This window comes from Citrobacter sp. Cf116 (assembly GCF_030336505.1).
GTDB classification, from domain to species: Bacteria; Pseudomonadota; Gammaproteobacteria; order Enterobacterales; family Enterobacteriaceae; genus Citrobacter; species Citrobacter freundii.
In genome coordinates this window covers 1-230,686 of sequence record NZ_JAOWEQ010000041.1, presented here as the reverse complement: position 1 = coordinate 230,686, position 230,686 = coordinate 1, and the positions used below count along the sequence as shown (strand labels likewise).

The following is a 230,686-nucleotide window of genomic DNA, read 5'->3' as shown; positions in this document are numbered from 1 at the left end:
CAATAATAACGGTAGCAGTTCTTCCAGTTCAGAAACTTTTGCATCGACAGCCTGCAGAAATTCCTGCTTTTGTTCGGCATCCATTTTTTGCCAGGCGTTGCGTAAAAAGTGCTCCAGCAGAGACTGTTCAATTTCGAACGTGGACATCTCTTTATCAGCTTTAATCTTCAGACGCTTCGAAACGTCCAGCAAAATCGCCCGATACAGTTTTCCATGTCCACGGAGTTTATTGGCAATGCTGTCGCCCCCATAATGCTGCAGTTCGCCAGCAATCAGTTGCCAGTTGCGACGGTGCTGTTCCGGATGTCCTTCCATCGATTTAAATAAATCGTTGTGGTTGAGAACGCTCGACAGACGGGCTTTCCCCTTTTCATTATGTGTAAGCAGGCGGGTAATATTGGCGAGCTGCTCCTCGCTGCAATGCTGAAGAAAATCGAGATCGTCGTCATTCAAATAGGTGACATTCATGTTTCTATGGCTTTTGAATAAAAGTATGGGGAATTAGTCGTCGCCGATGATTTTCAGCGTCGCCATATCAGAAGAGTTCACCGTATGGCCGGAGAAGGTAATTTTTTTCACGCAGCGCTTATTGTCGTTGTCGCTATTGATGTTGATCCAATTGGTCGTTTGCCCTTCTTTGATGGAGGAAGGCACGTTCAGACTCTGGCTGGACATGCGGGCAGCTTTGAAATAAACCGATGCACCACTGAGCTGTAAATCACCATGGTCGGCCGTAAGTTGAATGCGTTTCACCACGCGGCAAACGGGAAGTTTCAGCGTCAGATCGTTGGTTTCATTACGAGGCATGGCGATCACGCCGAGGACTTTATGATCGTTAGCGTGTGCGGCGCTGCTCAGCAGCAGGCCCATAAGCAGGCTGGCGGAAAGGATTAATACGGATTTCATGGAATTTCTCTTTGACGGCTGTAAAAGTGTGTCGTTTCAGACCATCTTACCGCTGTCAGAATCATGATTCATGCTTGTAATCTTTTCTTTTTATTACAATTTTTATGTGAATGGCTGTGTTGAATTTATCTGTTTTATGAATTAATTTTGATTTGAGACTATTCGTTTTTTAATCTTTTAGCCTTTTTTCTGCGATTTTATTGCCACAAGGCTAAAAAAAATTTTCATGCCCCCCTTGATGACGTGGGTTACGACCCCATCTTGTAAGCAACCGCAGTGGTGAGTCTGAAAAAAAACGATTCAGGGTAGTTGAAACCGCACGTTTCGCCCTTATTACAGATTCACAACCACATGATGACCGAATTTTTAGTGGAGACGTTTAGATGGGTAAAATTATTGGTATCGACCTGGGTACTACCAACTCTTGTGTAGCGATTATGGATGGCACTACTGCACGTGTGCTGGAGAACGCCGAGGGCGATCGCACCACGCCTTCTATCATTGCTTATACCCAGGATGGTGAAACTCTGGTTGGTCAGCCGGCTAAACGTCAGGCAGTGACAAACCCGCAAAACACCCTGTTTGCGATTAAACGCCTGATTGGCCGCCGCTTCCAGGACGAAGAAGTACAGCGTGATGAAGCCATCATGCCGTACAAAATCATCGGTGCTGACAACGGTGATGCATGGATTGACGTAAAAGGTCAGAAACTGGCACCGCCGCAGATTTCTGCTGAAGTGCTGAAAAAAATGAAGAAAACGGCTGAAGATTACCTGGGTGAGCCGGTAACTGAAGCAGTTATCACCGTACCTGCATACTTTAACGATGCTCAGCGTCAGGCAACTAAAGACGCCGGTCGTATCGCAGGTCTGGAAGTAAAACGTATCATCAACGAACCAACCGCAGCTGCGCTGGCTTACGGTCTGGATAAAGAAGTTGGCAACCGTACTATCGCGGTATATGACCTCGGTGGTGGTACTTTCGATATCTCTATTATCGAAATCGACGAAGTTGACGGCGAAAAAACCTTCGAAGTTCTGGCAACCAACGGTGATACCCACCTGGGTGGTGAAGACTTCGACAGCCGTATGATCAACTACCTGGTTGACGAGTTTAAGAAAGATCAGGGTATCGACCTGCGTAATGACCCGCTGGCGATGCAGCGTCTGAAAGAAGCCGCTGAGAAAGCGAAGATCGAGCTGTCTTCCGCTCAGCAGACCGACGTGAACCTGCCGTACATCACTGCAGACGCGACCGGTCCGAAACACATGAACATCAAAGTGACCCGTGCGAAACTGGAAAGCCTGGTTGAAGACCTGGTTAACCGTTCTATCGAGCCGCTGAAAGTTGCTCTGCAGGATGCTGGCCTGTCCGTATCTGATATCAACGACGTTATCCTCGTTGGTGGTCAGACGCGTATGCCGATGGTGCAGAAGAAAGTCGCTGAGTTCTTCGGTAAAGAACCGCGTAAAGACGTTAACCCGGACGAAGCCGTAGCAATCGGTGCTGCTGTTCAGGGTGGTGTATTGACCGGTGATGTTAAAGACGTGCTGCTGCTGGACGTAACCCCGCTGTCTCTGGGTATCGAAACCATGGGTGGCGTAATGACTCCGCTGATCGCGAAAAACACCACTATCCCGACCAAGCACAGCCAGGTGTTCTCTACCGCTGAAGACAACCAGTCTGCGGTAACCATCCACGTGCTGCAGGGTGAGCGTAAACGCGCTGCTGATAACAAGGATCTGGGTCAGTTTAACCTGGATGGCATCAGCCCGGCTCCGCGCGGTATGCCGCAGATCGAAGTTACTTTTGACATCGATGCCGACGGTATCCTGCACGTTTCCGCGAAAGACAAAAACAGCGGTAAAGAGCAGAAGATCACCATCAAGGCTTCTTCTGGTCTGAACGAAGAGGAAATTCAGAAAATGGTTCGCGAAGCAGAAGCGAACGCAGAATCTGACCGTAAGTTTGAAGAGCTGGTTCAGACCCGTAACCAGGGTGACCATCTGCTGCACAGCACTCGCAAGCAGGTTGAAGAAGCAGGCGACAAACTGCCGGCTGACGACAAAACTGCCATCGAGTCTGCACTGACCGCGCTGGAAACTTCTCTGAAAGGTGAAGATAAAGCGGATATCGAAGCGAAAATGCAGGCGCTGGCACAGGTTTCCCAGAAACTGATGGAAATCGCTCAGCAGCAGCACGCACAGCAACAGGCTGGTGCAGCAGGCGCTGATGCTTCTGCAAATAATGCGAAAGATGACGACGTTGTCGACGCCGAGTTTGAAGAAGTGAAAGACAAAAAATAATCGCCCTTTGAACGGGTAATTACTGGCACGGGCGAAGAGGTTTCCTCTCCGCCCGTGCACGCATGTTAGGGGCAGATAAAAAGAGATGGCTAAGCAAGACTATTACGAGATTTTAGGCGTTTCCAAATCAGCGGAAGAGCGTGAAATCAAAAAGGCCTACAAGCGCCTGGCCATGAAATTTCACCCGGACCGCAACCAGGGTGATAAAGAGGCCGAAGCCAAGTTTAAAGAGATCAAAGAAGCGTACGAGATCCTGACCGATGCGCAAAAACGTGCGGCCTACGATCAGTACGGTCATGCTGCGTTTGAGCAAGGCGGCATGGGCGGCGGCGGCGGTTTTGGCGGCGGGGCTGATTTCAGCGATATCTTTGGTGACGTGTTTGGCGATATCTTTGGCGGCGGTCGTGGTCGTCAGCGCGCCTCACGTGGTGCTGATTTACGTTACAACATGGATCTCACTCTGGAAGAAGCCGTGCGTGGCGTCACCAAAGAGATCCGTATTCCGACGCTGGAAGAGTGTGACGTTTGCCACGGTAGCGGTGCGAAGGCAGGTACTCAGCCGCAAACCTGTCCAACCTGTCACGGTTCCGGCCAGGTGCAGATGCGTCAGGGCTTTTTTGCCGTACAGCAGACCTGTCCACACTGTCAGGGCCGCGGTACGCTGATCAAAGATCCGTGTAACAAATGTCATGGCCATGGTCGCGTTGAGAAAAGCAAAACGCTGTCCGTTAAAATCCCGGCAGGCGTTGATACCGGCGACCGTATCCGTTTGTCTGGTGAAGGCGAAGCCGGTGAGCATGGCGCGCCAGCAGGTGATTTGTACGTTCAGGTGCAGGTAAAACAACACCCAATTTTCGAACGTGAAGGCAATAACCTCTACTGCGAAGTGCCGATTAACTTTGCGATGGCTGCTCTGGGCGGCGAGATTGAAGTCCCGACGCTGGATGGTCGCGTGAAGCTAAAAATTCCGGGCGAAACGCAAACTGGCAAACTTTTCCGCATGCGTGGAAAGGGCGTCAAGTCTGTACGCGGTGGCGCCCAGGGAGACCTGCTGTGCCGCGTGGTAGTGGAAACCCCGGTTGGTTTGAACGACAAGCAGAAGCAGTTGCTGAAAGATCTGCAGGAAAGCTTCGGCGGTCCTACCGGCGAAAACAACAGCCCGCGTTCCAAAAGCTTCTTCGACGGTGTGAAGAAGTTCTTTGACGATCTGACTCGCTAACGACAAGCCAAAAAACTTTCTCGTTTGAAAAAACCGGTATTCCCTTTTAAGGGAATACCGGTTTTTTATTGTCAAGGATAAAAGTGAGTTGGATGGTCTTGAATGTGAGTTTTCTAACATGTCAGGTAAATATATTAGGGGTGGTTTAGTTAGAAGATATTGATGCGCTTACTAACAAATATGAACTTATCATATCTACAGCAACATTATTTGACACATTATTTTAAGCAGTCATTATCTATTCTGATGTGAGATTTACATCACTATCTTGTAATTACATTTGTTTAATATTTATCACCGCAGCGAACCTTCATTCATTGATGAAAAAAATATAATTATGGGGAATAAATTCAATGCCTCGGATAAAGGAAATACTACTGGCTAGTCTTGTATTCGCCACTCCAGCTCTTTTTAGCCAAAATGTACAGGCTCTGGAATATAAAAACTCTTTTGGGTCAATTAACGCTGGTTATGCAGACTGGAATAGCGGTTTTGTGAATGTGCACCGCGGTGAAGTTTGGAAAGCAACGGCTGATTTTGGCGTCAATTTTAGAGAGGCTGAATTCTATTCTTTTATTGAAAGCAACGTATTAAACCATGCAGTGGCGGGCCGTAACCATACCGTCTCTGCTATGACCCATGTGCGTCTTTTTGATTCTAACTATACCTTCTTTGGCAAGATATACGGTCAATGGGACAACTCATGGGGTGACGATCTGGATATGTTTTATGGACTCGGTTATCTGGGGTGGAGTGGAGATTGGGGTTTCTTTAAACCTTATATCGGCTTGCATAACCAATCAGGTGACTATGTATCACCGAAATATGGACAGACCAGTGGATGGAATGGATATGTTATTGGTTGGACTGCTGTTTATAACTTCTCTTTATTTGGTGAAAGCTTTGTTTTATCAGACTGGAATGAAGTCGAGATTGATAGAAATGATGCTTACACGGAGCAGCAATTCGGTCGAAATGGTTTAAATGGAGGATTAACGCTGGCATGGAAGTTTTATCCACGATGGAAGGCATCTGTAACGTATCGTTATTTTGAGAACAAATGAGGTTATGACGGATATGGGGATCAGATGATTTATATGGTCGGATATTCATTTTAATTAAAATTAAAGGAACTGAAATGAAAAGAACAGTCATTGCCAGCATGATTGGGCTGGCACTGTGCGCCGGGAGCACATTACAAACCGCGCAGGCTGCTGCGGATAAACGCCCTAATTTAGTCATCATTCTTGCGGATGATTTGGGTTATGGCGATCTGGCGGTTTATGGTCATCAAATCGTTAAAACACCGAATATCGATAAATTGGCTCAGGATGGTGTGAGATTTACGGATTACTATGCGCCAGCTCCGCTGTGCTCCCCTTCTCGTGCTGGGTTATTGACTGGACGTATGCCGTTCCGCACGGGGATCCGTTCCTGGATCCCGGAAGGGAAAGATGTGGTATTGGGCCGTAATGAGCTGACGATTGCTAATCTGCTGAAAGCGCAAGGCTACGACACGGCGATGATGGGTAAATTACACCTCAATGCCGGCGGTGATCGAACAGACCAACCGCAAGCTAAGGATATGGGGTTTGACTATGGCCTGGTGAATACAGCCGGATTTGTGACCGATTCCACTTTAGATAACGCGAAAGAGCGCCCACGCTATGGCACCGTGCATCCGACCGGATTCGTGCGTAATGGCAAACCGATTGGCAGAGCAGAAACATTTAGCGGTGAACTGGTTAGTTCAGAGGTTGTTAACTGGCTGGATAACAAGAAAGACGATAAACCGTTCTTCTTATACGTTGCATTTACCGAGGTCCATAGCCCGCTGGCCTCACCGAAAAAGTACCTCGATATGTATTCGCAATACATGAGTGCCTACCAGAAACAGCATCCGGATCTGTTCTACGGTGATTGGGCTGATAAACCTTGGCGTGGCACAGGTGAGTATTACGCCAACATCAGTTATATGGATGCTCAGGTTGGTAAAGTAATGGATAAGATAAAGGCAATGGGTGAAGAAGATAACACCATTGTTATCTTTACTAGTGATAACGGACCTGTCACTCGTGAAGCGCGTAAAGTGTATGAGTTAAACCTGGCGGGTGAAACGGATGGTCTTCGCGGCCGTAAAGATAATCTGTGGGAGGGCGGGATCCGCGTTCCGGCAATTATCAAATATGGTAAGCATATTCCGCAGGGAATGGTGACAGATACGCCTGTCTATGGCCTCGACTGGTTGCCGACGCTGGCAAACATGATGAACTTCAAGCTCCCTACCGATCGCACCTATGATGGGCAGTCTTTGATTCCATTGCTGGAACAGAAAACCTTAAAACGTGAAAAACCGCTGATTTTCGGTATCGATATGCCATTCCAGGATGACCCTACTGATGAATGGGCTATTCGTGATGGCGACTGGAAAATGATCATCGATCGTGAGAATAAACCCAAGTACCTCTATAACCTGAAAAAAGATCGTTTCGAGACACTGAACCAGATCGGCAAACAGCCTGATATTGAGAAACAACTCTACGGTAAATTCCTGAAATATAAACAGGATATTGATAACGACTCGTTAATGAAAGCACGCGGTGATAAGCCTACGTCGGTCACCTGGGGCTAATCGAATAATTATAAGAAATACCATGTATGCCACTTAGGGCTCTGCCCGCCTGGCTCAGCGTTTTAGCTCTGAGCCAGGTTCTTTTATTTATAGGCTTGAATGATGATGAGCAGGAAAAGTTGTCAAGTCATGATTAAACCGACGGGTTCGGTATGCAATCTGGATTGTAAATACTGTTTTTACCTGGAGAAAGAGAAGCTCTATCCGCAGAGAAAAGCCAATTACAGGATGTCTGAAGATACGCTTGAATTGTTTATCAAACAGCATATCGCCGCGCAGGATGTGGATGAGGTGATTTTTGCCTGGCAAGGAGGGGAGCCAACGTTGATGGGGCTGCCATTTTTTCGACGGGCGGTCGAACTTCAGCAGATATATGCGGGTGAAAAGACAATAATCAATACGTTCCAGACCAACGGTATTTTGATTGATAACGAATGGGCTATTTTTTTTAAGCAACACGCCTTCCTGGTGGGCGTTTCTATTGATGGTGATGCCGCGTTACATGATGAATGGCGGGTTACTCGTTCGGGTAAACCAACGCATGAGAGAGTTGAACGGGCCGTTAAATGCCTGGTACGCCACGGTGTGGAATTTAATACGCTGACGGTAGTGAATCACACGAATATGCATCACCCATTGCAAGTCTATGACTATCTGAAAAGCATCGGCAGTCGTTATATGCAATTTATTCCGCTTGTCGAAAGAAGCGCTGAAGGAGACGGTATTGGTCTGACGCATCCTGAAGACGGACAAACGAGAATGATGCCGTGGTCGGTTGATTCACTGCAATTTGGTCATTTTCTCAACGCTATTTTTGATGTCTGGATCCGTAACGATATTGGCGATATCGGCATACAGATGTTTGAGCAGACGCTTGCCGCGTGGTGTGGTTTACCGCCGCAGGTATGCGTGTTTGCATCAACCTGCGGTAGCGCATTTGCCATGGAAATGAATGGCGATGTGTATAATTGCGATCATTTTGTCTATCCGCAGAACAAGTTGGGGAATATTCAAGATTCGACGCTGCGCGCGATGAACAATAGCGAACAAAACCGGCAGTTTGGCGAAGATAAAAATCGCACAATGGCACAAGAATGTTACTCCTGCCAATGGCAGTTCGCCTGTTATGGCGGCTGCCCTAAGCACCGCTTCTTGCCGTCAACGTCAGGTAAAAGAAATCACAACTATTTGTGTGCGGGTTATAAGGCGTTTTTCTCTCATACTGCAATGACGATGAGCGCCATGAGAACACTCTATGAAAATGGTTTTTCACCTGTAGAAATAAAATCAGTATTTGCTTGAACGTATCGTATTCGCAGGGAGTGAATATGTTTTCTTGGGTTAATGTCGATAGCTGCAAAACGCCTGGTTGCAAAAATGTGGGCGTGTTGAACAGCCCGGATTACCAACATCAGGGGAGAAATATACTCTGCCGGGCCTGCGGTTTTCTCTTCCCCATTATTTCGGAACGGTCACTCAACCGCTTTCGTCAGTCGGTCAATCAGGCATGGAAAGGGTTGATTAAATCCTGCCCCTATTGCGGGGGGATTTCACTTAAAAAGTACGGTTTTTCCGCGCAAGGAGAACCGCGTATTTACTGTCAGCGCTGTCATAAAACATTTATATCTCCTGTCAGGCAGAAAACAGATGCACGTCAGGGTTATCTCGCCACGCTGATTCAGGAAGGCGCGACACTGGCGGATATTCGCACCACGCTTGCGCTGGATAGCACCGGGTTAAGCCGGGAGTTACGGAAACTCTCTCGCAGTGCAAATCTGGTAGAACGCGAATTTATTTTTCCTACGTTCGATATCACTATGAGCACGCGCGCTTTTCGGATCAAATTTAACGGCGGTGATAGTTTCCTGTATGTGTTGGTCACTGCAGAAGAAAATACCGGTCGAATTGTTGCCGTGACCACAAATTACTCAGCTCATCCCGTAGAAGCTGAGTATCAGTATCATTCTGACTATGAAGAACGCCTGCCTCCCGGTACGTTGGCGCATATTGTGCAACGTAAAGAAGTGATAACGATGCGGCGGGAGATGCTTTTTGATGTGGATTACGGCCCCGCAATATTGCACAAAAATGATCCGGGGATGTTAGTTAAACCCGTTTTACCCGCTTATCGCCATTTCGAGTTGGTTAAAATGCTTACGGATGAACGCTCTCTCAACATTCAGCATTACCTCGATCAGGAATGTTTTATCCTGGGAGGATGCATGATGGCGAATATACAGCATGTTCAGCAAGGGCGTTGTCATATTGCTTTTGTGAGAGAACGCGGAGAATCAGCACCGCAAAAAGATATTCCGCCAAGGCTGTTCCTGGGAGGCGGCATCCGTAATAACGTTTGGCGAACATTCTCCACGCGTGACTACGCGCTGGCGGTATGTAACTTAACGGAGAACCGGAAAACGAGTATGCAGCGCAGCGCCACGCTTGCGAGTGCGACCCGTTTTATCCATTTTATCGATACACATCCTTTTCTGGCACACCTCAACTGTATGTCTCCGGCAAATGTGACGGCAACGCTGGACCATCTCAGATACGCGTTTAATGCGCGACATCACCCAAGTGAAGGTTAACTGATACAGCATTCTCTTATTATAAAGCTCGAGAAAAACGATCTATTCATCATGAATAATCTAATTTTAACGAGCTTTTTGAGGGTGTAAGATAGTATTTACGAAGTATTCACCCAATAGAGAGAATAAAAGTGAAACATCTGCATCGTTTTTTTAGTAGTGACGCCTCGGGGGGCATCATTCTGATCATCGCTGCCGTGGTCGCTATGCTGATGGCAAACATCGGGGTAACCAGTGGATGGTACCACGCCTTTTTGGAAACGCCCGTTCAACTGCGGGTTGGCGCGCTTGAGATCAACAAAAATATGCTGCTGTGGATCAACGACGCGTTGATGGCGGTGTTCTTCCTGTTGATTGGTCTGGAGGTGAAGCGCGAGTTGATGCAAGGCTCGCTGGCCAGCCTGCGTCAGGCAGCGTTTCCGATCATTGCCGCTATCGGGGGCATGATTGTCCCGGCGCTGCTGTACCTGGCATTCAACTATGCCGATCCCATCACCCGTGAAGGGTGGGCGATCCCGGCGGCAACGGATATCGCTTTTGCATTAGGCGTGCTGGCGCTGTTGGGCAGCCGTGTACCGCTGGCGTTGAAAATATTCCTGATGGCGCTGGCGATTATCGATGACCTCGGTGCTATCGTAATTATCGCGCTGTTCTATACCAGCGATCTCTCGCTGTTGTCGCTGGGGGTTGCCGCGTGCGCGATCCTCGTTCTGGCGGCATTGAATCTGTGCGGAGTGAGACGTACCGGGATTTATATTCTGGTTGGCGTGGTGCTGTGGACTGCCGTACTGAAGTCGGGCGTGCATGCAACTTTGGCGGGTGTGATCGTCGGTTTCTTTATTCCGTTGAAGGAAAAACACGGGCGTTCACCGGCGAAGCGACTGGAGCATGTTCTGCATCCATGGGTGGCATACCTGATCCTGCCACTGTTTGCCTTCGCCAACGCGGGCGTTTCACTGCAGGGCGTCACTATTGATGGACTGACCTCGGTATTACCGCTGGGGATCATTGCTGGTTTGTTGATCGGTAAACCGTTGGGTATCAGTCTGTTTTGCTGGCTGGCGTTACGCCTCAAGGTGGCGCAATTGCCAGAGGGAACGAATTTCCAGCAGATTATGGCGGTCGGCATTCTGTGCGGCATTGGCTTTACGATGTCGATTTTTATCGCCAGCCTGGCGTTTGGGAACGTCGATCCTGAGCTGATTAACTGGGCGAAACTGGGGATCCTGATTGGCTCCTTACTGTCGGCGGTAATTGGTTACTGCTGGTTACGCACCCGGTTGAACGCGTCAGCCTGACGGGATAGCCCTATCGTGACAATTTTCAGGGAGAGAGTATGTCTCATATAAACTACAACCACCTGTACTACTTTTGGCATGTCTATAAAGAAGGTTCGGTGGTTGGCGCAGCAGAAGCGCTTTATCTGACACCGCAGACCATTACCGGGCAGATTAAAGCGCTTGAGGAACGCTTGCAGGGAAAGCTGTTCAAGCGCAAGGGGCGTGGGCTGGAGCCCAGTGAGTTAGGCGAATTGGTTTTTCGTTATGCGGATAAGATGTTCACCTTAAGCCAGGAAATGCTGGATATCGTGAACTACCGCAAAGAGTCTAATTTACTGTTTGATGTCGGCGTGGCGGATGCGCTATCGAAGCAACTGGTCAGTAGCGTGCTGGATGCCGCTGTGGTTGAAGATGAACAAATCCATCTGCGTTGTTTTGAGTCAACACACGAGATGCTGTTGGATCAACTCAGCCAGCATAAGCTGGATATGATTATCTCCGATTGTCCGATCGATTCTACACAGCAGGAAGGGCTGTTCTCGGTGCGGATAGGCGAATGCAGCGTGAGTTTTTGGTGTACCAAGCCGCTGCCTGAAAAACCCTTCCCGGCCTGCCTTGAGGAGCGTCGATTACTGATTCCTGGACGTCGTTCAATGCTCGGTCGTAAGCTGCTGAATTGGATCAACTCACAAGGATTGAATGTCGAAATCCTCGGCGAGTTTGATGATGCTGCGCTGATGAAAGCGTTTGGCGCAACGCATAATGCCATTTTCGTTGCGCCTACGCTGTATTCACACAATTTCTATGCCGATGATTCTATTGTTGAAATTGGACGCGTAGAGAATGTGATGGAGGAGTATCACGCCATATTTGCGGAAAGGATGATCCAGCATCCGGCGGTGCAGCGTATTTGCAATGCGGACTACTCAGCACTGTTCAAGTCGCCACAGGTCTAAACGCCTTCATGTTGCCGGCTGCGGTGTACTAACCGCAGCCGGACTTTGACTACAGTTTCAACATATTACGATACTGCCCGCCTTCGCGGATAAATACCGGAATTCTGTTCAGGGGAGCGTCATAGCACAGCGTTTGTCCTCCCTGATAGCTCTCGCCGGTTGCAAGATCCGTCCATGTTTCACCTTCCGGTAGCCAAACGTCACGCTCGCGCATGCCTTCAAGCATGACGGGCGCAACCAGCAGATCGGGGCCAAAACAGTACTGGTCGGTAATCTCCCAACTCCTTGTCTGTTCTGGGAATTCAAAAAACAGGGTGCGCATAACCGGGGCATTGCGTTCGTGTGTTTCCGCCATCACCGCTTTGATGTACGGCCTTAACTTTTCTCGCAACGTCAGACAGCCAGTCAACACTTCGCACACCTCTTCACCATAGCTCCACACTTCGTTTGCAGCACCGGTCGGACACTGGGCAATACCATCACGGTAAGGATGTTCTGGTAAAATCTGCGGATCGCGGTTGCCGTGCAGGCGCATCACTGGGCTAAACACGCCCCACTGGAACCAGCGAATCAGCAACTCATGAAAGTGTGGGTCGTGAATATTGCCGCCATGAAAGCCGCCAATATCTGTTGTCCACCACGGGATACCTGCAATCCCCATGTTCATCCCGGCGGCAAACTGATTGCGCAGAGAACGAAACGATGAGTGGATATCACCTGACCAGACCAGCGCGCCGTATTTCTGACTTCCGGCCCAGGCGCAGCGCAGCAGGTTGATCACCTGGTCTTCGCCATCGGCTTTCATGCCGTCAAAAAAGGTTTTGGCGTACATTCGCGGGTAGATATTGCCCACTTCCAGCACCGGTCCGGCGTGGTAGCGATAATTATCGTAGTCGTAAACGCTGAACTCCGGCTCGGCTTCGTCAAGCCAGAAGAGCTTCACGCCTTTATCGTAATAGTTGCGTTTTGCTTTACCCCAGACGTAGTCGCGAGCGTCGGGATGGGTGGCATCAAAGAAAGTGGTATTGCCGAGGAAATCCATATTAATCGGCAATCCGCGCTCTGTTTGCACCAGCCAGCCGTTTTCGCGCATCTCCCGATAACTCTCGGTTCGGCTATCCACGGTTGGCCAGACGGAGACCATTAGCTCAATACCCAGCGATTTTAGCTCGGCGATCATGGCATCGGGATCGGGCCAGTCCCGCGAGTCGAACATCCAGTCCCCCTGATTTGGCCAGTGGAAGAAATCGATCACGATTACCGAGATGGGGAGATTGCGCCGTTTGTACTCGCGGGCGACGGCGAGCAACTCCTCCTGAGTGCGATAACGTAACTTGCACTGCCAGAAGCCCATGGCGTAATCCGGCATCATCGGCGGCGTGCCCGTGGCGAGCGCATACGCCCGGCTAATTTCTGCCGGGGTATCGCCAGCGGTGATCCAGTAGTCCAACTGCTCGCTGATTTGAGCTTCCCACTCGGTCACGTTGTGGGCGAATGTCACGCGGCCGACCGCCGGATTGTTCCATAAAAATCCGTAGCCCAGGCTTGAGAGCATAAAGGGCACCGAGGCCTGAGAGTTGCGCTGGGCCAGTTCGAGCACGCATCCTTTGAGATCCAGATTGGCCTGCTGATATTGGCCCATGCCGTAAATTTTTTCCCCTTCGGTGGCTTCGAAGCGGGCTTTAAGTGAATATTTCCCACCCTGAATAGGGCGGAATTCGCGTCCCTCAAGGTTGAGTGCGCTGACGTACTGGCCGTGAGAAGATTCATCCTCGCCAATTTCGCCCCGCAGGCGCCAGAACTCCTGCAACAGGGGTTTGTGTGGATGACGGTAAAAGGTAACTTGTCCTTTTTGATTGACGATAGCGATAATTTTGCCGTTGGTCAGTGTCGCCTGGTGGTGTTCATAATCGATGTGGCAGTGGCTTTCTGCGACTGGCTCAGTCAATGCCCAGTCTTCATTTCTCATTACCGGCAGATGACGACCACTGCGTACGCGCAGGCTGTTCTCGCCCCAGGGTTCAATCCACAAATAGCGATCGTTTTGCTGCCAGACCAGACGACGCGGGTCATGTTGCACAAATGGCATGGTGGTGCCTCCCATATTTTGAGGGTAAAGATTAAGAAAGTTATTGGGTGATGGTTTCCAGATCGTGGCGAATCGTCTCTTCCATTGCTTCGTACTTACGGAAGAAAAGTAGCGGGATCGCCGCGAGTGCGAAGAGTAGGGCTGGCGCCCAGATAAAGGCCCAGGTAATGCCTTCCAGGCCCGCAGCGCTTTGGGCATGGTTCGGGACATAGCCAAAACTGTTTATGATCCAGGCGGCGAAAGCGGTACCCAGACCACTGCCCATCTTGATGCAGAAAGTACTGCCGAAGGCGATAAGAATGCCCGTGGCCTTGATGCCCGTTTTCCAGGCACCGAAGTCTACGGCAAAGCCCAACATGGCAAACGGCATTGAGCAGGCGATTCCGCTACCGATATTGCCGAGCACCCAGGCCGCGATGAGGAAAGGTATGTTGTCCGCCGCCAGCCACATCAAGACGCCGCCGAACGTGGCGATCAGCAAGCCACCTACCCATATCCAGGTTTTAGCCAGGAATTTGCTAAAGAAAGGGATGGCGATGATGAACAGGATCTGAATCGTCGCCAGACTGTTAATCAGCGGAACCAGGTCTTTGCGATCGAGGTTGTAGGTCAGATAATAAACAATGGTTGTGGACCGCTGTTGCAGGGCAATCCAGAAGATCAGATTGGCCAGCACCATCAGGATCCATGGCCAGTTACCTTTCATTGCCGTGAAACTTTTTTTCATCGGCAGTTTTGGTTCTTGCTGTATTTTATCCGCATCCATTTCGCGGATATTTTTAAAGGCGAAAAGCGTTAGCGAACAGGATATTGCAGCAAACAGAATCGCCGTGTAAATAAATCCGGCATGATCATTTCCGTTACCTAAAAATGCAACCAGGGGTAATGCTGTGGCATTCATTAATAAAACCCCAATTTGTCCCCCGGTCATTCTCCAGGAATTTAATACCAGCCGTTCCTTAGGGGACAGAGTCATTAGAGGTAATATTGCGCTGAGCGGTGTGTTGAGTCCGGTAAATAAAATGCTGGCAATCATGTAGGATATTGCTGCATATATGGCTTTTCCTGTCATGCTGATATCTGGAGACCAAAATGACAGCGCGCTGAATACACCAAAAGGCAGCGGTAGCCATAAGAACCAGGGACGACATTTACCGTAACGTGAACGTGTTTTATCGATAATGATCCCCCAGATTGGGGCATCTATACCATCTACGATACGCGCCAACAGCAGGATGACACCTGCTACGGCGAGACTAATACCCGCAACGTCAGTGTAGAAATATAAGATATAGGTTGAGCCGAAACAGTACAGTAGATTACCTGCTACATCCAAAGAGCCGTAGCTAATACGCTGTAGTAAAGATAATGATGCTGACCCGCAAGACTGGGTATCCTCAATAACAGAACTCATAATAATAACTCCGATATTGGTGCGATACGCCCAGAAAAACAACTTTTACTTTCCAAGCAAGTTTTAAATATTATTTTTTATGTCGTTACTGAATTTAACCTCAGATTAAAATGAGTGAGTAAGGTGTACATGGAAAGTAGTTGACCCTACCGCAGCAATCAATTATCAAATCTTACATCAGGATTGCGTTTATTCGTTTTTGAATGAGCGATGTTTCTATTTGCTAAGGTGGTCACAGTTTTTTTAATAATGAAATAAAAAAAGGAAAACAGTGAAAGAAAATAACTTTCAAGTATTACGCGACGCGACTAACTAAGGGAGGGATAGCTGAAAAAACAGGCTGGTCAGGAAGAGCGTGGGCGAGTGAGAACAACATCAGTGGTTGAAGAGAAAAACGCCAGATAGCAGGCATAAAAAAACCCGCTTGCGCGGGTTTTTTCACAAAGCGTCAACAAGCAGGCGATTAAGCCAGTTTGTTGATCTGTGCAGTCAGGTTTGCTTTATGACGTGCAGCTTTGTTTTTGTGGATCAGACCTTTAGCAGCCTGACGGTCCACGATTGGTTGCATTTCGTTAAATGCTTTCAGTGCAGTAGCTTTGTCGCCAGCTTCGATAGCTGCGTATACTTTCTTGATGAAAGTACGCATCATAGAGCGACGGCTAGCGTTGTGCTTGCGGGCCTTTTCAGACTGAACGGCGCGCTTCTTAGCTGATTTGATATTAGCCAAGGTCCAACTCCCAAATGTGTTCTATATGGACAATTCAAAGGCCGAGGAATATGCCCTTTTAGCCTTCTTTTGTCAATGGATTTGTGCAAATAAGCGCCGTTTAAATTCCAGCACTCGTTGCGTAGTGATGGCGCAGGATTCTACCAGCTTGCGTGGCGTGAATACAGCTTTTCGACGAGAAAAATTGCATTGGTGTGCCCGTGAAGGGCGTCAATTTGTTTCATAACAATGAAAACCATCCTCTTTCTGTTTCGTAGAAACAATCGCCGGTTAACCTTGACCGCGGTACAGGGTATACTTTCACGATTTTCACTGTTTTGAGCCAGACATGAAGCTGATACGAGGCATACATAATCTCAGCCAGGCCCCGCATGGGTGTGTGCTGACTATTGGTAATTTCGACGGTGTGCACCGTGGCCACCGTGCGTTGCTGCAAGGCTTACGGGAAGAAGGGCGCAAACGCAATTTACCGGTGGTGGTAATGATTTTCGAGCCACAGCCGCTGGAACTGTTTGCGACGGACAAGTCACCTGCGCGCCTTACCCGCCTGCGGGAAAAACTGCGTTATCTGGCCGAATGCGGTGTGGACTACGTGCTGTGTGTGCGTTTTGACAGGCGTTTCGCCGCATTAACGGCGCAGACCTTCATCAGCGACCTGCTGGTGAAGCGCCTTGGTGTACAATTTCTTGCCGTTGGCGATGATTTCCGCTTTGGCGCTAGCCGTGCGGGCGATTTCTTGTTATTACAGGAAGCGGGCGCTGAGTATGGTTTTGATATCACCAGCACCCAAACCTTCTGTGAAGGCGGTGTGCGTATCAGCAGCACCGCAGTACGTCAGGCGCTGGCCGAAGATAACCTGCAACTGGCCGAAAGCCTGCTTGGGCATCCTTTTACTATCTCAGGACGCGTCGTTCACGGTGATGAGTTAGGGCGCACCATCGGTTTTCCGACGGCAAACTTACCGCTTCGTCGTCAGGTTTCTCCGGTGAAAGGTGTTTATGCGGTTGAAGTGATGGGACTGGGTGACAAACCGTTGCCCGGCGTCGCCAACATCGGCACCCGCCCGACGGTAGCAGGCGTACGCCAGCAGTTGGAAGTGCATCTATTGGACGTTGTAATGGACCTGTATGGTCGCCATATAGATGTAGTACTGCGTAAAAAAATACGCAGCGAACAGCGATTTGCCTCGCTGGATGAACTAAAAGCGCAGATTGCGCGTGATGAGTTGACTGCCCGTGAATTTTTTGGGCTAACAAAACCGGCTTAATGCCTATACGAGTTTTAAATACGGAACCGAGAATCTGATGAGTGACTATAAATCAACCCTGAATTTGCCGGAAACAGGGTTCCCGATGCGCGGCGATCTCGCCAAGCGCGAACCGGGAATGCTGGCGCGTTGGACTGATGATGACCTGTACGGCATCATTCGTGCGGCCAAAAAAGGCAAAAAAACCTTCATTCTGCATGATGGCCCTCCTTATGCGAATGGCAGCATTCATATTGGTCACTCGGTTAATAAGATTCTGAAAGACATTATCGTGAAGTCCAAAGGACTCACGGGCTATGACTCGCCGTACGTTCCGGGCTGGGACTGCCACGGTCTGCCGATCGAGCTGAAAGTAGAGCAGGAATACGGCAAGCCGGGCGAGAAGTTCACCGCTGCTGAGTTCCGCGCCAAGTGCCGTGAATACGCAGCGACCCAGGTTGATGGTCAGCGTAAAGACTTTATCCGTCTTGGCGTACTGGGCGACTGGTCGCATCCGTACCTGACCATGGACTTCAAAACTGAAGCCAACATCATTCGTGCGCTGGGTAAAATCATCGGCAACGGTCACCTGCACAAAGGTGCGAAGCCGGTACACTGGTGCGTTGACTGCCGTTCCGCGCTGGCGGAAGCGGAAGTTGAGTATTATGACAAAACCTCCCCGTCCATCGACGTGGCGTTCCACGCTGCCGATCAGGATGCGGTGAAAGCGAAATTTGGCGTTTCTGACGTCAACGGCCCGATCTCTCTGGTTATCTGGACCACTACCCCGTGGACGTTACCGGCGAACCGCGCAATCTCTCTGGCACCTGATTTTGACTATGCGCTGGTGCAGATTGACGGCCAGGCTGTGATTCTGGCGAAAGATCTGGTTGAAAGCGTCATGCAGCGTATTGGCGCGGCTGAATACACCATTCTCGGCACCGTGAAAGGCGCTGAGCTGGAACTGCTGCGCTTTACCCATCCGTTTATGGGCTTTGACGTGCCGGCTATCCTTGGCGATCACGTTACGCTGGACGCGGGTACCGGTGCGGTCCATACCGCTGGCGGTCACGGTCCGGATGACTACGTCATCAGCCAGAAATACGGTCTGGAAATCGCTAACCCGGTTGGCCCGGACGGCGCATACCTGGCGGGTACCTATCCGGATCTGGACGGTGTAAACGTTTTTAAAGCCAACGACAAAATCGTTGCGCTGCTGAGCGAAAAAGGCGCGCTGCTGCACGTTGAGAAGATGCAGCACAGCTACCCATGCTGCTGGCGTCACAAGTCACCGATCATCTTCCGTGCGACCCCGCAGTGGTTCGTCAGCATGGATCAGAAAGGCCTGCGCGCGCAGTCGCTGAAAGAGATCAAAGGCGTACAGTGGATCCCGGACTGGGGCCAGGCGCGTATTGAATCGATGGTTGCCAACCGTCCTGACTGGTGTATCTCCCGTCAGCGTACGTGGGGTGTGCCGATGTCTCTGTTTGTTCACAAAGACACCGAAGAGCTGCATCCGCGCGCTATCGAACTGATGGAAGAAGTGGCTAAACGCGTTGAAGTTGACGGCATCCAGGCGTGGTGGGATCTCGATCCGAAAGATATCCTCGGCGACGAAGCTGACCAGTATGTCAAAGTCCCGGATACGCTGGACGTGTGGTTCGACTCCGGTTCAACCCACTCATCCGTCGTGGATGTGCGTCCTGAGTTTGCGGGCCATGCGGCAGATATGTATCTGGAAGGTTCTGACCAGCACCGTGGCTGGTTCATGTCTTCCTTGATGATCTCCACCGCCATGAAAGGCAAAGCACCTTATCGCCAGGTACTGACCCACGGTTTCACCGTTGATGGTCAGGGCCGTAAGATGTCCAAATCTATCGGTAACACCGTTTCTCCGCAGGACGTGATGAACAAACTGGGCGCGGATATTCTGCGTCTGTGGGTTGCTTCTACCGATTACACCGGTGAAATGGCCGTTTCTGACGAAATCCTGAAACGTGCTGCCGACAGCTATCGTCGTATCCGTAACACCGCGCGCTTCCTGCTGGCGAACCTGAACGGGTTCGATCCGGTTAAAGACATGGTGAAACCGGAAGAGATGGTGGTGCTGGATCGTTGGGCGGTAGGTTGTGCGCAAGCGGCGCAGGACGAAATCCTGAAAGCCTATGAAGCCTATGACTTCCACGAAGTGGTACAGCGCCTGATGCGCTTCTGCTCCGTAGAAATGGGTTCGTTCTACCTCGACATCATCAAAGACCGTCAGTACACCGCGAAAGCGGACAGCGTGGCGCGTCGTAGCTGCCAGACTGCGCTGTTCCATATTGCAGAAGCGCTGGTTCGTTGGATGGCGCCGATCATGTCCTTCACCGCCGATGAAATCTGGGGCTACCTGCCGGGCGATCGTGAGAAGTACGTCTTTACCGGTGAATGGTACGAAGGTCTGTTTGGCTTAGCCGAAACCGAAGCGATGAACGATGCCTACTGGGACGAGCTGCTGAAAGTGCGCGGCGAAGTGAACAAGGTTATCGAGCAGGCGCGTGCGGATAAGAAAGTCGGCGGTTCTCTGGAAGCGGCAGTGACCCTGTACGCTGAACCTGAGCTGGCGGCGAAACTGACCGCGCTGGGTGAAGAGTTGCGTTTTGTACTGCTGACCTCTGGTGCGACGGTTGCGGATTATGCGGCTGCTCCTGCTGATGCTCAGCAGAGCGAACTGCTCAAAGGTCTGAAAATCGTACTGAGCAAAGCCGAAGGTGAGAAATGCCCGCGCTGCTGGCATTACACTACCGACGTCGGCCAGGTGGCGGAACATGCAGATATCTGCGGACGCTGTGTCAGCAACATCGCCGGTGATGGCGAACAACGTAAGTTTGCCTGATGAGTAAGCCTCTTTGTTCAACAGGACTACGCTGGCTGTGGCTGGTGGTAGTCGTGCTGATTATCGATTTAGGCAGCAAATACCTGATCCTCCAGAACTTTGCTCTGGGGGATACGGTGTCGCTGTTTCCGTCGCTTAATCTGCACTACGCGCGTAACTATGGTGCGGCGTTTAGTTTCTTAGCTGACAGCGGTGGCTGGCAACGTTGGTTCTTTGCCGGTATCGCTATCGGTATTTGCGTCATCCTGATGGTGATGATGTATCGCTCGAAGGCGACGCAGAAGCTGAACAACATCGCGTATGCGTTAATCATTGGCGGTGCGCTGGGCAACTTGTTCGATCGCCTGTGGCACGGCTTTGTGGTTGATATGATTGACTTTTACGTCGGCGACTGGCATTTCGCGACCTTCAATCTGGCCGATACAGCTATTTGTATCGGGGCGGCATTGATTGTTCTCGAAGGCTTCCTGCCGTCGAAAGAGAAAAAAGCCGCATAAAAAAATGCCGGATGGCGCTATGCTAATCCGGCCTACAATTTACTGCGATCCTTGTAGGCCCGGTAAGCGTAGCGCCACCGGGCAGACAGGCGGCAGCAATTTTAAAGAGCAACCTGCATGTCTAAATCAGTACAGAGTAACAGTGCGGTGCTGGTGCACTTCACCCTTAAGCTCGACGATGGCTCCACCGCAGAGTCAACCCGCAATAACGGCAAGCCTGCGCTGTTTCGCCTGGGCGACGGTTCTCTGTCTGAAGGACTGGAGCAACACCTGCTGGGGCTAAAAGAAGGCGATAAAACCACCTTTGCTCTGGAGCCGGATGCCGCCTTTGGCGTATCAAGTCCGGACTTAATTCAATATTTCTCGCGTCGGGAATTTATGGACGCGGGCGAGCCAGAAATTGGCGCTATCATGCTCTTTACCGCAATGGACGGCAGTGAGATGCCTGGCGTGATCCGTGAAATCAACGGTGACTCGATCACGGTTGATTTCAACCATCCGCTGGCTGGGCATACCGTTCATTTTGATATTGAAGTGCTGGAAGTCGAACCGGCACTGGAGGCGTAAAATGCAGATCCTGTTGGCCAACCCGCGCGGTTTTTGCGCTGGTGTAGACCGCGCTATCAGCATTGTCGAAAACGCGTTGGCTATTTACGGCGCGCCGATTTATGTCCGTCATGAAGTGGTACATAACCGTTATGTGGTGGATAGCCTGCGCGAGCGCGGCGCTATTTTTATCGAGCAAATCAGCGAAGTGCCGGATGGCGCGATCCTGATTTTCTCCGCTCATGGCGTGTCTCAGGCTGTGCGTAACGAAGCCAAAGGCCGCGACCTCACGGTTTTTGATGCAACCTGTCCGCTAGTCACGAAAGTGCATATGGAAGTTGCTCGCGCCAGCCGTCGTGGCGAAGAATCCATTCTGATTGGTCACGCCGGACACCCGGAAGTTGAAGGCACGATGGGCCAGTACAGCAACCCGCAAGGCGGAATGTATCTGGTTGAATCACCAGATGATGTGCTGAAACTGAATGTGAAAAATGAAGGCAAATTATCCTTCATGACGCAGACCACGCTCTCCGTTGACGATACTTCTGACGTTATTGATGCTCTGCGTCAACGCTTCCCGAAAATTGTCGGACCGCGCAAAGACGATATCTGTTATGCCACCACCAACCGTCAGGAAGCGGTCCGTGCGCTGGCGGAACAGGCTGATGTTGTGCTGGTGGTCGGCTCGAAGAACTCCTCTAACTCCAACCGTCTGGCTGAACTGGCACAGCGAATGGGGAAAGCGGCGTATTTGATTGACGATGCGACCGACATCCAGGAAGCGTGGGTGAAAGAGGCGAAGTGCGTAGGTGTGACGGCCGGAGCATCGGCGCCGGATATCCTGGTGCAAAACGTGATTGCTCGCCTGCAGGAGCTTGGCGGTGGGGAAGCTATTCCGCTGGAAGGCCGCGAAGAGAACATCGTTTTCGAAGTGCCGAAAGAGCTGCGTGTGGATGTTCGTGAAGTAGAGTAAGTCTTTCCGGTTACGATTATGAGAAGATGCCAGACTTAACGTCTGGCATTTTTTTATGGAGAAACCATGCGCTTACCGATCATTCTTGATACCGATCCCGGCATTGATGATGCCGCCGCCATTGCCGCCGCGCTGTTTGCCCCTGAGCTGGATCTGCAACTGATGACCACGGTAGCAGGCAATGTGTCGGTGGAAAAAACCACCCGTAATGCGTTGCAACTGCTGCACTTCTGGAATGCGGATGTTCCACTGGCGCAGGGAGCATCGATGCCGCTGGTGCGGCCACTGCGTGATGCCGCTTCCGTGCACGGCGAGTCCGGTATGGAAGGGTATGAATTTGTCGAACACGACCGCCAGGCGATGGCAAAACCCGCCTTCCAGGCGATTCGCGATGCGCTGATGCATGCCCCGCAGCCCGTGACGCTGGTGGCAATTGGCCCGCTGACCAACATTGCGCTGCTGCTGACCCATTATCCTGAATGCGTATTCAACATTCACCGTCTGGTGATTATGGGCGGCTCTGCCGGGCGCGGGAACTTCACACCCAACGCCGAGTTTAATATTGCTATCGATCCCGAGGCTGCCGCGAAAGTCTTCCAGAGCGGGCTGGATATTGTGATGTGTGGGCTGGATGTTACTAACCAGGCCATGCTCGCCCCGGACTATCTGGCGACGCTCCCCCAGCTTAACCAGACGGGAAAAATGCTGCACGCGCTGTTTAGCCATTACCGTAGCGGCAGTATGAATACGGGGCTGCGAATGCACGATCTGTGTGCCATTGCCTGGCTGGTGCGTCCGGAACTGTTTACCCTGCAGTCGTGTTTCGTGGCGGTTGAAACCCAGGGCGAATATACCTCAGGTGCGACGGTGGTGGACATCGAAGGACGTCTGGGGCATCCAGCAAATGCGCAGGTTGCGCTGGGTCTGAACGTTGAAGGTTTCCAGCAGTGGGTGGCAGAGGTGCTTGCACTGGCCCCTTGAGGCTGTGATCCGGCCCGCAATATGCAGACAGAATTAGCAGGTTAATCGATTAATCTGCTAATCTGATCCTGTTGTTCTCCTCGGGCCGGAGACACATATGAACCTTTCTTTTATCCAGCCACCGCAGGTGGCGTGGGCAAGCGGCGCTTTGGCCGATGGCCCGTTATTGCGCAAATCTACCCGTATTCAGGATCTTACTGACGTTTTTGCCGATGAAAACGCCCGTCAGCAATTGGCTGGTGAGCAGGTCGTGTATGACGTTGAGATGCTGGATACGTCTTCCGCTGAAGGTGAACTCTACACCGGCGTTACCCATCTTTATCCTGGTCGGGTCGGCTGCGAGTATTTTATGACCCGCGGGCATTTCCATGAGCGCCGCGAACAGGGGGAAGTCTATTTCGGTCTGCGTGGCACTGGTTTGCTGCTGTTGCAAACCGAACAGGGCGACGCGAGGTTGGAAAAGGTATTCGCCGGATCCATCCACATTATCCGCGGCTTTACCGCGCACCGGTTAATCAACACCGGGGAAGAGGTACTGTCGGCGCTCGCCGTATGGCCGGGGATTGCGGGTCATGATTATGCGGCGCTCGCCAGGGGCTTCAGAATAAGAGTCTTTGAGGAAAATAATCGGGTTCAGGCGAAGGAGGTACAGAATGGCTGACTTAGCGCATTCTTACGGCCTCGATATGACGGTTCATCATCGCCCGCTTGGCTTTAGCTATGGGGATGAGGTTACCGGGCCGATGCCGGAAATTCGTCAACTCGATGACATCCGCGCCTCGCTGCGCGATCCGCACTGTGAAGGGCCGCAAGAGGTGTATGCCATTGCGATGGATGTGGCGCGAATGCAGGATCGCGAAGAGTTGAAAAAGCGGATGCTGTTATTTGGCGTGGTGACTTATGCGGCGGGACGACTGGGGGAAGAGCCGGTGCGTAGTCAGGGACATATTCATCGTATCAGTCAGCACAGCGGCTGGTCCCCGCCGGAGCTTTACGAAATCTGGCAGGGAAAAGCGATAATCTATATGCAGGAGTATGTTGAGGATGACCCTGGCCGCTGTTTTGCTGTAATTGCCGGACCCGGTGAGAAAGTGTTGGTACCACCCGGCTGGGGGCATGCGACCATATCCGCAGATCCGGATGTCCCGTTAACCTTTGGTGCGTGGTGCGATCGTGAATATGGTTTTGAGTACGACGCCGTGCGTGCGCATAAAGGGTTGGCGTGGTACCCGTTACTGCAGGGAAACAACGTTATCTGGCAGCATAATCCGCGTTACATTCCCGGACGATTGCAGGCCGTAACGCCCCGACAATATACGGAGTTCTCAATTAGTTCTGCACCTGTTTACCAGCAGTTCATCGAGGACCCGACGCGCTTTCAATTTATCTCACGCCCGGACAAATATCCCGAGCTGTGGCAAAACTTTCACCCATAAAGAGCCGGGGCATAGCCCCGGCTGTATCGTTTTCTGTGTATTACCCCGCAAACAGGCCCGTGGCGACGCCAAGCGCCGCCAGGACCAGCAGCAATACCATCGCTTTCACTGGCGACACACCACGCTTGGCCATCAGATACCAGGTGCCAAGTACCACTATCAGCGGCAGTAACTGCGGGAAGATACCGTCCAGCATTTGTTGAACATGGATATTCACCCCATCTTTGGTAATAAATTCCAGCCCGGTACCAAGTTTAACGTAACTTGCCGCCACGCCCCCCATGACAAACACGCCCAGCAGCGATAATGCTTCACGCAGACGGGCAGACTTGCTACTCACCAGCATTTCCACCGAGCCGGAACCCATCTTGTAGCCTTTCAGGAACAGGAACCACGAGCCGGGAATGATGATAGCCAGCCAGGCAACGGTATAAAACAGCGGCCCCAGAATATTACCGCCGGCCGCCAGGGCCATGCCGATGCTGAGCAGGATAGGGATCAACATGCCGGGGATCATTGAATCGCCGATCCCGGCAATAGGGCCCATCAGACCAACCTTCAAGGTATTGATGGTCTCGCCATCGATCGGCTCACCGTTCGCTTTTTTCTCTTCCAGCCCCAGCACCATGCCATTTACGATCGCGCCTATCTGGGGTTCTGTATTATAAAACGAGGCGTGGCGGCGCAGCATCTCTGTACGTTGGGTTGCGTCGGGATAGAGCTTTTTCGCCACCGGGAGCATACTCAGGCAAAAGCCAAAAGACTCCAGACGCTCAAAGCTCATCGATGACAAGTTGTGCATCATCCATGCGCGCCAGCAGCGGCGAAGATCTTTACGCGTAAGTGTACGTTCTTCCATCAGAATTCATCCTCATCATCATCGGCTACCGACTTTGCATTCGCGGCCTGCGGCGGTTCCGGTTTGTAGTTGTAATGGATCAACGCCAGCAGTGAACCGACGATCACCAGCGCGACCATGTTGAGTTTTAAAAAGACGATGCAGACAAAACCGACGAGGAAGTAGATCAGCATGGTGTAGTTTTTGATGATCTGCTTGAGCAAAATCGCGATCCCGACTGCAGGTAAAATGCCGCCCAGTACGTTCATCGTCGACAGAACAATTTTCGGCAAACTGTCCATAAAGCCGCTGATGTATTGTGCCCCGAAGTAAACCGCAATAAAGGTCGGTACAAAACGCAGGACAAAGTTTGTCACCTGTGGCCAGATGGCGCTGTTCAGGTAAATGCCGCGTTCGTCGCCCCGTTCCAGTGCCACATCTGCCCGGTGATTCCAGAAGGAGTTCAGTACCATCATCGCGTTAAATAAAATGGTTCCGGCTATACCGATGGTTGCCGCCAGCGCGACCGCGACCTCGGGGCCTTTTCCGGAAAGGATCCCTAAAGCAATTGCCGGGTAAGCCACAAAGTTGAGGTCGGCGGGCATCGAACCGCCGGGTGTAACCATCGCGATATACACCGCCTGAACCGCGACGCCAATCATGATCCCGGTTTTAATGTCGCCGAGGATAATCCCGACCAGCATTCCGGAAATCAGCGGGCGGGTGATCAGGTACCAGCCGCCGGTCAGTCCCAGCAACCAGGGGCTGCTAAGGGCGCCGAGATAGCAAAGTATGCCAATCAACGTAGCTTCGATAATCATCGTGCGCTCCTTATTTCAGCTTCTGACGTGCGTCCTGCCAGCTGTAGCAACTGGCATCAGGCACCAGGCGAAACTCAACCAGGTGGCCATGCTGTGTCAGCCAGTCAAAGGCGGCAATTTCATCCCCGTTGACCGACTGATTCGGACCGATGGTGGTGGTATCAGCACGAGCACTCATTGGACCCACATTAATCTTGCCGTTGGCATTTTTCAGGCTGATACCGGCTTCTTCAATGCGTTTGAGCGTCACGGGGGATTTGCCAATGACGAAATAACGTTTCTCGCTGGCAATGACTTTCGGCAGTTTTTCAATTGCGGTGGCCGTATCAAACAACCAGACTTTGGTGTCCTGCACAGCGCCTTTCATCACCGAAGAGAGCAGAGGGTCGGCCGCGACGGCGTCGTCTATAGCGACAATTCCGTCACAGGGCAGCTCTTTGGCCCAACGTGTCACGAGCTGCCCATGGATTACGCGGTCATCGATACGTACAAAAGAAATACTCATAGTGGTTTCCTTTAAAAATCGTCGGACTGAACGGATAAAACCGGGACGGCTTTAATCAGCGTGGGTACCGTCAACGCCAACAGCTCGACGGCTGCGGCGTGAACGTCCGTTAAATGGCAGATCTCTTCGCTTTGTAACAACATTGGGAAATTGACTCCCGCTACCACGGCAACAGGAGGAACCGTTTGTGCAGAAAACGCATGATGGCAGGCGACATTCCAGGGTGTACCGCTTTGCATGTCACACAGCACCAGAACGCCGTCAGCGTCTTTCCCGGCACTGGCGAGGACCTGAGAGAACGACTGTTTAAACCCTTCGATACCTGCCTGTTCACTCAGCGTGACGGGATAAACATGCGGTAATTCTCCGTAAACCATACGACCGCTGGCGAGAAGCGCTTCCGCCAGGGGGCCATGGGTGGCAACAATAACGTTAATCATGCGCTTATCCTCTGACCCAGGCTTTAATCGTGGCAAGCTGTTGACCGATGCCTTTGCCAAACGGCGAAATGCGATACTCTCCAACGGCGGCTGGGATGATAAAGGTCTCTGCATAGTTGACGACAAACGGGGCAAACGCGCCGCTCGGGCTTTCGACAACGGCCTGAGCTCCTTCGACAAGGTTAAGGACGTTTACGCCGCCATGGGTATGGTGAGTGACCGGTGCCGTAAACCAGTGGCGACGCGTTTCGATAAATTCGCGTTCGTGCATCCCGGTTCTTTCTTCTCGCCAACCTTCTCCTTCTGCGATGGGGTCAATACGGTTGACCAGATTGTCGTGTACCCATTGCGTGTCACGCTGCCAGTCAATAACCTGTTGGCCGTGATCCAGATGCACCGGACGCGGTAAGCCGTCTAATCCTAAGCGACCCCAGTCCCACAGTTTGAAGGTGAAAATATACGGCGTTGCGCTGATCTCCAGCACCATGGTGCCTGCTCCTGAACAGTGGACGGTTCCGGCGGGGATCAGGAAGTGATCGTGTTTATGCGCAGGGATCTGGTTCACGAATCGTTCATCATCAAACGTTTTTTCACCACGCCCCGCTGCCCGGAGATCGTCGAGCATATCTTGCGGCGCGATCCCGGTTTTGGTGCCGAGATACACCACGGCGTCCGGCTCGGCTTCGAGAATGTAATAGCTCTCATCCTGGGTATAGTGCATGCCAAACTGCTGCTGAATGTATTCGGTAAGCGGATGAACCTGAAAGCTCAAATTCTGGCCACCAATAGTGTCAAGAAAGTCAAAACGGATCGGGAATTCCGCGCCAAAGCGCGCATGGACTTTTTCGCCCAGCAGTGGGCGGGGACAGGTCAGCACCAGATCCTGAGAGGGGATCTCGATCCGCACGTTGCCAAAACGCAGTAACAGGCTGTTTTCCTCGGGCACGCAATCAAAACACCACGCGTAATTGGGGGCTGAGGGATCGAGATCGAAGCGTTGTTTCATCCATTGCCCGCCCCAGACGCCAGGGTCAAAGAAAGGGACAACGCGAAACGGTTGTTGGGTGGTTTGTTGCAGACCGGCGCGTAGCGCGTCGCCGCTGACCATCGCGGGACTATTTTCTACCGTGGTATCGAGCAAATAATCGGCACGTTTGAGTAACGGCGTTTTGTGTTTGTCGAAGACCCGCCATTCAATGAAAAAAGCACGTTTGTAACGACGAAGAATATCTTCATCCTGGTTTTTTGCCCCCCAGTTACCCAGCCCGTCATGGCGCATGCGCTGCTGAATTTCCCAGCGCGGAAGGTCAGCATAAACCAGCACGTCACCCGGGTGTGCCAATGCAGCGCCAGAGCCGTATACCACGACCAACCCTTCACTAATGGCATCAATCTGTTGGCGGAGCTGGCTGAGTTTGTCGCTATCAAAAAATTCATCCAGGTGATGACAGGAAAGCACGCCGAATACGCGATCGTCGGTCAGGTTACGCGCCAGTAAATCATGCAGGGCCTGCTCATCGCGGCGGGCGGATTCAATATTCAGCACCAGTGCGGCATCTAATGCCGTAACGAGCTGTTGCTCCAGTTCGTCAAGCCGCACGCCCGGATAGCAATCCACGATCAATACGGTTTTGGCTGCGCCAGATACTTTGGTGTTAATCACTGAATGGATCGACGACCAACCCTGCCAGGCGTGGTTGTCATAGCCCTGAATGCTAACCTCAGGGAATTTATTATAGGTTGTACGCATTTTCTGTCTCCGTGTTGGCTTATTTAAGATTAATCGATTAACCTTATTTTCATAGTGTGGTTAACGCGATTAACCCGCCATATTCAGGATCCAGTGCGGTGAAAAGCACGTTAGCGTGATGTGAATCACACGTAAAAAGACAAGATTTCGGTTATTCGATTAACCTTTGCAATAAATTCAGGAGAAGTCATGACAACAGTCACGTTGGCGCAGGTAGCGGAACGCGCGGGAGTCTCCACGGCAACCGTTTCAATGGTATTGCGTAACCGGGGACGCATTTCTCAGGCCACGCGTGACCGCGTGCTCAAAGCGCTGGACGATACTGGCTACGTTTATAATCAAACCGCCGCCAACCTGCGTAACCGGAGCAGTAATCAGGTCGGATTGTTGTTACACGATATCACTAACCCTTTTTACGGTGAGATGACGGCAGGGCTGAGCCATGAGATGGAGCGGCATGACCTGCTGCTGTTTCTGGCAAACAGCGAAGAGTCAGGAGAACGGCAGCAAAAATTTGTCGACTCGTTGATGCGCAATAATGCCTGCGGCATGGTGCTCTGCGCGGCGCGTGAAACGCCGACATCCTTCTTCGAAGCGCTGAAACGGCGCAATATTCCCGCCATCATGGTGGTCCGTCCCCTTAGCGATCCTGATTTTGATTTTGTGGGCACCGATAACTTTCTCGGTACGCAAATGGCCACCACCCATTTAGTCAAAATGGGGCACAAGAATATTGCGTTTATTGGGGGGAGCCCAAGTTCCGGGAGCCGGGCGCAGCGTATAGGTGGATTCACCAGCACGTTGCTGGAGCATAGAATATCGCCTAATCCGGAATGGATAGTGGCGACGCAGGCCAGCCAAATTGATGGCGCAAAAGCGGCGGAGTCTCTTCTTCTGCGCTTCCCGCAAATTACCGCTGCCGTTTGTTATCAGGATATCGTGGCGCTTGGGGTCATGCAGGCATTACGTAAAATGGGGCGTGAACCAGGGCGCGATTTTGCGCTGGTGGGGTTCGACGACATCACCGAAGCGGCGCTGGTACAGCCTGCGCTCACCACTGTGTCGGTGGCGGCAAAAGAGATTGGTCGCAAGGCTGGGGAGCTGCTTTACAGTCGCATTCAGGGAAATGACGAACCACCGAAACGTATTATTCTGCCGCCTGCGCTGGTGGTCAGAGAATCATGTGGTTTTAGCTGATCGTCATGCCTTTTACTGATATCTCTGCCTGTTTATCATTAAATTCTAATTATCGACGTTTTCGGCTGGCGGCGCAGCGTTGCGCTGGTTAATCTGAAAACGATTTACGTAAAATTAACAAAAGAGAATAGCTATGCATGATGCACAAATCCGCGTTGCCATCGCGGGAGCCGGAGGACGCATGGGGCGTCAGTTGATTCAGGCCACTCTCGGCATGGAAGGCGTACAGCTGGGCGCGGCGCTGGAGCGCGAAGGTTCCTCCTTATTAGGAAGCGATGCCGGAGAGTTAGCGGGAGCCGGGAAAACGGGCGTTACCGTACAAAGTAGCCTTGAAGCGGTGAAAGATGATTTCGATGTTTTCATCGATTTTACCCGCCCGGAAGGCACGCTGACGCATCTGGCGTTTTGCCGCCAACACGGTAAAGGGATGGTGATTGGCACCACCGGCTTTGATGACGCGGGTAAACAGGCTATTCGTGATGCCGCGCAGGAGATTGCTATCGTTTTCGCCGCGAACTTTAGCGTCGGCGTGAACGTTATGCTTAAGCTGCTGGAGAAAGCGGCGAAAGTGATGGGCGATTACACTGATATTGAGATTATTGAAGCCCACCACCGCCATAAAGTTGATGCGCCGTCAGGCACTGCGCTGGCGATGGGCGAGGCGATTGCCGGGGCGCTGGATAAAGATCTGAAAGACTGCGCAGTCTATTCACGTGAAGGTTACACTGGCGAGCGCGTACCGGGCACGATCGGCTTTGCCACGGTGCGGGCGGGGGATATCGTTGGTGAGCATACCGCGATGTTTGCTGATATTGGCGAGCGTATTGAGATCACGCATAAAGCGTCCAGCCGCATGACCTTTGCTAACGGTGCGGTGAGATCGGCAATTTGGCTAAAATCAAAGTCAAATGGTCTTTTTGATATGAAAGATGTGCTTGATTTACGTAATTTATAGCTTTTGCTACCCTTCGTGATGTGGTTATTGTAATCATAATTAATTGATTACATGGGGCAATATTTTATTGCCCTTTCATTTTTTCGCTTTTTAATGTGTTTTTTCTTTTAAATGAGTGTTTGTATATATTTTGTTGGGTGTTTATGTTATCTCAATGTAAATTTTGACCAAATGGTCCACTTTTTTCTCTCCCGTATTCTGTTTTTACACTCTTTGCCTACCGCAAGCGTTTTCCACCCCGAGTTAGCTGATCTTTTTGCCTGTTAAATCGTGTGATTTATCCCAGTGGCGCAAAATAATAATAAAAATTACCCTTTTGGGTAGACTTTTACGTGGGCTATCTCTAGAATGCCGCCGTTTGCCAGAAATCCATAGGTAAGCAAATTTGCATTGATTCATGAAGTGTTAATGAATTAATATGCAAATAAAGTGAGTGAATATTCTCTGGAGGGTGTTTTGATTAAGTCAGCGCTATTGGTTCTGGAAGACGGAACCCAGTTTCACGGTCGGGCCATAGGGGCAACAGGTTCGGCGGTTGGGGAAGTCGTTTTCAATACTTCAATGACCGGTTATCAAGAAATCCTCACTGATCCTTCCTATTCCCGCCAAATCGTCACTCTTACTTATCCTCATATCGGTAATGTCGGCACCAATGAAGCCGATGCAGAATCTTCACAGGTACATGCGCAAGGCCTGGTCATCCGCGACCTGCCGCTGATTGCCAGCAACTTCCGCGATACCGAAGACCTCTCTTCTTACCTGAAGCGCCATAACATTGTGGCGATTGCTGATATCGATACCCGTAAGCTGACGCGTTTGCTGCGTGAAAAGGGTGCACAGAACGGCTGCATCATCGCGGGCGATAACCCGGATGCGGCGCTGGCACTGGAAAAAGCAAAAGCTTTCCCTGGCCTGAACGGTATGGATCTGGCGAAAGAAGTGACCACCGCGGAGCCTTATAGCTGGACGCAGGGGAGCTGGACGCTGGCGGGTGACCTGCCGGAAGCAAAATCTGCCGATGAACTGCCGTTCCACGTTGTGGCTTACGATTTCGGCGCTAAACGTAACATTCTGCGTATGTTAGCGGACCGCGGCTGCCGCCTGACGGTTGTACCGGCGAAAACCTCAGCAGAAGACGTTCTGAAGATGAATCCGGACGGTATCTTCCTGTCCAACGGCCCTGGCGACCCGGCGCCGTGCGACTATGCGATTACCGCGATTCAGAAATTCCTCGAAACCGATATTCCGGTATTTGGCATCTGCCTCGGCCATCAGCTGTTGGCGCTGGCGAGCGGTGCGAAGACCATTAAGATGAAGTTTGGCCACCACGGCGGCAACCATCCGGTAAAAGATATTGATAACAACACCGTGATGATCACCGCGCAGAACCACGGTTTTGCTGTAGATGAAGCCTCCATGCCTGCCAACCTGCGCGTGACCCACAAGTCACTGTTCGACGGCACCTTGCAGGGGATTCATCGTACCGACAAACCGGCATTCAGCTTCCAGGGGCACCCTGAAGCGAGTCCGGGTCCGCACGACGCTGCACCGCTGTTCGACCACTTTATCGAGTTAATTGAGCAATACCGTCAGTCCGCGAAATAATCAGGAGTAAAAGAGCCATGCCAAAACGTACAGACATAAAAAGTATCCTGATTCTGGGCGCGGGTCCGATTGTTATCGGTCAGGCGTGTGAGTTTGACTATTCCGGTGCACAGGCGTGTAAAGCCCTGCGTGAAGAGGGTTACCGCGTTATTCTGGTGAACTCCAACCCGGCAACCATCATGACCGACCCGGAAATGGCCGATGCCACCTACATCGAGCCAATTCACTGGGAAGTAGTACGCAAAATTATTGAGAAAGAACGTCCGGACGCGGTGCTGCCAACCATGGGCGGTCAGACGGCGCTGAACTGTGCGCTGGAGCTGGAGCGCCAGGGCGTACTGGCTGAATTCGGCGTGACCATGATTGGCGCAACGGCGGATGCCATTGATAAAGCGGAAGACCGTCGTCGCTTCGATATCGCGATGAAGAAGATTGGTCTCGACACCGCGCGTTCAGGCATCGCTCACACCATGGAAGAAGCGCTGGCGGTTGCCGCTGACGTTGGCTTCCCGTGCATTATCCGCCCTAGCTTCACCATGGGCGGCACCGGTGGCGGTATCGCCTACAACCGCGAAGAGTTCGAAGAAATCTGCGAACGCGGTCTGGACCTTTCCCCAACCAACGAGCTGCTGATTGATGAATCGCTGATTGGTTGGAAAGAGTACGAGATGGAAGTGGTGCGTGATAAAAACGACAACTGCATCATCGTCTGCTCCATCGAAAACTTCGACGCGATGGGCATCCATACCGGTGATTCCATCACCGTAGCACCTGCCCAGACGCTGACCGACAAAGAATATCAAATCATGCGTAACGCCTCGATGGCGGTACTGCGTGAAATCGGCGTGGAAACCGGCGGTTCTAACGTCCAGTTTGCGGTAAACCCGAAAAACGGTCGCCTGATTGTCATCGAGATGAACCCGCGCGTATCCCGCTCCTCGGCGCTGGCGTCCAAAGCTACCGGCTTCCCGATTGCGAAAGTCGCTGCCAAGCTAGCCGTAGGTTACACCCTCGACGAACTGATGAACGACATCACCGGCGGCCGTACTCCGGCCTCGTTTGAGCCGTCCATCGACTACGTTGTGACGAAAATTCCACGCTTCAACTTCGAGAAATTCGTAGGTGCTAATGACCGTCTGACCACGCAGATGAAATCTGTTGGTGAAGTGATGGCGATTGGCCGCACCCAGCAGGAATCGCTGCAGAAAGCGCTGCGCGGTCTGGAAGTGGGCGCGACCGGCTTCGACCCGAAAGTCAGCCTGGACGACCCGGAAGCGCTGACCAAAATCCGTCGCGAACTGAAAGACGCTGGCGCTGAGCGTATCTGGTACATCGCCGATGCCTTCCGTGCTGGCCTGTCCGTCGATGGCGTGTTCAACCTGACCAACATCGACCGCTGGTTCCTGGTGCAGATTGAAGAGCTGGTGCGCCTGGAAGAAAAAGTCATTGACCTTGGCATCAACGGCCTCGACGCTGACTTCCTGCGCGTACTGAAGCGCAAAGGCTTCGCTGATGCGCGTCTGGCAAAACTGGCCGGCGTTCGCGAAGCGGAAATCCGCAAACTGCGTGACCAATATAACCTTCACCCGGTCTACAAGCGCGTGGATACCTGTGCGGCGGAATTCGCGACCGACACCGCTTATATGTACTCCACTTATGAAGATGAGTGTGAAGCGAATCCGTCCGTCGACCGCGATAAAATCATGGTGCTGGGTGGTGGTCCAAACCGTATCGGTCAGGGCATTGAGTTCGACTACTGCTGCGTACACGCCTCTCTGGCGCTGCGCGAAGACGGTTACGAGACCATCATGGTCAACTGTAACCCGGAAACCGTCTCTACTGATTACGACACTTCCGACCGCCTGTACTTCGAGCCGGTCACGCTGGAAGACGTACTGGAAATCGTGCGCATTGAGAAGCCGAAAGGCGTCATCGTACAGTACGGCGGCCAGACCCCGCTGAAGCTGGCGCGTGCGCTGGAAGCGGCAGGTGTACCGGTAATCGGCACCAGCCCGGATGCCATCGACCGCGCGGAAGACCGTGAGCGTTTCCAGCAGGCGGTTGACCGTCTGAAGCTGAAGCAACCGGCGAACGCTACCGTAACGGCTATCGAACAGGCTGTTGAGAAGGCGAAAGAGATTGGCTACCCGCTGGTGGTGCGTCCGTCGTATGTTCTCGGCGGCCGCGCGATGGAAATTGTCTACGACGAAGCCGACCTGCGTCGCTACTTCCAGACTGCGGTCAGCGTTTCTAACGATGCGCCGGTACTGCTGGACCGTTTCCTTGACGATGCGGTTGAAGTGGACGTGGACGCTATCTGCGACGGCGAAATGGTGCTGATTGGTGGCATCATGGAGCACATCGAACAGGCGGGTGTACACTCCGGTGACTCCGCATGTTCTCTGCCAGCGTACACCCTGAGCCAGGAAATTCAGGATGTGATGCGTCAGCAGGTGCAGAAACTGGCCTTCGAACTGCAGGTTCGCGGTCTGATGAACGTTCAGTTTGCGGTGAAGAATAACGAAGTTTACCTGATTGAAGTGAACCCGCGTGCGGCGCGTACCGTTCCGTTCGTCTCCAAGGCAACTGGCGTACCGCTGGCGAAAGTTGCGGCGCGCGTGATGGCCGGGAAAACGCTGACACAGCAGGGCGTAACCAAAGAAGTTATCCCGCCGTACTACTCAGTAAAAGAAGTAGTGCTGCCGTTCAACAAATTCCCGGGCGTTGACCCGCTGTTAGGGCCAGAAATGCGCTCTACCGGGGAAGTGATGGGCGTGGGCCGTACCTTCGCGGAAGCGTTCGCCAAGGCACAGCTGGGCAGCAGCTCCACCATGAAAAAACAGGGGCGTGCGCTGCTCTCCGTTCGCGAAGGCGATAAAGAGCGTGTGGTTGACTTGGCGGCGAAACTGCTGAAGTTTGGTTTTGAGCTGGATGCAACGCACGGCACGGCGATTGTGCTGGGCGAAGCGGGTATCAATCCACGTCTGGTGAACAAGGTGCATGAAGGGCGTCCGCACATTCAGGACCGTATCAAGAATGGCGAGTACACTTACATCATCAACACCACCGAAGGTCGTCAGGCGATTGAAGACTCTAAGCTGATTCGCCGTAGCGCCCTGCAGTACAAAGTGCATTATGACACTACCCTGAACGGCGGTTTCGCGACGGCGATGGCGCTGAATGCCGATGCCACTGAGAAGGTGACCTCGGTGCAGGAAATGCACGCGCAGATCAAAAAGTCATAAACAAAGAGTCCGGTGATAATTGCGTTAACCGGACCTGCAATATAATCTTGAAAGGGTTTCTGTAAAGAAACCCTTTTTTTATCTCTCGTAAGGTCATTCCTGGCCAAATGCAGTTTCATAACCACATTTTCAATGTAATAAGCACGATATTGCTCACACTAATCAACATTCAAGTCGCATACTATCTTTTATATCCACAATTTTAATATGGCTTAGTTTTTATTAATTTGGACAGGCCGTAGCCAGATTTTTAATTTGTGAAATGGTGTGCTTATGTGTGAAAAATATGTTGAAAGACCGCTTTATTTGTTAATTGCTGACTGGATGATGGCTGAAGATCGTTGGATCACCGCAAAAGAAATTTCCCGCCATTTTGATATTGAACACTGCAAAGCAATTAATACGCTCTCTTATATTCTGTCGGAAGTGGGAGAAATTGTTTGTGAAGTTAAGATGATCCCTAATCAGATTGCAGGCCGGGGCTGCCAGTGCCAGCGTCTGGTAAAAGTCATCAGTATTGATTCTCACCTCTACAACCGATTGAGCCACAATTTGCAGGAAAAAAAGGTGAGTGTGGCGAAAACGCCGCGGCTGTCTGCCGTTCCCCCAACAGAGCTCAACCGTGAGCAGAAATGGCAGATGATGCTCTCCAAGAGTATGCGTCGCTAATTGTCAGTTGCCTGATGGCGGCATAAACGGTGGTTGACGCGTAGGCCGGATAAGCGTGAGCGAATCCGGCATCAATTACTGTGCTGATTTGGGTTTTACGTCCGTCGTGCCTTTCAGGCGCGGCCGGTGTTCTTCGACCCGCGTTAATGGCTGCGTTTCGCGTAAACCTGCCCGGCAGCGGACCGCAAGATCCTGATACTCTTTGGTGTTTAACCGTTTCCAGTGCAGTTCCTGGTCCGTGACTTCACGCAATACGCGAGCGGGTGAGCCCACCAGCATCTGCCTTGCCTCCCCCTGAAATCCGGCTTTGACAAAGCTCATGGCGGCGACAATGCTCTCTTCACCAATCGCTGCGCCGTCCATAATGACGCTGTTCATGCCGATCAGCGCATCTCTGCCCACCATGCAACCGTGCAGGATTGCGCCATGGCCGATATGCCCATTCTCATGCACGATGGTGTCAGTGTCGCAATAACCGTGCATGATGCAGCCATCCTGCAAGTTAGAACCTGCCTCCAGAATCAGTCGACCATAGTCACCGCGCAGTGAGGCATGCGGGCCGACGTAGACGCCAGCCCCAACGATTACATCACCAATCAACACGGCGCTGGGATGAACATACGCCTCTGGATGCACTACCGGAATCAGGCCTTCAAAGGCGTAATAGCTCATCGGTTATCAGCGTCCTTTCCACTCCGGATCGCGTTTTTCTGCAAACGCCTGCGGTCCTTCAAGCGCATCTTCGGAGTGCAGCACTGACGGATAGTGCTTCAGCACGCCGCTGCGGATGTAGCGGTAGCCTTCTTCCACCGGCATTTCGCTGGTCGCACGATAAATCTCTTTCAGCGCGGCGATCGCCAGCGGGGCGCTATTCACCAGCTGCTGCGCCAGTTCGCGCGCGCTATCCATCAGTTCGCTCTGGCTGACAACGCGGTTGACGATACCCCAACGCAGTGCTTCTTCGGCACTCATTCGTCTGCCGGTCATCACCATTTCGTTGACGATAGCCGGTGGCAGTAGCTTCGGCAGACGCAGAACGCCGCCGCTGTCAGGCACGATCCCGAGCTTGGCTTCCGGTAGCGCGAAGCTGGCATTTTCCGCGCAGACGATAAAATCCGCCGCCAGCGCCAATTCAAAACCACCGCCAAACGCATAGCCGTTTACCGCAGCGATGACCGGTTTATTGAGGTCGAAAATTTCGGTTAAACCGGCAAAGCCGCCTGGGCCAAAATCGGCATCCGGCGCTTCACCTTCAGCTGCCGCTTTTAAGTCCCAGCCCGCAGAAAAGAATTTCTCACCGCCGCCGGTGATTATCGCTACGCGTAATTCCGGGTCATCACGAAAATTAAGAAACGCTTCACCCATGGCAAAACTGGTTTTTGCATCAATGGCATTGGCTTTAGGCCGGTCGAGGGTAATTTCCAGAATCGGGCCGTTACGGGTCAGATGTAATGATTCACTCATAGTTCATCTCCAGATAAATAGATTTCCCGGCAGGAGGAATTCCTACCGGGAGGGTTATTTCAGATTTTTTTTGATTATTTTTCCTGAACAATTGCGCGGCAGGTCGGTTCTTATCTCCATAAACGAGGGAACCTTGAATTTCGCCATATTGTTTTCGCAGAAGCTGAAGAACTCGGCTTCGCTTAATGTTTCACCTTCATTAAGGACGATAAACGCTTTAATGGCTTCATCACGGATTGAATCTTTAATACCGACAACCACAATGTCCTGAATTTTCGGATGCGCAGAAATAATATTTTCCAGCTCGACGCAGGAGACATTTTCTCCGCCGCGTTTAATCATGTTGCAGCGTCTGTCGACGAAATAAAAATAGCCATCCGCATCCTGATAGCCCGAATCTCCGGTATGTAACCAGCCTTCAGGTTCCAGCGCTTTGGCGGTAGCCTCCGGCTGGGCATAGTACTCTTTGAAGATTGTTTTGCCCGGCACGCCTTTAATACAGATTTCGCCAATTTCTCCGGCGGGCAGGGGACGGTTGTGATCGTCACGGATTTCGGCTTCATAGCTAAATCCCACGCGGCCAATGGAGGGCCAGCGTCGTTTGTCACCGGGACGGTCGCCGATAATACCGACGATGGTTTCAGTCATACCGTAGGAGGTCAGCAGCCTGACGCCAAAGCGTTCGGTAAAGGCGTCTTTTTCCTGTGCGGATAAATTGAGATAGAACATTACTTCGCGCAGGTGATGCTGTCTGTCGGTTGGCGCGGCAGGTTGTACCATCAGCGTTCTGATCATCATCGGAATGCATTCGGTAACCGTCGCCTTATATCTATGCACCTGATTCCAGAACGCCCTGGCACTGTACTTCTCTAGCAGCACAAAGGTGCTGCCAGCGGAGAATGTGGGCATTGCGGCGGTACACTGACAGTCGATATGAAAAGCGGGCATCACCGTCATATAGACGTCATCATCGCGCAGAGCGATTTGCCAGGAAGTGTAGTAGCCTGCAAAACGCAGGTTGTAGTGGGTAATCACCACCCCTTTAGGCCGTGAAGTGGTGCCTGAGGTAAACAGAATTTCCGCCGTATCGTCAGTGGATAACGCAGGTGTATAGCACAGCGTGGCGGACTGGCGGGATTGCAGTTGGGTAAAGTGGCTCACGCCGTCGTCAACCGGAAGCTGTTCGCCAATCAGGCAGATATGATTAAGCGGCGTGGTATTTTCCAGCCGTATCTGGCGGTACATAGGATAAAACTGGGCGCTGGTGACCAGCAGGCTTACCTGGCTGTTTTGCAGGATCCAGGCACTTTCTTCGCCCAGTAAGCGGGCATTAATCGGTACCATAATGGCGCCAATTTTTGCCAGCCCAAACCAGCAAAAAATGAATTCCGGACAGTTATCCAGATGCAATGCGACCTTATCGCCCTTGCGGATCCCTAAGGAATGGAAAAGGTTTGCCGTGCGGTTAATCTCTTCATTGAGCGAGGCATAGCTAAACTGCCGAACGACTCCTTCGCAGGATTCGAAAATTAACGCCGTTTTATCTCCGTACACCCCGGCCAGGTCGTCCCACATCTGACGTAAGTTTTGTCCGCCAACGATATCCATATTGCTTTATCCACTGAAATCAGGCGTGAGCGCTAACCAATGAGCGGTCAGCGCGTCGCGTTTATTCCTCAACTCTGGCCAGGCCTTTGCCGACCAGCTCATTTATGTCTGCTTCGCTATAACCAATGTTTTTCAGAATGGCGGTAGTATCCATGCCATGTGACGGCATGCCACGCCAGATTTTCCCCGGGTTGTTTTTAAATTTCGGCATGATGTTTGGCCCTTTGCAGGTGCGACCGTCCATCGTTTGCCACTGAGTAATAGATTCACGGGCAACGTACTGCGGGTTGCCTTCCAGTTCTGGAATGGTCAGCACCTTCGCGCAGGCGATGTTCAGCTCAGCAAAGCGCGCCTGGACTTCGGCGATGGTGTGCGTTGCCAGCCAGGCGTCCAGTTTCTCTTCCACGAGCGGGCCGTAAGGGCATTCCACACGATGAATAAGCTGGGTACCTTCCGGAACTTCCGGCGTGCCAAGAATGTGGGCGAGGCCAATATCTTTGAAGCACTCGTTGATTTGCGTGATGCCGACCAGCTCCATGACGATATAGCCATCGGCGCATTTATACAGGCCGCAGCCAGCGTAATACGGGTCTTTGCCTTTGGTCATGCGTGGGCAAATTTCACCGCCGTTGAAGTAATCCATCATGAAATACTGACCCATGCGCAGCATCACCTCGTACATGGCGATATCGATGCTTTCACCTTTACCCGTTTCGCGGACTTTGTGCAGAGCCGCCAGCGCCGCTGTCGTCGCGGTCATCCCGGAGAAGTAATCGGCGGTGTACGGGAAGGCTGGCATTGGCTGATCCACGTCACCGTTTTGGATCAGATAGCCGCTAAATGCCTGTGCGATGGTGTTATACGCTGGAAGATTGGTGTACTCCTCGGTACCAAACTGGCCGAAGCCGGAAAGGTGGGCGATAACCAGTTTCGGGTTATGTTCCCACAGCACTTCATCGGTAATACCGCGGCGGGCAAAGGCCGGGCCTTTACTGGCTTCAATGAAAATATCGGTGGTTTCCATCAGCTTCAGAAACGCTTCCCGGCCTTCATCTTTGAAAATATTCAGCGACAGGGCATGCAGATTACGGCGTGAGAGCTGCGGATAGTTAGGTTGCACGCGGATGGTATCGGCCCACGCAACGTTTTCAATCCAGATAACCTCAGCACCCCATTCGGCGAACATCTGTCCGGCGAACGGACCGGCAATTTCGATCCCTGAAAAGACAACGCGTACCCCGGAAAGCGGGCCGAAGGCTGGCATTGGTAAATGATTCATCATTTTTCTCCTGGCATTTTTTTGTAGGCCCGGTAAGCGCAGCGCCACCGGGCATATTGCCGGATGGTGGCGTAAACGCCTTATCCGGCCTACGAAACGAACGAATCAACGGTATTGCTTCAATACCGCACGACCCAACGTCAGGATCTGCATTTCGTCAGAACCTCCAGAAACACGGTCAACGCGCAGGTCACGCCAGAAGCGCGTGATGCGATGGTTACCCGCGATACCCACGCCACCCAGCACCTGCATGGCGGTGTCTACCACTTCAAATGCCGCGTTGGCGCAGAAGTATTTGCACATGGCCGCGTCGCCCGAGGTAATAGTGCCGTTATCCGCTTTCCATGCGGCTTCCAGCAGCATGTTTTTCATGGAGTTCAGTTTGATCGCCATGTGCGCGAACTTCTCCTGAATCAGCTGGAAACGGCCGATCGTTTCACCAAACTGTACGCGTTGGTTGGCATAACGCGCTGCGTCTTCAAAAGCGCACATTGCCGTACCGTAGTTGGTCAGTGCGACGAGGAAGCGTTCATGGTCAAACTCTTCTTTCACACGATTGAAGCCATTACCTTCCCGACCGAACATGTCTTTCTCGTCCAGTTCAACGTCATCAAAGGTGATTTCACAGCAGCTATCCATGCGCAGACCGAGTTTCTCCAGTTTGTTGACCTTGATACCCGCCTTGCTCATGTCAACAAACCACTCGGTATAAACAGGTTTATCCGGCGATGCACCATCTCTCGCCATCACTACGATGTACGGGGTATAGGCGCTACTGGTGATAAAGCACTTACTGCCATTAAGATAAACCTTACCATTTTTGCGTGTATAAGTGGTTTTCAGACTGCCAACATCCGATCCCGCTCCCGGTTCGGTAATTGCAGAGTTCCACATCTGCTTACCTGTTCCCTGGAACGCCATGATTTTATCGATTTGTTCCTGAGTCCCTTCACGCAGGAAGGTGTTAAAACCCCCCGGTAACTGGTACAGCACATAGGTTGGTGCGCCAAGACGTCCGAGTTCCATCCAGACGGCGGCAACGGTGACAAAACCGGCTTCCAGCCCGCCGTGTTCTTCCGGGATCAACAGGCTATCGATGCCCATATCTGCCAGTGCTTTTACAAAACGCTCAGGGTAGACGCTGTCGCGATCGCACTCGGCAAAATAAGCTTCCCAGTTCTCACTGGCCATCAGTTCACGAATACCGGCGACAAACAGTTCCTGCTCGTCATTTAAGTTGAAATCCATCTTTCAGCCTCTTGATCAATTGGGTTAATAAGAATTACTTGTCTTTCCAGTGCACTTTGGCGTCTTTAATAAAGGACAGCGTCACCATGATGTTGACGAAGAACAGCGGACATCCTCCGGCGATAATTGCGGTCTGAATGGGCTTCAGCCCACCCAGTGCCAGCAGAACGATGCCGATGACGCCGACCAGAACGGACCAACCGATACGCACCAGCAGCGGCGGTTCTTCACCATCACGAACTTCGCGACAGGTGGACATCGCCAGGGTGTAGGAGCAGGCGTTAATTAGCGTGACGGTGGCAATAAAGCAGAGGATAAAGAAGCCCCACATGGTGGCGGTGCTGAATGGCAAGGCGGCCCAGGTTTCGATAATGGCGCGCGCCACGCCGTGTTGTTCAATCAGCTGCGGGATGTTGAGAATGTTTTTATCCATCAGCAGCAGCGTGTTGCTGCCAAGGACTGTCCACAGGATCCAGGTGGAAGCGGTCAGGCCCAGCACCATCCCAAAGCACAGTTCACGTACGGTACGACCTCGAGAAATACGCGCCAGGAAGATACTCATCTGGATGGCGTAAATGACCCACCACGCCCAGTAGAAAACAGTCCAGCCCTGCGGGAATCCGCCTTTGCCGATGGCATCGGTATAGAACAGCATGCGCGGCAGATACATCAGCAGCATGCCGACCGAGTCGGTGAAGTAGTTCATGATGAAGCTGGCGCCGCTGACGATAAACACCCAGCCCAGCATCAGGAAGCTCAGGTAGCTACGCACGTCGCTGGCGATTCTGACTCCTTTTTGCAGGCCACAGGCTACGCAAATGGCGTTCAGAATGATCCAGCAGGTAATGATGATGGCATCTAATTGCAGCGTATGCGGAATACCGAACAGCCATTGCATACACTCGGTTACCAGCGGCGTCGCCAGACCGAGGCTGGTACCCATCGCGAAGATCAGCGCCACCAGGTAGAAGTTATCAACGATGGTGCCGAACAGCCCTTTCGCATGCTTTTCGCCCACTAACGGTACCAGCGTAGAGCTGGGACGGATGACGTCCATCTTGCGCACAAAGAAGAAATAGGCGAAGGCCACAGAAAGGAAGCTGTAGGTTGCCCACGGCAACGGCCCCCAGTGGAACAGGCTGTACGCCAGACCGATCTCTTTCGCACCCGTGGAATTGGCCTCCAAAGCGAACGGCGGGGTAGAGATATAGTAGTAGATCTCGATGGAACCCCAGAACAGCACCGCGGCGGATGTACAGGAGGCGAACATCATAAAAATCCAGCTGGCGGTACTAAACTCGGGTTTTTCGTCGCCTAATTTCTTTTTGGCATACGGGCCAAAGACTAACCAGAACCATCCGAAGAGCATGACGACCATATACCATTCGAATGCCCAACCCCAGACGTTGGTGACATAACTGAATACCGCATTAATAACGACGTTAGCGGCATCAAGATCTCTTACTGTTAGCCAACAAAGTATCCCAACAATTATTAATGGCGGAAAAAAAACCTTCGGTTCAATTCCCGATTTTCTCTTTTCATTTTTCATAAGTGAATTCCAGTGTGAAAACGAAATTTATTTAGCGTGCCCGTATGTGATCGTTTGTTTATTTATTATTAATGATTTGTTGATGACTTTTTAACCTCTGGGGCGCCTCAGTGAGTAACTCATAATGGGTATTCATTTCCGGCTATTCTGTTATCTTTGTCACACTTTTTTATGCTGGTTATTTTGTCTGGAAATCTAGATAATTTCTTTATTAATCATGATATTGGCATTGGTTTTTTAACTTTTTTAAGTGACTGGCGTTCAATATTGTTGAACCAGCAGACAATATTGAAAATTTTCATATTTGACGTGATTCTTTCAATATTGGTGAGGCATGTAACACTATTGAAAGTTACGAATTTCAATGTGTGACATTTTCAATATTGGTGATTAAGGTTTTATTTCCGAATTAAAGAGCGTGATATCTGTATTTAACACCGCCGATATAAATACGTTTCCTTCATGATTTCTGGAGATGCAATGAAGATAATTACTTGCTACAAATGCGTACCTGATGAGCAGGATATTGCGATTAATAATGCTGATGGAACACTCGATTTCAGCAAAGCAGATGGCAAAATCAGCCAATATGATCTGAATGCGATCGAAGCGGCTTGCCAGTTAAAACAGCAGGTGGGAGAGGCTCAGGTTGTGGCCATGAGCGTCGGAGGCAAAGCGCTGACCAATGCAAAAGGGCGCAAAGATGTGCTTTCCCGTGGCCCTGATGAACTGATTGTTGTCATTGACGATCAATTTGAACAGGCGCTGCCGCAACAAACTGCCACTGCGCTGGCTGCCGCCGTGCAAAAATCCGGTTTTGATCTGCTTATTTGCGGCGACGGTTCTTCCGATCTTTATGCTCAGCAGGTTGGTCTGCTGGTGGGCGAAATGCTGGACGTGCCGGCGATAAACGGCGTGAGCAAAATCCTCTCTCTTACCGACAGCACTCTGACGGTAGAGCGTGAACTGGAAGATGAAGTTGAAACCCTGAGTATCCCGCTTCCGGCGGTTATCGCGGTCTCTACTGACATCAACACCCCTCAAATCCCTTCCATGAAAGCCATTCTTGGTGCGGCGAAAAAACCGGTTCAGGTTTGGTCACCTGCAGACATTGGGCTGAACAGCGTGCAGGCGTATTCCGCACAACAGGTTGCTGCGCCGAAACAGCGCGAGCGTCAGCGCGTTGTAATTGAAGGTGACGGTGAAGAACAGATTGCCGCGTTTGTCGAGAATCTTCGCAAAATCATTTAATTATCAGGGGATGTTATGAACAAATTTTCCAGTATCTGGGTATTCAGCGATACCCCTTCTCGTCTGCCGGAACTGATGAATGGTGCGCAGGCTTTAGGTGAAAAAGTTAACACGTTTGTGCTCAGCGATGCGGACAGCGCAACGGCATGTCATTTAGGCGCGGATCATGTCTGGCTGCTCAGCGGCAAACCAGAAGACCGTATGGTTGAAGACTACGCCGATGTGATGGCTCAGACCATTCGTCAGCACAGCGAGGGCGGCGCGGTGCTGCTGCCGAATACACGTCGGGGCAAGCTGTTAGCGGCAAAGCTGGGCTTTCGCTTGTCGGCTGCAGTCTCAAATGACGCCAGCGCAGTCGCGGTGCAGGATGGAAAAGCGGCGGTCAAACATATGGTCTACGGCGGCCTGGCGATGGGAGCAGAAACAATCGCTTCACCGTTTGCCGTGATCACTCTCAGTAGCGGAACGTTTGACGCGCAGCAACCGGATACCACCCGCAGCGGCGAGATGCATACCGTACAGTGGCAGGCTCCGGCCATTGTCGTGACCCGTACGGCAACTCAGGCGCGTCAGAGCAACAGCGTCGATCTCGACAAAGCCCGTCTGGTGGTCAGCGTGGGACGCGGTATCGGTAGCAAAGAAAATATCTCGCTGGCAGAAGCGCTGTGCCAGACGATTGGCGCTGAGTTGGCCTGTTCCCGTCCGGTGGCGGAAAACGAGAAGTGGATGGAGCATGAACGCTACGTCGGCATCTCCAACCTGATGCTTAAGCCTGAACTGTATCTGGCCGTGGGGATCTCCGGACAGATCCAACATATGGTCGGTGCCAACGGCGCACAGACGATTTTCGCCATCAACAAAGACAAAAATGCGCCGATTTTCCAGTATGCAGATTATGGCATCGTTGGCGATGCGCTGAAGATCCTGCCTGCGCTGACGGCTGCCTTAGCGCGTTAAACCATTCGGGCAGGATGCGAAGGTATCCTGCCGCTGACAGGAGTACGTATGTCCGAAGATATCTTTGATGCCATCATAGTGGGTGCAGGTCTGGCTGGTTCGGTTGCGGCGCTGGTGCTGGCTCGGGAAGGTGCACAGGTGCTGGTTATCGAGCGCGGCAATTCTGCTGGCGCGAAGAATGTCACCGGTGGGCGCATGTATGCGCATAGCCTGGAGCGCATCATTCCCGGTTTTGCTGAGCAGGCCCCCATTGAACGCATAATCACCCACGAAAAGCTCGCCTTTATGACCGACAAAGGGGCGATGACCATCGACTATTGCAATGGTGAAGAGGCCGCATCGTCGCAGGTTTCTTATTCCGTCTTACGTAGCAAATTTGACGCCTGGCTGATGGAGCAGGCCGAGGAGGCGGGCGCCCAGCTCATCACCGGTATTCGTGTGGATAACGTTGTGCAGCGCGAGGGTAAAGTCGTGGGCGTGGAAGCCGACGGCGATATTCTGGAAGCCAAAGTGGTGATCCTCGCCGACGGGGTGAATTCTCTGCTGGCTGAAAAGCTGGGTATGGCAAAGCGCGTCGAGGCATCGCATGTTGCCGTCGGCGTAAAAGAGCTGATCGAACTGCCAAAATCGGTAATTGAAGATCGTTTCCAGTTACATGGGAACGAAGGTGCAGCTTGCCTGTTTGCCGGTTCGCCAACTGATGGGTTGATGGGCGGAGGCTTTCTCTATACGAATGAAACGACCCTTTCTCTGGGGCTGGTCTGCGGCCTTCATCACCTGAAAGACGCGAAAAAATCGGTCCCGCAAATGCTGGAAGATTTCAAACAGCATCCGGCGGTTGCCCCACTGATCGCCGGTGGCAAGCTGGTGGAATATGCCGCGCACGTCGTACCTGAAGCCGGTATGAATATGCAGCCAGAACTGGTGGGGGACGGTGTACTGATTGCCGGTGACGCTGCCGGAATGTGTATGAACCTCGGCTTTACCATTCGCGGTATGGATCTCGCCATTTCCGCAGGCGAAGCGGCGGCGAAAACGGTGCTTTCAGCGATGAAGCGCGACGACTTTAGCAAGCAGTCGCTGGGTGAATACCGTCAGCATCTGGACGATGGCCCGATGCGCGATATGCGTATGTACCAGAAGCTTCCTGCTTTTCTTGATAACCCGCGCATGTTTACCGCCTATCCCGAAATGGCGGTCAGTATCGCACGCGACCTGTTCACCGTAGATGGTTCCGCCCCGGTGCCAATGCGTAAAAAAATCCTGCGCCATGCGAAGAAAGTGGGCTTCATCAACCTGATGAAAGATGGCCTGAAAGGAGTGACCGTATTATGACATCTCCCGTCAATGTGGACGTCAAACTGGGCGTCAATAAGTTCAATGTCGATGAAGACAGCCCACATATCATTCTCAAAACCGATCCTGATAAACAGGCGCTGGAAGTGCTGATTAAGGCCTGTCCAGCAGGGCTGTATAAAAAGCAGGACGACGGCAGCGTACGGTTTGATTACGCCGGATGCCTGGAGTGCGGAACGTGCCGCATTCTCGGGCTCGATACAGCGCTGGAAAAGTGGGAATACCCGCGTGGGACATTTGGCGTGGAGTTTCGCTACGGTTAATAAGTACGAGGTTGTGCACCCGTAGGCCGGATAAGACGCGCTAGCGTCGCCATCCGGCAATCATGTGACGCCAGTGCCGGATGGGGGCGTAAACGCCTTATCCGGCCTATAGATGACGCTTTGCCCGTGTTGAAACAGGAAGTCGCTATGCAGCAGCCCAGGAACTTTGATGACATCAAATTTACCTCTATTCACCGCCGGATAATGCTGTGGGGAAGCGGTGGGCCATTTCTGGATGGTTATGTGCTGGTGATGATTGGCGTGGCGCTGGAACAGCTCACGCCAGCATTGAAACTGGACGCACAGTGGATTGGTCTGCTGGGTGCCGGCACGCTCGCCGGTCTGTTTGTGGGGACGTCGCTGTTTGGCTACATTTCCGATAAGGTCGGGCGGCGCAAAATGTTCATCATTGATATTATCGCCATTGGCGTGATATCGGCAGCAACCATGTTTGTTTCCTCGCCCGTTGAGCTGTTGGTGATGCGCGTGCTGATCGGCATTGTGATTGGTGCCGATTATCCGATTGCTACCTCGATGATTACCGAGTTCTCCAATACCCGCCAGCGCGCTTTCTCCATCGGTTTTATCGCCGCGATGTGGTATGTCGGCGCCACCTGTGCCGATCTGGTCGGTTACTGGCTGTATGATGTTGAGGGAGGGTGGCGCTGGATGCTGGGCAGCGCGGTGATCCCCTGTATTTTGATCCTGATTGGGCGCTTCGATCTTCCTGAATCGCCGCGCTGGCTACTGCGTAAAGGTCGGGTGAAAGAGTGTGAAGCGATGATGATCAAACTGTTCGGTGAACCGGTGGTGTTCGACGAAGAGGCGCCGCAGGAGACGCGTTTTCTCCAGCTGTTTAACCGCCGTCATTTCCCGTTTGTCCTGTTTGTTGCCGCTATCTGGACCTGTCAGGTGATCCCGATGTTCGCCATTTATACCTTTGGTCCGCAGATTGTTGGACTGTTGGGGCTTGGTGCCGGGAAAAGCGCCGCGTTGGGCAATGTGGTGATAAGCCTGTGCTTTATGCTGGGGTGCATTCCGCCCATGTTCTGGCTCAATAGCGCGGGTCGCCGACCGCTGTTGATTGGCAGTTTTATTATGATGACGCTGGCGCTGGCCGTGCTGGGGTTAATTCCTGATATGGGGGCGTGGCTGGTAGTGCTGGCGTTTGCCGTGTACGCGTTTTTCTCGGGGGGACCGGGAAACCTGCAGTGGCTATACCCAAACGAGCTGTTCCCTACCGACATTCGCGCGTCTGCCGTCGGGGTGATTATGTCCTTAAGCCGCATCGGTACTATTGTTTCAACCTGGGCGCTGCCGGTATTCATCACCAAATACGGTATCAGCAATGTCATGCTGATGGGCGCAGGAATTTCGCTGATTGGCCTGCTTGTGTCCATCGCTTTCGCCCCGGAAACGCGAGGTCTGACGCTGGCGCAAACCAGTCAAATGACGATTCGCAGTAAGCCCGTGACCAGGGCGGGCTATTAGGAGTGTTCTGTATTTTCCCTGCAACTCAGTCAGTTAGCCTACAGTTAACTGGGTATATCACTGAAAACAACTGAAAAGCAGGGAGAACACCATGCAAAAACATATCCTGATCACTTCAATTTTTACCGCAGCAGCACTGTTTACCGTGGTCGGTTGTTCCTCAAACCAGGCGGTTAAAACCACCGATGGCAAAACAATCGTCACTGACGGCAAACCGCAGGTTGATGATGATACTGGTCTGGTGTCGTACAAAAATGCTCAGACGGGTAAGACGGAACAGATTAACCGCGATCAGGTTAAGGATATGAGCGAACTGGACAACTAGTTCAGTTTTCTCCATTCAGCCACTCAATAATATTGACTGTTAGCCTGTGGATTAAGTGACTAAACTCACTGTTATTACAATAATGCAGTGACACAGGCTAATCATGATTCTCATCATTTATGCGCATCCCTATCCGCAGCATTCGCATGCGAATAAGCGGATGCTTGAACAGGCAAGGACGCTGGAGGGCGTGGAGATACGCTCGCTCTACCAGCTCTACCCCGACTTCAATATCGATATTGCCGCTGAACAGGATGCGCTGGCGCGCGCTGATTTGATCATATGGCAGCATCCGATGCAGTGGTACAGCACACCTCCATTACTCAAGCTGTGGATGGATAAAGTCCTTTCGCACGGCTGGGCGTATGGCCATGGCGGTACTGCGCTGCACGGTAAACAACTGCTGTGGGCGGTGACGACCGGCGGCGGTGAAAACCACTTCGATATTGGCTCCCATCCCGGATTTGATGTGCTTTCTCAGCCTTTACAGGCAACAGCGCTCTATTGCGGCCTCAAATGGCTGCCGCCGTTTGCGATGCACTGTACGTTTATCTGTGATGATGAAACGCTGCAAGCGCAGGCGCGTCACTACAAACAGCGTCTGATGGAATGGCAGGAGGCACACCATGGATAGCCATACGCTGATACAGGCGCTGATTTATCTCGGATCGGCGGCGCTGATTGTACCCATCGCCGTACGGCTGGGATTAGGGTCGGTACTGGGGTATCTCATCGCCGGATGCATTATCGGACCCTGGGGTCTGAGGCTGGTGACGGACGCCGAATCCATCCTGCATTTTGCGGAGATCGGTGTGGTACTGATGCTGTTTGTCATCGGTCTGGAGCTGGATCCGCAACGTTTGTGGAAATTGCGGGCATCGGTGTTCGGCGGCGGTGCGCTACAGATGGTGGTTTGCGGCGGCTTAATTGGTTTGTTCTGTATGTTCCTTGGCCTGCGCTGGCAGGTAGCGGAACTGATCGGCATGACGCTGGCGCTTTCCTCAACGGCGATCGCTATGCAGGCAATGAATGAACGCAACCTGATGGTTTCGCAAATGGGCCGCAGCGCGTTTGCCGTGCTGCTGTTCCAGGATATCGCCGCTATTCCATTGGTGGCGATGATCCCGTTACTGGCGGCGAGCGGCGCATCGACTACGCTTGGGGCGTTTGCATTGTCAGCCCTGAAGGTAGCGGGCGCACTGGTATTAGTGGTGGTATTGGGGCGTTATGTCACACGTCCGGCCTTGCGTTTTGTTGCGCGTTCGGGCCTGCGGGAAGTATTCAGTGCCGTTGCGCTGTTCCTCGTGTTTGGCTTCGGTCTGCTCCTGGAAGAGGTTGGCCTGTCGATGGCGATGGGGGCCTTTCTGGCCGGAGTGCTGCTGGCAAGCTCTGAGTATCGCCACGCGCTGGAAAGCGACATTGAGCCATTTAAAGGATTGCTGCTGGGACTGTTTTTCATTGGCGTGGGGATGTCTATCGACTTTGGTACGCTGATTGATAATCCCTTGCGCATTATCATTTTGCTGGTCGGTTTCCTGGTTATCAAAACCGTCATGCTGTGGTTGATAGCGAAACCGTTGCAGGTGCCGAACAAGCAGCGTCGCTGGTTTGCCGTATTGTTAGGGCAGGGCAGTGAGTTTGCCTTTGTGGTGTTTGGTGCGGCGCAAATGGCAAATGTGCTCGATCCTGACTGGGCGAAATCGCTGACACTGGCGGTGGCGTTGTCGATGGCGGCTACGCCGATTTTGCTGGTGATTTTGACGCGTCTGGAAAAATCGGCGACTTCGGAAGAGCGGGAAGCCGATGAAATCGATGAGGAGCAACCGCGGGTGATCATCGCTGGATTTGGGCGATTTGGCCAGATAACCGGTCGTCTGTTGTTGTCGAGTGGGGTCAAAATGGTGGTTCTTGATCATGACCCGGACCATATCGAAACGCTGCGTAAATTCGGGATGAAGGTTTTCTATGGCGATGCGACCCGGATGGATCTGCTGGAATCTGCCGGGGCGGCGAAAGCTGAAGTCATTATTAATGCCATTGACGATCCGCAAACCAGCCTGCAGTTAACCGAAATGGTGAAAGAGCATTTCCCGCATCTGCAAATTATTGCTCGTGCGCGCGATGTGGATCATTACATCCGCCTGCGCCAGGCGGGCGTGGATATGCCGGAACGCGAAACCTTTGAAGGTGCACTGAAGACCGGACGTCTGGCGTTGGAAGGGCTCGGGCTTGGGCGCTATGAGGCACGTGAGCGGGCCGACGTATTCCGCCGATTCAATACCATGATGGTAGAGGAGATGGTGAAAGGGGAAAATGACGCGACTTCCCGCGCGGCCGTTTATAAACGCACCAGCGCAATGCTGAGTGAAATTATTGCGGAAGATCGTCAGCACTTATCGTTAATTCAACGCCATGGCTGGCAAGGCACGGATGAAGGTAAGCATACGGGCGACGTCGCCGATGAGCCGGAAGTGAAACCGTCAGCATAGGGTAAAAAATGTGATGTTCTGCAAACTTTACTGCTAATTGGCTGTTTTTGAACTACTGTAATGCTGGCGTACCACCTTAAATAGGTCGGTTCGCCAGCAGAACGGAAAATTTTCCTGTTCATCCTCTTTCCGCCAGTCGACGAAAGATTGCGCTTTCCGTATAGTGGCGACAATTTTTTTGTATCCGGGAAATATTCAATGATCAGTCTGATTGCGGCGTTAGCGGTAGATCGCGTCATCGGTATGGAGAACGCCATGCCGTGGAACCTCCCTGCCGATCTCGCCTGGTTTAAACGTAATACCTTAAACAAGCCGGTTGTCATGGGACGCCACACCTGGGAATCCATCGGGCGACCGTTACCTGGGCGTAAAAATATCGTCATCAGCAGCAAGCCTGGCACTGACGATCGTGTGCAGTGGGTGAAGTCTGTTGATGAAGCCATTGCGGCCTGCGGTGATGAACCAGAGATTATGGTGATTGGCGGTGGGCGCGTGTATGAGCAGTTCCTGCCAAAAGCGCAGAAGCTGTATCTGACGCACATTGATGCTGAAGTCGAAGGGGATACGCATTTCCCGGACTACGAACCGGATGACTGGGAGTCGGTGTTCAGTGAATTCCACGATGCCGACGCGCAAAACTCTCACAGCTACTGCTTCGAGATTCTGGAGCGTCGTTAATCCTGTAAGTGCCGGATGGCAGCGAAAAGTCTTATCCGGCCTACTCTTGTGCCAGATGTAGGCCTGATAAGCGTAGCGCCATCAGGCATAAATCTCTCAGGCGTTGACCGCTTCGCCAGGATCCAGATTCAGATGGCGATTTGATGGCTGCACAAAGTACTGTTTGTCTTCCCAGCGCAGACAGGTGAGATCGCCTCCCCAGCAACACCCCGTATCCAGCGCGTAAATACCTTCTGGTGTGCCTTTGCCTTCCAGCGATGCCCAGTGCCCGAATGCAATGCTGTACGCTTCACTGACAGGTCCAGGAATGGCAAACCATGGCTTCAGCGGGGCAGGTGCGTCTTCTGGTGACTCTTTGCTGTACATATCCAGTTGACCGTTGGGGAAGCAGTAACGCATGCGGGTAAAGGCGTTGGTAATAAAACGCAGGCGTGCCAGCCCGGTCAGTTCCGGGGTCCAGTTATTGGGCATGTCGCCGTACATCGCATCAAGGAAGAAGGGATATGAGTCACTCGACAACACGGCTTCAACATCGCGAGCACAGTCTTTTGCCGTCTGCAGGTCCCACTGTGGGGTGATACCGGCATGTGCCATCACCAGCTTCTTCTCTTCGTCCACCTGCAACAGCGGTTGACGGCGGAGCCAGTTAAGTAATTCGTCGGCATCCGGTGCTTCGAGCAGCGATGTGACCCTGTCTTTAGGTTTATTACGACTGATACCAGCAAATACGGCCAGCAGGTGTAAATCGTGATTACCCAATACCAACCGTACGCTGTCGCCCAGTGATTTCACGTAGCGCAAAACGTCCAGCGAGCCCGGCCCACGAGCGACCAGATCGCCGGTGAGCCATAGGGTGTCTTTTTTGGAATTAAAGTCTACCTGATGCAGCAAGGCTACCAGTTCATCGTAACAACCGTGAACGTCGCCAATAAGGTATGTCGCCATAGTTATTGTTTTAATGAATGAGTGTTGGAACGGCGAGTCGGAATACGGGAATGTCGATGGTAAAGGCGATGCCTTGTTCATCGATCATTTCGTAGTGACCCTGCATGGTGCCCAGCGGCGTTTCAATCACCGCACCGCTGGTATACTGGTACTCTTCGCCGGGTTCGATATGGGGCTGGACGCCAACCACGCCTTCACCCTGGACTTCTGTTTCGCGGCCATGACCATTAGTGATTAACCAATAACGCCCCAACAGCTGCACAGGCGCTCGCCCCAAATTGCGGATAGTTACGGTGTAAGCAAAAACGTAACGTTCATCATCAGGTGAGGATTGCGCCTCAATGTAGACGCTTTGTACCTGAATGCACACTCGGGGCGAATTGATCATGTTTAACTCTCCTTCGATGGCGCGTTTTCTGACAGATAGTTAGCCATCCGGCAGTATTGCGCGACAGAGATATTTTCCGCTCGCATCGCCGGATCAACGCCCAGCTCTGTCAGTACTTCAACGCTAAATAGGTTGCCGAGACTGTTACGTACCGTTTTACGGCGCTGATTAAACGCTTCGGTGGTAATACGGCTCAGCACACGAACATCTTTAACCGGGTACGGCATCGTCGCGTGAGGGACCAGACGCACTACGGCGGAATCGACTTTAGGTGCAGGCGTAAATGCAGATGGCGGCACTTCAAGTACCGGGATCACATTGCAGTAATACTGCGCCATGACGCTTAATCGACCATACGCTTTACTGTTTGGCCCTGCAACCAGACGATTGACCACCTCTTTTTGCAACATGAAATGCATGTCGGCAATGGCATCAGTATAGGAAAAAAGATGGAACATGAGTGGCGTGGAGATGTTGTACGGCAGGTTGCCGAATACGCGCAGCGGCTGACCCATCGTTTGTGCCAGTTCGCCGAAGTTCATGGTCATGGCATCTTGCTGATAAATCGTCAGCTTCGGCCCTAAAAACGGGTGCGTTTGCAGGCGCGTGGCGAGATCGCGGTCCAGTTCAATGACCGTGAGCTTGTCCAGACGTTCGCCTACTGGTTCGGTCAATGCCGCCAGGCCTGGGCCGATTTCGACCATAGCCTGACCTTTCTGCGGGTTGATAGCAGAGACAATACTTTCGATCACAAACTGATCGTTGAGGAAGTTCTGCCCGAAACGTTTACGGGCTAAATGGCCCTGATGGACTCGATTATTCATTGGTATTAACAATCATTTTGATGGCGAGATTAAGCGCCGTAATAAAACTGCCGACATCTGCTTGTCCACGGCCCGCGAGTTCAAGTGCGGTGCCGTGATCGACGGATGTGCGAATAAAGGGCAGGCCCAGCGTGATATTCACACCGCGACCAAATCCCTGGTATTTTAGCACGGGGAGACCCTGATCGTGGTACATTGCCAGCACGGCATCCGCGTGGTCGAGATATTTGGGCTGAAAAAGCGTATCTGCGGGCAGCGGGCCGTTTAATTTCATCCCCTGCGCACGCAGTTCATCGAGTACCGGAATGAGGGTGTCTATCTCTTCCGTTCCCATATGACCGCCTTCACCAGCATGCGGGTTAAGACCGCACACCAGAATATGTGGATCGGCAATGCCGAACTTAGTGCGTAAATCATGATGTAAAATGCCGATCACTTCCTGAAGCAGGGCGGGTGTAATGGCGTCGGCAACGGCTCTGAGCGGCAAATGCGTGGTTGCCAGCGCAACGCGCAGCTCTTCGGTCGCCAGCATCATAACAACTTTCTTTGCCTGTGAGCGCTCTTCAAAAAACTCGGTATGCCCGGTAAACGGAACGCCTGCGTCATTGATTACGCCCTTGTGAACCGGACCAGTAATCAACGCCGCAAACTCACCTTGCAGGCAACCATCGCAGGCGCGAGCCAGCGTATCCACCACATATTGCCCGTTTTCTACCGCCAACTGACCCGCGACAGCAGGTGCCCGCAGCGCAATCGGTAACAGCGTCAATGTGCCTGCAGATTGCGGTCTGGCTGGGGTATCTGGAGAGTAGGGGAGGAGTGAAAGCGGTAAACCGAGCATTGCTGCCCGGTCACTGAGAAGTCCTGCATCCGCACAGACAACGAGTTCTACAGGCCAATCGCGCTGGGCGAGCTGAACCACCAGGTCCGGGCCAATCCCGGCGGGTTCGCCGGGAGTGATAACAACACGTTGAGTACGAGCCATTAGTTGCTCAGAACTTTAACGTAAGCGCTGGCGCGCTGTTCCTGCATCCAGGTTGCTGCTTCTTCCGAGAATTTACGGTTCATCAGCATACGGTAAGCTCTGTCTTTCTGCGCCGCGTCAGTTTTATCAACGTTACGCGTGTCCAGCAGTTCGATCAGATGCCAACCGAAAGAGGAGTGCACCGGGGCGCTCATCTGGCCTTTATGAAGTTTGGTCAGCGCATCGCGGAAAGCTGGGTCGAAAATATCCGCTGCAGCCCAACCCAGATCGCCGCCCTGGTTGGCAGAGCCTGGATCCTGAGAAAACTCTTTAGCGGCTGCTGCGAAGGTAGTTTTACCGCTCTTAATATCTGCCGCGATTTGTTCCAACTTCAGACGCGCCTGCTGATCGGTCATGATCGGCGACGGCTTAAGCAGAATATGGCGGGCGTGAACTTCAGTCACGGAGATGCTCTGGCTTTGGCCACGCATATCATTGACTTTCAGGATGTGGAAGCCGACACCTGAACGAATTGGGCCGATGATATCGCCTTTTTTCGCAGTGCTTAACGCCTGGGCGAAGATACCCGGCAGCTCCTGAATACGTCCCCAACCCATCTGGCCGCCTTTCAGCGCCTGCTGGTCAGCGGAATAAGTAATAGCCAGTTTGCCGAAATCACTACCGTTACGCGCTTCATCAACAACAGAGCGCGCCTGGCTTTCAGCCGCGTTAACCTGGTCGGAAGTTGGGTTTTCCGGTAATGGGATCAGAATGTGGCTCAGGTTCAGTTCGGTGCTGGCATCGTTTTGGTTGCCTACCTGTTGCGCCAGGGCATCCACTTCCTGAGGCAGGATAGTAACGCGACGGCGAACTTCGTTGTTACGAACTTCAGAGATGGTCATCTCTTTGCGGATCTGGCTACGATAGGTCGAATAGCTTAAACCATCCTGTGCCAGACGACTGCGCATCTGATCCAGCGTCATGTTGTTCTGCTTGGCGATGTTGGCAATAGCCTGATCCAACTGCTCGTCAGAGATTTTAATACCCATCTTCTGACCCATTTGCAGGAGGATTTGATCCATGATCAAACGTTCCAGGATCTGATGACGCAGCGTGGCGTCGTCCGGTAACTGCTGACCAGCCTGACCCGCATTAAGTTTTACTGACTGCATTAAGCCATCGACGTCGCTTTCGAGAACGACGCCGTTATTGACGACGGCTGCGACTTTATCGACTACCTGTGGGGCAGCGAAACTGGTATTCGCGATCATGGCGATACCGAGAAGCAGCGTTTTCCAGTTCTTCATACTTTTTCCATTTCAATTAACCGCGATGCGGATTACGTTGTAAATCAATCAGATCATAAAGAGCTTTGATACGGCAAAATGTTTGAACGCAACATTTGGTTGGTGCCGAGACCGTAGTTGGAGCTCAGGCCGCGCAGTTCGATATTAAAGCCGATCGTGTTGTCATAAATCGCGTGTTTCTGGGTGTTATCCCAGCCGTTCAGCTTACGTTCGTAACCGAAGCGAATGGCGTAACAGCAGGAGTTGTACTGCAGCCCCAGCATTGAATCTGCTTCTTTGTTCACGTTGGTATCGAAGTAGTAAGCGCCAACAATCGACCAACGGTCGGCGATTGGGAAGCTTGCCACTGCGCCCACCTGTGAGATCCCATTTTCATATTGGGCGTTAGTTACATCGCGTGAAGGTACCGCGGCCTTAATATACTCCGGGCTGGCATAACGGTAATTCAATTGCAGCATACGGTTTTCGTCACGGCGGTATTCGATACTGCTATTGCTGGTTGCGATGCTATCCAGGCGCGTGTCGTACTGGATCCCACTGCGTAAACCCCAGCGATCGGAGATGCGCCAGTAGGTGTCACCCGCCCATACCAGTGAGCCCGTTTTGTCGTCATTCTCCCATTCTGTATGGTCATCGCCAGTGCGAGACTCGGTGAAATAGTAGATTTGACCCACAGAAATATTAAAACGTTCAACGGCCGCGTCATCATAAACGCGAGATGTGACCCCGGTCGTTACCTGATTGGCGGAAGCAATACGGTCCAGGCCGCCATAAGAGCGGTCACGGAACAGGCCACTGTAGTCAGATTGCAGCAGGGACGAGTCATAGTTATAGATATGACTTTGGTCGCGATATGGGACGTACAGGTACTGCGCGCGCGGCTCCAGCGTCTGGGTATATCCCGGCGCCAGCATTTGCATGTCACGCTCAAACACCATCTTGCCGTCAACTTTAAACTGCGGCATGACGCGGTTAGCTGAATCATCGAGCTTGGTGGTGTTATTCGCGTTGTACCAATCCAGATTAGTCTGCTGATAGTGCGTTGCCAGCAGTTTTGCTTCGGTATTGATACTTCCCCAGTTGTTCGACAATGGCAGATTGATGGTCGGTTCAAGGTGAACGCGCGTCGCTTCCGGCATGTTGTCGTTGGTGTTAACGAAGTGCACCGCCTGACCATAAATACGGGTATCAAACGGACCAACGTCATTCTGGTAGTAGTTGACGTCTAACTGCGGCTGCGCAGAGTAGCTGTTACTGTTTTGCGCGTCGAAGACCTGGAACTGCTTGGTCGAAACCGTGGCATCAAAGTTCTGTACTGCGTAGCCAACGCTGAATTTTTGCGTGGCATAGCCGTCGGTACTGGAACCGTATTTATTATCGAAATCATTGAAGTAGCTGGTGTCGCTGACCTTGGTGTAGTCGACGTTGAAACGCCACACCTGGTCCATTACGCCAGCGTGCCGCCAGTAAAACAGCCAGCGGCGTGAGTTGTCATCCTTCGGGTTATCATCCTCGTACACTTTATCGGAGTTCAGATAGTCGAACTCCATCAGGCCTGCACCCGCCTGGGTGAGGTAGCGGAATTCGTTCTCCCACATGATCCCGCCACGACGGTGCATATAATGTGGCGTGATGGTGGCGTCCATGTTGGGCGCAATGTTCCAGTAATACGGCAGGTAGAACTCAAAATAGTTATTGGTGGAATATTTTGCGTTCGGGATCAGGAAACCGGAACGGCGCTTATCGCCGACGGGTAACTGTAAATAAGGACTGTAAAAGACCGGAACCGGACCCAGTTTAAAACGGGCGTTCCAGATCTCTGCGACCTGTTCTTCACGGTCGTGGATCACTTCGCTACCGACGACGCTCCAGGTATCGGAACCCGGCAGACAGGAGGTAAAGCTACCATTTTCCAGAATGGTATAACGGTTTTCCCCACGCTGTTTCATCAGGTCGGCTTTCCCGCGTCCCTGACGGCCCACCATCTGGTAATCACCTTCCCAGATGTTGGTATCTTTGGTATTCAGATTTGACCAACCCTTCGGCCCCTTCAGAATAACCTGATTGTCATCATAATGGACATTGCCCAGCGCATCGACGGTACGTATTGGCTCCGGCTGGCCTTCAGCCTGCTTCTGATGAAGCTGTACTTCGTCGGCCTGCAGGCGGCTGTTACCCTGTGCGATGTCCACGTTGCCGGTAAACACCGCGTCATCGGGATAATTCCCTTTAGCGTTGTCGGCATTGATGGTGACGGGTAATTCATTAGTCTCGCCCTGTACCAGAGGACGGTCATAGCTCGGCACGCCCAGCATACACTGTGAGGCGAGATCGGCTGCCAGGCCCTGATGGCTATAGAGGGCACTGGCAATCATGGTAGCCAGAAGAGTGGGAATACGTTTTTTCATACGTTGTATTTATTGTTCCATCATCAGTAGCGTCGCGCGTGACAAACGGTCACAGCCTAACTTATCTCATCTTCACTGCGCTAGTGTTAATCCTGCCCATTTAGGCATCCGTGGTGTTAGGCACGGCATTGAATGACAGGTATGATAATGCAAATTATAGGCGATGTCCCACAATTGACCGCAGCCGTAAATCGGTAAAAGCACCTTATATTGTGGGACATAGCCTGGCTGAGAGCATAAAGATTTGGGGAGTCTATGCAGTATTGGGGAAAGATAATTGGTGTAGCCGTGGCCTTAATGATGGGTGGCGGCTTCTGGGGTGTGGTTCTGGGGCTGTTAGTTGGCCACATGTTCGACAAAGCCCGCATGCGCAAAATGGCGTGGTTTGCCAACCAACGTGAACGCCAGGCGCTGTTTTTTGCCACCACTTTTGAGGTGATGGGACATTTGACCAAATCCAAAGGTCGCGTCACGGAAGCCGATATTCATATCGCCAGCCAGTTGATGGATCGGATGAATTTGCACGGTGACTCGCGAACGGCTGCACAACACGCCTTCCGGGTAGGAAAATCGGATAATTATCCATTACGTGAAAAGATGCGTCAGTTTCGCAGCGTCTGTTTTGGTCGATTCGATCTGATCCGCATGTTTCTGGAAATTCAAATCCAGGCGGCATTTGCCGATGGGTCGTTACATCCTAATGAGCGTGAAGTGCTGTATGTGATTGCTGAAGAGTTGGGGATCTCACGTACCCAATTTGATCAGTTCCTGCGCATGATGCAGGGCGGCGCACAGTTTGGCGGCGGATATCAGCAGCAGTCTGGCGGCGGTGGCTGGCAGCAGGCGCAACGCGGCCCGACGCTGGAAGACGCCTGTAATGTGCTGGGTGTGAAAACGACCGATGATGCGACTACCATAAAGCGCGCTTACCGTAAGCTGATGAGCGAGCACCATCCGGACAAACTGGTCGCGAAAGGTCTGCCGCCAGAGATGATGGAAATGGCGAAGCAAAAAGCGCAGGAAATCCAGAAGGCTTACGAGTTAATCAAAGAACAAAAAGGCTTTAAATAATAATTATGCCGGATGCGGCTAGCGCTTTATCCGGCCTACGGTAATGAATGTAGGCCGGGCAAGCGAAGCGCCCCCGGCATAAATTGGCTCAGAATTTAAAAATCCGCCGGGACTTTAAACGTCATACTGTTGCCGTATTCGGGATGCGTGATGGTTAGCATCTCGGCGTGCAGCAGCAGGCGGGGTGCCAACGCCAGCGCTTCAGGCGGAGCATAGAAGCGATCGCCGAGGATTGGATGCCCTAACGCCAGCATATGCACACGCAGCTGGTGGGAGCGTCCGGTAATCGGTTTAAGCACGACCCGGGCGGTGTTATCCGCCGCGAACTCCACCACCTCATACTCTGTCTGCGCTGATTTCCCGGTCTCATAACACACTTTTTGTTTTGGCCTGTTCGGCCAGTCGCAAATCAGCGGTAAATCAACCAGACCCTCGGCCGGAGCGGGATGCCCCCAGACGCGTGCAACATACTGTTTTTTCGGTTCGCGCTCGCGAAACTGCCGTTTTAGCTCGCGCTCTGCCGCTTTGGTTAGCGCGACTACAATCACGCCGCTGGTGGCCATATCCAGACGATGGACGGATTCAGCCTGCGGATAGTCGCGCTGAATACGCGTCATCACGCTGTCTTTGTGCTCATCCAGACGACCCGGCACAGACAACAAACCGCTCGGCTTGTTGACCACCATAATGTGCTCATCCTGATACAGGATGACCAACCAGGGTTCCTGCGGCGGATTGTAGTTTTCCATCCCCATGTATGGCTCCGTTACTGATGCGTCACGACGATCAGGCGCAGGGCATCCAGACGCCAGCCCGCCTGATCCAGGCTTTCCATCACCTGCTGACGGTTGCTTTCAATTGCGCTGAGTTCGTCATCACGGATGTTCGGGTTAACGGCACGCAGCGCTTCCAGACGGGAGAGTTCCGCAGTCAGTTTTTCGTCCGCTTCTTTACGCGCCGCGTCGATCAGCGCGCGGGCTGATTTTTCCACCTGTGCTTCACCGAGTTGCAGAATAGCATGAACGTCCTGCTGCACGGCGTTGACCAGTTTACTGCCGGTGTGGCGGTTAACGGCGCTGAGCTGACGGTTAAAGGTTTCGAACTCAACCTGTGCAGCGAGGTTATTGCCGTTTTTATCCAGCAGCATACGTACCGGCGTTGGCGGCAGGAAGCGGTTCAGCTGCAGCTGTTTCGGCGCTTGCGCTTCAACCACATACACCAGCTCAACCAACAGCGTTCCGACCGGTAATGCTTTATTTTTCAACAACGAAATGGTGCTACTGCCGGTGTCGCCAGAGAGGATAAGATCCAGACCATTACGGATTAACGGATGCTCCCAGGTAATAAACTGAGCGTCTTCACGCGACAGAGCGACATCACGCTCAAACGTAATGGTGCAGCCATCTTCCGGCAATCCAGGGAAATCTGGCACCAGCATATGATCGGACGGTGTCAGCACGATCAAATTGTCACCACGGTCATCCTGATTAATACCAACGATATCAAACAGATTCATGGCGAAGGCGATCAGGCTGGTATCATCGTCCTGTTCTTCAATACTCTCAGCCAGCGCCAGCGCTTTTTCACCGCCGTTAGAGTGGATCTCCAGCAGACGATCGCGACCTTGTTCCAGCTGTGCTTTCAGCGCGTCATGTTGTTCGCGACAGGTTTTGATCAGATCGTCAAAGCCATCGGTATTTTCTGGTTCAGCCAGGTAGCCGATCAGATTGTTATAGACCGTGTCGTAGATGGTACGGCCGGTCGGGCAGGTGTGTTCGAACGCATCCAGACCTTCGTGGTACCAGCGCACCAGCACGGATTGCGCGGTTTTTTCCAGGTACGGAACGTGGATCTGAATATCATGTGCCTGACCAATACGGTCCAGACGGCCAATACGCTGTTCCAGTAGATCCGGATTGAACGGCAGGTCAAACATCACCAGATTGCTGGCGAACTGGAAGTTACGCCCTTCGGAGCCGATTTCAGAACACAGCATGACCTGTGCGCCGCTATCTTCTTCGCTAAACCAGGCTGCGGCGCGGTCACGCTCAATGATCGACATCCCTTCATGGAACACGGCTGCGCGGATACCTTCGCGCTCGCGCAGAACCTGCTCCAGCTGAAGCGCGGTGGTGGCTTTCGCACAGATAACCAGTACTTTTTGTGAGCGGTGGCTGGTCAGGTAGCCCATCAGCCATTCCACGCGCGGATCAAAGTTCCACCAGGTGCCGGTGTCGCCTTCGAATTCCTGATAAATCTGTTCCGGGTAGAGCATATCGCGCGCCCGGTCTTCCGCGCTTTTACGCGCACCCATAATGCCGGAGACTTTAATCGCCGTCTGGTATTGGGTCGGCAGCGGCAGCTTGATGGTGTGCAGCTCGCGTTTTGGGAAGCCTTTCACACCATTACGGGTGTTACGGAACAGCACGCGGCTGGTGCCATGGCGGTCCATCAGCATCGAAACCAGCTCCTGACGCGCGCTCTGGGCATCTTCGCTGTCGCTGTTTGCCGCCTGCAATAGCGGCTCAATGTCCTGCTCGCCAATCATGTCGCCTAACATGTTCAGCTCATTGTTACTCAGCTTGTTGCCTGCCAGTAACATAGCGACGGCGTCGGCGACCGGACGGTAATTTTTCTGTTCTTCAACAAACTGGGCGAAATCGTGGAAACGGCTAGGGTCCAGCAGGCGCAGGCGCGCAAAGTGACTTTCCATGCCCAGCTGCTCAGGTGTAGCGGTTAGCAGCAGGATACCCGGCACACGTTCTGCCAGTTGTTCAATGGCCATATATTCGCGGCTGGGCGCGTCTTCGCTCCACACCAGGTGGTGGGCTTCATCGACGATCAGCAGATCCCATTCGGCGTCACACAGATGCTCCAGGCGCTGTTTACTGCGACGGGCAAAGTCCAGCGAGCAGATGATCAGTTGTTCGGTTTCAAATGGGTTGTAGGCATCGTGCTGCGCTTCTGCATAACGCTCATCATCAAACAGTGCAAAACGCAGGTTGAAGCGACGCAGCATTTCGACCAGCCACTGGTGCTGTAATGTCTCCGGGACGATGATCAGCACGCGCTCTGCGGCGCCGGACAGCAGTTGTTGATGCAGGATCATCCCGGCTTCAATGGTTTTACCTAAACCCACTTCGTCTGCCAGTAAAACGCGAGGGGCATGACGACGGCCAACATCATGGGCAATGTTCAGTTGGTGAGGAATCAGGCTGGTACGTTGACCACGCAACCCACTCCACGGCATACGGTATTGTTCGCTCTGAAATTTACGCGCGCGATAGCGCAGAGCAAAGCGATCCATGCGGTCAATCTGGCCGGCAAACAGGCGATCTTGTGGTTTGCTGAATACCAGTTTGCTGTCGAGTAGTACTTCACGCAGCATGACACCGGTTTCTTCGGTATCCAGGCGGGTTCCGATATAGGCAAGCAGGCCGTTTTCTTCTTTTACTTCATCGACATGCAGTTGCCAGCCTTCATGGCTTGTTATCGTATCGCCAGGATTGAACATCACGCGGGTCACGGGGGAATCACTGCGCGCATACAGACGGTTTTCGCCCGTCGATGAGAAAAGTAATGTGACGGTTCGCGCATCCATGGCGACAACGGTACCAAGTCCCAATTCGCTTTCTGTATCGCTGATCCAGCGTTGACCAAGTGTAAAAGGCATATATGTTCGGCTCTATATCTTTAGTTGCAGGCAATACTCACCCTCTGCCAGAGTAAAGTGGCAGCAAGTGTATTGGGGTCCAGGAATGGAAAGGGCGCTATGGTACTGGATGGCGACGGTTTCGTCACGCGTCAAAATAACCCCAGTTGCCCTGTGAGTAGTGTAGCAAAATTATCGTCAATAAAGGGAAGAATTCCCTCGGCAACGGGTTGGATCTGGCGTGTCAGATAATGCTCGTAATCGAGCGCAGATAGCTGATAATCAACAGGTTCTGGGCCATTGACCGTCCAGACATATTTTATGGTACCGCGATTTTGATACTGCGGTGGACGCCCCAGCTTTACATTCTGCTCATCGGCGAGTCGCGCGGCACGCACGTGTGGTGGAACATTTCGCTGGTATTCGCTTAACGGGCGGCGCAGGCGCTTGCGGTACACCAGTTGTTCATCCATTTCACCGGTCATCAGACGGTCAATAGTCTCGCGAACAAACTCCTGATAAGGTTCGTTACGAAAAATTCGCAGGTATAGCTCCTGCTGAAACTGTTGGGCTAGCGGCGTCCAGTCGGTTCGTACCGTTTCCAGTCCCTTAAACACCATACGTTGTTCAGCGCCGTCCTGAATCATCCCTGCATAGCGTTTTTTACTGCCGGTATCTGCACCGCGAATGGTCGGCATCAGAAAGCGACAAAAATGGGTTTCAAATTCCAGCTCCAGCGCACTGGTCAGGTTTTGTCGTTTCAGCGACTGCGCCCACCAGTCGTTGACGTAGCTCACCAGCTCACGGCCAATCCGGGCGGCATCATCTTCTGAGTACGCCTTTTTCAGCCAGACAAAGGTCGAGTCGGTATCGCCATAGATAACGTCGTAACCCTGAGCTTCAATCAGCGCTTTGGTCTGGCGCATGATCGCATGGCCGCGCATGGTAATGGACGAGGCCAGTCTCGGGTCGAAAAAGCGACAGGCGGTGGTTCCCAGCACGCCGTAAAATGCGTTCATGATGATTTTCAGCGCCTGCGAGAGCGGCTTATTGCCGCGGCGTTTTGCTTCATCGCGACCATGCCAGATCCGGGTCACGATTTCCGGCAGGCAGTGCTTTTCACGTGAGAACCAGGCGTCAAGGAACCCTTCGGTGCTGTGCTCCGGATCCGGCTGCGCCATTCCTTCGATAAGCCCCACCGGATCGATTAAAAAAGTACGAATTATTGAGGGGTACAGGCTTTTGTAATCCAGCACCAGTACCGAGTCGTATAAGCCGGGGCGCGAGTCCATCACGTAGCCACCGGGGCTGGCGTGCGCGGGGACTTCACCCAGGTTCGGTGCCACATAACCCGCCCGGTGCATTCGTGGCAGGTAGAGATGTCCGAAGGCGGCAACTGAACCACCGTGCCGGTCGACCGGCAGACCGTTGACCGTCGATCGTTCCAGCAGAAATGGCATGATCTCGGTTTTATGAAAAATACGCGTGACCAACTCACAGTCTTTGAGATTGTAGGTGGCGAGCGCGGGCTTATCCTGGGCAAACCGGCGATCGATTTCGTCCATCCTGTCCCAGGGATTATCAATTGACTTCCCTTCGCCCAGTAGCTCCTGCGACACCGTCTCCAGCGAAAATGACGAGAAATTCCAGAATGCGGATTTGAGCGCCTCAATGCCGTCGATAATCAGGCGACCTTTAGCCTGCGCGAAGAACACGCCGTTTTTGAAGCCATGCTCGCGCCACTCCAGCTCGCTATTGTCACGACCAAAACGCAGGGGAATGCGGTAACGTTCGGCGTGCTTTTGCAGGACGCGTAAATCGAATTGCACGACGTTCCAGCCGATTATCACATCAGGATCGTGACGGGCAATCCAGTCATTGAGCTTTTCCAACAACTGCGGGCGGCTTGCAACGTACTCAAGTTCAAAATCCAGCGCAGAGGCATCACCGTTTGCCGGGCCGAGCATATAGACAATACGCTGCCCACAGCCCTCAAGACCGATGCAGTAGAGTTCGCCGTGGCGCGTGGTTTCGATATCCAGCGATACCCATTTTAGCGGTGGTCGATAGTCAGGGTTCGGCTTCAGGCGGGCATTAACCAGCATGTCGTCATGTCTGTCGCCTTCGACCCAAACAGGGGAGGTGATAAAGCGCTCCATTAGATACCGCTCCGGCGGCCGTACGTCAGCTTCGTAGACGGTGACTGCGTTTTCGCGCAGCAGTTTTTCCAGCCGCATAAGCTGGCGATGTGAGCGGCAATACAGGCCGGAAACGGGCTGGCGGTGGAAGTCTTGCAACTGAAGAGGCGTCAGGCGATAGCCGTTTTCAGTACGTAATAGTGAGGTGACGCGAGGAACCTGACTGGTGGGAATAAACGCGACTGACTCCTGTGGCGCAAGCGTGACCTGCAGCGGCCCATCGTCTGTAGCCAGCCAGAATGAGACCTCAGTTCCCTGCGGAGTGTCCCGCCAGTGTCGGGTTAGAATAAAGCCTGCCTGCGCCACGCTGTGTATCCATTAAAAAACCAGGCATTATTATAGCCTGGTTCTGATAGATTGGCTGTGATTTTATACAGTTGTTATGTGTCAGCAGGGACTATTGCCCGTAGTAGGCTTTAGCACCATGTTTACGCAGGTAATGCTTATCTAACAGGGTTTGTTGCATATCTGGCAATTGCGGCGCGAGCTGGCGACAGAAGATCCCCATGTAGGCGACTTCTTCCAGCACGATGGCGTTATGCACCGCATCTTCGGCATTTTTTCCCCAGGCAAACGGACCGTGAGAGTGCACTAGCACGCCAGGCATCTGCGCGGCGTCAATACCTTGTTTCTCAAAGGTTTCAACGATTACATTGCCGGTTTCCCATTCATATTCGCCGTTGATTTCTTCGTCGGTCATTTTCCGTGTGCAGGGAATCGAACCGTAGAAATAGTCCGCATGGGTGGTACCCGTGGCCGGAATCGACTGACCCGCCTGCGCCCAGATGGTTGCATGACGCGAATGGGTGTGAACAATGCCGCCAATGGTCGGGAATGCCTGATACAGCAGTCGGTGCGTTGGGGTATCGGAAGAGGGCTTCTTCTGGCCTTCGACTACTTCACCCGTGGCGATACTGACTACCACCATATCGTCTGCGGTCATTACGCTGTAATCGACCCCGGAAGGTTTAATCACAAACACGCCGCGCTCGCGATCGACGGCGCTGACGTTCCCCCAGGTCAGGGTGACCAGATTGTGCTTAGGCAACGCCAGATTGGCTTCCAGTACCTGACGTTTAAGATCTTCTAGCATGTTAACTCCTGAATGCCGGATGGCGCTTCGCTTATCCGGCCTACGGTGATTTGTAGGCCCGGTAAATGAAATGCCACCGGGCAATCCGTTTCGACAATTAACGTTTGAACGCGTAATACACTTCGTTCCAGCGCAGCGCGTCCTTAAAGGCCGGCAGGCGGGTATCGTTATCGATCACCGCGATCTCGATATCGTGCATTTCAGCGAACTGGCGCATATCGTTCAGATCCAGCGCGTGGCTGAACACGGTGTGGTGCGCGCCACCGGCCAGGATCCAGGCTTCAGATGCAGTTGGCAGATCCGGTTGAGCTTTCCACAGCGCGTTAGCTACAGGCAGTTTCGGCAGGGAGTGCGGTGTTTGTACCGTGTCGATGCAGTTAACCAGCAGGCGAAAACGATCGCCGAGATCGATCAGGCTGGCAACCACGGCCGGGCCGGTTTTAGTGTTGAAGATCAGACGGGCGGGATCGTCTTTACCACCAATGCCGAGGTGCTGTACGTCGAGGATCGGTTTCTCTTCCACCGCGATGGACGGGCAAACTTCCAGCATGTGCGAACCGAGTACCAGATCGTTGCCTTTCTCGAAGTGGTAGGTGTAATCCTCCATAAATGAGGTGCCGCCCTGCAGACCGGTTGACATCACCTTCATGATGCGAAGCAGAGCGGCGGTTTTCCAGTCGCCTTCGCCCGCAAAGCCATAGCCTTGCTGCATCAGACGCTGTACGGCCAGACCCGGAAGCTGTTTCAGGCCGTGTAAATCTTCAAATGTGGTGGTGAAGGCGTGGAATCCACCCTGTTCCAGGAAGCGCTTCATCCCCAGTTCAATACGGGCCGCTTCCAGGACGTTCTGACGTTTTTCACCGTGGACTTGCGTCGCCGCCGTCATGGTGTAGGTGCTTTCGTACTCATCGATTAGCGCGTTGATTTCGCCGTCGCTAATTGCGTTCACTACCTGCACCAGATCGCCCACGGCCCAGGTGTTTACCGAGAAACCGAACTTGATCTGCGCAGCGACTTTATCGCCATCGGTGACCGCAACTTCACGCATGTTGTCGCCAAAGCGGCAGACTTTCAGGTGGCGGGTATCCTGTTTGGACACGGCCTGGCGCATCCAGGAGCCAATGCGTTCATGCGCTTGTTTATCCTGCCAGTGACCGGTGACCACGGCATGCTGCTGACGCATACGTGCGCCGATGAAGCCGAACTCACGACCGCCGTGCGCAGTCTGGTTCAGGTTCATAAAGTCCATATCAATGCTGTCCCACGGCAGGGCGGCGTTGAACTGGGTGTGGAACTGCATCAGCGGTTTGTTGAGGATAGTCAGGCCGTTAATCCACATTTTGGCCGGGGAGAAGGTATGCAGCCAGACCACCATCCCTGCACAGCGATCGTCGTAGTTAGCGTCACGACAGATAGCGGTAATCTCGTCAGGGGAAGTTCCCAGCGGCTTTAATACCAGCTTACAGGGCAGTTTGGCTTCAGTATTCAGTGCGTTAACGACGTGCTCCGCATGTTGGGTTACCTGACGCAGGGTTTCAGGGCCATACAGATGCTGGCTACCAATCACAAACCACACTTCATAGTTATCAAAAATCGTCATTGTCGTGTCCTTAATGTGTCAGGGTTGCCAGGTCTACCGGGGCTTGTTGCGCCGGAGCGGCAGTCGGAAGGTATTGTTGTTCAGCGCTTACCGCCCAGTGCTGATAGCGGCGGTAGAGTTGTTCAAAACGTTGAGCCTGCTCTGGGCGAGGTTGCAGCGTGTTTTCCACGGCGCTTGCCATTTGCTGCTGAGCGGCTGGGATATCGACGTGTACTTTCGCGGCAACGGCAGCGAAGATAGCCGCACCGAGTGCGCAGCACTGGTCTGAAGCGACAATCTGTAGCGGGCGGTTCAGCACGTCACAGCAGGCCTGCATGATGACCGGGTTCTTGCGCGCGATACCGCCAAGCGCCATTACGTTGTTAACCGCAATGCCTTGTTCGGTGAAGCATTCCATAATGGCGCGTGCGCCAAAGGCCGTGGCGGCAATCAGCCCACCGAACAGCGCTGGCGCGTCAGTTGCCAGGTTCAGATCGGTAATTACCCCTTTCAAGCGCTGGTTGGCATTGGGCGTACGGCGACCGTTGAACCAGTCGAGCACCACCGGGAGATGCTCCAGTGATGGATTTTTCGCCCATGCTTCAGTGAGTGCAGGCAGCAGCTGTTTTTGACTGGCTTTAATCTGGGACTGCAGTTCCGGATGCTGTGCGGCAAGCTGTTCCAGAGGCCAGCTCAGCACGCGGCTAAACCAGGCATAGATATCACCGAATGCAGACTGGCCAGCTTCGAGGCCAATAAAATCAGGTACTACGCTGCCATCAACCTGGCCGCATATGCCTTTCACCGCGCGTTCGCCGACGCTGTGCTTGTCGGCAATCAGAATGTCGCAGGTCGACGTGCCGATGACTTTCACCAGCGTGTTAGGCTGTGCGCCTGCGCCAACCGCGCCCATATGGCAGTCAAAAGCACCGCCTGCAATCACCACGCTTTCCGGTAGCCCCAGGCGCTGTGCCCACTCGGCGCACAGGGTGCCAACCGGCAGATCCGCGGTGAAGGTATTGGTAAACATTGGGTATTGCAGATGGCGGTTGAGGATGGGGTCGAGTTCGTCAAAGAAACTGGCTGGCGGCAGACCACCCCAGCTTTCATGCCACAGGGATTTATGTCCGGCGCTGCAGCGACCGCGACGAATATCCTGTGGGCGTACGGTGTTGGAGAGCAGGGCCGGAACCCAATCGCATAGCTCAATCCACGAGACCGCAGCTTCGGCTACCGCATGGTCCTGACGAGTTACATGCAGGATTTTGGCCCAGAACCATTCGCTGGAATAAATGCCGCCGATATAGCGGGAGTAATCGATCTTGCCCGGTGTGTGGCACAGGCGGGTGATTTCTTCGGCTTCTTCTACTGAGGTGTGATCTTTCCACAGGACAAACATTGCATTCGGGTTTTCCGCGAACTCCGGACGCAGTGCCAGTACGTTACCGTCTGCATCGATGGGCGCCGGGGTTGAGCCGGTACTGTCAACGCCGATCCCGACCACTTCCGCGCGCTGTTCAGCGCTCAGTTCGGCCAATACGGTTTTCAGCGCCGCTTCCATGGATTCAATGTAGTCGCGCGGATGATGGCGAAACTGGTTGTTTGGGCCATCGCAATACTGCCCTTCTTGCCAACGTGGATACCACTCAACGCTGGTGGCGATCTCTTCGCCGGTGGCACATTCCACCGCCAAAGCGCGTACTGAATCACTACCAAAATCGAGGCCAATTGCAATCGCCATCGTCTTACTCCATCCAAAAATACGGGTATGGATAAACAGTAGTGAGTAGCGATAAAAACCGTCAGGCAGGATCCGCTAATCTTATGGATTAAAATGCTGTGGCATCACAAAGTGTGACGCTGTGCAAATAATCAATGTGGACATTCCTGCCGTAGTTATAGACACTTTTGTTAGCCGATTTTGACGTTGGCGTAGTACATGTTTTTTACAAAGAGCTTTTCACAAGCGGGATTGGTGGTCCATTACCGCAAATACAGCGGCCCGCAGGGGCGACAGCGATGATGTCTGGCGTAATATGGACAAATTGTTTCTTGGCAAGACATAGGGAGTATTGAAATTATGGCTGAAACGCAAAACGATCCCCTGTTGCCAGGTTATTCGTTTAACGCGCATTTGGTGGCCGGATTAACCCCCATTGAGGCGAACGGATACCTGGATTTTTTTATCGACAGGCCGCTGGGTATGAAGGGTTATATCCTCAATCTCACCATCCGTGGCGAAGGGGTTATCAATAATCAGGGCAAGCAGTTTGTCTGCCGGCCTGGCGATATTCTGTTGTTTCCACCTGGAGAAATTCACCACTACGGACGCCACCCTGACGCCAGCGAGTGGTATCACCAGTGGGTTTACTTTCGCCCGCGCGCCTACTGGCAGGAGTGGCTGACCTGGCCAGCCATTTTTGCCCAGACCGGTTTTTTCCGCCCGGATGAAGCGCATCAGCCGCATTTTAACGAGCTGTTTGGGCAGATAATTAACGCCGGGCAGGGAGAAGGTCGTTATTCCGAACTGCTGGCGATTAATTTACTGGAACAATTATTGCTCCGACGTATGGAAGCCATCAATGAATCGCTACACCCGCCCATGGACAACCGCGTCCGCGATGCCTGCCAGTACATCAGCGATCACTTGGCGGACAGCAATTTTGATATCGCCAGCGTCGCGCAGCACGTCTGCCTGTCGCCTTCCCGTTTGTCGCATCTGTTCCGTCAGCAGTTAGGTATCAGCGTATTAAGCTGGCGCGAGGACCAGCGCATCAGCCAGGCGAAGCTATTACTGAGCACCACACGTATGCCCATTGCCACCGTAGGTCGCAATGTTGGCTTTGACGACCAGCTCTATTTCTCTCGTGTTTTCAAAAAATGTACCGGCGCCAGTCCGAGCGAGTTTCGCGCCGGATGTGAATAAAAAGTGAATGATGTATCCTGAAAGTTGTCATAACTCGCAATCTATTCAGACAATTGATGGCTTGACGAAGTTGAGAGGGGTTATCAAAATCCCTGCTTCGTAAATTTGACGGACACATTATGCAAGCATTGCTGGAACACTTTATTCTCCAGTCCGCCCTGTACTCTCTGATCGCCGTACTTCTGGTGGCTTTTTTGGAGTCGCTGGCGCTGGTTGGCCTGATTCTACCCGGGACCGTGATGATGGCGGGGCTGGGTGCGCTGATTGGCAGCGGCGAACTGAACTTCTGGCATGCCTGGCTTGCGGGCATTATAGGTTGCTTATTGGGGGACTGGATCTCTTTTTGGCTGGGCTGGCGCTTTAAAAAGCCATTGCACCGTTGGTCGTTCATGAAAAAGAACAAGGCGTTGCTGGATAAAACCGAGCACGCCCTGCATCAGCACAGCATGTTTACTATTCTGGTGGGGCGTTTTGTCGGACCGACGCGTCCGCTGGTGCCGATGGTAGCAGGCATGCTGGATCTGCCTGTCGCTAAATTTATCGTCCCGAATATTATCGGCTGCGTGCTGTGGCCACCGTTCTACTTCCTGCCGGGGATCCTGGCGGGAGCGGCAATTGATATTCCTTCTGATATGCAGAGCGGGGATTTCAAATGGTTGCTGCTGGCGACGGCGGTGTTGCTCTGGGTGGGCGGCTGGTTTTGCTGGCGGCTATGGCGCAGTGGCAAAGCGGCTGTCGATCGCTTAACGGCGTATTTCCCCCGCAGCCGTTTGCTGTATCTGGCACCGTTGACGCTCGGGATCGGCGTGGTCGCTCTGGTGGCGTTACTGCGCCATCCGCTGATGCCGGTGTATATCGATATTCTGCGCAAAGTGGTGGGTTACTGACGATTCCTTTGCCGGATGGCGGCTTCGCCTTATCCGGCCTACAGGTCGCACACTATCTAGGCCGGATAAGGCGTTCACGCCGTCATCCGGCAACGCATTATGCTTTAATGCCCAATAGCGCCGAGGCGCTAGCGTTGCCGCTTAACAGATCGTCCGTATCGCCCTGCCAGGCGATGCGCCCGTCGGCGACCACAATCGAGCGGGGCGCAATTCGCGCCGCATCTTCTACGCTGTGGGAAACCATCAGTAACGTCAGCTGCTTCTCGCGACAGACTTCGGCCACCAGCGTTAGCATCTCCTGGCGCAGCGCGGGATCAAGTGCAGAGAACGGTTCATCAAGCAGTAAAATAGGTTGTTCCCGCACCAGACAACGCGCCAGCGCCACGCGCTGCCGCTGCCCGCCGGAAAGCTCACCGGGGAGGCGTTCCAGCAGAGAGTCGATCCCCATTTGCTGGGCGATGTGGAGTATTTTCTCCCGCTGCGATGCGTTAAGCTTCAATCCAGGATTCAGGCCCAGGCCGATGTTTTGCTGTACGCTCAGATGGCTGAACAGGTTGTTTTCCTGAAACAGCATAGAAACAGGACGGCGCGAGGGTGGTGTCGTGGTGTGATCTTCACCGTCAATCACCATGTTACCGCTGGCAGGCGTGAGAAAGCCGGCAATCAGATTCAGCAGCGTACTTTTCCCGGCCCCGCTGGGCCCGAGTATCGCTATCTGCTCACCGTGCGCGACCGACAGCGTAAAGCGCATGGGCAGATGGTGATAAAGCCATGTGATATCAATCAGTTTTAACATTTCGACCCGGCAATTTCTCAATAACGGTAAACAGCGTAAAGCACAGGATCAGCAGTAATAACGCCGTAACTGCGCCATCCTGACTGCGATAAGAGCCAATCTGCTGATATAAATAAAACGGCAGGGTGCGGAAATCTTCATTACCAAATAACGCCACTACGCCAAAATCGCCAATCGACAGCACGCAGGCAAACGCCATCGCCTGTGCCAGCGGGCGCTTCAGGGCGCGCAGTTCAACCACTTTCAGGCGCGACCATCCCTCAATGCCCAACGACTGGCACAACATACTATAGCGCGCAGTGACGTCACGCATTGGGTTTTCCAGCACCTTCAATGCATAAGGGATCGCCATCAGCGCATTGGTAAAAATGACAATGCCGTCGGCAGATTCGGGAAGCCCAATAGTGTTATTGAGCAGCAGAAAGAAGCCGGTTGCCAGCACGATACCCGGCATGGCGAGGATCATCATGCCGCTCAGTTCCAGCATCTGACCTGCCAGCACCTGCTGTCGTGCACGAAGTTCACGACTGCTCCATAACAGCATCATGGTGAGTATGACGCATAACGCTCCTGCTGCTAATGCGATGCGCAGCGAGGTTCCCAGCGCCTGCCATAGCACTGGCTGCATCAGTACATCCAGAATATGGCGGTTTAAGCCATCGACAATCACCGCCAGCAGCGGTGGCAGCAACAGCAACAGGGCCAGAATAATCAGGATTGCGTCAGTCAGTCGGCTGTGCAGGCGATCGTCAGGATCGCGCCAGCCTTGTACCAGGGTCGCACCGGGAGCAATTGCGCGGCTCAGACGTTGACTGAGGAGCACCAGCGCCAAACAACAAACCATCTGGATCAACGCCAGCATGGCTGCGCGGGCAGGATCGTAATCAAAATTCAGCGCCTGATAGATAGCCAGCTCGATGGTCGTAGCCTGTGGCCCGCCGCCCAGCGACAGAACGGTGGCGAAGCTGGCGAAGCACAGCATAAAGATGAGTGCTGCGACGGGCAGGATCTGACGACGCAGCCACGGCCATTCAACAAAACGGAAGAAATGCCAGCCACGCATACCCAACTGAGCGGCTAACTGCCGCTGTTCGCCGGGAATACTCTCCAGCGATTGTAACAGCAGGCGGCTGGCCATCGGCAGATTGAAAAAGACATGCGCCAGCAGAATGCCCTGTAAACCGTATGGCGAAAACGTCCACTCCAGCCCGAATGTATGCCAGAGTGAGGCCAACCAACCCTGGCGACCGTAGACGCTAAGAATACCGAATACCGCGACCAGCACCGGCAGGATTAACGTCATGGCGCACAGGCGCAGCAGCGCCAGACGTCCTGGAAAACGGCGACGATAGAGCGCTCTGGCAAGGAAAATCGCCGGGACAACCGACAGCACAGCGGATAGAAAAGCCTGCCAGAAAGAAAAGCGCACCACGTGCCACAGGTAATCATCTTGCCACAGCGAGAACCACTCTCCCTGCGGGGCGTTAAACCACAGTGCCAGAAACGCGGCCAGGGCAACGGCCACCATCAGCGTGGCGGCGGTAAGCCCTGGAACCAGCCAGCCGGGGATTAACGGCTGACGGAGCGTTGCCATTCGCTAATCCATGCCTGACGTTGAGTCGCAACCTGCTGCGGCGTAAATTCCAGCGCGGTGGTCGGTTTATTCAGTTGCTCGAATCCTGACGGCAGGGCGACTTGCGTCACGGGATACATCCAGTTGCCGGTCGGAATCGCATTCTGGAATGCCGGAGACACCATGAACTTCAGGAATTTCTCGGCCAGTTCCGGCTGCTTTCTGGCCGCGGTGCGGGCGGCGACTTCCACCTGCAAATAGTGGCCTTCACTAAAATTAGCGGCGGCGTAGTTGTCTTTTTTCTCGGCGATGATGTGATAGGCCGGAGAGGTGGTGTAGCTGAGCACCAGATCGCTTTCACCTTTCAGGAACAGGCCGTAGGCTTCGCTCCAGCCCTTGGTGACGGTGACGGTTTTGGCTGCCAGTTTCTGCCACGCCTCTGGCGCTTTATCACCATAGACTTTCTGCATCCATAGCAGCAGACCCAGACCTGGCGTGCTGGTGCGTGGATCCTGATAAATGACGCGCCATTTTTGGTCGCTCTCTACCAGTTCTTTCAGGCTTTTGGGCGGATTCTTCAGCTTGTTCTTATCATAAACGAAGGCGAAATAACCGTAGTCAAACGGCACGAAGGTATCGTTTTTCCAGCCGCCGGGTACGTTAACGGTGTCGTTGGTTACACCACTTTTGGCAAACAGTTTGGTTTGTGTGGCGGCTTCCAGAAGGTTGTTATCCAGACCCAGCACGACGTCGGCTTTGCTGTTTTTTCCTTCCATGCGCAGGCGGTTTAGCAGCGAGACGCCATCTTCCAGCGCGACCAGTTTCAACTCGCAATTGCAGTCAGCTTCAAAGGCTTTTTTGATTGTTGGGCCCGGGCCCCAGTCAGCTGCGAACGAGTCGTAGGTATAGACGGTCAGTACAGGTTTGGCGAAGACAGGCGCTGCACACAGCAGTAAAAGCGGAAGACATTTTTTAAACACTTTGCACCTCAAGAGTTGGGTGGCAAAGGACTTGAGATAAGCCTCAAATCCCTTCGCCGGCATTATCCGGATCAGGTTCGACGGGTATCTCTCAGCCCATACGCAGATCGAATGATTTTGTGTATGTTTTTATTTAGCACCCCGTTGAGAACGGCGTTAGTGTAATGATTTTGTTGCTTAGCAGCAATTAAGGATCCGGCGGAGCAAACCACGCCGATTTAAAATCAAACCAGCCGAGGGTATTCATGCGCAGCCCGCGCATACTGCGCTGTCCCTGAATGATCAGCCAGTGGTGGATTAATGGCACAATGGCCTTTGTGGCGAGCAGCTGTTGGCACCATGCTGCCAGGCTCATTTCGCCCGTTCGCCAGCGAGCCGCATCGTTTTCCCAGTCCCGCGAGATACAGTTTTGCAGCAACGGGACTTCGCATAAATGGGCGAACAGTGAGAAGTCGAGCGGTAGGGTAAAGTTGGCGCTGTTGAGCCAGATATCGCTGACGATTTCACCTGCATGCCATTGATCGTAGTCGATCTCCTGAATATTCAACTGCACCTGATGTTGCGCGAGCAATGTCTTCATGATCTGCGCGATAATCCGGTGTTCGATGTGATCGCGATAGTAAGTGATTGTCAGCGTTTCCAGCCCGGCGGGTTTTTCACCATGGCCGGGTTTTGCGTGATGCCAGCGGGGGAGTAAACCATACGCGGGAAACCACAGTCGCTGGTACTGTTCGTCGGCGTGGCAGATTAAATTCGTTGGCGAGAGAATGCGGCTTACCCATTCGCGGACCTCCTGGTTAGCTCCACGGTGGCTACGCGCATCAAACAGCAGGTAGTAGCAACCTTCTTCGAGGCGGCTTTCGATCGCCTTTTCATCCTCTGTGGGACCTTTTAGCGTCAACCCGCCGCCAGGTTCTTCTCCGATGTCGGGTAATACCCAAACGTTAACTTCGTCGATCAGGGCCCGGTAGCCAAAGTAATCATCAAATGCATGAATTTTCAGTTGGTTATTGGTGTTTCGTATTACCGCATACGGACCGGTACCAATCGGGTGACTGGAGAAGTTGTTTAGCGTTTCCCATTCTCGCGGCAGGATCATGGCGGGGACCTGCCCCAATAGCCAGGGAAGCCAGCGGTCTGGCTGGGCCAGATGGATATCCAGCGTCCAGGCCGTGGGAGAGACGATCTGCGTGATGTGTGAGTACAGCGGCAGGCTGTTAATGCGCATCAGTGAGGCGATAACATCTGCCATTTCCAGCTCGCGGCCATGATGAAAATGGATCCCCGGACGCAGGAAGAATCGCCAGTGTAAAGGTGAAATTTGCTGCCAGTGATGGGCAATGTCCGCTTCCAGTTCCCCATTTTCCTCATTTACCCGAATTAAGGCGCTGAAGATTTGCCGGGCGATATGGGTTTCGGAGCGGCGTAATGCCGTGCCGGGGAGCAGGTTGTGCATGGGGCGATAATAGAGAACGCGCATGATATGCCGACCCTGGCGAAAGCTGCGACCCAGATGGGAGACCAGCATTTGCCGTACGGCCGTTTTATCACCGACCAGTTGCACTAGTTGATCGATGCGATCCTGTTCCAGTAGGTCTTCCGCGCGCTGCTGCTGGAGCGCCAGCCCGGTATAGAGGAATGTCAGGCGCGAGCGTTTACCTCGTCCAACTTCAGCTTCCCACGTTAACCAGCCGCGATCTTGCATGGTATTAAGCAGCGTACGCATATGGCGGCGCGAGCAGCTCAGCAGATCCGCCAGCTCGTTGAGCGTCGTGTCTTGCGTTTTGCCGTCACAGCATTGCCACAGACGGATGAACTGTTGTTGCAAACGACCAGAAGACATAAAAGGGGAACTCCTGCGGAAAACTCAGCAATTTTATAATCCCTATATTAAGCCAATAATAGATTCCGATGAAGCGATGAGACAACGAAGGGGTCATCTATGCGTCAGTTCTGGTTGAAGTACTTTACCACGACGGAAAAATCGTCCTGGTTGGCTTGCCTGAGCGCACCGCAGCGCTTAAAGATGCTCGAAGAGCTGATGCAGTGGGAGATGACATCTGACTCCTGAATTGGAAATTGCAGACATCATGTGTGACTGAGTATTGGTGCAGGCTGTATCCTGCCATTATATCTGAGCATCGCTGGTGGCTATTTTTTCACATGGCAAGGCGCGAACAGTGAAATTTGGTGAACCAAATAAGGTGTGAGCAACACAGCTATGTGAAAAAATGGCCCCAGCCCTCCGGGACGCGTGTAAAAAACGCATACTCTGCGTTGTCAGGCTTGGGAATAGATTTCTATACCCAGCGCCCTCCGCCTGGATTATGCGTTTTTTACCCAGCGTCGATGCCAGATATAATGGCAGGATACAGCCTCGTTCACCCGCCAGCAGGTATTATCTGCTGGCTTTTTTCGTTTCAGCTGCGCTTAAAAGGAAAGATATGCTCTGGATTATGACCATGGGACGGCGCCTCAACGGCGTTTACGCGGCATTTATGCTGGTCGCTTTTATGATGGGTGTGGCGGGGGCATTGCAGGCACCCACTCTGAGTCTGTTCCTGAGCCGTGAAGTCGGGGCGCAGCCATTTTGGGTCGGGCTGTTTTACACCGTCAATGCGATTGTCGGGATCGTCGTCAGCCTTGGCCTGGCGAAACGATCCGACAGCCAGGGCGATCGGCGCAAGCTGATCATGTTTTGCTGCCTGATGGCGATTGGCAATGCGCTGCTGTTTGCCTTTAATCGCCACTATCTCACGCTGATCACCTGCGGTGTGCTGCTGGCCTCGCTGGCGAACACCGCCATGCCGCAGCTGTTTGCGCTGGCGCGAGAATATGCTGATAACTCCGCGCGTGAAGTGGTGATGTTTAGCTCGGTGATGCGTGCGCAGCTTTCGTTGGCCTGGGTGATAGGACCGCCACTGGCATTCATGCTGGCGCTGAATTACGGCTTTACGGCGATGTTTTCCATTGCCGCAGGTATTTTTGCCATTAGCCTGGTGCTGATTGCGCTGATACTGCCGTCTGTCGCGCGGGTGGATCAGCCTGTAGACGTGCCGCTGGAACAGACCGGCGGTTGGCAGGACAAAAATGTGCGTATGTTGTTTATTGCCTCCACGCTGATGTGGACCTGCAACACCATGTACATCATTGATATGCCACTGTGGATAAGTCTTGAACTGGGCTTGCCGGACAAGCTGGCCGGGATCCTGATGGGGACGGCGGCTGGGCTGGAAATTCCGGCGATGATTCTGGCAGGTTATTACGTGAAGCGCTTTGGTAAACGGCGAATGATGATCGCGGCCGTAGCGGCAGGCGTGCTGTTTTATATTGGTTTGATCTTCTTTCACAGCCGTACGGCGCTGCTGGTGCTGCAACTGTTTAACGCGGTATTTATCGGTATTATCGCCGGGATAGGCATGCTGTGGTTTCAGGATCTGATGCCCGGACGTGCGGGGTCAGCGACCACATTATTTACCAACAGTATTTCAACGGGAGTCATTCTGGCAGGGGTGATTCAGGGGGCAGTTGCGCAAAGCTACGGTCACTATGCCGTCTATTGGGTGATTGCGGTGATTGCGGTGGTTACGCTGTGGATGACCGGGCGGGTGAAGGACGTTTAGTCCGGCGCAGTCCTGGCGTCGCAGTGCCCGGACTGGCGATATTTTGCATTAGTTTTTGTCGTTTTTGTAGGCCGGATAAGGCGTTTACGCCGCCATCAGGCAACCTGTCCCTACGGCCTGAACGCGTTACGCTTATCAGGCCTATCCCTCTTTTTTTATCTTGCACGTAAATGTAACGTTGATCACATAACGATCATTTTCCTCTTCCTGGATCTTCTTTTTTCTACTGTTACGCGTATACAGTTACGCGTAACAGTTATCAAAAAAGGAGTTTTTTATGAAAAACCTATTCGACCTGACAGGTAAACGCGCGCTGATTACCGGTTCCGCTCAGGGCATTGGTAACCTGCTGGCCAGCGGTCTGGCGGCGCACGGTGCTGAGATTGTTATTAACGACATTACCCAACTGCGTGCTCAGGTGGCGGCGGACAAACTGGTGGCCGAAGGCTATCGCGCTGTTGGCTATGGATTTGATGTTACCAACGGGGAAGAGGTGGCGTGCGCCATCGCGCAAATTGAAAAGGAAGTTGGGGCCATTGATATTTTAATTAACAACGCCGGAATTCAGCGTCGTTATCCCTTCACCGAATTCCCGGAGGCTGAATGGGACAAAGTGATTGATGTAAACCAGAAATCGGTCTTTCTGGTATCGCAGCAGGTTTCCCGCTACATGGTGCAACGCCGCCGCGGGAAGATTATTAATATCTGCTCAATGCAAAGCGAATTAGGACGTAAAACCATTACCCCCTACGCGGCGTCAAAAGGCGCGGTCAAAATGTTAACCCGTGGCATGTGCGTGGAACTGGCGGAATACAATATTCAGGTCAACGGCATTGCTCCCGGCTATTTCGCTACCGACATGACTACCGCGCTGGTCAACGATGAAGCATTCTCCGCCTGGCTGTTCCAGCGCACGCCCGCCGCTCGCTGGGGTAACCCGGAAGAGTTGATCGGCGCGGCGGTTTATCTTGCTGCACCGGCCTCTGACTTTGTGAATGGGCATCTTCTGTTTGTGGACGGCGGCATGCTGGCCGCGGTTTGATCGCTAACGAGGCCGCGGGAAGCGACCTCATCCTTTAATGATAATCCGAGGAGTGAGTATGAATATGCTCGCAAAACTGCCGGCGCGCCGCTGGTGGTATTTAATGCCGATTATTTTTATTACCTACAGCTTAGCCTACCTTGATCGCGCGAATTACGGCTTTGCCGCTGCCGCTGGTATCGAACACGATTTAGGGATTACTCAGGGAACCGCATCGTTAATTGGCGCGTTGTTCTTCCTGGGCTACTTCTTCTTCCAGGTGCCGGGCGCGATGTACGCCGTCAAGCATAGCGTGCGCAAAATGATTTTCTACAGCCTGATCCTCTGGGGGCTTTGTGCCGCGGCGACCGGCTTTGTCAGCAATATCCCGATGCTGATGGCGATCCGCTTTATTCTCGGCATCGTCGAAGCGGCGGTGATGCCCGCGATGCTGATTTATATCAGCAACTGGTTTACCAAAACTGAACGCTCGCGCGCCAACACCTTTTTAATACTCGGTAACCCGGTCACAGTGCTGTGGATGTCGATTGTCTCTGGCTACCTGATTGAAGCCTGGGGCTGGCGCGAAATGTTTATCATTGAAGGTATTCCTGCGGTCATTTGGGCATTCTGCTGGGTGATTCTGGTGCGCGATAAACCGGCGGATGCGGGTTGGTTGAGCGAGCAGGAGAAGCAGGCGTTACAGCAGGCGATGGACCGCGAGCAGCGGGACATCAAACCGATGCGCAACTACGGTGAAGCGATGCGTTCACGCAGCGTCATTATGCTTTGCGCGGTGCATGCGCTGTGGAGCATCGGGGTGTATGGCTTCATGATGTGGATGCCGTCGATTCTGAAAAACGCGGCGCAGATGGATATTGTGGCGGTGGGCTGGCTGGCGGCAGTGCCGTATCTGGCGGCGATCTGCCTGATGCTGACGGTTTCCTGGCTATCCGATAAATACCAGAACCGTAAGCTGTTTATCTGGCCGCTGCTGCTGATTGCCGCCATCGCGTTCTTTGCCTCGTGGCTGTTGGGCAACCAGTCCTTCTGGCTCTCTTACGCGCTGCTGGTCGTTGCCGCTGCCTGTATGTATGCGCCTTACGGACCGTTCTTCGCGCTGATCCCCGAACTGCTGCCGCGCAACGTCTCCGGCGTGTCGATGGGAATGATCAACAGTTTTGGCGCGTTAGGGGCATTCCTCGGCGCATGGCTGGTGGGTTACCTCAACGGCGTGACCGGCGGGCCGGGCGTCTCCTACACCTTCATGGCGATTGCTCTGCTGTCATCGGTGGTGCTGATGTACTGCGTTCGTGCGCAAAATGAAACCACGTCGTCGTCGGCTGAGGTGGTAACGCGTTAAGGTTGAGCGAGGAGTGCAGTCGCTAACCGGCTGTGATAAGGTTCTCTGCGAGCATAATGGGATGTTGGTCGTAGAGAACCTCATGAAAAACAATCGGATGACATTACAGGATATCGCTAATCTGGCCGGTCTGAATAAGATGACGGTCAGCCGTTATCTGCGTGACCCGAATCAGGTGTCGCAACGCAGCCGTGAATTGATTTCGAAAGTGATGGAAGAGAACAACTACATTCCTAACCGCGCGCCGGAAATATTGCTCAATGCGCGCAGTAAAACCATCGGCGTGTTGATCCCTTCTTTTCGTAACCAGATTTTTGCCGACGTGCTGGCGGGAATTGAATCCGTCACCTCGGCTTGCCAGTACCAGACGTTGATCGCCAACTACGAATATGACGCCGAGCGTGAAGAACGCGAGGTGCTGAATCTGCTCTCTTACAATATCGACGGCCTGATCCTCACGGGAAAGCTGCATACCGAGCGGATGATCCAGTACGTGCGCGCCAGCGGCGTACCGGTGGCGGAACTGATGGATATTAGCGGCCAGTATCTTGATATTCAGGTTGGGTTTGATAACGAAAAAGCCGCGTTTGAAATGACGCAGGCTTTTATCGACAGCGGCAAACGCAGCATTGCTTTCTTTGGCTCGATGGACGACCCCCGCGACCTTAGCCGTTTTCGCGGTACCGGGAAAGCGCTGGCAGCGCAGGGGCTGGAAGCGTACCACCTTGCGCCAAAAACGATTTCGTCGGTGGCGCTGGGCCGCAAGATGTTTCAGCAGGCGATGGCGGAAAAGCCGGATATTGACGCTATTTTCTGTACCAACGATGACCTGGCGGTTGGCGTGCTGCTGGAGTGTCAGGCACAGCAGTACGATGTGCCGGGAAAAATGGCGATTGCCGGTTTCCACGGGCTGGAAATTGGCCGCGCGCGGCTGCAAAAAATCGCCAGCGTGATTACACCACGCTATGAGATTGGCAAAACGGCGGCAGATATTCTGATTAAGCGTTTGAACGGTAAAGATGCGCCGGGCAGCGTTAACCTCGGTTACCAAATCTATTACGGCGATACGCTGTAGGCGAAGAGTAGAGGCTGGCCACCGTGCGGTGACCAGCGGGAGAGATTACTGCATAAACGCTGGCTGCTTGTCTTCGTATTCGGTGATGGCCGCTTCATGCTGCAGCGTCAGCCCGATGCTGTCCAGACCGTTCAGCATGCAGTGGCGGCGGAAGTCGTCGATTTTAAAGCTGTAGGACTTATCGCCTGCTTTCACCACCTGCGCTTCCAGATCCACTTCAAATTTAATGCCCGGATTGGCTTTCACCAGGGTAAACATTTCATCTACTTGCGCGTCGCTCAGAGTCACCGGCAGCAGTTGGTTATTGAAACTGTTGCCGTAGAAGATGTCGGCGAAGCTTGGGGCAATCACCACTTTAAAACCGTAATCGGTCAACGCCCACGGCGCATGTTCGCGTGACGAACCGCAACCGAAGTTTTCGCGCGCCAGCAGAATTGATGCCCCTTTATATTCCGGGAAGTTCAAAACGAACTCAGGATTTGGCTGTTGCCCTTTTTCGTCCAGAAAACGCCAGTCGTTGAACAGATGAGCGCCAAAACCGGTGCGCGTAACCTTCTGCAAAAACTGTTTGGGAATGATTGCGTCGGTATCAACGTTGGCGGCATCCAGTGGGACAACCAGGCCGGTATGTTGGGTAAATTTCTCTGCCATGGTAGTTTCCTTATTTGATGCTGCGAATGTCGGCAAAATGACCGGTAACGGCGGCAGCGGCGGCCATGGCCGGGCTGACTAAATGCGTGCGGCCACCGCGGCCCTGACGGCCTTCAAAATTACGGTTGCTGGTGGAGGCGCAGCGCTCGCCCGGATTCAGGCGGTCATTGTTCATGGCCAGACACATGGAACAGCCTGGTAAACGCCATTCGAATCCTGCTTCGATAAAGATCTTGTCCAGACCTTCTGCTTCCGCCTGCGCTTTCACCGGACCAGAGCCCGGCACCACCAGTGCCTGTACGCCTGGCGCAACTTTACGTCCTTTGGCGATTTCTGCCGCAGCGCGTAAATCTTCAATACGCGAGTTGGTGCAGGAACCGATGAACACTTTATCGATAGCCACTTCCGTTAACGGAATACCTGGCTTCAGCCCCATGTAAGCCAACGCTTTCTCAGCCGATGCGCGTTCTACCGGATCGGCAAATGACGCCGGGTCGGGAATATTATCGTTCACCGAGATGACCTGACCCGGATTCGTTCCCCAGGTGACCTGTGGCGCGATCTCTTCTGCCTGCAGGGTGACGACGGTATCAAAGGTGGCGTTGTCGTCGGTTTTCAGCGTTTTCCAGTACTCAACCGCGTGGGTAAAATCTTCGCCCTTCGGTGCGTGTAAACGCCCTTGCACATAGTTAAAGGTGGTTTCATCCGGTGCGATCAGGCCCGCTTTGGCACCCATTTCAATGGCCATATTGCACAGGGTCATGCGGCCTTCCATGCTCAGCGCGCGGATGGCTTCGCCACAAAACTCAACTACGTGTCCGGTACCGCCTGCACTACCGGTTTTACCGATAATCGCCAGCACAATATCTTTGGCGGTAATGCCAGGGGCTGCTTTACCGTTGACTTCAATCTTCATGGTTTTGGCGCGCCCCTGTTTCAGGGTCTGCGTCGCCAAAACGTGTTCAACTTCAGAGGTGCCAATGCCAAACGCCAGCGCGCCGAACGCGCCGTGTGTAGCGGTGTGGGAATCGCCGCAGACGATGGTCATACCCGGCAACGTCACGCCTTGTTCTGGCCCCATCACGTGAACGATACCCTGATACGGATGGTTCAGGTCATACAGCTCGACACCAAATTCGTTACAGTTCTTAATCAGCTCCTGCATCTGGATGCGTGCCATCTCACCAGACGCGTTGATGTCTTTGGTCTGGGTAGAGACGTTGTGATCCATGGTGGCAAAGGTTTTACCCGGCTGGCGTACCTGACGGCCATGCGCGCGCAGGCCATCAAACGCTTGCGGAGAGGTCACTTCATGCACCAGATGTCTGTCGATGTACAACAGCGGGGTTTCGTTTTGCGCTTCAAAGACGACGTGCGCATCAAACAATTTTTCGTATAACGTTTTGGCCATGATTACACCCCTTCTGCGACGTAACGGGCAATGATGTCGCCCATTTCATCGGTACCGACTGCGGCAGCGCCACGGGCTAAGTCACCGGTGCGAATGCCTTCTTCTAATGCGCGGTTGATGGCGCTCTCAATTGCGGTTGCCGCATCATTGGCATCCAGGCTATAGCGCAGCAGCAGCGCCAGCGACAGGATCTGGGCGATAGGGTTGGCAATGTTTTTCCCGGCGATGTCCGGGGCGGATCCGCCAGCAGGCTCGTACAAACCGAAGCCCTGATCATTCAGGCTGGCGGACGGTAACATGCCCATAGAACCGGTGATCATGGCGCACTCGTCAGACAGAATGTCGCCAAACAGGTTAGAGCACAGCAACACGTCGAACTGGGAAGGATCTTTGATCAATTGCATCGTCGCGTTGTCGATGTACATATGCGCCAGTTCAACGTCTGGGTATTCATTAGCAATTTCATTGACGATTTCGCGCCACAGAATCGATGTTTGCAGTACGTTAGCTTTATCAATCGACGTGACTTTACGGCGACGTTTACGGGCGGATTCAAACGCGATACGCGCAATACGTTCGATCTCGAAACGGTGATAAACCTCGGTATCAAAGGCTTTTTCATGTTGTCCGCTGCCTTCGCGGCCTTTTGGTTGACCGAAGTAAATTCCGCCAGTCAGTTCGCGTACGCACAGGATGTCAAAACCGTTCGCGGCAATATCTGCGCGCAGAGGACAAAACGCTTCCAGACCCTGATAGAGTTTAGCCGGGCGCAGATTGCTGAATAATTTGAAGTGCTTACGCAATGGCAGCAGCGCGCCACGCTCTGGCTGCTGGTTTGGCGGCAGGTTCTCCCATTTCGGACCGCCAACTGAGCCAAACAGAATGGCGTCAGCTTGTTCACAGCCTTCAACCGTTGCAGGCGGCAGCGGCTGACCGTGGTTATCGATAGCGGCACCACCCACGTCGTAGTGGCTGGTGGTAATGCGCATGTTAAAGCGGTTACGGATTGCGTCCAGTACCTTCAGGGCTTGCGCCATCACTTCCGGGCCAATACCGTCACCCGGCAAAACAGCAATATGATAATTCTTCGACATCACACGGTTTCCTTGTTGTTCTCGTTGTTCTGAGCTTTGCGTTGCAATTCTTTTTCTACTTCTTCGGCGCGCCAGATGTTGTTCAGCACATGAACCATTGCTTTAGCGGAAGATTCGACGATATCTGTCGCCAGACCGACGCCGTGGAAACGACGACCATTATAGTTGGCAACGATATCCACCTGACCCAGCGCATCTTTACCGTGCCCTTTGGCGGTCAGGCTGTATTTCACCAGTTCGACGTTGTACTCAGTTACACGGTTGATTGCCTGATAAATGGCATCGACCGGACCGTTACCGTTCGCCGCTTCGGCTTTGACTTCTTCACCACAGCCCAGCTTGACGGAGGCGGTGGCGATGTCGTTTGAGCCGGACTGCACGCTGAAGTAATCCAGACGGAAATGCTCCGGTTCTTCCTGCTGTTTATTAATGAAGGCCAGCGCTTCCAGGTCGTAATCAAATACCTGACCTTTTTTGTCCGCCAGTTTCAGGAATGCGTCGTACAGGTTGTCCAGGCTGTATTCATTTTCTTTATATCCCATCTCGTCCATACGGTGTTTCACCGCGGCACGTCCGGAACGGGAGGTCAGGTTCAGCTGTACCTGGTTCAGGCCGATGGATTCAGGCGTCATGATTTCGTAGTTTTCACGATTTTTCAGTACACCGTCCTGATGGATGCCGGAAGAGTGGGCAAAGGCGCCGCTACCGACAATGGCTTTGTTAGCAGGAATAGGCATGTTGCAGATTTGGCTGACTAATTGACTGGTGCGCCAGATCTCCTGGTGATTGATGCGGGTCTGTACATTCAGGATATCTTTACGCACCTTGATCGCCATGATCACTTCTTCCAGTGAGCAGTTACCGGCACGTTCGCCGATACCGTTCATCGCGCCTTCCACCTGACGCGCTCCGGCGTGAACGGCTGCCAGTGCGTTGCCTACGCCCAAACCTAAATCATCATGGGTGTGTACGGAGATGATGGCTTTATCGATATTTGGTACGCGTTCATACAGGCCAGAAATGATTGCTCCAAATTCGAAAGGCATGGTGTAACCGACGGTATCGGGGATGTTAATGGTTTTGGCTCCCGCGTTAATGGCAGCTTCAACCACGCGAGCCAAATCGGCGATAGGGGTACGGCCTGCATCTTCGCAGGAGAACTCCACGTCATCGGTATAATTACGCGCACGCTTAACCATGTAGACCGCGCGCTCAATGACCTCATCCAGCGTACTGCGTAATTTCGTCGCGATGTGCATCGGCGAGGTGGCGATAAACGTATGAATACGGAAAGCCTCAGCGACTTTCAGAGATTCTGCGGCAACGTCGATATCTTTTTCTACGCAGCGAGCTAAGGCACAAACGCGGCTGTTTTTAACCTGACGAGCGATAGTCTGAACTGACTCAAAGTCGCCCGGTGAAGAAACGGGGAAACCCACTTCCATCACGTCAACGCCCATACGCTCAAGGGCCAGCGCAATCTGCAGTTTTTCTTTCACACTCAGGCTTGCCTGTAACGCCTGTTCACCATCGCGTAAGGTGGTATCGAAAATAATGACTTGCTGGCTCATGGTTTAGGTCCTTGGTTTCTTAGGGCGCCTTGCTTCGAGCATAAAAAAACCCGCGCAACGGCGCGGGTTTTTTGTCTTAACTGGAGCTGACTTAATGCTGAATGTCGTCCACCAGTCTACCGCGCAACGAAGATGCGTTTAGTAGTAGTAGACCGTTGAAACGAGCAATGTAAGTCATCAATTAAGCTCCAGGCGAATGCGATATGCTTTTAGTGGTACTGGATATGAAGACTGATGTCAACCCTCACCCCAGCAAATGCCTCGTTAGAGGGGGGAAGTTTCTGCAAAACTTAAGCGAATTGTGCTGAATTTTTCGGGGTACATAAAATTAATCAGTTGATGGTTGTACATAATTTTCATGGTTTGACATATTTGAGCATAGTTATTTGCATTTATTGTAACGGCGAACTGAAGGAAAAGTCGCTCTTGGGATTTCATATCTTAATGATTTATCTGTCTTTATAGTAATTATGAATGGCTATGGGTAGTGTGACACCACAAAATTGATAAATTAATGTTAACTTTTAATGTATTAATAATATAAACATTTAATTAAAACTTAAATACACATTCACGATACGTATGATTGTATATTCGCCATGCTTATGGTTATATTGTTTTTGAAAATTAAACATATGAATCACCGTGCAGTGACACTGCCACACTGCGATCGCATTGGTCTTTTGTTCATTTAGGTTTGTGCCTTTATGTTTTCCTAATTTTAATGTTTTTTCTTTTTCTCATCTTATATGTATGGTAAATCATATTAACGGAGATTATTTCTTCACTACGTCTGGGAAAAGGGAGTTTAGAGTGACAGTGGAGTTAAATATGCCAGAAGTAAAAATAACAGATAAAACAAATATTATAGATATTGGGAAACCACAGCTTCGCATGGTTGATCTTAATTTATTAACCGTCTTTGATGCGGTGATGCAAGAACAAAACATTACCCGTGCCGCGCATACTTTGGGGATGTCGCAACCTGCTGTCAGTAATGCGGTCGCGCGCCTGAAAATTATGTTTAATGATGAGCTTTTTGTTCGTTATGGACGCGGTATCCAGCCGACAGCAAGAGCCTTCCAGCTATTTGGTTCTGTTCGCCAGGCATTGCAATTAGTGCAGAATGAACTGCCTGGATCGGGTTTTGAGCCAGCCAGCAGCGAGCGCGTATTCAATCTTTGCGTATGCAGCCCATTGGATAATATTCTGACCTCGTTGATTTATAATAGAGTTGAGCAAGTTGCACCAAACATTCATGTCGTATTTAAATCTTCACTCAATCAAAATACAGAGCATCAATTACGTTACCAGGAAACTGAATTCGTTATTAGCTATGAAGAGTTCCGACGTCCTGAATTTACCAGTATTCCGTTATTCAATGACGAAATGGTGTTAGTGGCAAGTAAAAAGCATCCGCGCATTAGTGGTCCTTTACTGGAAAGCAATGTCTATAATGAACAGCATGCGGTGGTGTCACTTGATCGCTTCGCATCATTTAGCCAACCGTGGTATGACACACCGGATAAACAATCCTGCGTGGCTTATCAGGGCATGGCATTAATTAGCGTTCTAAATATTGTGTCGCAAACGCATTTGGTCTCTATTGCGCCGCGTTGGTTAGTAGAAGAATTTGCCGATTCTTTAGAACTACAGATCTTGCCTTTACCGTTAAAATTGAACAGCCGCACATGCTATCTTTCATGGCATGAAGCCGCAGGCCGAGATAAAGGACATCAATGGATGGAAGAGTTGTTAGTCTCCGTTTGTAAGCAGTAGCATTTAGCAGAGTAAACCGGGCGGTGCATCCTGTTTATTCTGCTTTTAACTTTATAACTGAAATTTTATGCTGAACTCTATTTTTTACGTCTGTCCAAAAGTGTCAAAAAATAGAGTAATCGCTGTAAGTTCCCATTTTTAAGCGATTATTTATCATACTGATTGCTTATGCTGGTTTAATTCTCCGTTTATTCGCGTCTTTCCTCCTTTTTATTCTTATTTACTCCAGTGCCATCCCTTCGGAGTCAATTGCCATGCGTCATCGTCAGCGGTTAATGTGTTGTTAAACCGCAATTCATTATAAGAGTGAGGCAAGCCATGGAGATGTTGTCTGGAGCCGAGATGGTCGTCCGATCGCTCATCGATCAGGGTGTGAAGCAGGTATTCGGTTATCCCGGGGGGGCCGTCCTCGATATTTATGATGCCCTGCATACGGTCGGCGGTATTGATCATGTGCTGGTCCGCCATGAACAAGCGGCGGTACATATGGCTGATGGCCTTGCGCGTGCCACGGGAGAAGTGGGGGTCGTATTGGTCACCTCCGGGCCGGGGGCGACCAACGCGATTACCGGGATCGCAACGGCTTACATGGATTCCATTCCGCTGGTGATCCTCTCCGGACAGGTCGCAACGTCGCTGATTGGCTACGATGCCTTCCAGGAGTGCGACATGGTAGGTATATCCCGCCCGGTGGTGAAACATAGCTTCCTGGTCAAACAAACGGAAGATATCCCGCAGGTGCTGAAAAAAGCCTTCTGGCTGGCAGCAAGCGGTCGTCCGGGGCCAGTGGTGGTGGATTTGCCGAAAGATATTCTGAATTCGGCGAAGAAACTGCCTTATAGCTGGCCGGGCTCGGTGAGTATGCGTTCGTATAATCCGACGACGACCGGGCACAAAGGACAGATAAAACGGGCGTTGCAGACGCTGGTCGCGGCGAAGAAACCGGTTGTCTATGTGGGCGGTGGCGCGGTCAATGCCGCTTGCCATGAGCAGTTAGCTCAGATTGCTGAAGCGCTGAATCTGCCGGTTGTCTCCTCGCTCATGGGGTTGGGCGCGTTTCCGGCCACGCATCGTCAGGCGCTGGGCATGTTGGGCATGCACGGTACCTACGAAGCCAATATGACCATGCATCATTCCGATGTGATCTTTGCCGTTGGCGTTCGCTTTGACGATCGAACGACGAATAACCTGGCAAAATATTGTCCTAATGCGACCGTGCTGCATATCGATATCGATCCGACCTCTATTTCCAAAACCGTTACTGCGGATATTCCGATTGTGGGGGATGCCCGCCTGGTGCTGGATCAGATGCTCGAACTACTGGAGCAGGAGAAATCTCAGCAGCCGCTGGATGATAATCGTGACTGGTGGCAACAGATTGAGCACTGGCGTGCCCGTCAGTGTCTGAAATACGACACGCAAAGCGAAAGTATTAAGCCGCAGGCGGTGATTGAAACCATCTGGCGTCTGACGAAAGGGGAGGCGTATGTGACCTCTGACGTTGGCCAACACCAGATGTTTGCCGCACTTTACTATCCGTTCGATAAACCGCGTCGCTGGATTAACTCAGGCGGCCTCGGGACTATGGGATTCGGTTTACCTGCGGCGTTAGGGGTGAAAATGGCTTTGCCGGATGAAACGGTAGTGTGCGTCACCGGGGATGGCAGCATTCAGATGAATATCCAGGAGCTGTCGACGGCGCTGCAATATGAACTGCCGGTGCTGGTACTCAACCTTAACAACCGTTATCTCGGCATGGTCAAACAGTGGCAGGACATGATCTACTCCGGGCGTCACTCACAGTCTTACATGCAGTCGCTGCCCGATTTCGTGCGCCTTGCTGAGGCTTATGGACATATCGGTATCCAGATTAATCGGCCTGAAGAACTTGAGAGCAAGTTGGGCGAAGCGCTGGAACATGTGCGTAACCATCGTCTGGTGTTTGTCGATGTCACCGTCGACGGTAGTGAACATGTCTACCCGATGCAGATTCGTGGGGGTGGGATGGATGAAATGTGGTTAAGCAAAACGGAGAGGACCTGATTATGCGCCGGATATTATCAGTATTGCTGGAAAACGAGTCAGGTGCATTATCGCGTGTGATTGGCCTCTTCGCCCAGCGTGGTTACAACATTGAAAGCCTGACCGTCGCGCCGACCGACGATCCGACCTTATCGCGGATGACGATTCAGACGGTAGGGGATGAGAAAGTCCTTGAGCAGATCGAAAAGCAGCTCCACAAACTGGTGGATGTTCTGCGCGTTAGCGAGCTGGGGCAGGGCGCTCACGTTGAACGAGAAATCATGCTGGTGAAAATCCAGGCCAGCGGTTATGGCCGGGAAGAAGTGAAACGCAACACGGAAATTTTCCGCGGGCAAATCATCGATGTCACGCCGTCTATCTACACCGTACAACTGGCGGGCACCAGCGATAAGCTGGATGCGTTTCTGGCAACGCTGCGTGAAGTCGCTAAAATTGTGGAAGTTGCTCGCTCCGGCGTGGTGGGGCTTTCCCGCGGCGATAAAATCATGCGTTAATCATGATCGGGTTCTTAATTCGCAAGCCCAACGACTCAGGTTGGGCTTTTTTTTGCGAAATCAGCGGTAACCAGAGACAAAAGCGGTTGCCGGAGTCATTATTCTGCGCTTAGATGTTAATAAATTTAACCCATGCCATCACAAAGGTTATGGTTTGTACATTTTACGCAAGGGGCAATTGTGAAACTGGATGAAATCGCTCGGTTGGCCGGCGTTTCGCGAACGACTGCAAGCTACGTTATTAATGGCAAAGCAAAGCAATATCGCGTAAGCGACAAAACGGTTGAAAAAGTCATGGCGGTGGTGCGCGAGCATAATTACCACCCGAATGCCGTGGCGGCCGGGCTGCGTGCTGGACGCACACGTTCTATCGGGCTGGTGATCCCGGATCTTGAGAACACGAGCTATACCCGGATCGCAAACTATCTGGAGCGCCAGGCGCGTCAACGTGGGTATCAGCTGTTGATTGCCTGCTCTGAAGATCAGCCAGATAACGAAATGCGCTGTATTGAGCATCTTTTACAGCGCCAGGTCGATGCCATTATTGTGTCGACTTCCTTGCCGCCTGAACATCCGTTCTACCAACGCTGGGCAAACAGTTCATTCCCGATTGTGGCGCTGGATCGTGCACTGGATCGCGAACATTTTACCAGCGTTGTGGGTGCAGATCAGGATGATGCGGAAATGCTGGCGGAAGAGTTACGCAAATTCCCTGCTGAAACCGTCCTCTATCTGGGCGCGCTTCCTGAATTATCCGTCAGTTTCCTGCGCGAACAGGGTTTTCGTACCGCGTGGAAGGACGATCCGCGTGAAGTCCATTTCCTGTACGCCAACAGCTATGAGCGGGAAGCTGCAGCGCAGCTGTTTGATAAATGGCTGGAAACGCACCCAATGCCTCAGGCGTTGTTTACCACGTCGTTTGCCCTGTTGCAGGGGGTGATGGATGTGACCCTGCGTCGTGATGGGCAGTTGCCGTCTGATTTAGCGATTGCGACTTTTGGCGATCACGAACTGCTCGACTTCCTGCAGTGCCCTGTACTGGCAGTGGCACAGCGCCATCGTGATGTCGCGGAACGCGTGCTGGAGATTGTACTGGCAAGTCTGGACGAACCGCGTAAACCAAAACCAGGTTTAACGCGTATACGGCGTAATCTGTACCGTCGCGGTATTCTCAGCCGTAACTAAGTTTCCTCAATTGATGGCGTCGGCGGGATAAGCCTCTGACGTCTTCAGTTTTTCTATTCTCAGAAATAACCGCATTATATTTAAGAATATTCTTTAGAATTATCTGAAATGTATTCTTGAAATACCCCGAATTAAAAATGCAACTATCCATTTTTGGGTTATTGATACGTAACGACGCGTTACGGTTGTATTATTTTGTTACATGCATGTGTGGATTTGCCGAATTAACAAACACTTTGCTCTCGTATTGCGGCCATCTGGTGCTTACCTTGGTCCTGCGCGGCGTACAGACCGATTAACTGGTACTGTTAACTCGCTGCATATTGTCCTAAAATGCCGCTCGCGTCGCAAACTGACACTTTATATTTTCTTCTGATGATATTCAGTTGTTTTAAACAATGATGAGTTGTTGGATTTTTTTCTTACAAATATTCATGACGTTAATTTGCTTCGTTTGCTGTACGGATTTTGTTCAACGCTGATATTAGCCGTAAACAATGGGTTTTTTGCTCCGCTAAGCGCCGCGACTTGCTTGACAAGGTTTTCCTCCGCTCCGTAAACTCCTTTAAGTGGGAATTTGTGGGATAAAGTGGTAATCGGGGGTGAGACTGGCATGTTCCGGGGAGCAACGTTAGTTAATCTCGACAGTAAAGGGCGCTTATCCGTGCCTACCCGTTATCGGGATCAACTGCTTGAGAGCGCTACCGGTCAAATGGTTTGCACCATTGACATCCATCACCCGTGCCTGCTGCTGTACCCCCTGCCTGAATGGGAAATAATCGAGCAGAAGCTATCGCGTCTGTCGAGCATGAATCCAGTTGAGCGTCGCGTACAGCGCTTATTGTTGGGTCATGCCAGCGAATGTCAGATGGATAACGCTGGTCGATTACTGATAGCGCCCATTCTGCGGCAACACGCAGGGCTAACGAAAGAAGTGATGCTGGTTGGGCAGTTCAATAAGTTTGAGCTGTGGGATGAAACGACCTGGTATCAACAGGTCAAGGAAGATATCGACGCTGAGCAGTCTGTTACTGGCGCGTTGTCGGAACGATTGCAGGATTTGTCTCTATAAAATGACGGAAAATTATAAACATACAACGGTGTTGCTGGATGAAGCCGTAAACGGCCTGAATATTCGTCCAGACGGCATCTACATTGACGGGACATTTGGTCGCGGTGGTCACTCACGTCTGATCCTCTCCCAGCTTGGCGAAGAGGGGCGTTTACTGGCAATCGATCGCGATCCGCAGGCTATTGCCGTTGCTAAAACGATTACCGATCCTCGCTTCTCCATCGTACATGGACCTTTCTCTGCGCTGGCTGACTATGTCGCTGAGCGTGGACTGACCGGTAAGATCGACGGGATTCTTCTCGATCTGGGCGTTTCTTCACCGCAGCTCGATGACGCAGAGCGCGGTTTTTCGTTTATGCGTGACGGTCCGTTAGATATGCGTATGGACCCAACACGCGGTCAGTCAGCGGCCGAATGGCTGCAAACCGCCGATGAAGCAGACATTGCCTGGGTGATTAAAACCTTTGGCGAAGAGCGCTTCGGCAAACGCATTGCGCGCGCCATCGTGGAGCGTAACCGCATCGAACCGATGACCCGCACCAAAGAACTGGCGGAAGTTATTGCGGCGGCAATGCCGGTGAAGGACAAATTCAAACATCCCGCGACCCGTACCTTCCAGGCGGTGCGCATTTGGGTGAACAGTGAACTGGAGGAGATAGAGCAGGCGCTAAAAAGCTCGCTCAGCGTGCTGGCTCCAGGTGGTCGCCTTTCGATCATCAGTTTCCATTCGCTTGAAGACCGCATTGTGAAACGCTTTATGCGTGAACAAAGCCGTGGTCCTCAGGTACCGGCTGGAATACCGATGACCGAAGCGCAGATCAAAAAACTGGGCGGCCGTGAGTTAAGAGCACTAGGCAAGATGATGCCGGGTGAAGAAGAGGTCGCTGAGAATCCTCGTGCCCGTAGTTCAGTTCTGCGTATTGCAGAGAGGACGAACGCATGATCAGCAGAGTGACAGAAGCCCTCAGCAAAGTTAAAGGATCGATAGGAAGCAACGAGCGCCATGCCTTGCCTGGCGTGATCGGTGACGATCTTTTGCGGTTTGGGAAGCTGCCACTCTGCCTGTTCATTTGCATTATTTTGACGGCGGTTACCGTCGTGACAACAGCGCACCATACGCGGTTACTGACTGCGCAGCGTGAGCAGCTGGTCCTGGAGCGAGATGCGCTGGATATCGAATGGCGTAACTTGATCCTTGAGGAGAACGCGCTCGGCGACCATAGCCGTGTTGAACGGATCGCAACGGAAAAGCTGCAAATGCAGCATGTCGATCCCTCACAAGAAAATATCGTAGTACAAAAATAAGGATAAACGCGACGCATGAAAGCAGCGGCAAAAACGCACAAACCAAAACGCCAGGAAGAACAAGCCAACTTTATCAGTTGGCGTTTTGCGTTACTGTGCGGCTGTATTTTGCTGGCACTGGGTTTTCTGCTGGGTCGCGTTGCCTGGCTGCAAATCATCGCGCCGGACATGCTGGTGCGTCAGGGTGATATGCGCTCTCTACGCGTCCAGGAAGTGTCTACATCGCGCGGAATGATTACCGACCGCTCTGGTCGTCCGCTGGCGGTGAGTGTTCCGGTTAAAGCTATATGGGCCGACCCGAAAGAAGTACATGATGCCGGCGGAGTGAGCGTTGGCGAACGCTGGAGAGCGCTGTCAACCGCGCTGAATCTCCCGCTCGATCAACTGGCTTCCCGCATTAACGCGAATCCGAAAGGGCGCTTTATCTATCTGGCGCGTCAGGTAAACCCTGACATGGCTGATTACATCAAAAAACTGAAGCTGCCAGGTATCCATCTGCGCGAAGAATCCCGCCGTTACTACCCTTCCGGGGAAGTGACTGCTCACCTCATCGGATTTACGAACGTCGACAGCCAGGGCATTGAAGGCGTTGAGAAGAGCTTCGACAAGTGGCTCACCGGACAACCGGGCGAGCGTATTGTACGTAAAGACCGGTATGGCCGCGTCATTGAAGATATCTCCTCTACCGACAGCCAGGCGGCGCATAACCTCGCGTTGAGCATTGATGAGCGTTTACAGGCACTGGTCTACCGTGAACTGAATAACGCCGTGGCGTTCAACAAGGCGGAGTCAGGCAGTGCGGTACTGGTGGATGTGAACACTGGTGAAGTGCTGGCAATGGCCAACAGTCCGTCCTACAACCCGAACAATCTCACTGGTACGCCAAAAGACGCGATGCGTAACCGCACCATTACCGACGTGTTTGAACCGGGTTCTACCGTTAAACCGATGGTGGTGATGACCGCGCTGCAGCGCGGTGTGGTACGCGAAAATACGGTCCTCAACACTATCCCTTACCGAATTAATGGTCACGAAATCAAAGACGTGGCACGTTATAGCGAATTAACCCTCACCGGGGTTTTGCAGAAGTCGAGTAACGTCGGTGTTTCCAAGCTGGCGTTAGCGATGCCGTCCTCAGCGTTAGTAGATACTTACTCACGTTTTGGGCTGGGAAAAGCGACCAATTTGGGGTTGGTCGGAGAACGCAGTGGCTTATATCCTCAAAAACAACGGTGGTCTGACATAGAGAGGGCCACCTTCTCTTTCGGCTACGGGCTAATGGTAACGCCGTTACAGTTAGCGCGAGTCTATGCAACGATCGGCAGTTACGGCGTTTATCGTCCACTGTCGATTACCAAAGTTGACCCTCCAGTTCCGGGCGAGCGTATCTTCCCGGAAGCGACCGTACGCACCGTGGTGCACATGATGGAAAGCGTGGCGCTGCCCGGTGGCGGCGGCGTGAAGGCGGCGATTAAAGGCTATCGTATCGCCATTAAAACCGGTACGGCGAAAAAAGTAGGGCCGGATGGCCGCTACATCAACAAATACATTGCTTATACCGCAGGCGTTGCGCCTGCGAGTCAGCCGCGCTTCGCGCTGGTTGTTGTTATCAACGATCCGCAGGCGGGTAAATACTACGGTGGCGCCGTTTCCGCGCCGGTCTTTGGTGCCATCATGGGCGGTGTACTGCGTACCATGAACATCGAGCCGGATGCGCTGACAACGGGCGATAAAAATGAATTTGTGAATAATCAAGGCGAGGCAACAGGTGGCAGATCGTAATTTGCGCGACCTTCTTGCTCCATGGGTGCCGGGTGCACCGGAGCGAGCACTGCGGGAGATGACGCTTGACAGCCGTGTGGCTGCATCGGGCGATCTCTTTGTCGCAGTATTAGGTCATCAGGCGGACGGGCGTCGGTATATCCCGCAGGCGATAGCGCAAGGTGTGGCTGCCATTATTGCAGAAGCGAAAGATGAAGCTACTGATGGTGAAATCCGTGAAATGCACGGCGTTCCGGTCATCTATCTTAGTCAGCTTAACGAACGTTTATCTGCACTGGCAGGCCGTTTTTACCACGAGCCTTCTGAGAAAATGCGCTTGGTCGGCGTGACCGGGACCAACGGTAAAACCACCACCACCCAATTGCTGGCACAGTGGAGCCAACTGCTTGGCGAAACCAGCGCGGTGATGGGAACAGTAGGCAATGGCCTGCTGGGCAAAGTGATCCCGACGGAAAATACCACCGGTTCAGCCGTTGATGTCCAGCATGTGCTGGCGGGGCTGGTTGCGCAGGGCGCAACGGTTGGCGCGATGGAAGTCTCTTCACACGGTCTGGTTCAGCATCGCGTGGCGGCGCTGAAGTTTGCCGCATCAGTATTTACTAACTTAAGCCGTGACCATCTCGACTACCACGGCGACATGGAACATTACGAAGCCGCGAAATGGCTGCTGTATTCCACGCACCATTGCGGTCAGGCCATCGTCAATGCGGATGATGAAGTCGGTCGTCGCTGGTTGGCGAAACTCCCGGATGCGGTTGCCGTTTCGATGGAAGACCACATCAACCCGAACTGTCACGGTCGTTGGTTAAAAGCGGTTGACGTGAAGTATCACGACAGCGGGGCAACGATTCGTTTTACCTCCTCATGGGGCGATGGCGAAATTGAAAGCCGCCTGATGGGGGCGTTTAACGTCAGCAATCTGCTGCTGGCGCTGGCAACGCTGCTGGCACTTGGCTATCCGTTAGCTGATTTACTGAAAACGGCGACACAATTGCAGCCGGTTTGCGGGCGTATGGAAGTGTTCAGCGCGCCGGGTAAAACCACCGTGGTGGTTGATTACGCCCATACGCCAGATGCGCTGGAAAAAGCGCTACAGGCGGCACGTCTGCACTGTACTGGCAAACTGTGGTGCGTCTTTGGCTGCGGCGGCGATCGCGATAAAGGCAAACGTCCGTTGATGGGCGCAATTGCCGAGCAGTTTGCCGATGTTGTTGTGGTGACCGATGACAACCCGCGTACCGAAGAGCCGCGCGCCATTATTAACGACATTCTGGCGGGGATGCTGGATGCCGGACAGGCGAAGGTGATGGAAGGTCGCGCAGAAGCGGTGACAAACGCCATTATGCAGGCGAAAGAAAATGATGTGGTGCTGGTGGCCGGTAAAGGTCATGAAGACTACCAGATCGTTGGTTCACAGCGCCTCGATTATTCTGACCGCGTCACGGCAGCGCGTCTGCTGGGGGTTATCGCATGATTAGCGTAACGCTCAGCCAACTGGCGGAGATCCTCCGTGGCGAATTGAAAGGGGCCGATCTGACCCTTGATGCCGTAACAACCGATACGCGTAAAGTGACGCCGGGCTGCCTGTTTGTGGCACTGAAAGGCGAACGCTTTGATGCCCATGATTTTGCAGACAAAGCGCAAGAGAGCGGGGCCGGTGCGCTGTTGGTCAGCCGCCCGTTGGACACCAACCTGCCGCAGCTGATTGTTAACGATACGCGTCTGGCGTTTGGTGAACTGGCTGCGTGGGTTCGCGCCCAGGTTCCGGCGCGCGTTGTCGCGCTGACCGGCTCATCCGGTAAAACGTCCGTCAAAGAGATGACGGCTGCCATTCTGAGCCAGTGTGGTAACACCCTATATACTGCGGGCAACCTGAATAACGACATCGGTGTACCGATGACGCTGCTGCGCTTAAACAACGATTACGACTATGCCGTGATTGAGCTCGGTGCCAACCATCAGGGCGAAATCGCCTGGACCGTCGGCCTGACGCGTCCGGAAGCGGCGCTGGTGAACAACCTGGCCGCCGCGCACCTGGAAGGCTTCGGCTCTCTGGCGGGCGTTGCGAAGGCAAAAGGTGAGATTTTTACCGGCCTGTCAGCGAACGGTATCGCCATTATGAATGCCGACAACAACGACTGGCTGAACTGGCAAAGCATCATCGGCGATCGCAAAGTCTGGCGTTTCTCCCCGAATGCAGCCAATAGCGACTTTTCGGCGACCAACGTTCATGTGACCTCGCATGGCACGGAATTTTCTCTGCAAACGCCGACCGGAAGCATTGATGTCCTGCTGCCGTTACCGGGTCGCCATAATATCGCTAACGCCCTTGCGGCGGCGGCGCTCTCTATGGCGGTAGGCGCGACGCACGAGGCGATCAAAGCGGGTTTGAAGGATCTGCAAGCGGTACCGGGGCGTCTGTTCCCGATTCAACTCGCGGAAAATCAGCTGCTGCTGGACGACTCCTATAACGCGAACGTCGGTTCGATGACCGCAGCGGTGCAGGTGCTGTCTGAAATGCCGGGCTATCGCGTACTGGTCGTTGGCGATATGGCAGAGCTTGGCGCAGAAAGCGAAGCATGCCATGTACAGGTGGGGGTTGCTGCGAAAGCCGCAGGCATCGACCGTGTATTGAGTACGGGAAAACTGAGTCAGGCAATTAGCGACGCCAGTGGCGTTGGCGAACATTTTGCGGATAAAAGTGCGCTGGCCGCGCATCTTAAAGCATTGATTGCAGAACATCAGGTCATGACGATTTTAGTGAAGGGTTCACGTAGTGCCGCCATGGAAGAGGTAGTACGCGCATTACAGGAGAATGGGACATGTTAGTTTGGCTGGCCGAACATTTGGTCAAATATTATTCCGGCTTTAACGTCTTTTCCTATCTGACGTTTCGCGCCATCGTCAGCCTGCTGACCGCGCTGTTCATCTCTTTGTGGATGGGCCCGCGCATGATTGCCCGCTTACAAAAAATGTCCTTTGGACAGGTCGTACGTAACGACGGTCCGGAATCGCACTTCAGTAAACGCGGTACGCCAACCATGGGTGGGATCATGATCCTCACCGCGATAGTTATCTCCGTACTGCTGTGGGCATATCCGTCGAACCCGTACGTATGGTGCGTGCTGGTGGTATTGATTGGCTACGGCATTATCGGTTTTGTCGATGACTACCGCAAAGTGGTGCGCAAAGATACCAAGGGCCTGATTGCCCGCTGGAAGTACTTCTGGATGTCGGTGATTGCGCTGGGTGTAGCCTTTGCGCTGTACCTCGCAGGTAAAGATACCCCGGCTACCGAGCTGGTGGTGCCGTTCTTTAAAGATGTCATGCCGCAATTGGGGCTGTTCTACGTGCTGCTGGCGTACTTCGTGATTGTGGGTACGGGCAATGCGGTAAACCTCACCGATGGCCTGGATGGCCTGGCGATTATGCCGACCGTGTTCGTAGCAGCGGGTTTTGCGCTGGTGGCATGGGCTACCGGTAACATGAACTTTGCCAACTATCTGCACATTCCCTATTTACGCCATGCAGGCGAACTGGTGATCGTCTGTACGGCGATTGTCGGCGCGGGATTAGGTTTCCTGTGGTTTAACACCTATCCGGCGCAGGTCTTTATGGGTGACGTAGGTTCGCTGGCGCTGGGTGGCGCGCTGGGCATTATTGCCGTGCTGCTGCGTCAAGAGTTCCTGCTGGTAATCATGGGCGGCGTATTTGTTGTAGAAACGCTGTCGGTCATTCTGCAGGTTGGCTCCTTTAAGCTGCGCGGACAGCGCATCTTCCGTATGGCGCCGATTCACCACCACTATGAACTGAAGGGCTGGCCGGAACCGCGCGTCATTGTGCGCTTCTGGATTATTTCGCTGATGCTGGTGCTGATTGGCCTGGCAACGCTGAAGGTACGTTAATCATGGCTGATTACCAGGGTAAAAAAGTCGTCATTATCGGTCTCGGATTGACCGGGCTGTCCTGCGTGGATTTCTTTCTGGCGCGTGGCGTGACGCCGCGCGTGATGGATACCCGTGCGACGCCGCCTGGTCTGGATAAATTACCGGAAGCAGTTGAGCGTCATGTTGGCAGCCTGAATGATGACTGGCTGCTGGCCGCCGATCTCATCGTCGCCAGCCCTGGTATTGCCCTGGCGCATCCTTCGCTGAGCGCCGCCGCTGATGCAGGGATCGAAATTGTCGGTGACATCGAGCTGTTCTGTCGCGAAGCACAGGCGCCGATCGTCGCGATCACCGGGTCCAACGGGAAAAGTACCGTCACTACGCTGGTCGGCGAGATGGCGAAAGCGGCCGGCGTGAACGTGGGTGTTGGCGGAAATATCGGCTTACCCGCGTTGATGCTGCTTGATGACGAACGCGAGCTGTATGTACTGGAGCTGTCGAGCTTCCAGCTGGAGACAACCTCCAGCTTAGAGGCCGTAGCCGCCACCATTTTGAACGTCACCGAAGATCATATGGATAGATATCCGTTTGGCTTGCAGCAGTACCGTGCGGCCAAACTGCGTGTCTATGAGAATGCGAAAGTGTGTGTGGTCAATGCTGATGATGCGCTGACCATGCCGATTCGCGGGGCGGATGAGCGCTGCGTGAGCTTTGGCATCAACATGGGTGACTATCATCTCAATCGTCAGCAGGGTGAAACCTGGCTGCGGGTGAAGGGTGAAAAAGTCCTGAACGTGAAAGAGATGACGCTTACCGGCCAGCATAACTATACCAACGCCCTGGCGGCGCTGGCGCTGGCGGATGCTGCGGGTCTGCCGCGGGCGTCCAGCCTGAAAGCGCTGACTACTTTTACCGGTCTGGCGCATCGTTTCCAGTTGGTACTGAATCATAACGGTGTGCGTTGGATCAACGATTCAAAAGCCACCAACGTCGGCAGCACCGAAGCGGCACTGAATGGTCTGCACGTTGAGGGTACGCTGCACCTGCTGCTGGGCGGTGACGGGAAATCCGCCGACTTTATGCCGCTGCAACGTTACCTGACTGGCGACAACATTCGTCTGTACTGCTTTGGTCGCGATGGCGCACAGCTTGCCGCTCTGCGTCCTGAGGTTGCGGAACACACTGAAACCATGGAGCAGGCAATGCGTCTGCTCGCACCGCGTGTGAAGTCGGGTGATATGGTGCTGCTGTCGCCAGCGTGTGCCAGCCTTGACCAGTTCAAGAACTTTGAGCAACGTGGTGACGTCTTTACCCGTTTGGCGAAGGAGTTGGGTTGATGCGCTTCTCTCTCCCTCGTCTGAAAATGCCGCGCGTACCGGGACTGGGTGTCCTGGCGTGGATCTTCGCGGCACTTAAAGGCTGGGTGATGGCTTCGCGTGATAAAGACGCGGACAGCCTGATCATGTATGACCGCATGCTGCTGTGGCTGACTTTTGGTCTGGCAGCGATCGGTTTTGTGATGGTGACATCGGCATCGATGCCCGTAGGGCAACGCCTGGCAGGCGATCCCTTCCTGTTCGCTAAACGTGACGCGCTGTATATCTTCCTCGCGTTCTGTCTGGCGATGGTGACGCTACGTCTGCCGATGGAGTTCTGGCAAAAGTACAGCACGACGATGCTGATCGCCTCGATCATCATGTTGTTGATCGTTCTGGTGGTGGGGAGCTCCGTTAACGGGGCATCGCGCTGGATCGCGTTGGGTCCACTGCGTATTCAGCCTGCGGAATTCACCAAGCTGTCGCTGTTCTGTTATCTCGCCAACTACCTGGTGCGTAAAGTCGATGAAGTGCGTAACAACCTGCGCGGCTTCTTAAAACCGATGGGTGTGATTCTGGTGCTGGCAATCTTGCTGCTGGCGCAGCCTGACCTTGGTACGGTAGTGGTGCTGTTTGTCACGACGCTGGCGATGCTGTTTCTCGCTGGAGCGAAACTGTGGCAGTTCATTGCCATTATCGGTATGGGGATTTCGGCGGTGGTGCTGCTGATCCTTGCCGAACCGTATCGTATTCGCCGCGTAACCTCCTTCTGGAACCCATGGGAAGATCCGTTTGGCAGCGGCTACCAGTTGACGCAATCGCTGATGGCTTTTGGTCGCGGTGAGATTTGGGGGCAGGGGTTAGGTAATTCGGTGCAAAAACTGGAGTATTTACCGGAAGCGCACACCGACTTCATCTTCGCCATCATTGGGGAAGAGCTGGGTTATATCGGTGTGGTATTGGCACTTTTAATGGTATTCTTCGTCGCTTTTCGCGCGATGTCGATTGGCCGCAAAGCGCTGGAAATTGACCACCGTTTTTCAGGCTTTTTAGCCTGCTCCATCGGGATTTGGTTTAGCTTCCAGGCGCTGGTAAACGTCGGTGCGGCAGCTGGTATGCTGCCAACCAAAGGTCTGACGTTACCGCTGATCAGTTATGGTGGTTCCAGTTTGTTGATTATGTCGACGGCCATCATGTTTTTGTTACGTATTGATTATGAAACGCGTCTGGAAAAAGCCCAGGCGTTTACACGAGGTGCACGATGAGTGGTCAACCGAAGCGGTTAATGGTGATGGCAGGCGGTACCGGCGGGCATGTGTTCCCGGGGCTGGCGGTCGCGCATCATTTAATGGCTCAGGGCTGGCAAGTTCGTTGGCTGGGCACCGCCGATCGTATGGAAGCGGACTTAGTGCCGAAGCATGGCATTGAAATTGACTTTATTCGCATCTCCGGTTTGCGTGGCAAAGGTGTCAACGCTCTGCTTGCCGCCCCCGTGCGTATTTTTAATGCCTGGCGTCAGGCGCGGGCCATCATGAAGCAGTTTAAGCCTGATGTGGTGCTGGGTATGGGCGGCTACGTGTCCGGCCCTGGCGGTCTGGCAGCCTGGTCATTAGGCATTCCGGTTGTACTGCATGAGCAGAATGGCATTGCGGGATTAACCAACAAGTGGCTGGCGAAAATTGCCACTACGGTGATGCAGGCTTTTCCTGGCGCTTTCCCGAATGCGGAAGTGGTGGGTAACCCGGTACGCACCGACGTTCTGGCGCTGCCGTCGCCCGAAGTACGTCTGGCAGGGCGTGAAGGCCCGGTTCGCGTGCTGGTCGTCGGGGGTTCTCAGGGAGCACGCGTATTGAACCAGACGATGCCGCAGGTTGCCGCAGAGCTTGGTGACGCGGTGACTATTTGGCATCAGAGCGGCAAAGGTGCGCAGCAAACCGTTGAACAGGCATATGCTGACGCGGGACAACCGCAGCACAAGGTCACTGAGTTTATTGATGATATGGCAGCCGCCTACGCGTGGGCGGATGTCGTAGTTTGTCGCTCAGGTGCGCTGACGGTAAGTGAAATTGCTGCCGCAGGTTTGCCTGCGCTGTTTGTGCCTTTCCAGCACAAAGACCGACAGCAGTACTGGAATGCGCTGCCGCTGGAGAAAGCGGGCGCCGCCAAAATTCTTGAGCAGCCGCAGTTTACTGTGGATGCCGTCGCTAACACCCTTTCCGGGTGGTCGCGAGAAACCTTATTAACCATGGCAGAACGTGCGCGCGCCGCATCCATACCGGATGCCACAGAGCGTGTTGCTAATGAAGTGAGCCGGGCTGCCCGGGCGTAATTGTGGTGATGCCTTTTGCATCGCATGAACTAAGAAGTTAATGGCTAAAGAATGAATACACAACAACTGGCAAAACTGCGTTCCATAGTGCCCGAAATGCGTCGCGTTCGGCACATTCACTTTGTCGGCATCGGTGGTGCTGGTATGGGCGGTATTGCCGAAGTTTTGGCCAACGAAGGTTATCAGATCAGCGGTTCTGACCTGGCGCCGAATCCGGTGACTCAGCAGTTGACGAATCTGGGCGCCACGATTTTCTTCAACCATCGCCCGGAAAACGTGCGTGATGCGAGCGTGGTGGTGGTATCCAGCGCCATTTCTGCGGATAACCCGGAAATTGTTGCGGCGCATGAAGCACGTATTCCGGTGATCCGTCGTGCTGAAATGTTGGCTGAATTAATGCGTTTTCGTCACGGTATCGCCATTGCCGGGACGCACGGTAAAACCACGACCACAGCGATGGTCTCCAGTATCTACGCGGAAGCGGGGCTGGATCCGACGTTTGTCAACGGCGGTCTGGTGAAGGCTGCAGGCGTCCATGCGCGTCTGGGTCATAGCCGTTATTTAATTGCGGAGGCGGATGAGAGCGATGCGTCGTTCCTACATTTGCAGCCGATGGTGGCGATTGTTACCAATATCGAAGCCGATCATATGGATACCTACCATGGCGACTTCGAAAATTTAAAGCAGACGTTTATTAATTTCCTGCATAACTTACCGTTTTATGGTCGTGCGGTGATGTGCGTTGACGATCCGGTGATCCGCGAGTTGTTGCCGCGCGTCGGTCGTCAAACCACAACCTATGGTTTCAGCGATGATGCTGATGTGCGCGTTGAAGATTACCAGCAGATTGGTCCACAAGGGCACTTCACGCTGCTGCGTCAGGGGATGGCCGATTTACGTGTGACATTGAACGCACCGGGCCGTCACAATGCGCTGAACGCGGCGGCGGCGGTGGCAGTTGCAACAGAAGAAGGCATTGAAGACGACGCAATTCTGCGCGCGCTGGAAAGTTTCCAGGGCACCGGACGCCGTTTTGACTTCCTCGGCGAATTTCCGCTTGAGCCGGTAAACGGTAAAGCCGGGACGGCGATGCTGGTTGATGATTATGGCCATCATCCAACGGAAGTGGATGCCACGATTAAAGCTGCACGCGCGGGCTGGCCGGACAAAAATCTGGTAATGCTGTTCCAGCCGCACCGCTTTACGCGTACACGCGATCTGTATGACGACTTTGCCAACGTGCTGACTCAGGTCGATGCGCTGTTGATGCTGGATGTATACGCCGCGGGTGAAGCCGCGATTCCGGGGGCTGACAGCCGTTCGCTGTGCCGTACGATCCGTGGTCGCGGTAAGATCGACCCGATTCTGGTATCCGATCCGGCTCAGGTGGCAGACATGCTGGCGCCGGTATTAACCGGCAATGATCTGATTTTGGTGCAGGGCGCAGGAAATATCGGCAAAATCGCGCGTTCCTTAGCTGAAATCAAACTGAAGCCGCAAAACCCGGAGGAAGAACAACATGGCTGATAAAATCGCGGTCCTGTTAGGAGGAACCTCCACAGAGCGTGAAGTTTCGCTGAATTCCGGCGCGGCCGTACTGGCAGGGTTACGCGAAGGTGGTGTCGATGCCCATCCGGTTGACCCTAAAGATATTGATGTCACTCTTCTGAAATCTATGGGTTTTCAGAAGGTGTTTATTGCGCTGCACGGTCGTGGCGGGGAAGATGGCACGTTGCAGGGCATGCTGGAGCAAATTGGCCTGCCATATACCGGCAGCGGCGTCATGGCGTCCGCAATTTCGATGGACAAACTGCGCAGCAAGCTGCTGTGGCAGGGCGCAGGTTTACCCGTCGCGCCCTGGGTTGCATTGACCCGCTCTGAGTTCGAAAAAGGTCTTAGCGATGAAGCGGTTACAAAAATCTCTGCGTTAGGTTTGCCGCTGATTGTGAAGCCAAGCCGTGAAGGCTCCAGCGTAGGGATGTCAAAAGTTGAAGAAGAAAATGCTTTGCAGGGTGCATTAGCATTGGCTTTTCAGCATGATGAAGAAGTACTGATCGAAAAATGGCTCAGTGGCCCGGAATTTACAGTTGCGATACTTGGTGAAGAAATTTTACCGTCAATACGTATCCAACCCGCGGGAACCTTCTATGATTATGAGGCGAAGTATCTCTCTGATGAGACACAATATTTCTGCCCTGCAGGTCTGGAAGCTGAACAAGAGGCCCGTTTGCAGGAATTAGTCCTGAAAGCATGGACCGCATTGGGCTGTAAAGGTTGGGGTCGCATTGACGTCATGCTGGACAGCGATGGCCAGTTTTATCTGCTGGAAGCGAATACCTCTCCGGGTATGACCAGCCACAGCCTGGTGCCGATGGCGGCACGTCAGGCTGGCCTGAGCTTCTCGCAGTTGGTGGTAAGAATTCTGGAGTTGGCGGACTGATATGTCGCAGGCTGCGCTGAACACGCGAAACGGTGATGAAGAAGAAGTAAACTCCTCACGCCGCAATAATGGAACGCGTCTTGCAGGAATACTGTTCCTGCTGACAGTGCTGTGCACCGTGTTTGTCAGCGGCTGGGTAGTGTTGGGGTGGATGGAAGATGCGCAGCGGTTGCCATTGTCAAAGCTGGTGTTAACCGGCGAACGGCATTACACGCGCAATGACGATATTCGTCAGTCCATTCTGGCTCTGGGCGCTCCGGGAACCTTTATGACTCAGGATGTGAACATCATTCAGAGTCAAATTGAACGTCTCCCCTGGATTAAACAGGCGAGCGTCAGAAAGCAATGGCCCGATGAATTGAAGATTCATCTGGTTGAATATGTGCCCATTGCGCGTTGGAATGACCAGCATATGGTGGATGCCGAAGGCAATACGTTCAGCGTCCCAACCGGTCGGGCCAATAAGCAGGTATTACCTATGTTGTACGGACCGGAAGGCAGCGCAAGTGAAGTGTTGCAAGGGTTCCGTGATATGGGGCAGGTGCTGGCTAAGGATAGATTCACCCTGAAGGAAGCGGCGATGACCGCTCGTCGTTCCTGGCAGTTGACGCTGAATAACGATATTAAGCTCAATCTGGGCAGGGGCGATACGATAAAACGTTTGGCTCGCTTTGTGGAACTCTACCCGGTTTTACAGCAGCAGGCGCAAACCGATGGCAAACGGATTAGCTACGTTGATTTGCGTTATGACTCAGGAGCGGCAGTAGGCTGGGTTCCCTTGCCTCCTGAGGAATCTAATCAGCAACAGAATCAGGCACAGGCAGAACAACAATGATCAAGGCGACGGACAGAAAACTGGTAGTTGGACTGGAGATTGGCACCGCGAAGGTAGCCGCTTTAGTAGGGGAAGTTCTGCCCGACGGTATGGTCAATATCATTGGCGTGGGTAGTTGCCCATCGCGAGGTATGGATAAAGGCGGGGTGAACGACCTGGAGTCAGTGGTGAAGTGCGTACAGCGCGCCATTGACCAGGCTGAACTGATGGCAGATTGCCAGATTTCCTCGGTGTATCTGGCACTTTCCGGTAAACATATTAGCTGTCAAAATGAAATTGGTATGGTGCCCATTTCCGAAGAGGAAGTGACGCAGGAAGATGTGGAAAACGTGGTACATACGGCAAAATCCGTACGCGTTCGCGATGAACATCGTGTTCTGCACGTTATTCCGCAGGAATACGCCATTGACTACCAGGAAGGCATTAAAAATCCGGTAGGTCTTTCCGGCGTACGTATGCAGGCAAAAGTCCACCTTATTACCTGCCACAACGACATGGCGAAGAACATTGTCAAAGCTGTTGAACGTTGTGGTCTGAAAGTTGACCAACTGATTTTTGCCGGGTTGGCAGCCAGTTATTCCGTGTTGACGGAAGATGAACGTGAGCTGGGTGTCTGCGTGGTGGATATTGGTGGTGGTACAATGGACATCGCCGTTTATACTGGCGGGGCGTTGCGCCACACTAAAGTTATCCCTTATGCAGGGAATGTAGTGACCAGTGATATCGCGTATGCCTTTGGTACGCCGCCGAGCGATGCTGAAGCCATTAAAGTGCGCCATGGCTGTGCGCTGGGGTCCATCGTGGGTAAAGACGAAAGCGTTGAAGTGCCAAGCGTAGGTGGTCGTCCACCGCGCAGCCTGCAACGTCAGACCCTGGCAGAAGTCATTGAGCCGCGTTATACCGAGCTGCTCAACCTGGTCAACGAAGAAATTTTGCAATTACAAGAACAGCTTCGCCAGCAGGGTGTGAAACATCATCTGGCGGCGGGGATTGTGTTAACCGGTGGTGCTGCGCAAATTGAAGGTCTGGCGGCCTGCGCACAGCGCGTGTTCCATACGCAAGTACGTATTGGCGCGCCGCTGAATATCACTGGTCTGACGGATTATGCTCAGGAGCCGTATTATTCAACGGCAGTGGGGCTGCTTCACTACGGAAAAGAATCCCATTTGAGTGGTGAGGCTGAAGTTGAAAAACGCGTAACGGCATCAGTTGGCTCGTGGATCAAACGACTCAATAGCTGGCTGCGAAAAGAGTTTTAATTTTTAAAGAGACCATCGCACATTAACGGTCTCAGGCGACAGGCACAACGGAGAGAGAAACTATGTTTGAACCTATGGAACTTACCAATGACGCGGTGATTAAAGTCATCGGCGTCGGCGGCGGTGGCGGTAATGCCGTTGAACACATGGTGCGTGAGCGCATCGAAGGTGTTGAATTCTTCGCGGTGAATACCGACGCTCAGGCGTTGCGTAAAACGGCGGTTGGACAGACCATTCAGATTGGTAGCGGCATCACCAAAGGTCTGGGCGCGGGTGCGAACCCGGAAGTCGGCCGTAATGCGGCAGACGAAGATCGTGAAGCTCTGCGTGCAGCGCTTGACGGGGCAGACATGGTGTTTATCGCAGCAGGCATGGGCGGCGGTACCGGTACCGGTGCAGCGCCAGTGGTTGCTGAAGTAGCAAAAGATTTAGGTATTCTGACCGTTGCTGTCGTGACTAAGCCTTTCAACTTTGAAGGCAAGAAGCGTATGGCATTCGCGGAGCAGGGTATCACCGAGCTGTCCAAACATGTGGACTCTCTAATTACTATTCCGAATGACAAACTGCTGAAAGTACTGGGCCGCGGTATCTCCCTGCTGGATGCGTTTGGCGCAGCGAACGACGTACTGAAAGGTGCAGTTCAGGGTATCGCTGAACTGATTACTCGTCCGGGCCTGATGAACGTCGACTTTGCAGACGTACGCACCGTGATGTCCGAAATGGGCTACGCGATGATGGGTTCTGGCGTGGCGAGCGGTGAAGACCGTGCAGAAGAAGCGGCTGAAATGGCTATCTCTTCTCCGCTGCTGGAAGACATCGATCTGTCCGGCGCACGCGGCGTGCTGGTCAACATTACTGCGGGCTTCGACCTGCGTCTGGATGAGTTCGAAACCGTGGGTAACACCATCCGTGCCTTTGCATCGGATAACGCGACCGTGGTAATCGGTACCTCTCTGGACCCGGATATGAACGACGAACTGCGTGTGACCGTTGTTGCGACTGGAATTGGTATGGACAAGCGTCCTGAAATCACTCTGGTAACCAACAAGCAGGTACAGCAGCCGGTAATGGATCGTTACCAGCAACACGGCATGGCGCCGTTGACGCAAGAACAGAAGCCGGTAGCGAAAGTGGTTAACGACAATACGCCGCAAACCACTAAAGAGCCGGATTATCTGGATATCCCAGCATTCCTGCGTAAGCAAGCTGATTAAGAATTAGCTGGAATTTGGGAATCTGCGCTCTTTGTGCTAAACTGGCCCGCCGAATGTATAGTACACTTCGGTTGGATAGTTAATTTGGCGAGATTATACGATGATCAAACAAAGGACACTTAAACGTATCGTTCAGGCGACTGGCGTCGGTTTACATACCGGCAAAAAAGTCACGCTGACGCTACGCCCTGCGCCGGCCAACACCGGGGTCATCTATCGTCGCACCGACTTGAATCCTCCGGTAGATTTCCCGGCCGATGCCAAATCTGTGCGTGATACCATGCTCTGTACGTGTCTGGTCAATGAGCATGATGTGCGGATTTCAACCGTAGAGCACCTGAATGCTGCTCTGGCGGGCTTAGGTATCGATAACATTGTTATTGAAGTTAACGCCCCGGAAATCCCGATCATGGATGGTAGTGCTGCTCCATTCGTATACCTGCTGCTTGATGCGGGTATTGAAGAACTGAACAGCGCGAAGAAATTTGTTCGCATCAAAGAGACCGTTCGTGTCGAAGATGGCGATAAGTGGGCTGAATTCAAACCGTTTAATGGTTTCTCGTTGGATTTTACTATCGACTTTAACCATCCGGCGATTGATGCCAGCACGCAGCGCTACGCGATGAACTTCTCTGCAGATGCGTTCATGCGCCAGATCAGCCGTGCGCGTACTTTCGGCTTCATGCGTGATATCGAATATCTGCAGTCCCGTGGCCTGGCCTTGGGCGGCAGCTTCGATTGTGCCATCGTTGTTGACGATTATCGCGTATTGAACGAAGACGGTCTGCGTTTTGAAGACGAATTCGTTCGTCACAAAATGCTCGACGCGATTGGTGACTTGTTCATGTGTGGTCACAACATTATTGGTGCATTCACCGCGTATAAATCCGGTCATGCATTGAATAACAAACTGTTGCAGGCGGTCCTGGCAAAACAGGAAGCCTGGGAATATGTGACCTTCCAGGACGATGCAGAACTGCCTCTGGCGTTCAAAGCACCTTCGACCGTACTGGCATAACGACATACGCTGTCGTATAAATTCGACTGGTAAATCTGGCACTCTCTCCGGCCAGGTGAGCCAGTCGTTTTTTTATGTACTCATTAACGCAGCCTTTTCCAACGCAAATATTTCCCTGCCACTAGGTTAAAATAGTGTGCGATCGCTGCTTTCTTGAGCATATTTACCCATGGCCGGTTGTCATTACTGCTGTGGAGCGTACGCTTTAATGATAAGATTCGTGCGCAAAAAAAATGTTTTGCATTCGTAACCCCAAACGCAGGGTATATCAGGTGGCAAAAACGTGAGTGGAATACTGACGCGTTGGCGACAGTTAGGCAGACGGTACTTCTGGCCGCATCTCCTGTTGGGGATGGTCGCGGCGAGTTTTGGCCTGCCCGCGCTCGGTAATGCTGCTGAACCCAATACCCCCGCGAAGGCGACCGCCAGCAATCACGATCAATCCGCTAAAGTTAACTTTAGCCAGCTTGCTTTGCTGGAAGCGACTAATCGCCGCCCAAATTTTACCGTCGATTACTGGCATCAACATGCCATTCGTACGGTTATCCGCCATCTTTCTTTTGCCATGGCGCCTCAGGCGTTGCCTGTTGCCGAAGAGCCGTTGCCAATCCAGGCGCACCATCTTGCGTTACTGAATACGCTCAGCGCGATGCTGACGCAAGAAGGCACTCCGCCCGCGACAGTAAGTCGCGTGACATACGCCCACTTTACTTCTCAGGCCGCGTTTAGCGTTCCGGTCTGGATCAGCCAGCTGCAGGGTATCCGCGCTGGTCCTCAACGCCTCAGCTAAAAAAGAACCTTCCAACTTATAATTTTTGACTCCGCATCGCGGGGCGTTTGAGATTTTATTATGCTAATCAAATTATTAACCAAAGTATTCGGTAGCCGTAACGAGCGTACGCTGCGTCGTATGCGTAAAGTGGTCAATGTCATCAACGCAATGGAACCGGAGATGGAAAAACTCTCCGATGATGAACTGAAAGCAAAGACCGCTGAATTCCGCGCCCGTCTGGAAAAAGGTGCCAGCGTTGAGAGCCTGATCCCGGAAGCGTTCGCAGTGGTGCGTGAAGCGAGTAAACGCGTGTTCGGTATGCGCCACTTCGATGTTCAGCTGCTGGGCGGTATGGTGCTTAACGATCGCTGCATCGCGGAAATGCGTACTGGTGAAGGTAAAACCCTGACCGCGACGCTGCCAGCCTACCTGAACGCATTAAGCGGGAAGGGCGTACACGTGGTTACCGTGAACGACTACCTGGCTCAGCGTGATGCCGAAAATAACCGCCCGCTGTTTGAATTCCTCGGCATGACCGTTGGTATCAACATGTCTGGCCTGCCAGCGCCAGCCAAGCGTGAAGCCTACAACGCCGATATTACTTACGGTACCAACAATGAATACGGCTTTGACTACCTGCGCGACAACATGGCGTTTAGTCCGGAAGAGCGTGTTCAACGTAAACTGCACTATGCGCTGGTCGATGAAGTTGACTCCATCCTGATCGATGAAGCGCGTACGCCGCTGATCATTTCCGGCCCGGCTGAAGACAGCTCGGAAATGTATAAAAAAGTGAACAAAATCATCCCACACTTGATCCGTCAGGAGAAGGAAGATTCCGACACGTTCCAGGGGGAAGGCCACTTCTCTGTTGATGAGAAAGCGCGCCAGGTTAACCTGACCGAACGTGGTCTGGTACTGATTGAAGAGTTGTTGGTTAACGAAGGCATTATGGATGAGGGCGAGTCTCTGTACTCTCCAGGCAACATTATGCTGATGCACCACGTGACTGCCGCACTGCGTGCGCACGTGCTGTTTACCCGCGATGTTGACTACATCGTGAAAGACGGCGAAGTTATCATCGTTGATGAACACACCGGCCGTACCATGCAGGGGCGTCGCTGGTCTGATGGTCTGCACCAGGCAGTTGAAGCTAAAGAAGGCGTAGAGATCCAGAACGAGAACCAGACGCTGGCATCTATTACCTTCCAGAACTACTTCCGTTTGTACGAAAAACTGGCCGGTATGACCGGTACAGCAGATACCGAAGCCTTTGAATTTAGCTCCATCTACAAGCTGGATACCGTAGTTGTACCAACTAACCGTCCGATGATCCGTAAGGATTTACCGGATCTGGTGTACATGACCGAAGCGGAAAAAATTCAGGCGATCATTGAAGATATTAAAGAGCGTACCGCAAATGGCCAGCCGGTGCTGGTGGGTACTATCTCCATTGAAAAATCTGAAGTGGTCTCTAACGAGCTGACCAAGGCAGGCATCAAACATAACGTTCTGAACGCCAAGTTCCATGCCAGCGAAGCGGATATCGTCGCACAGGCGGGTTACCCGTCTGCCGTGACAATCGCTACTAACATGGCGGGTCGTGGTACCGATATCGTGCTGGGCGGTAGCTGGCAGGCAGAAGTTGCCGAGCTGGAAAACCCAACTCCGGAACAAATCGCGCAGATCAAAGCCGAGTGGCAGGTTCGCCATGACGCGGTATTAGCTGCTGGTGGTTTGCATATTATCGGTACTGAGCGTCACGAATCTCGTCGTATCGATAACCAGCTGCGTGGTCGTTCGGGTCGTCAGGGGGATGCGGGTTCTTCTCGTTTCTATTTGTCGATGGAAGATGCGCTGATGCGTATTTTTGCCTCTGACCGCGTGTCCGGCATGATGCGTAAACTGGGTATGAAGCCTGGTGAAGCCATTGAACACCCATGGGTGACCAAAGCAATTGCTAACGCGCAGCGTAAAGTGGAAAGCCGCAACTTCGATATTCGTAAGCAGTTGCTGGAATATGATGATGTTGCCAACGACCAGCGTCGTGCTATCTACACCCAGCGTAACGAACTGCTGGACGTAACTGACGTTAGCGAAACCATTAACAGCATTCGCGAAGACGTCTTCAAAGCGACGATTGATGCCTATATTCCGCCGCAGTCTCTGGAAGAAATGTGGGATATTCCGGGTCTGCAGGAGCGCCTGAAAAACGACTTCGATCTGGATATGCCGATTTCAGAGTGGCTGGATAAAGAACCTGAGCTGCACGAAGAAACGCTGCGCGAACGTATTCTGGCAAACGCAGTAGAAGTTTATCAGCGCAAAGAAGAAGTTGTGGGCGCGGAGATGATGCGTCACTTCGAAAAAGGCGTGATGCTGCAAACGCTCGACTCTTTGTGGAAAGAGCACCTGGCGGCGATGGATTACCTGCGTCAGGGTATCCACCTGCGTGGTTACGCGCAAAAAGATCCGAAGCAGGAATACAAGCGTGAATCCTTCTCTATGTTTGCATCAATGCTGGAATCACTGAAGTACGAAGTGATCAGCACTCTGAGCAAAGTTCAGGTGCGTATGCCTGAAGAAGTAGAAGCGATGGAGCAGCAGCGTCGCGAAGAAGCTGAGCGTTTAGCGCAGATGCAGCAGTTGAGCCATAAAGGTGATGATTCTGCTGCGGCAGAAGAGCTGGCGGCACAAACCGGCGATCGTAAAGTGGGTCGTAACGATCCGTGTCCTTGCGGTTCCGGCAAGAAATACAAACAGTGTCATGGCCGTCTGAGCTAAGAAAATAACTTATTGAAAAGGCGCAGACTTCTGCGCCTTTTTTATGGACGATGAAAATGAAAATATTGCAGATCGCCGTCGGGATTATTCGTAATCAGCACAATGAAATTTTTATCACCCAGCGTGCGGCTGATGCCCACATGGCCAATAAGCTGGAGTTCCCCGGCGGGAAAATTGAAGCGGGCGAAACGCCGGAGCAGGCGCTGATTCGCGAGCTACAGGAAGAAGTAGGTATTACGCCGACTGAAAGCTCGTTGTTCGAAAAGTTGGAGTATCAGTTTCCGGACAGGCATATCACTCTGTGGTTCTGGCTGGTTGAAAGCTGGGAAGGCGAGCCGTGGGGAAAAGAGGGGCAACCGGCGCAGTGGATTGCGCAATATGCTCTGAATGCGGAAGATTTCCCGCCGGCGAATGCACCGGTCATTGAAAAGCTGATTACTGGATAATGGTCTTCGTAGGCCGGATAAGGCAACACCGCCATCCGGCAAATTATGGCGGGGGTGCTACGCTTGCCCGCCCTACGTATTAGCAGAATTACTTCTGCTCCTCACTCCAGTCGTCGCTTTCCGACAGATCGCCTGAGCTTGGGATGCGTTTCTCTTCTGCAGCCCACTCTCCCAGATCGATTAACTGGCAGCGCTTGCTGCAGAATGGGCGAAACGGACTGACTTCAGCCCATACTACAGGCTTGCCACAGGTTGGGCAGTTGACGATGGTTTGTTCAGACATGTTGACTCCTTAACAGCACGCCAGTTCAAAATCGAGGCGCTCAGGCACCTGACCATTCTCGCTATCCAGCGGCATAAAGCGGATGGCAAAACGGCTCTTATGACCAGAAATTTGCGGATAAAGCTGCGAATCAAGCGGCAGTTGCAAGCGCAGCAGATCTGCATCTTCGCCGTTGTCCTGATAAAAACCATTCAGGCTGGTTTGCTTACGAAACGGCGCTGAGTTGCGAATTAAATCCAGCACCAGCGACAGCGCTTGATTGAGCGGATTCAGGCTGGCAAGCCAGGTTTCAACTTGCGCGTCACGATACGATTGCGCCAGGTGTAACCAGATATGCAGAGTCGGCAGATCGAAACTGCAGCACCCGCCTGGAATACTTAAACGCTGACGTACGAGACCAATCAGACGATCTTCGCGCAGCGTCTGTCCAATACGCGGGGCAGAAATCAGAATGCTGCCTGCACTTTTTAACTGCTGGCGCAAAGAGTCGATTCTGCTTTGATCGACGCCGGGAACTTCGACCCAGGCCTGGAGTTTTCGCTGCTGTCGCTCCAGTTCTTTGAGGAGTTCGGTACGGACTTCGCCGCGTTCAAATACATCCAGTAAATCTCCGATATTGCGGAAAAAATGCAGAGCGCCGGCATGGTCAGCAATGGGCAAATTAACGGAGAGCTGTTGGATTAAAAACTCAATGCGCAGCCATGTACGCATCTTCTCATTGAGAGGGTGTTCAAAAAGGACCTGGGTGTGCATTACGGTTTTTCCTGTGAGACAAACTGCGACGCGCATTGCAAATAGAGCGCGTGCAGGCGGGCGACATCCGAGGCGATGGCTTCCGGTGCGCCATTATTATCAATAACATCGTCTGCCACGGCCAGCCGCGCTTCACGCGTTGCCTGGGCAGCAAGAATTTGTTCAACATGCTCACGTGTGACGTCATCACGCTGCATGGTGCGTCTGAGCTGGGTTTCGGGCGTGACATCCACCACGAGTACGCGGTCGGCTTTTTTATACAGCGAATTTTCCACCAGCAAAGGGACAACCCATAACAGGTAAGGTGAGGTCGATTGCTGAAACTGGCGCTGCGTTTCCTGCTGAATAAGCGGATGGAGCAGGGCATTCAGCCAGCTTTTCTCCTCTGGGGCGGAAAAAATGCGTTCGCGTAAAATGCGCCGCTGCAACGATCCGTCTGCGGCGATAACCTCGGAACCAAAATGTTCTTCGATCGCCTTAAGAGCAAGTGTGCCGGGTTCAACCACCTGGCGCGCAATAATATCTGCATCAATGATGTTTATTCCGAGGTCAGCGAACGCATTTGCAACGGTGCTTTTACCACTGCCAATGCCGCCGGTTAAGGCTACCGTATACCTCATAGATGCCGATCCTGGAGTTTAAGTTTGATTATCAAACAGTTAAAAGTTAAGCGTGCGAAGGCGAGGCTGTTGCAGGATTAACCTACTATTCGCCAGGTAAATTTATGGGATTGTAGCGTAAAAAAAGAGAATTTCGCAGTCTTGCGCGGCATTGATTAGTGCGTATGATAGCGTCACTGGAGTTGTGAGTTTCGATTTTTCGCCATTAACCCCAGGAATCCGCACATGCGTATCGAAGAAGATCTGAAGTTAGGTTTCAAAGACGTTCTTATCCGCCCTAAGCGTTCTACTCTCAAAAGCCGTTCCGATGTTGAGCTGGAACGTCAATTTACCTTTAAGCATTCAGGTCAGACCTGGTCCGGCGTACCTATTATTGCCGCGAACATGGACACTGTCGGGACGTTTGCCATGGCAACGGCGCTGGCATCCTTCGACATCCTGACCGCTGTGCACAAACACTATTCTGTTGAAGACTGGGCCGCCTTCATCGCAGAGAGCTCTGCCGATGTACTCAAACACGTAATGGTTTCAACTGGCACGTCTGACGCAGACTTCGAAAAAACCAAACAGATTTTGGCGCTCAACCCAGCGCTGAATTTTATCTGCATTGATGTGGCAAATGGCTACTCAGAGCATTTTGTTCAGTTTGTGTCGAAAGCGCGTGAAGCATGGCCGACAAAAACGATTTGTGCGGGCAATGTGGTCACCGGTGAAATGTGTGAAGAGCTGGTGCTCTCCGGTGCTGATATTGTCAAAGTAGGTATTGGCCCAGGTTCTGTATGCACCACGCGTGTAAAAACCGGCGTTGGCTATCCACAGCTTTCTGCGGTTATTGAATGTGCGGATGCAGCCCACGGTCTGGGCGGCATGATTGTCAGCGACGGCGGCTGCACAATGCCGGGTGACGTTGCAAAAGCGTTTGGCGGCGGCGCAGACTTCGTTATGCTCGGCGGTATGTTGGCCGGTCACGAAGAAAGCGGCGGCAAAATTGTTGAAGAAAACGGTGAGAAATTCATGCTGTTCTACGGTATGAGCTCAGAATCTGCCATGACGCGTCACGTTGGTGGTGTTGCACAGTACCGCGCTGCAGAAGGTAAAACCGTCAAGCTGCCACTGCGCGGCCCGGTTGATAATACCGCTCGCGATATTCTCGGCGGTTTGCGTTCTGCTTGCACCTATGTAGGCGCATCCCGTCTGAAAGAGCTGACCAAACGTACAACGTTTATTCGTGTACAGGAACAAGAGAACCGCGTATTCAATAGCCTGTAAAACAGGTCGTTCTGTGAAATGCCGGATGGCGTTACGTCGCCATCCGGCATTTGAATTTATCCCACTCCGCTCATCGCATCTCCCAAATGGAAAATCGGTAAATACATCGCGACAACCAGCGTACCGATGATAAGCCCCGTGATGACCAGCAACGCAGGCTCAAGTAATGCAGCCAAATTCTCAGCTTGAGCCAGGGTTTTCTCACCATGGTGATGCGCGAGATTGCGCAGCATTGCATCCAGCGAGCCGGAAGCTTCACCAGTTCGGACCAGCTGTATGCACAATGGGCTAAATTCACCGCTATTTTTAAGCGCTAACCAGACCGGCTTTCCGGCGCTAATGTCGTGCTGAACCAGCGCTAAACGCTGCGACCAGAAAGGGTTAGCCAGCGTTTCGGTAACGCTCTCAAGACCCTGCAAAAAGGGAATGCCCGCATTTTGCGTTAACGCCAGAACGGTGAAGATCTGCGTGAGCTTTTGCCCTCTCACCATCGGCCCTATGACCGGGAGGCTGAGCAGCAATTTCTGGCGCAGAACGAGCCAGTACGGTTTCTGATTTATCAAATGATGTGCCGCAACCGCTACCAGGCCAAGTGCTACCGCCAGCCATCCCCATTGGCTGCTATAGTGTGCGATGGTAATAATCCACTGAGTGAGGGCCGGTAGCGGGGTGTTGAATGTCTGGTAGATGGCGGCAAACTCAGGGAGTACAAACTGCAACATCGCAAATACGACCAACACCGCCATTGTGATGATGATAAGCGGATAACGCAGGGCTTTTTTAACTTTATCAGCAAGTTGCTGTTGTTTCTTTTGCTGGTAGGCGAGTTCAAAACAGCAGTCGTCCAGCTTACCCGTAAGCTCTCCGGTGCGGATCATTGCCTGGTAAAGGGGCGGAAAAACGTGTTGCCATTGTGATAGCGAGGTGGAGAGGGTAATGCCCTGTTCCATATCGTAAGCCAGCGTACGCAGTAGCGCCTGCCATTGACTGCTGGGATGCTGTTCAGCAAGCAGAGCTAGCCCTGCTGAGAGCGTTAACCCTGCTTTTAGCAATGTCGCCAACTGGTGTATGGTTTCGGCACTTCTTGTACGGCTCCAGTGCGAGGTTTTGACACGCATACGCTTAATGCGTAGCGGCGTAATCTGTTGTTTCTCAAGAGCCAGCATTAATGACGGTCGGGTATCGGCCCATAGTGTACCTTCCAGCGATTTACCTTTGTTGTTAATGCCTTGCCAGCGCCAAAGCTGTTTAGCGGACATGAGGCATGCCCAGTACACGAATCAGCTCTTCAAATGTCGTTAATCCTTGCTCGACGGCCTGACAGCCATTCTCGAAAAGCGTTCTCCCTGATAGCTGAGCATCAGGTTCCACTCCGTCTACGGGGGCGTCACTGGCAATACTCTGACGTAATGCCGGAGTAACAGGGAGTACTTCAAACAATGCCGTACGGCCATAAAATCCGTGATAACAATGTTTGCAGCCAGGGGCCTGCCAATTCGGTAGTGGTGTAGGCCAGACAGCTTTCGGGAGTGTGATAGGCGTACTCTGACGTTGTCGGCAATGGGGGCACAACTTTCTGACCAATCGCTGTGCAATGACGAGCGTCAGCGCGGAGGCGATCATCCAGCGTGCAACCCCCATTTGTTGCAGACGCACCAGCGTTTCACTGGTGGAATTGGTATGCAGCGTAGAAAGAACCAGATGACCGGTTTGTGCGGCTTTAAGGGCTATTTCTGCTGTTTCACCATCGCGGATTTCACCCACCATGATAATGTCGGGATCCTGGCGCAACAGAGCACGTAAGACTCCCTGAAAAGTCAAACCGGCGCGTGGGTGAATTTGCGTCTGGTTGATGCCTGTGATCGGGATCTCTACCGGATCTTCCACGCTACAGAGATTAACATCTGGCGTGTTTCGGGTTTGCAGCGCACTGTACAGTGTGACCGTTTTACCGCTTCCGGTAGGCCCGGTAACCAGAATCAGCCCCTGAGGCTGCTGTAAGGCTTGCGAAAATGCGGCCAGCTGCGCGTCATGCATTCCCAGTGCGGCGATCTCCAGTGACTGCTCGACCTAATGAAGTAGCCTCAACACGACTTTTTCGCCGTAGCGACAGGGCAGGGTGGCGATGCGAAACGAGATAGGTTCTCCTGAAATCTCAACGGTAAATTGTCCGTCTTGTGGAAGCCGATGCTCGGCAATATCCAGACTGCCTAATACTTTTAACCTCGCGGTGATGGCAATGCCCATCTCGGTCGTGACTTCCGGTAAAGCGTGGAGTACTCCATCCACACGTAATCTGATCCGATAGTGATTTTCCGCTGGCTCAAAATGAATATCAGAAGCCCGTTTCTCCAGAGCGGAATGAAACGTCTGATTCAGCAAGTCTGCTGCGCTGGCGCTGCTTTTTGTGACTACTGCAGGGAGCATTTTCTGCGGTGTATGCGTGTGGCCTTCCATTTGCTGACGTGTCCAGCAGACAATGTCGATGCGCCGGGTGGTGGCAAAATGCAGTGCATCCAGCAGTTCGTGTGATGGGGCGTCTACGACGGCGATATGCACCACTTCATTGTCTGCATCCAGTAATATTCCCTGATAACGTTGGCATAGCGCTGTAAGCTGGGTGGTATTCATCTCTGTTCCTTAGTGGGTATTGAAGCGGAAAACATCTTCACAGGCCTGCTGCAATGCGCTGTCGTTCTGGATGATGCAGTTACGGTTCCAACCGGTAATGCCGTTGGCATTGTCCCAAGCCGGCGTCATGGTGATGCTTAACCCGTTCAGGCTTTCCTGCCCACTAAGGCTGACAACGCCTTTTTCAATGCTCATGGCTGAGACGTAACGGGTAGTTGTTGGCGTGGGAATACCATTCGTTCCGGCATCGCAGGTATCTGTTCCTCCATGCTCCAGTGCACAGAGCTCAACCGCTGTGCGATAGGGGACAAAGGTTTGCAGCATGTCTGTCAGCGCGGCCTTGCGCAGATAGTTTTGATATGCCGGAATACCGATGGCGCTAAGAATGGCAATAATGCCAATCACCACCATGAGTTCGATAAGCGTAAAGCCTCGTTGCTTGTTCATTGTTCACTCCTTGAGTTTGCTGGCGCTACTTTGGCAAACCGACGGGAGGACGGCGAGAGACAAAAAACAGAATGGGAAGGCGGATTCCGAGGACTTTTACGAAATTACAGAATCAGACAATGTATTTGCTAAGAGGCTCGCAGAAACTGCCGGATGGCGGCGTAAATGCCGTATCCGGCTTACAGAATAAACCTGTGTTGGATGCCCGATAAGCGAAGCACCATCGGGCAATACAATCAGCAATTAGCGAAAACGCATGGAGAGATCGAGTGCGCGAACATGTTTGGTCAGCGCGCCAACAGATATGAAATCCACGCCGGTTTCGGCAAATTCGCGCAGCGTTTCATGGGTGACATTGCCCGAGACTTCCAGACGCGCCTGGCCGTTTGTGCGTTTTACCGCTTCGCGCATTTGGTCGGTTTCGAAGTTATCGAGCATGATGATGTCGGCTCCGGCTTTCAGCGCGTCGTCCAGCTCATTCAGGCTTTCTACTTCGACTTCAACCGGCACATCTGGGTGCAACCAGAATGCTTTTTCTACGGCCTGACGTACCGAGCCGGAAGCAATAATGTGGTTTTCTTTAATCAGGAAAGCGTCGGACAGCCCCAAACGATGATTCGCACCGCCGCCGCACAATACGGCGTATTTTAGCGCGGTACGCAGCCCTGGCAGGGTTTTACGCGTATCCAGCAGTTGGGTCTTGGTCCCCGCTAACAGGTCGACGTATTTACGCACCTCGCTTGCTACACCTGAAAGCGTCTGCACAAAATTAAGCGCGGTACGTTCACCGGTCAGTAACACGCGGGAAGGGCCGTCCAGTTCAAACAGTGGCTGATTAGCCTTAATGCTGTCGCCATCTTCGACATGCCAGGTGATGTTTACATCATCGCCAGCCAGTTGAATAAAGACCTCTTCCACCCAACGTTTCCCACAAAAAACGCCATCTTCGCGGGTAATTACGGTAGCGTGGGAGCGCATGTCTTCGGGTAAAAGCTGTGCGGTGATATCGTTATTGGCATCAACTTCTCCGCCTAAATCTTCACGCAGCGCCTGAGCGACAGCGGCAGGGATATCGAGATTTATGCGTTCCAACAGCGCGTCACGTCGGTAGTCAGGGTTATAGCGGCGAGGCGGCATGATAAAACTCCAAATTGCTAACGAATCATAAGGTGGAAACATGCTACCCTGAACCTGATATGAGCACCACCAATAAGGAGATTCTGCATGTTGTTAGACGAGGGCTGGCTGGCAGAGGCGCGACGCGTTCCCTCTCCGCATTACGATTGCCGCCCGGATGACGAAAACCCTTCTCTGCTGGTGGTGCATAATATCAGCCTGCCGCCCGGCGAGTTTGGCGGCCCGTGGATAGACGCGCTGTTCACTGGCACGATTGATCCCAACGCCCATCCTTATTTTGCCGGAATCGCCCATTTGCGCGTTTCGGCCCATTGTTTAATTCGCCGTGATGGTGAAATCGTGCAGTATGTCCCCTTTGATAAACGCGCCTGGCATGCCGGCGTCTCGAGCTATCAGGGCCGTGAACGCTGTAATGATTTCTCAATTGGTATTGAGCTGGAAGGGACGGATACGCTGGCCTATACCGACGCGCAGTACCAGCAACTAGCAGCCGTGACCAATGCCCTGATTACGCGTTATCCGGCTATTGCTAACAATATGACAGGACATTGCAATATTGCGCCCGAGCGTAAGACCGATCCCGGGCCCTCATTTGACTGGGCAAGGTTTCGCGCCCTGGTCACCCCCTCGTCGCACAAGGAGATGACATGACGCTGTTTACAACATTACTGGTGTTGATTGTTGAACGCCTGTTTAAGCTGGGTGAGCACTGGCAGCTTGATCACCGGGTTGAAGCTTTTTTCCGCCGGATTAAGCATTTCTCGATGATGCGTACGGTAGGCATGACTCTTATTGCGATGGGAGTGACGTTTCTGCTACTGCGCGCACTTCATGGGCTGCTGTTTAACGTTCCGTTGCTGGTGGCGTGGATCTTAATTGGCTTGCTGTGCATCGGCGCAGGCAAGGCACGCCTTCACTATCACGCTTACCTGAACGCGGCTGCTCGCGATGATGCTCACGCTCGTGAGGCGATGGCCAGCGAGCTGACGCTTATCCATGGTGTTCCGCCGGACTGTGATGAGCGTGAGTTCCTGCGTGAACTGCAGAACGCGCTGTTATGGAACAACTTTCGCTTTTACCTGGCGCCGTTATTCTGGCTGATTGTCGGTGGCCCGTGGGGACCTGTGACGCTGGTTGGTTATGCCTTTTTACGTGCCTGGCAGTCCTGGCTGGCGCGTTACCAGACACCGCACCAGCGTCTGCAATCGGGTATTGATGCGATCCTGCATGTGCTGGACTGGATCCCGGTGCGTCTGGCGGGCGTGGTCTATTCGCTGCTGGGACACGGCGAGAAGGCGTTGCCAGCCTGGTTTGCGTCGCTTGCTGATCTGCACACGTCGCAATATCAGGTGCTTACGCGTCTGGCGCAGTTCTCGCTGGCGCGCGAACCTCATACCGATAAAGTCGAAACGCCAAAAGCGGCTGTTTCGATGGCGAAGAAGACCTCGTTTGTGGTGGTGGTGATTATTGCGTTGCTGACCATTTATGGGGCATTAGTATAGCGTTGTGCCGGATGGCGCTAACGCTTATCCGGCCTACAATTGAAAAACGTGTAGGCCCGGTAAGCGTTAGCGCCACCGGGCAGTGCAACGGTTTAGTTCGTATCAGCAGGCGGGATGCCAAAATCTGGCATGCCGTTTTCGTCCCAACGCACGAGCTTCAGACGAGTGTGGCGGTTTGGGTCGTACAGCGGATCGCCCTCGATTTCGGTGTAATTTCTCGCGTGATACACCAGCACATCTTCACCTTCTGGCGTTTGCGTAAAGCTGTTGTGTCCTGGCCCAAACTGGCGGTTTTCATAGCTGGTGGTAAAGACCGGGCGCGGTGATTTGTGCCAGTTCTGCGGGTTGAGCGGATCTGCGTCTAAGTCAATCCACAATAATCCCATACAGTAGTTCTCATCAGTAGCGCTGGCGGAATAGCTGATAAACAACTTGTCGCCGTGAACCATGACGGCAGGACCTTCGTTGACCCAAAAACCCCGGCATTCCCAGTCATATTCAGGATGGCTTAGCATGACCGGCTCGCCTTTAATCGTCCATGGATTTTCCAGTTCTGCGAGATAGATATTGGAGTTTCCGGCGATATCGGGCGATTTCTGCGCCCATAGATACCACTGTTTTCCCTGATGGTTAAAGGTGGTGGCATCGAGCGCAAAGGTATCAAACTGCGTTTTAATCTGACCTTTCTCCGTCCACTTTCCGGTCAGCGGATCGGCGTCGGCACATTCGAGCGCAAACATGCGATGCTGGAACATCCCCAGCTTGTCGAGCGACTGTGTGTGGGTGGCGGCAAAATAGATGTACCACTTGCCTGCCAGATGATGGATTTCGGGCGCCCAGATGAGTTGGCTCATGGGGCCGCTTTCTGGCTTGCGCCAGATGATAACCGGGGCGGCGGTGCGCAACCCTTCCAGCGAGTCGGCCCGGCGTATCTCCAGCCGGTCATATTCAGGTACTGAAGCAATGAAATAGTAGTGGCTACCGTCACGTAAGATAAACGGATCGGCACGCTGTTCAATAAAGGGATTTGGCCACTGATTCATTAGGCTTTCCTTACGGTTTCAGTCGTTTTTATATCGTGGTATTCATTCAGTTCACGGTAGTTGGCGCGGCGCTTTTCTAAATCTGTCTGGATTTGCTGCATAAACTCGCGGTCAACTTTCAGCAGACGAACCACGCCTGCAGTAATCAGGTAGCCTGCGCCAGGTATGATGGTAAACAGCAGCATAATACCGTTAATGGCGGAGTCGCTTTGCGCTTTCGCCCCAGCGTCGTAGCCGTACCAGGAGAGCAGGAAGCCGACCATCGCTCCGGCAATCGCCAGACCCAGTTTCAGGAAGAACAGGTTACCGGAGAAGCTGATTCCGGTGATACGTTTACCGGTTTTCCACTCGCCATAGTCATCGACATCCGCCATCAGCGACCAGTGCAGCGGGGATGGGATCTGATGCAGGATGTTGAGCAGGAAGTAGAGCACCATAATCATCATGGTGGCTTTCGGATCGAAGAAGTAAAACGCGGCGGAGAAAATCGCCAGGATGATATTGGTCCAGAAGAACACTTTCAGTTTGCACCAGCGATCGGTTAACACCTTCGCCAACATGCTGCCGATCATCATGCCTACAACGCCAAGGCTGATAAACAACGTCGCAAATTGTGTACTCTGCTGCATAACCCAGGTCACGTAGTACATGGTGGCAGCCATGCGAATAAAACCCGGACAGACGTTGCACAGGGTTAACAGCAGAATTTTTACCCACTGATCGTTCTTCCACACATCTTTTAGATCGGCTTTTAAATCGTCATTGGTCGGGACGGCAGGACGGACACGCTCACGGACGGTTGCAAAGCAGAACAGGAACATACACATGCCGATGAAGGCCAGTACCGCCATCGCCATTTGATACCCTTTGGCTTTGTCTTCCCCGCCGAACCAGTCGGCCATGGGGAGCAGGGTGAGTGACAGCAGCAGAGTTGCAATGCCTACCAATACAAAGCGATATGACTGGCAGGCGACGCGTTCTTGCGGATCGTTGGTGATGACGCTGCCGAGAGAGCAATAGGGGATATTGATCGCCGTATAGGTGATAGAGAGCAGGAAGTAAGTGACAAAAGCATAGATAACTTTGCTGTTATATGTCCATTCTGGGGTGGTAAACATCAGTACGCTGAATAATGCGTACGGGAAAGCCATCCACAAAAGCCATGGACGAAATCGACCATATTTGCTGCGCGTACGGTCGGCCATTGCGCCCATAATGGGATCAGTAACGGCATCAATAACGCGTACTGAGAGCAGTAATACGCCGACCAGAGCAGGCGCCAGACCAAAAATGTCTGTGTAAAAATAGTTAACAAACAACATGATGGCGCCAAAGATGATGTTGCATCCGGCGTCGCCCATTCCATAGCCAATCTTTTCTTTCACCGTGAGCTTACTGGTTTCCATCAACTGCACTCCATGAATGAAATATGGAGAGAATTATTGTCTGGTACCGGTGTTTTTGCGTTGCAGGATAACGCCGCTGATATGGACTAAACAGTCGTGAGTGGGAAAGTGTGAGGCAGGTAACAACCCCCACCTGGCGCAGGTGGGGGAGGAAAAATTAATGTGCTTTAACCGTGCCGGCCGTTTTCTGTTTGAACAGGTAACCAATGCCAAGAATAGCAATCCATACCGGGATTAAGTACACCGAGATCGCCATGCCCGGCGTCATCAGCATAATCACCAGTACTGCAGCCATGAAAATCAGGCACACCCAGTTACCCAGCGGATAGAGCAGCGCCGGGAAGCGGGTGGTAACACCCTGCTGCTGTTTGGCTTTGCGGAACTTCATGTGCGCAAGGCTAATCATTGCCCAGTTGATCACCAGTGCGGAAACTACCAGCGCCATCAACAGGCCAAAGGCAGATTCTGGCGCCAGGTAGTTGATCAGCACGCACAGAGCCGTCACCAGTGCGGAAACCAGAATGGTGTTCACCGGCACGCCGCGTTTGTCGACGTTCATCAGCGCTTTCGGCGCATTGCCCTGCTGTGCCAGACCGAACAGCATACGGCTGTTGCAGTACACACAGCTGTTATAGACAGAAAGGGCAGCAGTCAGCACCACGATGTTCAGGGCATTAGCAACAAACGTGTCGCCCAGTTCGTGGAAAATAAGGACAAACGGGCTGGTATCAGCCGTAACGCGCGTCCACGGCATCAGGGAAAGCAGAACCGCCAGCGAACCCACATAGAAAATCAGGATACGGTAGATAACCTGGTTGGTTGCTTTGGGAATGCTTTGCTCCGGGTTATCCGCTTCTGCTGCGGTGATCCCAACCAGCTCCAGTCCACCGAAAGAGAACATGATAATCGCCATCATCATCACCAGACCGTTGAAGCCATGCGGCAGGAAGCCCCCCTGGTTCCACAGATTGCTGACGCTGGCCTGCGGCCCGCCGTTGCCGCTGAACAGCAGCCAGCCGCCGAAGATGATCATCGCGACGACAGCAATGACTTTAATAATGGCGAACCAGAACTCCATCTCACCAAACACTTTCACGTTGGTCAGGTTAATGGCGTTGATAATCACGAAGAAGGCTGCAGCAGAGGCCCAGGTTGGGATCTCCGGGTACCAGAACTGGATATATTTACCGACTGCAGTCAGCTCAGCCATGGCAACCAGCACGTACAGTACCCAGTAGTTCCAGCCAGAGGCGAAACCCGCGAAACTGCCCCAGTATTTATAAGCAAAGTGGCTAAAGGAGCCTGCTACCGGCTCTTCAACCACCATTTCACCTAACTGACGCATAATCAAAAAGGCGATAAAGCCGGCAATAGCGTAACCCAGAATAATCCCCGGTCCTGCAGACTGGATAACGGATGCGCTACCGAGGAATAACCCGGTACCAATCGCGCCACCCAGTGCGATTAGCTGTATATGGCGGTTCTTAAGACCGCGCTTGAGCTGATCGCCATGCTGTTGACTTTCCATCATGAAACCTCGTGTGTGGTTTTACTCTTCATATTTCGAGTACTTATTTTTTGAACTACGCAGCAATGCGTGTGTAAGTTTGCAATTCCGTTTGTTGTATTAATTTGTTTACAGATGCTTTTAATGAAATGTTGCCTTAATGCTTTTGTCTTGATCAGAATAATGATATGTGAGCGCGAATGCACCTGCTTTATGCGGGGGAGATGACGAGTTGAATAAAAAGAAACCATTTGTAAATGCGAGTTTATCTACCACAAAATTTCTATTTTGAATTTCTATTCATTAATAGTGATTTAAGTATCGATAAATAAGCAGGTGAATCGGTTCAGATGAGATAATTTTTCGTTTCAATTCCGTTAAAACTACCTCGAGGTGGGTAAATTTAACATTTGTGCATAGTTACATGTTTGAAACGTTATTTCTGTAATGTTGTTAAAATATGCCTCCTTTACTGATTTCAATCAAAACCTGTATGGACAGAAGGTGAATACTTTGTTACTTTAGCGTCAAGAACATGAAATTGGTAAGACCAATTGACTCCGGGCAAATGGCTTAAGACAGGAAATCATGGCCTACAGCAAAATCCGCCAACCAAAACTCTCCGATGTGATTGAGCAGCAGCTGGAGTTTTTAATTCTTGAGGGGACACTTCGCCCCGGAGAAAAACTCCCACCGGAACGCGAGCTGGCAAAACAGTTCGACGTCTCCCGCCCCTCCTTACGCGAGGCGATCCAACGCCTTGAAGCGAAGGGGTTACTGCTTCGTCGTCAGGGCGGTGGCACTTTTGTTCAGAGCAGCCTGTGGCAGAGCTTTAGCGACCCACTGGTAGAGCTGCTCTCCGACCATCCTGAATCCCAGTTTGACCTGCTTGAGACGCGCCATGCGCTGGAAGGTATTGCAGCTTATTACGCTGCACTGCGCAGCACGGATGAAGACAAAACGCGTATCCGTGAACTCCACCATGCGATCGAGCTTGCTCAACAGTCCGGCGATCTTGACGGTGAATCTGATGCAGTACTCCAGTATCAAATTGCTGTCACCGAAGCGGCACATAATGTGGTGCTGCTCCATTTGCTAAGGTGTATGGAGCCGATGCTGGCCCAGAACGTTCGGCAAAACTTCGAATTGCTGTATGCGCGTCGTGAAATGCTGCCACTGGTTAGCAGTCACCGTACCCGTATTTTTGAAGCAATTATTGCCGGGAAGCCGGAAGAGGCGCGTGAAGCGTCCCACCGTCACTTGGCGTTTATCGAAGAGATTCTGCTGGACAGAAGCCGTGAGGAAAGCCGTCGTGAACGCGCCTTACGCCGTCTGGAGCAACGAAAGAATTAGTGATTTTTCTGGCAGAACGTTAACCAGAAGATGTTGTAAATCAAGCGCCATATAAAGTGCGCGGCAACTAAACGCAGAACCTGTCTTATTACGCTCTCTGGCGAGAACGTAATGGGACAGGTTCCAGATAACTCAACGTATTAGATAGATAAGGAATACCCCCATGTCAGAACGTTTCCCAAATGACGTGGATCCGATCGAAACTCGCGACTGGCTACAGGCGATCGAATCGGTCATCCGTGAAGAAGGTGTTGAGCGTGCTCAGTATCTGATCGACCAACTGCTTTCAGAAGCCCGCAAAGGCGGCGTGAAAGTAGCGGCAGGTGCAGGGGCCAGCAATTATGTAAACACTATTGCCGTTGAAGATGAACCGGAATACCCGGGCAATCTGGAGCTGGAACGTCGTATTCGTTCTGCTATCCGTTGGAACGCCATCATGACCGTACTGCGCGCGTCTAAAAAGGACCTCGAGCTGGGTGGCCACATGGCATCCTTCCAGTCCTCCGCAACGGTATATGATGTTTGCTTCAACCACTTCTTCCGTGCACGCAACGAGCAAGATGGCGGCGATCTGGTGTACTTCCAGGGTCACATCTCTCCGGGCATCTACGCACGCGCATTCCTGGAAGGTCGTCTGACTGAAGAGCAGATGAACAACTTCCGTCAGGAAGTACATGGCAAAGGCCTGTCTTCCTACCCGCACCCGAAACTGATGCCAGAATTCTGGCAGTTCCCGACCGTATCTATGGGTCTGGGCCCAATCGGTGCTATCTACCAGGCTAAATTCCTGAAATATCTGGAACACCGTGGTCTGAAAGATACCTCTAAACAAACCGTTTACGCCTTCCTGGGCGACGGCGAGATGGATGAGCCAGAATCAAAAGGTGCGATCACCATCGCGACCCGTGAAAAACTGGACAACCTGGTCTTTGTTATCAACTGTAACCTGCAGCGTCTTGACGGCCCGGTAACCGGTAACGGCAAGATTGTTAACGAACTGGAAGGCATCTTCGCGGGCGCTGGCTGGAACGTTATCAAAGTCATGTGGGGCGGTCGTTGGGATGAGCTGCTGCGTAAAGACACCAGCGGTAAACTGATCCAGCTGATGAACGAAACCGTTGACGGCGACTACCAGACCTTCAAATCCAAAGATGGCGCATATGTACGTGAGCACTTCTTCGGTAAATACCCGGAAACCGCAGCACTGGTTGCTGACTGGACTGATGAGCAGATTTGGTCTCTGAACCGCGGTGGTCACGATCCGAAGAAAGTTTACGCTGCACTGAAAAAAGCGCAGGAAACCAAAGGCAAAGCAACTGTAATCCTGGCCCATACCATCAAAGGTTACGGCATGGGTGACACCGCTGAAGGTAAAAACATCGCTCACCAGGTTAAGAAAATGAACATGGACGGCGTGCGTTATATCCGCGACCGTTTCAACGTTCCTGTGACCGATGAGCAGGTTGAAAACCTGTCTTACATCACCTTCCCGGAAGGTTCTGAAGAGCACACTTATCTGCACGCTCAGCGTCAGAAACTGCATGGCTACCTGCCAGCTCGTCAGCCGAACTTCACTGAGAAGCTGGAACTGCCGGCTCTGGAAGACTTCGGTGCGCTGCTGGAAGAGCAGAACAAAGAAATCTCCACCACTATCGCTTTCGTTCGTGCCCTGAACGTGATGCTGAAGAACAAGTCGATCAAAGATCGTCTGGTTCCGATCATCGCTGACGAAGCACGTACTTTCGGTATGGAAGGTCTGTTCCGTCAGATCGGTATCTACAGCCCGAACGGTCAGCAGTACACCCCGCAGGACCGTGAGCAGGTTGCTTACTATAAAGAAGACGAGAAAGGTCAGATCCTGCAGGAAGGTATCAACGAACTGGGTGCTGGCGCATCTTGGCTGGCTGCTGCGACCTCTTACAGCACCAACGATCTGCCGATGATTCCGTTCTACATCTACTACTCCATGTTCGGGTTCCAGCGTATCGGTGACCTGTGCTGGCAGGCAGGCGACCAACAGGCTCGTGGCTTCCTGATTGGTGGTACTTCCGGTCGTACGACGCTGAACGGTGAAGGTCTGCAGCACGAAGATGGTCACAGCCATATTCAGTCTCTGACTATCCCGAACTGTATCTCTTACGATCCGTCTTACGCGTACGAAGTTGCGGTCATCATGCACGATGGTCTGGAGCGTATGTACGGTGAGAAACAAGAGAACGTTTACTACTACATCACCACGCTGAACGAAAACTACCACATGCCGGCAATGCCAGCAGGTGCCGAGGAAGGTATCCGTAAAGGTATCTACAAACTCGAAACCCTCGAAGGTAAGAAAGGTAAAGTTCAGCTGCTGGGCTCCGGTTCTATCCTGCGTCACGTCCGTGAAGCAGCACAGATCCTGGCGAACGACTACGGTGTAGGTTCTGACGTTTACAGCGTAACCTCCTTCACTGAACTGGCGCGTGATGGCCAGGATTGTGAGCGCTGGAACATGCTGCACCCGATGGAAACTCCGCGCGTTCCGTACATCGCTCAGGTGATGAACGACGCTCCGGCAGTAGCATCTACTGACTATATGAAACTGTTTGCCGAACAGGTTCGTACTTATGTACCGGCTGATGATTATCGCGTACTGGGTACCGACGGTTTCGGTCGCTCTGACAGCCGTGAAAACCTGCGTCACCACTTCGAAGTTGATGCTTCCTACGTGGTTGTAGCGGCCCTGGGCGAACTGGCTAAACGTGGCGAAATCGATAAGAAAGTGGTTGCAGACGCAATCACCAAATTCAACATCGATGCAGATAAAGTTAACCCGCGTCTGGCGTAAGAGGTAAAAGAATAATGGCTATCGAAATCAATGTACCGGACATCGGGGCTGATGAAGTTGAAATCACCGAGATCCTGGTCAAAGTGGGCGACAAAGTTGAAGCTGAACAGTCGCTGATCACCGTAGAAGGCGACAAAGCCTCTATGGAAGTTCCGTCTCCTCAGGCTGGTATCGTTAAAGAGATCAAAGTCTCTGTTGGCGATAAAACTGAGACCGGCAAACTGATCATGATTTTCGATTCCGCCGACGGTGCAGCAGCAGCTGCACCTGCTCCGGCAGAAGAGAAGAAAGAAGCGGCTCCGGCAGCAGCACCTGCTGCTGCGGCGGCGAAAGACGTACACGTACCGGACATCGGCAGCGACGAAGTTGAAGTTACCGAGATCATGGTTAAAGTGGGCGACACCGTTGCGGCTGAACAGTCTCTGATCACCGTTGAAGGTGACAAAGCGTCAATGGAAGTTCCGGCACCGTTCGCGGGTACCGTTAAAGAGATCAAAATCAACACCGGCGACAAAGTGTCTACCGGTTCCCTGATTATGGTCTTCGAAGTAGCGGGCGCAGCGCCTGCTGCTGCACCGGCTCAGGCGGCTGCTCCAGCAGCAGCGGCGGCTCCGGCTGCTTCCGGCTCGAAAGAAGTTAACGTACCGGATATCGGCGGTGACGAAGTCGAAGTCACTGAAGTGATGGTTAAAGTGGGCGATAAAATTGCCGCTGAGCAATCACTGATCACCGTTGAAGGCGATAAAGCGTCAATGGAAGTTCCGGCACCGTTCGCGGGCACCGTGAAAGAAATCAAAATCAGCACCGGCGACAAAGTTAAAACCGGTTCTCTGATTATGGTCTTCGAAGTCGAAGGCGCAGCACCTGCAGCCGCTCCAGCACAAGCAGCTGCTCCGGCTCCGGCCGCAGCACCAGCGCCTGCGCAAGCCGCAGCTCCGGCCGCGAAAGCGGAAGGCAAATCTGAGTTTGCTGAAAACGACGCTTACGTTCATGCAACACCGCTGATTCGTCGCCTGGCGCGCGAATTCGGTGTGAACCTGGCGAAAGTGAAAGGTTCTGGCCGTAAAGGTCGTATCCTGCGTGAAGACGTTCAGGCTTACGTGAAAGACGCTATCAAGCGTGCTGAAGCGGCTCCGGCTGCAGCAGCAGGCGGCGGTATCCCGGGCATGCTGCCTTGGCCGAAAGTGGACTTCAGCAAGTTTGGTGAAATCGAAGAAGTGGAACTGGGCCGTATCCAGAAAATCTCTGGTGCTAACCTGAGCCGTAACTGGGTGATGATCCCGCACGTTACTCACTTCGATAAGACCGATATCACCGATCTGGAAGCGTTCCGTAAACAGCAGAACGCCGAAGCTGAAAAACGTAAACTGGACGTGAAATTCACCCCAGTAGTCTTCATCATGAAAGCCGTTGCCGCAGCTCTGGAACAGATGCCGCGCTTCAACAGCTCCCTGTCTGAAGACGGTCAGCGCCTGACCCTGAAGAAATACATCAACATCGGTGTAGCGGTTGATACTCCGAATGGTCTGGTTGTTCCGGTCTTCAAAGACGTGAACAAGAAGAGCATTACCGAGCTGTCTCGTGAACTGACCGTGATCTCCAAGAAAGCGCGTGATGGCAAGCTGACTGCTGGCGAAATGCAGGGCGGTTGCTTCACCATCTCCAGCATCGGTGGCCTGGGTACTACCCACTTCGCGCCGATTGTGAACGCGCCGGAAGTGGCTATCCTCGGTGTCTCCAAGTCCTCTATGGAGCCAGTGTGGAACGGTAAAGAGTTTATGCCGCGTCTGATGATGCCGATTTCGCTCTCCTTCGACCACCGTGTAATTGACGGTGCGGATGGTGCGCGCTTTATCACCATCATCAACAACATGCTGTCTGACATTCGCCGCCTGGTGATGTAAGCGAAAAAGCCGGCCCGACGGCCGGCTTTTTTCTGGTAATCTCATGAAGTCAGTGAGGTTATTGTGCGAAAGACAAATCGGTTGCCGTTTGTTGTTTCAAAATTGTTAACAATTTTGTAAAATACGGGCGGATAGAACGACCCGGTGGACGACGGGTATAAATTAAGAGGTCATGATGAGCACTGAAATCAAAACTCAGGTCGTGGTACTTGGGGCAGGCCCTGCAGGTTACTCTGCTGCCTTCCGTTGCGCAGATTTAGGTCTGGAGACCGTCATCGTAGAACGTTACAGCACCCTCGGTGGTGTTTGTCTGAACGTCGGCTGTATCCCTTCTAAAGCGTTGCTGCACGTAGCAAAAGTTATCGAAGAAGCCAAAGCGCTGGCTGAACACGGTATCGTTTTTGGCGAGCCGAAAACCGATATCGACAAGATTCGTACCTGGAAAGAAAAAGTTATCACTCAACTGACTGGCGGTCTGGCTGGTATGGCCAAAGGCCGTAAAGTGAAAGTGGTTAACGGTCTGGGTAAATTTACCGGGGCGAACACTCTGGAAGTTGAAGGCGAAAACGGCAAAACCGTAATCAACTTCGACAACGCGATCATCGCGGCGGGTTCCCGTCCGATCGAACTGCCGTTCATTCCGCACGAAGATCCGCGCGTGTGGGACTCCACTGACGCGCTGGAACTGAAAACTGTTCCTAAGCGCCTGCTGGTTATGGGCGGCGGTATTATCGGTCTGGAAATGGGTACCGTGTACCATGCACTGGGTTCAGAGATCGACGTGGTTGAAATGTTCGACCAGGTTATCCCAGCTGCCGACAAAGACGTGGTTAAAGTCTTCACCAAGCGCATCAGCAAGAAATTCAACCTGATGCTGGAAACCAAAGTGACCGCCGTTGAAGCGAAAGAAGACGGTATCTACGTTTCCATGGAAGGCAAAAAAGCCCCTGCCGAAGCTCAGCGTTACGATGCTGTGCTGGTAGCTATCGGTCGTGTACCGAACGGTAAAAACCTCGATGCGGGCAAAGCTGGCGTTGAAGTTGATGACCGTGGCTTCATCCGCGTTGACAAACAGCTGCGCACCAACGTGCCGCACATCTTTGCTATTGGCGATATCGTCGGTCAGCCGATGCTGGCGCACAAAGGTGTTCACGAAGGTCACGTTGCCGCTGAAGTTATCGCCGGTAAGAAACACTACTTCGATCCGAAAGTTATTCCATCCATCGCGTACACTGAACCAGAAGTTGCATGGGTTGGCCTGACTGAGAAAGAAGCGAAAGAAAAAGGCATCAGCTACGAAACCGCCACCTTCCCGTGGGCTGCTTCTGGCCGTGCTATCGCTTCTGACTGCGCAGACGGTATGACCAAACTGATTTTCGACAAAGAATCTCACCGTGTGATCGGTGGTGCGATTGTCGGTACCAACGGCGGCGAGCTGCTGGGTGAAATCGGTCTGGCGATCGAAATGGGCTGTGACGCTGAAGACATCGCGCTGACCATCCACGCTCACCCGACTCTGCACGAGTCCGTTGGTCTGGCAGCTGAAGTGTTCGAAGGTAGCATCACCGACCTGCCGAACCCGAAAGCGAAGAAAAAGTAATTTTTCCAAAATGATAAAAAGCGGCTGAATGGCCGCTTTTTTTATGTGTTTGTTACACAATAGTGTCAAAATCTGGCAAAAATTAAGGTAAATCACCGAATTGCCAGAAAATATTTTTTCCCGTACTGCACGATACGCCCGAACCGCATGAAATCGCCATTCCAAATCAACGTACTGTTTCACAAGAAATAAATCACCGTATCTTGTCATTAGATGAAATTAATAACCATCTAAACTAATAGCGTGATAACAAATTGAGAGGGGAAATGATGAAACGTTTTTTAAAAGCAGCAGTAATGACTACTGTGTTTATTTCCGGCATGGCACTGGCACAGGATGCCGTCATTCCATGGGCTACCAACAGCGGTGGCACTGAAAGCACGCATATTGCGGCAATGGGACAAAATTTGAATGCGCAGCATCAGCAGATTAGCCAGACACAGGAAGGTGTGTGGGCCACAAACTCTGGCAGCATTCGAGCTGACGAAGTAGCACTTACCAGCACGAAGCCGGCGTTTAAAGGTTATCCTGAATTAATGCCGCATCAGAATTAACTCTCCCGCTCACGTCAGACAAATCCACGCTGACGTGAGCGTCGCCAATCCCAAACTACCAGTTCTGGTAGTCATCTTATTGATATCTCCACTAAAAAAAATTGCGCAACTGCCGATACTTTTTTCGCCATTGTGTGGCTACTGGCCGCGCGGTTAAGAGGCTCTGGACTCTCTATTACACGAAAAAAGGAAAATACATGTCTTTAAAAAAAATCGCGGTTGTTGGCATGATTGTCGCGACAATGACACTGACCGGTTGTGGCGCGATGACCACCGCCGTTAAAAAACGTAACCTTGAAGTGAAAACGCAGATGAGTGAAACCATCTGGCTGGAGCCTTCCAGCGAGAAGACCGTCTACATTCAGGTAAAAAATACCTCTGACAAAGACATGAGTAACCTGCAAACCCTGCTGGCAAATGACTTGTCCGCTAAAGGTTATAAAGTGACCAGCTCACCAGACAGCGCTTATTACTGGGTACAGGCGAACGTATTGAAAGCGGACAAAATGGATCTGCGTGAAGCTCAGGGCTTCCTGAAAACGGGTTATGAAGGTGCCGCGATGGGCGCAGCGTTGGGTGCGGGGATTACCGCCTATAATAGCAACTCCTCTGGTGCGGCGCTGGGTGTTGGTATCGCGGCGGGGCTGATCGGCATGGCTGCGGATGCGATGGTGGAAGACGTAAACTACACCATGGTCACTGACCTGCAGATCTCTGAACGCAGCAAAGCGAAAGTGACAACGGATAACGTTGCGGCGTTGCGTCAAGGGACATCCGGTATCAAGTTGCAAACCAGCAGCGCGCAAGGCGATCGTGCAAAATATCAGACTCGCGTCGTGTCTAATGCTAACAAAGTGAATCTGAAGTTCGAAGAAGCGAAGCCGGTTCTGGAAGCTCAGTTGGCGAAATCTGTCGCTAACATCCTGTAATTTGCTGTGGGTTGCCGGGGGGCGGCTACGCCTTACCCGGCCAACTAATCTTTCGAATTGGTATCAGGGCGCTACGGGCTGCCAGGTTTTATCCGGATGGAATGTGGTTAACGCCTGTGCTTTTTGCTGAGAATCAACGCCGAGATCGGCCTGATAGACTTTATCATCACCGTTAATCATAAAACTCATCACGCCGGTGTGATCATAGCTAACAGGCCAGGCCACCATGGCAAAACCGCTGGTTTTGTCGGGAAGGATACGAAAATGATAGCCGTGATAGCCCGTGCCAGGTTCCTGTGGACTAAAGGCCGGGCCGAGCGGGCTTGGCGCTTCGCCGGGTGAAACAGGCCAGTACAGACCATCTTTTTTCCCTTCAGAACTGACAATCTTTTGCGCGTATTTCTGGTTCATCGCAAAATAGCTCTGCTGGGCATCTACATAAGCGTGTAACGCCTCGATAGCCGCGAGTTCGTTTCGTCCAATCTCACGGGTCAGGATCTCTTCGGCCGCTTCCTTGATATCAAATTGCCAGCCTGAAGCGTTTTTGACGACCGGGATTGGCAATTGCCAGTCGCTATCCCCGACCACCAGATGCGCGGTATTGCCGTCGACAACGGTATTATGGCGAACCTTCCAGTCGCGCAGGAAACGATCAACCGCATCAGGATCGACGCCTTCTGGCGGTAGAAAATCACGCCAGTTTTCCCCGAGCAGGTTGCTCATTGCACTTTCATTTTGCTCACTAATCGCGTTTGCCAGCGCATCGGTCGCCTGGTCTGGTGTGCTGAAGGATTGTTGTGCCATCGCGGCAGCCGAAACCATGAACAACACCATTCCACTGAGTAGTTTATTTTTCATGTCGGCTCCCTTAACGATGACGGAATTCACGGTGTTCAGCACGCCCGCCAGAAGGCTGGCGTGCTGGCTGATTACGGGCGACCTGCCGGCTCTGTGCCCCTCGCTGTTGCTGCGCCTGCCAGTTGGCGGAGCGACTGTCGTTCCCGCTCAGCGCATTGGCGCGTGGCTGGCTGGTCCGTTGTTGAAGATTGCGCTGTTGCACATTGCGTTGCTGCGCCGGTTGCGTGACCCGTTTCTCCTGTCGCTGGGCGACTGCCTGACGATTTTCACGTTGCTGTATGCTTGTCCGTTTCGCGGTTTGCGGTTTGGTATCGTAACCACGGTAGTTATTACGTTGGGAAATTTGCTTCAGCTGTTGGCTGGATGCCTGACGCTGGGCGTCTTTCGTGCCCGTACGCGCCGTCTGCGGGAATGTTTTTCCCGTTGATTTTTCCATTTGGCTCATCGCAGCCTGGCGTTGGCTATCACGGTTGACCGGTCTTTGCTGGGTTGAACTTAAACCTGTAGCCGTGTTAGTGGAGTGGAAGCGGTTATTGAGCTGGTTATTTGGGTATGGCACACCCTCACGATAGGCCGGGTTGTGCTGCCAGGTACGGTTGGCGTCTGTCAGTCGTTGTCCACTGATTTTATTAAAGTTATCAACGTTAATATTGATGTTGTTATCACCATTACGGTTATAGCCGCCATGGTTATCCCAGTCATCATTATGATGGTGATCGTCGTCGTCATCCCAGTCGATGTTGCTGAAGATGGCATAGGTTGTGGCAACACCGAGGCTGAAGCCTAAACCATTAACGAAGCTGTTACCAAACTGCTCGCCGGGCGTTGGCGGCAGATAGGTTGGCGGATAGGCGGTGTTCGGCCAGGTACCGTAAACCGTATTCGGGTTATAGGTAGGAACGTACACCACCTGCGGATCGGCGGATTCAATTTTGATTACCGTTGGGCTTGTTGAGGCGGTCGTGGCTGTTGTGGTCGCTGAACTGGTCGTCGACTCGCTGGTGACGGTTTTAGCCGGCGCCGCTTTGGTCACGGTGGTGACTGTCTGCTGCGGTGTCGATTGCAACGCACCGGTCTGTTGCGCCAGTGCACGCAGGCGTTGAACGGAATCCATAACATCTTTTGGCTGCGCAAGGAAAGCATCGCCCAGACTTTGTACCCACGGCGGATTTTCATCCATCAGCGACATCAACTGAGGAAAGGCGACCAGCGATTTCACGCTGGGATCCCAGGGCTGGCTGGCAACGGCCTGAATGGCGGCATCGCCCTGCATTTTGGGATTGTCTTTTGACCACTGTGCGGCCTGGATGACGTTAGCCGGATAGGTTGAGGCCATCAAAATTTGCGACAGCAGCGAGTCTGGATAGAGTGCGATAGGTGCAACCCACTGATCGATTTGTGCTGCCGAGTAGGTTGGTGCCACGACGGGCGCTGTTTGGTCGGCCGGGGCAGGGGCCGCTACGGGCGCTGGAGCCGGTGCTGACGGTTGCTGTGCAACGGGGGCCGGAACTGCAGGCTCCGTAGCACGACTTTTAACGAACATCACGCCTGAGGCGGCAAACAGCCCGACACTGCACAAAAGGACAAGCAGATGTGGCTTAAGGGGCAACTTCATAAAATGACTCCAACGAGACAAGCGCTGTGCCGTGAGGCGTTCCTGTTGCCGCGAGTATTATTCACCCGTGTTAGACAGTTTTGACTTTTATTGGGGATTCACCCGGTAGGTCCGGAAAAAGAGTGTGAGGATTTATTACACAATTATATCTGATGGCTGAAAAGTCGCTGGAAAATTCAGCATCTCGCGCTTGAAAATCAACCGTTTCAGGGTGGTTTTAGGTAGCCTGAATTGCGTTCCGCCTTGCCGCTACACCATTCTTAACGATTCAGCCAATTTTTTATGTTGCTTTTTTGTAAACGGATTAACACTTAATGAAAATCCTGTTATTGTGCCTTATGCGGTACCGGGCATTTACCCTACTAACTACTGTCTCACAGGAGCGTGAAGAGAATCGCCCATCTACAAAAGCGCCGCATTATGACAATGAGAGCGAGGAGATATCGTCGTGCTAGAAGAATACCGTAAGCACGTAGCTGAGCGTGCTGCCCAGGGGATTGTGCCAAAACCTTTAGACGCAACCCAAATGGCCGCACTTGTCGAGCTGCTGAAGACCCCGCCTGTGGGCGAAGAAGAATTCCTGTTAGACCTGTTGATCAACCGTGTTCCTCCTGGCGTAGATGAAGCCGCTTATGTTAAAGCTGGTTTTCTCGCTGCCGTCGCGAAAGGCGACACCACCTCCCCGCTGGTTACTCCAGAAAAAGCCATTGAACTGCTGGGCACCATGCAGGGTGGTTACAACATTCATCCGCTGATCGACGCGCTGGATGACGCCAAACTGGCACCGATTGCCGCCAAAGCGCTCTCTTCAACGCTGCTGATGTTCGATAACTTCTACGATGTGGAAGAAAAAGCCAAAGCGGGCAACGAATATGCGAAGCAGGTCATGCAGTCCTGGGCTGATGCCGAATGGTTCCTGAACCGTCCGGCTCTGGCTGAAAAAATCACCGTTACCGTCTTTAAAGTGACCGGTGAAACCAACACCGATGACCTCTCTCCGGCACCGGACGCATGGTCCCGCCCGGATATCCCGCTGCACGCGCTGGCGATGCTGAAAAACGCCCGTGAAGGTATCGAACCGGATCAGCCGGGCGTAGTTGGCCCGATCAAACAGATCGAAGAATTGCAGAAAAAAGGTTACCCGCTGGCTTATGTGGGTGATGTTGTCGGTACCGGTTCTTCGCGTAAATCCGCGACCAACTCCGTGCTGTGGTTCATGGGTGACGACATTCCTCATGTGCCGAACAAGCGCGGCGGCGGCCTGTGCCTCGGCGGCAAAATTGCACCTATATTCTTCAACACCATGGAAGATGCGGGCGCACTGCCGATTGAAGTGGACGTGTCGAACATGAACATGGGCGACGTGATTGACGTTTACCCGTTCAAAGGCGAAGTACGCAACCACGAAACAGGCGAACTGCTGGCCAGCTTTGAGCTGAAAACCGATGTCCTGATCGACGAAGTACGTGCCGGTGGTCGTATTCCGTTGATCATCGGTCGTGGCCTGACCACCAAAGCGCGCGAAGCGTTGGGTCTGCCGCACTCAGACGTCTTCCGTCAGGCGAAAGACGTGGCGGAAAGCAGCCGTGGCTTCTCCCTGGCACAGAAAATGGTTGGCCGCGCCTGCGGCGTGAAAGGTATCCGTCCGGGCGCGTACTGCGAACCGAAGATGACCTCCGTGGGATCTCAGGATACCACCGGTCCAATGACCCGTGACGAACTGAAAGACCTGGCGTGCCTGGGCTTCTCAGCTGACCTGGTGATGCAGTCCTTCTGTCACACCGCTGCCTATCCGAAGCCGGTTGACGTGACCACGCACCACACGCTGCCAGACTTCATCATGAACCGTGGTGGTGTTTCCCTGCGTCCGGGCGATGGTGTTATCCACTCCTGGCTGAACCGTATGCTGCTGCCGGATACCGTAGGTACCGGTGGTGACTCCCATACCCGTTTCCCTATTGGGATCTCCTTCCCGGCAGGTTCTGGCCTGGTGGCGTTTGCTGCAGCGACCGGCGTGATGCCGCTGGATATGCCGGAATCGGTACTGGTGCGCTTCAAGGGTAAAATGCAGCCGGGTATCACTCTGCGTGACCTGGTTCACGCCATTCCGCTGTACGCGATCAAACAGGGTCTGCTGACCGTTGAGAAGAAAGGTAAGAAGAACATCTTCTCTGGCCGCATCCTTGAAATCGAAGGTCTGCCGGATCTCAAAGTGGAGCAGGCGTTCGAACTGACCGATGCTTCCGCAGAGCGTTCTGCTGCGGGCTGTACCATCAAGCTGAACAAAGAGCCGATCGTTGAGTATCTGAACTCTAACATCGTTCTGCTGAAGTGGATGATCGCGGAAGGTTACGGCGATCGCCGTACGCTGGAACGTCGTGTGCAGGGCATGGAAAAATGGCTGGCGGATCCGCAGTTGCTGGAAGCCGACGCTGACGCAGAATACGCGGCGGTGATCGACATTGACCTGGCTGACATCAAAGAACCAATCCTGTGTGCACCGAACGATCCGGACGACGCGCGTCTGCTGTCTGACGTACAGGGTGAGAAGATCGACGAAGTGTTCATCGGCTCCTGTATGACTAACATCGGCCACTTCCGTGCCGCTGGTAAACTGCTGGATGCGCACAAAGGTCAACTGCCGACGCGTCTGTGGGTGGCTCCGCCAACCCGTATGGATGCGGCACAGCTGACCGAAGAAGGTTATTACAGCGTGTTCGGTAAGAGCGGTGCGCGTATCGAAATTCCAGGCTGCTCTCTGTGCATGGGTAACCAGGCGCGTGTCGCCGACGGCGCAACGGTGGTCTCGACCTCTACCCGTAACTTCCCGAACCGTTTAGGTACCGGGGCAAACGTCTACCTGGCTTCTGCGGAGCTGGCGGCGGTTGCGGCGCTGATCGGCAAACTGCCGACGGCGGAAGAGTACCAGACCTATGTGGCGCAGGTGGATAAAACTGCCGTGGATACTTACCGTTATCTGAACTTCGACCAGCTGTCTCAGTATACGGAGAAAGCCGATGGTGTGATTTTCCAGACCGCGGTGTAATGCGCTAACGCGTTTTGTGTAAAAACACATCAATGCCCGGAGAAGTCTGCTTCTCCGGGCATTTTTATTTCTATTCCTTATACCCACTACGCTTTTTTTCTGCCGCGCTGCTGCGATAATTACAGCAAGGCGCGATGCGGTATTGGCGCATTGCCGGGAGTAGAGGAAGACATTATGGATTACGAATTTCTGCGCGATATTACCGGGGTGGTAAAAGTGCGTATGTCCATGGGCCACGAGGTGGTGGGGCACTGGTTTAATGAAGAAGTGAAAGAAAACCTGGCCTTACTTGATGAAGTGGAACAGGCGGCGCGTGCGGTTAAGGGCAGTGAGCGCTCCTGGCAGCGAGCAGGGCATGAATACACGCTCTGGCTGGATGGCGAAGAAGTGATGGTTCGCGCTAATCAGTTGGAGTTCTCTGGAGATGAGATGGAAGAAGGGATGAGCTATTACGACGAAGAAAGTTTTTCGCTTTGTGGTGTAGAGGACTTTCTTCAGGTTGTGGCGGCATACCGCGAATTTGTGCATCAATCCTGAGATATTTCAGATATCAATGAAGCCGGGTGAGACAACCCCGGCTTTTTTTTCGCCTGGAATGATTGTTTGATTTTTATTAATCATTCTAAAACTGTGATCTGGCGCGTTTGTGATCTTATTTTGATTAAATATAATCGTTATGATTTTATTTAATCACAACATAACAACAGGCGGGAAGACCATGAACATCAAGAAGGCAATAGAACGCGTACCCGGCGGCATGATGGTTGTGCCGTTGGTTATCGGTGCCATTATCAACACTTTTGCCCCGCAGGCGTTGCAGATCGGTGGATTCACCACTGCTTTATTTAAAAATGGCGCGGCTCCCTTGATTGGCGCGTTCCTGCTCTGTATGGGCGCGGGAATTAGTGTAAAGGCCGCGCCGCAAGCTTTGCTACAAGGCGGCACGATTACGCTGACCAAGTTACTGGTCGCGATTGCGATTGGTCTCGGGGTTGAACACCTGTTTGGCGCGGAAGGCATCTTTGGTTTAAGTGGTGTCGCCATTATTGCGGCAATGAGTAACTCCAATGGTGGGCTTTACGCGGCGTTGGTTGGCGAGTTTGGCAATGAACGCGATGTCGGCGCGATCTCCATTTTGTCTCTGAATGACGGACCTTTCTTTACCATGATAGCGCTGGGCGCGGCGGGTATGGCAAATATTCCTATCATGGCGCTGGTGGCGGTTCTTGTTCCGCTGGTGGTTGGCATGATCCTTGGTAACCTCGACGCCAACATGCGTGACTTCCTGACGAAAGGCGGCCCGCTGCTCATTCCTTTCTTTGCGTTTGCCCTTGGAGCCGGTATTAACCTGGAAATGCTGCTGCAAGGCGGTTTGGCGGGCATTCTGCTGGGCGTGCTGACCACCTTTGTGGGCGGCTTCTTTAACATTCGTGCCGATCGTCTGGTTGGCGGGAGTGGTATTGCTGGTGCTGCGGCATCAAGTACGGCGGGGAACGCCGTCGCAACGCCTCTGGCCATCGCACAGGCCGATCCCTCGCTGGCAGAGGTTGCCGCTGCGGCAGCGCCGCTGATCGCTGCATCAGTCATTACAACCGCCATTCTGACGCCAATTCTTACGTCGTGGGTCGCGAAAAAACAGGCGCGTCAGACCGTGCAGGAGAAGAAAGCATGAAAATGATCGTTATCGCCGATGACTTTACGGGCTCTAACGATACCGGCGTACAACTGGCGAAAAAAGGGGCGCGTACCGAAGTAATGCTGACCCCAGCGCAGAAACCGTCGCGCCGCGCCGATGTTCTGGTCATCAATACGGAAAGCCGGGCGATGCCGGCAATGCAGGCCGCTACGGCTGTACAACAAGCGTTAGCGCCATGGTGTGGGGACGTAACAACACCACTGGTATACAAAAAAATTGACTCGACATTCCGTGGCAATGTGGGAGCTGAAGTCACTGCAGCCATGCGTATAGCCGGTCGGACGCTGGCCGTGATTGCGGCAGCGATTCCTGCTGCCGGGCGCACCACGCAGGATGGCTTGTGCCTGGTCCATGGTGTACCGCTGCTGGAAACGGAATTCGCCAGCGATCCAAAAACGCCTATTCACTCTTCGCGTATTGCTGAACTGGTCGCGCTGCAAAGCAATATCCCTGTACATGAGGTGTCGCTGGTGGATGTGCGTCGGGGAAGTTTGAGTGCGCTGCTGAGCGCTTTTGCAAAAGCCGGCGAATGTATGGTGGTGGTGGATGCTGTGGAAGAGCGAGATCTCGCGCTCATTGCACAGGCAGTTTGTGAGCAAAAAAAGATGCCGCTGCTCGTAGGGGCGGCAGGGCTGGCCAATGCTTTACCGGCCGGAACGTTTATGCAAGAGAAGCAGGAATTACCGGTGTTGGTTGTGGCTGGCTCAATGAGTGAGGCAACGCGACGTCAGGTGGAAAAAGCAGTGTGTCAGGGCCGGGCAAAAGTTGTTGATATCGATGCCGCGCGATTGGTTGCATCGTCATTTGCACCGGAAATGGACTCTGTTATTGAACAGGCTTGCGCGCAGTTGAGCCAGCAGCAACACACAATCCTGCGTAGCAGTCGGTGTGCAGAAGACCGGGACATGATCGACACGCTGTGTTTCAACGTGGGGATGAGTCGCCAGCAGTTGGGAGAACTGCTGAGTCAGCGTCTTGGGGAGACAACGCTGCGCATTATTGAACAAGCACGTATCGGCGGTTTGTTCCTGACCGGAGGCGATATTGCCACGGCGGTCGCCAGTGCGTTGGGTGCTGAAGGGTATCGCATCCACAGTGAGGTTGCCCCCTGTATTCCGTGCGGAACGTTTGTGAATAGCGAGATTGACGACTTGCCGGTAATTACCAAAGCGGGTGGATTCGGTTCTGATACGACCCTTTGCGATGCGCTGTATTTTATTGAGGAGATGTACCGTGGTAACTAAAACAATTGCGATTACGATGGGAGATCCGGCGGGGATTGGTCCGGAAATTATTGTTAAAGCGCTACGCGAAGATGAACTTAATGGTGCACCGCTGGTGGTGGTCGGGTGCCTGAAAACGCTGCAGCGATTGCAGGCTCAGGGGCTGGCTGACGGAGTAACATTTCGCGCAATCGAACAGGTTGCTGATGCCCGATTTACGCCAGATACGATTCATGTGATTGATGAGCCGTTGGCACAACCCGAAGAACTTGTTCCCGGAAAAGTGCAGGCCCAGGCGGGCGATCTGGCCTATCGCTGTGTGAAACGGGCGACTGAACTGGCGATGAAGGGGGATGTGCATGCCATCGCGACCGCGCCGTTGAACAAAGAGGCGCTGCATCTCGGCGGACACAATTATCCGGGACATACCGAACTGCTGGCAACGCTGACCGAAAGCCGTGACTACGCGATGGTGCTGTACACCGATAAGCTGAAAGTTATCCATGTTTCGACGCATATCGCACTGCGCAAATTCCTTGATACGCTCAATGGGCAACGTGTCGAAACGGTGATTGGTATCGCGGATACCTTCCTGAAGCGCGTAGGCTTTGCACATCCGCGTATTGCCGTTGCGGGGGTGAATCCACATGCCGGAGAGAATGGTTTGTTTGGCGATGAGGAAATTCGTATTGTCGGACCCGCGATTGAGAATATGAAAGCGAAGGGGATGGATGTTTACGGTCCGTGCCCGCCGGATACCGTGTTTTTACAGGCTTATGAAGGTCAGTATGACATGGTGGTGGCGATGTACCACGATCAGGGACATATCCCGCTGAAATTGCTTGGTTTCTATGACGGTGTAAATATCACAGCAGGTTTGCCGTTTATTCGTACCTCTGCCGATCACGGTACGGCATTTGATATCGCCTGGACGGGAAAAGCAAAATCTGAGAGCATGGCCGTATCGATCAAACTGGCAATGCAACTGGCGTAATTTACTGTTATGAAAGGGCAACATCGTCTGGATAAGATTGTGGCGTATTTGAAAAATCATACGCTGGTTACCGTGGAACAGTTGGTTGACGCGGTTGACGCCTCTCCAGCAACGATCAGGCGCGATCTCATCAAGCTGGATGAGCAGGGCGTGATCAGCCGTAGCCACGGCGGTGTTGCGTTACGGCGCTTTGAAGCGGCGCAGCCGACCACGAACGAAAAGCAACTGCGATCGCCTGCTGAGAAACGGGCGATTGCGCGTTTTGCCGCCTCAATGGTGCGTGCGGGCGATGCCGTGGTGCTTGATGCCGGTACCACAATGCTGGAGCTGGCAAAATGTCTGACGCATTTGCCGCTGCGAGTAATTACCGTTGATCTGCACATTGCCCTGTTTTTGTCAGAATTCCGTCAGATAGAGGTGACGATTGTCGGTGGGCGCATCGATGACAGCAGCCAGTCCTGTATTGGTGAGTTTGGCCGGAAAATGTTGCGTAGTGTCTATCCCGATATCGCTTTTATGAGTTGTAACACCTGGAGTATGGAAAAGGGTGTAACCACGCCAACGGAAGACAAAGCGGGATTAAAGCAGGAAATTATTGCGAATGCCCAACGGAAGGTATTACTGGCGGATAGCAGTAAGTACGGTGCACATTCGTTATTTAACGTCGCGCCGCTTAGTTGTTTTACCGATGTTGTTACCGATGTGAATCTACCGCCAAACGCGCAGACTGAATTAAAAGCGCAATCCGTTGCCCTGACGCTGGTACAGCCAGAGTAACGGCTCTCTCAATACTGATTGCGCCGGAGATTATTTAACGTAGGCCAACAGGCTCAGAGAATCACGCGCCAGTGCTTTGCATTTCTTTGCCGTGGGGATGCCGATACCGCTGAGATCGCGGTAGCTGTCTTCACCCAGCGCTTTCATATTGAAGGTATCGTAATTACTCAGGTCCCACTGGTTTTGCTGGGCAAAAAAGACCAGTGCGCGACGGATCTGCCCATTAGGCAAATTCTGGTATCCACAGTCATTTTTCAGAAAAACAAAAACTGCCGTTAAATCGGCCATATCTTCGGCTTCGGACTCGCTGAGCGCGTAGCTGTTTGCGCATACGGCCATCAGGCTGCCGAACAAAACTGTTCTGAAAAACGTCTTCATTGCTTCTACCACTGCATCACGGAATTTAAACGTTAGCATACTGCGAGCGAAGCGACGACCTTTATTATTAGCCGTTCACTTGACCTTCCCGTAAGGGGAAGGCTTATGCTTAAAAGATAGCCTGCTTAAGCTGCTGAATATAAGGAAGTGATTATGCAACGTCGTGACTTTTTAAAGTACTCCGTGGCGCTGGGCGTAGCGTCAGCGTTACCTCTGTGGAGCCGGAGCGTTTTTGCCGCAGACCGCCCTGCATTGCCCATTCCTGATCTGTTAACCGCCGATGCTTCGAATCGCATCCAGCTGATCGTGCAAGCCGGGCAGTCAAACTTTGCCGGTAAGACGGCCACGACCTGGGGATATAACGGCAATCTGCTCGGACCGGCGGTCAAGCTGAACAAAGGGCAATCGGTGACCGTAGATATCCATAACCAGCTTGCCCAAGAGACGACGTTGCACTGGCACGGGCTGGAAATCCCTGGTGAAGTCGACGGTGGGCCGCAAGGCATAATCCCGGCGGGCGGGAAACGTTCAGTGACCTTCACGCCGGATCAGCGCGCGGCAACCTGCTGGTTCCACCCTCATCAGCATGGAAAGACCGGTCATCAGGTAGCGATGGGGCTGGCCGGACTGGTGCTGATTGAAGACGAAGAGATTCGCAAGCTGATGCTGCCTAAGCAGTGGGGAATTGATGATGTGCCGGTAATTATTCAGGACAAACAGTTCTCTGCTGATGGGCAGGTTGATTATCAACTGGACATCATGACCGCCGCAGTCGGCTGGTTTGGCGATACGCTGCTGACCAACGGGGCGATTTATCCTCAGCATGCCGCACCGCGCGGCTGGCTACGTCTGCGTCTGTTGAATGGTTGTAACGCGCGCTCGCTGAACATTGCGGCCAGCGACAATCGCCCTTTGTACGTCATTGCCAGCGACGGTGGACTGTTGGCGGAACCGGTAAAAGTGACCCAGCTTCCTATGCTGATGGGCGAGCGCTTTGAAGTGCTGGTGGATGTCAGTGACGGCAAAGCTTTTGATCTGGTCACTCTGCCAGTTAGCCAGATGGGGATGGCAATTGCGCCATTTGATAAGCCGCACCCGGTGATGCGTGTTCAGCCGCTGCTGATTACCGCTTCCGGCACGCTGCCGGATACGCTGACATCCATGCCATCGCTGCCGTTACTGGAAGGTCTGACGGTGCGCAAGCTGCAGCTGTCGATGGATCCGATGCTCGATATGATGGGCATGCAAATGCTGATGAAGAAATTCGGCGGTCAGGCCATGGCGGGTATGGATCATGGAAAGATGATGGGCCATATGAATAATGACAATATGGACCACGGCAATATGAATCATGGCAATATGAACCACGGTGAGATGGGGAATATGCAGCATGGCAACATGGGCAACATGAAGCATGGCGGATCGTTTGATTTCCATAATGCCAACCGGATTAATGGTCAGGCGTTTGATATGAATAAACCGATGTTTGCCGCGGCAAAAGGGCAGCATGAACGCTGGGTGATTTCTGGTCAGGGCGACATGATGCTGCATCCGTTCCACATTCACGGCACGCAGTTCCGCATTCTGTCTGAGAATGGCAAAGCGCCTGCCGCACACCGTGCGGGATGGAAGGACACGGTGCGGGTAGAAGGTGGCGTGAGCGAGGTATTGGTTAAGTTTGACCATGACGCGCCAAAGGAGCATGCCTATATGGCGCACTGCCATCTGTTAGAGCATGAAGATACCGGGATGATGCTCGGCTTCACCGTCTAAACAAATCGCGCTGTGCTTATCCGGCCTGCAGAAATCTCTCGTAAGCCGGATGAGACACAGTCTCTTTACAGTGTTTCATCGCACGACTCCCACCTCCTGCAAATTCTGCTATTGCACATAAAGTAATCGCCTTTAGAACCGATAATCATTGGGTACCCAATGTGAGTTCAATGGATGAAATACTATGATTAAAAATGTGCGCGTTATTACCGGCATTCTTCTGGTTCTCGCCATTTTCTGTTTGCTACAGGCCGTGACAGGAAGTTTTTTTTATTCTGCAGTAAGCAATGATCGCCATAATTTCCAGAACTCAGGCACCCTGAATGCCCAACAGGAAAATCTGAGTGATAGCGTCAATACGCTGATTAAAACCCGGGTAACGGTAACCCGCGTAGCAATTCGTTTCTTAAAGAACCAACGCGATCCGGCCTCACTGGCGGCAATTGATACTTTGCTAAAAACGGCGAGTGAGTCGATGAAGAAGGCTGAGGGATACTTCGCGCATTATCAGTCATTGCCGCAGGTGTCGGGGCAGAATCCGCAAATTGCATCTGAAATGGAAAAACAGTATCGGCAGATGCACGACGTGATGGCGTTATCGATAGAGTATCTGCGCGCGAATAACTATCAGGCCTATGGCGATCTTGATGCTCAGAAGGCGCAAGATGAAATGGAAGCCAGCTATGACCAGTGGCGTAACGAAAATAACGCGTTGCTTCAGCACGCGGCGGCGGAGAATCAGCACAGCTTTACCCGCATGCAATGGACATTAGGGGCAATTGTCGTCGCTGTGCTCATCGTTCTGGGCATGATCTGGAGTGGGTTGCAGCATATGCTGCTTAAACCCCTGGCGCAGATTATGGAGCATATCCGCATTATTACCCGTGGTGATTTGACCCATCAACTCGACGTCCAGGGACGTAATGAAATGGGGCGTTTGGCGACGGGGTTAGATGAAATGCGACAGTCGCTGATTTCGACAGTCACGTCGGTGCGTAACAGCTCAGAAACGATTCATAGCGGTGCAGCGGAAATCTCGTCAGGTAACAACGATCTGTCTTCGCGTACCGAGCAGCAGGCTGCTTCACTTGAAGAGACTGCCGCCAGCATGGAACAGCTTACTGCAACCGTGAAGCAAAATACGGACAATGCGAAACAGGCGACTCAACTGGCTAAGAATGCGTCTGATACTGCCGCGCGTGGTGGACGGGTTGTTGATACTGTCGTGCACACGATGAGTGAAATTGCCGGTAGTTCACAGCAAATTGCGCAGATCACCAGCGTCATCGACAGTATTGCTTTCCAGACCAATATCCTGGCGCTCAACGCGGCGGTTGAGGCAGCCAGAGCAGGAGAGCAGGGACGAGGATTTGCTGTTGTAGCGGGTGAAGTCCGTACTCTGGCAAGCCGTAGCGCTCAGGCAGCCAAAGAGATCAAAGCGTTGATTGATAACTCAACTCACAGCGTGGGGATGGGATCTCAGCAGGTGTCGGACGCGGGTAAAACGATGAAAGAGATTGTCGCTGCGGTTACCCGCGTGACGGACATCATGGGGGAAATCGCCTCAGCCTCAGAGGAACAGAGCCGGGGGATTGAGCAGGTGAGTCTCGCGGTCTCGCAGATGGACAGTGTCACACAACAAAACGCCGCGCTGGTAGAAGAGTCTGCCGCCGCCGCCGCTTCGTTGGAACAACAAGCTGAACAGTTACGCCTGGCCGTGGCTGCATTTCGCATCACACGCGATACCTCCAACAGTGAGCATCGGAAACCGCCTAAGGATGCTCCGCAAGCAACCTCTGCAGGGAGTACGACACAAGACCCGCATTGGGAAACGTTTTAGCCACATGCTGTCGTGCGAACCAGGTTTTGCTTAATAAGCATACAAAAAACGACGCAAACGGGTTCTCCTGTGAACTATCAGAGGAACCCGCTCTCTTTACTGGTATACTTCATCAACTGAATTGTTTGTATGCTGTCGCAAGTTTTGTGGTTAGAGCGGGTCGCCGTCTGTCAGTCGGTGTATCAACGTAAGCGCTTTCTTTCGATCTGCATGATGTGTCAACTGATAAAAATCAGTGAGTTATAGGGTTTATGAAACATACTGTTGAAGTGATGATCCCGGAAGCGGAGATCAAAGCGCGTATTGCTGAACTGGGGCGCCAGATTAACGAACGTTACAAAGACAGCGGCAGCGATATGGTGCTGGTTGGTCTGTTACGTGGCTCATTTATGTTTATGGCGGATCTGTGCCGTGAAGTGCATGTCTCCCACGAAGTCGATTTCATGACGGCATCCAGCTATGGCAGCGGAATGTCTACTACGCGTGATGTTAAAATCCTGAAAGACCTGGATGAAGACATTCGTGGCAAAGACGTGCTGATTGTCGAAGACATCATCGACTCCGGCAATACGCTGTCCAAAGTGCGTGAAATTCTGAGCCTGCGCGAGCCGAAATCCCTGGCTATCTGCACGCTGCTGGACAAACCTTCTCGTCGTGAAGTGAATGTTCCGGTCGAGTTTATCGGATTCTCTATTCCAGATGAGTTTGTGGTCGGTTACGGCATTGACTATGCCCAGCGTTATCGCCATCTGCCGTATGTTGGCAAAGTGGTGCTGCTGGACGAGTAATTGGCGGGAGCGCCTGATGGCGCTTCGCTTATCAGACCTACGGCGTAGGTTTGTAGGCCGGGTAAGGCGTCTCCGCCTCCCGGCAATGTCACATTATTTATGGTTGCTGTGTTTCTGACTCAGGTTAGACAACCCCTGGCGATAGCGCTGCTCCAGCGTTTCGCGGCTGGTGGCGGTGACGTCGAGATCGCGTAATAGACCGTCATGAATACCGTAAGCCCAGCCGTGAATGGTAACTTTCTGACCGCGCTTCCAGGCTGAACGCATAATGGTTGAGTGGCCGAGGTTGTAGACCTGCTCCATGACATTCAGTTCGCATAGGGTGTCCATGCGACGTTCCTGCGGCATTTCGCCCAGCAGTGAGCTGTGTTTGAACCAGATATCGCGGATGTGCAGTAACCAGTTATCAATCAGCCCTTGTTCTTTATTTTCAATCGCCGCCTGGACGCCGCCGCATCCGTAGTGGCCGCAAATAATAATATGTTCCACTTCCAGCACATCCACCGCATACTGAACGACTGATAGACAGTTCAGGTCGGTGTGAATAACCAGATTGGCAACATTGCGGTGAACAAATAATTCGCCCGGTTCAAGACCGGTTAATCGTTCAGCGGGAACGCGGCTATCGGAACATCCAATCCATAGAAAACGCGGATTCTGTGCATGCGTCAGCGTTTCAAAAAATCCGGGATCCTCTTCTACCAGCATCTTTGACCATAGTGCATTGTTGCTGATGAGTGTATCTATGTCTTTCATGGAGTTGTACGACCCGAAGCCAGATAAATTCGATGGGCTAATATAGGGTAACTCCAGCATTAATTAAACTATATATAAAATGTCAGAACGTAAGGTAAGTAAAAAACCATGACCATTGCTCTGGAACTTCAACAACTTAAAAAAACCTATCCCGGTGGCGTTCAAGCGTTACGCGGGATAGATTTGCAAGTCGAAGCGGGTGATTTTTATGCGCTTTTGGGGCCGAATGGCGCAGGAAAGTCCACCACCATTGGAATAATCAGCTCGCTGGTGAATAAAACCTCCGGGCGGGTTAGCGTTTTCGGCTACGATCTCGATAAAGACACAGTTAACGCCAAACGCCAGCTTGGGCTGGTCCCACAGGAGTTTAACTTTAACCCGTTTGAAACCGTGCAGCAGATCGTGGTCAACCAGGCCGGTTACTACGGCGTTGAGCATAAAGAAGCGGTTAAACGCAGCGAAATTTACCTCAAACAGCTCGATCTGTGGGAAAAACGCAACGAACGCGCGCGCATGCTTTCCGGTGGGATGAAACGCCGTCTGATGATTGCCCGTGCGCTGATGCATGAGCCAAAATTACTCATCCTTGATGAACCGACGGCGGGCGTGGATATTGAGCTGCGCCGTTCAATGTGGGGCTTTTTAAAAGATTTAAACGACAAAGGCACCACCATTATTCTGACCACTCACTATCTTGAAGAAGCGGAAATGCTGTGTCGCAATATCGGCATTATCCAGCACGGTGAGCTGGTGGAAAACACCTCAATGAAGAGCCTGCTCTCTAAGTTGAAATCCGAGACCTTTATTCTCGATCTGGCACCGAAAAGCCCGCTGCCAAAACTGGAAGGCTACCAATACCGGCTGGTGGATACCTCCACGCTGGAAGTGGAGGTGCTGCGTGAACAAGGGGTCAACAGCGTGTTCTCACAGCTGAGCGCCCAGGGCATTCAGGTATTGAGTATGCGAAACAAAGCGAACCGACTGGAAGAACTGTTTGTTTCTCTGGTGCATGAAAAACAAGGAGATCGCGCATGATGCAGCTTTATTGGGTGGCGCTGAAAAGCATCTGGGCGAAAGAGATCCACCGCTTTATGCGCATCTGGGTCCAGACACTGGTTCCCCCCGTCATCACCATGACGCTCTATTTTATTATCTTTGGTAACCTGATCGGCTCGCGGATCGGCGAAATGCATGGTTTTAGCTACATGCAGTTTATCGTGCCGGGGCTGATTATGATGGCGGTGATCACCAACTCATACGCTAACGTGGCATCGTCATTCTTCAGCGCCAAGTTTCAACGCAATATTGAAGAGCTGCTGGTCGCTCCCGTACCAACGCACGTGATTATCGCTGGGTTTGTCGGCGGCGGCGTGGCGCGTGGCCTGTGCGTAGGCATTCTGGTCACGGCGATTTCACTGTTCTTCGTGCCGTTCCAGGTGCATTCCTGGGTCTTTGTCGCGCTCACGCTGGTGTTAACGGCGGTGCTGTTTTCGCTGGCCGGTTTGTTGAACGCAGTTTTCGCCAAAACCTTTGACGATATCAGCTTGATCCCAACTTTCGTGCTGACGCCTCTGACCTATCTGGGTGGCGTGTTCTATTCGTTAACGCTGCTGCCGCCGTTCTGGCAGGGGCTGTCGCATCTGAACCCGATTGTCTACATGATTAGCGGTTTCCGCTACGGCTTCCTGGGGATTCATGATGTTCCGCTAGTCACCACGTTTGGTGTGCTGGTGGTGTTTATCGCTGCGTTTTATTTGCTGTGCTGGTACCTGATTCAGCGCGGACGCGGCCTGCGCAGCTAATTCTTTCTTCCTCTCCTTGCCTGGGAGAGGAAGACTTTTGATGCTTGTCACCATTACGGATTTATCACACTGATAAACTACTTGCCTGCTAAGGAGGTAGGCAATGTTAGGTTGGGTAATTACCTGTCATGACGATAAGGCACAGGATATGCTGCATCGTCTGGAGAAAAAGTACGGCCCGTTGGCCCAATGTCAGGCGGTAAGTTTCTGGCGTGGACTCAGCTCGAATATGCTAAGCCGCATGATGTGCCACGCCCTGCATGCCACAGACTCAGGCGAGGGCGTGATATTCCTGACGGATATGGCCGGGGCCGCGCCTTACCGCGTGGCTTCGTTAATGAGCCATAAACATCCCCAGTGTGAAGTGATTTCTGGCATCAGCTATCCATTACTTGAGCGAATGATTTCGTCTCGGGAATCTATGAGCAGTTCAGCGTTTCGCGATTGCATCGTCGCACTTGGCGGCCCCGAAGTCTCCAGTCTCTGGCATCAGCAACAAAAAAATCCCCCCTTCGTGTTGAAGCATGATTTGTATGAGTATTAATCATTGGTATTGATGGCGCTTTTGCTACAATAGCCGAGGTTTCTCGCCTCGGTTATCTCATATGGTTATGCGCGTTCTGCTTGTTTTATTGCTCCTGTTTTCTGGCAGCGTCGCTGCGGCTTTGCCTGCTCGTTATATGCAAACCACCGAAGCCGCCGCCGTATGGGCGCAGATTGGCAATAAAATGGTGACGGTTGGGAATATTCGCGCCGGGCAGATCCTCGCCGTTGAGCCAATTGCCGCAGACTATTACGAATTTTCCTTTGGTTTTGGCACCGGGTTTATTGATAAGGGACACCTGGAGCCCGTTCAGGGGCGGCAGAAAGTCGATGATGGTCTGGGCGATCTCAATAAACCGCTCAGTAACCAAAGTCTGATAACCTGGAAAGATACATCGGTTTATAACGCTCCGGATGTCGGTAGCGCCCCGTTTGGCGTGCTGGCGGATAATCTGCGTTATCCGATTATCAGCAAGCTTAAAGACCGACTCAACCAGACCTGGTACCAGATTCGCATTGGTGGCCGACTGGCCTATGTTAGCGCGCTGGATGCGCAGGAAGACAATGGCATCCCGGTGTTAACCTACCATCATATTCTGCGCGATGAAGAGAATACCCGTTTTCGCCATACCTCCACCACAACCTCCGTACGCGCTTTCAGCAACCAGATGGCCTGGCTTCAGGATCGCGGCTACACCACGTTGACGATGTATCAACTGGAAGGCTACGTGCAGAATAAAATGAATCTCCCGGCGCGGGCGGTGGTGCTGACCTTTGATGATGGTCTCAAGTCGGTGAGTCGTTATGCTTACCCCATTTTGAAGCAGCACGGCATGAAGGCCACGGCGTTTATCATCTCCTCACGCATCAAGCGCCACCCGCAGAAGTGGGATCCGAAATCGCTGCAGTTTATGAGTCTCTCTGAACTGAACGAGATCCGGGACGTGTTCGACTTCCAGTCGCATACCCATTTTTTGCATCGGGTTGATGCGAATCGCCGGCCGATCCTACTGAGTCGCAGCTATCATAATATTCTGTTCGATTTCGCCCGTTCGCGCCGGGCATTGTCCCAGTTTAATCCTCACGTTCTGTATCTTTCGTACCCGTTTGGCGGTTATAACGCTACGGCGGTAAAAGCAGCAGGCGACGCGGGATTCCACATGGCGGTCACCACGGTGAGAGGGAAGGTTAAGCCGGGAGATAATCGGTTCTTATTGAAAAGGCTTTATATTTTAAGGACGGATTCGCTGGAGACGATGTCGCGGCTGATAGTCAATCAGCCGCAGGGGTAAGTACTGTCAGGCAACCTGTACCGGAATAGCTTTCGCGGTGCGCTTCATCTCGTTGTTGCCTTCAAAATAGGCCACTTTCGGACGCCAGGTGCGGGCTTCTTCGTCAGACATGGTGACGAAGCTGGCGATAATTACAATATCGCCAACATCAGCGCAATGCGCCGCAGCTCCGTTCACCGAGATGATTCTGGAGCCGCGTTCAGCCGCAATTGCATAGGTTGAGAAACGTTTACCGTTGGTTACGTTCCAGATATCAATAGCTTCGTTTTCCAGAATACCTGAGGCATCGAGAAAATCCTGGTCGATGGCGCAGGAGCCTTCGTAATGCAGGTCCGCCTGCGTGACTTTTACGCGGTGGAGCTTGCCTTGCAGCATGGTGCGAATCATAACTTCTATACCCTGTCGTTTACCTTGGCTAAGCAGACGAAACTGGCCTGCTTTGAGAAATTCTCAGGCAGTATTGCCCGATTTTTAACCCCTGTCTACTGGGCTAATGTAACGCTTTGATTATCGATCAGACGCGCCTGACCCAGCCAGGCGGCAGCCAGAATCACCGCGCGTTTGCTGGTTTCCGTCAGCTCCAGCAGCGTGTCGGCATCGCGAATCTGAATATCGTCGGCGCGGAAGCCTTTTTCATTCAGCTCCTGCTCGGCAATAGCAATAATCTCCTGCAACTCACGATTACCCGCAATCAGTTTTTCTGCGATGCTAGTCATCACTTTGTGCAGACCCGGCGCAATTTTACGCTGTTCTGCGGTCAGATAACCGTTACGTGAGCTAAGCGCCAGACCGTCTTTGGCGCGAATAATCGGCACGCCAACGATCTCAATGTCATAACCCATATCCGCCACCATTTTGCGGATCAGCGCCAACTGTTGGAAATCTTTCTCGCCGAAGCAGGCGAGGTCAGGCTGGATAAGGTTGAACAGCTTGCTGACGATAGTGGAAACGCCGCGGAAATGGCCCGGACGGCTTGCGCCTTCCAGCATGGTGGAGAGACCGGGAACCTCAACGAAAGTCTGGCCTTCCAGACCCTGTGGATAGATTTCCTCAACGGCTGGTGCAAAAACATAATCGACTTTGCGCTTGTTCAGCTTTTCACAATCTTCCTGCAGTGTGCGCGGATAACGCACCAGATCGTCCGGTCGGTCAAACTGCATCGGGTTGACGAAAATGCTGGCGATTACCACATCAGCCCGGGCTTTTGCCTCATCGACCAGCTTCATATGGCCGTCGTGCAGATTTCCCATGGTGGGAACCAGTGCGATGCGTTTACCTTCCTGACGCAGACGACGAATATGCTGGCGCAGCAGCGGCAGGGTTTCAATAATTAACACAACAAGACTCCTTAAATACGATGCCTGATGGCGCTTCGCTTATCAGGCCTACGCGTGAAATTGTAGGCCGGATAAGGCGCGTAGCGTCGCCATCCGGCGTAATGGCGTGCTGGCAGATAAATTAATGGAAGCTGTGTTCTTCGCCCGGGTAAACGCCGGACTCCACTTCAGTCATATACTGCCGCACTGCGGCGCGCATGTCGCCTGCTTCATTGAGGAAATTCTTCGCAAATTTCGGGATATGACCACCGGTAATGCCAAACGCATCGTGCATGACGAGAATTTGCCCGTCGGTGACGTTACCTGCGCCAATACCGATAACCGGAATAGAAAGTGCTTCAGTGACGCGCTTAGCCAACTCAACCGGCACGCACTCCAGCACCAACAGCTGAGCGCCAGCGGCTTCTAAGGCCAGCGCGTCATCCAGCAGCACTTGTCCGGCATCGCCGCGGCCCTGAATTTTATAGCCGCCAAACACGTTCACCGACTGCGGGGTTAACCCCAGATGGCCGCAAACCGGTACGGCGCGTTCGGTGAGCATTTTCACCGTATCAACCAGCCACGCGCCGCCTTCAATTTTGACCATGTTGGCGCCCGCACGCATAACCACCGCGGCGTTTTCAAACGCCTGTTCCGGCGTGGCGTACGTCATAAATGGGAGATCGGAAAGCAGTAGACAGTTAGGGGCGCCGCGACGCACAGCGCTAGTGTGGTAGGCGATATCGTCAACGGTGACAGGCAGAGTGGAGTCATGCCCCTGGATCGTCATGCCCAGCGAGTCGCCAACCAGCATCACGTTAATGCCCTCGTCAGCAAATAGTTTGGCAAAGCTGTAGTCGTAGGCGGTAATTGTCGCGAAGCGTTTTTTCTCTTGCTTGCATTTCTGCAGCAGTGAAATGGTAGTGGGTTTCATAACATTTCCTGATGATGAAAGTCATATTTATCGGCATTCTAACAGTCACATTCAGGGGGGCAATTGTTTTAAGCAATCGTTTGGCGCTAAAGCAGTAAACGCTAAAGGGGAGGAGATACTTTACCAGTGTGCAGGTTTTGCAATACCAAGATGGGTGAGGTGCTGATGCAGTCTGATACCATCCGGAAAAATAAGCTCAGGCGCAATTTCGAATAACGGCCACAGCATAAAACCACGGTTTTTCATGTCGTAGTGCGGCACGGTCAGGCGTTCGGTGTTAATCACTTCATCGCCAAACAGCATAATATCGAGGTCCAGCGTTCGCGGTCCCCAACGTTCAGCTTTGCGCACCCGGCCCTGTTGCAGTTCAATTCGCTGGGTATGATCCAGCAACGCTTCGGGGGCGAGAGCGGTATCCAGCGCCACGGCGGCGTTCAGATAGTCGGGCTGATCCTGTGGACCCAACGGGGGGGTGCGATAAAACGAAGAAACCGCAACGATACGGCTGTCAGGGATTTCGCCGATCGCTTGCACGGCAGCATTCACCTGCTCCAGGGGAGAAGCTAAATTACTGCCGATGGCGATATAAACGACGGTCACGCGCTACCTTCGCGACGCGGCGCACGCTTACGCGGGCGGCGATGGCGACGGCGTACGTCAGGCTCTTCATCCAGTTCGTTCAGCATGCCTTTTTGTTCCGGCGGCGCGGAAACCTGGAATTCACCCCACCATTTCGCCAGTCGTTGCAGTTCAGCGTTGTGTTCTACTTCGGCACGCAGTGCTAACAGGTCGTAAGCTGCGCGGAACTTTGGATGTTCCATCAGCTTCCAGGCGCGTTTACCCTGACGACGGGACATACGTAATTGCAACTGCCAGATATCGCGGGTTAGCGAGGTCAGACGTTTCGGGATCGCCAGCGAGCGGCAGGCTTCGTCCAGCACGTCGTTCATTGCCAGCGCGAAAGCGTCGTAGTAAGCCAAACCGCTTTCTTGCGCAATTTTCTGCGCGGCTTCCAGTAACGGATACCAGAACATCGCGGCGAACAAGAACGCCGGGTTAACGCGCATATCATTGTTAATGCGGTTATCGGTATTCTTCAGCACCTGAGCGATAATGCGTTCCATCGGGCTGTCACCGTCTTCGGTGAAGTAGCGTGTAATGGTTGGGAACAGCGGCTGGAACAGGCTGTACTCACGCAGTTTTTTATAGGTTTCATACCCATAGCCCGCCTGTAACAGCTTAAGTGCTTCTTCAAACAGGCGTGCGGGAGGAATGTCGTTCAGCAGCGTTGCCAGACGTGGGATCGGCTCTGCGGTTTCCGGGCTGATACGCATGTCGAGCTTGGCGGCAAAGCGCACGGCGCGCAGCATACGCACGGGATCTTCGCGATAGCGCGTTTCCGGATTACCGATCAGGCGAATGATGCCCTCTTCGAGGTCCTGCATACCGCCGACGTAATCACGTACGGTGAAATCGGCCACGCTGTAATACAGGCTGTTTATCGTGAAATCGCGACGTTGGGCATCTTCTTCAATGGAGCCGAAGATGTTGTCGCGCAGCAACATACCGTTTTGCCCGCGTTGCGACGTGGTGCGATCGGCTTCGCTGCCTTCATGATGGCCGCGGAATGTCGCCACTTCGATAATTTCTGGGCCGAACATGACATGAGCCAGACGGAAACGGCGACCGACCAGGCGACAGTTACGAAACAGTTTGCGCACCTGATCCGGCGTTGCGTTAGTGGTGACATCAAAATCTTTCGGCTTTTTGCCCAGCAAAAGATCGCGTACACCACCGCCAACCAGCCATGCCTCGTATCCGGCCTTATTGAGCCTGTACATTACCTTCAGGGCATTTTCACTGATATCTTTGCGGGAGATAGAGTGCTGCTCACGCGGAATTACCGTCATATGTGGACGGGCGACGGCGAGCTCAGCCTCGCGCTCCTCGCGGCTTAGCACCTTGCGGCAAAAATTAGCGACTCGGGTAAAAATAGTGCACCTCGGTAGTGTCAAACTTCAATCAGAACAAGTGTTGCTGTGTAAAAATAGCGGCTAATCATAGCTCAGCGTGGCGCATTTGAGAATGCCGGATTTAAGATCACTGATTCAGGCACTGTTGTCAGACGCCAGTTCTCAACGGCAGACGCCAGGATCTGGTCCACACGCATCTCCTGCCACGGGATATCGGCACGCTGGCCGAGAAAGCGTAGCGCGGCAATAATCACTGGGCGCGGATCGCCTTGTGGTAGCGCAGGTGCATGATTTTGTTTTGAAAGTTTAGCGCCTTGTTCGTTGAGCGCCAGCGGAAGATGAATATAGTCAGGCGCTTGCCAGCCAAACTGCTGATACAAAGAGATTTGCCGCACCGTGGGTTCGATGAGATCGGCGCCGCGAACAATCTCCGTTACGCCCTGAAAGTGGTCATCAACTACCACGGCGAGGTTATAGGCAAACAGCCCGTCGCGGCGGTGGATGATAAAATCTTCACCAGCAAGTTGCGGGTCAGCCTGAATCACACCGCGTAGCCGGTCAGTAAACTGCATCACGGGATGGCGTTGTTTAATGCGGACGGCCGCCTGTTCTGGCCCGAGGCGTAACTCACGGCAGTGACCGTCGTAAATACCGCCGACGCTTTGAATACGCGCTCGTGTGCAGGTGCAGTAATAGCTCAGATCCTGCTGATGCAGCCAGGTAAGCGCTTCGCGGTAGGCTTCATGGCGTTGGGATTGCCATAAAATATCGCCATCCCAGTGCAGGCCGTAATGTTCCAGCTGACGCAGGATCGTATCTGCAGCACCGGGAACTTCACGAGGGGGATCAATATCTTCAATGCGTACTCGCCAGATTCCGCGCCGGGCACGAGCCTGCAGGTAACTGCCGAGGGCGGCAATCAGTGAACCGAAATGCAGTTCGCCGGAGGGGGAAGGGGCGAAGCGGCCAATATAGTGTGAATCGCTCATTTTGCGGACTGACAAATAATAAGGCGGGAGAAACTCCCGCCTGTAGTAAATGTGGTAAAAATGACCGGAATTAACCTGCCATCTGTTTTTCGCGGATTTCTGCCAGCGTTTTGCAGTCGATACACAGATCGGCTGTCGGACGCGCTTCCAGACGGCGAATACCAATTTCTACGCCGCACGATTCGCAGTAGCCGAAATCTTCGTCTTCTACTTTCTTCAGCGTCTTCTCGATCTTTTTGATCAGTTTGCGCTCACGGTCACGGTTACGCAGCTCAAGGCTGAATTCTTCTTCCTGCGCGGCGCGGTCCACCGGATCAGGGAAGTTAGCCGCTTCGTCTTGCATATGAGATACGGTGCGATCAACTTCATCCCTAAGTTGATTACGCCATGCCTCAAGAATACGCCTGAAGTGCGACAGCTGGGCTTCGTTCATATACTCTTCGCCCGGTTTCTCCTGGTACGGCTCCACCCCAGCGATGGCGAGAATACTCAGGGACGATGTTTTACGGTTTTGCCCTTCTTGCATGTTGCTTCTCCTTAACACGCACTATCGATCCCCATGTTCGGGGGAAAAATCAGGTCGCTATAAATAGCAGATGCTTTTCCGGATAGCAATTATCTAAACGTAACACTTGACAACCCTGTGAGGAAAAGCGTATTTGCCCACGCGCCCAGAATACTAATTAACCAAATGTTTACACCATTACAAGGTAATGGGCAACGGCTCTTTAAGAGTCATGCCATGGGCAGAAAGTTCCGCTTTATAAACCAGAATTTCTACCCCCTTAAGCTGTGCTTCAACTAATAATTGCGCATATTTTGCATCGATATGGTGCGCGGGTGAAAACCGTGTAATGGCTGAATGCAACACGGCGAAAAATATCACCGCCCGCTTGCCTTCTGCCGCTACGCTCATCAATTCCCGAAGATGCTTCTGACCTCGTTCAGTGATGGCATCGGGAAAATAACCCTGATCATTTTCCGCCAACGTGACTGATTTCACTTCAATATAGCAGTCAGGTCGGGAATCCGCCTGCAACAAAAAGTCGATACGACTCCCTTCTGCGCCGTATTTTACTTCACTTTTCAAGGCACTGTAGCCTGAAACTTCCGAAATAAGCTCATTCTGAATAGCCTCTTTCGTTAATCTATTGGCCCGCAGCGTGTTAACACAAATAAATGCCCCGGATTGGGTTTGCGTTAATTCCCAGGTATGTGGATATTTCCGTTTAGTATTTTCTGATGTCGAATACCAGACGGTATCACCCGGGGTGGCGCATCCGGTCATCGCGCCAGTATTTGGGCAGTGTAACGTTAACGTTGAGCCATCCGGTGTGATCACATCCGCTAAAAAACGCTTGTAGCGCTGGATGAGCGTTGCGGGTTGTAAAGGTGGAGAAAATTGCATAAACAGTCCCTTTAATTATTCAGTCAGCGTCCAGCGTTGCAGCTGCGTATAACGCGTGCGTCCTCGTGCGAATGAAGAGGAGTAAAGTGCGAACTCTGTGACCGGAAATGACCAGCCAAAGCCCGGTGGGGGGATGGGAACCGCGTGTCCGGCATCGCGCAGCAGCGTGATATGTGGGTGAAACGGCTGCGGGCTTTGATAACACCCGCTGCGCGCGGCCTGCGCCCGCAGCATATTCGCCAGTTGTAACAGTCCGCGCGGCGGCTGACGCATCCCCAGCCACACGACCCGCGAGCGCAGCCATTGCCCGGCATCATCCAGTTTGAGCGTAAAACCTGGCTGGCGAATGCGTCCGGCTAGTTGCGACAACGCCTGTTGCTTCTCTGCGCTGACATCACCTAAAAAGGCCAGCGTCAGATGCAGGTTTTCTGCCGCAACGGGACGCCCGGCTTCTGCGGGGAACTGCTCCGCACGCCAGTGAACAATTGGCTCACGGATTGCGCCAGGCAATTCAATCGCAAAGAACAGCCTTTTTGGCTCAGACATGATGGATACTCGGTTATGAATTAACGCGATGCTACAATGCAGCGCGAAGAATGTTAACCCTCTGGAGCTATTTGTGACGTCGTTGCCCGTTGCCGCCGTAGTGCCTGAACTGCTTACTGCCCTTGATGCCTCGCCGCAGGTGCTGCTGACCGCGCCGACCGGTGCCGGGAAATCGACCTGGCTGCCGTTGCGACTACTTGAACATGGTGGCATCAAGGGGCGGATTATTTTGCTGGAGCCGCGCCGTCTGGCGGCACGCAACGTGGCGCAGCGGTTGGCGGAGTTGCTGAACGAAAAGCCCGGTGAGACCGTGGGTTATCGCATGCGCGCGCAAAGCTGCGTGGGGTCGCAGACCCGGCTGGAAGTGGTGACGGAAGGCGTCCTGACGCGCATGATCCAACGCGATCCCGAACTCACTGGCGTCGGGTTAGTGATCCTCGATGAATTTCACGAACGGAGCTTGCAGGCCGACCTGGCGCTGGCGCTGTTGCTGGATGTACAGCAAGGTCTTCGTGACGATCTGAAACTATTGATCATGTCCGCAACGCTCGATAACGGGCGCTTGCAGCAGTTATTGCCCGATGCGCCCATGATTATCTCTGAAGGCCGCACATTCCCCGTCGAGCGACGGTATCAGCCGCTGGCGGCACATCTGCGTTTTGACGAAGCGGTGGCGATAGCGACGGCGGAGCTACTGCGCCATGAAAGCGGGTCGCTGCTGCTGTTTTTACCGGGCGTTGGGGAAATCCTGCGCGTGCAGGAACAACTGGCAACGCGTGTGGGCGGCGATGTTGTGTTATGTCCATTGTACGGCGCGTTGACGCTGGCTGAGCAGCGTCAGGCGATTTTGCCCGCGCCGCAAGGTAAGCGCAAAGTGGTGCTGGCGACCAATATTGCCGAAACCAGCTTAACGATTGAAGGTATCCGGCTGGTGGTGGACTGCGCCCAGGAGCGCGTGGCGCGCTATGACGCGCGTACCGGTTTAACGCGGTTGATTACCCAGCGCATTAGCCAGGCATCGATGACCCAGCGAGCCGGGCGTGCAGGTCGTCTGGAGCCAGGTATCTGCCTACATTTGCTTGCCAAAGAGCAGGCGGAAAGAGCGGCGGCGCAGGGAGAGCCTGAGATATTACAGAGCGATCTGTCCGGACTACTGATGGAGCTGCTGCAATGGGGATGTACCGATCCTGAGCAACTGAACTGGCTGGATACGCCGCCCGCTATTAACCTGCAGGCGGCAAAACGGCTGTTGCAGATGCTGGGCGCGCTTGAGGGCGACAGGCTCAGTGCCCGTGGGCAAAAAATGGCGGCATTGGGTAACGATCCCCGTTTAGCGGCTATGCTGGTTAGCACCAAAAATGACGATGAAGCGGCATCGGCCGCAAAACTGGCCGCAATTCTGGAAGAGCCGCCGCGCGGGGGCAGCACCGATTTGGCTGTGGCGTTTTCACGAAATCAGCCCGCCTGGCAGCAGCGCAGTCAACAATTATTGAAACGGCTTAACGTACGCAGCGGGCAGCCTGACGGCGCGTTGCTCCCTTTGTTGCTGGCGCAAGCGTTTGCCGATCGGATCGCCCGTCGACGTGGACAAGAAGGGCGCTATCAACTGGCCAACGGCATGGGCGCGATGCTGGATGCCGATGACGCCCAGGGGCGCCATGAGTGGCTGATAGCGCCGCTGTTACTGCAGGGTAGCTCATCGCCAGATGCGCGTATTTTGTTAGCGTTGCCGCTGGATATTGAAGCGTTGATGCAGGCATGTCCTGAGCTGCTGCAACAGTCCGATACTATCGAATGGGATGAAACCCAGGGAACATTAAAGGCACTGCGTCGGTCGCGTATCGGCCAGTTGACGGTAAAAGTACAGCCGCTGGCCAAGCCCTCGGAAGAGGAACTACACCAGGCCATGCTGAATGGTATTCGCGATAAAGGGCTAAGTGTGCTCAACTGGACGTCGGAGGCCGAGCAGTTTCGGCTGCGTTTGCAATGTGCGGCAAACTGGTTACCGGAGTACGACTGGCCTGCGGTAGATGAGGATTCTCTGCTGAAGACGCTGGAGCGCTGGCTGTTGCCACACATGAGCGGTGTGCACTCTTTACGCGCGTTAAAAGCACTCAATGTGGGTCAGGCATTGCGCGGTTTGCTGGACTGGTCAATGCTGCAACGTCTGGATAGTGAACTGCCAGCGCATTACACTGTGCCAACGGGAAGCCGGATTGCTATTCGCTATCATGAGGATAATCCTCCGGTATTGGCCGTTCGGATGCAGGAAATGTTTGGTGAAGCAAACACCCCGACTATCGCCCAGGGACGCGTGCCGCTGGTACTCGAGCTGTTGTCTCCGGCCCAAAGACCGCTACAGGTGACGAGTGATTTGAGTGCGTTCTGGCAGGGATCGTACCGCGAGGTGCAAAAAGAGATGAAAGGGCGTTACCCCAAACATGTCTGGCCGGACGATCCGGCGAATACCGCGCCAACGCGGCGCACCAAAAAGTATTCATAAATTGAGAGATTTCTTCTTCTGTCGCAGGACGGAAGAACAGAGAATCGGGCCTTTGCGCCTGAATGTTGCGGAGAAAAAGCATGGCGGGGAATGACCGCGAGCCAATTGGACGTAAAGGGAAACCCTCGCGTCCAGTGAAACAAAAGGTGAGTCGTCGTCAACTCAGAGATGAAGAGTATGACGACGATTATGATGATGATGACTATGAGGATGAAGAACCGATGCCGCGTAAGGGTAAAGGCAAAGGGCGTAAGCCTCGTGGTAAACGCGGCTGGTTCTGGCTGCTGGTAAAACTGTCGATTGTTTTTTTGGTGCTGATCGCCATTTACGGCGTCTATCTGGACCAAAAAATCCGTAGCCGTATCGACGGTAAAGTCTGGCAGCTTCCGGCGGCAGTATATGGCCGCATGGTTAACCTTGAGCCAGAAATGCCCATCGGCAAGAACGAGATGGTGAAGCTGCTGGAGGCCACGCAGTATCGTCAGGTCTCGAAGATGACGCGTCCGGGCGAATTCACCGTACAGGCGAAGAGCATTGAGATGATTCGTCGTCCGTTTGACTTCCCGGACAGTAAAGAAGGGCAGGTGCGCGCACGTCTGACCTTTGATGGCGATCATCTGGACACTATCGAGAATATGGATAACAACCGCCAGTTCGGTTTCTTCCGTCTCGATCCACGCCTGATTACCATGCTCTCTTCACCTAACGGCGAGCAGCGCCTGTTTGTCCCGCGCAGTGGATTCCCGGATCTGCTGGTAGATACATTGCTGGCAACCGAAGACCGTCACTTCTATGAGCATGATGGCGTCAGCCTCTACTCGATTGGTCGTGCGGTGCTGGCCAACCTGACGGCCGGTCGCACGGTGCAGGGGGCGAGTACGCTGACTCAGCAACTGGTGAAGAACCTGTTCCTGTCCAGCGAACGTTCTTACTGGCGTAAGGCCAACGAAGCTTACATGGCGCTGCTGATGGATGCGCGTTACAGCAAAGATCGCATTCTTGAGCTGTACATGAACGAAGTCTATCTCGGTCAAAGCGGCGATAATGAAATTCGCGGCTTCCCGCTGGCGAGCCTCTATTATTTCGGTCGTCCGGTGGAAGAACTGAGTCTCGACCAGCAGGCGTTGCTGGTGGGGATGGTTAAAGGGGCGTCAATCTATAACCCATGGCGTAACCCGAAGCTGGCGCTGGAGCGTCGTAACCTCGTGCTGCGTTTGCTGCAACAGCAGCAGATCATCGATCAGGATCTGTATGACATGCTGAGCGCGCGTCCGTTAGGCGTACAGCCGCGTGGTGGAGTGATCTCGCCACAGCCAGCCTTTATGCAGATGGTGCGTCAGGAGCTTCAGGCGAAGCTGGGCGATAAAGTTAAAGATCTCTCCGGCGTGAAAATTTTCACCACCTTTGATTCCGTGGCGCAGGACGCTGCGGAAAAAGCGGCGGTGGAAGGCATTCCGGTGCTGAAGAAACAGCGTAAGCTGAGCGATCTGGAAACCGCGATTGTGGTGGTTGACCGATTCAGTGGCGAAGTTCGCGCCATGGTTGGCGGGGCAGAGCCGCAGTTCGCGGGCTATAACCGTGCGATGCAGGCGCGTCGTTCGATTGGTTCTCTGGCGAAGCCGGCGACCTATCTGACTGCGCTCAGCCAGCCGAAGCTTTACCGCCTGAATACCTGGATTGCTGATGCGCCGATTGCACTACGTCAGCCGAACGGTCAGGTCTGGTCGCCACAGAACGATGATCGTCGCTATAGCGAAAGCGGAAAAGTGATGCTGGTGGATGCGTTAACCCGCTCCATGAACGTACCGACGGTAAATCTGGGGATGGCGCTGGGCTTGCCTGCCGTGACTGATACCTGGTTGAAGCTGGGCGCGCCGAAAGATCAGCTTAACCCGGTTCCGGCCATGCTGCTCGGGGCGTTGAACCTGACGCCGATCGAAGTGGCGCAGGCGTTCCAGACTATCGCCAGCGGCGGGAACCGTGCGCCGTTGTCGGCGCTGCGTTCGGTGATTGCCGAAGATGGTACCGTGCTGTACCAGAGCTTCCCGCAGGCTGAGCGTGCCGTTCCGGCGCAGGCGGCGTATATGACGCTGTGGACCATGCAGCAGGTGGTTCAGCGTGGTACGGGTCGTCAGCTTGGCGCGAAATATCCTGGCTTGCATCTGGCAGGGAAAACCGGGACCACCAACAACAACGTGGATACCTGGTTTGCCGGGATCGACGGCAGCCAGGTGACCATCACCTGGGTGGGCCGCGATAACAACCAGCCAACCAAGCTGTACGGTGCCAGCGGCGCGATGTCGATTTACCAGCGCTATCTGGCAAACCAGACGCCAACACCTCTGGTGCTGACGCCACCGGAAGATGTGGTGGATATGGGCGTGGACTACGACGGTAACTTCGTTTGTAGCGGCGGGATGCGCACGCTTCCGGTATGGACCACCGATCCTGATTCGCTGTGTCAGCAGGGTGAAATGCTGCAGCAGTCGGGGAATCCGTTCGATCAATCTTCTCAACAGCCGCAGCAGCAGCCTCAACAGCAGCAACCGCCGCAGCAAGAGAAGAAAGACAGCGATGGCGTGGCTGGTTGGATAAAAGATATGTTTGGCGGTAACTGATTTTTTAGCTGTCCTCCCCCGCATCGGTGCCTGCTGATGTGGGGGAATTCTCCCTCTTGTTGTATTCGCATTTCGGTCTGTATAGCAAGCTCAGGATAGGGTGAACAGTGATGGTGTTTCCTGCCTATATTTTCCGTTTAATCATAAATTCAATATATTATTTTTTTGTATATATCATCGGTTGGTTGATTTTATTCTATTTTTTTCTGCGTTTTTTTATTATCTGCCCGTATGCATATGTGGGCAATATTGTTTTTATGAATATATTCATGCTGGCTAAAATCACCATTAAGAAAATATTATTTTCATAAATTGTTCTGCTAAAACAAGATGTTGTGTGTTGTTTCTTTAGTTTTGGTGAATGTGTTGATTAGCTTTTATTCATCATGGTACGTAGAATAGATGACACAAGGGAATGTTTTAAACTGAATGAGTTGATAAAGATATATTATATCTATGATGTTGTTGGATTTATATTCCAGCACTTCTCCAGCCATTGTCTATTTCCCCTCTGTGTTAACTTTTCTCTTCATTGATTTTTGTGAACATATGTAAGGAATACGTTATGTGCAAAAAAATTATCATCTCGTTGCTTGTCAGTAGTGCAATGGCAACTGTAGCAACATCTGCTTTTGCCGTTGATACCGGGACGGTAACGTTTAATGGGAAAATTCTTCCCGATAGTTGCGTGGTTGATGTAAATGGTACAGCGACAAACGGTACTGTGACGTTTAACAACCTTTCTCAAACTGCGTTTGGCGAAGATAAAAAAGTCGGCGACACGCAATCTTTTGCGATTACGCTGACAGAATGTGATGCTGCGGTTGCCAACCTCAATATCAAATTTGATGGGACGCGTATTGCCGGATACGACGATGAAGTCTTGCAGGCGACAGGGACTGCGCAGAACCTCGGGGTACGTATGCTTCCAGAAGGGAGCAGCAACTACGTGAAATTTGATGGCTCAGATCCTGAAGCGGCACTGAATAAGACTAACGGCGAGAGCGTGGTTTTTAATTATAAAGCTGAGGTTATCCAGGTTGGTAGCACTTTACCAACTACCGGTGATTATACCGCACAAGCGACCTATACTCTGCTTTATCGTTAATCATCATAAACCTGGCCCAGGCAGGGCCAGTATTTCAATGGAATGGAAAGATGAAACGACTTATCACAGCATTAATACTTATATTAACCTCGGGATTAAATTCGGTTCAAGCTGGCGTAGTAGTGGGTGGCACACGAATTATATATCCGGCTAACCAATCTGAAGTACAGATTGCTTTAAAAAATAAAGATAATGATAAACGTTATCTGGTGCAGAGCTGGGTCAGTAATATTGATGACAGCAAAGCGCCATTTATTATGACACCGCCAATTTACAAATTGGACGAAAACCGCCAGACGCTGCTACACGTGGTTTATACCGGAAATAAATCGGCGCTTCCTCAGGATCGTGAGTCATTATTTATGGCGAACATCAAATCTGTTGCAGCGATCCCAGAAGAATTGCATGACAAGAACATGTTACAATTTGCCATTAAAACTAAATTAAAACTGTTTTATCGCCCGGCCTCATTGACAGAAGACGAGGCAAAAATGGCCTGGCAATCGTTGCAATTTAGCCGCCATCAAAATCAACTGGTGGTGAAAAACCCCACACCCTTCTATGTCACCTTCGGACAGATCTCTGTGGCGGGAAAAGCGATTAAACCGGCTACAAACCAGTCCTCTCCGACGGCATTAACGATGATGGTCGCTCCATTTGGTGAGCAGCGTTTTCCGCTGCCATCGGCAGTAAAAGGCAACGTTGTCTGGACCGCAATTAATGATTTTGGCTCAGAAACCGAACAGCGTAAACAGTCGCTGTAAATCAGCTATCGATGAGTTATGGGGTGACATTTATGCCTTCACATCGTACTGCCCGGCTTTTTGCTCTCAATACGCTGACATTCGCTATATTGACTGCGAGTGGTTCCGTTTGTGCTGATGATTATTTCAATCTCAGTGTACTTGAAACGGGAACCCCACTTGAGAATACCGGGGCGCTTGAAGCTTTTTTACAGCATAATGGTTTATCCCCCGGACGTTATTTAACGTCGATTGTTTGGGATCAGGAGCGCATTGATAAACGAAATTTAAATTACCTCCTTTCAAAAGATAACAGCAAACTGATTCCGCAATTTACCAAAGCGGAGCTGCGCGAACTGGGCGTTAAAGTTGATACGGTTCCGGCATTAAATAATGTTAACGAAGATACGTTGCTGGGTGATATTAGCGAATATATCGCGGATGGACGCTATGACTTCAATCCGGAAACACAGGTGCTGCAATTACGTATTCCGCAGATCTACCGCGACCGCAAAATTTCGGGCGAAAGCAATCCCACTTTCTGGGATGACGGCATTCCGGCTCTGTGGACCAGTTACTATATTTCGGGATCGCACCAACAATCCGGAGGTCAAAATAATGCTTCGAACTGGGCAAGTTTGAATTCAGGGATGAATATCGGCCCCTGGCGTTTGCGTAACACCAGCAATTGGGGGAATGATAATGGTTGGCAATCTATTAATACGACGCTTGGACGCGATGTCAAAGCATTGCGTAGCCAGCTTCAGATAGGGCAAACCTACACTAACGGCGAACTGTTCGATAGCGTGCAGATGACGGGCGTTAAGCTGGAGACCGATACCAGTATGCAGCCCAGTGGATTACAGGGCTTTGCCCCGGTCGTTCGTGGGATTGCTAATAGCGATGCTAAAGTCACCATTAAGCAAAACGGTTACACCATCTACCAGACCAACGTCTCGCCTGGCCCGTTTGAAATTCGTGATTTAACGCAGGTGACGGCAGGAGCGGATCTGGAAGTCACCGTGACGGAGGCCGACGGTACAGAGCGCAGCTTTATTCAGGCCAGCTCCTCGGTGCCGATTATGCAACGTGAAGGCGCGCTGAAGTACAGCCTGGCGGCTGGGAAATATCGCGATGTTGATAACGGCGAGGAGCCGGAATTCAGCCAGGCTACGGCAATTTATGGCTTACCTTTCGGAATTACCGCTTACGGCGGTCTGCAGGGCGCGTCGATGTATCGTGCCGGACTGGTCGGCATCGGAGCTGATTTACGCGATTTTGGTTCGCTGTCGATGGATCTGACGGCGGCGAGAACCGCGTTTGACGACGAACGCGCGGATGCGAATGGCCAGTCGTGGCGCGCGCAGTACGCAAAAGATTTTCCGTTAACCAGTACCACGGTCACGCTGGCCAGCTATCGTTATTCCACCTCCGGGTTTTATACCTTTCAGGAGGCTCTCGATCAGCGTAATAACAGCTACGACGATGACAGCATCTATAGCTATCGCGATAGCTATAACCGTCGCAGCCGCCCGCAACTTAATCTTTCTCAGTCGTTACAGAGCTGGGGATCGGTATACGCCAACGCTTATCAGCAAGATTACTGGGGAATGGAAGGCCATGAACGAAGCGTGAGTCTCGGTTACAGCAGCAGTTGGCAGGGCGTTAACTGGTCGCTGAATTACAGCCTGACAAAAACGCCATCAACCACTAACGATCAGCAGTTTTCTATCTCAATGAATGTCCCTCTTTCGCGTTGGCTGGCTAATGCCTGGGGAACATATACTCTGACAAGTTCAAAAAATGGTAATAGTGCACATCAGGTTGGCGTCAGTGGAACGTTACTGGAAGATAACAATTTAAATTATAACCTTCAGCAAACCTACACCGATAACGATGTCGGTTATGGTGCCTATCTCTCTTCCCGGTATCGGACATCGGTTGGCGAGTTCAGCGCCAATTACAGTTATCAAAAAGACAGTAAACAGTGGGGCTATGGCGCCCAGGGTTCCGTTGTTGCGCATTCGCAGGGAATAACGCTTGGACAATCCATTCAGGATGCTTTTGCCATTGTGCACATTACCGATGGCGATAATGTAAAAATACAAAATTCCCGGGGGGTTTACACCGATTATTGGGGCAATGCCATTGTGCCAACTTTAACCAATTATCGCCGTAATACTATTACTGTGAATACTCAGGGACGTGATGATATTGATATTCAGGATGCTTCTCTGGATGTGGTTCCGACAAAAGGGGCCGTCCTGAAGGCTGACTTCACGGCGCGTTCAGGTAAGCGTGCATTACTTACCTTAAAACATGGTCAGAGCGTGGTTCCTTTTGGTGCTCTGTTAAGTATGGACGGTACGACATCGATCGTGGGTGACGACGGTGAAGTGTATGTCACTGGGCTAAAAGGAACACAGCGCATTGAGGTGCAATGGGGAAATACCGCACAGACGAAATGTACGGGCAGCGTAAGCGTGCCTGAGAACATGGGTACGGGAATTCTCTCAGCTACGGTTAATTGCCAATAATGGAAGATGGCTTATGAATACGGAAATTGTCAGATATGAGTAAAAGGAACATAAACATTTTCAGGGCTATGTTGATCATATTGATTTTAGCTGGATCTGCGGCACCTGTTTATGCCGCCACATGTACCGGAAATTACCCGGAAAATGGCGCAATGACCTTTCAGCTACCGGCAAGCATCACTGTGGAGCCTGACGTATCAGTTGGTACGGTTATTTATGAGGGAAGCATTGAGAGCGGCCAAATCGATATGGATTGCCAGGATACTGGCAACAAATACAAAGGTTACGCAGTGTTAACGGATGCCGATGCCCGCAATGGAGTGCTGGAAGGCGTTTATCAGACTAGCGTTCCAGGTATAGGTATCCGCATGGCTGAAGCGGAAGAACGAACACCTACCTTTACCTCTGAGGATATCGTCACACCCATGCATTTTTATAGCTATGGAGCAAGCGGATGGAACAGTATTCATACAAAGTACCATGCGTCAATGCAGTTGGTTGTGACGGGCGACGTCGAGGATGGTTATCTTGATACCTCCCGGCTGACAGCGCAAGAGAAGTGGGGTAATGATGTGATAGCTCAGATATTGGTATCTCCCACCAGCATTCATATCCAGACTAATACCTGTAACCTGGAGGATAAAAATATCTACGTGCCGCTGAAGACGATTAATGTCGATAACTTTGACAGTCAATTTTCAGAAGTACTCACCGATAACAGTTTCAAAATCGAGATTTCTGATTGTCGGGCAGGTACCCAAATCGATTATAAGTTCAACAGTGCTGGTTCGACAGGCGTTACGGATGGCAATATTTTGGCTATCGCCAGTGGAGACAGCTCTGCCAGCGGTGTCGGTATCCAGATTCTGGACACGAACAATAATGTGCTGAGTTTTGATCAAACCTATATAGCTGTGAGCAGCACCAGCGCTAACGAAGTGGCAGAAATTCCGCTGAAGGCACGCTATGCCAAAACCGGCAATGTCAAAGCCGGGAAAGTGGACGCCGTCGCGACTTTTGAGGTCTTTTACCGCTAACGCCTTGCGACCCGCTGCGGCGGGTTGTCAGCGCTCTAACATTCCAGCCTAATTTATTAACCCTTTCTTTTCATCTGGTTATTTCTTAACCCCTCAGTTTTAGTAGGGGCGCGTATTGCTTGCTATCTCGCCAGAGTTTCGAATATTATGCTGCCGTTATAATAATAATTCTCGTTTACGTTATCATTCACTTTCATCAGAGAAATACCAATGGCGCGTCTTAAAACTGCTCAGCCAAGTTCATCACTGCGTAAAATCGCAGTAGTGGTAGCCACAGCGGTTAGCGGCATGTCTGTCTATGCACAGGCGGCGGTTGACCCGAAAGAAGAAACCATCACCGTAACTGCAGCTCCTGCTCCGCAGGAAAGCGCATGGGGGCCAGCGGCAACCATCGCCGCACGACAGTCTGCTACGGCGACCAAAACCGACACTCCGATTCAAAAAGTTCCTCAGTCTATTTCAGTGGTCACCGCCGAAGAGATGGCGTTGCATCAGCCAAAATCGGTCAAAGAGGCGCTTAGCTACACCCCGGGCGTTGCCGTGGGTACGCGTGGTGCGTCCAATACCTATGATTACCTGATCATCCGTGGCTTCGCTGCCGATGGCCAAAGTCAGAATAACTATCTGAATGGCCTGAAGATGCAGGGTAACTTCTACAATGATGCGGTGATCGACCCTTATATGCTGGAACGCGCCGAAGTGATGCGTGGTCCGGTTTCCGTTCTGTACGGAAAGAGCAACCCAGGTGGGTTGTTGAATATGGTCAGCAAACGCCCGACCACAGAACCGTTGAAAGAAATTCAGTTCAAGATGGGCACTGACAGCCTGTTCCAGACCGGTTTTGATTTCAGCGATGCGCTGGATGATGACGGCGTATACTCTTACCGCTTAACTGGCCTGGCGCGTTCCGCCAATGCGCAGCAGCAGGGCGCAGAAGAACAACGCTATGCCATCGCGCCATCTTTCTCATGGCGTCCGGACGATAAGACAAACTTCACCTTCCTCTCCTACTTCCAGAACGAGCCGGAAACCGGTTATTACGGCTGGTTGCCGAAAGAAGGGACGGTGACTGAGTTGCCGAATGGCAAGCGTCTGCCTACCGATTTCAACGAAGGGGCGAACAACAATACCTATTCTCGTAACGAGAAGATGGTGGGCTACAGCTTCGATCACGAATTTAACGACACCTTTACCGTGCGTCAGAACCTGCGTTACGCGCAAAATAAAGTCTCGCAGAACAGCGTGTATGGCTACGGTATGTGCTCCGATCCGCTCTATACCAAGGATCCGGCTAACAGCCCTTGTGCCAGCGTTCCTCAGGCCGACTGGGATCATACGCTGACGCGTCAGTATGTTATCGATAATGAGAAATTGCAGAACTTCTCCGTCGATACTCAGCTGCAAAGCAAGTTCGCTACTGCCGACGTAGATCACACGCTGCTGACCGGCGTTGACTTTATGCGTATGCGGAACGATATCAACTCCTGGTTTGGCTATGCGGGCTCTGTTGCGCCGTCCGATATCTATAACCTCGACCGTAGCGACTTCGATTTTGGCTCACACCCAGGCCCTTCAGGTCCTTACAAAGTGCTGAACAAACAGAAGCAGACTGGCTTGTATGTTCAGGATCAGGCGCAATGGGATAAGGTGCTGGTTACTCTGGGCGGTCGTTACGACTGGGCTAAACAGGACTCTCTGAACCGTGTTTCTGGTGTAACGGATTCCCGCGATGATAAGCAATTCACCTGGCGTGGCGGTGTTAACTACCTGTTCGATAACGGCGTAACCCCGTATTTCAGCTACAGCGAGTCGTTTGAACCGGCTTCTCAGACGGGTGCAAGCGGTAATATCTTTGCGCCGTCCAAAGGTAAGCAGTACGAAGCGGGCGTGAAGTACGTGCCGAACGATCGTCCGATCGTGATCACCGGTGCTGTCTATCAGTTGACTAAAACCAACAATCTGATGGCCGATCCGAACGGATCGTTCTGGTCAGTTGAAGGTGGTGAAATTCGTTCTCGCGGAGTGGAAATTGAAGCGAAAGCGGCGCTGTCTGCCAGCGTCAACGTAGTGGGTTCTTATACCTACACCGACGCGGAATACACCACCGACACCAACTACAAGGGCAATACGCCTGCGCAGGTGCCAAAACACATGGCATCATTGTGGGGCGATTACACCCTTTATGACGGCGCGCTTTCCGGGCTGACGTTGGGTACTGGCGTTCGTTATACTGGTTCCAGTTATGGCGATCCGGCAAACTCCTTTAAAGTGGGGAGCTATACGCTGGTGGATGCGTTAGTACGTTACGATCTGGCGCGCGTCGGCATGGCGGGCTCCAACGTGGCGCTGCATGTGAACAACCTGTTTGACCGTGAATACGTCGCCAGCTGCTTCAATACCTATGGCTGCTTCTGGGGCGCAGAACGTCAGGTCGTTGCAACCGCAACCTTCCGTTTCTAATTTCTTTTGGGCACGCTTTGCGTGCCCGTTTTACAAGTTGGCTGCTATGCAGGAAAACAGATCCCATCCCGACACCACTTTTGCGTTGCGTAATGTCTCCTTTCGTGTGCCTGGCCGCACGCTTTTGCATCCTCTCTCATTAACTTTTCCTGCGGGGAAAGTGACTGGTCTTATCGGCCACAACGGCTCCGGAAAATCGACGTTATTGAAAATGCTGGGACGTCATCAGCCGCCGTCAGAAGGTGAAATTCTGCTCGACGAACAGCCGCTGGAGAACTGGAACAGTAAAGCGTTTGCCCGCAAGGTCGCCTATCTGCCGCAGCAGTTGCCGCAGGCCGAAGGGATGACGGTGCGCGAACTGGTGGCGATTGGCCGCTATCCGTGGCATGGGGCGCTGGGACGTTTTGGGGTTGCCGACAGAGAGAAAGTAGAAGAGGCGATTTCGCTGGTTGGCTTAAAACCGCTGGCGCACCGTTTGGTTGATAGTCTGTCCGGCGGAGAACGCCAGCGCGCGTGGATTGCCATGCTGGTAGCGCAGGACAGCCGCTGTCTGCTGCTTGATGAACCGACTTCCGCGCTGGATATCGCTCATCAGGTTGACGTACTGGCGCTGGTGCATCGCTTAAGTCAGCAGCGCGGGCTGACGGTGATTGCGGTGCTGCATGATATCAACATGGCGGCCCGCTACTGTGATTACTTAGTTGCGCTGCGCGGTGGTGAAATGATTGCACAAGGGACGCCAGCTGAACTGATGCGCAGTGAAACTCTGGAACAGATTTACGGTATCCCGATGGGCATTTTGCCGCATCCGGCCGGTGCCGCACCCGTGAGTTTTGTCTATTAATGATTGAATTACATCATATTACCCGTCGGCGGCTGCTTGCGGCGATGGCGCTGTCGCCGCTGCTGTGGCGGATGAATACGGCGCACGCTGCGGCGGTTGATACGCAGCGCATTGTGGCGCTGGAATGGCTACCGGTGGAACTACTGCTGGCGCTGGGTATTACGCCGTATGGCATCGCGGATATCCCTAACTACAAGCTGTGGGTCAGTGAGCCCCCGTTGCCGGATTCGGTTATTGACGTCGGGCTACGTACGGAGCCCAATCTCGAACTGTTGACCGAAATGAAACCCTCGTTTTTGCTGTGGTCGGCAGGCTATGGTCCTTCCCCTGAAAAGCTGGCGCGGATTGCGCCTGGCCGGGGATTTAACTTCAGTGACGGTAAAAAGCCGCTGGCCGTTGCGCGACAATCGCTGCAGGAAATGGCGCAATTGTTCAATCTGCAAGCCTCTGCTGAACGCCATCTGACCGAGTACGATCGTTTTATCGCCAGCCTGAAACCGCGCTTCATTCAACGTGGCGCGCGCCCTGTACTTCTCACTTCCCTGCTCGATTCACGACATATGCTGGTGTTTGGCCCAAACAGCCTGTTTCAGGACGTGCTGGATGATTATGGGATCCCCAACGCCTGGCAGGGCGAGACAAACTTTTGGGGCAGCACTGCCGTGAGTATTGACCGTCTGGCTGCTTATAAGGATGTCGATGTGCTGTGTTTTGACCACGGCAACGATAAAGAGATGACTGCACTGATGTCTACGCCATTATGGCAGGCGATGCCGTTTGTCCGCAGCGGACGTTTTCAGCGTGTGCCTGCCGTCTGGTTCTATGGCGCCACGCTCTCGGCGATGCATTTTGCCCGCATTCTGGATAATGCGCTGGGAGGCAAAGCGTGAGTAAACGAATTGCGCTGTTCCCAACGCTTCTTCTGGCGGTTCTGTTTGTCGCTGCCTGTTGGCTGACCTGGGTTAACTTCTCTGTTGCGCTACCGCGCAGTCAGTGGCAACAAGCTATCTGGTCACCGGATATCAATGCTATTGAGCAGATGGTTTTCCACTACAGTCTGCTGCCGAGGCTGGCGATTTCGCTGCTGGTCGGTGCCGGGCTGGGGCTGGTCGGTGTCTTGTTTCAGCAGGTGCTGCGTAACCCACTGGCAGAACCCACTACGTTAGGTGTTGCAACCGGGGCGCAGTTGGGCATTACGGTTACCACGCTGTGGGCTATTCCCGGTGCGCTGACCACGCAATTTGCGGCGCTGGCGGGAGCATGTGTTGTTGGGGCTCTGGTGTTTGGCGTTGCCTGGGGCAAACGTCTTTCTCCGGTGACGTTAATCCTTGCCGGGCTGGTGGTCAGCCTGTACTGCGGGGCAATTAACCAGTTGATGGTTATCTTCCATCACGATCAACTGCAAAGCATGTTTTTATGGAGCAGCGGTACGCTAACGCAGACCGACTGGAGCGGCGTACAGCGTCTGTGGCCGCAACTGCTGGGCGGTGTGATGCTGACGCTGTTGTTATTACGCCCAATGACGCTGATGGGACTGGATGACGGCGTGGCGCGTAACCTCGGTCTGGCGCTGTCGCTGGCACGTCTGGCAGCGTTATCGCTGGCCATTGTTATCAGCGCCTTACTGGTTAACGCGGTTGGGATTATCGGCTTTATTGGCCTGTTTGCACCGCTGCTGGCGAAAATGCTCGGCGCGCGTCGTCTGCTGGCGCGTCTGATGCTGGCCCCTCTGATTGGTGCGTTGATCCTCTGGCTCTCCGACCAAATTATTCTGTGGCTGACCCGCGTATGGATGGAAGTCTCCACTGGTTCGGTGACGGCGCTGATTGGCGCGCCATTGCTGCTGTGGCTGTTGCCGCGCCTTAGAAGTATGAGCGCGCCGGATATGAATGCCAGTAACCGCATCGCTGCTGAGCGCCAGAATGTACTGATGTTTGCCCTGGCGGGCGGGGCGATATTGCTGCTTACCGTTATTGTGGCGCTCGCGTTTGGCCGCGATGCGCACGGCTGGACATGGGCCAGCGGCGCGATGCTGGACGAGCTCATGCCCTGGCGCTGGCCACGTGTTCTGGCGGCGCTGATTGCCGGGGTAATGTTAGCGGTAGCTGGCTGTATTATTCAGCGTCTGACCGGAAATCCAATGGCCAGTCCGGAAGTATTAGGAATTAGCTCCGGGGCGGCATTTGGCGTGGTGCTAATGTTATTTCTGGTCCCCGGCAATGCCTTTGGCTGGCTGCTGCCGGCCGGGAGCCTCGGTGCGGCAGCCACCTTGCTTATCATTATGATTGCCGCCGGGCGCGGGGGCTTTTCACCGCACCGCATGTTGCTGGCAGGGATGGCGCTCAGCACTGCGTTTACAATGCTGCTGATGATGCTGCAGGCCAGCGGCGATCCGCGTATGGCGGGGGTGCTAACCTGGATCTCCGGCTCAACCTATAACGCGAGTGGCGAACAGGTGCTGCGTACCGGGATTGTAATGGTTATCCTGCTGGCGATGACGCCGCTGTGCCGCCGTTGGCTGACAATTTTACCGCTCGGCGGCGATACGGCGCGGGCTGTCGGTATGGCTATTACGCCATCACGCGTGGGGTTACTGCTACTGGCGGCAGGGCTGACGGCGACAGCCACCATGACCATTGGACCGTTGAGCTTTGTCGGGCTGATGGCTCCGCATATTGCCCGTATGATGGGTTTTCGTCGGGCGATGCCGCATATGCTGATTTCGGCGCTGGCGGGTGGCGTGTTGCTGGTCTTTGCTGACTGGTGCGGCAGGATGGTGTTGTTTCCGTATCAGATCCCGGCGGGATTACTGTCGACGTTTATTGGCGCGCCGTACTTTATCTATCTGCTACGTAAGCAGAGCCGGTAATTTATGCCGCCATCCGGCCTACGGCGTAGAATGTAGGCCGGGTAAGCGTAAGCGCCACCCGGCAATTCATCCTTTACAGTTTCGCAAACACCCGGCGCGCGGCGTCGATGGTGTTATTGATATCTTCTTCACTGTGCGCCACGGACATAAAGCCTGCTTCAAACGCGGACGGCGCCAGATAAATTCCTTCATCCAGCATCATGTGGAAGAAACGCTTGAAGCGTTCAACGTCGCATGCCATCACATCCTGATAGCAGGTTACGGTTTCTGCATCGGTGAAGAAAATCCCGAACATCCCGCCTACATGATTAACTACCAGCGGAATATTCGCTTCTTCAGCAGCTTCCAGCAGACCTTCCGCCAGACGCGTCGTCAGTTCGTTCAGCGTTTCATGAATACCCGGCTGGGCGACTTCGGTCAGACAGGCATAACCTGCCGCCATCGCGATTGGGTTACCGGAAAGCGTCCCCGCCTGGTAAACCGGTCCGGTCGGCGCCAGTGCGTCCATCACATCGCGACGGCCACCGAATGCGCCAACGGGCATTCCGCCACCGATGATTTTGCCAAGACAAGTCAGATCCGGCACGACGCCGTAATAATCCTGTGCACCGGCCAGCGCCACGCGGAAACCGGTCATCACTTCATCGATGATCAATAGCGCGCCAAACTCATCGCACAGTGCACGCAGGCCCGGCAGGAATTCCGGCAGCGGCGGGATGCAGTTCATGTTGCCTGCGACCGGCTCAACGATGATGCAGGCGATCTCCTGCGGATATTGTTCAAATGCCGCACGTACTGAAGCGAGATCGTTATAGGTGCAGGTCAGGGTGTGTTTCGCGAAATCAGCCGGAACGCCCGGGGAGTTAGGCTGACCCAGCGTTAACGCTCCCGAACCCGCTTTGACCAGCAGACAGTCGGCATGACCGTGGTAGCAGCCTTCAAATTTGATGATCTTATCGCGACCGGTGAAACCGCGCGCCAGACGGATTGCGCTCATCGTCGCTTCCGTGCCGGAGTTCACCATGCGCACCATGTCCATGGTCGGCACGAGTTCAGTGACCAGCTCCGCCATTTTCACTTCCATTTCGGTCGGTGCGCCAAAGCTTAAACCGCGCTCCGCAGCTTCAATCACCGCATTACGGATTGCCGGGTGATTATGGCCCAGCACCATCGGTCCCCAGGAACCGACGTAGTCAACATAGGCTTTACCATCGACATCGTACAGATACGCGCCGTCGGCTTTTTCGATAAACAGCGGAGTACCACCCACGCCAGTAAAGGCGCGAACGGGGGAGTTAACGCCGCCTGGGATAAGTTCGCGTGCTGCGCTGTAGAGATTTTCAGACTTACTCATGGATGGGGTCCTGGTTCGTAGAAAAAGTAAATGCCCGCTATTCTAGTTATTCAGAGAAGGTTATGAAAGTTTTACGCATTTGAAACAATACGATTTGCAGGGGATTTTCGTGAAATGTGCGAGTAGAATGCCGATTCCGTATTTGTATTACCAATTAATGATCATCTGATGAAGACAGACACTCCCTCTTTTGAAGCACAACAAATTGTGCGTTTACGCCGCAGGGATCAAATCCGTCGACTCCTGGAACGAGACAAAACGCCGTTGGCGATCCTGTTGATGGCTGCCGTAGTGGGTACAGTGACAGGGCTTGTTGGCGTGGCATTTGAGAAAGCGGTGACCTGGGTGCAGAATCAGCGCATTGGCGCGCTGGCTCAGGTTGCGGACCATGCCATTCTGCTGTGGCCGCTGGCATTTATTCTCTCTGCGTTGCTGGCGATGGTCGGCTATTTCCTGGTGCGTAAGTTTGCGCCGGAAGCCGGTGGTTCGGGGATCCCAGAGATTGAAGGCGCGCTGGAAGAGCTGCGGCCTGTGCGCTGGTGGCGCGTACTGCCGGTGAAATTTTTCGGCGGTATGGGCACGCTGGGTGCCGGTATGGTGCTCGGGCGAGAAGGACCGACCGTGCAGATCGGTGGTAACCTCGGGCGCATGGTGCTGGATATTTTCCGCATGCGTAGCGCAGAAGCGCGGCATACCTTATTGGCGACCGGTGCGGCAGCGGGCCTTTCGGCGGCGTTTAACGCTCCGCTGGCGGGGATCCTGTTCATTATTGAAGAGATGCGCCCGCAGTTTCGCTATAACCTTGTCTCGATCAAAGCCGTGTTTACCGGCGTCATCATGTCGAGCATTGTGTTTCGTGTTTTCAACGGCGAGGCACCGCTTATTGAAGTTGGGAAGCTCTCCAATGCACCGGTGAACACGCTGTGGTTGTATCTGGTCCTGGGGATTATTTTTGGCTGTGTCGGACCGTTGTTCAACACCATGGTGTTACGGACTCAGGATATGTTCCAGCGTTTCCACGGCGGCGATCTCAAAAAATGGGTGCTGATGGGCGGTGCGATCGGCGGTCTGTGCGGGATTCTTGGCTTAATTACACCAGAAGCGGCTGGAGGCGGGTTTAACCTGATACCTATCGCTGCGGCAGGGAATTTCAGCGTTGGTTTACTGCTGTTTATCTTTATTGCCCGCGTCATTACCACGCTGCTGTGCTTCTCGTCCGGCGCGCCCGGCGGGATATTTGCCCCGATGCTGGCATTGGGCACGTTGCTTGGCACCGCGTTCGGTATGGCGGCAGCGGCCTCTTTTCCGCATTATCATCTGGAGGCCGGGACCTTTGCCATCGCCGGAATGGGGGCATTGTTGGCGGCGTCGGTAAGGGCGCCGCTCACCGGTATTGTGCTGGTGCTGGAGATGACCGATAACTATCAGCTCATTTTGCCAATGATTATTACCTGTCTTGGCGCAACACTATTAGCCCAATTTATGGGCGGAAAGCCGCTATACTCGACTATCCTTGCCCGTACGCTGGCAAAACAGGAAGCGGAGCAGGCGGCTAAAAGCCAGGGTACAGCCGCTGGCGAGAATACTTGAACGAAATACCAGGGTATTAGATAATGGCCTTAACCATTGGGTTATAATTTGCCCAATTGCCAATGTCGTTTGGAGCAAAATATGAGTGATGACGTAGCGCTGCCACTGCAATTTACTGAAGCAGCAGCCAATAAAGTAAAAAGCCTGATCGCTGACGAAGATAACCCGAATCTGAAATTACGTGTGTATATCACCGGCGGTGGTTGCAGCGGTTTCCAGTACGGTTTCACCTTTGACGATCAGGTGAACGATGGTGATATGACCATTGAGAAACAAGGTGTTGGTCTGGTGGTTGACCCGATGAGCCTGCAATATCTGGTGGGCGGCGCGGTTGACTATACCGAAGGTCTGGAAGGTTCCCGCTTCGTTGTGACTAACCCGAATGCGAAAAGCACCTGCGGGTGTGGTTCTTCTTTCAGCATCTGATTGCTGTCTGTAATACCAGTGGTCTGATGGTGTAGGCCCGGTAAGCGTAGCGCCACCGGGCAATGTGCCGGATGGCGGCGTAAACGCCTTATCCGGCCTACATATTCTGCATCATCATGTCAACGTCCGTTATCATCCAGCGCAAACGTCGGTAATTTCAAATGCCAGCGAATGGCGGCAAGCCGAATCAGCAGGGTGACAATCATCCCCATCATACTGGCGTTTTCCAGTGAAACATCAAAGGTATAAAACGCCGTCGCATGCACGATCCCGCCGATAATACAGGCTGTGGCGTAGATCTCGGTGCGCAAAATCATCGGGACTTCACGTGCTAATACATCGCGAATGATCCCACCGCCGACGCCGGTAATCACCCCCATACAAATCGCAACCAAGGGTCCTGTTCCTGCGAGAAAGGCCTTGTTGACGCCAATACCCACGAACACCGCCAGGCCAACGGCATCAAGCACCGGAAGGATCCATTTCGGCAGGCGTCTTGGCTGCCGTACCAACAGGATCGTCAGCATGCTGGTGATCATCGCTACGACCAGATCGGTTGGATCTTTAACCCAAAAAACCGGTCCATTATCCAGCGCCATATCGCGGATCGTGCCACCTCCGACGGCGGTAACCACGCCGAGGACCAGGACGCCAAACGGATCCATACGTAATTTTCCGGCCAGTAATACGCCAGAGATTGCAAATACCGCGGTGCCTACAATATCAAGCCAATAGACGAGCATTTTTAAATCCTCACAACAGACCTGGTGGGGGCAGGCGCTAATTTATCTGTGAAAGCGCATTACAGAGTTGTTTTGCGGCGAGGATAATACGCGGGCTCGCGCGTTCGAACCAGTCACTATTAAGTGTAATAACGGGTATTTTTAGCTGGTTTCCCCAGTATTGCTCAATTTTCAGAGTTTCGCCCGGACCGCCGGTTGCAACAATAGCCTGGGGGGCTCGTGCCAGGACCTGCTCACGGCTAACCTGCGGCCAGGGAACCCGACTACCGGCAAAGATGTTTTCTCCGCCGCATACCTCAAGAACTTCGTGCTGAATAGAACCTTTTCCACTGGTAAACAGAGGATTGGCACCAAACTGGAGAAACACGCGTTTTTTCGGTTTGTTGGCATACTGAGATTTAAGTAAAGCATAGTCATCAAGCATGGTTTGCGCCGCCTGTTTAGCTTGTTCAGGCTTGGGGCTCCACGCAGCCAACTGGCGTAGCGCATCGGCAACCTGCTCAATGGTAACGGCGTCCACCCAGATGACCTTAATTCCCAGGGAGGTCAGTTGATTCACCTGCCGCTCAGCATTTCCCCCGCGCCAGGCGACGACCAAATCAGGTTTCAGCGCCACAATACGCTCAAGATTCATACCTTGCCATGTTGAGACCTCTTCAATATTTTTGGCTTCTGGCGGGTAGTTTGAGTAGCTGCTGACGCCAACGGGGGTAATGCCAGCGGCAAAAGCGAGTTCGGTATTGGCAGGAGAAAGCGTTACAACACGCGGTGCGGCGTAAAGGAACGCCGGGAGAGTGAAAAGCAGGGCGACCAGCGCCCTTGAGAATAATTTAGCCATGCGCCAGTTTCTGCACCAGCGTTTCAACCATCAGGCTTGACTGCTTCGCGGCAACCACCAGGAATTCGTCAAAGCTGAGATGGGACTGCTGATCGGCAACGTCAGAGATAGCGCGAACCACGACAAATGGCACCTTAAAGTTGTGGCAAACGTGCGCAATTGCGGTCGCTTCCATCTCAACGGCAATCGCCTGCGGGAAGTTATGCTTAATTTTAGCCAGCCCCACGGAACCATTAATGAATGCATCGCCGCTGACGATAAGTCCGCGAACAGCGTTCAGATTGAGTTCGGCGATGCAAGATTCTGCGGCTGCAATCAACGCAGGATCGGCTTTAAAACCAGCCGGGCAACCCGGTAGCTGACCAAATTCATAACCAAAGGCAGTGACGTCGGCGTCGTGATAGCGCGCTTCATCAGAAACTACGATATCGCCGACTTTCAGCGTAGAGGCCAGGCCGCCCGCGGAACCGGTATTAATGATGGCGTCCGGCTTGCAGCGTTCAAGCAGCAGCGTAGCGCCGAGCGCCGCAGCCACTTTACCGATACCTGATTTCAGAAGCGCAACCTCAGTACCGTTCAGTTGGCCGGTGTAAATTTCACAACCGCCGAGCGTGATGGTCTGACGGTTTTCGATTTTGTCACGCAGCAGCGTAACTTCTTCTTCCATTGCACCAATGATGCCGATTTTCATAGATTTACTCGCGATAAGCCAGATTTGAGGGCATAGTCTATCATGCGCTTAAGGGGTAGCGCATTTCTCAGGCGGGAGAGGATATGGTACAGATCGATTTCCGAAAAAAAATAAACTGGCATCGCCGTTACCGTTCGCCGCAGGGCGTGAAGACGGAGCATGAGATCCTGCGAATTTTTGAAAGCGATCGTGGACGTATTATCAATTCTCCGGCTATTCGCCGGCTGCAACAAAAAACCCAGGTCTTTCCGCTAGAGCGTAATGCAGCGGTGCGTACGCGCCTGACGCACTCGATGGAAGTGCAGCAGGTTGGGCGCTATATCGCGAAAGAGATCCTCAGCCGACTGAAAGAGCTAAAGCTGCTGGAGCAGTATGGTCTGGATGAACTGACGGGACCGTTTGAGAGTATTGTCGAAATGTCGTGCCTGATGCATGACATCGGTAATCCGCCGTTTGGTCATTTTGGCGAAGCGGCGATTAATGACTGGTTTCGCCAGCGGTTGTATCCCGCCGACGCGGAAAGTCAGCCCCTGAGTGATGACCGCTGCCAGGTGACGGCATTACGTTTGCGTGAAGGTGAAGAGTCGCTGAATGATATTCGCCGCAAGGTACGCCAGGACTTGTGTTATTTTGAAGGCAATGCGCAGGGTATTCGTCTGGTGCATACTTTGATGCGTATGAACCTTACCTGGGCGCAGGTTGGCGGTATTTTAAAATATACCCGTCCGGCATGGTGGCGCGGCAGTGCACCCGAGACGCACAACTATTTAATGAAGAAGCCTGGTTATTACCTTTCCGAGGAACCGTATATTGAGCGGTTACGTAAAGAATTATCATTAGCACCTTACAGTCGTTTTCCATTAACCTGGATTATGGAAGCTGCCGATGATATCTCATATTGCGTGGCCGACCTGGAAGATGCCGTTGAGAAAAGAATCTTTAGCGTCGAGCAACTTTACCATCATCTGCATGAAGCGTGGGGGCATCACGAAAAAGGCTCTCTGTTTAGTCAGGTTGTTGAGAACGCCTGGGAAAAATCACGTTCAAATACATTAAGCCGCAGCACCGAAGATCAGTTCTTTATGTATTTACGCGTCAATACGCTGAATAAACTGGTTCCGTATGCGGCCCAGCGGTTTATTGATAATTTGCCGCAGATTTATGAAGGCAGCTTTAATCATGCGCTGTTAGAAGATGCCAGTAGCTTCAGCCAGTTACTGGGCGTTTATAAGAATGTGGCGGTAAAACATGTGTTTAGCCATCCGGATGTTGAGCAACTGGAATTACAGGGCTATCGGGTGATCAGCGGGTTGCTGGAGATCTATCAACCGTTATTGAAAATGTCTCAGTCAGATTTTACTGAACTGGTCGACAATGAAAGAGTAAAACGTTTTCCTATCGAGTCCCGTTTATTTCAGAAGTTGTCTACCCGCCATCGTCTTGCGTATGTTGAGGCGGTTAGTAAAATATCGACGGAGTGCGCTGAGTATTCGGTTCTGGAATATTATTATCGCTGCCGGTTGATCCAGGATTATATCAGCGGGATGACAGATTTGTATGCCTGGGATGAATATCGTCGCTTGATGGCCGTAGAACAATAAATACTCATTTGTAAAGACGGCCAATAAAATTTTACTTTTTCCTTAAACTCAATTCTGGAACTTAGCGTTATAAAACGACTCTGACGTATACAGCAATTTTGCGTTACCTGTTAATCGAGAACGAAACACATGAAAAAAACCACATTAGCAATGAGTGCACTGGCTCTGAGTTTAGGTTTGGCGTTGTCCCCCCTGTCTGCAACTGCGGCTGAGACGTCGTCTTCAGCAATGACCGCCCAACAGATGCCAAGCCTGGCCCCGATGCTCGAAAAAGTGATGCCATCGGTGGTAAGTATTAACGTCGAGGGGAGCACGACGGTGAATACGCCGCGTATGCCGCGTAATTTCCAGCAGTTCTTTGGTGATAATTCACCGTTCTGCCAGGACGGATCTCCGTTCCAGAGTTCACCGTTCTGCCAGGGCGGCGCACCGGGCGCTGGTAACGGCGGCGGCCAGCAGCAGAAATTTATGGCGCTGGGTTCCGGCGTAATTATTGATGCTGCGAAAGGGTATGTCGTGACCAACAACCACGTGGTGGATAACGCTACGGTAATTAAGGTTCAGTTGAGCGATGGCCGTAAATTTGACGCGAAGATCGTGGGCAAAGATCCACGCTCCGATATCGCGCTGATCCAAATTCAGGATCCGAAAAACCTGACGGCGATTAAGCTGGCAGACTCCGACGCGCTGCGCGTGGGTGATTACACCGTAGCAATCGGTAACCCGTTTGGCCTCGGTGAGACCGTGACCTCCGGCATCGTTTCTGCTCTGGGCCGTAGCGGCCTGAATGCGGAGAACTATGAAAACTTTATTCAGACGGATGCTGCGATCAACCGGGGTAACTCCGGTGGCGCGCTGGTCAATCTGAACGGTGAGCTGATCGGCATTAACACCGCGATCCTCGCGCCGGACGGCGGTAACATCGGTATCGGTTTTGCAATCCCAAGCAACATGGTGAAAAACCTGACTTCGCAGATGGTTGAGTTTGGTCAGGTTAAACGTGGTGAGCTGGGTATTATGGGGACCGAACTGAGCTCTGAGCTGGCGAAAGCGATGAAAGTTGACGCTCAGCGTGGCGCATTCGTCAGCCAGGTAATGCCGAACTCTTCCGCAGCGAAAGCCGGTATTAAAGCCGGGGATGTGATTACCTCCCTGAACGGCAAACCAATCAGCAGCTTCGCCGCTCTGCGTGCGCAGGTGGGGACGATGCCGGTCGGCAGCAAAATCACCCTGGGTCTGCTGCGTGACGGTAAGCCGGTCACCGTGAACCTGGAATTGCAGCAGAGCAGCCAGACTCAGGTTGATTCCAGCTCTATCTTCAAAGGCATTGAAGGTGCCGATATGAGCAACAAAGGCCAGGATAAAGGTGTCGTGGTAAGCGACGTGAAACCGAATTCTCCGGCTGCACAGATCGGCCTGAAGAAAGGGGATGTGATTATCGGTGCGAATCAGCAGCCGGTGAAAAACATCGCCGAATTGCGCAAAATCCTCGACAGCAAACCCGCTGTGCTGGCGCTGAACATTCAGCGTGGCGACAGCTCCATCTATCTGTTGATGCAGTAATCTCCCTCAACCCCTTCCTGTACAGGAAGGGGTTCTTTTTGTGATACCTCCCACAACTCCATATTTCTCCCTTCCGCTTTGTGCATTTGCACAATGTCGCCGCTTATTATCTTCCCTATGCTTGAGCTCTGCTCACAGGAGGGGTTTATGGCTGGCTGGCATCTTGATACCAAAATGGCGCAGGATATCGTGGCGCGAACCATGCGCATCATTGATACCAATATCAACGTAATGGATGCCCGTGGGCGGATCATTGGCAGTGGCGATCGCGAACGCATTGGTGAATTGCACGAAGGTGCGCTGCTGGTGCTTTCGCAGGGCCGGGTGGTGGACATTGACGATGCAGTGGCGAGGCATTTGCACGGCGTGCGTCAGGGGATAAACCTGCCGTTGCGCCTGGAAGGCGAAATCGTTGGCGTTATCGGGCTTACCGGTGAACCGGAACATCTGCGTAAATACGGCGAGCTGGTGTGCATGACAGCCGAAATGATGCTGGAGCAGTCGCGCCTGATGCATCTGTTAGCGCAGGATAGCCGCCTGCGTGAAGAGCTGGTGATGAATCTGATTCAGGCGGAAGAGAATACCCCGGCGCTGATGGAGTGGGCGCAACGTTTAGGCATTGATTTGAACCAGCCGCGCGTGGTGGCAGTGGTAGAGGTTGATAGTGGCCAGCTTGGCGTTGACAGCGCGATGGCGGAGCTACAGCAATTGCAGAACGCGTTGACTACGCCTGAACGTAATAATCTGATTGCGATTGTTTCCCTGACCGAGATGGTGGTGCTGAAACCGGCGCTCAATCAGTTTGGTCGCTGGGACGCGGAAGATCACCGCAAGCGTGTTGAGCAGCTCATTGCTCGCATGAAAGAGAACGGACAGCTGCGTTTTCGCGTGTCGCTGGGCAACTATTTTACCGGGCCAGGCAGTATTGCCCGTTCGTATCGTACGGCGCGCACGACCATGATGGTCGGCAAGCAACGGATGCCGGAAAGTCGTAGCTATTTCTACCAGGATTTGATGCTGCCAGTTCTGCTGGACAGCCTGCGCGGCGGCTGGCAGGCCAACGAGCTGGCGCGTCCGTTGGTACGGCTGAAAGCAATGGATAACAACGGCTTACTGCGTCGAACATTAGCGGCGTGGTTTCGGCATAACGTTCAGCCGCTGGCGACCTCAAAAGCGTTATTTATCCACCGTAATACGCTGGAATATCGCCTGAACCGAATTTCAGAGCTGACCGGGCTGGATTTAGGGAATTTTGACGACCGATTGCTGCTGTATGTCGCGCTACAACTGGATGAGCAGCATTAATTCCTTGCCTGTTGGCGCTACGCTTATCAGGCAAAATGCCGGGGGGCGGCTTCGCCTTACCCGGCCTACGAACACATTCACTCGCGGTTATTTACGCGTTAGTTTTTCCAGATCGGCTTCAATTTCGCTGATCTTGTTGGTCACGACGCTTTCCAGATGACGTAAATCATCAAGGATCTTGCGTTTAAGATCGACTTCGCTGCGATCGCGCTGGCAGATCTGATCCAGTTCGTCGATCACATAGCGCAGGTTGGGACTGATCTCCTGCACTTCTTTGTAACCCTGGCCGACGCCATCGGCGACAACCGTTTTACGCTGACGGGGATATTTGAACTTCACGCTCTTGGCAAAAAACTCGCCTTTATCCTTCTGGAAATAGATTTTCAGGATATCGTTGTTGGCTTCTTGCCGCAGGCTGTAACGATCGATTTCTTCAGGATTAGTAATGCCCAGACTTTTCAGATTGTCATACATAGCGGTACCCTTAAGCTCACCATAACCATTGAATAATTAACGAAAAGCCTTGTTTATGCCACTCGCAGATGTAAAAAAAGCGGGCTAAGCCCGCTTTTTCAAATCACTGTTAGTCGATGGTGCGTAACAGTTCGTTGATTCCTACTTTGCCACGCGTTTTGGCATCGACTTTCTTCACAATCACCGCGCAGTACAGGCTGTATTTGCCATCTTTCGACGGCAGGTTGCCGGAGACAACCACAGAGCCCGCCGGAACGCGGCCATAATGCACTTCGCCGGTTTCACGATCGTAAATACGGGTGCTCTGACCAATGTACACGCCCATAGAGATAACAGAGCCTTCTTCGACGATCACGCCTTCAACCACTTCAGAACGTGCGCCGATGAAGCAGTTGTCTTCGATGATGGTCGGGTTAGCCTGTAACGGCTCCAGTACGCCACCGATGCCAACGCCGCCGGACAGGTGAACGTTTTTACCAATTTGCGCGCAGGAACCCACGGTCGCCCAGGTATCAACCATCGTACCTTCATCCACATAAGCGCCGATGTTCACGTAAGACGGCATCAGCACGGTGTTACGGGCGATAAACGCACCCTGGCGTACGGCCGCTGGCGGAACCACGCGGAAACCTTCTTTCTGGAAGCGTGCTTCGTCGTAGTTGGCGAATTTCATCGGCACTTTATCGAAGTAACGGCTTTCCGCACCCTCGATAACCTGATTATCGTTAATACGGAAAGAGAGCAGGACCGCCTTTTTCAGCCACTGATGCGTGACCCACTGACCCTCAATCTTTTCTGCGACGCGCAGTGCACCGGAATCCAGTAAAGCAATAACCTGATTCACCGCTTCGCGGGTTACGGTATCTACATTTGCCGGAGTAATGTCGGCACGGCGCTCGAAAGCGGACTCAATAACGTTCTGTAACTGCTGCATTGTTAAACTCTTTCCATAATAAATAAAAACATCACCCTTTATCGTTTGGATTGAGGGCCTCTGTCAACCGTTGATGCACTTCCTGCTGCAGCTCATTATTAAGGGCGCGCCGGTCGGCGGTGGCGATTATGAATAAATCTTCTACTCGCTCGCCAATGGTTGTAATTCGGGCGCCATGCAGCGAAATTCCCAGATCGGCAAAAATCTGCCCGACCCGCGCCAGCAGTCCAGGCTGGTCGAGAGCGATAAGCTCAAGAAATGATTTTCGGTCGGTGTGGGTCGGCAGGAAAGTAACCTCGGTATCGACGGTAAAGTGGCGTAATTTTGCCGGCTGACGACGTGGTTGCGGTGGCTGCCAGCTGCGCTGCGTGATGGCCTGTTCCAGTCCAAAACGGATCGCTTCGTGTCTGTCTGAAGACAGCGGGCTGCCGTCCGGTTCCAGCACGATGAACGTATCCATCGCCATCCCATCGCGGGTAGTGAAAATCTGCGCATCGTGGACGCTTAGATTGCGCCTGTCCAGTTCGGCGCAGACGGCGGCAAACAGGTAAGGGCGATCGGGGCTCCAGATGAAAATTTCCGTTCCGCCGCGCGTGGCCTGCGGGCTGAGCAGGATTAGCGGCTTACTGAGATCGTGCTGCAGCAGATGACGCGCATGCCAGGCCAGTTGATTTGGGCTGTGGCGCACGAAATAGTTGGCGCGACAGCGCGACCAGATGTGGTGCAGGGCTTCTTCATCAATGTTGTCCATACGCAGTAGCGCCAGTGCCTGAAGCTGATGATGGCGAACGCGTTCGCGCATATCTGGCGTGTTTTGCATCCCTCGACGTAGCTGTTTTTCCGTCGCAAAGTACAGCTCGCGCAGCAGACTTTGCTTCCAGCTATTCCACAGCGTTTCGTTAGTAGCGCAAATATCCGCGACGGTCAGGCACACTAAAAAGCGCAGACGATGTTCCGTTTGTACTTCTTCAGCGAATTGCTTGATCACTTCCGGATCCTGAATATCACGGCGCTGAGCGGTCACCGACATCAGCAAATGCTGACGCACCAGCCAGACGATCAGTTGCGTTTCACGCGAGTTCAGACCGTGCAGCTCGGCGAATTTGAGCACGTCCTGGGCGCCGAGAACCGAGTGATCGCCGCCGCGACCTTTGGCGATATCGTGGAACAGCGCGGCAATCAGAATTAGCTCCGGCTGTCGCAAGCGCGGCCACAGATCCACGCACAGCGGATGGCGCGGACGGGTCTCTTCGTTAGCAAAACTCTCCAGCTTGAGCATCACACGGATAGTGTGCTCATCCACCGTATAGGCATGAAACAGGTCAAACTGCATTTGGCCGACAATGTGCGACCATTGCGGCATATAGGCCCACAAAACGCTGTGCCGATGCATCGGCAGCAGGCCGCGACTCACCGCGCCCGGATGGCGCAACATACTGAGAAACAGCGAACGCGCTTCCGGAATGTAGCAGAGTGGCTGGGTTAAATGACGGCGGGCATGACGCAAATGGCGCAGCGTGGTGGAGTAAATCCCGCTGATCGCGCTGTTACGTACCATGATGTAGAACATCCGCAATATCGCTTCGGGTTTACGGATAAACAGGTCGTCGTTGCGCAGATCGATCAATGTGCCGCGCAGTTGAAAGTCGTCATCAATCGGGCGCGGTTTTTCATCGGCTGGCAGGGCGAGGATCGCTTCGTCGAACAGTTGCAACAGCATATGGTTCAGTTCGCTGACCCGTCGCGTGACCCGGAAATAGTCTTTCATCATCCGCTCGATCGGCTCGTTGCCTTCGCCGCCGTAGTTTAGCCGTTGCGCCACGCTGAGTTGGCGGTCAAACAGCAGGCGGTTGTCGTAACGACTAACGACCAGATGCAGGGCGAAGCGAATCCGCCACAGGATATGCAAACATTCATTCAGTTCGGCGCGTTCTGCCAGCGTCAAAAAGCCGAAGCCGACCATTTCGTCCAGCGAGGTGGCGCCAAAATGGCGACGGGCCACCCATTGCAGAGTATGGATATCGCGCAGGCCGCCGGGACTGCTTTTGATATCCGGCTCCAGGTTGTAGCTGGTGCCGTGATAACGCTGGTGGCGCTGATTTTGCTCTTCCACTTTGGCGGCGTAAAATTTATCGGACGGCCAGAAACCTTCGCTAAAAATATGCTTTTGCAGCTCAAGAAATAACGCCACATCGCCGATAAGCAGGCGTGTTTCAATCAGGTTAGTGGCGACGGTTAAATCTGATAATCCTTCCAGCAGACACTCTTCCAGCGTACGCACGCTGTGCCCAACCTCCAGCCTCACGTCCCATAGCAGCGTTAACAGCTCACCGACTTTTTCTGCCTGCGAATCAGGTAGCTTTTTACGACTGAGGATCAGCAGGTCAATATCGGAGAGCGGATGCAGTTCGCCGCGCCCGTAGCCGCCAACGGCAACCAGCGCCAGGTCGGCAATTTGACCGAAACCGGCTTCAATCCACAGGCGCTGAAGCAACTGATCAATAAATTCGGTGCGGGCCTCAATGAGCTGTTCTGCGGAAATTCCACTGTCAAACGCTTCGCCTAACCAGCTCTGGAAGGTGTCGATATGCGCTTTAATACCGGTGCAGTTGAGGTCGTGCTGTGGCCATGTCCCTGGGTTTTGTGGCTGGCCAGGCAGGGTGGGGAGGGCAGTATTTGCGTGCTGTTCAGGAAGAGTATTCATTATGCGCCACCCATTAAAAAGCCGGATGATGGCGTGAACGCCTTACCCGGCCTACTAAGTAGTACAATTTGTAGGCCTGATAAGATGCGAATGTATCGCCATCAGGCAAAACATTATTCGCCGTGTGTGATGATCGCCGGGATGGTGTCATCCTTGCGTAACGTCAGAATCTCACAGCCGTTTTCCGTCACTACAATAGTATGCTCGTACTGTGCAGACAAGCTCCGGTCTTTGGTTTTCACCGTCCAGCCGTCTTTCATGGTGCGGATGCGGTAATCACCGGCATTCAGCATCGGTTCTACGGTGAACGTCATGCCCGGCTGCAGTACCACACCGCCGTCGTCTGCATCGTAGTGCAGAACCTGCGGCTCTTCATGGAAGCCGCGACCGATACCGTGACCGCAGTATTCACGAACGACAGAGAAACCTTCACCTTCCGCATATTTCTGAATTGCAGCGCCCAGCGTGCGCAGGCGAATGCCCGGTTTCACCATCCGCAGCGCCAGATACAGGCTTTCCTGCGTGACGCGGCACAGACGCTCGCCCAGAATAGTAGGTTTGCCGACGATAAACATTTTCGAGGTGTCGCCGTGGTACTCGTCTTTAATCACAGTCACATCGATGTTGACGATATCGCCGTCTTTCAGAAGTTTGGCGTCGTCCGGGATCCCGTGGCACACCACTTCATTAATAGAGATACACACGGACTTCGGATAGCCGTGGTAACCCAGGCAGGCGGAAATGGCCTGCTGCTCATTCACGATATAGTCATTACAGATACGATCCAGCTCGCCGGTGCTGACGCCCGGTTTAACAAACGGTTCGATCATTTCCAGTACATCAGCGGCCAGGCGGCCAGCGACGCGCATTTTTTCGATTTCTTCAGGGGTCTTGATTGAGATAGCCATGAATTCTGTCCATCAGTGCCGATGATATCGGCAATAATTGTTTAAGTGCTGCCAATGGTATCAGTCCCGCATACGTGCTGCCAAATTGAGAATCATTAACAGCACACAGTGCCAACAATTATTGGTGTCTATGGCGTATTTGTGGTATAAAGCGCGCCGGACTTCCGATCCATTCGAAGACTACACACGATGGACGGGAGCGACAAATCTCACTTTGTGTAACAACACACACGTATCGGCACATATTCCGGGGTGCCCTTTGGGGTCGGTAATATGGGATGCGTGGAGGCTTAACCCCAACTTTTATATATAGAGGTTTTAATCATGGCAACTGTTTCCATGCGCGACATGCTCAAGGCTGGTGTTCACTTCGGTCACCAGACCCGTTACTGGAACCCGAAAATGAAGCCGTTCATCTTCGGTGCGCGTAACAAAGTTCACATCATCAACCTTGAGAAAACTGTACCGATGTTCAACGAAGCTCTGGCTGAACTGAACAAGATCTCTGCTCGTAAAGGTAAAATCCTTTTCGTTGGTACTAAACGCGCTGCAAGCGAAGCGGTGAAAGAAGCTGCTAACAGCTGCGACCAGTTCTTCGTGAACCATCGCTGGCTGGGCGGTATGCTGACTAACTGGAAAACCGTTCGTCAGTCCATCAAACGTCTGAAAGATCTGGAAACTCAGTCTCAGGACGGTACTTTCGAAAAGCTGACCAAGAAAGAAGCGCTGATGCGTACTCGTGAGCTTGAGAAACTGGAAAACAGCCTGGGCGGTATCAAAGACATGGGCGGTCTGCCGGACGCTCTGTTCGTAATCGATGCTGACCACGAGCACATTGCTATCAAAGAAGCAAACAACCTGGGTATCCCAGTATTTGCAATCGTTGATACCAACTCTGATCCGGACGGTGTTGACTTCGTTATCCCGGGTAACGACGACGCAATCCGTGCTGTGACCCTGTACCTGGGCGCTGTAGCTACTACCGTTCGTGAAGGCCGTTCTCAGGATCTGGCTTCCCAGGCGGAAGAAAGCTTCGTAGAAGCTGAATAATAAGGCACGCTCGTTAGAGCCCTTATAGACCAGGTAGTATCACGTTTGGTTAGGGGGCCTGTATATGGCCCCCTTTTTCACTTTTAAATCTGTGCGGTTTCATGCCGGGCAGATCAAATCTTCCGAGGATTTTAGAATGGCTGAAATTACCGCATCCCTGGTAAAAGAGCTGCGTGAGCGTACTGGCGCAGGCATGATGGATTGCAAAAAAGCACTGACTGAAGCTAATGGCGACATCGAGCTGGCAATCGAAAACATGCGTAAGTCCGGTGCAATCAAAGCGGCGAAAAAAGCAGGCAACGTTGCTGCTGACGGCGTAATCAAAACCAAAATCGACGGCAACATCGCTTTCATTCTGGAAGTTAACTGCCAGACTGACTTCGTTGCTAAAGATGCTGGTTTCCAGGCATTTGCTGACAAAGTACTGGACGCTGCCGTTGCTGGCAAAATCACTGACGTTGAAGTTCTGAAAGCACAGTTCGAAGAAGAACGTGTTGCTCTGGTTGCTAAAATCGGTGAGAACATCAACATCCGTCGCGTTGCTTCCCTGGAAGGCGAAGTTCTGGGTAACTACCAGCATGGTGCTCGTATCGGTGTTCTGGTTGCTGCAACTGGCGCTGACGAAGAACTGGTTAAACAGCTGGCAATGCACGTTGCTGCAAGCAAACCAGAATTCGTTAAGCCGGAAGACGTTTCCGCTGAAGTGGTAGAAAAAGAATACCAGGTTCAGCTGGACATCGCTATGCAGTCTGGCAAGCCGAAAGAAATCGCAGAGAAAATGGTTGAAGGCCGCATGAAGAAATTCACCGGCGAAGTTTCTCTGACCGGTCAGCCTTTCGTCATGGAACCGAGCAAATCTGTTGGTCAGCTGCTGAAAGAGCATAACGCTGACGTAACAGGCTTCATCCGCTTTGAAGTGGGTGAAGGCATCGAGAAAGTTGAGACTGACTTTGCAGCAGAAGTTGCTGCGATGTCCAAGCAGTCTTAATTTTGAAAGGAGCCGCCTGAGGGCGGCTTCTTTTTGTGTCTGGCTTGTAAATTCAGCGAACCGCTATAGTGGTCCTGCTGAAAAGCGACATACAATGTCGCTGGAATTAACTCATCTCATTCGTTGACAGTCTCAGGAAAGAAACATGGCTACCAATGCAAAACCCGTCTACAAACGTATTCTGCTTAAGTTAAGTGGCGAAGCTCTGCAAGGTTCGGAAGGCTTCGGTATTGATGCAAGCATCCTTGACCGCATGGCTCAGGAAATCAAAGAGCTGGTTGAGCTGGGTATTCAGGTTGGCGTAGTGATTGGTGGTGGTAACCTGTTCCGTGGCGCTGGTCTGGCGAAAGCAGGGATGAACCGCGTTGTGGGCGACCACATGGGCATGTTAGCCACCGTAATGAACGGTCTGGCGATGCGCGATGCGCTTCACCGCGCCTATGTGAACGCTCGCTTGATGTCCGCAATTCCTCTGAACGGCGTGTGTGATAACTACAGTTGGGCTGAAGCTATCAGCCTGCTGCGTAACAACCGCGTTGTTATTTTGTCTGCGGGTACCGGCAATCCGTTCTTCACCACCGATTCAGCAGCCTGCCTGCGTGGTATTGAAATTGAAGCGGATGTGGTACTGAAAGCCACCAAAGTCGATGGCGTATTTACTGCCGACCCGGCTAAAGATCCGACGGCGACCATGTACGAACAGTTGACCTACACTGAAGTACTGGATAAAGAGCTGAAAGTCATGGATCTGGCTGCGTTCACGCTGGCTCGTGACCACAAATTACCGATTCGTGTCTTTAACATGAACAAACCAGGTGCACTGCGCCGTGTTGTTATGGGTGAAAAAGAAGGCACGTTAATCACGGAATAATTCCCGTTGCGGCTAAATGCAGGTAATATTCCGCTTTAATGTCGCGGGATACGTCCCTCAAAATTAATCAAGACTATACTTGTCACATCTTGCGCGGCGGGTATGGTCTGACTGAAACAAGCTTTCAAGGATTCGTAACGTGATCAACGATATCAGAAAAGATGCTGAAGTACGCATGGACAAATGCGTCGAAGCGTTCAAAAACCAAATCAGCAAAATTCGCACGGGTCGTGCTTCTCCTAGCCTGCTGGATGGTATTGTCGTGGAATATTACGGCACACCGACTCCGCTGCGCCAACTGGCAAGCGTAACGGTTGAAGATTCCCGTACCCTGAAAATCAACGTGTTTGACCGTTCTATGGGGCCAGCCGTTGAGAAAGCCATCATGGCTTCCGACCTCGGTCTGAATCCAAGCTCTGCGGGTTCCGACATCCGCGTTCCGCTGCCGCCGCTGACCGAAGAACGTCGTAAAGATCTGACCAAGATCGTGCGTGGCGAAGCTGAAGGCGCGCGTGTTGCGGTACGTAATGTACGCCGCGATGCAAACGACAAAGTGAAAGCGTTGTTGAAAGAAAAAGAGATCAGCGAAGATGACGATCGCCGTTCTCAGGACGACGTACAGAAACTGACTGACGCTGCAATCAAGAAAGTTGATGCGGCGCTGGCAGAGAAAGAAGCGGAACTGATGCAGTTCTGATTCGCCTGTACGCTAAAAACGCCGCTTAGAAGGCCTGAGAAGGCTGGATGGCGGCGTTTTGCTTTTTTCTGTCTATATACCTTAAAGGGTAAAATTCTTCTGGATGTCTCATGAAGCAATTAACCATCCTGGGATCAACCGGTTCCATTGGTTGCAGTACGCTGGATGTAGTACGCCATAACCCGGAAAAATTTCGTGTTACTGCGTTGGTGGCGGGTAAAAATGTCGCCCGCATGGTAGAGCAATGCCTGGAGTTTTCTCCTCGCTATGCGGTAATGGACGATGAAAAAAGCGCTGCGTTGGTAAAAGCAGCTCTGCTGGAGCAGGGCAGTCGCACTGAGGTCATGAGCGGTCAGCAGGCTGCCTGTGATATGGCTGCGCTGGATGATGTTGATCAGGTCATGGCGGCAATTGTCGGCGCAGCGGGCTTATTGCCAACGCTGGCGGCAATTCGTGCGAGCAAAAGTATTTTACTGGCGAACAAAGAGTCTCTGGTGACCTGCGGTCGTCTGTTTATGGACGACGTGAAACGTCACAAAGCGCAGCTTTTGCCGGTAGATAGCGAGCATAACGCGATTTTTCAGAGTTTACCGCAACCTATCCAACACAATCTGGGATACGCTGACCTTGAGCAAAACGGCGTCATGTCAGTTCTGCTTACCGGGTCTGGTGGCCCATTCCGTGAAACGCCATTGCGCGATCTGGTCTCTATGACCCCCGATCAGGCATGTCGTCATCCGAATTGGTCGATGGGACGAAAAATCTCTGTCGATTCCGCCACCATGATGAACAAAGGTCTGGAATACATTGAAGCGCGTTGGCTATTTAATGCCAGTGCAAGCCAGATGGAAGTGCTGATTCACCCGCAGTCGGTTATTCATTCGATGGTCCGTTATCAGGATGGTAGTGTTCTGGCGCAGTTGGGTGAACCGGACATGCGTACACCTATTGCCCATACCATGGCATGGCCAGAACGAGTGACGTCCGGTGTTAAGCCTGTCGATTTTTGCAAACTCAGTGCGCTGACGTTTTCTGCACCTGATTACCAGCGTTATCCGTGCCTGAAACTGGCGATGGACGCGTTTGAGCAAGGGCAGGCGGCGACGACCGCACTTAATGCCGCGAATGAAATTACCGTTGCCGCGTTTCTGGCGCAGCAGATCCGATTTACCGATATTGCTGACCTGAATTTATCCGTGCTGGATAAGATGGATTTGCAGGAGCCGCAGAGCGTTGATGACGTGCTGAAGGTTGATGCCATCGCGCGGGACGTCGCCAGAAAAGAAGTGATGCGACTCTCAAGCTGATGATAATCCCTCTACGGAGAATCGTGCTATTTGTTAGCGTTGGGCTTCAGTGATATAGTCTGCGCCACCCGATCGCGGGTATTTGCTTTTTTTCGGTCGGGTAAGCCGTGGTTTGACACGGCTTTTTTGTGGATGGGCTTCAGTATTCCTGAGTACCGTAAATCCTTTCAGGGACTAATAACGCGTTATGTTGTCTGCAACTAAACCATTAAGCGAAAATTTGCCAGCACATGGTTGTCGCCATGTCGCAATTATCATGGATGGCAATGGCCGCTGGGCGAAAAAGCAAGGGAAGATTCGCGCCTTTGGGCATAAGGCCGGAGCAAAATCCGTCCGCCGGGCTGTCTCTTTTGCTGCCAATAACGGTATTGATGCGTTAACGCTGTATGCCTTTAGCAGTGAGAACTGGAACCGACCTGCGCAGGAAGTGAGCGCGTTAATGGAACTGTTTGTGTGGGCACTTGATAGTGAAGTGAAAAACCTGCACCGCCATAACGTACGTCTGCGTATTATCGGGGATATCAGTCGATTTAACTCTCGTTTGCAAGAACGGATTCGCAAATCAGAAGCGATTACTGCCCAGAATACCGGGTTGACGCTGAATATTGCAGCGAATTACGGTGGACGGTGGGATATAGTCCAGGGGGTCAGGCAACTGGCACAACAGGTGCAGGATGGTCTGCTGCGTCCAGAGCAAATCGATGAAGAGATGCTTGGGCAGCAAATTTGTATGCATGAACTGGCTCCTGTGGATTTAGTGATAAGGACTGGGGGAGAGCATCGAATTAGTAATTTTCTGTTGTGGCAAATTGCCTATGCCGAACTTTACTTTACGGATGTTCTCTGGCCCGATTTCGATGAACAAGACTTTGAAGGTGCGCTGCATGCCTTTGCTAATCGTGAGCGTCGTTTCGGCGGCACCGAGCCCGGTGATGAAAAAGCCTGATGGGGGTCGCTTTTGCTGAAGTATCGCCTGATTTCTGCTTTTGTTTTAATACCCGTTGTCATCGCGGCGCTGTTTTTGCTGCCGCCGGTGGGGTTCGCCATTGTCACGCTGGTCGTTTGTATGCTGGCCGCCTGGGAATGGGGACAGTTAAGCGGTTTTACCACGCGTACACAGCGAGTCTGGCTGGCGGTTTTGTGCGGGCTATTGCTGGCGCTAATGCTGTTCTTACTGCCGGAATACCATCGCAATATTCATCAGCCGCTGGTTGAAGTATCGCTGTGGGCGTCGCTGGGCTGGTGGGTCGTGGCGCTGTTGCTGGTATTGTTTTATCCCGGCTCTGCGTCGGTCTGGCGTAATTCCAAAACATTACGCATAATTTTCGGCGTGTTAACCATTGTTCCGTTCTTTTGGGGAATGCTGGCGCTACGTGCATGGCACTATGATGAGAATCATTATAGTGGCGCGCTATGGCTGCTGTATGTCATGATCCTCGTTTGGGGAGCGGACTCTGGTGCGTATATGTTTGGTAAGCTGTTTGGCAAACATAAGCTGGCACCGAAGGTTTCTCCTGGTAAAACCTGGCAGGGTTTTATTGGCGGACTCGCCACTGCGGCCGTGATCTCATGGGGTTATGGCATGTGGGCGAATCTTGAAGTTGCGCCTGTCACCTTGCTCATTTGCTCCATCGTTGCAGCCCTGGCCTCCGTGCTGGGTGACCTGACCGAGAGTATGTTTAAGCGTGAAGCAGGTATTAAGGATAGTGGTCACTTAATTCCAGGACACGGTGGTATTCTGGACCGTATTGATAGCCTGACGGCTGCGGTACCGGTCTTTGCCTGCCTGTTGTTACTGGTATTCAGGACGCTCTAACGGATGGTCTTATGCTGAGTATTCTCTGGAATCTGGCTGCATTCATTGTCGCACTTGGTGTGCTTATCACCGTGCATGAATTTGGTCATTTCTGGGTTGCGCGGCGCTGCGGAGTCCGCGTCGAACGCTTTTCCATTGGTTTTGGAAAAGCGCTTTGGCGGCGTACCGATAAATTAGGTACGGAATACGTTATCGCCCTGATTCCCCTCGGCGGTTACGTCAAAATGCTGGATGAGCGCGCTGAACCAGTCGCACCGGAGCTGCGCCATTACGCTTTCAACAATAAAACGGTTGGACAACGCGCAGCCATCATCGCCGCAGGTCCGATTGCAAACTTCCTTTTTGCTATTTTCGCTTACTGGCTGGTGTTTATCATCGGTGTCCCTGGTGTTCGTCCGGTTGTTGGTGAAATAACACCCAACTCGATTGCCGCGCAGGCGCAAATTCAGCCGGGTACGGAACTAAAAGCGGTTGATGGTATCGAAACCCCTGATTGGGATGCCGTGAGATTGCAACTGGTAGCCAAAATTGGCGATGAGCATACGACTCTCAGCGTAGCGCAGTTTGGCAGTAACCAGCGTCAGGACAAAACGCTGGATTTACGTCAGTGGGCATTTGAGCCAGACAAAGAGGATCCCGTCTCCAGTTTAGGGATTCGTCCGCGCGGTCCGCAGATTGAACCGGTGCTGTCAGAAGTGCAGGTTAACTCCGCTGCAAGTAAGGCAGGTTTGCAAGCAGGCGACAGGATCGTTAAAGTCAATGGTCAGCCGCTGACGCAATGGATGACGTTTGTGACGCTGGTGCGCGATAATCCGGATAAGCCGTTAGCGCTAGATATTGAAAGACAAGGAAGTTCCTTGTCTTTAACGTTAACCCCAGATTCAAAACAGGTTAACGGGAAGGCAGAAGGTTTTGCGGGCGTGGTGCCTAAAGTTATTCCTCTGCCTGATGAGTATAAGACTGTACGCCAGTATGGGCCATTCAGCGCCATCCTCGAAGCCTCGGATAAAACGTGGCAGTTGATGAAGCTGACGGTCAGTATGCTGGGAAAATTGATTACCGGTGATGTAAAACTGAACAACCTCAGTGGGCCGATTTCTATCGCCCAGGGGGCTGGGATGTCAGCGGAGTTCGGGGTTATTTATTACCTGATGTTCCTTGCGCTTATCAGCGTGAACTTAGGGATAATCAACCTGTTTCCGTTGCCCGTTCTTGACGGGGGGCATCTGCTGTTCCTGGCGATTGAAAAGCTGAAGGGCGGTCCGGTATCCGAGCGGGTTCAAGACTTTAGTTATCGCATTGGCTCTATCTTGCTGGTGTTGTTAATGGGGCTTGCACTTTTCAATGATTTCTCTCGGTTGTAAGAGAGTGTTAGGAAGAACGCATAATAACGATGGCGATGAAAAAGTTGCTCATAGCGTCGCTGCTGTTTAGCAGCGCCACCGTATACGGTGCTGAAGGGTTCGTAGTGAAGGACATTCATTTCGAAGGCCTACAGCGAGTCGCCGTTGGTGCGGCTCTCCTCAGTATGCCGGTGCGCACAGGCGACACGGTTAATGATGAAGACATCAGTAATACCATTCGTGCTCTGTTCGCCACCGGTAACTTTGAGGATGTCCGCGTCCTGCGCGATGGTGATACCCTTCTGGTTCAGGTAAAAGAGCGTCCGACGATTGCAAGCATCACTTTCTCCGGTAATAAATCGGTGAAAGATGACATGCTCAAGCAAAACCTCGAGGCGTCTGGCGTGCGTGTTGGCGAGTCTCTGGATCGCACCACGCTTGCCGATATCGAAAAAGGCCTGGAAGATTTCTACTATAGCGTCGGTAAGTACAGCGCCAGTGTGAAAGCGGTGGTGACGCCGTTGCCGCGTAACCGCGTTGACCTCAAGCTGGTCTTCCAGGAAGGTGTTTCGGCGAAGATCCAACAGATCAATATCGTCGGCAACCATGCCTTCACGACTGACGAACTTATCTCTCACTTCCAGTTGCGTGATGAAGTACCGTGGTGGAACGTGGTGGGCGATCGCAAATACCAGAAACAGAAACTGGCGGGCGACCTTGAAACCCTGCGCAGTTACTATCTGGATCGCGGTTATGCCCGCTTCAATATCGATTCCACTCAGGTCAGCCTGACGCCGGATAAAAAAGGTATCTACATCACCGTTAACATCACAGAAGGCGAGCAGTACAAGCTTTCTGGTGTTCAGGTGAGCGGTAACCTGGCCGGGCACTCTGCCGAAATTGAGACCCTGACGAAGATCGAGCCAGGTGAACTCTATAACGGCACCAAAGTGACCAAAATGGAAGATGATATCAAGAAGCTCCTGGGTCGCTATGGCTATGCCTATCCGCGCGTACAGTCGCAGCCTGAAATCAACGACGCTGACAAAACCGTTAAATTACGCGTAAACGTGGATGCGGGTAACCGTTTCTATGTGCGTAAGATTCGTTTTGAAGGTAACGACACCTCTAAAGATTCCGTTCTGCGTCGCGAAATGCGTCAGATGGAAGGTGCATGGTTGGGCAGCGATCTGGTCGACCAGGGTAAAGAGCGTCTGAACCGTCTGGGTTACTTTGAAACAGTTGATACCGATACTCAGCGTGTTCCGGGCAGACCGGATCAGGTTGATGTAGTCTACAAGGTCAAAGAGCGTAACACCGGTAGCTTTAACTTCGGCGTCGGTTACGGTACCGAGAGCGGCGTGAGCTTCCAGGCTGGCGTTCAGCAAGATAACTGGTTAGGTACCGGTTATTCTGTTGGCATCAACGGCACCAAAAACGACTACCAGACCTATACTGAGTTGTCTGTGACTAACCCGTACTTCACCGTTGATGGTGTGAGCCTGGGTGGCCGTGTCTTCTATAACGACTTTGAAGCGAATGATGCGGATCTGTCCGACTATACCAACAAAAGTTATGGTACAGACGTAACGCTTGGCTTCCCGGTAAACGAATACAACACGTTGCGTGCCGGCCTGGGTTATGTACATAACAAACTGTCCAACATGCAGCCGCAGGTTGCGATGGATCGTTATCTTGAGTCAATGGGCGAGACCAATACCAACAGCTTTGCCGCTGATGACTTCACCTTTAACTACGGTTGGACGTACAACAAACTGGACCGTGGATATTTCCCAACGGACGGTACACGCGTCAACCTGAACGGTAAAGTGACCATTCCGGGTTCTGATAACGAATACTACAAAGTGTCGATGGATACCGCGACCTATGTGCCGATCGATGACGATCACAAGTGGGTGGTTTTAGGACGTACGAAGGTAGGCTATGGCGACGGCATTGGCAGCAAAGAAATGCCGTTCTATGAGAACTTCTATGCAGGTGGTTCCAGCACCGTGCGTGGCTTCCAGTCGAATACTATCGGTCCAAAAGCAGTCTACAAAAACGGTGCTTACGCCAGTGGTTCTGATAATAGTGACTACGAAGAGTGTTCCAACGCAGACGGTAAGGACTGTAAATCGGATGACGCAGTGGGCGGTAACGCCATGGCTGTCGCCAGCCTGGAGTTTATTACCCCAACGCCGTTCATTAGCGACAAGTATGCCAACTCGGTTCGTACCTCGTTCTTCTGGGATATGGGTACCGTTTGGGATACTAACTGGCAGGATAGCGCTCAAACACGTGCTATAGGTGTGCCGGACTACAGTGATCCAAGTAATATCCGTATGTCAGCGGGTATCGCTTTACAATGGATGTCCCCATTGGGGCCGTTGGTTTTCTCCTACGCCCAGCCGTTCAAGAAGTACGATGGAGACAAAGCGGAACAGTTCCAGTTTAACATTGGTAAAACCTGGTAATTGTTCTTCGCAAAGGAATGTAGTGGTAGTGTAGCGATGACTTTAGGCGATCTTGCATGGGATCGCCTGGCCACGCAAAGAACTGCACCTTCGGGTGCAAATGGGATGGTAAGGAGTTAATTGTGAAAAAGTGGTTATTAGCTGCAGGTCTCGGTTTAGCGATGGCAACGTCCGCACAAGCGGCTGACAAAATTGCAATCGTCAACATGGGTAGCCTGTTCCAACAGGTTGCACAGAAGACAGGCGTTTCTGCTACGCTGGAAAACGAGTTCAAAGGCCGTGCCAGCGAATTGCAGCGTATGGAATCCGATCTGCAATCTAAGATGCAGCGTCTGCAATCAATGAAAGCAGGTAGCGATCGTACCAAGCTGGAAAAAGACGTTATGGCTCAGCGCCAGACTTTCTCTCAGAAAGCTCAGGCTTTTGAGCAGGATCGTGCGCGTCGCTCCAACGAAGAACGTGGCAAACTGGTTACTCGTATCCAGACTGCTGTGAAATCTGTTGCCAGCAGCCAGAGCATCGATCTGGTCGTTGACGCAAACACCGTTGCATACAACAGCAGCGATGTAAAAGACATCACCGCTGACGTACTGAAACAGGTTAAATAAGTAATGCCTTCAATTCGACTGGCTGATTTAGCAGAGCAGTTGGATGCAGAATTACACGGTGATGGCGATATCGTCATCACCGGCGTAGCGTCCATGCAATCTGCGCAAACTGGCAATATCACGTTCATGGTGAATCCTAAGTACCGTGAACACTTAGGCGTATGCCAGGCTTCTGCCGTAGTAATGACGCAGGACGATCTTCCTTTTGCTAAAAGTGCCGCGTTGGTAGTGAAGAATCCCTACCTGACCTATGCACGTATGGCGCAAATTCTAGATACCACGCCTCAGCCTGCACAGAACATTGCACCGAGTGCAGTGATCGATGCAACGGCGAAGCTGGGTAATAATGTCTCTGTGGGCGCAAATGCGGTCATTGAGTCTGGCGTAGAACTGGGTGATAACGTCGTTATCGGCGCAGGCTGCTTCGTCGGAAAAAATACTAAAATCGGTGCAGGTTCACGCTTGTGGGCGAATGTGACGATTTACCACGACATTCAGATCGGTGAGAATTGCCTGATCCAGTCAAGCACTGTCGTTGGATCTGATGGATTTGGTTACGCGAACGATCGCGGTAACTGGGTAAAGATCCCGCAACTTGGTCGCGTGATTATCGGCGATCGCGTTGAGATCGGCGCTTGTACCACCATTGACCGTGGTGCTCTGGACGATACTGTGATCGGTAATGGTGTTATCATTGATAACCAGTGCCAGATTGCGCATAACGTTGTGATTGGCGACAATACGGCAGTAGCCGGTGGCGTCATTATGGCGGGTAGCCTGAAGATTGGCCGTTACTGCATGATTGGCGGCGCCAGCGTGATCAATGGGCATATGGAAATATGCGACAAAGTCACGGTGACTGGCATGGGTATGGTGATGCGTCCTATCACCGAACCCGGCGTCTATTCCTCAGGCATTCCGCTACAACCCAATAAGGTATGGCGTAAAACAGCTGCACTGGTGATGAATATTGATGATATGAGCAAGCGCCTCAAAGCGATTGAGCGCAAGGTTAATCAACAAGACTAAAGCACCGTTTTTGCATGTCTGACTTTTCGGCCTGTCCCATTCATACGATTGCGACAGGCCGTGTTATTATTGCCTTTTAGTATATTTTGACAGGAAGAGTATTTTGACTACTAACACTCATACTCTGCATATTGAAGAGATTTTAGAACTTCTGCCGCACCGTTTTCCGTTTCTGCTGGTTGATCGCGTGCTGGATTTTGAAGAAGGTCGTTTTCTGCGCGCAGTGAAAAATGTATCCGTTAACGAGCCTTTCTTTCAGGGCCACTTCCCGGGTAAACCTATTTTCCCTGGCGTATTGATTCTGGAAGCGATGGCACAGGCTACCGGTATCCTTGCGTTTAAAAGCGTAGGAAAACTGGAACCAGGCGAACTGTATTATTTCGCGGGTATTGACGAAGCACGCTTTAAGCGTCCTGTCGTGCCTGGCGATCAGATGATCATGGAAGTGACTTTCGAGAAAACGCGCCGTGGCCTGACCCGTTTTAAAGGGGTTGCGCTGGTCGACGGTAAAGTTGTGTGCGAAGCAACGATGATGTGTGCCCGTAGCCGGGAGGCCTGATACGTGATTGATAAATCCGCCTTTATTCACCCGACCGCCATTGTAGAAGAGGGCGCCAGCATTGGTGCCAATGCTCACATTGGCCCATTTTGTATTGTTGGACCCCATGTTGAAATTGGTGAGGGTACCGTACTGAAGTCTCACGTTGTCGTGAATGGCCATACAAAAATTGGTCGCGATAACGAGATCTATCAGTTTGCCTCCATCGGTGAAGTTAACCAGGATCTTAAATATGCTGGCGAACCGACCCGTGTGGAAATTGGCGATCGCAACCGCATCCGCGAAAGCGTCACCATTCATCGTGGCACAGTGCAGGGCGGTGGAGTGACGAAGGTGGGCAGCGATAACTTACTGATGATTAATGCGCATGTCGCGCATGATTGTACGGTAGGAAACCGCTGTATTCTGGCGAATAACGCCACGCTTGCCGGACATGTTTCGCTGGATGATTTTGTTATCATCGGCGGCATGACTGCGGTGCATCAGTTCTGCATCATCGGTGCTCATGTGATGGTTGGCGGCTGTTCTGGTGTAGCCCAGGACGTGCCTCCGTACGTTATCGCCCAGGGCAACCACGCGACGCCGTTTGGCGTCAATATCGAAGGTCTGAAGCGTCGTGGATTCACCCGCGAAGCGATTACCGCGATTCGTAACGCCTACAAAGCGTTGTACCGTAGTGGTAAAACGCTGGAAGAAGTGAAACCAGAAATCGCGGAACTGGCGAAACAGTACCCCGAAGTTCAGGCTTTCAGCGACTTCTTTGAGCGCTCAACGCGTGGCCTGATTCGTTAATGACTGAACAGCGTCCTTTAACGATTGCCCTCGTCGCCGGAGAAACCTCCGGCGATATTCTTGGTGCAGGGTTAATCCGTGCACTCAAGGCTCGCGTTCCCAATGCGCGTTTTGTTGGTGTGGCGGGTCCGCTGATGCAGGCCGAAGGCTGTGAAGCCTGGTACGAAATGGAAGAGCTGGCGGTCATGGGCATTGTTGAAGTGCTCGGACGTCTGCGCCGTTTACTGCATATTCGTGCCGACCTCACTCGCCGATTCACCGACTTAAAGCCGGATGTTTTCGTTGGCATTGATGCACCTGATTTCAACATTACCCTCGAAGGGAACTTGAAAAAACAGGGCATTAAAACCATTCATTATGTCAGTCCGTCCGTCTGGGCGTGGCGACAGAAACGCGTTTTCAAAATAGGCAGATCCACCAACATGGTGCTGGCCTTTCTGCCTTTCGAAAAAGCGTTTTATGACAAATTTAACGTCCCGTGCCGCTTTATCGGTCATACCATGGCGGATGCCATGCCGTTGGACCCGGATAAAAACGCGGCACGTGATATTCTGGGCATTCCTCATGACGCTCACTGCCTGGCGCTACTGCCAGGAAGCCGTGGTGCAGAAGTGGAGATGCTCAGCGCCGATTTTCTGAAAACGGCGCAGCTATTACGCCAGCATTATCCGGATCTCGAAGTGGTGGTGCCGTTGGTGAATGCCAAACGTCGCGAGCAGTTTGAACGCATTAAAGCGGAAGTTGCACCGGAGCTTTCCGTACATCTGCTCAATGGTATGGGACGTGAAGCAATGGTGGCCAGCGACGCCGCACTGCTGGCTTCAGGTACCGCCGCGCTGGAATGTATGCTGGCAAAATGCCCGATGGTGGTTGGCTACCGTATGAAACCCTTCACCTTCTGGCTGGCGAAGCGTCTGGTGAAGACTGATTACGTTTCGCTACCTAACCTGTTGGCGGGAAGAGAACTGGTTAAAGAGCTGTTGCAGGAAGAGTGTGAACCGCAGGCGCTGTCGCAAGCGCTGTTGCCGTTGCTGGCGAAGGGTAAAACCAGCCATGCGATGCACGACACATTCCGTGAACTGCACCAGCAAATCCGTTGCAATGCTGATGAGCAGGCAGCGGATGCGGTCCTGGAGTTAGCGCAATGATTGAATTTGTGTATCCGCATACGCATTTAGTGGCGGGTGTGGATGAAGTCGGACGCGGCCCTTTGGTCGGCGCGGTCGTCACTGCTGCCGTCATTCTGGATCCGGCTCGCCCTATTATCGGTCTTAACGACTCAAAAAAACTGTCAGAAAAACGTCGCCTGGCGCTATTTGATGAAATTAAAGAAAAGGCGTTAAGCTGGAGCCTGGGTCGGGCGGAACCGCATGAAATCGACGAACTGAACATTTTGCATGCTACCATGCTGGCCATGCAGCGTGCGGTTGCGGGTCTGCATATTGCGCCCGAATACGTGCTGATTGACGGCAATCGTTGCCCGGCATTACCGGTACCGTCGATGGCGGTGGTCAAAGGTGATAGCCGTGTGGCGGAGATCAGCGCTGCATCGATTCTGGCAAAAGTGACCCGTGACGCTGAAATGGCGGCGCTGGATACGGTTTTTCCACAGTATGGTTTTGCACAGCACAAAGGTTATCCAACCGCATTTCATCTGGAAAAATTGGCACTGCATGGTGCGACTGAGCACCATCGCCGCAGCTTTGGCCCCGTCAAACGCGCACTGGGACTCTCGTCCTGATTCTTGTGTCGAAGGAATCTGAAGATGTCTGAACCACGTTTCGTCCACCTACGGGTGCACAGCGACTACTCCATGATCGATGGGCTGGCGAAAACCGGACCGCTGGTAAAAAAGGCGGCCGCGTTAGGCATGCCTGCGCTGGCGATCACCGATTTTACCAACCTGTGTGGTCTGGTGAAGTTTTACGGAGCGGGCCATGGCGCGGGTATCAAGCCGATAGTTGGCGCAGATTTTCATGTCCGCAGTGAGCTGTTGGGCGATGAACTCACGCAGCTTACCGTGCTGGCCGCAAATAATACCGGCTATCAGAACCTGACGTTGTTGATTTCGAAAGCCTATCAGCGCGGCTATGGCGCAGAAGGACCGGTTATCGACCGGGACTGGTTGGTCGAGTTAAAAGAAGGTTTGATTTTGCTCTCCGGCGGTCGCATGGGCGATGTCGGACGAAGTCTGCTGCGCGGCAATAACGCACTGGTTGACGAGTGCGTGGCGTTTTACGAAGAACATTTTCCCAATTGCTATTTCCTCGAACTGATTCGCACTGGCAGGCAAGATGAAGAAAATTATCTGCACGCAGCCGTAGCACTGGCCGAAACGCGTGGTCTACCGGTGGTGGCGACTAACGATGTCCGCTTCCTTGAAACCGGAGATTTCGATGCGCATGAAATCCGCGTAGCGATCCACGACGGCTTTACCCTTGATGACCCGAAACGCCCGCGTAACTATTCGCCGCAGCAGTACATGCGCAGCGAAGATGAGATGTGCGAGCTGTTCTCCGATATTCCGGAAGCACTGCAAAACACCGTCGAGATAGCTAAACGCTGCAACGTGACGGTGCGTCTGGGCGAATATTTCCTGCCGCAGTTCCCGACCGGCGATATGACCACCGAAGATTTCCTTGTGGCGAAATCACGCGAAGGGCTGGAAGAACGTCTCGAATTTTTGTTCCCTGACCCTGAAGTTCGTGCGCAGAAGCGCCCACCTTACGATGAACGTCTGGAAGTTGAACTTAAAGTTATCAACCAGATGGGATTCCCGGGCTACTTCCTGATCGTTATGGAATTTATCCAGTGGTCGAAAGATAACGGCGTACCGGTAGGCCCGGGACGTGGTTCCGGTGCTGGCTCACTTGTTGCCTATGCGCTGAAAATTACCGATCTCGACCCGCTGGAATTTGACCTGCTGTTCGAACGTTTCCTTAACCCGGAACGTGTCTCAATGCCCGACTTCGACGTTGACTTCTGTATGGAGAAACGCGACCAGGTCATCGAGCACGTGGCGGAAATGTACGGTCGTGATGCGGTTTCGCAGATTATTACCTTCGGTACGATGGCAGCAAAAGCGGTTATCCGCGACGTGGGCCGCGTACTGGGGCATCCGTACGGCTTCGTTGACCGTATTTCGAAGCTAGTACCGCCCGATCCGGGCATGACGCTGGCAAAAGCCTTTGAAGCCGAACCCCAACTGCCGGAAATCTATGAGGCAGATGAAGAGGTTAAAGCGCTGATCGATATGGCGCGTAAGCTGGAAGGCGTCACGCGTAACGCCGGTAAGCACGCCGGTGGTGTGGTTATCGCACCGACCAAAATTACTGATTTTGCTCCGCTGTACTGCGATGAACAGGGGCTGCACCCGGTTACTCAGTTTGATAAGAACGATGTGGAATATGCCGGTCTTGTGAAGTTCGACTTCCTCGGCCTGCGTACGCTCACCATCATCAACTGGGCGCTGGAAATGATCAACGCGCGCCGTGAAAAGAACGGTGAGCCACCGCTGGATATTGCGGCTATCCCGCTGGATGACAAGAAAAGCTTCGATATGCTGCAACGCTCGGAGACCACGGCGGTCTTCCAGCTTGAATCCCGCGGCATGAAAGACCTGATCAAACGTCTGCAGCCTGACTGCTTCGAAGATATGATCGCACTGGTGGCTCTGTTCCGCCCTGGCCCGCTACAGTCGGGAATGGTAGATAACTTTATCGACCGTAAGCATGGTCGCGAAGAGATTTCCTATCCGGATGTACAATGGCAGCATGAGTGTCTGAAACCGGTACTGGAGCCGACCTACGGCATTATCCTGTATCAGGAACAGGTTATGCAGATTGCCCAGGAGTTGTCCGGGTACACCCTTGGCGGCGCGGATATGCTGCGTCGTGCGATGGGTAAGAAAAAGCCGGAAGAGATGGCCAAGCAGCGCGGCACCTTTGAAGAAGGGGCGAAAAAGCGCGGCGTAGACGGCGAACTGGCGATGAAAATCTTTGACCTGGTGGAGAAATTCGCCGGTTACGGATTTAACAAATCGCACTCCGCTGCCTATGCGCTGGTTTCTTACCAGACTCTGTGGCTGAAGGCGCATTATCCTGCCGAGTTTATGGCGGCGGTAATGACCGCCGATATGGATAACACCGAGAAAGTCGTCGGACTGGTGGATGAATGCTGGCGCATGGGGCTCAAAATCCTGCCGCCGGATATCAACTCCGGGCTTTACCATTTTCACGTGAATGATGATGGCGAGATTGTTTATGGCATCGGCGCGATAAAAGGCGTGGGTGAAGGGCCAATTGAAGCTATTATTGAGGCGCGTAACGAAGGCGGCTACTTCCGTGAGCTGTTTGATCTCTGCGCGCGCACGGATATCAAAAAACTTAACCGCCGGGTGCTGGAAAAGCTAATCATGTCCGGGGCGTTTGATCGCCTTGGCCCGCATCGTGCGGCGTTGATGAATTCGCTCAACGACGCACTAAAAGCCGCCGATCAGCATGCAAAAGCCGAAGCTATTGGTCAGGCCGATATGTTTGGCGTGCTGGCGGAAGAACCGGAGCAAATTGAACAATCCTATGCCAGCTGCCAACCGTGGCCGGAGCAGGTGGTATTAGACGGTGAGCGTGAAACGTTGGGGCTTTACCTGACGGGACACCCCATCAACCAGTATTTAAAAGAAATTGAGCGCTATGTCGGAGGCTACAGGCTGAAAGACATGCATCCGACAGAACGTGGTAAAGTCACCACGGCTGCGGGGCTCGTCATTGCTGCGCGGGTAATGGTCACCAAGCGCGGCAATCGTATCGGCATCTGTACACTGGATGACCGTTCCGGACGTCTGGAGGTTATGTTGTTTACCGATGCTCTGGATAAATACCAGCAATTGCTGGAAAAAGACCGCATACTTATCGTCAGCGGACAGGTCAGCTTTGATGACTTCAGTGGCGGGCTTAAAATGATGGCCCGTGAAGTCATGGATATTGACGAAGCCCGGGAAAAATATGCTCGCGGGCTTGCTATCTCGCTGACGGACAGGCAAATTGATGACCAGCTTTTAAACCGACTCCGTCAGTCTCTGGAACCCCACCGCTCGGGGACAATTCCAGTACATCTCTACTATCAGAGGGCGGATGCACGTGCGCGGTTGCGTTTTGGCGCGACGTGGCGTGTCTCTCCGAGCGATCGTTTGCTAAACGATCTCCGTGGCCTTATTGGTTCGGAGCAGGTGGAACTGGAGTTTGACTAATACAGGAATACTATGAGTCTGAATTTCCTTGATTTTGAACAGCCGATTGCAGAGCTGGAAGCAAAAATCGATTCTTTGACTGCGGTTAGCCGTCAGGATGAGAAACTGGATATTAACATCGATGAAGAAGTGCATCGTCTGCGTGAAAAAAGCGTAGAACTGACGCGTAAAATCTTCGCCGATCTTGGCGCATGGCAGGTAGCCCAACTGGCGCGCCATCCACAGCGTCCGTACACCCTGGATTATGTCCGCCTGGCGTTTGATGAATTTGATGAGCTGGCGGGCGATCGAGCCTATGCGGATGATAAAGCTATTGTCGGCGGTATCGCGCGTCTGGATGGCCGTCCGGTGATGATCATTGGTCATCAGAAAGGCCGTGAGACCAAAGAAAAGATTCGCCGTAATTTCGGCATGCCAGCGCCGGAAGGCTATCGCAAAGCGCTGCGCCTGATGGAAATGGCCGAGCGCTTCAACATGCCGATCATTACCTTCATCGACACCCCAGGGGCTTACCCGGGCGTGGGCGCGGAAGAACGTGGTCAGTCAGAAGCGATTGCGCGCAACCTGCGCGAAATGTCACGTCTGAGCGTGCCGGTAATCTGCACCGTTATCGGTGAAGGTGGTTCCGGCGGCGCGCTGGCTATCGGTGTGGGCGATAAAGTTAATATGCTGCAGTACAGCACCTATTCCGTTATCTCCCCGGAAGGTTGTGCTTCCATTCTGTGGAAAAGCGCCGACAAAGCGCCGCTGGCCGCAGAAGCAATGGGAATTATCGCGCCGCGTCTGAAAGAGCTGAAGCTGATTGACTCTATCATCCCGGAACCGCTGGGCGGCGCGCACCGCAACCCTGAAGTAATGGCTGCGTCCCTGAAGGCACAGCTGCTGGCCGATCTCGCCGATCTCGACGTGTTAAGCAAAGATGATCTGAAAAACCGTCGTTACCAGCGTCTGATGAGCTACGGTTACGCGTAAACTGCATTAATTCTGAAAAGGGCCACAATGCTGTGGCCCTTTTTTTTACCTGTGGTTTGGCCAGGCTATGATTAACTAAGGTTTTTCCAGGAGGAACGCATGAATATCATTGCCATCATGGGACCGCATGGCGTCTTTTATAAAGATGAGCCCATCAAGGAACTTGAACGTGCGCTGCAGCAGCAGGGGTTTCAGATTATCTGGCCGCAGAATAGCGTCGACCTGCTGAAGTTTATCGAACATAACCCGCGAATTTGCGGCGTCATTTTTGACTGGGATGAATACAGTCTGGAACTGTGCAGCGACATCAACCAGCTCAACGAGTATCTCCCGCTCTACGCCTTTATTAATACCCATTCGACGATGGATGTCAGTGCGCACGACCTGCGCATGGCGCTGTGGTTTTTTGAGTATGCGCTGGGTCAGTCTGAAGACATTGCCACCCGCATCCGCCAGTACACCAGCGAATACCTCGATAACATCACGCCTCCTTTCACCAAAGCGCTGTTTACCTATGTGAAGGAAGGGAAGTATACCTTCTGCACGCCTGGGCACATGGCGGGAACGGCGTACCAGAAAAGTCCGGTCGGCTGCCTGTTCTATGATTTCTTTGGCGGTAATACGCTGAAAGCCGACGTGTCCATTTCCGTAACCGAACTGGGCTCATTGCTTGATCATACCGGTCCGCACCTGGAAGCGGAGGAGTATATCGCGCGTACTTTTGGTGCCGAGCAGAGCTATATGGTGACCAACGGCACCTCGACATCGAACAAGATTGTCGGTATGTATGCTGCACCTGCAGGCAGTACGCTCCTGATTGACCGCAACTGCCATAAGTCACTGGCGCATTTGCTGATGATGAGTGATGTGGTGCCAATCTGGCTGAAGCCCACGCGTAACGCGCTGGGGATCCTCGGCGGTATACCCCGTCGGGAATTTACCCACGCAAGCATTGAACGCAAAGTTGAGGAAACCAATCAGGCGCAATGGCCGGTCCACGCGGTGATCACCAACTCCACCTATGATGGCCTGTTGTATAACACCAACTGGATCAAGCAAACCCTGGATGTGTCCTCCATCCATTTTGATTCAGCCTGGGTGCCGTATACCCATTTTCATCCGATCTATCAGGGGAAAAGTGGGATGAGCGGCGAACGGGTACCGGGAAAGGTGATTTTTGAAACCCAGTCCACCCACAAGATGCTGGCGGCGTTGTCACAGGCTTCGCTGATCCACATTAAGGGCGACTATGATGAAGACACGTTCAACGAAGCCTTTATGATGCACACCTCTACGTCTCCGAGCTATCCGATAGTGGCGTCGATAGAAACGGCGGCGGCAATGCTGCGTGGCAATTCAGGCAAGCGGTTAATCAATCGTTCGGTGGAACGGGCGCTGCATTTCCGTAAAGAAGTGCAACGTCTGCGTGAAGAGTCGGATGGCTGGTTCTTTGATATCTGGCAGCCGGAAAAGGTAGATGAAGCAGAATGTTGGCCGGTAGCGCCAGGTGAAGACTGGCACGGATTTGTTGATGCTGATGCCGACCACATGTTCCTCGATCCGGTGAAGGTTACCATTCTGACGCCGGGAATGGATGAGCAAGGAAATATGAGCGAAGAGGGGATCCCCGCGGCGCTGGTGGCGAAATTCCTTGATGAACGCGGCGTCGTAGTCGAGAAGACGGGACCGTATAACCTGTTGTTCCTGTTCAGCATTGGTATTGATAAAACCCGGGCGATGGGGCTGCTACGTGGCCTGACGGAATTTAAGCGCTCGTACGATCTGAATTTACGTGTGAAAAATATGCTGCCGGATCTATATGCTGAAGATCCCGATTTCTATCGCAATATGCGTATTCAGGATCTGGCGCAAGGGATCCATCAGTTGATCCGCCAGCATGATCTCTCCGGGTTGATGCTGCGGGCATTTGATACCTTGCCGGAAATGAAAATGACGCCGCACCAGGCCTGGCAGCGGCAGATCAAAGGTGAGGTCGAAACGGTAGCACTTGATCAACTGGTGGGGCGCGTTTCTGCCAATATGATCCTGCCTTATCCTCCCGGTGTGCCGCTTTTGATGCCCGGGGAAATGATCACTGCCAAAAGCCGGGCTGTCCTCGATTTTCTTCTGATGCTGTGCTCGGTAGGGCAGCGCTACCCTGGATTTGAAACCGATATCCATGGCGCTAAACTGGGTGAGGATGGCCTGTATCGCGTGAGAGTCTTAAAAATGGCATAACGACTTGCCTGACCCCAAGACGTTCGAGTAACGTTCTGACAGAAAAATGAAAGAGGCGATGACGCTATGCTGGGATTAAAACAGGTTCACCATATTGCCATTATTGCGACTGACTACGCGGCGAGTAAGGCATTTTACTGCGATGTGCTTGGCTTTACACTGATGAGCGAAGCCTATCGGGAAGAGAGAGACTCGTGGAAAGGCGATCTGGCATTGAACGGCCAGTATGTGATTGAGCTTTTTTCTTTCCCGTTTCCACCTTGCCGTCCGAGCCGACCGGAAGCCTGCGGTTTGCGTCATCTGGCGTTCAGCGTAGATGACGTGGAAAAGGCGATAATTCATCTGGAAAGCCATGATGTGAAATGCGAGCCGGTACGAATCGATCCGTTTACCGGCAAACGTTTTACGTTTTTTAACGATCCGGACGGATTACCCCTCGAACTGTACGAGCTGTAGGGCTTGTCATTGTGGCGTTAGCCCGGTAACGTGCCGGGCAATGCCATTGTAAGTAACCATCATGACGACACTCACGCTGAACACTTCGCTGCTGAATTCTCAATCGATTCTGGTCGCCTTTAGCGGCGGGCTGGATTCCACCGTATTGCTGCATCAGTTGGTGCAGTGGCGAGCGCTGCATCCTGATGTTGCTTTACGCGCAATCCACATTCATCACGGATTAAGCCCACACGCAGACAGTTGGGTACAGCATTGTGAGTCGGTATGCGCGCAGTGGCAGGTGCCGCTGGTGGTTGAGCGGGTATACCTTGAGGATGATGGTCTGGGCATCGAAGCCCAGGCGCGACGCGCGCGCTATCAGGCGTTTGCGCAGACCTTACTACCGGGCGAGGTGCTGATGACCGCACAGCATCTCGATGACCAGTGTGAAACCTTTCTGCTGGCGCTTAAACGCGGCAGTGGTCCTGCCGGACTTTCCGCCATGGGGGAAAGCTCTCCGTTTGCCGGAACCCAGCTGATTCGACCGCTGCTGGCGCAAACGCGAGAGGCGCTTGAAGCATGGGCACAGCAGCATGAATTATGCTGGATTGAAGATGAAAGTAATCAGGATGATACCTACGATCGCAATTTCCTCAGATTGCGCGTTACCCCATTGCTCCAACAGCGCTGGCCGCACTTCGCGCAAGCCGTTGCCCGCAGCGCTGCGCTGTGCGCTGAGCAGGAGAGTTTACTGGATGAACTGCTGGCCAGCGATTTAGCCGATTGCATCACACCCCGCGGAACACTGTTACTGACGCCATTAATGATGATGAGTGGCGTGCGTCGTGCCGCGCTGCTTCGTCGCTGGCTGGCGGGGTTAAATGCGCCGATGCCTTCCCGTGATGGGCTGGAACGTATCTGGCAGGAAGTGGCGCTGGCGCGGGAAGATGCGTCACCAAGTTTTCGCCTCGGTGAGTACGAGGTCCGTCGTTATCAGTCACAGCTGTGGTGGGTGAAGTCAGTCGATGGGCAAAGCGAAACTGTTATCCCGTGGTTAGAGTGGAAAACACCGTTGACGCTGCCTACCGGATTGGGTTCGGTTCAGTTAATCTCTGCGGGTGATTTGCGCTTGCCACAAGCGGATGAAGTCGTCAGTATCCGTTTTAAAGCGCCAGGGTTATTGCATATTGTCGGGCGTAACGGCGGACGGAAATTAAAGAAAATCTGGCAGGAGCAGGGGATCCCGCCCTGGCGACGAGATACCACACCGCTGCTGTTTTACGGCGAAACGTTGATTTCGGCTGCGGGTGTTTTCGTGACGCGTGAGGGGACGGCAGAAGGTGAAGAAGGCGTAAGTCTGGTATGGCATGCCTGATGGCGCTGCGCTTATCAGGCCTACGTTTCACATGGAAAGTAGGCCGGATAAGGCGAAAAAAGTTAAGATTCGCTGACCACCACGGTACCGATCTGCGGGTGGCTGAAGCTGGCAATTTTGTCGAGACGAAGCTCCCGGGTTTCACCTGCGACATCTGCGACCAGATACTCCACGTTTTTACGTGAAACCAGGTCGTTCGCTTTCGCCTGCAAAACTTCGCCATCTTTTAGCGCCAGCGTCAGTAACAAATGGTGCTGGCAGGCGAGTTCAAGATTGTCGTAATCATCGCAGTTGATGGGTTGATACGTTTCATTCATTGACATAATCGCTCACCAGTAAGTTCGCGGCAGCATACGCCGCTTTTTCCCTGACCGACTCTGGAAGGGCGCTGTCTGCCGCCACTTCATTAAGCACCTTCAATACGCAACCCAGCGCATCCGGGATATACCCTAAGTCTCCGCTGGCGATTTCCGCGTACCGCTTGCGTATTAACTCACAATATTTTTCCACATGCCCTCCTGTCAGCACTCTGACTTAACCGTGGATGCAAGTCTAAGCCTACGAAGATAAACTCTGTTTAGCAAGGTGACTATACCATACTCATTCAAGCAATATCAGCGCCTTGATAGTGGAGCAGTTAGCAGCCTTTTGCCGCAGTTTTCGCTACAATGTGCGCCTGATTCGAAAGGAGTTCTCTCATGGCGCTTAAAGCGACAATTTATAAAGCCGTCGTCAACGTAGCGGATCTTGACCGCAACCAGTTCCTTGACGCGGCCTTGACGCTGGCGCGTCACCCCTCTGAAACCCAGGAGCGCATGATGTTGCGCCTGCTGGCCTGGATCAAATATGCCGATGAACGGCTGCAGTTCACGCGTGGTCTGAGTGCGGAAGACGAGCCTGAAGCATGGCTGCGTAACGACCATCTGGGTATCGATCTCTGGATTGAGCTGGGTCTGCCGGATGAGCGCCGTATTAAAAAAGCCTGTACCCAGTCTGGAGAGGTTGCCCTGTTTGCTTACAACAGCCGTGCGGCTCAGATCTGGTGGCAGCAAAATCAGAACAAGTGCGCGCAGTTTAAAAATCTGACCGTGTGGTATCTGGATGATGAACAACTGGCGCAACTGAGTGATTTTGCAGGTCGTACAATGGCGCTGCAGGCAACTATCCAGGACGGTGCTATCTGGCTGTCTGACTCTCAGAACAATCTGGAAATTCATCTGACCGCGTGGCAGCCGCGTTCATGATTGTTATCTCCCGAAACGTCGCTATCCCTGATAATGAGCTGGAAATCACGGCGATTCGGGCGCAGGGCGCGGGCGGTCAGCACGTTAACAAGACCTCGACGGCTATCCATTTGCGCTTTGACATTCGGGCCTCTGGCCTGCCAGAGTATTACAAGGAACGTTTGCTTGCCGCCAGCCATCATCTGATTAGCGGTGATGGCGTTATTATCATTAAGGCGCAGGAATACCGTAGCCAGGAACTTAATCGGGAAGCGGCAATCTCCCGGCTGGTAGCGGTGATAAAAGAATTAACCGCAGTGCAAAAAAGCCGACAGGCAACTCGCCCTACACGCGCCTCGAAAGAGCGCAGGTTGTCATCGAAGGCGCAAAAATCCACAGTGAAAGCACTGCGTGGGAGAGTTCGTCGAACGCAAGACTGACGAGCGGGAATAAAAATTTATAAGGAATTGATAGTGAAAACAGCAATATTGTCCGTAGTCGCTGCATGCACGCTTTTTTCCTTGATCGGCTGTAATAACCGTACTGAAGTTGAAGTACTACAGCCGACGCGGGCGGCAGAATTAAAACCGATGCAGCAAAGCTGGCGTGGCATCTTACCTTGCGCGGACTGTGAAGGGATTGAAACCTCTCTGTTTCTGGAGAAAGACGGTACATGGGTGATGAACGAACGTTATCAGGGCGTGCGGGATGAACCGTCTTCATTTGCCTCTTATGGCACATGGGCGCGCACTGCCGACAAGCTGGTGCTGACCGACAGCAAAGGTGAAAAGTCGTACTACCGGGCTAAAGGCGAGGCGCTGGAAATGCTCGATCGTGAAGGTAACCCGATTGAGTCACAGTTTAACTACACGCTCCAGCCGGTTTCCGCCAGCTTACCGGTGACGCCAATGCCGATGCGAGGCATGTATTTCTATATGGCTGACGCGGCAATCTTTACCGACTGCGCAACGGGTAAACGGATGCCGGTGGCGAATAATGCTCAGCTTGAACGTGACTATTTAGCTGCGCGTGCGGAAAACGGACAGTCCGTATTGCTGACGCTTGAGGCGCATTTCACGCTGGAGTCAAACCCGGATACGGGTGAGAAAGTGAAAACGTTGATGGCGGATAAAGACGCGAAATTTATCCCCGGTAAAGCGTGTAATTAATCGATAGAAAAAAGGCCCTGATAATCAGGGCCTTTTTGTTGGTATTAGCCTTTAATGGCTTTGACCAGGAAGTCGACGATGTCGCCGGTTTTAATCAGCTCTTTCTCGCCGTTACGACGGTATTTGTATTCGATATCGTCGTTGTCGAGGTTACGGTCGCCCAGCACGATAGTGTGCGGAATACCGATCAGTTCCATATCGGCAAACATCACGCCCGGACGCTCTTTACGGTCGTCCATCAGCACTTCAATACCCTGAGCGCGCAGCTCAGCGTACAGTTTTTCAGCCAGTTCCTGCACGCGGTAGGACTTGTGCATGTTCATCGGCAGAATCGCGACCTGGAACGGAGCAATGGCGTCTGGCCATACGATGCCGCGATCGTCATAGTTCTGTTCGATAGCAGCAGCAACCACGCGAGTGACCCCGATACCGTAGCAACCCATGGTCAGGATCTGGTTACGACCATCTTCGCCCTGTACGGCGGCTTTCATCGCTTCAGAGTACTTGGTACCCAACTGGAAGATGTGGCCGACTTCGATACCGCGTTTGATCATCAGCGTACCTTTGCCGTCCGGGCTCGGGTCGCCGGCGACCACGTTACGGATGTCTGCAACTTCCGGGGTGACTACGTCGCGATCCCAGTTGATACCGAAATAGTGTTTACCGTCGATGTTGGCACCGGCAGCGAAATCGCTCATTACTGCAACGGTACGGTCGATAACCACCGGAATCGGCATATTCACCGGACCGAGCGAGCCTGGACCTGCTTTTACCAACGCACGAATTTCTTCTTCGGTGGCAAAGGTCAGCGGGCTGGCAACCTGCGGCAGTTTTTCCGCTTTGACTTCGTTCAGCTCGTGATCGCCACGAACCAGCAGGGCGACCAGCGGGTAGCTGCTGCCTTCAACCGCTTTCACCAGCAGGGTTTTCACGGTTTTTTCGATAGGCAGGTTGAACTGCTCAACTAGTTCGGCGATGGTTTTGGCGTTCGGAGTATCAACCAGCGTCATTTCCTGAGTTGCTGCTGCGCGCGGCTCTTTCGGCGCAACGGCTTCGGCGAATTCGATGTTCGCCGCATAATCGGAGGAGTCGGAGAAGATCACATCGTCTTCGCCGCTCTGTGCCAGGACCTGGAATTCGTGAGAGGCGCTGCCGCCAATAGAACCGGTGTCCGCTTGTACTGCACGGAAATCCAGCCCCATACGGCTGAAGATTTTGCTGTACGCAGCGTACATCGCATCGTAGGTTTCCTGCAGGGATTCCTGAGAGGTGTGAAAAGAGTAGGCATCTTTCATCAGGAATTCGCGGGAACGCATCACGCCGAAACGCGGACGGACTTCGTCACGGAATTTGGTCTGGATCTGATAGAAGTTCAGCGGCAGCTGTTTGTAAGAGCTCAGCTCGTTACGGATCAAGTCAGTGATCACTTCTTCATGCGTTGGGCCGAGGACGAACGAACGATCGCCACGGTCAGCAATACGCAGCAGTTCCGGGCCGTATTGTTCCCAACGGCCGCTCTCTTCCCACAGTTCAGAAGGCTGAACGACCGGCATCAACACCTCGATCGCACCGGCGTTGTTCATCTCTTCACGCACGATATTTTCGACTTTTTTCAGGACGCGCACGCCGGTCGGCAGCCAGGTATATAACCCGGAGGCCAGCTTGCGGATCATCCCGGCGCGCAGCATCAGCTGGTGGCTGATGACTTCGGCGTCGGCAGGTGTCTCCTTCAGAGTGGAGAGCAGATATTGGCTAGTACGCATGTTGTTACGGTTCCAGTTGAACGATCGAACAGGCTCAAAACGAGCCTGGCACAAAACAAAAGTGGTTTAGTTTACCAGCGAGAAAGGGATGTCAAAAGAGTACGCGACGCAAATTAGCGGGCTTCCAGAGCAAAGACCTCAAATCCTGACGGTGTGACGCGCCAGCGGACGTTAAAGTCCAGCAGCCAGACGGCGTAGGTTTTGCCTTCTTCCTCATTTTTACGGTAGGCAGGACGCGGATCCTGCGCCAGCACTTCGGTAATAAACTGACGAAGACGCGGGTAACGTTGTTCGAGCTTTGGTAGCTGCTCCGCGAGATCTTCACTGAACGTCACCTCGACGCTGGCCTGAGGTGCGTCCTGGGCATAGCTGGCGCGAGCATCAGGCAGCGATTCGGCAAACGGCAGATACGGCTTAATATCCACTACTGGCGTTCCGTCAACAAGGTCCAGTCCACCGAGTTCGAGGATTACGTGCTCTTTATGGCAGCGGATGCCCCGGAGCTCTACCAACGACATGCCAACAGGGTTAGGACGAAACGTTGAACGTGTGGCAAAGACACCCATTCTGGCGTTGCCACCAAGACGGGGAGGGCGCACGGTCGGACGCCATCCACCTTCCATTGTCTGGTGAAAAACAAAAATCACCCACAAATGACTGAAGGCTTCCAGGCCGCGAACGGCATCGGCCTGGTTATAAGGTGCGAGCAAATGCAGTTCGCCGCAGGCGCTTTTCACCAGACCTGGCTGGCGTGGAACGGCGAACTTTTCTTTATATGGTGAGCGGATAACGCCTATTTGCTCGAACTGAAAATGGCTCATTTCGCCGAAATGTTCAGTGCAGAACCGATGCAAACCGCCTGACGATAGCAACCCGGTGTTCCGCTGGTCACTTCGCAACTGTGCAGCAATACCGCATTAGCTTTCATTTTTGATGCGTTAATCTGCATGCGTTTGCGCGCGGTTGGAATGCTCGGAGGGGAATCCTGGTTGGATGCCTGGCAGGATTCACCGCTAACTTCGCCAAGATCGCGGAACGGCTTGCCTACTAAATCTTCAGCGTTAGTAATGATTCTTACCGGCGTCGCGCGCGGTGCTTTCGGTTTTTCCGGCTCCGCTTTCGGCGGGGTTGCGGTGCTTTGAACGGGTTCAACAGGGGATCTGCTTAACATAGAACAGCCGCTCAGCAAGAGTGCTACTAAACAGATCGGTAAAGCACGCATAATATTTCCTCAATGAATGATCTAAACGTCAGATATTGAATCAGGTGCTTGCATAAATGACAAGACGGGCAAGCGCCCGTCCTGATGATATTACATATTCTGTAAACAGCCTAAAATTACCAGCCCTTAACAGCACCGCCGTTGAAGACTTTGTTTGCTGCTTCGTACACTTCATCAGACTGATATGCCTGAACGAATTTCTTCACGTTCTCAGCATCTTTGTTGTCTTCACGCGTCACGATCAGGTTTACGTACGGAGAATCTTTATCTTCAACAAAGATACCGTCTTTTGCCGGCGTCAGGCCGATCTGGCTGGCGTAGGTGGTGTTGATGACCGCCAGTGCGATTTGAGCATCGTCCAGAGAACGCGGCAGCTGCGGCGCTTCCAGTTCAACCAGCTTCAGGTTTTTCGGGTTTTCAATCACTTCCAGCGCGGTCGGCAGCAGGCCAACACCATCTTTCAGCTTGATTAAGCCCACTTTTTGCAGCAGCAGCAAGGAACGGCCAAGGTTAGTCGGGTCGTTTGGAATCGCGACCTGTGAACCGTCCTGCAGCTCATCCAGTGATTTGATTTTTTTGGAATAGCCCGCAATCGGGTAAACAAAAGTATTGCCTACAGCAACCAGCTTGTAACCGCGATCTTTGATCTGCTGATCCAGGTACGGTTTGTGCTGGAAGGCGTTAGCATCGATATCGCCTTTGCTCAGCGCTTCGTTAGGCAGAACGTAATCGTTAAACGTGACCAGCTCAACGTCCAGACCGTATTTTTCTTTAGCTACTTTCTGCGCGACTTCTGCAACCTGCTGCTCTGCGCCAACAATAACGCCCACTTTGATGTGATTAGGATCTTTTTCATCCTGACCGCAACCCACAAGTGCCAGAGAACCGATCAGGGCTCCAACTGCCGCAAAGGTTTTGAATTTGAACGCCATGCTTATTTCCTTTTCTTAATGAGTTTTTAGTGTTGTGTGCAACGTTATTTGTGCGTGACAGCCCGGACGATGCGATCGCCGGATAACTGAATTAAATAAACCAGAACGACGAGCAATACCAGCACTGTATTCATTACGGTAGCGTTGTAGCCAATGTAACCGTACTGATAGCCAATCTGCCCAAGACCACCGGCACCAACGGCGCCACCCATCGCGGAGTAACCAACCAGCGTGATAAGGGTGATGGTGGCCGCATTGACCAGTCCTGGCAGCGCTTCTGGCAGTAATACCTTACGTACAATTTGCAGGGGCGTGGCGCCCATCGCACGAGAGGCTTCTATCAGCCCGGTCGGGATTTCGAGCAGCGCGTTTTCCACCATACGGGCGATAAACGGTGCGGCGCCGACGGTCAGCGGGACGATAGCGGCCTGCAGTCCGATAGAGGTGCCTACGATCATGCGGGTGAACGGAATCATCCACACCAATAAGATGATGAACGGGATGGAACGGAAAATGTTCACCAGCGCAGAGAGCGTACGGTAGAGCTTCGCGTTCTCAATGATTTGCCCCGGACGCGTTACGTACAGCAACACGCCAACCGGCAGACCGATCACAAAACCAAAAAAACCGGACACAAAGGTCATTGCCAGCGTTTCCCATACGCCGCGAACCAGCAGCCACATCATCGGCTCAGACATAACCCAGTACCTCTACTTTTACATGGTGTTCCTGCAACCAGTTGATGGCTGCTTGTGTATCTTCCTGTGTGCCGTGCATTTCAGTCAGCATGATGCCGAATTTCACACCGCCGGCGTAATCCATCTGCGCGCTAATAATGTTGTTATTAACGTTAAAGCGACGGGCCGTCTCAGAAAGTAGCGGCGCATCGACCGAATGACCGGTGAATTCCATACGCAACATCGGCACACTGTCTGCTTCTGGCTCGGCTTTTAACCGTTCCAGGTAATCTTCCGGGATATCCAGGTGCAGCGTGGACTGAATAAATTTCTGTGCCAGCGGCGTTTTCGGGTGTGAGAACACTTCGCTGACGGTGTCTTGCTCAATCAGTTCACCATTACTGATGACTGCCACGCAGTCACAAATACGTTTTACAACGTCCATCTCGTGGGTAATCAGCAGAATGGTGAGTCCCAGACGACGGTTAATGTCTTTCAATAATTCAAGAATCGAGCGGGTCGTTGCCGGATCGAGTGCGCTGGTGGCTTCATCGCACAGCAACACTTTGGGATTGCTTGCCAGCGCACGGGCGATCGCCACACGCTGTTTTTGTCCACCGGAAAGATTGGCCGGGTAGCTATCGTGCTTGTCACCAAGACCAACCAAATCCAACAGTTCTGTTACACGGCGTTTGATCTCTTCTTTTGGCGTGTTATCCAGTTCCAGCGGCAGCGCGACGTTGCCAAACACGGTGCGGGAAGAGAGCAGGTTAAAGTGTTGGAAAATCATGCCGATTTGACGGCGAGCTTTGGTCAGCTCTGGCTCAGAAAGCGTCGTGAGTTCCTGACCGCCGACCTGAACGCTGCCTTCGGTTGGGCGTTCAAGTAAGTTAACGCAGCGGATGAGCGTACTTTTACCGGCACCGGAGGCGCCAATAACGCCATAAATCTGCCCGGCAGGAACATGCAGGCTGACGTTATTTAACGCCTGAATGGTGCGAGTCCCCTGCTGGAACACTTTGGTGATATTCGAAAGTTTAATCATTGGTTATTTATTATCGTAATTAAGTTAGCCGTGGCATTTTCGTCTGTCAGGTACGGTCGAAGCCGTCAACAAGATGGATGTTAAGGCATCCAGACGTCTAAATCAATCAGGCTTTGCGCGATGAGCACTTTCTTGCCCGCTGAAACATGCGATACTAGAGCCACATGCCTTATTCAGGAGCTATAAAAGGTGGCAAAGTCTGTACCCGCAATTTTTCTCGACCGTGACGGTACCATTAATGTGGACCACGGTTATGTACATGAGATCGACGAGTTTGAGTTTATCGACGGCGTTATTGATGCCATGCGTGAACTTAAAAAAATGGGTTACGCGCTCATTATTGTGACGAACCAGTCTGGTATCGCGCGTGGTAAATTTACTGAGGCGCAGTTTGAAACGTTGACCGAATGGATGGACTGGTCGCTGGCCGATCGCGATGTTGAGCTGGATGGCATCTACTACTGCCCGCATCACCCACAGGGCACCGTGGAAGAGTATCGTCAGGTCTGCGACTGTCGTAAACCGCATCCTGGCATGTTTATCTCCGCCCGAGACTTCTTGCACATCGATATGGCCGCTTCTTATATGGTAGGCGACAAAATTGAAGATATGCAGGCGGCGGCAGCTGCAAATGTTGGCACGAAGGTATTGGTGCGCACAGGCAAACCCGTCACGCCGGAAGCAGAAAATGCGGCAGATTTAGTCATAAATAGTCTGGCAGACCTGCCAATGGCGATAAAAAAGCAGCAAAAGTAAGCGTTGTGGGTAAAAGGTGAGCGGTTGAAACAAAAATGCATTTTTCCGCTTGTCTTCCTGAGTCGACTCCCTATAATGCGCCTCCATCGACACGGCGGATGTGAATCACTTCACACAAACAGCCGGCTCGGTTGAAGAGAAAAACCTGAAAATGAGGGTTGACTCTGAAAGAGGAAAGCGTAATATACGCCACCTCGCGACAGAGCGCTAAAGCGCGTCGCAACTGCTCTTTAACAATTTATCAGACAATCTGTGTGGGCACTCGAAGATACGGATTCTTAACGTCGCAAGACGAAAAATGAATACCAAGTCTCTGAGTGAACATACGTAATTCATTACGAAGTTTAATTCACGAGCATCAAACTTAAATTGAAGAGTTTGATCATGGCTCAGATTGAACGCTGGCGGCAGGCCTAACACATGCAAGTCGAACGGTAGCACAGAGGAGCTTGCTCCTTGGGTGACGAGTGGCGGACGGGTGAGTAATGTCTGGGAAACTGCCCGATGGAGGGGGATAACTACTGGAAACGGTAGCTAATACCGCATAACGTCGCAAGACCAAAGAGGGGGACCTTCGGGCCTCTTGCCATCGGATGTGCCCAGATGGGATTAGCTAGTAGGTGGGGTAACGGCTCACCTAGGCGACGATCCCTAGCTGGTCTGAGAGGATGACCAGCCACACTGGAACTGAGACACGGTCCAGACTCCTACGGGAGGCAGCAGTGGGGAATATTGCACAATGGGCGCAAGCCTGATGCAGCCATGCCGCGTGTATGAAGAAGGCCTTCGGGTTGTAAAGTACTTTCAGCGAGGAGGAAGGCGTTGTGGTTAATAACCGCAACGATTGACGTTACTCGCAGAAGAAGCACCGGCTAACTCCGTGCCAGCAGCCGCGGTAATACGGAGGGTGCAAGCGTTAATCGGAATTACTGGGCGTAAAGCGCACGCAGGCGGTCTGTCAAGTCGGATGTGAAATCCCCGGGCTCAACCTGGGAACTGCATCCGAAACTGGCAGGCTAGAGTCTTGTAGAGGGGGGTAGAATTCCAGGTGTAGCGGTGAAATGCGTAGAGATCTGGAGGAATACCGGTGGCGAAGGCGGCCCCCTGGACAAAGACTGACGCTCAGGTGCGAAAGCGTGGGGAGCAAACAGGATTAGATACCCTGGTAGTCCACGCCGTAAACGATGTCGACTTGGAGGTTGTGCCCTTGAGGCGTGGCTTCCGGAGCTAACGCGTTAAGTCGACCGCCTGGGGAGTACGGCCGCAAGGTTAAAACTCAAATGAATTGACGGGGGCCCGCACAAGCGGTGGAGCATGTGGTTTAATTCGATGCAACGCGAAGAACCTTACCTACTCTTGACATCCAGAGAACTTAGCAGAGATGCTTTGGTGCCTTCGGGAACTCTGAGACAGGTGCTGCATGGCTGTCGTCAGCTCGTGTTGTGAAATGTTGGGTTAAGTCCCGCAACGAGCGCAACCCTTATCCTTTGTTGCCAGCGATTCGGTCGGGAACTCAAAGGAGACTGCCAGTGATAAACTGGAGGAAGGTGGGGATGACGTCAAGTCATCATGGCCCTTACGAGTAGGGCTACACACGTGCTACAATGGCATATACAAAGAGAAGCGACCTCGCGAGAGCAAGCGGACCTCATAAAGTATGTCGTAGTCCGGATTGGAGTCTGCAACTCGACTCCATGAAGTCGGAATCGCTAGTAATCGTGGATCAGAATGCCACGGTGAATACGTTCCCGGGCCTTGTACACACCGCCCGTCACACCATGGGAGTGGGTTGCAAAAGAAGTAGGTAGCTTAACCTTCGGGAGGGCGCTTACCACTTTGTGATTCATGACTGGGGTGAAGTCGTAACAAGGTAACCGTAGGGGAACCTGCGGTTGGATCACCTCCTTACCTTAAAGAA

197 protein-coding genes, 1 rRNA gene, 3 pseudogenes and 1 riboswitch (1 of these 202 cut by a window edge) are annotated in these 230,686 nt (G+C 52.7%); of the genes and pseudogenes, 125 read left to right on the top strand and 76 right to left on the bottom strand.

Annotated elements, in window-relative coordinates:
* On the bottom strand, positions 1 to 468 hold the 5' portion of the coding sequence (gene msyB / locus OGV74_RS21985) for an acidic protein MsyB (protein WP_286521549.1). 246 nt of this gene lie to the left of the window's left edge; 468 of the gene's 714 nt are visible here — the first part of the coding sequence; its start codon is at positions 466 to 468; the stop codon falls past the left edge of the window.
* Positions 469 to 501: 33 nt separating this feature from the next.
* Positions 502 to 906 (bottom strand): DUF2541 family protein, encoded by a 405-nt coding sequence (locus tag OGV74_RS21980; protein WP_086504873.1) that lies wholly within the window; start codon positions 904 to 906, stop codon positions 502 to 504.
* 383 nt (positions 907 to 1,289) lie between these two features.
* On the opposite strand from OGV74_RS21980, the gene dnaK reads away from it, so the two are divergent.
* From dnaK to nhaR, 8 genes are all read left to right on the top strand, one after another.
* Positions 1,290 to 3,212 (top strand): molecular chaperone DnaK, encoded by a 1,923-nt coding sequence (gene dnaK, locus OGV74_RS21975; RefSeq protein ID WP_003018959.1) that lies wholly within the window; start codon positions 1,290 to 1,292, stop codon positions 3,210 to 3,212.
* A gap of 85 nt (positions 3,213 to 3,297) precedes the next feature.
* The gene (gene dnaJ / locus OGV74_RS21970; RefSeq protein ID WP_086504874.1) at positions 3,298 to 4,431 is read left to right on the top strand and encodes a molecular chaperone DnaJ; all 1,134 of its coding nucleotides are present in this window, start codon (positions 3,298 to 3,300) and stop codon (positions 4,429 to 4,431) included.
* 353 nt (positions 4,432 to 4,784) lie between these two features.
* Positions 4,785 to 5,495, top strand: coding sequence for an outer membrane protein OmpK (locus OGV74_RS21965; protein WP_286521546.1), 711 nt, complete (start codon positions 4,785 to 4,787; stop codon positions 5,493 to 5,495).
* A gap of 74 nt (positions 5,496 to 5,569) precedes the next feature.
* Positions 5,570 to 7,063 (top strand): sulfatase family protein, encoded by a 1,494-nt coding sequence (locus OGV74_RS21960; protein ID WP_286521544.1) that lies wholly within the window; start codon positions 5,570 to 5,572, stop codon positions 7,061 to 7,063.
* A 102-nt stretch (positions 7,064 to 7,165) separates the two neighbouring features.
* The gene (locus OGV74_RS21955; protein ID WP_071696634.1) at positions 7,166 to 8,365 is read left to right on the top strand and encodes an anaerobic sulfatase maturase; all 1,200 of its coding nucleotides are present in this window, start codon (positions 7,166 to 7,168) and stop codon (positions 8,363 to 8,365) included.
* Positions 8,366 to 8,391: 26 nt separating this feature from the next.
* Positions 8,392 to 9,651 (top strand): IS1/IS1595 family N-terminal zinc-binding domain-containing protein, encoded by a 1,260-nt coding sequence (locus OGV74_RS21950; RefSeq protein ID WP_086504875.1) that lies wholly within the window; start codon positions 8,392 to 8,394, stop codon positions 9,649 to 9,651.
* Between the two features lie 131 nt (positions 9,652 to 9,782).
* On the top strand, positions 9,783 to 10,949 hold the full coding sequence (gene nhaA, locus OGV74_RS21945) for a Na+/H+ antiporter NhaA (protein ID WP_003018952.1): 1,167 nt from the start codon (positions 9,783 to 9,785) through the stop codon (positions 10,947 to 10,949).
* A gap of 38 nt (positions 10,950 to 10,987) precedes the next feature.
* Positions 10,988 to 11,887 (top strand): transcriptional activator NhaR, encoded by a 900-nt coding sequence (gene nhaR / locus OGV74_RS21940; RefSeq protein WP_003018949.1) that lies wholly within the window; start codon positions 10,988 to 10,990, stop codon positions 11,885 to 11,887.
* A 49-nt stretch (positions 11,888 to 11,936) separates the two neighbouring features.
* Here the strand turns inward: nhaR and OGV74_RS21935 are convergent, their stop codons facing one another.
* The 3 genes from OGV74_RS21935 to rpsT all read right to left on the bottom strand — a co-directional run bounded on the left by OGV74_RS21935 (position 11,937) and on the right by rpsT (position 16,117).
* On the bottom strand, positions 11,937 to 13,976 hold the full coding sequence (locus OGV74_RS21935; RefSeq protein ID WP_286521541.1) for a glycoside hydrolase family 31 protein: 2,040 nt from the start codon (positions 13,974 to 13,976) through the stop codon (positions 11,937 to 11,939).
* A gap of 40 nt (positions 13,977 to 14,016) precedes the next feature.
* Positions 14,017 to 15,390 (bottom strand): MFS transporter, encoded by a 1,374-nt coding sequence (locus OGV74_RS21930; RefSeq protein WP_086504988.1) that lies wholly within the window; start codon positions 15,388 to 15,390, stop codon positions 14,017 to 14,019.
* Positions 15,391 to 15,853: 463 nt separating this feature from the next.
* Positions 15,854 to 16,117, bottom strand: a complete 264-nt coding sequence (gene rpsT / locus OGV74_RS21925; protein WP_003018940.1) for a 30S ribosomal protein S20 — start codon at positions 16,115 to 16,117, stop codon at positions 15,854 to 15,856.
* Positions 16,118 to 16,234: 117 nt separating this feature from the next.
* Between rpsT and OGV74_RS21920 the strand changes: the two are divergent.
* From OGV74_RS21920 to OGV74_RS21880, 9 genes and pseudogenes are all read left to right on the top strand, one after another.
* Positions 16,235 to 16,438, top strand: a pseudogene (locus OGV74_RS21920) (DUF2575 domain-containing protein).
* A 7-nt stretch (positions 16,439 to 16,445) separates the two neighbouring features.
* Complete coding sequence (gene ribF / locus OGV74_RS21915; protein WP_003837336.1) at positions 16,446 to 17,384, top strand: bifunctional riboflavin kinase/FAD synthetase; 939 nt, start codon at positions 16,446 to 16,448, stop codon at positions 17,382 to 17,384.
* A 37-nt stretch (positions 17,385 to 17,421) separates the two neighbouring features.
* The gene (ileS, locus tag OGV74_RS21910; RefSeq protein WP_086504877.1) at positions 17,422 to 20,238 is read left to right on the top strand and encodes an isoleucine--tRNA ligase; all 2,817 of its coding nucleotides are present in this window, start codon (positions 17,422 to 17,424) and stop codon (positions 20,236 to 20,238) included.
* Positions 20,238 to 20,735: a signal peptidase II gene (lspA, locus tag OGV74_RS21905; protein ID WP_003018932.1), complete on the top strand. Its 498-nt coding sequence runs from the start codon at positions 20,238 to 20,240 to the stop codon at positions 20,733 to 20,735. Before ileS ends, lspA begins: the two co-directional genes overlap by 1 nt.
* A 117-nt stretch (positions 20,736 to 20,852) precedes the next feature.
* A complete protein-coding gene (gene fkpB, locus OGV74_RS21900) occupies positions 20,853 to 21,302 on the top strand; it encodes an FKBP-type peptidyl-prolyl cis-trans isomerase (RefSeq protein WP_003018929.1) in 450 nt (149 codons plus the stop codon).
* A 1-nt stretch (position 21,303) separates the two neighbouring features.
* Positions 21,304 to 22,254, top strand: coding sequence for a 4-hydroxy-3-methylbut-2-enyl diphosphate reductase (gene ispH, locus OGV74_RS21895; protein ID WP_003018925.1), 951 nt, complete (start codon positions 21,304 to 21,306; stop codon positions 22,252 to 22,254).
* 66 nt (positions 22,255 to 22,320) lie between these two features.
* Positions 22,321 to 23,235, top strand: a complete 915-nt coding sequence (gene rihC, locus OGV74_RS21890) for a ribonucleoside hydrolase RihC (RefSeq protein ID WP_048219746.1) — start codon at positions 22,321 to 22,323, stop codon at positions 23,233 to 23,235.
* A 97-nt stretch (positions 23,236 to 23,332) separates the two neighbouring features.
* Positions 23,333 to 23,896 carry a glucose-6-phosphate isomerase family protein gene (locus tag OGV74_RS21885; protein ID WP_086504878.1) on the top strand — a complete coding sequence of 188 codons (564 nt, stop codon included), beginning with the start codon at positions 23,333 to 23,335 and terminating at the stop codon, positions 23,894 to 23,896.
* Positions 23,889 to 24,671, top strand: a complete 783-nt coding sequence (locus OGV74_RS21880) for a glucose-6-phosphate isomerase family protein (RefSeq protein ID WP_086504879.1) — start codon at positions 23,889 to 23,891, stop codon at positions 24,669 to 24,671. The genes OGV74_RS21885 and OGV74_RS21880 overlap by 8 nt, the downstream gene beginning before the upstream one ends.
* A gap of 40 nt (positions 24,672 to 24,711) precedes the next feature.
* On the opposite strand, the gene OGV74_RS21875 is transcribed toward OGV74_RS21880, so the two are convergent.
* Genes OGV74_RS21875 through OGV74_RS21855 form a run of 5 tightly spaced genes read right to left on the bottom strand, consistent with a single transcriptional unit; the run spans position 24,712 to position 29,025 of the window.
* The gene (locus tag OGV74_RS21875) at positions 24,712 to 25,530 is read right to left on the bottom strand and encodes a PTS system mannose/fructose/sorbose family transporter subunit IID (protein ID WP_003837346.1); all 819 of its coding nucleotides are present in this window, start codon (positions 25,528 to 25,530) and stop codon (positions 24,712 to 24,714) included.
* A complete protein-coding gene (locus tag OGV74_RS21870) occupies positions 25,530 to 26,330 on the bottom strand; it encodes a PTS mannose/fructose/sorbose/N-acetylgalactosamine transporter subunit IIC (protein WP_016151644.1) in 801 nt (266 codons plus the stop codon). The genes OGV74_RS21875 and OGV74_RS21870 overlap by 1 nt, the downstream gene beginning before the upstream one ends.
* 10 nt (positions 26,331 to 26,340) lie before the next feature.
* Positions 26,341 to 26,835 carry a PTS sugar transporter subunit IIB gene (locus OGV74_RS21865; protein ID WP_003837349.1) on the bottom strand — a complete coding sequence of 165 codons (495 nt, stop codon included), beginning with the start codon at positions 26,833 to 26,835 and terminating at the stop codon, positions 26,341 to 26,343.
* 11 nt (positions 26,836 to 26,846) lie between these two features.
* Positions 26,847 to 27,275, bottom strand: a complete 429-nt coding sequence (locus tag OGV74_RS21860) for a PTS sugar transporter subunit IIA (RefSeq protein ID WP_086504880.1) — start codon at positions 27,273 to 27,275, stop codon at positions 26,847 to 26,849.
* Between the two features lie 4 nt (positions 27,276 to 27,279).
* Positions 27,280 to 29,025, bottom strand: a complete 1,746-nt coding sequence (locus tag OGV74_RS21855; RefSeq protein ID WP_086504881.1) for a class I mannose-6-phosphate isomerase — start codon at positions 29,023 to 29,025, stop codon at positions 27,280 to 27,282.
* 189 nt (positions 29,026 to 29,214) lie between these two features.
* Between OGV74_RS21855 and OGV74_RS21850 the strand changes: the two genes are divergently transcribed.
* The 5 genes from OGV74_RS21850 to caiF all read left to right on the top strand — a co-directional run bounded on the left by OGV74_RS21850 (position 29,215) and on the right by caiF (position 36,696).
* Positions 29,215 to 30,222 carry a LacI family DNA-binding transcriptional regulator gene (locus OGV74_RS21850; RefSeq protein WP_003837354.1) on the top strand — a complete coding sequence of 336 codons (1,008 nt, stop codon included), beginning with the start codon at positions 29,215 to 29,217 and terminating at the stop codon, positions 30,220 to 30,222.
* Positions 30,223 to 30,355: 133 nt separating this feature from the next.
* Entirely contained in the window at positions 30,356 to 31,177 is an 822-nt protein-coding gene (gene dapB, locus OGV74_RS21845) for a 4-hydroxy-tetrahydrodipicolinate reductase (protein WP_003018920.1), read from the top strand.
* Positions 31,178 to 31,633: 456 nt separating this feature from the next.
* On the top strand, positions 31,634 to 32,782 hold the full coding sequence (gene carA, locus OGV74_RS21840) for a glutamine-hydrolyzing carbamoyl-phosphate synthase small subunit (RefSeq protein WP_003018918.1): 1,149 nt from the start codon (positions 31,634 to 31,636) through the stop codon (positions 32,780 to 32,782).
* A gap of 17 nt (positions 32,783 to 32,799) precedes the next feature.
* Positions 32,800 to 36,027 carry a carbamoyl-phosphate synthase large subunit gene (carB, locus tag OGV74_RS21835; RefSeq protein WP_048216847.1) on the top strand — a complete coding sequence of 1,076 codons (3,228 nt, stop codon included), beginning with the start codon at positions 32,800 to 32,802 and terminating at the stop codon, positions 36,025 to 36,027.
* 273 nt (positions 36,028 to 36,300) lie between these two features.
* Positions 36,301 to 36,696: a carnitine metabolism transcriptional regulator CaiF gene (caiF, locus tag OGV74_RS21830; RefSeq protein ID WP_003018912.1), complete on the top strand. Its 396-nt coding sequence runs from the start codon at positions 36,301 to 36,303 to the stop codon at positions 36,694 to 36,696.
* Positions 36,697 to 36,771: 75 nt separating this feature from the next.
* Here caiF and caiE read toward each other — a convergent pair whose 3' ends face one another.
* From caiE to caiT, 6 genes are all read right to left on the bottom strand, one after another.
* Positions 36,772 to 37,368, bottom strand: a complete 597-nt coding sequence (gene caiE / locus OGV74_RS21825) for a carnitine operon protein CaiE (protein WP_086504882.1) — start codon at positions 37,366 to 37,368, stop codon at positions 36,772 to 36,774.
* 6 nt (positions 37,369 to 37,374) lie between these two features.
* A complete protein-coding gene (gene caiD / locus OGV74_RS21820) occupies positions 37,375 to 38,160 on the bottom strand; it encodes a crotonobetainyl-CoA hydratase (protein WP_086504883.1) in 786 nt (261 codons plus the stop codon).
* Between the two features lie 54 nt (positions 38,161 to 38,214).
* Complete coding sequence (gene caiC, locus OGV74_RS21815) at positions 38,215 to 39,768, bottom strand: crotonobetaine/carnitine-CoA ligase (protein ID WP_057063545.1); 1,554 nt, start codon at positions 39,766 to 39,768, stop codon at positions 38,215 to 38,217.
* Positions 39,769 to 39,829: 61 nt separating this feature from the next.
* A complete protein-coding gene (gene caiB, locus OGV74_RS21810) occupies positions 39,830 to 41,047 on the bottom strand; it encodes an L-carnitine CoA-transferase (protein WP_086504884.1) in 1,218 nt (405 codons plus the stop codon).
* Between the two features lie 105 nt (positions 41,048 to 41,152).
* Entirely contained in the window at positions 41,153 to 42,295 is a 1,143-nt protein-coding gene (gene caiA / locus OGV74_RS21805) for a crotonobetainyl-CoA dehydrogenase (RefSeq protein WP_003018898.1), read from the bottom strand.
* Positions 42,296 to 42,329: 34 nt separating this feature from the next.
* On the bottom strand, positions 42,330 to 43,847 hold the full coding sequence (gene caiT / locus OGV74_RS21800; RefSeq protein WP_086504885.1) for an L-carnitine/gamma-butyrobetaine antiporter: 1,518 nt from the start codon (positions 43,845 to 43,847) through the stop codon (positions 42,330 to 42,332).
* A 480-nt stretch (positions 43,848 to 44,327) separates the two neighbouring features.
* Here caiT and OGV74_RS21795 point away from each other — a divergent pair, with 480 nt between their 5' ends.
* The 9 genes from OGV74_RS21795 (at position 44,328) to folA (ending at position 52,657) form a co-directional block, all read left to right on the top strand.
* Complete coding sequence (locus OGV74_RS21795; RefSeq protein WP_003018893.1) at positions 44,328 to 45,098, top strand: electron transfer flavoprotein FixA; 771 nt, start codon at positions 44,328 to 44,330, stop codon at positions 45,096 to 45,098.
* A gap of 15 nt (positions 45,099 to 45,113) precedes the next feature.
* Entirely contained in the window at positions 45,114 to 46,055 is a 942-nt protein-coding gene (locus OGV74_RS21790) for an electron transfer flavoprotein subunit alpha/FixB family protein (RefSeq protein WP_048219742.1), read from the top strand.
* A 48-nt stretch (positions 46,056 to 46,103) separates the two neighbouring features.
* Positions 46,104 to 47,390 (top strand): FAD-dependent oxidoreductase, encoded by a 1,287-nt coding sequence (locus OGV74_RS21785; RefSeq protein ID WP_200080458.1) that lies wholly within the window; start codon positions 46,104 to 46,106, stop codon positions 47,388 to 47,390.
* The gene (gene fixX / locus OGV74_RS21780; RefSeq protein WP_000203736.1) at positions 47,387 to 47,674 is read left to right on the top strand and encodes a ferredoxin-like protein FixX; all 288 of its coding nucleotides are present in this window, start codon (positions 47,387 to 47,389) and stop codon (positions 47,672 to 47,674) included. Before OGV74_RS21785 ends, fixX begins: the two co-directional genes overlap by 4 nt.
* 147 nt (positions 47,675 to 47,821) lie before the next feature.
* Positions 47,822 to 49,165 carry an MFS transporter gene (locus tag OGV74_RS21775; protein ID WP_003845694.1) on the top strand — a complete coding sequence of 448 codons (1,344 nt, stop codon included), beginning with the start codon at positions 47,822 to 47,824 and terminating at the stop codon, positions 49,163 to 49,165.
* Between the two features lie 91 nt (positions 49,166 to 49,256).
* Positions 49,257 to 49,490, top strand: coding sequence for a YgdI/YgdR family lipoprotein (locus OGV74_RS21770; protein ID WP_003837373.1), 234 nt, complete (start codon positions 49,257 to 49,259; stop codon positions 49,488 to 49,490).
* Between the two features lie 103 nt (positions 49,491 to 49,593).
* Positions 49,594 to 50,124 carry a glutathione-regulated potassium-efflux system oxidoreductase KefF gene (gene kefF, locus OGV74_RS21765; RefSeq protein ID WP_003018878.1) on the top strand — a complete coding sequence of 177 codons (531 nt, stop codon included), beginning with the start codon at positions 49,594 to 49,596 and terminating at the stop codon, positions 50,122 to 50,124.
* A complete protein-coding gene (gene kefC / locus OGV74_RS21760; RefSeq protein ID WP_003018875.1) occupies positions 50,117 to 51,979 on the top strand; it encodes a glutathione-regulated potassium-efflux system protein KefC in 1,863 nt (620 codons plus the stop codon). The genes kefF and kefC overlap by 8 nt, the downstream gene beginning before the upstream one ends.
* Before the next feature lie 198 nt (positions 51,980 to 52,177).
* Entirely contained in the window at positions 52,178 to 52,657 is a 480-nt protein-coding gene (folA, locus tag OGV74_RS21755; protein WP_003018873.1) for a type 3 dihydrofolate reductase, read from the top strand.
* 96 nt (positions 52,658 to 52,753) lie between these two features.
* On the opposite strand, the gene apaH is transcribed toward folA, so the two are convergent.
* The 6 genes from apaH to lptD are packed head-to-tail and all read right to left on the bottom strand — an operon-like array spanning position 52,754 to position 59,493.
* Positions 52,754 to 53,602 (bottom strand): bis(5'-nucleosyl)-tetraphosphatase (symmetrical) ApaH, encoded by an 849-nt coding sequence (apaH, locus tag OGV74_RS21750; RefSeq protein ID WP_003018869.1) that lies wholly within the window; start codon positions 53,600 to 53,602, stop codon positions 52,754 to 52,756.
* Between the two features lie 10 nt (positions 53,603 to 53,612).
* On the bottom strand, positions 53,613 to 53,990 hold the full coding sequence (gene apaG, locus OGV74_RS21745) for a Co2+/Mg2+ efflux facilitator ApaG/CorD (RefSeq protein WP_003018867.1): 378 nt from the start codon (positions 53,988 to 53,990) through the stop codon (positions 53,613 to 53,615).
* Positions 53,991 to 53,992: 2 nt separating this feature from the next.
* On the bottom strand, positions 53,993 to 54,814 hold the full coding sequence (gene rsmA, locus OGV74_RS21740; protein WP_286521529.1) for a 16S rRNA (adenine(1518)-N(6)/adenine(1519)-N(6))-dimethyltransferase RsmA: 822 nt from the start codon (positions 54,812 to 54,814) through the stop codon (positions 53,993 to 53,995).
* A complete protein-coding gene (gene pdxA / locus OGV74_RS21735) occupies positions 54,807 to 55,799 on the bottom strand; it encodes a 4-hydroxythreonine-4-phosphate dehydrogenase PdxA (protein ID WP_003018862.1) in 993 nt (330 codons plus the stop codon). The genes rsmA and pdxA overlap by 8 nt, the downstream gene beginning before the upstream one ends.
* Positions 55,799 to 57,085, bottom strand: coding sequence for a peptidylprolyl isomerase SurA (gene surA, locus OGV74_RS21730; protein ID WP_086504886.1), 1,287 nt, complete (start codon positions 57,083 to 57,085; stop codon positions 55,799 to 55,801). The genes pdxA and surA overlap by 1 nt, the downstream gene beginning before the upstream one ends.
* Before the next feature lie 53 nt (positions 57,086 to 57,138).
* Complete coding sequence (lptD, locus tag OGV74_RS21725) at positions 57,139 to 59,493, bottom strand: LPS assembly protein LptD (RefSeq protein ID WP_086504887.1); 2,355 nt, start codon at positions 59,491 to 59,493, stop codon at positions 57,139 to 57,141.
* Between the two features lie 255 nt (positions 59,494 to 59,748).
* Here lptD and djlA point away from each other — a divergent pair, with 255 nt between their 5' ends.
* Positions 59,749 to 60,564, top strand: a complete 816-nt coding sequence (gene djlA, locus OGV74_RS21720) for a co-chaperone DjlA (RefSeq protein WP_003845702.1) — start codon at positions 59,749 to 59,751, stop codon at positions 60,562 to 60,564.
* 95 nt (positions 60,565 to 60,659) lie between these two features.
* Here djlA and rluA read toward each other — a convergent pair whose 3' ends face one another.
* From rluA to araB, 6 genes are all read right to left on the bottom strand, one after another.
* Entirely contained in the window at positions 60,660 to 61,319 is a 660-nt protein-coding gene (gene rluA / locus OGV74_RS21715) for a bifunctional tRNA pseudouridine(32) synthase/23S rRNA pseudouridine(746) synthase RluA (RefSeq protein ID WP_003018849.1), read from the bottom strand.
* An 11-nt stretch (positions 61,320 to 61,330) separates the two neighbouring features.
* Positions 61,331 to 64,237: an RNA polymerase-associated protein RapA gene (gene rapA, locus OGV74_RS21710; RefSeq protein ID WP_071696579.1), complete on the bottom strand. Its 2,907-nt coding sequence runs from the start codon at positions 64,235 to 64,237 to the stop codon at positions 61,331 to 61,333.
* A 131-nt stretch (positions 64,238 to 64,368) separates the two neighbouring features.
* Positions 64,369 to 66,720, bottom strand: a complete 2,352-nt coding sequence (gene polB / locus OGV74_RS21705) for a DNA polymerase II (RefSeq protein WP_286521525.1) — start codon at positions 66,718 to 66,720, stop codon at positions 64,369 to 64,371.
* A gap of 91 nt (positions 66,721 to 66,811) precedes the next feature.
* The gene (gene araD, locus OGV74_RS21700) at positions 66,812 to 67,507 is read right to left on the bottom strand and encodes an L-ribulose-5-phosphate 4-epimerase (RefSeq protein WP_003018841.1); all 696 of its coding nucleotides are present in this window, start codon (positions 67,505 to 67,507) and stop codon (positions 66,812 to 66,814) included.
* 97 nt (positions 67,508 to 67,604) lie between these two features.
* On the bottom strand, positions 67,605 to 69,107 hold the full coding sequence (gene araA, locus OGV74_RS21695) for an L-arabinose isomerase (protein WP_086504889.1): 1,503 nt from the start codon (positions 69,105 to 69,107) through the stop codon (positions 67,605 to 67,607).
* Between the two features lie 10 nt (positions 69,108 to 69,117).
* On the bottom strand, positions 69,118 to 70,827 hold the full coding sequence (gene araB, locus OGV74_RS21690; protein ID WP_086504890.1) for a ribulokinase: 1,710 nt from the start codon (positions 70,825 to 70,827) through the stop codon (positions 69,118 to 69,120).
* 339 nt (positions 70,828 to 71,166) lie between these two features.
* On the opposite strand from araB, the gene araC reads away from it, so the two are divergent.
* Entirely contained in the window at positions 71,167 to 72,012 is an 846-nt protein-coding gene (gene araC / locus OGV74_RS21685) for an arabinose operon transcriptional regulator AraC (protein WP_003018834.1), read from the top strand.
* 119 nt (positions 72,013 to 72,131) lie between these two features.
* Positions 72,132 to 72,899: a DedA family protein gene (locus OGV74_RS21680; RefSeq protein WP_003837398.1), complete on the top strand. Its 768-nt coding sequence runs from the start codon at positions 72,132 to 72,134 to the stop codon at positions 72,897 to 72,899.
* Positions 72,900 to 72,996: 97 nt separating this feature from the next.
* On the opposite strand, the gene thiQ is transcribed toward OGV74_RS21680, so the two are convergent.
* From thiQ to sgrR, 4 genes are all read right to left on the bottom strand, one after another.
* Positions 72,997 to 73,695 carry a thiamine ABC transporter ATP-binding protein ThiQ gene (gene thiQ, locus OGV74_RS21675; protein ID WP_003018829.1) on the bottom strand — a complete coding sequence of 233 codons (699 nt, stop codon included), beginning with the start codon at positions 73,693 to 73,695 and terminating at the stop codon, positions 72,997 to 72,999.
* Positions 73,679 to 75,289: a thiamine/thiamine pyrophosphate ABC transporter permease ThiP gene (gene thiP, locus OGV74_RS21670; RefSeq protein ID WP_086504891.1), complete on the bottom strand. Its 1,611-nt coding sequence runs from the start codon at positions 75,287 to 75,289 to the stop codon at positions 73,679 to 73,681. The genes thiQ and thiP overlap by 17 nt, the downstream gene beginning before the upstream one ends.
* Entirely contained in the window at positions 75,265 to 76,248 is a 984-nt protein-coding gene (gene thiB, locus OGV74_RS21665; protein WP_286521523.1) for a thiamine ABC transporter substrate binding subunit, read from the bottom strand. Before thiB ends, thiP begins: the two co-directional genes overlap by 25 nt.
* 30 nt (positions 76,249 to 76,278) lie before the next feature.
* A riboswitch (TPP riboswitch) is annotated at positions 76,279 to 76,402 on the bottom strand.
* A gap of 33 nt (positions 76,403 to 76,435) precedes the next feature.
* The gene (sgrR, locus tag OGV74_RS21660; protein WP_003018820.1) at positions 76,436 to 78,091 is read right to left on the bottom strand and encodes an HTH-type transcriptional regulator SgrR; all 1,656 of its coding nucleotides are present in this window, start codon (positions 78,089 to 78,091) and stop codon (positions 76,436 to 76,438) included.
* Positions 78,092 to 78,190: 99 nt separating this feature from the next.
* On the opposite strand from sgrR, the gene sgrT reads away from it, so the two are divergent.
* The 5 genes from sgrT to idnR all read left to right on the top strand — a co-directional run bounded on the left by sgrT (position 78,191) and on the right by idnR (position 83,330).
* Complete coding sequence (sgrT, locus tag OGV74_RS21655) at positions 78,191 to 78,319, top strand: glucose uptake inhibitor SgrT (RefSeq protein ID WP_003018817.1); 129 nt, start codon at positions 78,191 to 78,193, stop codon at positions 78,317 to 78,319.
* A gap of 373 nt (positions 78,320 to 78,692) precedes the next feature.
* A complete protein-coding gene (locus OGV74_RS21650) occupies positions 78,693 to 79,871 on the top strand; it encodes a sugar efflux transporter (RefSeq protein WP_086504893.1) in 1,179 nt (392 codons plus the stop codon).
* 277 nt (positions 79,872 to 80,148) lie between these two features.
* Positions 80,149 to 80,913 carry a gluconate 5-dehydrogenase gene (idnO, locus tag OGV74_RS21645; RefSeq protein WP_048219720.1) on the top strand — a complete coding sequence of 255 codons (765 nt, stop codon included), beginning with the start codon at positions 80,149 to 80,151 and terminating at the stop codon, positions 80,911 to 80,913.
* Positions 80,914 to 80,971: 58 nt separating this feature from the next.
* Positions 80,972 to 82,255 (top strand): MFS transporter, encoded by a 1,284-nt coding sequence (locus tag OGV74_RS21640; RefSeq protein WP_086504894.1) that lies wholly within the window; start codon positions 80,972 to 80,974, stop codon positions 82,253 to 82,255.
* Positions 82,256 to 82,337: 82 nt separating this feature from the next.
* Complete coding sequence (gene idnR / locus OGV74_RS21635; protein WP_086504895.1) at positions 82,338 to 83,330, top strand: DNA-binding transcriptional regulator IdnR; 993 nt, start codon at positions 82,338 to 82,340, stop codon at positions 83,328 to 83,330.
* 45 nt (positions 83,331 to 83,375) lie between these two features.
* Here idnR and leuD read toward each other — a convergent pair whose 3' ends face one another.
* The 5 genes from leuD to leuL form a co-directional block, all read right to left on the bottom strand.
* Positions 83,376 to 83,981, bottom strand: a complete 606-nt coding sequence (gene leuD / locus OGV74_RS21630; RefSeq protein WP_003837416.1) for a 3-isopropylmalate dehydratase small subunit — start codon at positions 83,979 to 83,981, stop codon at positions 83,376 to 83,378.
* 10 nt (positions 83,982 to 83,991) lie between these two features.
* Positions 83,992 to 85,392 (bottom strand): 3-isopropylmalate dehydratase large subunit, encoded by a 1,401-nt coding sequence (gene leuC, locus OGV74_RS21625; RefSeq protein WP_086504896.1) that lies wholly within the window; start codon positions 85,390 to 85,392, stop codon positions 83,992 to 83,994.
* A gap of 2 nt (positions 85,393 to 85,394) precedes the next feature.
* Positions 85,395 to 86,486: a 3-isopropylmalate dehydrogenase gene (leuB, locus tag OGV74_RS21620; protein ID WP_003018804.1), complete on the bottom strand. Its 1,092-nt coding sequence runs from the start codon at positions 86,484 to 86,486 to the stop codon at positions 85,395 to 85,397.
* Entirely contained in the window at positions 86,486 to 88,057 is a 1,572-nt protein-coding gene (gene leuA, locus OGV74_RS21615; protein WP_003018802.1) for a 2-isopropylmalate synthase, read from the bottom strand. Before leuA ends, leuB begins: the two co-directional genes overlap by 1 nt.
* 91 nt (positions 88,058 to 88,148) lie before the next feature.
* Positions 88,149 to 88,235 (bottom strand): leu operon leader peptide, encoded by an 87-nt coding sequence (leuL, locus tag OGV74_RS21610; protein WP_048998978.1) that lies wholly within the window; start codon positions 88,233 to 88,235, stop codon positions 88,149 to 88,151.
* Positions 88,236 to 88,888: 653 nt separating this feature from the next.
* On the opposite strand from leuL, the gene leuO reads away from it, so the two are divergent.
* From leuO to mutT, 23 genes are all read left to right on the top strand, one after another.
* Positions 88,889 to 89,836, top strand: coding sequence for a transcriptional regulator LeuO (gene leuO, locus OGV74_RS21605; protein ID WP_032948523.1), 948 nt, complete (start codon positions 88,889 to 88,891; stop codon positions 89,834 to 89,836).
* A gap of 318 nt (positions 89,837 to 90,154) precedes the next feature.
* Positions 90,155 to 91,879, top strand: a complete 1,725-nt coding sequence (gene ilvI / locus OGV74_RS21600) for an acetolactate synthase 3 large subunit (RefSeq protein ID WP_086504898.1) — start codon at positions 90,155 to 90,157, stop codon at positions 91,877 to 91,879.
* A 2-nt stretch (positions 91,880 to 91,881) separates the two neighbouring features.
* The gene (gene ilvN / locus OGV74_RS21595) at positions 91,882 to 92,373 is read left to right on the top strand and encodes an acetolactate synthase small subunit (protein WP_003829566.1); all 492 of its coding nucleotides are present in this window, start codon (positions 91,882 to 91,884) and stop codon (positions 92,371 to 92,373) included.
* A gap of 180 nt (positions 92,374 to 92,553) precedes the next feature.
* Positions 92,554 to 93,558, top strand: coding sequence for a catabolite repressor/activator (gene cra / locus OGV74_RS21590; protein WP_003018794.1), 1,005 nt, complete (start codon positions 92,554 to 92,556; stop codon positions 93,556 to 93,558).
* A gap of 613 nt (positions 93,559 to 94,171) precedes the next feature.
* Positions 94,172 to 94,630, top strand: coding sequence for a division/cell wall cluster transcriptional repressor MraZ (gene mraZ, locus OGV74_RS21585; protein ID WP_003018792.1), 459 nt, complete (start codon positions 94,172 to 94,174; stop codon positions 94,628 to 94,630).
* Between the two features lies 1 nt (position 94,631).
* Positions 94,632 to 95,573, top strand: a complete 942-nt coding sequence (gene rsmH / locus OGV74_RS21580; RefSeq protein WP_003018789.1) for a 16S rRNA (cytosine(1402)-N(4))-methyltransferase RsmH — start codon at positions 94,632 to 94,634, stop codon at positions 95,571 to 95,573.
* Entirely contained in the window at positions 95,570 to 95,935 is a 366-nt protein-coding gene (ftsL, locus tag OGV74_RS21575) for a cell division protein FtsL (RefSeq protein ID WP_000625651.1), read from the top strand. Before rsmH ends, ftsL begins: the two co-directional genes overlap by 4 nt.
* A gap of 15 nt (positions 95,936 to 95,950) precedes the next feature.
* Positions 95,951 to 97,717, top strand: a complete 1,767-nt coding sequence (ftsI, locus tag OGV74_RS21570; protein ID WP_003018783.1) for a peptidoglycan glycosyltransferase FtsI — start codon at positions 95,951 to 95,953, stop codon at positions 97,715 to 97,717.
* Positions 97,704 to 99,191, top strand: a complete 1,488-nt coding sequence (gene murE, locus OGV74_RS21565; RefSeq protein WP_003018780.1) for a UDP-N-acetylmuramoyl-L-alanyl-D-glutamate--2,6-diaminopimelate ligase — start codon at positions 97,704 to 97,706, stop codon at positions 99,189 to 99,191. Before ftsI ends, murE begins: the two co-directional genes overlap by 14 nt.
* On the top strand, positions 99,188 to 100,546 hold the full coding sequence (gene murF, locus OGV74_RS21560) for a UDP-N-acetylmuramoyl-tripeptide--D-alanyl-D-alanine ligase (protein WP_003018777.1): 1,359 nt from the start codon (positions 99,188 to 99,190) through the stop codon (positions 100,544 to 100,546). Before murE ends, murF begins: the two co-directional genes overlap by 4 nt.
* Entirely contained in the window at positions 100,540 to 101,622 is a 1,083-nt protein-coding gene (mraY, locus tag OGV74_RS21555; protein ID WP_003018774.1) for a phospho-N-acetylmuramoyl-pentapeptide-transferase, read from the top strand. The genes murF and mraY overlap by 7 nt, the downstream gene beginning before the upstream one ends.
* A 2-nt stretch (positions 101,623 to 101,624) precedes the next feature.
* Positions 101,625 to 102,941, top strand: a complete 1,317-nt coding sequence (murD, locus tag OGV74_RS21550; RefSeq protein WP_003018772.1) for a UDP-N-acetylmuramoyl-L-alanine--D-glutamate ligase — start codon at positions 101,625 to 101,627, stop codon at positions 102,939 to 102,941.
* Positions 102,941 to 104,185, top strand: a complete 1,245-nt coding sequence (gene ftsW / locus OGV74_RS21545) for a cell division protein FtsW (RefSeq protein ID WP_003018770.1) — start codon at positions 102,941 to 102,943, stop codon at positions 104,183 to 104,185. The genes murD and ftsW overlap by 1 nt, the downstream gene beginning before the upstream one ends.
* Entirely contained in the window at positions 104,182 to 105,249 is a 1,068-nt protein-coding gene (gene murG / locus OGV74_RS21540; RefSeq protein ID WP_003018767.1) for an undecaprenyldiphospho-muramoylpentapeptide beta-N-acetylglucosaminyltransferase, read from the top strand. The genes ftsW and murG overlap by 4 nt, the downstream gene beginning before the upstream one ends.
* A gap of 51 nt (positions 105,250 to 105,300) precedes the next feature.
* A complete protein-coding gene (gene murC / locus OGV74_RS21535; RefSeq protein ID WP_003018763.1) occupies positions 105,301 to 106,776 on the top strand; it encodes a UDP-N-acetylmuramate--L-alanine ligase in 1,476 nt (491 codons plus the stop codon).
* Positions 106,769 to 107,689: a D-alanine--D-alanine ligase gene (locus OGV74_RS21530; RefSeq protein WP_032937536.1), complete on the top strand. Its 921-nt coding sequence runs from the start codon at positions 106,769 to 106,771 to the stop codon at positions 107,687 to 107,689. The genes murC and OGV74_RS21530 overlap by 8 nt, the downstream gene beginning before the upstream one ends.
* Position 107,690: 1 nt before the next feature.
* Positions 107,691 to 108,524 (top strand): cell division protein FtsQ, encoded by an 834-nt coding sequence (ftsQ, locus tag OGV74_RS21525; protein WP_003018758.1) that lies wholly within the window; start codon positions 107,691 to 107,693, stop codon positions 108,522 to 108,524.
* On the top strand, positions 108,521 to 109,783 hold the full coding sequence (ftsA, locus tag OGV74_RS21520; protein ID WP_003018755.1) for a cell division protein FtsA: 1,263 nt from the start codon (positions 108,521 to 108,523) through the stop codon (positions 109,781 to 109,783). The genes ftsQ and ftsA overlap by 4 nt, the downstream gene beginning before the upstream one ends.
* A 62-nt stretch (positions 109,784 to 109,845) precedes the next feature.
* On the top strand, positions 109,846 to 110,997 hold the full coding sequence (gene ftsZ, locus OGV74_RS21515; protein WP_003018753.1) for a cell division protein FtsZ: 1,152 nt from the start codon (positions 109,846 to 109,848) through the stop codon (positions 110,995 to 110,997).
* Positions 110,998 to 111,097: 100 nt separating this feature from the next.
* Complete coding sequence (gene lpxC / locus OGV74_RS21510) at positions 111,098 to 112,015, top strand: UDP-3-O-acyl-N-acetylglucosamine deacetylase (protein WP_003018750.1); 918 nt, start codon at positions 111,098 to 111,100, stop codon at positions 112,013 to 112,015.
* A gap of 283 nt (positions 112,016 to 112,298) precedes the next feature.
* A complete protein-coding gene (secM, locus tag OGV74_RS21505; RefSeq protein ID WP_003018748.1) occupies positions 112,299 to 112,805 on the top strand; it encodes a secA translation cis-regulator SecM in 507 nt (168 codons plus the stop codon).
* 60 nt (positions 112,806 to 112,865) lie between these two features.
* Entirely contained in the window at positions 112,866 to 115,571 is a 2,706-nt protein-coding gene (secA, locus tag OGV74_RS21500; RefSeq protein WP_003018746.1) for a preprotein translocase subunit SecA, read from the top strand.
* A 56-nt stretch (positions 115,572 to 115,627) separates the two neighbouring features.
* A complete protein-coding gene (gene mutT / locus OGV74_RS21495) occupies positions 115,628 to 116,017 on the top strand; it encodes an 8-oxo-dGTP diphosphatase MutT (RefSeq protein ID WP_071696636.1) in 390 nt (129 codons plus the stop codon).
* An 88-nt stretch (positions 116,018 to 116,105) separates the two neighbouring features.
* On the opposite strand, the gene yacG is transcribed toward mutT, so the two are convergent.
* Genes yacG through coaE form a run of 3 tightly spaced genes read right to left on the bottom strand, consistent with a single transcriptional unit; the run spans position 116,106 to position 117,673 of the window.
* Positions 116,106 to 116,300, bottom strand: a complete 195-nt coding sequence (yacG, locus tag OGV74_RS21490) for a DNA gyrase inhibitor YacG (RefSeq protein ID WP_003018740.1) — start codon at positions 116,298 to 116,300, stop codon at positions 116,106 to 116,108.
* A 9-nt stretch (positions 116,301 to 116,309) separates the two neighbouring features.
* A complete protein-coding gene (gene zapD, locus OGV74_RS21485) occupies positions 116,310 to 117,053 on the bottom strand; it encodes a cell division protein ZapD (RefSeq protein WP_003837445.1) in 744 nt (247 codons plus the stop codon).
* Positions 117,053 to 117,673, bottom strand: coding sequence for a dephospho-CoA kinase (gene coaE, locus OGV74_RS21480; RefSeq protein ID WP_048219707.1), 621 nt, complete (start codon positions 117,671 to 117,673; stop codon positions 117,053 to 117,055). The genes zapD and coaE overlap by 1 nt, the downstream gene beginning before the upstream one ends.
* A 225-nt stretch (positions 117,674 to 117,898) precedes the next feature.
* On the opposite strand from coaE, the gene OGV74_RS21475 reads away from it, so the two are divergent.
* The gene (locus tag OGV74_RS21475) at positions 117,899 to 118,942 is read left to right on the top strand and encodes a GMP reductase (RefSeq protein ID WP_003829510.1); all 1,044 of its coding nucleotides are present in this window, start codon (positions 117,899 to 117,901) and stop codon (positions 118,940 to 118,942) included.
* Between the two features lie 56 nt (positions 118,943 to 118,998).
* On the opposite strand, the gene hofC is transcribed toward OGV74_RS21475, so the two are convergent.
* The 4 genes and pseudogenes from hofC to nadC all read right to left on the bottom strand — a co-directional run bounded on the left by hofC (position 118,999) and on the right by nadC (position 123,157).
* Positions 118,999 to 120,201 (bottom strand): protein transport protein HofC, encoded by a 1,203-nt coding sequence (gene hofC, locus OGV74_RS21470; protein WP_003845748.1) that lies wholly within the window; start codon positions 120,199 to 120,201, stop codon positions 118,999 to 119,001.
* Positions 120,191 to 121,573: pseudogene (gspE, locus tag OGV74_RS21465) on the bottom strand (type II secretion system protein GspE). The gene hofC and the pseudogene gspE overlap by 11 nt, the downstream one beginning before the upstream one ends.
* A gap of 9 nt (positions 121,574 to 121,582) precedes the next feature.
* A complete protein-coding gene (gene ppdD, locus OGV74_RS21460) occupies positions 121,583 to 122,020 on the bottom strand; it encodes a prepilin peptidase-dependent pilin (RefSeq protein ID WP_061548357.1) in 438 nt (145 codons plus the stop codon).
* A gap of 243 nt (positions 122,021 to 122,263) precedes the next feature.
* Positions 122,264 to 123,157, bottom strand: coding sequence for a carboxylating nicotinate-nucleotide diphosphorylase (gene nadC / locus OGV74_RS21455; protein WP_032948531.1), 894 nt, complete (start codon positions 123,155 to 123,157; stop codon positions 122,264 to 122,266).
* Between the two features lie 87 nt (positions 123,158 to 123,244).
* On the opposite strand from nadC, the gene ampD reads away from it, so the two are divergent.
* Both ampD and ampE read left to right on the top strand, forming a co-directional pair.
* Positions 123,245 to 123,808: a 1,6-anhydro-N-acetylmuramyl-L-alanine amidase AmpD gene (ampD, locus tag OGV74_RS21450; RefSeq protein ID WP_003018719.1), complete on the top strand. Its 564-nt coding sequence runs from the start codon at positions 123,245 to 123,247 to the stop codon at positions 123,806 to 123,808.
* Positions 123,805 to 124,659 carry a beta-lactamase regulator AmpE gene (ampE, locus tag OGV74_RS21445; protein WP_016149558.1) on the top strand — a complete coding sequence of 285 codons (855 nt, stop codon included), beginning with the start codon at positions 123,805 to 123,807 and terminating at the stop codon, positions 124,657 to 124,659. The genes ampD and ampE overlap by 4 nt, the downstream gene beginning before the upstream one ends.
* A 92-nt stretch (positions 124,660 to 124,751) precedes the next feature.
* Here ampE and OGV74_RS21440 read toward each other — a convergent pair whose 3' ends face one another.
* The 3 genes from OGV74_RS21440 to aroP form a co-directional block, all read right to left on the bottom strand.
* Complete coding sequence (locus OGV74_RS21440; RefSeq protein ID WP_016149559.1) at positions 124,752 to 125,702, bottom strand: glycoside hydrolase family 43 protein; 951 nt, start codon at positions 125,700 to 125,702, stop codon at positions 124,752 to 124,754.
* Positions 125,702 to 127,108: a glycoside-pentoside-hexuronide (GPH):cation symporter gene (locus OGV74_RS21435; RefSeq protein WP_003018705.1), complete on the bottom strand. Its 1,407-nt coding sequence runs from the start codon at positions 127,106 to 127,108 to the stop codon at positions 125,702 to 125,704. Before OGV74_RS21435 ends, OGV74_RS21440 begins: the two co-directional genes overlap by 1 nt.
* Before the next feature lie 157 nt (positions 127,109 to 127,265).
* Entirely contained in the window at positions 127,266 to 128,639 is a 1,374-nt protein-coding gene (gene aroP, locus OGV74_RS21430) for an aromatic amino acid transporter AroP (RefSeq protein ID WP_086504917.1), read from the bottom strand.
* Positions 128,640 to 129,203: 564 nt separating this feature from the next.
* On the opposite strand from aroP, the gene pdhR reads away from it, so the two are divergent.
* From pdhR to traT, 6 genes are all read left to right on the top strand, one after another.
* On the top strand, positions 129,204 to 129,968 hold the full coding sequence (gene pdhR / locus OGV74_RS21425; protein WP_003018699.1) for a pyruvate dehydrogenase complex transcriptional repressor PdhR: 765 nt from the start codon (positions 129,204 to 129,206) through the stop codon (positions 129,966 to 129,968).
* Between the two features lie 163 nt (positions 129,969 to 130,131).
* Positions 130,132 to 132,795, top strand: a complete 2,664-nt coding sequence (aceE, locus tag OGV74_RS21420) for a pyruvate dehydrogenase (acetyl-transferring), homodimeric type (protein WP_003837462.1) — start codon at positions 130,132 to 130,134, stop codon at positions 132,793 to 132,795.
* Positions 132,796 to 132,809: 14 nt separating this feature from the next.
* Entirely contained in the window at positions 132,810 to 134,699 is a 1,890-nt protein-coding gene (gene aceF, locus OGV74_RS21415) for a pyruvate dehydrogenase complex dihydrolipoyllysine-residue acetyltransferase (protein ID WP_086504918.1), read from the top strand.
* A gap of 175 nt (positions 134,700 to 134,874) precedes the next feature.
* On the top strand, positions 134,875 to 136,299 hold the full coding sequence (lpdA, locus tag OGV74_RS21410) for a dihydrolipoyl dehydrogenase (RefSeq protein ID WP_003018686.1): 1,425 nt from the start codon (positions 134,875 to 134,877) through the stop codon (positions 136,297 to 136,299).
* A 269-nt stretch (positions 136,300 to 136,568) separates the two neighbouring features.
* Positions 136,569 to 136,853, top strand: a complete 285-nt coding sequence (locus tag OGV74_RS21405; RefSeq protein WP_060855471.1) for a hypothetical protein — start codon at positions 136,569 to 136,571, stop codon at positions 136,851 to 136,853.
* A 197-nt stretch (positions 136,854 to 137,050) separates the two neighbouring features.
* Positions 137,051 to 137,782, top strand: a complete 732-nt coding sequence (gene traT, locus OGV74_RS21400) for a complement resistance protein TraT (RefSeq protein ID WP_003837465.1) — start codon at positions 137,051 to 137,053, stop codon at positions 137,780 to 137,782.
* Positions 137,783 to 137,845: 63 nt separating this feature from the next.
* Here traT and OGV74_RS21395 read toward each other — a convergent pair whose 3' ends face one another.
* Together OGV74_RS21395 and OGV74_RS21390 are read right to left on the bottom strand one after the other, a co-directional pair.
* Complete coding sequence (locus OGV74_RS21395) at positions 137,846 to 138,640, bottom strand: DUF2950 family protein (protein ID WP_016149562.1); 795 nt, start codon at positions 138,638 to 138,640, stop codon at positions 137,846 to 137,848.
* A gap of 10 nt (positions 138,641 to 138,650) precedes the next feature.
* Positions 138,651 to 140,255: a DUF3300 domain-containing protein gene (locus tag OGV74_RS21390; RefSeq protein WP_086504919.1), complete on the bottom strand. Its 1,605-nt coding sequence runs from the start codon at positions 140,253 to 140,255 to the stop codon at positions 138,651 to 138,653.
* A 448-nt stretch (positions 140,256 to 140,703) separates the two neighbouring features.
* Between OGV74_RS21390 and acnB the strand changes: the two genes are divergently transcribed.
* From acnB to OGV74_RS21360, 6 genes are all read left to right on the top strand, one after another.
* Positions 140,704 to 143,301 (top strand): bifunctional aconitate hydratase 2/2-methylisocitrate dehydratase, encoded by a 2,598-nt coding sequence (gene acnB, locus OGV74_RS21385; RefSeq protein WP_003845763.1) that lies wholly within the window; start codon positions 140,704 to 140,706, stop codon positions 143,299 to 143,301.
* A 174-nt stretch (positions 143,302 to 143,475) separates the two neighbouring features.
* Positions 143,476 to 143,838: a protein YacL gene (gene yacL / locus OGV74_RS21380; protein ID WP_020996227.1), complete on the top strand. Its 363-nt coding sequence runs from the start codon at positions 143,476 to 143,478 to the stop codon at positions 143,836 to 143,838.
* A 181-nt stretch (positions 143,839 to 144,019) separates the two neighbouring features.
* Complete coding sequence (locus OGV74_RS21375) at positions 144,020 to 144,973, top strand: 2-keto-3-deoxygluconate permease 1 (RefSeq protein ID WP_032937563.1); 954 nt, start codon at positions 144,020 to 144,022, stop codon at positions 144,971 to 144,973.
* Positions 144,970 to 146,241, top strand: coding sequence for a D-threonate kinase (gene dtnK, locus OGV74_RS21370; RefSeq protein ID WP_086504921.1), 1,272 nt, complete (start codon positions 144,970 to 144,972; stop codon positions 146,239 to 146,241). The genes OGV74_RS21375 and dtnK overlap by 4 nt, the downstream gene beginning before the upstream one ends.
* On the top strand, positions 146,231 to 147,214 hold the full coding sequence (locus tag OGV74_RS21365) for a D-threonate 4-phosphate dehydrogenase (protein WP_032937567.1): 984 nt from the start codon (positions 146,231 to 146,233) through the stop codon (positions 147,212 to 147,214). Before dtnK ends, OGV74_RS21365 begins: the two co-directional genes overlap by 11 nt.
* 9 nt (positions 147,215 to 147,223) lie before the next feature.
* Entirely contained in the window at positions 147,224 to 147,991 is a 768-nt protein-coding gene (locus tag OGV74_RS21360) for a DeoR/GlpR family DNA-binding transcription regulator (RefSeq protein WP_008786221.1), read from the top strand.
* A 30-nt stretch (positions 147,992 to 148,021) separates the two neighbouring features.
* Here the strand turns inward: OGV74_RS21360 and OGV74_RS21355 are convergent, their stop codons facing one another.
* The gene (locus tag OGV74_RS21355) at positions 148,022 to 148,369 is read right to left on the bottom strand and encodes a YacC family pilotin-like protein (protein WP_003018667.1); all 348 of its coding nucleotides are present in this window, start codon (positions 148,367 to 148,369) and stop codon (positions 148,022 to 148,024) included.
* A 153-nt stretch (positions 148,370 to 148,522) separates the two neighbouring features.
* Between OGV74_RS21355 and cueO the strand changes: the two genes are divergently transcribed.
* The 3 genes from cueO to hpt all read left to right on the top strand — a co-directional run bounded on the left by cueO (position 148,523) and on the right by hpt (position 152,770).
* Complete coding sequence (gene cueO, locus OGV74_RS21350; protein ID WP_086504922.1) at positions 148,523 to 150,142, top strand: multicopper oxidase CueO; 1,620 nt, start codon at positions 148,523 to 148,525, stop codon at positions 150,140 to 150,142.
* 184 nt (positions 150,143 to 150,326) lie between these two features.
* A complete protein-coding gene (tcp, locus tag OGV74_RS21345; protein WP_003018660.1) occupies positions 150,327 to 151,982 on the top strand; it encodes a methyl-accepting chemotaxis citrate transducer in 1,656 nt (551 codons plus the stop codon).
* A 251-nt stretch (positions 151,983 to 152,233) separates the two neighbouring features.
* The gene (gene hpt, locus OGV74_RS21340; protein WP_003018658.1) at positions 152,234 to 152,770 is read left to right on the top strand and encodes a hypoxanthine phosphoribosyltransferase; all 537 of its coding nucleotides are present in this window, start codon (positions 152,234 to 152,236) and stop codon (positions 152,768 to 152,770) included.
* 93 nt (positions 152,771 to 152,863) lie between these two features.
* Here the strand turns inward: hpt and can are convergent, their stop codons facing one another.
* Positions 152,864 to 153,526, bottom strand: a complete 663-nt coding sequence (can, locus tag OGV74_RS21335) for a carbonate dehydratase (RefSeq protein ID WP_003018654.1) — start codon at positions 153,524 to 153,526, stop codon at positions 152,864 to 152,866.
* A gap of 108 nt (positions 153,527 to 153,634) precedes the next feature.
* Between can and OGV74_RS21330 the strand changes: the two genes are divergently transcribed.
* From OGV74_RS21330 to OGV74_RS21315, 4 genes are all read left to right on the top strand, one after another.
* Positions 153,635 to 154,561, top strand: coding sequence for an ABC transporter ATP-binding protein (locus OGV74_RS21330; RefSeq protein ID WP_016149566.1), 927 nt, complete (start codon positions 153,635 to 153,637; stop codon positions 154,559 to 154,561).
* Positions 154,558 to 155,328 carry an ABC transporter permease gene (locus tag OGV74_RS21325; protein ID WP_003829467.1) on the top strand — a complete coding sequence of 257 codons (771 nt, stop codon included), beginning with the start codon at positions 154,558 to 154,560 and terminating at the stop codon, positions 155,326 to 155,328. The genes OGV74_RS21330 and OGV74_RS21325 overlap by 4 nt, the downstream gene beginning before the upstream one ends.
* Before the next feature lie 103 nt (positions 155,329 to 155,431).
* Entirely contained in the window at positions 155,432 to 155,872 is a 441-nt protein-coding gene (locus OGV74_RS21320) for a PTS sugar transporter subunit IIA (RefSeq protein ID WP_003018644.1), read from the top strand.
* Positions 155,873 to 155,933: 61 nt separating this feature from the next.
* Positions 155,934 to 157,163, top strand: a complete 1,230-nt coding sequence (locus tag OGV74_RS21315) for a polysaccharide deacetylase family protein (protein WP_003018642.1) — start codon at positions 155,934 to 155,936, stop codon at positions 157,161 to 157,163.
* 6 nt (positions 157,164 to 157,169) lie between these two features.
* Here OGV74_RS21315 and panD read toward each other — a convergent pair whose 3' ends face one another.
* The 9 genes from panD to thpR form a co-directional block, all read right to left on the bottom strand.
* On the bottom strand, positions 157,170 to 157,550 hold the full coding sequence (gene panD / locus OGV74_RS21310; protein ID WP_286521514.1) for an aspartate 1-decarboxylase: 381 nt from the start codon (positions 157,548 to 157,550) through the stop codon (positions 157,170 to 157,172).
* Positions 157,551 to 157,645: 95 nt separating this feature from the next.
* On the bottom strand, positions 157,646 to 158,500 hold the full coding sequence (gene panC / locus OGV74_RS21305) for a pantoate--beta-alanine ligase (RefSeq protein ID WP_016149568.1): 855 nt from the start codon (positions 158,498 to 158,500) through the stop codon (positions 157,646 to 157,648).
* Positions 158,501 to 158,621: 121 nt separating this feature from the next.
* A complete protein-coding gene (gene panB / locus OGV74_RS21300) occupies positions 158,622 to 159,413 on the bottom strand; it encodes a 3-methyl-2-oxobutanoate hydroxymethyltransferase (RefSeq protein WP_086504923.1) in 792 nt (263 codons plus the stop codon).
* Positions 159,414 to 159,533: 120 nt separating this feature from the next.
* Entirely contained in the window at positions 159,534 to 160,013 is a 480-nt protein-coding gene (folK, locus tag OGV74_RS21295) for a 2-amino-4-hydroxy-6-hydroxymethyldihydropteridine diphosphokinase (RefSeq protein WP_003018634.1), read from the bottom strand.
* Positions 160,010 to 161,407 carry a polynucleotide adenylyltransferase PcnB gene (pcnB, locus tag OGV74_RS21290; protein WP_203237415.1) on the bottom strand — a complete coding sequence of 466 codons (1,398 nt, stop codon included), beginning with the start codon at positions 161,405 to 161,407 and terminating at the stop codon, positions 160,010 to 160,012. The genes folK and pcnB overlap by 4 nt, the downstream gene beginning before the upstream one ends.
* Before the next feature lie 71 nt (positions 161,408 to 161,478).
* Entirely contained in the window at positions 161,479 to 162,375 is an 897-nt protein-coding gene (gene gluQRS, locus OGV74_RS21285) for a tRNA glutamyl-Q(34) synthetase GluQRS (RefSeq protein WP_086504924.1), read from the bottom strand.
* Between the two features lie 70 nt (positions 162,376 to 162,445).
* A complete protein-coding gene (gene dksA, locus OGV74_RS21280) occupies positions 162,446 to 162,901 on the bottom strand; it encodes an RNA polymerase-binding protein DksA (RefSeq protein WP_003018625.1) in 456 nt (151 codons plus the stop codon).
* 177 nt (positions 162,902 to 163,078) lie between these two features.
* Positions 163,079 to 163,783: a DNA/RNA nuclease SfsA gene (sfsA, locus tag OGV74_RS21275; RefSeq protein WP_048219694.1), complete on the bottom strand. Its 705-nt coding sequence runs from the start codon at positions 163,781 to 163,783 to the stop codon at positions 163,079 to 163,081.
* Between the two features lie 15 nt (positions 163,784 to 163,798).
* Entirely contained in the window at positions 163,799 to 164,329 is a 531-nt protein-coding gene (gene thpR, locus OGV74_RS21270) for an RNA 2',3'-cyclic phosphodiesterase (protein ID WP_003018620.1), read from the bottom strand.
* A 73-nt stretch (positions 164,330 to 164,402) separates the two neighbouring features.
* Here thpR and hrpB point away from each other — a divergent pair, with 73 nt between their 5' ends.
* From hrpB to fhuB, 10 genes are all read left to right on the top strand, one after another.
* On the top strand, positions 164,403 to 166,832 hold the full coding sequence (hrpB, locus tag OGV74_RS21265; protein ID WP_048219692.1) for an ATP-dependent helicase HrpB: 2,430 nt from the start codon (positions 164,403 to 164,405) through the stop codon (positions 166,830 to 166,832).
* Positions 166,833 to 166,912: 80 nt separating this feature from the next.
* On the top strand, positions 166,913 to 169,450 hold the full coding sequence (gene mrcB / locus OGV74_RS21260) for a bifunctional glycosyl transferase/transpeptidase (protein WP_003837501.1): 2,538 nt from the start codon (positions 166,913 to 166,915) through the stop codon (positions 169,448 to 169,450).
* Positions 169,451 to 170,015: 565 nt separating this feature from the next.
* Positions 170,016 to 170,558, top strand: a complete 543-nt coding sequence (locus OGV74_RS21255) for a fimbrial protein (protein WP_003837506.1) — start codon at positions 170,016 to 170,018, stop codon at positions 170,556 to 170,558.
* 50 nt (positions 170,559 to 170,608) lie between these two features.
* Entirely contained in the window at positions 170,609 to 171,322 is a 714-nt protein-coding gene (locus OGV74_RS21250; protein WP_172728647.1) for a fimbrial biogenesis chaperone, read from the top strand.
* 32 nt (positions 171,323 to 171,354) lie between these two features.
* Entirely contained in the window at positions 171,355 to 173,838 is a 2,484-nt protein-coding gene (locus OGV74_RS21245; RefSeq protein WP_286521510.1) for a fimbria/pilus outer membrane usher protein, read from the top strand.
* A 35-nt stretch (positions 173,839 to 173,873) separates the two neighbouring features.
* Entirely contained in the window at positions 173,874 to 174,875 is a 1,002-nt protein-coding gene (locus OGV74_RS21240; protein ID WP_234400796.1) for a fimbrial protein, read from the top strand.
* Positions 174,876 to 175,085: 210 nt separating this feature from the next.
* A complete protein-coding gene (fhuA, locus tag OGV74_RS21235) occupies positions 175,086 to 177,335 on the top strand; it encodes a ferrichrome porin FhuA (RefSeq protein ID WP_044714923.1) in 2,250 nt (749 codons plus the stop codon).
* Positions 177,336 to 177,381: 46 nt separating this feature from the next.
* On the top strand, positions 177,382 to 178,179 hold the full coding sequence (fhuC, locus tag OGV74_RS21230) for a Fe3+-hydroxamate ABC transporter ATP-binding protein FhuC (protein ID WP_086504927.1): 798 nt from the start codon (positions 177,382 to 177,384) through the stop codon (positions 178,177 to 178,179).
* Positions 178,179 to 179,069: a Fe(3+)-hydroxamate ABC transporter substrate-binding protein FhuD gene (gene fhuD / locus OGV74_RS21225; protein WP_003018590.1), complete on the top strand. Its 891-nt coding sequence runs from the start codon at positions 178,179 to 178,181 to the stop codon at positions 179,067 to 179,069. The genes fhuC and fhuD overlap by 1 nt, the downstream gene beginning before the upstream one ends.
* Positions 179,066 to 181,048 (top strand): Fe(3+)-hydroxamate ABC transporter permease FhuB, encoded by a 1,983-nt coding sequence (gene fhuB, locus OGV74_RS21220; RefSeq protein ID WP_003018589.1) that lies wholly within the window; start codon positions 179,066 to 179,068, stop codon positions 181,046 to 181,048. Before fhuD ends, fhuB begins: the two co-directional genes overlap by 4 nt.
* 73 nt (positions 181,049 to 181,121) lie before the next feature.
* Here the strand turns inward: fhuB and hemL are convergent, their stop codons facing one another.
* On the bottom strand, positions 181,122 to 182,402 hold the full coding sequence (hemL, locus tag OGV74_RS21215; protein WP_003837523.1) for a glutamate-1-semialdehyde 2,1-aminomutase: 1,281 nt from the start codon (positions 182,400 to 182,402) through the stop codon (positions 181,122 to 181,124).
* Between the two features lie 168 nt (positions 182,403 to 182,570).
* On the opposite strand from hemL, the gene clcA reads away from it, so the two are divergent.
* The 3 genes and pseudogenes from clcA (at position 182,571) to erpA (ending at position 184,418) form a co-directional block, all read left to right on the top strand.
* The gene (gene clcA, locus OGV74_RS21210) at positions 182,571 to 183,992 is read left to right on the top strand and encodes a H(+)/Cl(-) exchange transporter ClcA (protein ID WP_003018583.1); all 1,422 of its coding nucleotides are present in this window, start codon (positions 182,571 to 182,573) and stop codon (positions 183,990 to 183,992) included.
* A 23-nt stretch (positions 183,993 to 184,015) separates the two neighbouring features.
* Positions 184,016 to 184,081 (top strand): annotated as a pseudogene (gene yadW, locus OGV74_RS21205) (small protein YadW).
* Entirely contained in the window at positions 184,074 to 184,418 is a 345-nt protein-coding gene (erpA, locus tag OGV74_RS21200) for an iron-sulfur cluster insertion protein ErpA (protein ID WP_003018581.1), read from the top strand. Before yadW ends, erpA begins: the two are co-directional and overlap by 8 nt.
* A gap of 119 nt (positions 184,419 to 184,537) precedes the next feature.
* On the opposite strand, the gene OGV74_RS21195 is transcribed toward erpA, so the two are convergent.
* Genes OGV74_RS21195 through mtnN form a run of 3 tightly spaced genes read right to left on the bottom strand, consistent with a single transcriptional unit; the run spans position 184,538 to position 186,690 of the window.
* The gene (locus OGV74_RS21195; RefSeq protein WP_003018578.1) at positions 184,538 to 185,161 is read right to left on the bottom strand and encodes a TRIC cation channel family protein; all 624 of its coding nucleotides are present in this window, start codon (positions 185,159 to 185,161) and stop codon (positions 184,538 to 184,540) included.
* 37 nt (positions 185,162 to 185,198) lie between these two features.
* Entirely contained in the window at positions 185,199 to 185,999 is an 801-nt protein-coding gene (gene btuF, locus OGV74_RS21190; protein ID WP_032948552.1) for a vitamin B12 ABC transporter substrate-binding protein BtuF, read from the bottom strand.
* Complete coding sequence (gene mtnN, locus OGV74_RS21185; RefSeq protein ID WP_003018572.1) at positions 185,992 to 186,690, bottom strand: 5'-methylthioadenosine/S-adenosylhomocysteine nucleosidase; 699 nt, start codon at positions 186,688 to 186,690, stop codon at positions 185,992 to 185,994. Before mtnN ends, btuF begins: the two co-directional genes overlap by 8 nt.
* A gap of 83 nt (positions 186,691 to 186,773) precedes the next feature.
* Between mtnN and dgt the strand changes: the two genes are divergently transcribed.
* The 3 genes from dgt (at position 186,774) to cdaR (ending at position 191,159) form a co-directional block, all read left to right on the top strand.
* Positions 186,774 to 188,291 (top strand): dGTPase, encoded by a 1,518-nt coding sequence (dgt, locus tag OGV74_RS21180; RefSeq protein WP_086504928.1) that lies wholly within the window; start codon positions 186,774 to 186,776, stop codon positions 188,289 to 188,291.
* Between the two features lie 129 nt (positions 188,292 to 188,420).
* Positions 188,421 to 189,854, top strand: coding sequence for a serine endoprotease DegP (gene degP, locus OGV74_RS21175; protein WP_003018567.1), 1,434 nt, complete (start codon positions 188,421 to 188,423; stop codon positions 189,852 to 189,854).
* 147 nt (positions 189,855 to 190,001) lie between these two features.
* Complete coding sequence (gene cdaR, locus OGV74_RS21170; RefSeq protein WP_003018564.1) at positions 190,002 to 191,159, top strand: DNA-binding transcriptional regulator CdaR; 1,158 nt, start codon at positions 190,002 to 190,004, stop codon at positions 191,157 to 191,159.
* Positions 191,160 to 191,246: 87 nt separating this feature from the next.
* Here the strand turns inward: cdaR and OGV74_RS21165 are convergent, their stop codons facing one another.
* The 4 genes from OGV74_RS21165 to map all read right to left on the bottom strand — a co-directional run bounded on the left by OGV74_RS21165 (position 191,247) and on the right by map (position 196,179).
* Entirely contained in the window at positions 191,247 to 191,633 is a 387-nt protein-coding gene (locus OGV74_RS21165; protein WP_003018562.1) for a DUF3461 family protein, read from the bottom strand.
* Positions 191,634 to 191,742: 109 nt separating this feature from the next.
* Entirely contained in the window at positions 191,743 to 192,567 is an 825-nt protein-coding gene (dapD, locus tag OGV74_RS21160; RefSeq protein WP_003837532.1) for a 2,3,4,5-tetrahydropyridine-2,6-dicarboxylate N-succinyltransferase, read from the bottom strand.
* 31 nt (positions 192,568 to 192,598) lie between these two features.
* Complete coding sequence (glnD, locus tag OGV74_RS21155) at positions 192,599 to 195,271, bottom strand: bifunctional uridylyltransferase/uridylyl-removing protein GlnD (RefSeq protein ID WP_003837534.1); 2,673 nt, start codon at positions 195,269 to 195,271, stop codon at positions 192,599 to 192,601.
* Positions 195,272 to 195,384: 113 nt separating this feature from the next.
* Complete coding sequence (map, locus tag OGV74_RS21150) at positions 195,385 to 196,179, bottom strand: type I methionyl aminopeptidase (protein WP_003018555.1); 795 nt, start codon at positions 196,177 to 196,179, stop codon at positions 195,385 to 195,387.
* 324 nt (positions 196,180 to 196,503) lie between these two features.
* On the opposite strand from map, the gene rpsB reads away from it, so the two are divergent.
* The 20 genes from rpsB (at position 196,504) to tilS (ending at position 219,981) form a co-directional block, all read left to right on the top strand.
* Positions 196,504 to 197,229: a 30S ribosomal protein S2 gene (gene rpsB / locus OGV74_RS21145; RefSeq protein WP_003018553.1), complete on the top strand. Its 726-nt coding sequence runs from the start codon at positions 196,504 to 196,506 to the stop codon at positions 197,227 to 197,229.
* 136 nt (positions 197,230 to 197,365) lie between these two features.
* The gene (gene tsf / locus OGV74_RS21140; protein WP_003018551.1) at positions 197,366 to 198,217 is read left to right on the top strand and encodes a translation elongation factor Ts; all 852 of its coding nucleotides are present in this window, start codon (positions 197,366 to 197,368) and stop codon (positions 198,215 to 198,217) included.
* A 145-nt stretch (positions 198,218 to 198,362) separates the two neighbouring features.
* Positions 198,363 to 199,088, top strand: a complete 726-nt coding sequence (gene pyrH, locus OGV74_RS21135) for a UMP kinase (RefSeq protein ID WP_003018549.1) — start codon at positions 198,363 to 198,365, stop codon at positions 199,086 to 199,088.
* A gap of 139 nt (positions 199,089 to 199,227) precedes the next feature.
* The gene (gene frr / locus OGV74_RS21130; protein ID WP_003018547.1) at positions 199,228 to 199,785 is read left to right on the top strand and encodes a ribosome recycling factor; all 558 of its coding nucleotides are present in this window, start codon (positions 199,228 to 199,230) and stop codon (positions 199,783 to 199,785) included.
* 110 nt (positions 199,786 to 199,895) lie between these two features.
* The gene (gene ispC / locus OGV74_RS21125; RefSeq protein ID WP_048233869.1) at positions 199,896 to 201,092 is read left to right on the top strand and encodes a 1-deoxy-D-xylulose-5-phosphate reductoisomerase; all 1,197 of its coding nucleotides are present in this window, start codon (positions 199,896 to 199,898) and stop codon (positions 201,090 to 201,092) included.
* 187 nt (positions 201,093 to 201,279) lie between these two features.
* Entirely contained in the window at positions 201,280 to 202,038 is a 759-nt protein-coding gene (ispU, locus tag OGV74_RS21120; RefSeq protein ID WP_003018543.1) for a (2E,6E)-farnesyl-diphosphate-specific ditrans,polycis-undecaprenyl-diphosphate synthase, read from the top strand.
* A 12-nt stretch (positions 202,039 to 202,050) separates the two neighbouring features.
* Complete coding sequence (cdsA, locus tag OGV74_RS21115; protein ID WP_003018541.1) at positions 202,051 to 202,908, top strand: phosphatidate cytidylyltransferase; 858 nt, start codon at positions 202,051 to 202,053, stop codon at positions 202,906 to 202,908.
* 11 nt (positions 202,909 to 202,919) lie between these two features.
* Positions 202,920 to 204,272, top strand: a complete 1,353-nt coding sequence (gene rseP, locus OGV74_RS21110; RefSeq protein WP_003018539.1) for a sigma E protease regulator RseP — start codon at positions 202,920 to 202,922, stop codon at positions 204,270 to 204,272.
* Positions 204,273 to 204,301: 29 nt separating this feature from the next.
* A complete protein-coding gene (gene bamA / locus OGV74_RS21105) occupies positions 204,302 to 206,725 on the top strand; it encodes an outer membrane protein assembly factor BamA (protein WP_003018536.1) in 2,424 nt (807 codons plus the stop codon).
* 122 nt (positions 206,726 to 206,847) lie between these two features.
* The gene (gene skp / locus OGV74_RS21100) at positions 206,848 to 207,333 is read left to right on the top strand and encodes a molecular chaperone Skp (RefSeq protein WP_003018533.1); all 486 of its coding nucleotides are present in this window, start codon (positions 206,848 to 206,850) and stop codon (positions 207,331 to 207,333) included.
* Positions 207,334 to 207,336: 3 nt separating this feature from the next.
* Entirely contained in the window at positions 207,337 to 208,362 is a 1,026-nt protein-coding gene (gene lpxD / locus OGV74_RS21095) for a UDP-3-O-(3-hydroxymyristoyl)glucosamine N-acyltransferase (protein WP_003018531.1), read from the top strand.
* Between the two features lie 103 nt (positions 208,363 to 208,465).
* Positions 208,466 to 208,921, top strand: coding sequence for a 3-hydroxyacyl-ACP dehydratase FabZ (fabZ, locus tag OGV74_RS21090; protein WP_003018528.1), 456 nt, complete (start codon positions 208,466 to 208,468; stop codon positions 208,919 to 208,921).
* A 3-nt stretch (positions 208,922 to 208,924) separates the two neighbouring features.
* Positions 208,925 to 209,713 (top strand): acyl-ACP--UDP-N-acetylglucosamine O-acyltransferase, encoded by a 789-nt coding sequence (gene lpxA, locus OGV74_RS21085; RefSeq protein ID WP_003018525.1) that lies wholly within the window; start codon positions 208,925 to 208,927, stop codon positions 209,711 to 209,713.
* Positions 209,713 to 210,861, top strand: coding sequence for a lipid-A-disaccharide synthase (gene lpxB / locus OGV74_RS21080; RefSeq protein WP_003018522.1), 1,149 nt, complete (start codon positions 209,713 to 209,715; stop codon positions 210,859 to 210,861). The genes lpxA and lpxB overlap by 1 nt, the downstream gene beginning before the upstream one ends.
* The gene (gene rnhB / locus OGV74_RS21075) at positions 210,858 to 211,454 is read left to right on the top strand and encodes a ribonuclease HII (protein WP_003018518.1); all 597 of its coding nucleotides are present in this window, start codon (positions 210,858 to 210,860) and stop codon (positions 211,452 to 211,454) included. The genes lpxB and rnhB overlap by 4 nt, the downstream gene beginning before the upstream one ends.
* A gap of 24 nt (positions 211,455 to 211,478) precedes the next feature.
* Positions 211,479 to 214,961, top strand: a complete 3,483-nt coding sequence (gene dnaE / locus OGV74_RS21070) for a DNA polymerase III subunit alpha (protein ID WP_003018516.1) — start codon at positions 211,479 to 211,481, stop codon at positions 214,959 to 214,961.
* A gap of 12 nt (positions 214,962 to 214,973) precedes the next feature.
* Positions 214,974 to 215,933 carry an acetyl-CoA carboxylase carboxyl transferase subunit alpha gene (gene accA / locus OGV74_RS21065; RefSeq protein ID WP_003018513.1) on the top strand — a complete coding sequence of 320 codons (960 nt, stop codon included), beginning with the start codon at positions 214,974 to 214,976 and terminating at the stop codon, positions 215,931 to 215,933.
* A 99-nt stretch (positions 215,934 to 216,032) separates the two neighbouring features.
* Positions 216,033 to 218,171, top strand: a complete 2,139-nt coding sequence (ldcC, locus tag OGV74_RS21060; protein ID WP_086504930.1) for a lysine decarboxylase LdcC — start codon at positions 216,033 to 216,035, stop codon at positions 218,169 to 218,171.
* A gap of 66 nt (positions 218,172 to 218,237) precedes the next feature.
* Positions 218,238 to 218,627 (top strand): VOC family protein, encoded by a 390-nt coding sequence (locus tag OGV74_RS21055; protein ID WP_003018507.1) that lies wholly within the window; start codon positions 218,238 to 218,240, stop codon positions 218,625 to 218,627.
* Positions 218,628 to 218,688: 61 nt separating this feature from the next.
* On the top strand, positions 218,689 to 219,981 hold the full coding sequence (gene tilS / locus OGV74_RS21050) for a tRNA lysidine(34) synthetase TilS (RefSeq protein ID WP_003018504.1): 1,293 nt from the start codon (positions 218,689 to 218,691) through the stop codon (positions 219,979 to 219,981).
* A 62-nt stretch (positions 219,982 to 220,043) separates the two neighbouring features.
* On the opposite strand, the gene rof is transcribed toward tilS, so the two are convergent.
* Both rof and OGV74_RS21040 read right to left on the bottom strand, forming a co-directional pair.
* Positions 220,044 to 220,304, bottom strand: a complete 261-nt coding sequence (gene rof, locus OGV74_RS21045; RefSeq protein ID WP_003018503.1) for a Rho-binding antiterminator — start codon at positions 220,302 to 220,304, stop codon at positions 220,044 to 220,046.
* Positions 220,291 to 220,491 carry a YaeP family protein gene (locus OGV74_RS21040; RefSeq protein ID WP_003018499.1) on the bottom strand — a complete coding sequence of 67 codons (201 nt, stop codon included), beginning with the start codon at positions 220,489 to 220,491 and terminating at the stop codon, positions 220,291 to 220,293. Before OGV74_RS21040 ends, rof begins: the two co-directional genes overlap by 14 nt.
* A 188-nt stretch (positions 220,492 to 220,679) precedes the next feature.
* Here OGV74_RS21040 and OGV74_RS21035 point away from each other — a divergent pair, with 188 nt between their 5' ends.
* The 3 genes from OGV74_RS21035 to nlpE are packed head-to-tail and all read left to right on the top strand — an operon-like array spanning position 220,680 to position 222,373.
* Positions 220,680 to 221,225, top strand: coding sequence for a YaeQ family protein (locus OGV74_RS21035; RefSeq protein ID WP_003018497.1), 546 nt, complete (start codon positions 220,680 to 220,682; stop codon positions 221,223 to 221,225).
* Complete coding sequence (gene arfB / locus OGV74_RS21030; protein WP_086504931.1) at positions 221,222 to 221,644, top strand: alternative ribosome rescue aminoacyl-tRNA hydrolase ArfB; 423 nt, start codon at positions 221,222 to 221,224, stop codon at positions 221,642 to 221,644. The genes OGV74_RS21035 and arfB overlap by 4 nt, the downstream gene beginning before the upstream one ends.
* Positions 221,645 to 221,674: 30 nt before the next feature.
* Positions 221,675 to 222,373 carry an envelope stress response activation lipoprotein NlpE gene (nlpE, locus tag OGV74_RS21025; RefSeq protein ID WP_085951559.1) on the top strand — a complete coding sequence of 233 codons (699 nt, stop codon included), beginning with the start codon at positions 221,675 to 221,677 and terminating at the stop codon, positions 222,371 to 222,373.
* A 44-nt stretch (positions 222,374 to 222,417) separates the two neighbouring features.
* Here the strand turns inward: nlpE and proS are convergent, their stop codons facing one another.
* From proS to metN, 6 genes are all read right to left on the bottom strand, one after another.
* The gene (gene proS, locus OGV74_RS21020) at positions 222,418 to 224,136 is read right to left on the bottom strand and encodes a proline--tRNA ligase (RefSeq protein WP_016149584.1); all 1,719 of its coding nucleotides are present in this window, start codon (positions 224,134 to 224,136) and stop codon (positions 222,418 to 222,420) included.
* 113 nt (positions 224,137 to 224,249) lie between these two features.
* The gene (tsaA, locus tag OGV74_RS21015; RefSeq protein ID WP_049015783.1) at positions 224,250 to 224,957 is read right to left on the bottom strand and encodes a tRNA (N6-threonylcarbamoyladenosine(37)-N6)-methyltransferase TrmO; all 708 of its coding nucleotides are present in this window, start codon (positions 224,955 to 224,957) and stop codon (positions 224,250 to 224,252) included.
* A complete protein-coding gene (gene rcsF / locus OGV74_RS21010) occupies positions 224,954 to 225,358 on the bottom strand; it encodes an envelope stress sensor lipoprotein RcsF (protein WP_003018477.1) in 405 nt (134 codons plus the stop codon). Before rcsF ends, tsaA begins: the two co-directional genes overlap by 4 nt.
* A 116-nt stretch (positions 225,359 to 225,474) precedes the next feature.
* A complete protein-coding gene (metQ, locus tag OGV74_RS21005) occupies positions 225,475 to 226,290 on the bottom strand; it encodes a methionine ABC transporter substrate-binding lipoprotein MetQ (RefSeq protein WP_086504932.1) in 816 nt (271 codons plus the stop codon).
* Between the two features lie 44 nt (positions 226,291 to 226,334).
* Positions 226,335 to 226,988: a methionine ABC transporter permease MetI gene (locus tag OGV74_RS21000; protein ID WP_003018471.1), complete on the bottom strand. Its 654-nt coding sequence runs from the start codon at positions 226,986 to 226,988 to the stop codon at positions 226,335 to 226,337.
* Complete coding sequence (gene metN, locus OGV74_RS20995) at positions 226,981 to 228,012, bottom strand: methionine ABC transporter ATP-binding protein MetN (protein WP_286521500.1); 1,032 nt, start codon at positions 228,010 to 228,012, stop codon at positions 226,981 to 226,983. Before metN ends, OGV74_RS21000 begins: the two co-directional genes overlap by 8 nt.
* A 189-nt stretch (positions 228,013 to 228,201) precedes the next feature.
* Here metN and gmhB point away from each other — a divergent pair, with 189 nt between their 5' ends.
* Positions 228,202 to 228,768, top strand: coding sequence for a D-glycero-beta-D-manno-heptose 1,7-bisphosphate 7-phosphatase (gene gmhB, locus OGV74_RS20990; RefSeq protein ID WP_003829138.1), 567 nt, complete (start codon positions 228,202 to 228,204; stop codon positions 228,766 to 228,768).
* A 366-nt stretch (positions 228,769 to 229,134) separates the two neighbouring features.
* Positions 229,135 to 230,676: ribosomal RNA gene (locus OGV74_RS20985) — 16S ribosomal RNA — on the top strand.
* Positions 230,677 to 230,686: the final 10 nt, after the last annotated feature.

Coding starts and splice junctions, on each gene's coding strand:
- OGV74_RS21980 (WP_086504873.1), bottom strand. CDS start 906: ATGAAATCCGTATTAATCCTTTCCGCCAGCCTGCTTATGGGCCTGCTG.
- dnaK (WP_003018959.1), top strand. CDS start 1,290: ATGGGTAAAATTATTGGTATCGACCTGGGTACTACCAACTCTTGTGTA.
- dnaJ (WP_086504874.1), top strand. CDS start 3,298: ATGGCTAAGCAAGACTATTACGAGATTTTAGGCGTTTCCAAATCAGCG.
- OGV74_RS21965 (WP_286521546.1), top strand. CDS start 4,785: ATGCCTCGGATAAAGGAAATACTACTGGCTAGTCTTGTATTCGCCACT.
- OGV74_RS21960 (WP_286521544.1), top strand. CDS start 5,570: ATGAAAAGAACAGTCATTGCCAGCATGATTGGGCTGGCACTGTGCGCC.
- OGV74_RS21955 (WP_071696634.1), top strand. CDS start 7,166: ATGATGAGCAGGAAAAGTTGTCAAGTCATGATTAAACCGACGGGTTCG.
- OGV74_RS21950 (WP_086504875.1), top strand. CDS start 8,392: ATGTTTTCTTGGGTTAATGTCGATAGCTGCAAAACGCCTGGTTGCAAA.
- nhaR (WP_003018949.1), top strand. CDS start 10,988: ATGTCTCATATAAACTACAACCACCTGTACTACTTTTGGCATGTCTAT.
- OGV74_RS21935 (WP_286521541.1), bottom strand. CDS start 13,976: ATGCCATTTGTGCAACATGACCCGCGTCGTCTGGTCTGGCAGCAAAAC.
- OGV74_RS21930 (WP_086504988.1), bottom strand. CDS start 15,390: ATGAGTTCTGTTATTGAGGATACCCAGTCTTGCGGGTCAGCATCATTA.
- ribF (WP_003837336.1), top strand. CDS start 16,446: ATGAAGCTGATACGAGGCATACATAATCTCAGCCAGGCCCCGCATGGG.
- ileS (WP_086504877.1), top strand. CDS start 17,422: ATGAGTGACTATAAATCAACCCTGAATTTGCCGGAAACAGGGTTCCCG.
- lspA (WP_003018932.1), top strand. CDS start 20,238: ATGAGTAAGCCTCTTTGTTCAACAGGACTACGCTGGCTGTGGCTGGTG.
- fkpB (WP_003018929.1), top strand. CDS start 20,853: ATGTCTAAATCAGTACAGAGTAACAGTGCGGTGCTGGTGCACTTCACC.
- ispH (WP_003018925.1), top strand. CDS start 21,304: ATGCAGATCCTGTTGGCCAACCCGCGCGGTTTTTGCGCTGGTGTAGAC.
- rihC (WP_048219746.1), top strand. CDS start 22,321: ATGCGCTTACCGATCATTCTTGATACCGATCCCGGCATTGATGATGCC.
- OGV74_RS21885 (WP_086504878.1), top strand. CDS start 23,333: ATGAACCTTTCTTTTATCCAGCCACCGCAGGTGGCGTGGGCAAGCGGC.
- OGV74_RS21880 (WP_086504879.1), top strand. CDS start 23,889: ATGGCTGACTTAGCGCATTCTTACGGCCTCGATATGACGGTTCATCAT.
- OGV74_RS21875 (WP_003837346.1), bottom strand. CDS start 25,530: ATGGAAGAACGTACACTTACGCGTAAAGATCTTCGCCGCTGCTGGCGC.
- OGV74_RS21870 (WP_016151644.1), bottom strand. CDS start 26,330: ATGATTATCGAAGCTACGTTGATTGGCATACTTTGCTATCTCGGCGCC.
- OGV74_RS21865 (WP_003837349.1), bottom strand. CDS start 26,835: ATGAGTATTTCTTTTGTACGTATCGATGACCGCGTAATCCATGGGCAG.
- OGV74_RS21860 (WP_086504880.1), bottom strand. CDS start 27,275: ATGATTAACGTTATTGTTGCCACCCATGGCCCCCTGGCGGAAGCGCTT.
- OGV74_RS21855 (WP_086504881.1), bottom strand. CDS start 29,025: ATGCGTACAACCTATAATAAATTCCCTGAGGTTAGCATTCAGGGCTAT.
- OGV74_RS21850 (WP_003837354.1), top strand. CDS start 29,215: ATGACAACAGTCACGTTGGCGCAGGTAGCGGAACGCGCGGGAGTCTCC.
- dapB (WP_003018920.1), top strand. CDS start 30,356: ATGCATGATGCACAAATCCGCGTTGCCATCGCGGGAGCCGGAGGACGC.
- carB (WP_048216847.1), top strand. CDS start 32,800: ATGCCAAAACGTACAGACATAAAAAGTATCCTGATTCTGGGCGCGGGT.
- caiF (WP_003018912.1), top strand. CDS start 36,301: ATGTGTGAAAAATATGTTGAAAGACCGCTTTATTTGTTAATTGCTGAC.
- caiE (WP_086504882.1), bottom strand. CDS start 37,368: ATGAGCTATTACGCCTTTGAAGGCCTGATTCCGGTAGTGCATCCAGAG.
- caiD (WP_086504883.1), bottom strand. CDS start 38,160: ATGAGTGAATCATTACATCTGACCCGTAACGGCCCGATTCTGGAAATT.
- caiC (WP_057063545.1), bottom strand. CDS start 39,768: ATGGATATCGTTGGCGGACAAAACTTACGTCAGATGTGGGACGACCTG.
- caiB (WP_086504884.1), bottom strand. CDS start 41,047: ATGAATCATTTACCAATGCCAGCCTTCGGCCCGCTTTCCGGGGTACGC.
- caiA (WP_003018898.1), bottom strand. CDS start 42,295: ATGGATTTCAACTTAAATGACGAGCAGGAACTGTTTGTCGCCGGTATT.
- caiT (WP_086504885.1), bottom strand. CDS start 43,847: ATGAAAAATGAAAAGAGAAAATCGGGAATTGAACCGAAGGTTTTTTTT.
- OGV74_RS21795 (WP_003018893.1), top strand. CDS start 44,328: ATGAAGATAATTACTTGCTACAAATGCGTACCTGATGAGCAGGATATT.
- OGV74_RS21790 (WP_048219742.1), top strand. CDS start 45,114: ATGAACAAATTTTCCAGTATCTGGGTATTCAGCGATACCCCTTCTCGT.
- OGV74_RS21785 (WP_200080458.1), top strand. CDS start 46,104: ATGTCCGAAGATATCTTTGATGCCATCATAGTGGGTGCAGGTCTGGCT.
- fixX (WP_000203736.1), top strand. CDS start 47,387: ATGACATCTCCCGTCAATGTGGACGTCAAACTGGGCGTCAATAAGTTC.
- OGV74_RS21775 (WP_003845694.1), top strand. CDS start 47,822: ATGCAGCAGCCCAGGAACTTTGATGACATCAAATTTACCTCTATTCAC.
- OGV74_RS21770 (WP_003837373.1), top strand. CDS start 49,257: ATGCAAAAACATATCCTGATCACTTCAATTTTTACCGCAGCAGCACTG.
- kefF (WP_003018878.1), top strand. CDS start 49,594: ATGATTCTCATCATTTATGCGCATCCCTATCCGCAGCATTCGCATGCG.
- kefC (WP_003018875.1), top strand. CDS start 50,117: ATGGATAGCCATACGCTGATACAGGCGCTGATTTATCTCGGATCGGCG.
- folA (WP_003018873.1), top strand. CDS start 52,178: ATGATCAGTCTGATTGCGGCGTTAGCGGTAGATCGCGTCATCGGTATG.
- apaH (WP_003018869.1), bottom strand. CDS start 53,602: ATGGCGACATACCTTATTGGCGACGTTCACGGTTGTTACGATGAACTG.
- apaG (WP_003018867.1), bottom strand. CDS start 53,990: ATGATCAATTCGCCCCGAGTGTGCATTCAGGTACAAAGCGTCTACATT.
- rsmA (WP_286521529.1), bottom strand. CDS start 54,814: ATGAATAATCGAGTCCATCAGGGCCATTTAGCCCGTAAACGTTTCGGG.
- pdxA (WP_003018862.1), bottom strand. CDS start 55,799: ATGGCTCGTACTCAACGTGTTGTTATCACTCCCGGCGAACCCGCCGGG.
- surA (WP_086504886.1), bottom strand. CDS start 57,085: ATGAAGAACTGGAAAACGCTGCTTCTCGGTATCGCCATGATCGCGAAT.
- lptD (WP_086504887.1), bottom strand. CDS start 59,493: ATGAAAAAACGTATTCCCACTCTTCTGGCTACCATGATTGCCAGTGCC.
- djlA (WP_003845702.1), top strand. CDS start 59,749: ATGCAGTATTGGGGAAAGATAATTGGTGTAGCCGTGGCCTTAATGATG.
- rluA (WP_003018849.1), bottom strand. CDS start 61,319: ATGGGGATGGAAAACTACAATCCGCCGCAGGAACCCTGGTTGGTCATC.
- rapA (WP_071696579.1), bottom strand. CDS start 64,237: ATGCCTTTTACACTTGGTCAACGCTGGATCAGCGATACAGAAAGCGAA.
- araD (WP_003018841.1), bottom strand. CDS start 67,507: ATGCTAGAAGATCTTAAACGTCAGGTACTGGAAGCCAATCTGGCGTTG.
- araA (WP_086504889.1), bottom strand. CDS start 69,107: ATGACGATTTTTGATAACTATGAAGTGTGGTTTGTGATTGGTAGCCAG.
- araB (WP_086504890.1), bottom strand. CDS start 70,827: ATGGCGATTGCAATTGGCCTCGATTTTGGTAGTGATTCAGTACGCGCT.
- araC (WP_003018834.1), top strand. CDS start 71,167: ATGGCTGAAACGCAAAACGATCCCCTGTTGCCAGGTTATTCGTTTAAC.
- OGV74_RS21680 (WP_003837398.1), top strand. CDS start 72,132: ATGCAAGCATTGCTGGAACACTTTATTCTCCAGTCCGCCCTGTACTCT.
- thiQ (WP_003018829.1), bottom strand. CDS start 73,695: ATGTTAAAACTGATTGATATCACATGGCTTTATCACCATCTGCCCATG.
- thiP (WP_086504891.1), bottom strand. CDS start 75,289: ATGGCAACGCTCCGTCAGCCGTTAATCCCCGGCTGGCTGGTTCCAGGG.
- sgrR (WP_003018820.1), bottom strand. CDS start 78,091: ATGTCTTCTGGTCGTTTGCAACAACAGTTCATCCGTCTGTGGCAATGC.
- sgrT (WP_003018817.1), top strand. CDS start 78,191: ATGCGTCAGTTCTGGTTGAAGTACTTTACCACGACGGAAAAATCGTCC.
- OGV74_RS21650 (WP_086504893.1), top strand. CDS start 78,693: ATGCTCTGGATTATGACCATGGGACGGCGCCTCAACGGCGTTTACGCG.
- idnO (WP_048219720.1), top strand. CDS start 80,149: ATGAAAAACCTATTCGACCTGACAGGTAAACGCGCGCTGATTACCGGT.
- OGV74_RS21640 (WP_086504894.1), top strand. CDS start 80,972: ATGAATATGCTCGCAAAACTGCCGGCGCGCCGCTGGTGGTATTTAATG.
- idnR (WP_086504895.1), top strand. CDS start 82,338: ATGAAAAACAATCGGATGACATTACAGGATATCGCTAATCTGGCCGGT.
- leuD (WP_003837416.1), bottom strand. CDS start 83,981: ATGGCAGAGAAATTTACCCAACATACCGGCCTGGTTGTCCCACTGGAT.
- leuC (WP_086504896.1), bottom strand. CDS start 85,392: ATGGCCAAAACGTTATACGAAAAATTGTTTGATGCGCACGTCGTCTTT.
- leuB (WP_003018804.1), bottom strand. CDS start 86,486: ATGTCGAAGAATTATCATATTGCTGTTTTGCCGGGTGACGGTATTGGC.
- leuA (WP_003018802.1), bottom strand. CDS start 88,057: ATGAGCCAGCAAGTCATTATTTTCGATACCACCTTACGCGATGGTGAA.
- leuL (WP_048998978.1), bottom strand. CDS start 88,235: ATGACTTACATTGCTCGTTTCAACGGTCTACTACTACTAAACGCATCT.
- leuO (WP_032948523.1), top strand. CDS start 88,889: ATGCCAGAAGTAAAAATAACAGATAAAACAAATATTATAGATATTGGG.
- ilvI (WP_086504898.1), top strand. CDS start 90,155: ATGGAGATGTTGTCTGGAGCCGAGATGGTCGTCCGATCGCTCATCGAT.
- ilvN (WP_003829566.1), top strand. CDS start 91,882: ATGCGCCGGATATTATCAGTATTGCTGGAAAACGAGTCAGGTGCATTA.
- mraZ (WP_003018792.1), top strand. CDS start 94,172: ATGTTCCGGGGAGCAACGTTAGTTAATCTCGACAGTAAAGGGCGCTTA.
- rsmH (WP_003018789.1), top strand. CDS start 94,632: ATGACGGAAAATTATAAACATACAACGGTGTTGCTGGATGAAGCCGTA.
- ftsL (WP_000625651.1), top strand. CDS start 95,570: ATGATCAGCAGAGTGACAGAAGCCCTCAGCAAAGTTAAAGGATCGATA.
- ftsI (WP_003018783.1), top strand. CDS start 95,951: ATGAAAGCAGCGGCAAAAACGCACAAACCAAAACGCCAGGAAGAACAA.
- murF (WP_003018777.1), top strand. CDS start 99,188: ATGATTAGCGTAACGCTCAGCCAACTGGCGGAGATCCTCCGTGGCGAA.
- mraY (WP_003018774.1), top strand. CDS start 100,540: ATGTTAGTTTGGCTGGCCGAACATTTGGTCAAATATTATTCCGGCTTT.
- murD (WP_003018772.1), top strand. CDS start 101,625: ATGGCTGATTACCAGGGTAAAAAAGTCGTCATTATCGGTCTCGGATTG.
- ftsW (WP_003018770.1), top strand. CDS start 102,941: ATGCGCTTCTCTCTCCCTCGTCTGAAAATGCCGCGCGTACCGGGACTG.
- murG (WP_003018767.1), top strand. CDS start 104,182: ATGAGTGGTCAACCGAAGCGGTTAATGGTGATGGCAGGCGGTACCGGC.
- murC (WP_003018763.1), top strand. CDS start 105,301: ATGAATACACAACAACTGGCAAAACTGCGTTCCATAGTGCCCGAAATG.
- OGV74_RS21530 (WP_032937536.1), top strand. CDS start 106,769: ATGGCTGATAAAATCGCGGTCCTGTTAGGAGGAACCTCCACAGAGCGT.
- ftsQ (WP_003018758.1), top strand. CDS start 107,691: ATGTCGCAGGCTGCGCTGAACACGCGAAACGGTGATGAAGAAGAAGTA.
- ftsA (WP_003018755.1), top strand. CDS start 108,521: ATGATCAAGGCGACGGACAGAAAACTGGTAGTTGGACTGGAGATTGGC.
- ftsZ (WP_003018753.1), top strand. CDS start 109,846: ATGTTTGAACCTATGGAACTTACCAATGACGCGGTGATTAAAGTCATC.
- lpxC (WP_003018750.1), top strand. CDS start 111,098: ATGATCAAACAAAGGACACTTAAACGTATCGTTCAGGCGACTGGCGTC.
- secA (WP_003018746.1), top strand. CDS start 112,866: ATGCTAATCAAATTATTAACCAAAGTATTCGGTAGCCGTAACGAGCGT.
- mutT (WP_071696636.1), top strand. CDS start 115,628: ATGAAAATATTGCAGATCGCCGTCGGGATTATTCGTAATCAGCACAAT.
- yacG (WP_003018740.1), bottom strand. CDS start 116,300: ATGTCTGAACAAACCATCGTCAACTGCCCAACCTGTGGCAAGCCTGTA.
- zapD (WP_003837445.1), bottom strand. CDS start 117,053: ATGCACACCCAGGTCCTTTTTGAACACCCTCTCAATGAGAAGATGCGT.
- coaE (WP_048219707.1), bottom strand. CDS start 117,673: ATGAGGTATACGGTAGCCTTAACCGGCGGCATTGGCAGTGGTAAAAGC.
- OGV74_RS21475 (WP_003829510.1), top strand. CDS start 117,899: ATGCGTATCGAAGAAGATCTGAAGTTAGGTTTCAAAGACGTTCTTATC.
- hofC (WP_003845748.1), bottom strand. CDS start 120,201: ATGTCCGCTAAACAGCTTTGGCGCTGGCAAGGCATTAACAACAAAGGT.
- ppdD (WP_061548357.1), bottom strand. CDS start 122,020: ATGAACAAGCAACGAGGCTTTACGCTTATCGAACTCATGGTGGTGATT.
- nadC (WP_032948531.1), bottom strand. CDS start 123,157: ATGCCGCCTCGCCGCTATAACCCTGACTACCGACGTGACGCGCTGTTG.
- ampD (WP_003018719.1), top strand. CDS start 123,245: ATGTTGTTAGACGAGGGCTGGCTGGCAGAGGCGCGACGCGTTCCCTCT.
- ampE (WP_016149558.1), top strand. CDS start 123,805: ATGACGCTGTTTACAACATTACTGGTGTTGATTGTTGAACGCCTGTTT.
- OGV74_RS21440 (WP_016149559.1), bottom strand. CDS start 125,702: ATGAATCAGTGGCCAAATCCCTTTATTGAACAGCGTGCCGATCCGTTT.
- OGV74_RS21435 (WP_003018705.1), bottom strand. CDS start 127,108: ATGGAAACCAGTAAGCTCACGGTGAAAGAAAAGATTGGCTATGGAATG.
- aroP (WP_086504917.1), bottom strand. CDS start 128,639: ATGATGGAAAGTCAACAGCATGGCGATCAGCTCAAGCGCGGTCTTAAG.
- pdhR (WP_003018699.1), top strand. CDS start 129,204: ATGGCCTACAGCAAAATCCGCCAACCAAAACTCTCCGATGTGATTGAG.
- aceE (WP_003837462.1), top strand. CDS start 130,132: ATGTCAGAACGTTTCCCAAATGACGTGGATCCGATCGAAACTCGCGAC.
- aceF (WP_086504918.1), top strand. CDS start 132,810: ATGGCTATCGAAATCAATGTACCGGACATCGGGGCTGATGAAGTTGAA.
- lpdA (WP_003018686.1), top strand. CDS start 134,875: ATGAGCACTGAAATCAAAACTCAGGTCGTGGTACTTGGGGCAGGCCCT.
- OGV74_RS21405 (WP_060855471.1), top strand. CDS start 136,569: ATGAAACGTTTTTTAAAAGCAGCAGTAATGACTACTGTGTTTATTTCC.
- traT (WP_003837465.1), top strand. CDS start 137,051: ATGTCTTTAAAAAAAATCGCGGTTGTTGGCATGATTGTCGCGACAATG.
- OGV74_RS21395 (WP_016149562.1), bottom strand. CDS start 138,640: ATGAAAAATAAACTACTCAGTGGAATGGTGTTGTTCATGGTTTCGGCT.
- OGV74_RS21390 (WP_086504919.1), bottom strand. CDS start 140,255: ATGAAGTTGCCCCTTAAGCCACATCTGCTTGTCCTTTTGTGCAGTGTC.
- yacL (WP_020996227.1), top strand. CDS start 143,476: ATGGATTACGAATTTCTGCGCGATATTACCGGGGTGGTAAAAGTGCGT.
- OGV74_RS21375 (WP_032937563.1), top strand. CDS start 144,020: ATGAACATCAAGAAGGCAATAGAACGCGTACCCGGCGGCATGATGGTT.
- dtnK (WP_086504921.1), top strand. CDS start 144,970: ATGAAAATGATCGTTATCGCCGATGACTTTACGGGCTCTAACGATACC.
- OGV74_RS21360 (WP_008786221.1), top strand. CDS start 147,224: ATGAAAGGGCAACATCGTCTGGATAAGATTGTGGCGTATTTGAAAAAT.
- OGV74_RS21355 (WP_003018667.1), bottom strand. CDS start 148,369: ATGAAGACGTTTTTCAGAACAGTTTTGTTCGGCAGCCTGATGGCCGTA.
- cueO (WP_086504922.1), top strand. CDS start 148,523: ATGCAACGTCGTGACTTTTTAAAGTACTCCGTGGCGCTGGGCGTAGCG.
- tcp (WP_003018660.1), top strand. CDS start 150,327: ATGATTAAAAATGTGCGCGTTATTACCGGCATTCTTCTGGTTCTCGCC.
- hpt (WP_003018658.1), top strand. CDS start 152,234: ATGAAACATACTGTTGAAGTGATGATCCCGGAAGCGGAGATCAAAGCG.
- can (WP_003018654.1), bottom strand. CDS start 153,526: ATGAAAGACATAGATACACTCATCAGCAACAATGCACTATGGTCAAAG.
- OGV74_RS21330 (WP_016149566.1), top strand. CDS start 153,635: ATGACCATTGCTCTGGAACTTCAACAACTTAAAAAAACCTATCCCGGT.
- OGV74_RS21325 (WP_003829467.1), top strand. CDS start 154,558: ATGATGCAGCTTTATTGGGTGGCGCTGAAAAGCATCTGGGCGAAAGAG.
- OGV74_RS21320 (WP_003018644.1), top strand. CDS start 155,432: ATGTTAGGTTGGGTAATTACCTGTCATGACGATAAGGCACAGGATATG.
- OGV74_RS21315 (WP_003018642.1), top strand. CDS start 155,934: ATGGTTATGCGCGTTCTGCTTGTTTTATTGCTCCTGTTTTCTGGCAGC.
- panD (WP_286521514.1), bottom strand. CDS start 157,550: ATGATTCGCACCATGCTGCAAGGCAAGCTCCACCGCGTAAAAGTCACG.
- panB (WP_086504923.1), bottom strand. CDS start 159,413: ATGAAACCCACTACCATTTCACTGCTGCAGAAATGCAAGCAAGAGAAA.
- gluQRS (WP_086504924.1), bottom strand. CDS start 162,375: ATGAGCGATTCACACTATATTGGCCGCTTCGCCCCTTCCCCCTCCGGC.
- dksA (WP_003018625.1), bottom strand. CDS start 162,901: ATGCAAGAAGGGCAAAACCGTAAAACATCGTCCCTGAGTATTCTCGCC.
- sfsA (WP_048219694.1), bottom strand. CDS start 163,783: ATGCAATTTTCTCCACCTTTACAACCCGCAACGCTCATCCAGCGCTAC.
- thpR (WP_003018620.1), bottom strand. CDS start 164,329: ATGTCTGAGCCAAAAAGGCTGTTCTTTGCGATTGAATTGCCTGGCGCA.
- mrcB (WP_003837501.1), top strand. CDS start 166,913: ATGGCGGGGAATGACCGCGAGCCAATTGGACGTAAAGGGAAACCCTCG.
- OGV74_RS21255 (WP_003837506.1), top strand. CDS start 170,016: ATGTGCAAAAAAATTATCATCTCGTTGCTTGTCAGTAGTGCAATGGCA.
- OGV74_RS21250 (WP_172728647.1), top strand. CDS start 170,609: ATGAAACGACTTATCACAGCATTAATACTTATATTAACCTCGGGATTA.
- OGV74_RS21245 (WP_286521510.1), top strand. CDS start 171,355: ATGCCTTCACATCGTACTGCCCGGCTTTTTGCTCTCAATACGCTGACA.
- OGV74_RS21240 (WP_234400796.1), top strand. CDS start 173,874: ATGAGTAAAAGGAACATAAACATTTTCAGGGCTATGTTGATCATATTG.
- fhuA (WP_044714923.1), top strand. CDS start 175,086: ATGGCGCGTCTTAAAACTGCTCAGCCAAGTTCATCACTGCGTAAAATC.
- fhuC (WP_086504927.1), top strand. CDS start 177,382: ATGCAGGAAAACAGATCCCATCCCGACACCACTTTTGCGTTGCGTAAT.
- fhuD (WP_003018590.1), top strand. CDS start 178,179: ATGATTGAATTACATCATATTACCCGTCGGCGGCTGCTTGCGGCGATG.
- hemL (WP_003837523.1), bottom strand. CDS start 182,402: ATGAGTAAGTCTGAAAATCTCTACAGCGCAGCACGCGAACTTATCCCA.
- clcA (WP_003018583.1), top strand. CDS start 182,571: ATGAAGACAGACACTCCCTCTTTTGAAGCACAACAAATTGTGCGTTTA.
- erpA (WP_003018581.1), top strand. CDS start 184,074: ATGAGTGATGACGTAGCGCTGCCACTGCAATTTACTGAAGCAGCAGCC.
- OGV74_RS21195 (WP_003018578.1), bottom strand. CDS start 185,161: ATGCTCGTCTATTGGCTTGATATTGTAGGCACCGCGGTATTTGCAATC.
- btuF (WP_032948552.1), bottom strand. CDS start 185,999: ATGGCTAAATTATTCTCAAGGGCGCTGGTCGCCCTGCTTTTCACTCTC.
- mtnN (WP_003018572.1), bottom strand. CDS start 186,690: ATGAAAATCGGCATCATTGGTGCAATGGAAGAAGAAGTTACGCTGCTG.
- dgt (WP_086504928.1), top strand. CDS start 186,774: ATGGTACAGATCGATTTCCGAAAAAAAATAAACTGGCATCGCCGTTAC.
- degP (WP_003018567.1), top strand. CDS start 188,421: ATGAAAAAAACCACATTAGCAATGAGTGCACTGGCTCTGAGTTTAGGT.
- cdaR (WP_003018564.1), top strand. CDS start 190,002: ATGGCTGGCTGGCATCTTGATACCAAAATGGCGCAGGATATCGTGGCG.
- OGV74_RS21165 (WP_003018562.1), bottom strand. CDS start 191,633: ATGTATGACAATCTGAAAAGTCTGGGCATTACTAATCCTGAAGAAATC.
- dapD (WP_003837532.1), bottom strand. CDS start 192,567: ATGCAGCAGTTACAGAACGTTATTGAGTCCGCTTTCGAGCGCCGTGCC.
- glnD (WP_003837534.1), bottom strand. CDS start 195,271: ATGAATACTCTTCCTGAACAGCACGCAAATACTGCCCTCCCCACCCTG.
- map (WP_003018555.1), bottom strand. CDS start 196,179: ATGGCTATCTCAATCAAGACCCCTGAAGAAATCGAAAAAATGCGCGTC.
- rpsB (WP_003018553.1), top strand. CDS start 196,504: ATGGCAACTGTTTCCATGCGCGACATGCTCAAGGCTGGTGTTCACTTC.
- tsf (WP_003018551.1), top strand. CDS start 197,366: ATGGCTGAAATTACCGCATCCCTGGTAAAAGAGCTGCGTGAGCGTACT.
- pyrH (WP_003018549.1), top strand. CDS start 198,363: ATGGCTACCAATGCAAAACCCGTCTACAAACGTATTCTGCTTAAGTTA.
- ispC (WP_048233869.1), top strand. CDS start 199,896: ATGAAGCAATTAACCATCCTGGGATCAACCGGTTCCATTGGTTGCAGT.
- ispU (WP_003018543.1), top strand. CDS start 201,280: ATGTTGTCTGCAACTAAACCATTAAGCGAAAATTTGCCAGCACATGGT.
- rseP (WP_003018539.1), top strand. CDS start 202,920: ATGCTGAGTATTCTCTGGAATCTGGCTGCATTCATTGTCGCACTTGGT.
- bamA (WP_003018536.1), top strand. CDS start 204,302: ATGGCGATGAAAAAGTTGCTCATAGCGTCGCTGCTGTTTAGCAGCGCC.
- lpxD (WP_003018531.1), top strand. CDS start 207,337: ATGCCTTCAATTCGACTGGCTGATTTAGCAGAGCAGTTGGATGCAGAA.
- lpxB (WP_003018522.1), top strand. CDS start 209,713: ATGACTGAACAGCGTCCTTTAACGATTGCCCTCGTCGCCGGAGAAACC.
- rnhB (WP_003018518.1), top strand. CDS start 210,858: ATGATTGAATTTGTGTATCCGCATACGCATTTAGTGGCGGGTGTGGAT.
- dnaE (WP_003018516.1), top strand. CDS start 211,479: ATGTCTGAACCACGTTTCGTCCACCTACGGGTGCACAGCGACTACTCC.
- accA (WP_003018513.1), top strand. CDS start 214,974: ATGAGTCTGAATTTCCTTGATTTTGAACAGCCGATTGCAGAGCTGGAA.
- ldcC (WP_086504930.1), top strand. CDS start 216,033: ATGAATATCATTGCCATCATGGGACCGCATGGCGTCTTTTATAAAGAT.
- OGV74_RS21055 (WP_003018507.1), top strand. CDS start 218,238: ATGCTGGGATTAAAACAGGTTCACCATATTGCCATTATTGCGACTGAC.
- tilS (WP_003018504.1), top strand. CDS start 218,689: ATGACGACACTCACGCTGAACACTTCGCTGCTGAATTCTCAATCGATT.
- rof (WP_003018503.1), bottom strand. CDS start 220,304: ATGTCAATGAATGAAACGTATCAACCCATCAACTGCGATGATTACGAC.
- OGV74_RS21035 (WP_003018497.1), top strand. CDS start 220,680: ATGGCGCTTAAAGCGACAATTTATAAAGCCGTCGTCAACGTAGCGGAT.
- arfB (WP_086504931.1), top strand. CDS start 221,222: ATGATTGTTATCTCCCGAAACGTCGCTATCCCTGATAATGAGCTGGAA.
- proS (WP_016149584.1), bottom strand. CDS start 224,136: ATGCGTACTAGCCAATATCTGCTCTCCACTCTGAAGGAGACACCTGCC.
- tsaA (WP_049015783.1), bottom strand. CDS start 224,957: ATGAGCCATTTTCAGTTCGAGCAAATAGGCGTTATCCGCTCACCATAT.
- rcsF (WP_003018477.1), bottom strand. CDS start 225,358: ATGCGTGCTTTACCGATCTGTTTAGTAGCACTCTTGCTGAGCGGCTGT.
- metQ (WP_086504932.1), bottom strand. CDS start 226,290: ATGGCGTTCAAATTCAAAACCTTTGCGGCAGTTGGAGCCCTGATCGGT.
- OGV74_RS21000 (WP_003018471.1), bottom strand. CDS start 226,988: ATGTCTGAGCCGATGATGTGGCTGCTGGTTCGCGGCGTATGGGAAACG.
- metN (WP_286521500.1), bottom strand. CDS start 228,012: ATGATTAAACTTTCGAATATCACCAAAGTGTTCCAGCAGGGGACTCGC.